The sequence below is a fragment of the Candidatus Amarolinea aalborgensis genome, from assembly GCF_900491745.1.
Lineage (GTDB): Bacteria > Chloroflexota > Anaerolineae > SSC4 > Amarolineaceae > Amarolinea > Amarolinea aalborgensis.
The window spans coordinates 285,217-448,843 of record NZ_UETR01000002.1 but is presented as its reverse complement, the minus strand read 5'-3'; the positions used below and the strand labels follow the sequence as shown (position 1 = coordinate 448,843).

General features: G+C 62.8%; 139 protein-coding genes and 1 pseudogene. 43 read left to right on the top strand and 97 right to left on the bottom strand.

All coding sequences use genetic code 11. From position 1 onward, the window contains the following. Positions 1-421: Maf family protein (locus ACPQ6D_RS04765; RefSeq protein ID WP_423223150.1), on the bottom strand; the 421-nt coding region annotated here is incomplete at its 3' end. 315 nt (positions 422-736) lie between these two features. Between ACPQ6D_RS04765 and nrdR the strand changes: the two genes are divergently transcribed. The 9 genes from nrdR (at position 737) to ACPQ6D_RS04720 (ending at position 11,550) form a co-directional block, all read left to right on the top strand. Continuing rightward, on the top strand, positions 737-1,195 hold the full coding sequence (gene nrdR / locus ACPQ6D_RS04760; RefSeq protein WP_423223149.1) for a transcriptional regulator NrdR: 459 nt from the start codon (positions 737-739) through the stop codon (positions 1,193-1,195). A gap of 30 nt (positions 1,196-1,225) precedes the next feature. After that, a complete protein-coding gene (locus tag ACPQ6D_RS04755) occupies positions 1,226-2,098 on the top strand; it encodes an ATP-binding protein (protein ID WP_423223148.1) in 873 nt (290 codons plus the stop codon). Between the two features lie 2 nt (positions 2,099-2,100). Further along, positions 2,101-2,640: a hypothetical protein gene (locus ACPQ6D_RS04750; protein WP_423223147.1), complete on the top strand. Its 540-nt coding sequence runs from the start codon at positions 2,101-2,103 to the stop codon at positions 2,638-2,640. 321 nt (positions 2,641-2,961) lie between these two features. Next, positions 2,962-6,576 (top strand): ATP cone domain-containing protein, encoded by a 3,615-nt coding sequence (locus tag ACPQ6D_RS04745; protein WP_423223161.1) that lies wholly within the window; start codon positions 2,962-2,964, stop codon positions 6,574-6,576. Between the two features lie 185 nt (positions 6,577-6,761). Further along, positions 6,762-8,666: a radical SAM protein gene (locus tag ACPQ6D_RS04740; RefSeq protein WP_423223146.1), complete on the top strand. Its 1,905-nt coding sequence runs from the start codon at positions 6,762-6,764 to the stop codon at positions 8,664-8,666. A 28-nt stretch (positions 8,667-8,694) separates the two neighbouring features. Then, complete coding sequence (pgeF, locus tag ACPQ6D_RS04735) at positions 8,695-9,483, top strand: peptidoglycan editing factor PgeF (RefSeq protein WP_423223145.1); 789 nt, start codon at positions 8,695-8,697, stop codon at positions 9,481-9,483. A 35-nt stretch (positions 9,484-9,518) separates the two neighbouring features. Continuing rightward, entirely contained in the window at positions 9,519-10,241 is a 723-nt protein-coding gene (locus ACPQ6D_RS04730) for a YggS family pyridoxal phosphate-dependent enzyme (protein WP_423223144.1), read from the top strand. A 227-nt stretch (positions 10,242-10,468) separates the two neighbouring features. Continuing rightward, a complete protein-coding gene (gene proC / locus ACPQ6D_RS04725; RefSeq protein WP_423223143.1) occupies positions 10,469-11,296 on the top strand; it encodes a pyrroline-5-carboxylate reductase in 828 nt (275 codons plus the stop codon). After that, positions 11,293-11,550 carry a YggT family protein gene (locus ACPQ6D_RS04720; RefSeq protein ID WP_423223142.1) on the top strand — a complete coding sequence of 86 codons (258 nt, stop codon included), beginning with the start codon at positions 11,293-11,295 and terminating at the stop codon, positions 11,548-11,550. Before proC ends, ACPQ6D_RS04720 begins: the two co-directional genes overlap by 4 nt. Before the next feature lie 391 nt (positions 11,551-11,941). Here the strand turns inward: ACPQ6D_RS04720 and ACPQ6D_RS04715 are convergent, their stop codons facing one another. Continuing rightward, a complete protein-coding gene (locus ACPQ6D_RS04715) occupies positions 11,942-14,116 on the bottom strand; it encodes a ScyD/ScyE family protein (RefSeq protein ID WP_423223141.1) in 2,175 nt (724 codons plus the stop codon). Positions 14,117-14,479: 363 nt separating this feature from the next. Between ACPQ6D_RS04715 and ACPQ6D_RS04710 the strand changes: the two genes are divergently transcribed. Then, a complete protein-coding gene (locus tag ACPQ6D_RS04710) occupies positions 14,480-14,869 on the top strand; it encodes a hypothetical protein (RefSeq protein WP_423223140.1) in 390 nt (129 codons plus the stop codon). Positions 14,870-15,082: 213 nt separating this feature from the next. Here the strand turns inward: ACPQ6D_RS04710 and ACPQ6D_RS04705 are convergent, their stop codons facing one another. Then, positions 15,083-18,805, bottom strand: a complete 3,723-nt coding sequence (locus ACPQ6D_RS04705; protein ID WP_423223139.1) for an immune inhibitor A domain-containing protein — start codon at positions 18,803-18,805, stop codon at positions 15,083-15,085. Positions 18,806-19,202: 397 nt separating this feature from the next. Here ACPQ6D_RS04705 and ACPQ6D_RS04700 point away from each other — a divergent pair, with 397 nt between their 5' ends. Genes ACPQ6D_RS04700 through ACPQ6D_RS04685 form a run of 4 tightly spaced genes read left to right on the top strand, consistent with a single transcriptional unit; the run spans position 19,203 to position 21,350 of the window. Further along, the gene (locus tag ACPQ6D_RS04700; protein WP_423223138.1) at positions 19,203-19,376 is read left to right on the top strand and encodes a Flp family type IVb pilin; all 174 of its coding nucleotides are present in this window, start codon (positions 19,203-19,205) and stop codon (positions 19,374-19,376) included. A 44-nt stretch (positions 19,377-19,420) separates the two neighbouring features. Beyond that, positions 19,421-20,260 (top strand): ComF family protein, encoded by an 840-nt coding sequence (locus tag ACPQ6D_RS04695; RefSeq protein WP_423223137.1) that lies wholly within the window; start codon positions 19,421-19,423, stop codon positions 20,258-20,260. 46 nt (positions 20,261-20,306) lie between these two features. Beyond that, on the top strand, positions 20,307-20,876 hold the full coding sequence (gene hpf, locus ACPQ6D_RS04690; protein ID WP_423223136.1) for a ribosome hibernation-promoting factor, HPF/YfiA family: 570 nt from the start codon (positions 20,307-20,309) through the stop codon (positions 20,874-20,876). 3 nt (positions 20,877-20,879) lie between these two features. Next, complete coding sequence (locus ACPQ6D_RS04685; protein ID WP_423223135.1) at positions 20,880-21,350, top strand: arsenate reductase/protein-tyrosine-phosphatase family protein; 471 nt, start codon at positions 20,880-20,882, stop codon at positions 21,348-21,350. A gap of 107 nt (positions 21,351-21,457) precedes the next feature. On the opposite strand, the gene ACPQ6D_RS04680 is transcribed toward ACPQ6D_RS04685, so the two are convergent. The 12 genes from ACPQ6D_RS04680 to ACPQ6D_RS04625 form a co-directional block, all read right to left on the bottom strand. Beyond that, complete coding sequence (locus ACPQ6D_RS04680; protein ID WP_423223134.1) at positions 21,458-22,219, bottom strand: glycosyltransferase family 2 protein; 762 nt, start codon at positions 22,217-22,219, stop codon at positions 21,458-21,460. Positions 22,220-22,262: 43 nt separating this feature from the next. Beyond that, on the bottom strand, positions 22,263-23,258 hold the full coding sequence (locus ACPQ6D_RS04675; RefSeq protein WP_423223133.1) for a glycosyltransferase family 2 protein: 996 nt from the start codon (positions 23,256-23,258) through the stop codon (positions 22,263-22,265). Between the two features lie 64 nt (positions 23,259-23,322). Further along, the gene (locus tag ACPQ6D_RS04670; protein WP_423223132.1) at positions 23,323-24,636 is read right to left on the bottom strand and encodes a hypothetical protein; all 1,314 of its coding nucleotides are present in this window, start codon (positions 24,634-24,636) and stop codon (positions 23,323-23,325) included. 337 nt (positions 24,637-24,973) lie between these two features. After that, positions 24,974-27,817: a glycosyltransferase family 39 protein gene (locus ACPQ6D_RS04665; protein WP_423223131.1), complete on the bottom strand. Its 2,844-nt coding sequence runs from the start codon at positions 27,815-27,817 to the stop codon at positions 24,974-24,976. A 50-nt stretch (positions 27,818-27,867) separates the two neighbouring features. Further along, positions 27,868-28,755, bottom strand: a complete 888-nt coding sequence (locus ACPQ6D_RS04660; RefSeq protein ID WP_423223130.1) for a Fic family protein — start codon at positions 28,753-28,755, stop codon at positions 27,868-27,870. A 300-nt stretch (positions 28,756-29,055) separates the two neighbouring features. Beyond that, positions 29,056-31,251: an acetate--CoA ligase family protein gene (locus ACPQ6D_RS04655; RefSeq protein ID WP_423223129.1), complete on the bottom strand. Its 2,196-nt coding sequence runs from the start codon at positions 31,249-31,251 to the stop codon at positions 29,056-29,058. Positions 31,252-31,372: 121 nt separating this feature from the next. Further along, positions 31,373-31,738, bottom strand: coding sequence for a DUF5615 family PIN-like protein (locus tag ACPQ6D_RS04650; protein ID WP_423223128.1), 366 nt, complete (start codon positions 31,736-31,738; stop codon positions 31,373-31,375). An 8-nt stretch (positions 31,739-31,746) separates the two neighbouring features. Further along, entirely contained in the window at positions 31,747-31,992 is a 246-nt protein-coding gene (locus ACPQ6D_RS04645) for a DUF433 domain-containing protein (RefSeq protein ID WP_423223127.1), read from the bottom strand. A gap of 784 nt (positions 31,993-32,776) precedes the next feature. Beyond that, positions 32,777-36,367: an alpha-amylase family glycosyl hydrolase gene (locus tag ACPQ6D_RS04640; RefSeq protein ID WP_423223126.1), complete on the bottom strand. Its 3,591-nt coding sequence runs from the start codon at positions 36,365-36,367 to the stop codon at positions 32,777-32,779. Positions 36,368-36,541: 174 nt separating this feature from the next. Then, positions 36,542-40,333 carry an alpha-amylase family glycosyl hydrolase gene (locus ACPQ6D_RS04635; protein WP_423223125.1) on the bottom strand — a complete coding sequence of 1,264 codons (3,792 nt, stop codon included), beginning with the start codon at positions 40,331-40,333 and terminating at the stop codon, positions 36,542-36,544. A gap of 61 nt (positions 40,334-40,394) precedes the next feature. Then, complete coding sequence (locus tag ACPQ6D_RS04630; protein WP_423223124.1) at positions 40,395-41,438, bottom strand: potassium channel family protein; 1,044 nt, start codon at positions 41,436-41,438, stop codon at positions 40,395-40,397. Next, on the bottom strand, positions 41,429-43,213 hold the full coding sequence (locus tag ACPQ6D_RS04625; RefSeq protein WP_423223123.1) for an AAA family ATPase: 1,785 nt from the start codon (positions 43,211-43,213) through the stop codon (positions 41,429-41,431). Before ACPQ6D_RS04625 ends, ACPQ6D_RS04630 begins: the two co-directional genes overlap by 10 nt. 146 nt (positions 43,214-43,359) lie before the next feature. Between ACPQ6D_RS04625 and ACPQ6D_RS04620 the strand changes: the two genes are divergently transcribed. Genes ACPQ6D_RS04620 through ACPQ6D_RS04605 form a run of 4 tightly spaced genes read left to right on the top strand, consistent with a single transcriptional unit; the run spans position 43,360 to position 46,923 of the window. Further along, positions 43,360-44,142, top strand: coding sequence for a (Fe-S)-binding protein (locus tag ACPQ6D_RS04620; protein ID WP_423223122.1), 783 nt, complete (start codon positions 43,360-43,362; stop codon positions 44,140-44,142). 7 nt (positions 44,143-44,149) lie between these two features. Continuing rightward, on the top strand, positions 44,150-45,574 hold the full coding sequence (locus ACPQ6D_RS04615) for a LutB/LldF family L-lactate oxidation iron-sulfur protein (protein WP_423223121.1): 1,425 nt from the start codon (positions 44,150-44,152) through the stop codon (positions 45,572-45,574). Next, positions 45,571-46,263: a LutC/YkgG family protein gene (locus ACPQ6D_RS04610; RefSeq protein WP_423223120.1), complete on the top strand. Its 693-nt coding sequence runs from the start codon at positions 45,571-45,573 to the stop codon at positions 46,261-46,263. The genes ACPQ6D_RS04615 and ACPQ6D_RS04610 overlap by 4 nt, the downstream gene beginning before the upstream one ends. Positions 46,264-46,272: 9 nt before the next feature. Next, the gene (locus ACPQ6D_RS04605; RefSeq protein WP_423223119.1) at positions 46,273-46,923 is read left to right on the top strand and encodes a hypothetical protein; all 651 of its coding nucleotides are present in this window, start codon (positions 46,273-46,275) and stop codon (positions 46,921-46,923) included. A 111-nt stretch (positions 46,924-47,034) separates the two neighbouring features. Here ACPQ6D_RS04605 and ACPQ6D_RS04600 read toward each other — a convergent pair whose 3' ends face one another. The 9 genes from ACPQ6D_RS04600 to ACPQ6D_RS04560 all read right to left on the bottom strand — a co-directional run bounded on the left by ACPQ6D_RS04600 (position 47,035) and on the right by ACPQ6D_RS04560 (position 57,537). Further along, positions 47,035-47,499 (bottom strand): heme-binding domain-containing protein, encoded by a 465-nt coding sequence (locus ACPQ6D_RS04600; RefSeq protein ID WP_423223118.1) that lies wholly within the window; start codon positions 47,497-47,499, stop codon positions 47,035-47,037. Between the two features lie 123 nt (positions 47,500-47,622). Continuing rightward, positions 47,623-48,612 (bottom strand): tocopherol cyclase family protein, encoded by a 990-nt coding sequence (locus ACPQ6D_RS04595; protein WP_423223117.1) that lies wholly within the window; start codon positions 48,610-48,612, stop codon positions 47,623-47,625. 69 nt (positions 48,613-48,681) lie between these two features. Beyond that, the gene (locus tag ACPQ6D_RS04590; RefSeq protein ID WP_423223116.1) at positions 48,682-49,536 is read right to left on the bottom strand and encodes a carotenoid biosynthesis protein; all 855 of its coding nucleotides are present in this window, start codon (positions 49,534-49,536) and stop codon (positions 48,682-48,684) included. Between the two features lie 186 nt (positions 49,537-49,722). Further along, a complete protein-coding gene (locus ACPQ6D_RS04585; RefSeq protein ID WP_423223115.1) occupies positions 49,723-51,297 on the bottom strand; it encodes a phytoene desaturase family protein in 1,575 nt (524 codons plus the stop codon). 223 nt (positions 51,298-51,520) lie between these two features. Beyond that, positions 51,521-52,489 (bottom strand): alpha/beta fold hydrolase, encoded by a 969-nt coding sequence (locus ACPQ6D_RS04580; protein WP_423223114.1) that lies wholly within the window; start codon positions 52,487-52,489, stop codon positions 51,521-51,523. Between the two features lie 4 nt (positions 52,490-52,493). Then, complete coding sequence (locus ACPQ6D_RS04575) at positions 52,494-53,231, bottom strand: alpha/beta fold hydrolase (protein WP_423223113.1); 738 nt, start codon at positions 53,229-53,231, stop codon at positions 52,494-52,496. Between the two features lie 54 nt (positions 53,232-53,285). After that, positions 53,286-54,512 carry an MFS transporter gene (locus tag ACPQ6D_RS04570; protein WP_423223112.1) on the bottom strand — a complete coding sequence of 409 codons (1,227 nt, stop codon included), beginning with the start codon at positions 54,510-54,512 and terminating at the stop codon, positions 53,286-53,288. A 1,262-nt stretch (positions 54,513-55,774) separates the two neighbouring features. Then, the gene (locus tag ACPQ6D_RS04565) at positions 55,775-57,295 is read right to left on the bottom strand and encodes an SDR family oxidoreductase (protein ID WP_423223111.1); all 1,521 of its coding nucleotides are present in this window, start codon (positions 57,293-57,295) and stop codon (positions 55,775-55,777) included. After that, complete coding sequence (locus ACPQ6D_RS04560; RefSeq protein WP_423223110.1) at positions 57,292-57,537, bottom strand: hypothetical protein; 246 nt, start codon at positions 57,535-57,537, stop codon at positions 57,292-57,294. The genes ACPQ6D_RS04565 and ACPQ6D_RS04560 overlap by 4 nt, the downstream gene beginning before the upstream one ends. Before the next feature lie 312 nt (positions 57,538-57,849). Between ACPQ6D_RS04560 and ACPQ6D_RS04555 the strand changes: the two genes are divergently transcribed. Further along, entirely contained in the window at positions 57,850-58,752 is a 903-nt protein-coding gene (locus ACPQ6D_RS04555; RefSeq protein WP_423223109.1) for a DMT family transporter, read from the top strand. Positions 58,753-58,820: 68 nt separating this feature from the next. Here ACPQ6D_RS04555 and ACPQ6D_RS04550 read toward each other — a convergent pair whose 3' ends face one another. The 23 genes from ACPQ6D_RS04550 to ACPQ6D_RS04440 all read right to left on the bottom strand — a co-directional run bounded on the left by ACPQ6D_RS04550 (position 58,821) and on the right by ACPQ6D_RS04440 (position 85,366). Beyond that, on the bottom strand, positions 58,821-59,585 hold the full coding sequence (locus ACPQ6D_RS04550) for a nucleotidyl transferase AbiEii/AbiGii toxin family protein (RefSeq protein ID WP_423223108.1): 765 nt from the start codon (positions 59,583-59,585) through the stop codon (positions 58,821-58,823). Continuing rightward, positions 59,582-60,433, bottom strand: coding sequence for a type IV toxin-antitoxin system AbiEi family antitoxin domain-containing protein (locus ACPQ6D_RS04545; RefSeq protein ID WP_423223107.1), 852 nt, complete (start codon positions 60,431-60,433; stop codon positions 59,582-59,584). Before ACPQ6D_RS04545 ends, ACPQ6D_RS04550 begins: the two co-directional genes overlap by 4 nt. A gap of 199 nt (positions 60,434-60,632) precedes the next feature. After that, on the bottom strand, positions 60,633-63,212 hold the full coding sequence (locus tag ACPQ6D_RS04540) for an SUMF1/EgtB/PvdO family nonheme iron enzyme (RefSeq protein ID WP_423223106.1): 2,580 nt from the start codon (positions 63,210-63,212) through the stop codon (positions 60,633-60,635). Between the two features lie 79 nt (positions 63,213-63,291). Next, positions 63,292-63,702 (bottom strand): type II toxin-antitoxin system HicB family antitoxin, encoded by a 411-nt coding sequence (locus tag ACPQ6D_RS04535; protein WP_423223105.1) that lies wholly within the window; start codon positions 63,700-63,702, stop codon positions 63,292-63,294. A 25-nt stretch (positions 63,703-63,727) separates the two neighbouring features. Then, entirely contained in the window at positions 63,728-63,967 is a 240-nt protein-coding gene (locus ACPQ6D_RS04530; protein ID WP_423223104.1) for a type II toxin-antitoxin system HicA family toxin, read from the bottom strand. Positions 63,968-64,318: 351 nt separating this feature from the next. Further along, on the bottom strand, positions 64,319-66,331 hold the full coding sequence (locus ACPQ6D_RS04525; RefSeq protein ID WP_423223103.1) for an SUMF1/EgtB/PvdO family nonheme iron enzyme: 2,013 nt from the start codon (positions 66,329-66,331) through the stop codon (positions 64,319-64,321). 534 nt (positions 66,332-66,865) lie between these two features. Then, a complete protein-coding gene (locus tag ACPQ6D_RS04520) occupies positions 66,866-68,128 on the bottom strand; it encodes an ATP-binding protein (RefSeq protein WP_423223102.1) in 1,263 nt (420 codons plus the stop codon). A 100-nt stretch (positions 68,129-68,228) separates the two neighbouring features. Then, positions 68,229-69,056: a phosphoribosylformylglycinamidine synthase subunit PurQ gene (locus tag ACPQ6D_RS04515; protein WP_423223101.1), complete on the bottom strand. Its 828-nt coding sequence runs from the start codon at positions 69,054-69,056 to the stop codon at positions 68,229-68,231. Between the two features lie 166 nt (positions 69,057-69,222). Next, on the bottom strand, positions 69,223-70,557 hold the full coding sequence (locus ACPQ6D_RS04510) for a TolB-like translocation protein (RefSeq protein WP_423223100.1): 1,335 nt from the start codon (positions 70,555-70,557) through the stop codon (positions 69,223-69,225). Then, on the bottom strand, positions 70,557-73,622 hold the full coding sequence (purL, locus tag ACPQ6D_RS04505; protein WP_423223099.1) for a phosphoribosylformylglycinamidine synthase subunit PurL: 3,066 nt from the start codon (positions 73,620-73,622) through the stop codon (positions 70,557-70,559). Before purL ends, ACPQ6D_RS04510 begins: the two co-directional genes overlap by 1 nt. Before the next feature lie 14 nt (positions 73,623-73,636). Next, positions 73,637-73,912 (bottom strand): hypothetical protein, encoded by a 276-nt coding sequence (locus ACPQ6D_RS04500; RefSeq protein WP_423223098.1) that lies wholly within the window; start codon positions 73,910-73,912, stop codon positions 73,637-73,639. Between the two features lie 60 nt (positions 73,913-73,972). After that, positions 73,973-75,559, bottom strand: coding sequence for an IMP dehydrogenase (gene guaB / locus ACPQ6D_RS04495; RefSeq protein ID WP_423223097.1), 1,587 nt, complete (start codon positions 75,557-75,559; stop codon positions 73,973-73,975). A 21-nt stretch (positions 75,560-75,580) separates the two neighbouring features. Next, positions 75,581-75,865 (bottom strand): phosphoribosyl-ATP diphosphatase, encoded by a 285-nt coding sequence (locus tag ACPQ6D_RS04490; RefSeq protein ID WP_423223096.1) that lies wholly within the window; start codon positions 75,863-75,865, stop codon positions 75,581-75,583. 124 nt (positions 75,866-75,989) lie between these two features. After that, the gene (hisI, locus tag ACPQ6D_RS04485; protein WP_423223095.1) at positions 75,990-76,346 is read right to left on the bottom strand and encodes a phosphoribosyl-AMP cyclohydrolase; all 357 of its coding nucleotides are present in this window, start codon (positions 76,344-76,346) and stop codon (positions 75,990-75,992) included. A 1-nt stretch (position 76,347) separates the two neighbouring features. After that, complete coding sequence (gene hisF / locus ACPQ6D_RS04480; protein WP_423223094.1) at positions 76,348-77,106, bottom strand: imidazole glycerol phosphate synthase subunit HisF; 759 nt, start codon at positions 77,104-77,106, stop codon at positions 76,348-76,350. Then, positions 77,100-77,930 (bottom strand): 1-(5-phosphoribosyl)-5-[(5-phosphoribosylamino)methylideneamino]imidazole-4-carboxamide isomerase, encoded by an 831-nt coding sequence (hisA, locus tag ACPQ6D_RS04475; RefSeq protein WP_423223093.1) that lies wholly within the window; start codon positions 77,928-77,930, stop codon positions 77,100-77,102. The genes hisF and hisA overlap by 7 nt, the downstream gene beginning before the upstream one ends. Beyond that, positions 77,927-78,613 carry an imidazole glycerol phosphate synthase subunit HisH gene (gene hisH / locus ACPQ6D_RS04470; protein ID WP_423223092.1) on the bottom strand — a complete coding sequence of 229 codons (687 nt, stop codon included), beginning with the start codon at positions 78,611-78,613 and terminating at the stop codon, positions 77,927-77,929. Before hisH ends, hisA begins: the two co-directional genes overlap by 4 nt. 187 nt (positions 78,614-78,800) lie before the next feature. Further along, positions 78,801-79,745, bottom strand: a complete 945-nt coding sequence (gene secF / locus ACPQ6D_RS04465) for a protein translocase subunit SecF (RefSeq protein WP_423223091.1) — start codon at positions 79,743-79,745, stop codon at positions 78,801-78,803. 20 nt (positions 79,746-79,765) lie between these two features. After that, the gene (secD, locus tag ACPQ6D_RS04460) at positions 79,766-81,232 is read right to left on the bottom strand and encodes a protein translocase subunit SecD (RefSeq protein ID WP_423223090.1); all 1,467 of its coding nucleotides are present in this window, start codon (positions 81,230-81,232) and stop codon (positions 79,766-79,768) included. A gap of 129 nt (positions 81,233-81,361) precedes the next feature. Next, a complete protein-coding gene (locus tag ACPQ6D_RS04455; protein WP_423223089.1) occupies positions 81,362-81,763 on the bottom strand; it encodes a hypothetical protein in 402 nt (133 codons plus the stop codon). Positions 81,764-81,802: 39 nt separating this feature from the next. Continuing rightward, positions 81,803-82,516, bottom strand: coding sequence for a PP2C family protein-serine/threonine phosphatase (locus ACPQ6D_RS04450; RefSeq protein ID WP_423223088.1), 714 nt, complete (start codon positions 82,514-82,516; stop codon positions 81,803-81,805). Positions 82,517-82,764: 248 nt separating this feature from the next. Beyond that, positions 82,765-84,219, bottom strand: coding sequence for a hypothetical protein (locus ACPQ6D_RS04445; protein ID WP_423223087.1), 1,455 nt, complete (start codon positions 84,217-84,219; stop codon positions 82,765-82,767). A gap of 181 nt (positions 84,220-84,400) precedes the next feature. Beyond that, complete coding sequence (locus tag ACPQ6D_RS04440; protein ID WP_423223086.1) at positions 84,401-85,366, bottom strand: hypothetical protein; 966 nt, start codon at positions 85,364-85,366, stop codon at positions 84,401-84,403. Between ACPQ6D_RS04440 and ACPQ6D_RS04435 the strand changes: the two genes are divergently transcribed. After that, the gene (locus ACPQ6D_RS04435) at positions 85,344-88,241 is read left to right on the top strand and encodes an ATP-binding protein (RefSeq protein ID WP_423223085.1); all 2,898 of its coding nucleotides are present in this window, start codon (positions 85,344-85,346) and stop codon (positions 88,239-88,241) included. The genes ACPQ6D_RS04440 and ACPQ6D_RS04435 overlap by 23 nt on opposite strands. A gap of 585 nt (positions 88,242-88,826) precedes the next feature. Here ACPQ6D_RS04435 and eno read toward each other — a convergent pair. From eno to ACPQ6D_RS04405, 6 genes are all read right to left on the bottom strand, one after another. Continuing rightward, positions 88,827-90,110, bottom strand: coding sequence for a phosphopyruvate hydratase (gene eno, locus ACPQ6D_RS04430; protein ID WP_423223084.1), 1,284 nt, complete (start codon positions 90,108-90,110; stop codon positions 88,827-88,829). Between the two features lie 253 nt (positions 90,111-90,363). Then, positions 90,364-91,377, bottom strand: coding sequence for a nitrogen fixation protein NifH (locus ACPQ6D_RS04425; RefSeq protein WP_423223083.1), 1,014 nt, complete (start codon positions 91,375-91,377; stop codon positions 90,364-90,366). A 36-nt stretch (positions 91,378-91,413) separates the two neighbouring features. Next, positions 91,414-92,097 (bottom strand): methyltransferase family protein, encoded by a 684-nt coding sequence (locus ACPQ6D_RS04420; protein ID WP_423223082.1) that lies wholly within the window; start codon positions 92,095-92,097, stop codon positions 91,414-91,416. 129 nt (positions 92,098-92,226) lie between these two features. Further along, on the bottom strand, positions 92,227-92,763 hold the full coding sequence (locus tag ACPQ6D_RS04415) for a GNAT family N-acetyltransferase (RefSeq protein WP_423223081.1): 537 nt from the start codon (positions 92,761-92,763) through the stop codon (positions 92,227-92,229). A 36-nt stretch (positions 92,764-92,799) separates the two neighbouring features. Then, positions 92,800-93,207: a VOC family protein gene (locus tag ACPQ6D_RS04410; protein WP_423223160.1), complete on the bottom strand. Its 408-nt coding sequence runs from the start codon at positions 93,205-93,207 to the stop codon at positions 92,800-92,802. A gap of 1 nt (position 93,208) precedes the next feature. Next, positions 93,209-93,607 (bottom strand): PPOX class F420-dependent oxidoreductase, encoded by a 399-nt coding sequence (locus ACPQ6D_RS04405; RefSeq protein WP_423223080.1) that lies wholly within the window; start codon positions 93,605-93,607, stop codon positions 93,209-93,211. Positions 93,608-94,181: 574 nt separating this feature from the next. Here ACPQ6D_RS04405 and ACPQ6D_RS04400 point away from each other — a divergent pair. Genes ACPQ6D_RS04400 through ACPQ6D_RS04390 form a run of 3 tightly spaced genes read left to right on the top strand, consistent with a single transcriptional unit; the run spans position 94,182 to position 97,708 of the window. Continuing rightward, entirely contained in the window at positions 94,182-94,916 is a 735-nt protein-coding gene (locus tag ACPQ6D_RS04400) for a hypothetical protein (RefSeq protein WP_423223079.1), read from the top strand. A gap of 32 nt (positions 94,917-94,948) precedes the next feature. Continuing rightward, entirely contained in the window at positions 94,949-97,009 is a 2,061-nt protein-coding gene (locus ACPQ6D_RS04395; protein WP_423223078.1) for a sensor histidine kinase, read from the top strand. A 39-nt stretch (positions 97,010-97,048) separates the two neighbouring features. Continuing rightward, a complete protein-coding gene (locus tag ACPQ6D_RS04390; RefSeq protein WP_423223077.1) occupies positions 97,049-97,708 on the top strand; it encodes a response regulator transcription factor in 660 nt (219 codons plus the stop codon). A 423-nt stretch (positions 97,709-98,131) separates the two neighbouring features. Here ACPQ6D_RS04390 and ACPQ6D_RS04385 read toward each other — a convergent pair whose 3' ends face one another. The 21 genes from ACPQ6D_RS04385 to ACPQ6D_RS04285 form a co-directional block, all read right to left on the bottom strand. Further along, complete coding sequence (locus tag ACPQ6D_RS04385) at positions 98,132-98,542, bottom strand: DUF433 domain-containing protein (RefSeq protein WP_423223076.1); 411 nt, start codon at positions 98,540-98,542, stop codon at positions 98,132-98,134. A gap of 301 nt (positions 98,543-98,843) precedes the next feature. After that, the gene (locus tag ACPQ6D_RS04380; RefSeq protein WP_423223075.1) at positions 98,844-99,341 is read right to left on the bottom strand and encodes a GNAT family N-acetyltransferase; all 498 of its coding nucleotides are present in this window, start codon (positions 99,339-99,341) and stop codon (positions 98,844-98,846) included. A gap of 101 nt (positions 99,342-99,442) precedes the next feature. Continuing rightward, positions 99,443-99,712, bottom strand: coding sequence for a DUF2277 domain-containing protein (locus ACPQ6D_RS04375; protein WP_423223159.1), 270 nt, complete (start codon positions 99,710-99,712; stop codon positions 99,443-99,445). A gap of 59 nt (positions 99,713-99,771) precedes the next feature. Next, positions 99,772-101,526: a dockerin type I domain-containing protein gene (locus tag ACPQ6D_RS04370; protein ID WP_423223074.1), complete on the bottom strand. Its 1,755-nt coding sequence runs from the start codon at positions 101,524-101,526 to the stop codon at positions 99,772-99,774. Positions 101,527-101,612: 86 nt separating this feature from the next. Then, positions 101,613-103,367: a long-chain-fatty-acid--CoA ligase gene (locus ACPQ6D_RS04365; protein ID WP_423223073.1), complete on the bottom strand. Its 1,755-nt coding sequence runs from the start codon at positions 103,365-103,367 to the stop codon at positions 101,613-101,615. A 137-nt stretch (positions 103,368-103,504) separates the two neighbouring features. Next, positions 103,505-104,101: an MBL fold metallo-hydrolase gene (locus ACPQ6D_RS04360; protein ID WP_423223072.1), complete on the bottom strand. Its 597-nt coding sequence runs from the start codon at positions 104,099-104,101 to the stop codon at positions 103,505-103,507. A 52-nt stretch (positions 104,102-104,153) separates the two neighbouring features. Beyond that, complete coding sequence (locus ACPQ6D_RS04355) at positions 104,154-104,912, bottom strand: hypothetical protein (RefSeq protein ID WP_423223071.1); 759 nt, start codon at positions 104,910-104,912, stop codon at positions 104,154-104,156. A 64-nt stretch (positions 104,913-104,976) separates the two neighbouring features. Next, positions 104,977-105,972, bottom strand: a complete 996-nt coding sequence (locus tag ACPQ6D_RS04350; protein ID WP_423223070.1) for an aldo/keto reductase — start codon at positions 105,970-105,972, stop codon at positions 104,977-104,979. A gap of 58 nt (positions 105,973-106,030) precedes the next feature. Then, positions 106,031-106,591 (bottom strand): isochorismatase family protein, encoded by a 561-nt coding sequence (locus tag ACPQ6D_RS04345; RefSeq protein WP_423223069.1) that lies wholly within the window; start codon positions 106,589-106,591, stop codon positions 106,031-106,033. A gap of 193 nt (positions 106,592-106,784) precedes the next feature. Beyond that, entirely contained in the window at positions 106,785-107,069 is a 285-nt protein-coding gene (locus ACPQ6D_RS04340; RefSeq protein ID WP_423223068.1) for a DUF1905 domain-containing protein, read from the bottom strand. Between the two features lie 152 nt (positions 107,070-107,221). Next, a complete protein-coding gene (locus ACPQ6D_RS04335; RefSeq protein ID WP_423223067.1) occupies positions 107,222-107,797 on the bottom strand; it encodes a dihydrofolate reductase family protein in 576 nt (191 codons plus the stop codon). 60 nt (positions 107,798-107,857) lie between these two features. Then, a complete protein-coding gene (locus ACPQ6D_RS04330; RefSeq protein ID WP_423223066.1) occupies positions 107,858-108,562 on the bottom strand; it encodes a GNAT family N-acetyltransferase in 705 nt (234 codons plus the stop codon). A 148-nt stretch (positions 108,563-108,710) separates the two neighbouring features. Beyond that, positions 108,711-109,340, bottom strand: coding sequence for a TMEM175 family protein (locus ACPQ6D_RS04325; RefSeq protein WP_423223065.1), 630 nt, complete (start codon positions 109,338-109,340; stop codon positions 108,711-108,713). After that, the gene (locus ACPQ6D_RS04320; RefSeq protein WP_423223064.1) at positions 109,333-110,049 is read right to left on the bottom strand and encodes a CPBP family intramembrane glutamic endopeptidase; all 717 of its coding nucleotides are present in this window, start codon (positions 110,047-110,049) and stop codon (positions 109,333-109,335) included. The genes ACPQ6D_RS04325 and ACPQ6D_RS04320 overlap by 8 nt, the downstream gene beginning before the upstream one ends. A 223-nt stretch (positions 110,050-110,272) precedes the next feature. Further along, complete coding sequence (locus ACPQ6D_RS04315) at positions 110,273-110,557, bottom strand: type II toxin-antitoxin system Phd/YefM family antitoxin (protein ID WP_423223063.1); 285 nt, start codon at positions 110,555-110,557, stop codon at positions 110,273-110,275. Positions 110,558-110,889: 332 nt separating this feature from the next. Next, on the bottom strand, positions 110,890-111,414 hold the full coding sequence (locus tag ACPQ6D_RS04310) for a DUF6398 domain-containing protein (RefSeq protein ID WP_423223062.1): 525 nt from the start codon (positions 111,412-111,414) through the stop codon (positions 110,890-110,892). A 198-nt stretch (positions 111,415-111,612) separates the two neighbouring features. Next, positions 111,613-113,070 carry a potassium/proton antiporter gene (locus ACPQ6D_RS04305; protein WP_423223061.1) on the bottom strand — a complete coding sequence of 486 codons (1,458 nt, stop codon included), beginning with the start codon at positions 113,068-113,070 and terminating at the stop codon, positions 111,613-111,615. A gap of 259 nt (positions 113,071-113,329) precedes the next feature. Continuing rightward, complete coding sequence (locus tag ACPQ6D_RS04300; RefSeq protein ID WP_423223060.1) at positions 113,330-113,602, bottom strand: type II toxin-antitoxin system MqsA family antitoxin; 273 nt, start codon at positions 113,600-113,602, stop codon at positions 113,330-113,332. A gap of 5 nt (positions 113,603-113,607) precedes the next feature. Beyond that, complete coding sequence (locus tag ACPQ6D_RS04295; RefSeq protein WP_423223059.1) at positions 113,608-113,922, bottom strand: hypothetical protein; 315 nt, start codon at positions 113,920-113,922, stop codon at positions 113,608-113,610. Positions 113,923-114,251: 329 nt separating this feature from the next. Further along, positions 114,252-114,824: a shikimate kinase gene (locus ACPQ6D_RS04290; RefSeq protein WP_423223058.1), complete on the bottom strand. Its 573-nt coding sequence runs from the start codon at positions 114,822-114,824 to the stop codon at positions 114,252-114,254. Positions 114,825-115,273: 449 nt separating this feature from the next. After that, positions 115,274-115,819 carry an IS91 family transposase gene (locus tag ACPQ6D_RS04285; RefSeq protein WP_423223158.1) on the bottom strand — a complete coding sequence of 182 codons (546 nt, stop codon included), beginning with the start codon at positions 115,817-115,819 and terminating at the stop codon, positions 115,274-115,276. Positions 115,820-115,945: 126 nt separating this feature from the next. On the opposite strand from ACPQ6D_RS04285, the gene ACPQ6D_RS04280 reads away from it, so the two are divergent. Then, positions 115,946-116,320, top strand: coding sequence for a tyrosine-type recombinase/integrase (locus ACPQ6D_RS04280; RefSeq protein WP_423223057.1), 375 nt, complete (start codon positions 115,946-115,948; stop codon positions 116,318-116,320). Between the two features lie 130 nt (positions 116,321-116,450). Here ACPQ6D_RS04280 and ACPQ6D_RS04275 read toward each other — a convergent pair whose 3' ends face one another. The 4 genes from ACPQ6D_RS04275 to ACPQ6D_RS04260 all read right to left on the bottom strand — a co-directional run bounded on the left by ACPQ6D_RS04275 (position 116,451) and on the right by ACPQ6D_RS04260 (position 119,357). Next, positions 116,451-117,320 (bottom strand): DUF5996 family protein, encoded by an 870-nt coding sequence (locus ACPQ6D_RS04275; RefSeq protein ID WP_423223056.1) that lies wholly within the window; start codon positions 117,318-117,320, stop codon positions 116,451-116,453. Positions 117,321-117,327: 7 nt separating this feature from the next. Then, positions 117,328-118,044, bottom strand: a complete 717-nt coding sequence (locus tag ACPQ6D_RS04270; protein WP_423223055.1) for an SDR family NAD(P)-dependent oxidoreductase — start codon at positions 118,042-118,044, stop codon at positions 117,328-117,330. A gap of 154 nt (positions 118,045-118,198) precedes the next feature. Continuing rightward, positions 118,199-118,528, bottom strand: a complete 330-nt coding sequence (locus tag ACPQ6D_RS04265; RefSeq protein WP_423223054.1) for a TfoX/Sxy family protein — start codon at positions 118,526-118,528, stop codon at positions 118,199-118,201. A 10-nt stretch (positions 118,529-118,538) separates the two neighbouring features. After that, the gene (locus ACPQ6D_RS04260) at positions 118,539-119,357 is read right to left on the bottom strand and encodes a VOC family protein (RefSeq protein ID WP_423223053.1); all 819 of its coding nucleotides are present in this window, start codon (positions 119,355-119,357) and stop codon (positions 118,539-118,541) included. A 168-nt stretch (positions 119,358-119,525) separates the two neighbouring features. Here ACPQ6D_RS04260 and ACPQ6D_RS04255 point away from each other — a divergent pair, with 168 nt between their 5' ends. Then, complete coding sequence (locus tag ACPQ6D_RS04255; protein ID WP_423223052.1) at positions 119,526-121,070, top strand: spermidine synthase; 1,545 nt, start codon at positions 119,526-119,528, stop codon at positions 121,068-121,070. 116 nt (positions 121,071-121,186) lie between these two features. Here ACPQ6D_RS04255 and ACPQ6D_RS04250 read toward each other — a convergent pair whose 3' ends face one another. Then, positions 121,187-121,873, bottom strand: a complete 687-nt coding sequence (locus ACPQ6D_RS04250; RefSeq protein WP_423223051.1) for an N-acetylmuramoyl-L-alanine amidase — start codon at positions 121,871-121,873, stop codon at positions 121,187-121,189. A 260-nt stretch (positions 121,874-122,133) separates the two neighbouring features. Between ACPQ6D_RS04250 and ACPQ6D_RS04245 the strand changes: the two are divergent. From ACPQ6D_RS04245 to rimO, 3 genes and pseudogenes are all read left to right on the top strand, one after another. After that, positions 122,134-122,331: pseudogene (locus ACPQ6D_RS04245) on the top strand (helix-turn-helix domain-containing protein); the annotation flags it as partial. 69 nt (positions 122,332-122,400) lie between these two features. Further along, complete coding sequence (locus ACPQ6D_RS04240; RefSeq protein WP_423223157.1) at positions 122,401-123,159, top strand: DUF4115 domain-containing protein; 759 nt, start codon at positions 122,401-122,403, stop codon at positions 123,157-123,159. A 22-nt stretch (positions 123,160-123,181) separates the two neighbouring features. Further along, on the top strand, positions 123,182-124,561 hold the full coding sequence (gene rimO, locus ACPQ6D_RS04235; protein ID WP_423223050.1) for a 30S ribosomal protein S12 methylthiotransferase RimO: 1,380 nt from the start codon (positions 123,182-123,184) through the stop codon (positions 124,559-124,561). Between the two features lie 12 nt (positions 124,562-124,573). Here the strand turns inward: rimO and ACPQ6D_RS04230 are convergent, their stop codons facing one another. Then, positions 124,574-125,041, bottom strand: a complete 468-nt coding sequence (locus ACPQ6D_RS04230; protein WP_423223049.1) for a hypothetical protein — start codon at positions 125,039-125,041, stop codon at positions 124,574-124,576. Position 125,042: 1 nt separating this feature from the next. Further along, a complete protein-coding gene (locus tag ACPQ6D_RS04225; protein WP_423223048.1) occupies positions 125,043-125,423 on the bottom strand; it encodes a YkvA family protein in 381 nt (126 codons plus the stop codon). A 173-nt stretch (positions 125,424-125,596) separates the two neighbouring features. Here ACPQ6D_RS04225 and ACPQ6D_RS04220 point away from each other — a divergent pair, with 173 nt between their 5' ends. The 3 genes from ACPQ6D_RS04220 to ACPQ6D_RS04210 are packed head-to-tail and all read left to right on the top strand — an operon-like array spanning position 125,597 to position 129,457. Continuing rightward, complete coding sequence (locus ACPQ6D_RS04220; RefSeq protein ID WP_423223047.1) at positions 125,597-127,111, top strand: hypothetical protein; 1,515 nt, start codon at positions 125,597-125,599, stop codon at positions 127,109-127,111. Between the two features lie 36 nt (positions 127,112-127,147). Continuing rightward, on the top strand, positions 127,148-128,131 hold the full coding sequence (locus ACPQ6D_RS04215) for a CPBP family intramembrane glutamic endopeptidase (protein ID WP_423223046.1): 984 nt from the start codon (positions 127,148-127,150) through the stop codon (positions 128,129-128,131). Positions 128,132-128,137: 6 nt separating this feature from the next. After that, complete coding sequence (locus ACPQ6D_RS04210) at positions 128,138-129,457, top strand: ribonuclease H-like domain-containing protein (protein ID WP_423223045.1); 1,320 nt, start codon at positions 128,138-128,140, stop codon at positions 129,455-129,457. Between the two features lie 239 nt (positions 129,458-129,696). Here the strand turns inward: ACPQ6D_RS04210 and rph are convergent, their stop codons facing one another. The 5 genes from rph to sucC all read right to left on the bottom strand — a co-directional run bounded on the left by rph (position 129,697) and on the right by sucC (position 134,568). Continuing rightward, a complete protein-coding gene (gene rph / locus ACPQ6D_RS04205; protein ID WP_423223044.1) occupies positions 129,697-130,416 on the bottom strand; it encodes a ribonuclease PH in 720 nt (239 codons plus the stop codon). Between the two features lie 63 nt (positions 130,417-130,479). Beyond that, a complete protein-coding gene (locus ACPQ6D_RS04200) occupies positions 130,480-131,973 on the bottom strand; it encodes a tRNA nucleotidyltransferase/poly(A) polymerase-related protein (RefSeq protein ID WP_423223043.1) in 1,494 nt (497 codons plus the stop codon). A gap of 106 nt (positions 131,974-132,079) precedes the next feature. Beyond that, the gene (sucD, locus tag ACPQ6D_RS04195; RefSeq protein WP_423223042.1) at positions 132,080-132,952 is read right to left on the bottom strand and encodes a succinate--CoA ligase subunit alpha; all 873 of its coding nucleotides are present in this window, start codon (positions 132,950-132,952) and stop codon (positions 132,080-132,082) included. 38 nt (positions 132,953-132,990) lie between these two features. After that, entirely contained in the window at positions 132,991-133,407 is a 417-nt protein-coding gene (locus ACPQ6D_RS04190) for an HIT family protein (protein ID WP_423223041.1), read from the bottom strand. A 15-nt stretch (positions 133,408-133,422) separates the two neighbouring features. Continuing rightward, positions 133,423-134,568 (bottom strand): ADP-forming succinate--CoA ligase subunit beta, encoded by a 1,146-nt coding sequence (gene sucC / locus ACPQ6D_RS04185; RefSeq protein WP_423223040.1) that lies wholly within the window; start codon positions 134,566-134,568, stop codon positions 133,423-133,425. A 332-nt stretch (positions 134,569-134,900) separates the two neighbouring features. On the opposite strand from sucC, the gene ACPQ6D_RS04180 reads away from it, so the two are divergent. The 3 genes from ACPQ6D_RS04180 to ACPQ6D_RS04170 all read left to right on the top strand — a co-directional run bounded on the left by ACPQ6D_RS04180 (position 134,901) and on the right by ACPQ6D_RS04170 (position 138,614). After that, positions 134,901-137,126 carry a Tex family protein gene (locus ACPQ6D_RS04180; RefSeq protein ID WP_423223039.1) on the top strand — a complete coding sequence of 742 codons (2,226 nt, stop codon included), beginning with the start codon at positions 134,901-134,903 and terminating at the stop codon, positions 137,124-137,126. Between the two features lie 110 nt (positions 137,127-137,236). Beyond that, positions 137,237-137,815 carry an O-acetyl-ADP-ribose deacetylase gene (locus ACPQ6D_RS04175; protein ID WP_423223038.1) on the top strand — a complete coding sequence of 193 codons (579 nt, stop codon included), beginning with the start codon at positions 137,237-137,239 and terminating at the stop codon, positions 137,813-137,815. A 28-nt stretch (positions 137,816-137,843) separates the two neighbouring features. Then, positions 137,844-138,614 carry a class I SAM-dependent methyltransferase gene (locus tag ACPQ6D_RS04170; protein ID WP_423223037.1) on the top strand — a complete coding sequence of 257 codons (771 nt, stop codon included), beginning with the start codon at positions 137,844-137,846 and terminating at the stop codon, positions 138,612-138,614. 362 nt (positions 138,615-138,976) lie between these two features. Here ACPQ6D_RS04170 and ACPQ6D_RS04165 read toward each other — a convergent pair whose 3' ends face one another. Further along, the gene (locus ACPQ6D_RS04165; RefSeq protein WP_423223036.1) at positions 138,977-139,282 is read right to left on the bottom strand and encodes an MscL family protein; all 306 of its coding nucleotides are present in this window, start codon (positions 139,280-139,282) and stop codon (positions 138,977-138,979) included. Positions 139,283-139,528: 246 nt separating this feature from the next. Here ACPQ6D_RS04165 and ACPQ6D_RS04160 point away from each other — a divergent pair, with 246 nt between their 5' ends. Together ACPQ6D_RS04160 and ACPQ6D_RS04155 are read left to right on the top strand one after the other, a co-directional pair. Continuing rightward, positions 139,529-141,313, top strand: coding sequence for an AAA family ATPase (locus tag ACPQ6D_RS04160; RefSeq protein ID WP_423223035.1), 1,785 nt, complete (start codon positions 139,529-139,531; stop codon positions 141,311-141,313). A gap of 30 nt (positions 141,314-141,343) precedes the next feature. After that, positions 141,344-141,661, top strand: a complete 318-nt coding sequence (locus ACPQ6D_RS04155; RefSeq protein ID WP_423223034.1) for a hypothetical protein — start codon at positions 141,344-141,346, stop codon at positions 141,659-141,661. Positions 141,662-141,690: 29 nt separating this feature from the next. On the opposite strand, the gene ACPQ6D_RS04150 is transcribed toward ACPQ6D_RS04155, so the two are convergent. The 6 genes from ACPQ6D_RS04150 to ACPQ6D_RS04125 form a co-directional block, all read right to left on the bottom strand. Continuing rightward, positions 141,691-143,589, bottom strand: a complete 1,899-nt coding sequence (locus ACPQ6D_RS04150; protein WP_423223033.1) for a caspase family protein — start codon at positions 143,587-143,589, stop codon at positions 141,691-141,693. Between the two features lie 77 nt (positions 143,590-143,666). Then, on the bottom strand, positions 143,667-145,511 hold the full coding sequence (locus tag ACPQ6D_RS04145) for a ribonuclease catalytic domain-containing protein (protein WP_423223032.1): 1,845 nt from the start codon (positions 145,509-145,511) through the stop codon (positions 143,667-143,669). A gap of 59 nt (positions 145,512-145,570) precedes the next feature. Further along, a complete protein-coding gene (locus tag ACPQ6D_RS04140) occupies positions 145,571-146,185 on the bottom strand; it encodes a 3'-5' exonuclease (protein ID WP_423223031.1) in 615 nt (204 codons plus the stop codon). Further along, positions 146,182-146,649 (bottom strand): NUDIX domain-containing protein, encoded by a 468-nt coding sequence (locus ACPQ6D_RS04135; protein ID WP_423223030.1) that lies wholly within the window; start codon positions 146,647-146,649, stop codon positions 146,182-146,184. Before ACPQ6D_RS04135 ends, ACPQ6D_RS04140 begins: the two co-directional genes overlap by 4 nt. Before the next feature lie 41 nt (positions 146,650-146,690). Beyond that, positions 146,691-147,179, bottom strand: coding sequence for a GNAT family N-acetyltransferase (locus ACPQ6D_RS04130; protein ID WP_423223029.1), 489 nt, complete (start codon positions 147,177-147,179; stop codon positions 146,691-146,693). Positions 147,180-147,266: 87 nt separating this feature from the next. Then, positions 147,267-147,701, bottom strand: coding sequence for a hypothetical protein (locus ACPQ6D_RS04125; RefSeq protein ID WP_423223028.1), 435 nt, complete (start codon positions 147,699-147,701; stop codon positions 147,267-147,269). Between the two features lie 306 nt (positions 147,702-148,007). Between ACPQ6D_RS04125 and ACPQ6D_RS04120 the strand changes: the two genes are divergently transcribed. The 3 genes from ACPQ6D_RS04120 (at position 148,008) to ACPQ6D_RS04110 (ending at position 149,178) form a co-directional block, all read left to right on the top strand. Then, positions 148,008-148,190 carry a hypothetical protein gene (locus ACPQ6D_RS04120; protein ID WP_423223027.1) on the top strand — a complete coding sequence of 61 codons (183 nt, stop codon included), beginning with the start codon at positions 148,008-148,010 and terminating at the stop codon, positions 148,188-148,190. Between the two features lie 182 nt (positions 148,191-148,372). After that, entirely contained in the window at positions 148,373-148,978 is a 606-nt protein-coding gene (locus ACPQ6D_RS04115) for a hypothetical protein (RefSeq protein WP_423223026.1), read from the top strand. Then, the gene (locus tag ACPQ6D_RS04110) at positions 148,942-149,178 is read left to right on the top strand and encodes a hypothetical protein (protein ID WP_423223025.1); all 237 of its coding nucleotides are present in this window, start codon (positions 148,942-148,944) and stop codon (positions 149,176-149,178) included. The genes ACPQ6D_RS04115 and ACPQ6D_RS04110 overlap by 37 nt, the downstream gene beginning before the upstream one ends. Positions 149,179-149,196: 18 nt before the next feature. Here ACPQ6D_RS04110 and ACPQ6D_RS04105 read toward each other — a convergent pair whose 3' ends face one another. The 3 genes from ACPQ6D_RS04105 to ACPQ6D_RS04095 form a co-directional block, all read right to left on the bottom strand. Further along, positions 149,197-149,655, bottom strand: a complete 459-nt coding sequence (locus ACPQ6D_RS04105) for an MFS transporter (protein ID WP_423223024.1) — start codon at positions 149,653-149,655, stop codon at positions 149,197-149,199. Positions 149,656-149,803: 148 nt separating this feature from the next. Continuing rightward, entirely contained in the window at positions 149,804-150,052 is a 249-nt protein-coding gene (locus tag ACPQ6D_RS04100; RefSeq protein WP_423223023.1) for a hypothetical protein, read from the bottom strand. 7 nt (positions 150,053-150,059) lie between these two features. After that, the gene (locus ACPQ6D_RS04095; protein ID WP_423223022.1) at positions 150,060-150,353 is read right to left on the bottom strand and encodes a YgiT-type zinc finger protein; all 294 of its coding nucleotides are present in this window, start codon (positions 150,351-150,353) and stop codon (positions 150,060-150,062) included. A gap of 692 nt (positions 150,354-151,045) precedes the next feature. Here ACPQ6D_RS04095 and ACPQ6D_RS04090 point away from each other — a divergent pair. The 4 genes from ACPQ6D_RS04090 (at position 151,046) to ACPQ6D_RS04075 (ending at position 162,054) form a co-directional block, all read left to right on the top strand. Then, positions 151,046-159,064 (top strand): CARDB domain-containing protein, encoded by an 8,019-nt coding sequence (locus ACPQ6D_RS04090; protein ID WP_423223021.1) that lies wholly within the window; start codon positions 151,046-151,048, stop codon positions 159,062-159,064. Positions 159,065-159,833: 769 nt separating this feature from the next. Continuing rightward, positions 159,834-161,042 carry an ATP-grasp domain-containing protein gene (locus ACPQ6D_RS04085; RefSeq protein WP_423223020.1) on the top strand — a complete coding sequence of 403 codons (1,209 nt, stop codon included), beginning with the start codon at positions 159,834-159,836 and terminating at the stop codon, positions 161,040-161,042. Between the two features lie 7 nt (positions 161,043-161,049). Continuing rightward, complete coding sequence (locus ACPQ6D_RS04080) at positions 161,050-161,292, top strand: hypothetical protein (protein WP_423223019.1); 243 nt, start codon at positions 161,050-161,052, stop codon at positions 161,290-161,292. Continuing rightward, positions 161,293-162,054: a bifunctional UDP-sugar hydrolase/5'-nucleotidase gene (locus ACPQ6D_RS04075; RefSeq protein ID WP_423223018.1), complete on the top strand. Its 762-nt coding sequence runs from the start codon at positions 161,293-161,295 to the stop codon at positions 162,052-162,054. A 13-nt stretch (positions 162,055-162,067) separates the two neighbouring features. Here ACPQ6D_RS04075 and ACPQ6D_RS04070 read toward each other — a convergent pair whose 3' ends face one another. Beyond that, complete coding sequence (locus tag ACPQ6D_RS04070; protein WP_423223017.1) at positions 162,068-163,270, bottom strand: MFS transporter; 1,203 nt, start codon at positions 163,268-163,270, stop codon at positions 162,068-162,070. Between the last annotated feature and the right edge of the window lie 357 nt (positions 163,271-163,627).

The window sequence follows — 163,627 nt, the reverse complement described above, 5'->3', positions numbered from 1 at the left end:
GTTCGTCCTCGCCGTAGGCGCGCATCCAAACCGTGCTTGTGCTCACCAGGGTGATCTCACGGCCCTGCGTTGGGTCCAGCCCGGTCACCGCGGTGATGACCACATGATCGGTGTTACGCAGCAGGCGCAGCATGCGCGCAGCATCCTGGGCATCGAGCGGCTTGCCGAGCAGTTCACCCTGGCGTGCGACGACCGTGTCGGACGCCAGGATCAAGGCGTTGGGGCGACGTTGCGCCACCGCCCAGGCCTTGGCCCGGCTGAGACGGCGCGCAAGCGGCTCAGGCTCTTCACCCGCATAGGCCTCTTCGTTGACATCCGCGGCCACCGCCTCGAACATCAGGCCGAGCCGCGTCAACAGGTCGCGGCGGCGCGGCGACGACGAGGCCAGGACGAGAGTTGAATGGATGGGTTGGCTGGTCATGGGTCGTGATTGTAGCAGGCGCAGCGTTAGCCGTCAAACAGGCCATGAGTTTATACGGTTGGCCTTCGACGGCCAGGCTGCCATCGTCGCGGTCAGTTTGCATTGTCAAGGCATCTGTGGTAGAATCTAGCCCGTAAGGATACCACTATATATTGTGGTTGCACTATCAAAATACACTACATGTAGTGTTGGACTGACCAATAGATGCGTTCGTACGTGCCTGCTCCCCGGCCTCGACGGTATGCCTCGATTCAGGCGCATGGGTTATCGGCAACCACTTGTTGCACCACGGCGGGTATTGAAACGTAGGTGAGCATGTTCTGTCCTCATTGCAAGAGCACTGATCATCGCGTGGTTGACACGCGGGGCGCCGGTGATGGGATTCGGCGACGGCGCGAATGTCATCAGTGTGGAGGGCGTTTTACCACCTATGAGCAGGTGGCAGCCAGCTTGATGGTGGTCAAGAGCGACGGCCGGCGCGAGCCGTACGACCGGCAGAAGTTATTGAGCGGGATTCGTATCGCCTGCGCCAAGCGCCCCATTGCCATGGCGGACATGGAGCGCCTGGTTGAGCGGGTAGAAGAACAGTTATACAACCTGGGCCGAACCGAAGTACTCAGTGACGCCATCGGCGAAGTCGTTCTCAAAGAATTGAAGGAATTGGACCTGGTTGCCTATATCCGCTTTGCCACGGTCTACTTGCAACTGCAAGACCTCTATGCGGTGCGCAACGAGATTGACAAGCTGCTGCCGTCAGGGGGTCAACCACGCTAGGCAAGACAACGCCGTGAGGCTGGTCAGGCCATGAGTGAGATTCGATTTGCGCTCAGCAGCGGCGATCGTTTCAACAGTGTGACATTCGACCGTTTGCTGACAGGCATTACGCAGCGAGCGCCTGAGCCGCAGCGCGAGATCGTGATTGATCTCAGCGGCGTTCGTTTCATGGATCCATACGGAATGGTTTGCCTGGTCATGCTGGCGCGCTCGCTGCAGCGCCAGGATCATCCAGTGGCCTTTGTTCTTTCCAGGGACAGCGACGCCTGGCAGTTCGGTCACAGCATGGGATTTCACGACCAGTTGGCGCTCTACAGCACTCTGCGCAACACCGGCCGCACGCGCAGCGCAGCACACAGGGACGCGTACGGCCTGGGGCTGACCCCGATTCAGGCCAGCACCGATGTGGCGCTGGTGGTAGGTCGTTTTCTAGAGTTGGCGCGTGCAGAGCTTGGCTTCAGTGTGGGCGACTTGATAGACAGCGCCAAGATCGTGTCTGAGCTGAGCAGCAATGTCAAGGATCACAGCCGCGATCTAGGGTTGGCCGCGGCGCATTTATACCGCGACCGCCAGGGGCGACGTTACGTGAGCATTGGTGTGGCTGATATGGGGATTGGCATCCGCCAGAGCTTGAGCCAACGACATGCCGAAGCCGGTCACTGGACGCACGCGCAGGCCGTGGCGCAGGCGCTGGAGGGGCTCTCCAGCCGAGCAACTGGCGGCGGTTTAGGACTTTCCAGCGTGCGTCAATTGGTGCGCCGCTACCAAGGGCGCCTTTCCCTACGCTCAGGCGACGCAAAGTTACAACTGAGCGCCGACAAGCAGCCCCAAGCGCTGCATGTCGCATTTTTCGCGGGCGCCCAGGTTGGCATCTCGTTCAGCCAGGTGACTGAGACAGGTTAAACATGGCGCTTTATGAAAAAGTGATCACCCTCGACAACGCCATTCTTGGAGGGCGTGATCATGGCATGGCCAAGCGGCTGCTTGAAGAAATATACAGACTGCCGCGGCGCAGCCTGCTGGTTCTAGAGTGCGCCAAGACGATGTTCATGGATTTCTCCTGGGCGGACGAAGTCGTGGTTTCGCTGGTCGAAGCCGCGCAAGACAGCAGCAAGATCGAGCGCTTCGTCGTGATTCGCAACGCGGCGCCTTCCGTCGTCGAAAGCGTAGACGTGGCGCTCAATCGTCGCGGCTTGGCCTGCGTTCATGTCAGCAGCCGGGGCGAGCTGCAGATTTTGGGCGCGCTCAGTCCCGTGCTGCGTGAAACCTTCGTGCAAGCGTTGGAACTCAAACAGATCAGTGCGCAAGACCTGCCCGGCGACCTTTCGCCGAGCACGAAGAGCAACCGCCTGCGCGATCTGGAAAGCAAGGGACTGCTCTACCGTGTAGGCATTGAGAACGTGGACGGCGGCGGCCGCCGCTTTTTATACGAAGTAGTGCGTTAGGCATCCGGGGCCGGGTGGAATGGTCATCTGGCTTTTATTTTCTACGGCGAATTTGGCAGAATACGCAAAAAACGAATTCCGAGTCTTGAAGGAGAAGATGTGATGACGACCGAGACGGCAGAAATCAGTGAAAAACAAAGCGTGCATGAGACAAAGACGATCTCCGCAGTGCTCGAGACGCCCATGAGTCCCGCGGCGGCCAATGGTGAGAATGGCAGCGCCAAAGTCGCCATGGGCCGCAACGGTGGTCAGAATCACTTCGCCGCGGTCGCGACCTTGATTCGGGCCAACGGCAGCCGCCCAAGCATCGTGATTCCCAGCATGATCATCAAGCGTGACGGCCGCATCGTGCCGTTCGACATTGGTCGTATTGAAAGCGCGCTCACGCGCTGTTTCAACAGCCTGAATCGCACGCCCAGCGTGCCGGTGGAAGAGCTTGCCCAGCAGGTCGTCAACATCATCGCCGCCAAGCATCCGGCCCCCAGCGTCGAGGATGTGCAGGACATTGTCGAGATGGTGCTGCAGGCGGCAGGCGAGTATGAGGCCGCCAAGCACTACATTCTCTACCGCGCGGAACACGCCAAACTGCGCGTCGCGCGGCCGATTCCCGACGAGGTGCGCGAGGCTTTCCAGGCATCCGATCGCCATTTTCCAACACAACTGCAGAAGTTCCAGTTTTATGATAAGTATTCCCGTTTCAGTTACGAGGCGGGGCGCCGCGAAACCTGGATCGAAACGGTAGACCGTTCTGTCGCCTACCTCGCGGAGCTATCGCAGCAGCGGCTGCCAGCGGAGACGTACGAGCGCGTGCGCCGGGGCATCTTGGACATGAGCACGATGCCATCCATGCGTCTGCTGGCCATGGCTGGGCCGGCGGCGCGACGCAACAACATCACCATTTACAACTGCTCGTATCAGCCTGTCGAGAGCATTGACTCTTTCGTCGAGGCTCTGATCATCTCGATGAGCGGGTGCGGTGTTGGCTATTCGGTCGAACACCGCTATGTCGAAAACTTTCCACGCATCCGCCGTCAAACCGGCGCAACGGCCCTGCCTTATACAGTGGAGGACTCGGCTGAAGGCTGGGCGGATGCGCTGCGCACTGGCCTGGCCACCTGGTTCGAGGGCGGCGACTTGCGCTTTGACCTGTCCCAACTGCGGCCGGCCGGTGCGCCGCTGCGCACCAAGGGCGGACGCGCCTCCGGCCCAGAACCGCTGCGCCGTATGTTGGAGTTTGCGCGTGGACGCATCCTGGCGCGGCAGGGCAACTTCCTGCGACCGCTCGATGCACATGACATCATGTGTGCGGTTGGCGGCGCCGCAGTCAGCGGCGGCATGCGGCGCACCGCCATGATCTCCCTCTTCGATTTGGATGACGAGGAAATGCTCCAGTGCAAGAGCGGCGATTTCGAGCGCAACAACAGCCAGCGCTGGAACGCCAACAACTCCGCGGTGTGGCCCGATCGCGAGTTGACGCAGCTTGAGATCGCGCGCTTCATGCTGGACATGATCGAGTCAGGCCGCGGCGAGCCAGGCATCTTCAGCCGCCGCTCCGCCAACGCCCTGCGCCCAGAACGCCGCGCGGCGAGCGATTTTGGAACTAATCCCTGTGTCACGGGCGAGACATGGATTGCCGTAGCCGATGGACGTGGGCGGGTGCAAATCCGCGATTTGGCGGCCGAGGGCAAGGATGTAGATGTCTACACCGTTAAGGACAATAACCTGGTCATTCGTACCATGCGCAACCCGCGCAAGACTGGAACGCAAACGCCGGTCTATCGCGTGACCTTTGCCGATGGCAGCTATGTACGCGCAACGCTCAATCATCGCTTTGTGATGCTGGACGGTTCAGAAAAAACGACCGCCGAGCTGCAGCCGAAGGATGCGCTGAAAGCGATGATGGCTTTCTCGTATCAAAAGAAAGGCCTCCCGGCCGTCGTCAAGTGCAACTACGATGCGCCGAACAGTTATCGGATGCTCCAATTTGGATCTCGTCGCAAGTCGGAGCATCGCCAGATATATGCGCATCATACCGGCGTCGAATTGAACGGCATCGAGTATCAGTTACATCACCGCGATTTCGACGGACGCAACAATCACATCTCAAACCTGCAATTGATGACAGTAGCAGAACATGCCGCTGAGCATCGAGCGCGGATGCTAGGCCAGGATAACCCGGCCGTACGCTTGATGAACGATACCTGGCGCAAGAACCTAAGCGATGCCTGCGCTGGCGCGGTCAATGGCAACGCCAAAGAGATTTCCAATGAGCAATTGGAAGCAGAATTGATCGCTCTCACCCGCAAGATTGGCCGTGCGCTCTTGCGCAGCGAGTACACCGCTTTTGCCCAGGCCAACAACTGGCCGCGCACGTGGCAAGCCTATCGCCGCGACTATTTTGGCGGCGACATCCGGCCGACATTGCAGCGCTTCGCGCACGCGTTAGGGTTGCCGGTTATGGAAGCATGGGAAGTAGAAGCGCGTCGCTTCACCGATCTGCCGCTCCGCCAGGTCAATGGGCGCACCGAAGTACAGAAGGCGTGCGAGGTGTGCGGTGCACCCTTCTGGGTATCCTTCTCGCGGCGCGAGCAAGCCGCATGTAGCCAGCCATGCAGTCAAAAACTGTACTACCGGTTGCACGGCACGGCGAGTCGCCGTACCCAATTGAAGCAAGCCCACAATGAACGCAAAGAAGGCGTGCGCGAACTTCAAGTCAAGATCTATAACGACTTGCTCTCCGAACTCAACCGCCATCCGGCCAAGAGAGAATGGGAGGTGCGTTGCCGTGAAATGGGTATTTCGCCCGAAGTGAGTCGGGCCAGCAGCCCCTTCCGTTCATGGGTGGAACTGGGGACGGCGGCGACTGCGACCAATCACCGCGTCGTGTCGGTAACGCCCGATGGTTGCGAAGATGTGTACACGGGCACGGTGGATGAAACGCACACTTTCTTCAGCATCGGCAGTGAACGCAGCGACGCGCAGGGCCGGGTTGAAATGGGCTATGTGCTATCTTGGCAGTGCGGAGAAATAAACCTGCGGCCATGGGAATTCTGCAACTTGACGGCCGCGGTCGCACGCGCGAACGACACGCCTGAAACCCTGCGCAGTAAGGTTGAAATCGCCACAATCATCGGCACGATTCAATCCATGGCGACGCACTTCCCGGGCCTGCGGCCGATGTGGCGGCAGAACTGCGAGGAGGAGCGCCTGCTCGGGGTAGATATCACAGGCCAGATGGACTGCCCGGTCGTCCAGGACCCGCGCATCATGGCGCAGCTCAAGCACCACGCCGTGCAGGTCAACCGCCAGGTCTCCGAACTGCTCGGCATCAATCCGTCGGTTTCAATCACCTGCGTGAAACCGAGCGGCAACACCAGCCAATTGGTGGACTGTGCATCGGGCCTGCATGCCCGGTGGGCGCCTTACTACGTGCGCAACGTGCGCGTCAGCGCACATTCGCCGGTCTTCAAGGTGCTGCGCGATGCCAGCGTACCGATGGACCCGGAAAACGGCCAAACTCCTCAGGATGCCGACACCTGGGTGGTGCACTTCCCAGTCAAGTCGCCGGACAGCGCCATTACTCGCCGAAACCGCTCGGCGCTGGCGCAGTGTGAATACTGGCTGCAGAACAAGCTCTATTACACGGAGCACAACCCCAGCGTCACCGTGACCTACCACGACGACGAAGTGCTGGAATTGATCAAATGGGTCTGGGAACACCAGGACGTCATCGGCGGCATGGCTTTCCTGCCTTCGTACGATGCGCAGTATGACCAGATGCCCTACGAGGAAATCAGCGCCGAAGCGTATGAGAGGCTGGCGGCCTCGTTCCCGGACATTGATTTTTCCAAACTCTTCCGCTATGAAGAAGAGGATTTGACCACGGCCGCGCAAGAACTGGCCTGCATGGCCGGCGCCTGCGAAGTCGCTCTTTGACGCGACACGCAGACTTCCGAGGTCTTGCAGACTTCGGAAGTCTTTTTGTGGCACGCGACGCCTGACTTCCGAAGTCTTGCAGACTTCGGAAGTCTTTTTGTTGGCGCCCCTCAACGGACGTGCTATAATGTCCCTTCACGGAACAGACCGACCAATCTCATCACAAAGGCGATAGATCACGCAGCATGAAGTGGAACCAGATCGCGCAAGCCAAAGCGCAGCTCGAAAAAGAAAACGGCGCCGTCTTCAAGGACTGGGGCGGACGCCTGCGCGTAGCCCTGGCTTTTCCCAACACCTACTACGTGGGCATGTCCAGCCTGGCGCTGCAGATCATCTATCAAACGTTCAACGCGCTGCCCGATGTCGTTTGCGAACGTGTCTTTTGGGACAAGGACGGCCGCCAGGCGGGCCGCTCGCTCATCTCCCTGGAATCGCAGCGCGACATAGACGCTTTTGATGTGCTGGCCTTCACCATTTCCTACGAAATGGACTACTTCAATGTCGTGGAGATGCTCCTGCAGGCCGGCATCCCGCCCCTGGCCGCCGAGCGCAGCGCGGACGCCACGCCTGATGGCCCCGCGTGGCCGCTCATCATCGCCGGCGGGCCGGGCGTCACCATGAACCCGGAACCGATGGCGCCCTTCTTCGACGCCATCGTCATCGGTGAAGGCGAAGAGGTTATTCCCCAACTCACGGCCATCTTCCGCAGCCAGATCCACGACAATCGCCTTGACCTCTTGACCATCCTGGACAACATGCCCGGCGTTTACGTGCCGCTGTTGGTGCCGGAAGTCAGAGAGCAGAGAGCAGAGAGCAGAGACCGGAGACCAGAGACCGGAGACCAGAGACCGGAGACCAGAGGCCGGAGATCAAACCCCGCCCACGATCTCCGATCTCCAATCTCCGATCTCCGATCTCCAATCCCACGCACGATCCAGCGCCTCTGGGTGCGCGACCTGCAAGCCTACCGGACGGCATCTTCGATTTATACCCCGGATACCGAATTTGCCAATCTGCACCTGATGGAAATTGCGCGCGGCTGCGGCCGCGGCTGCCGGTTCTGCCTGGCCGGTTATGTCTACCGCCCGGCGCGTGAGCAGCCGCTCTCCCGCGTGCTGGACTGGGCGAAACAAGGCTTACAGCACGGCGACCGCATTGGGCTGGTCAGCGCGGCCGTGTCCGATCACACCGAAATTGATGAGATGGCCGTGGCCCTACGCCGGCTGGGCGCGCGCATCTCGGTTTCCTCCATGCGCACCGACCCCATCAGCGTGCCGTTGGTGCGCGCCATGGTCGAGAGCGGCACGCAGACCTTGACCATTGCGCCCGAAGCCGGCAGCCAGCGCCTGCGCAACATCATCAACAAAACGCAGGGCGTGGATGATCTAATGGCAGCCGTGGAACTGGCCGAGGCGCTCAAGTTCCCGCAGCTCAAGCTCTACTTCATGATCGGGCACCCCACGGAGACCGATGACGACATCGAATCCCTGGTGCAATTCACGCTCGATGCGCGCAAGCGCTTCAAGCGCCGCCTGGCGATCAACGCCACGCCGTTCGTGCCCAAGGCGCACACGCCGTTCCAGTGGATGGCAATGGCGGACGAGAGCACGCTCAAGCGGCGCCAGGCGATGATTGACAAGCGCCTGCGTCCCCACCAGGTGGCCGTGCGCGCGGAGAGTCCACAGTGGGCGCAGGTGCAGGCCGTGCTGGCCCGTGGGGACCGCCGCCTGGCGCCGGTCTTCCTGACCCTGGCCGAACAAGGCGGCGTGACCATTCGCAGCTTCCACGCGGCCCTGGCCGACGCGGGCCTGGACGCATCTCAGTTCATCGGCGAGTTTGCACATGATCTACCGCTCCCCTGGCGCATTGTCGAAAGCGGCGTCAGCGACAACTTCTTTGATTATGAATGGCGCCTGACGCAAAAGGGCGAGACCGGCAGCCACTGCCCGCCCGACTCGGCTGGCTGTTTGACCTGCCAGGCGTGCGATGAGTCGTGGGCCTTCCGCTTCACCGACGGCAAGCCCGCGAAACGGAACGGCACTCACACGTCCGAGGGCGTGCTGAAGACCCCCATTGCGCTGCTGAGTTAGCCGGCAGGTAAGCGAGAGAGCGATCACGGTGCCGATCACGAGCTTCCACGACATCCCTGTGTTTCAATTTTCCAGTCTGGCCGGCCGGCCAGGACTGGTCCACGCCATTTCGACGCGCCACGGCGGCGTCAGTCCGCCGCCGTGGGACTCCCTCAACCTGAGCCACACGCGGGGCGATGACACGGCGCGGGTCAACGAAAACCACCGCCGGCTGTGCGCGGCCCTGGATGTGCCAGCCGACGCGCTGACCAACGCCTACCAGGTGCATGGCGCGCAGGTGATGCTGATTGGCCCGGCGCAGCGCGGCCAGCGTCAAATGAACACCGACGCCCTGATCACGGCCGCGCCTGACACGCCTCTGCTCTTGCGTTTTGCCGACTGCACGCCCATCATACTCTACGACCCGGCGCATCACGCGCTCGGCCTGGTCCATGCTGGCTGGCGGGGGACCGTGGCCGGCATCGCCGCGGCGGCGGTGCACGCCATGCAGGTGAGTTTTGGCAGCCGCCCTGCCGAATTGCTGGCCGCCGTTGGGCCAGCCATTGGCCCTTGCTGCTACGAGGTGGGCGATGAGGTCGTGGAGGCCGTGCGCCAGGCGTTTAGCAACCCCGAAGCCCTTTTGCCGCCAGGCCGGCGCACCAGGCGCCACTTCGACCTGTGGGCCGCCAATGGACAGCAGCTGCAGGAAGCCGGCGTGCGCCAGATCGAGACAGCCGAGCTGTGCACGGCCTGCCACCATGATTGGTTCTTTTCGCACCGGGCCGCAGCCGGGCGCTGCGGCCACTTCGGCGCGCTGGTCATGCTGCGGCCGCTGTGATCCAGATGGGCGCAGCGGTAGACGCAAGGAGTGTCATGAACAGGGAACAGTTAGCGGAAAACCTGGCGCTGGTGCAGGCGCGTATGGCAGCGGCCGCGCAGCGCGCCGGGCGTGATCCGTCTGAAGTCACGCTGGTGGCCGTGAGCAAGACCCATCCGGCGGAAGCGATCCAGATGGCCTATGATCTGGGTGTGCGCGATTTCGGCGAAAGCCGCGTGGAAGAAGCGCTGCCGAAGATGGCGGCCGTCCACGCCTGGCTGGCGCAGCGGCTCGACGCGCAGCCGATCACCTGGCATTTGATCGGTCATCTGCAAAGTCGCAAGGTCGCCGCGGCTGTTGGCCCGTTCCACCTGATTCACTCCGTGGATCGAGTGAAACTGGCGCGTAAACTGGCGCAGTTGGGTGAGGCGCGTGCGCAAGCGCAGGCCATCTTGCTCGAAATCAATCTTTCCGGCGAGGCCAGTAAGTTTGGCTTCCGCCCTGAAGAGGTCGGCCCACTGGTGGACGAAATCGCCGCGCGACCCCTGCTGATTGTCCGGGGCTTGATGACCATTGCGCCGATCGTCGAAGACCCCGGCCAGGCGCGACCGATTTTTCAACGCCTGCGCAGCATGGCCGCGGCGCTGGCGCAGCGCCATCCTCAGCTTAACTGGAGCCAGCTCTCGATGGGCATGACCGATGACTTCGAGGCGGCCATCGAAGAGGGCGCGACCCTGGTGCGCATTGGCCGCGCGATCTTCGGCGAGCGCAAGGCATAAGCGCGATTAACCTGAAAACAGGCCGCAGATGAACACGGATCGCCGCGGGTTGCCTGTTTTCATCCACGGCTGTGTCACAGGGCATGAGTATCTAGCCCGACGCGCGTAAATGAAAAATGCTGACGTGAGAATAGGCCGCGGATGAACACGGATCGCCACCGATTGCCGGTCTTCATCCACAGTTGTGCGCAGCGACTGAGCAACGAACCTAACACGAGAAAACAAAAATGCTACACGAAACCACGATTTCTTTTATCGGCTCTGGCATCATGGCCGAAGCCATGATCAAGGGAGTGCTCGACCGCCAACTGACGAGCAGCGACCGCATCCTGGCGGCCGGCCCCCGCGCCGACCGCGGCTATGCCTTGACCGAACGCTACGGGATTCATAGCACCACCAGCAACCTGGAAGCGGCCCGCGCCAGCGAGATTGTGGTCCTGAGCGTCAAGCCGCAGGTGCTGCCGAAGGTGCTGCGCGAATTGAACGGCCACATCGAGCCGGGCGCGCTGGTTTTATCCATTGCCGCAGGCACCCGTATTCGCGCCATCAGCCGGGGAATAGGAGGGCACCAGGCGATCGTGCGCGCCATGCCCAATACCCCGGCGCAGCTGGGCAAAGGCATTACCGTTTGGACCAGCACGCCGCAGGTCAGCGAGGTGCAGCGCCAGCAGGCAGACCAGGTGCTCGGCGCGCTCGGTGAAACGATCTGGATGGAAGACGAGGCCTACCTGGACATGGCAACTGCGCTCAGCGGCACCGGGCCGGCCTACGTTTTTCTCTTCATCGAGGCATTGATTGATGCTGGAGTCCACCTGGGCTTCTCACGCCGCGTGGCGGAGCAGTTGGTGCTGCAGACCATGGACGGCTCGCTGGCCGTGGCGCGCACCAGCGCCCGTCATCCGGCCACGCTGCGCAACATGGTGACATCGCCCGGCGGCACGACGGCCGAGGCGCTGTACCAGTTGGAGAAGGGCGGCCTGCGCACGATTATCTCGAAGGCGGTCTACAGCGCCTATCAAAAATCCAAGTTGCTTGGGGAGATGAGTGAGAAATGATTTTCCTACGTCAGTTCATCACCTTGCTGTTCGGCGCGTTGCAGTTTGCCATTCTGATCCGGGTCCTGCTGAGCTGGTTCCCGAACCTGGATCGCTCCAACCCGCTGGTGCAACTGCTTACGTCGGTCACCGATCCGATTCTGGAGCCGGCCCGCCGCCTGATTCCCCCCTTCGGCGGCCTCGACATTTCACCGATCCTGGTCCTGTTCGCGCTGCAGCTGCTCGAATCGGTGCTGCTGCGCGCCTTGCCTTGACCCAAACAAACTGGAATCGAATGGATGACCTGAAGACGTTGGCTCCCCGGCCAGGACTGGCTCACACAAAGACACAAAGCCACGAAGAAGCTTTTGGCATCTTGGTGGCTTTGTGTGAGGACTAATCTGAAAATTGGCCGCGGATGAACACGGATCGCCACGGATTGCCTGTTTTCATCCACGGTTGTGCCCAGCGCATGGGGGAACTGGCTCGCTGGGCATGACTGGCGCACACAAAGACAAAGCCACAAAGAAGCTCTTGGCATCTTCGTGGCTTTGTGTGAACTTACGACTGGCTTAACCTGAACGCCTCACACCCTCCGCGCTTTGTGCTTTGCACTTTGCGCTCGGCACTGCGTTCAGCGTTCAGCTTTCCTCATTCATCATTCCCTCAAGGCGCCTGGTAGACCAGCTTCATTTGCGGGCGCACGAAGGTCACACTGTAGTCGGACGACGTGAACTCCAGCTCGGAGTTGGTGCTGCCGCCGCCCATGATGACGATGCCGTGGTTCATGTCGGGGTGCATCACCCACATCTGCGCCTCGTCGGTCACATCGAACCAGACCCAACGGCCAGAACCGCCGAAGGAAACACGGTCGGCCAACATGCTGGCATGATCGCTCGGCCCCATGGCGCCAGGCATCTCCCAGGCCATGCCGGCATCCGCCTGCATCCAGGTGGCGGCCATCTCTGACCAGGGCTTGAGCACTTGGTAGGCCATCAGGTCCACCGGATTGCCGCTGCCGTAGGTGACCCACACCCCGATTCGCGCCTGCGAGATATGCGCGGCGCTGTTGACGCCAGAGAGGTCGAATTGCACCAGGGCGTTCTTGATGCCGGGCTGGCGTACATAGAAGTTCGCGCTGGCGCCATACGGCGTCATCGGCATCCAGGCATTGAGGAACGTGTCGCTGGCGCCGCTGTAGCCGTTCACGCCATCCTGCAGAGTCACCTCGAAGTCACGTAACTCCGGCACGCTGACGCTGGCGGATGCCGATGCGACCTCGGCGTTCATCTGGTAGGAATGGAGCATGAAGGTCACGCCGGCGCCTGCCGCGCCCAGTTCCACCTTGGCTTGGAAGCCAAAGTGCACTTCCGAGCCGGCCATCTGGTTGCCAATCCACGCGACGCCAACCACCACGCCGCTGCTGCTGGCCGCGCGCAAGGCCTTCTCGCCGCCAGCCTGGTACAGCCGCCGCGCCTCGCCCATCGGCACGGTGACCGGGATGGCGCCGCCAAAGACGCTGCCATCCACATACGACACCAGGCTGCGGTCAATCGGCACGATGTGCAGAATGCCCATGGTATCGCCGCCGTAGTTCATGGCGTGTGCGTGCACTGTCACGGTCTGCCCTACCATGGCCGTGTCGGGATCCACCATGACCGAATCTTCGATGGCAATGCGCACGACGCGGCCCATGCCTGGGATAACGCCATATTCAGCCACGTAGAGCGCGCCGTCGGGGCCGTAAGCCAGGCCCGTGGGCAGGAAGAGATCTTGCGTGATTAGTGTGCGCGTGCCATTAGGCGCCACGCGGTAGAGCGCACCCGTGGGGTCTCCCGAAAGCAGGCTGTTATGGGCCATTTCAAGGACATACAGACTGCCGTCCGGACCGAAGACCGTGCCCAGGATGTTGGTGAAGCCGCTGGCGTAGGTCTCAGGCGCGCCGCCCATCGGCACGCGATAGACATTGGCGCCGCCTACCGGGAAGGGGAAACCGGTCAGCTGACCGACGGCATACGAACCATCAGACATCATTTGCACGGTGGTTGGCACGGCCTGCATCGGGATCATCGTGCCGGAGCCGGGCGGAAACTCGACCATGCGATCCGGGAAGACAGCGGTCGTCGAGATGACGCCGTTCATGTCAATCTTTAGCAGGTCATTACCGCCCGCGTCGGCCACGGCAAAGCCGTCGGCTGTTGCCAGCACGGAGTAGGGATTGCTGTCAAGCAATCCACCGTCCGGGTTCGCGATGCCTTCATAGCCAGCAACGTCAACCATGTTCTGCCAGGTGCCATCGGCATGAATCTGCACTAGTTGGCCGAAGTTCATGCCGTCTGCGCCCAAGAAGCCCTGGGGGTCGCGCAGCGCGGGATCAGCGCCCAAACCAATAATGGCGTACAAATTGCCTTGTGCATCGAACGCAACGTCCTGCGCCCCGACCCCCTCGCCGTCGGGCGTGGAGAGAGAAACCAGCCCAGGGCTAAACACCGACTGCTGGCCGTTCAGCACACGCGTGATCTGGCCGGTGTATCCCCAACAGACCTGCGATCCGTCCGGGAAGGTGAAGCACGTTGGCCCACCGACGCCAGCCTCGGCGATGTAGAGACCGCCATCCGGGCCAAACGCCATGCCGCGTGGGTTGTTCAGTCCCTGCGCGACCACCTGAAAAGAGGTGGGGCGCAGCGACGGAGCGCTGTTGGGAACATAATTTCCCCACAAGGTGGGTTTGAACACCGGTTTTGACGCGGGCGCACTGGCGCCAACCGCCGGCGCCATTGCAACCAGCAGCAGCATGATGACCAGGGCAAATGAAACGATACGAGCGTTACGCTTGTTCATACGTGAATCTCCTGTTGAAATAGTGATCGGATCGTCCTGAGCAGGGATACGCGCAATGTCCGCGCTCGAAGCACCTCCTTCCGGCAGGTAAGCAACAATCGCTGGGATTACCAGTGTGTGGGACGTCAATTGTGCAGCCAGGTTTGATTTGACGGCGTCCGGGGGTCAAGGGAACATGAGGCGATCATGTAATCGCAAACGTTGACGCCTTACCAGCGTTCCTGCGGTTATTATAACCGCCCGCCCCAGGTTTGTCAACCAAAAAACCGAAAAAGATGTCAACCCGTTAGAATGGACAACGGTTGACCGGCCAAAGAATCTGTTGTATACTCCGCCCATGGGTGAAAAGGCTTGGATACAAGCGTGCGTACCATGAGAAGAAATAGTCATACGGACATCACAGACAAAAACCTGGACCGATTGGCCCATTTGTTGATTGATGAAATGGGGGCGCCATCTTTGTCCGATCGAATACCGGATGGCGCTCACCTTTTCCACGGGGCCTACGATGACCTTTCCCTGACGAACGCTAATCTCGACCTCGCCAGCAAAACACTGTTGGGGATGATCCTCGGCTACGTGGAACCAGCAGCTCTGTGCATGGTATTCGAGCGGGCGTCAGGAGAGAAATCGGTCATCAACCTGTCGGATGAGGCATACAAAGCGCGCGCCCAAGCGTTTGTCGAGTTGTTCCGTAAACAGAGCCAGCGCAGCGCGGTAGAGCAACTCAGTGAATTGTTGCTCACTGCCTGATTTCCATTCTTGACTCCAGCGCGCCTGGCGCGCAAACCAACAAGAAGCCGGGCTTCCTACGCCATCCGCTAGAGATGGCGCACGAAACCCGGCTTCGTCGTGCTGTCGGCGCTACTTGAATGGACTATGCACTATGCACTTTGTACTCTGCGCTTTGTACTTTGTACTCTGCGCTTCCCATTCCGCCTTCAGCATTCCTTATTCAGCGATCCCTTACGGCGCCTTGTAGACGATCTTCATCTGCGGGCGCACGAAGGTCACAATGTAGTCGGACGACGTGAACTCCAGCTCAGAGTTGGTGTTGCCGCCGCCCACCAGGGCAATGCCCTGATTGCTGTTCGCGTTCATCACCCACATCTGCGCCAGATCTTGCACGTTGAACCAGACCCAGCGGCCCGAGCCGCCGAAGCTAACGCGATCGGCGAACGTCGCCGCGCGGTCACTCGGCCCCATCGCGCCAGGCATCTCCCACGGCATGCCCGCATCAGCCTCATTCCACGTCGCGGCCATCTCTGACCACGGCTTGTAGACCTGATAGGCTTCCAGCGTCACCGGGTTGCCGCTGCCGTAGGTGACGTAGAGACCAATCTGCGCCTGTTCCACCTGGGCGGTGTTGGGCAAGGCTGACAGATCGAACTTGACCAGCGATGTCTTGACGCCAGGCTGGCGCACGTAGAAGTTAGTCGCGCCGCCATACGGCATGGTCGGCATCCAGGCATTGAGGAAGGTGTCGCTCGTGCCGCTGTAGCCGTTCAGGCCGTCCTGCAGCGTGACCTCGTAGGAGTTGAGGGCCGGCACGCTGAAGCTGGCAGACGCGCTGGCGATCATCTCGCCCATCTTGTACACGTTGTCCACGAACGACCAGTTACCGCCGGCCGCGCCCATCTCTGCCTTCACCTGGAAGCCAAAATGCACTTCCTCGCCGGTCATCATGTCGCCGACGTAGGCAATGGCCACGACGCCGCTGTCAGGGCGGTAGGCGTCCTTGAGCGCTGCCGCGCCGCCACTCTTGTACATCTGAGCCGCCACACCAGCCGGTACGCTGATGGGGAAGGCGCCGCCGTAGACGCTGCCGTCTACGTAGGAGACCAGGCTGCGGTCAATGCCCACCACATGCAGCAGGCCGCTCTCCGCGCCGCCGTTGTTCATGTTGTGCACATCAACGGTGGCGGTTTGACCAACCGCAAAGGTGTCCGGAGTGACCGTGATGTTGGCCACGATCTCAGTCGGCGCGTTCCAGATCTTGACGTGACCATAAGAGCCATCGGCCGCCTGGTCCATCACCTGGAAGTGCAGTCCGTACTGCGTATGGTTGTCGCCAGGATTTCCAGAGCCCAGCTCACGACCGGAAACGGTGGCGCCCCACAGGTCGGTGAAGTCGCCGTCCAGGTTGACGCCGTCCGCAGCCAGGCCGCGAACACGCGTCGTGTAGTCGCCGCTGGCTGGGATGACCACGCTGGAAGCGTTGGCGATCGTATAGATGAAGCCGTTATCGGGCCAGGCAAAGCCAGGCACGTAACCCATGCTGTCATGGAACGCCGGCTTGGCCGGCCGGTTGCCCAAGGGGAGCACCGGGTTGGCGATGTTGGCGAAATCGTGCAGGTTCCAGACAGCCGTCGGCGCCAGACCAAAGGCCGCGTCCATAGACTGGCGACGGCCGTTCATTTGCGGCTGGCGGGCGTTGGCCGCTGGGTTCCAGAAGCCGCCGCTCCACAACACCGGGTCGGGATTGGCGTCCACCACGAGCATGCTGCCCTTGGGGCCGTAGGCCGGCGAATTGGCCGCACGGCCGCCGGCAAGGACATTGTTGTTGGGGTAGTCGTCATTGCGATACCAGACCACCATGCCGGGCACGTTGGCCGGGACGCGATCCACGATCCAGCCGTCGCCGGGGTGCGTCAGCGTCAAGTAGCCATAGGCCAGACCGTCGTCTGCGCCGAAGCCGCCCATGTTGCGCCATTCGAGCATGTAGTAGTGCTCAATGTTGACGTCAATCGGCACGATTTCCCAGCCGTCCAGGGTCCAGTCGCTCGAGTCTTCCAGGTCGTTGGCGTAGATCACGATGCCGTTATTCGCGGCCATCAGATTGTCAATCCACCAACCCTCCCACTGCACGCCGCCGTCGGAGATTTGGCGGAAGCGCGTCATGACATTGCTCAAGCCGACGTAAGCGGACAGGTCGTAGCGCAAGACGCCTTCGTAGTGGTCGTTGAGACCGCCCACCGGGTCCGTCACCGCGACGCCATCCATGTCTTGCAGCGAGGCCCATGTGCTGCCGCCGTCGGTGGAGACCTGGAAGTAACCGTAATCGTAGTCCGCTTCGAGGTCAATGTAGGTCGTGAAGCTGACGGTCAGGCTGCCGGAGAGGCCGCTCAGATCCCAGCTGCGGTACACCGATTCGTCGCGGTTGTCGCCCAACACATTGTGCCAGCCCTTGCCTTCGCCGGCCTTGTTGGGGATATTGACCACGGTCGAAGGCAGGTTGACGCGTACGGTGTCCTCGGTGCCCGCAGGCGTGCCCGCGGCCTGGCCCAGCATCACATCCATCGGCTGCGGCATGTTGTAGTCCACAACCAGCGGATTGGTCCAACCGAAGAAGGTGCGCGCCCAGGGATTGAAGCTGGCCGGATCGGCCCCGCCCAGTTCGCCCGTCCATGAGCCGGCCGACATGACATCCCAAAACGCGGTCGAATTTTCGGTCGCGCCCGAAGTGTCATAGTAGTCAGGCAGGCCAATGTCATGACCGTATTCGTGCACGATGACGCCGATGTCGGCATCTTCGGGTACGATGGTGTAGTTGAAGACGCGAATGTCGTCGGAGCGATCATCGGGTGTGTCCATGCCCGCGACCAGGTGGCCCAGGGTCGAACCGTCGCCGTAGGTATCCTCGTAGACATCCCAACTGTGCGCCCAGATCGAGAACTCGCCTTGCGCACCGCCGCCAGCTTCGTTGCCGATGCCGGCATGGGCGATCATGAAGTGGTCCACAATACCGTCATGGTCGGTGTCCCACTGGCGCCAGTCGAAGCCAGGATAGGCCGCGTTGATGGCATCGGCCGTGTCAGCCGCAACGCGGAACACAGGGCCGTTGCGGCTCATGTTGGAGCCGCTGGTGCAGGGATCATCCGCGCCATATTCGCCCTCAGACACCGGGAGCTGCACCCAGCCGTAGAAATCGCCGGTCAGGTGGTAAAGCCCCTCGGACTGCTTGAGGTACCAGTTGGTGGCCGTGTGGCCGGTCAGGTCTACACCTGCGCCGTTGTTCAGGTCAGGGCGCACGACGCCGACGCCGGCCGTCGGCCCTTCGCCGAAGAACAGGTTCTGGTAGAAGCTGGTGGTGAAATCTGGCACCCACATGCTGTTGTTGTCGCCCGTCGGCGCGGGGTCAGGGATCTGGTTGTGCAGCGGGCCATCAATCGTCGTGGTCGTGCCATCGGGCACGCACTGGCCGTCAACCACGTGGTAATTGTCGAAAGTCTGCGAGCCGGTAAACTCGACAATCGCCATCAGGAGCTTGGCTTCACCGGTTTCGCCGAAACCGGCAGCCATGGGGCTTTTGCCCATCGCCTTGGCCTGGTTCCAGGCGGCCAGTCGCTTGGCGTACGCGATCGGGTTGGGGCCGCTCATGCCCTTCTGGCGATTAAGGGCTTCTTTGTAGGCTTCCACGGCGGCTTTGGCATCCGCGGCCGACGAGTTGAGCGTCAACGCGCCATCCGCGCGCAGCATGTTCTCGATGACAAAATCATCGGCCGGCGGCATGGGGTTGGGCTGTGAACGGATGAACTTCTGCCAGGGAATGGAGGGCGGCGCTGCGGCGGCGCCGGTCTTTCCTTCGGGCGCCGAGGCCAGGGCCGACATGGGCGCCAGGGCGACGATGAGCATGGTTACGACGAGAAACCATGTAAACCACGTTGTTCGATGCTGATTCGTAGTCATCTGAGTTCCTTCTTTGGAGATTGGTTCGCCAGGGATGTCGCGTGCTGAAGCGAGACCCCCTGCAAGGTCGCAACGGGGGAGGAGCAACAGAGATTGGTGGAGCGCGATCACCTCCTTTGCTTGGCGCCTGGCGCGCCTGGCCCAGATCAGCCAACATCACCATGTGCGTGGCGGCGCGCCAAAACTGGCTAGGTATTTCTCGTCGGGAATCGTGACGGCATGAGTTGGGCAAATAGCGTGTGCTCAAATTCGATTATACGCGTCATAGGAAGGTTTGTCAATCGCGTTTGTCGCCATGATGCGTCAAGCGGTTTGGCGTCTCAACAGAGGTATGTTACAATTTAGGCAGTTACGATCTTGAACATGCGTCGTATGTGGCGACGCCGGAGTGACAAAGATGCGTAAGCAATGGCTCTCCCAACTCGCACGCGACGACGGGCAGAGCTTCGCCGAATTCGCGTTGATCCTGATTCTCATCGCCATCGTTGTTCTAGCCATCCTCCTGATCATGGGCGACGATATGCGTGTGTGGATCATTACAGCCTGGCAGAGTATTTTCCCATCGCAGTAAGCGCCGCCGCCTGTCGGCGATGATCTCGCGACACAGCCTGGCTTATGTCAAACAATCAACAACACGCCCCGCATCGGATCCTCGCGCAGCCTGACACGCAAGCGAGCAGTCAATCGCTCCGGCGCATGCTGACGCGGCTGCAGCGGACCTTCCTGGACCTGCTCTTTCCACCGCGCTGCGTCCACTGCGGCCAGAGCGGCCAGCCGGGCGGACGCCTGTGCCTGACATGCAGAGGGTTGGTCACCCGCCTGGGTCCTCCCTGGTGCCAGCGCTGCGGACAACCTGGCGTCCAGGGCGCCGCCTGCCCTTCGTGCAAGAACCAATCCACAGCCCTGACCGGCATCCGGTCGGCGCTCTTGTTCGCAGGGCCGGTGCGGCCGGCCATCCATGCGCTGAAGTACAAACACGCGCGCGACCTGGCCGCGCCGTTGGCAGAGCTGATGCTGCCGAGTTGGCGCCACCTACCCCAACCTGTGGACGTCCTTGCGCCGGTGCCGCTGCATCCCGCGCGTGAACGCGAACGCGGTTACAACCAGTCACAACTGCTGGCTGATGTCATTGGCCCGGCGCTCGGCATTGCGGTGGACGGTCGCTTGCTCGAGCGCACGCGCCAGACCGCGCCGCAGGTCACGCTGAACGCGCAGGCGCGCCGCCAAAACGTGGCGGAGGCGTTTACCGTTGGCCGTGAGCGCGCCCCGCATGTGCTTGGGCGTCACGTGGTGCTCGTAGATGATGTGTGCACCACCGGGTCAACCCTGGGCGCATGCGCCGAAGCCCTGGCCGCGGCCGGCGCACAGCAGGTGTGGGCCTTCACCCTGGCACGCGCGCGCTGGGCGCCCACGACTCCCGCGCCCGCATACCTCGACGATCAACCCCAGCCTTGAGAAATGGTCCCAAGGCTGATTTCACAACCTAGAAAGGTGTCAGACGATGGAACTGCATATCACTGGCAAGAATGTTGAAGTGACCGACTGGCTCAAGCAGTACGTTGAGAAGAAGATTGGGCGCCTGGACCGCTACCTCCCGGGCATCCAGGAAACGCGCGTGGAGTTGGTCACGCAGAATTCCAGGCGCGCCGGCGATCGTCAGGTGGCCCAGTTGACGCTGCGCACCAATGGCTCTATCCTGCGCGCAGAAGAGAAGAGCGATGACATGTTCGCGTCCATTGATGCCGTGGTGGACAAGATGAATCGCCAGATCAAGCGTTTCAAGGACAAGCGCCAACGCGGCCGTGGTCGTGACATTGATCGCGCGGAGCAGATGGAGACTGCGGCCATCGAGATGGAAGCGGTGGCTGCGGAAGAAGAAACTGTGTCCGGCAAAATTGTGCGCACCAAGCGCTTCCCCATCAGCCCGATGAGCGACGAAGAGGCCATCGAGCAGATGGAACTGCTCGGACATGACTTCTATGTGTTCTACAACGTGGATGATAATCGCGTCAACGTGGTCTACCGCCGCGCGGATGGCGACTACGGACTGCTGCAACCAGAGCTGGCTTGAGCCGTGAAACGGATTCTCTTTGTCTGCACCGGCAACGTGTGCCGCTCGCCGATGGCAGCCGGCCTCATGCGCCAACGCCTGCACGACGCGGGTCTCGACGCGCAGGTCAGCGTCTCCTCGGCGGGCATCTATGCCCTGGACGGAAAACCGGCCAGCGCCAATGCGCAGATCACGCTGGGGCAGCGCGGCATTGACATCAGCGACCACGTCGGCCACACGCTGGAAGTGGCAGACCTGAAAGCAGCCGACATCGTGCTGGTGATGGAGGAAGCGCACCGGCGCTCGATTTTCTACACGGCTCCGCAGTACCTGGGCAAGGTGTTCTTACTCAGCGAGATGAGCGGCAAACACGACGATGTGCACGATCCGTACGGTGAAGCGCTGGTCGAATACGAACGCTGCGCCAATAACCTGGAGCAGCTGCTTACGCAAGGCGAGCCGCAGATTCTGCGCCGGCTGGGGATTGCGGAATAGAGATCGGAGATTTGAGATTAGAGACCGGAGATCAAGTGTCACACCTCGTGACCGGTCTCCGGTCTCCGGTCTCCGGTCCCCGGTCTCCGGTCTCCGGTCTCCGGTCTTCAATCTCCCCTCTCTTCCCTCCGCCACAACTGCGCCAGGTCCACGTAGCTGCGGTAGGTGTACCACGCCATAAGGGTGCTCAGCTTCAGTCCGTGCCAGCCGTCGCGCCAGCCTGCCAGGGTGATGTAGCGACGACGGAATTCTCGCAGCGGCTGCAAAAGGTAGTTGTGCGGCCGCGGGCGTACGCCTCGTTCCTTCAAGATTTTGGCCTCATACGCGGCATAGGTGGTCTGCTTGCGATGAAACTGCGCCCAGGAATCGTAGTTGTAGTGCAGCAGATGATGGCGCAGGTGTCCTTCGGCGCCATCCAGCAAGACCACTTCGTGCACAGGCCGTGACAAGTCATAGCGCGCACTGCCTCGTTTGAGCAGGCGTAGTTGGTAATCAGGGTACCAGCCGGCATGTCCCATGCGCTTGCCCACGATATAATTGAAGCGCGGCGCCCACCACCCCACCTCGCTGCGCGGCGCCACCTCACGCAGCTCGGCAGCCAATTCGGGTGTGATACGTTCATCGGCATCCAGGAAGAAGATCCAATCAGCCGCCGTGACCTCGAGCGCGTGGTTGCGCTGCCGCGCCCAGCCTTCGAACGGGCGCTGAATCACCTCCGCGCCGGCGGCTTGCGCCAGATCTGGGGTGCCATCGTCGCTAAAGGAGTCTGAGACGACCACACGGTCGGCCCAGGCTGCGCTGGCGATGCAGTCGGTAATATGACGGGCTTCGTTCTTGGTCAAAATGACCACAGCGAGCGTGGGTGGCATCGGTTAGTGTGTTCTCCCCATGTGCACAGAAAGCAGTTGCCAATCAAGACCCGGCGCGGGCAAGGGCCGTCACTTGCCGGTACGCGGTCAGCCGCAGTTCCAATTCCGCGGCCGTCAACGCGCCCTGCCCCGCCTGACGACGCGCGCGGCGCATCTCCGCCGCCATGCCGATCTGGATCAAGCCGCGCGCCAGCCAATGCCGCAGAGGGCCGTAACGGCGCGCGTAGAGGCGCAGGCGGCTGCGCCAGAGAGCCACGATCATTTCACCGCGGAATTGGCGTGTGCTCTGTCCTTCGAAATGGGTGACGCGCGCCGCGGGCACGCACCACAACGGCCAGCCGGCATCGCGCAGACGCCAGCACCAGTCAATTTCCTCGCAGTACATGAAATAGCCCTCGTCCAGCAGGCCGACGGCCTGGATCGCCGCGCCGCGCAGCATCAGCGCCGCGCCCAGCGCCGCGTCAATCGGAAAGGGCCGGCCGGCTGTGTACCAGGCGCGGGGATAACGACCATTCAGGCGTGACGCCAGCACGCGACCGTGGACAGGAAAGAAATCAAAGAAGAGCTGCCACAGGCCTGGGAAACGAAAAGCGCCGTGCTGAAAACGGCCATCGCCATAGGCCAGCTGGGCGCCGCACCCGCCGGCCTGTGGATGGCTCGCCAGAAATTGCACCATCGCGGCCAGCGCCCTTGGCTCCACCGCCGTGTCAGGATTGAGCAGGAGCACGAAATCAGGCAGAGGCGCGCTGGCCGGCGTCGCCGCCGCGGCGTCGAAGCCCATCTGGCGCAGGGCGGCGTTGTTGCCGCGCGCAAAGCCCAGGTTCTCCGCCTGGCGCAGCAGATGCACCCAGGGAAAGGCCGCGGCCACCATATCCGCGCTGCCGTCGGCCGAGGCGTTGTCCACCACCCACACGTCCCAGGCCAGATCTGGGGGCTGCTGACTGGCGGCAATCGCCGCGAGACAGCCGGCCAGCAGCTCGCGCACATTCCAACTGACGATGACAATCGCCAGGCGCAGCATGGACGGCTCGTCGCTCATGGCGAGGCGATCCCTGAGCGTCGCCCGTGAGGCAGGCGCAAGGCCCCATCCCGACGAATGGGCATCACGGCTGGCCCACCTCAACGCTGATGCGATCCACGTAGTTGTTGGCCACGGCCACGAACTCGTGAATCAGCCCGCCCCACCAGAAATTCGTCGCGGATGGCGGCGCCTGGTCGAACTGAATGCAGCCGTTGACCTGGCCGCGCTGGCCGGGCATCAAGTAATACTGCTCCGTGCCGTCAATCACGCGCCGTTCCAGGTCTTGCGGCCGGCCAATCGCCCAACGGAAGGGAAAGTCCACCCCGGTGGTGTCGTAATTGACGCCGAAGCGCCAGACGCCGGCCTGCTGGTACCACGACTTGTCGTTGTTTTCAACGGCCAGCGTGTTGTAGTTCTGGCTGAACTTGTAGGTCTGTCCCGGCCAGGGGCCGGCCGTACGAATGGGCACCGTGCCCTCATTGGACACCGTGGCCGTGAAGCACAGCGTGCCGCCAAGCGGTACGCCCACCACGCGGTTGATCTCGCCCTGCCAGTCAATTTCGCCCTGCAGAATGTCGGCGCGCGGCTTGCCACCTTCCTTGATGGTGAGCGTCGAGGAGACGACCACATGGTTGCCCGCCAGATCACGCGCCTCGCCCACGATCGTGTAGGCGCCGTCGGGCGGCGGTTCCGCGCCTTTGTCCACGCCGCCTTCGTAGCGGTATTCGTGATACCCCCTATCACCCGGCTTGATCACGCGTTCGCTTTCAGAGAGATAATACTTCACGTCTGGCTGCGCCGGATTCACCAGGTAGACATTGACGCTATCGGTTTTCTTGGTCAGGTAGTAGGAAATCGAAACCCAGTCGTCGCGTAGGCCGTCCTGGTTCGGACGAAACTCCTGCGGCACGACGCTGAAGTTGTTGAGCAGAGGAAGCTGCGTATCGCCGCCTTGCAGGGTGATGGCGCCGGTGATCTGCTGCATGCGGCCGTTGGCTTCGGTCGCGGTGATGGCCCAGGTGTAAGCGCCATCCGGCAGCACCCAACTGTCCACGAGCTGGCGGCCGGCGGCCGTGTCGAGCACGCGCGGCTGGTTGACCGTACCGCCCCACAACACTTCGTATTTGCCGGGCGAACGCGGCCGTCGGTCACGAAAGTGATAGACCTGGCCGGCCGCGTCGGTGAAGGTGATCGAGAGGTCAGCATTGCGGCCCAGGGTGTAGCGGATGCGGGTGACATCATCTTTGCCATCGGCGTTGGGCGAGATGAGCGCAGGGTCCACGCTGACGTTGGCAAGGAGGGGACGCAACAAGGAAACACAACCCGTGCTGAGCACAGCCAGGCTGACCAGGCACAGCACGAGCAACCATCGCGTACGTTTTTTGATCCAGTGCATGAAGGTCACGAAAAACGGTCAGAATCATGGCCGCGCCGGGCGGCAGCCGTGGCGCAGCCATAGCGCAAGTCTACCACAGCGCGCCGCTTTCGCCAATTGAAGTCAGGGCGCCCTTCTGCGGCTCCAAAGTCTCAAGGCACGGTCGGGACCACAGCGCGCCGCTTTCGCCAATTGAAGTCAGGGCGCCCTTCTGCGGCTCCAGAGTCTCAAGGCACGGTCGGGACCACAGCGCGTCGCTTTCGCCAATTGAAGTCAGTCACCCCTGCGCAGGGGTGCAACGATGCATAAAAACAAGCAATCTGTGGCGATCCGTGTTCATCCGCGGCTCATGTTGAAGTCAGGGCAAAGAAATGTGCGCCAGTTCAACCACATCCTGGCCGCTGGGCTGCACACGCAGGCGCGGCAGGCCAGAACGGTCAGGGTCATAAAGGCCGGCGATGAGGCGATATTCACCCGGCGGCAAGTCGCCTGCCAGATCAAGATCGTAGGTCGCAACGACGACCTCGCCGGGCAGCCACGCGCGGGTCGGACGGTCGCCTGGCGGCCGGTTCGCCTGACTGCGCAGACGGCCGTTGGCATCGAGCAGCTGGACGAAGCTGCCCAGGTCGGCCGCTGGGGAGGCAAGCGCCTGCCAGGCCAGCGTTACACGCCAGGGCTGGCCCGGCCGCGCCGGCTGCGGCGGCAGGTTGGCGCCGAGCAAGCGCAGGACGCCGTCAAATTCTGCGCCAACGGCGATATCGAGCGCGGGCGCATCGAAGCGCCGCGTGCTGGTGAGCGCGGTCAGCGGCAGGATGGCGGCGTCCCCGGCTGGCGCATCGTCTGATCCGCTCAGGGTCAAGCGCAGCGCCCAGGCGCCGGCCGTGGCCGTGATGGGGAGCGACGGCGCAGCCAACGTCAGCACCTGCGCCTGCGGCGGCCACGCCGTGGGCGCCCAGCCGCGCGCCAACGCCAGGGTTGGCCCCGGTATGATCGCGCCGTCCGCGGCCTGCCAGGCCAACTGCAAGCGGTAATCCACGGCCGGCTGCGCCGCTCCCACCCGCCACCAGAGCCCCAGCGCCAGGCGCGCACCTGGCTCCGCGGCCGCCGGCGCCAGCCAGGCGCGGTCAAGAGACAATTCAGGCGCCAGGTGCAACGCCGCGGACAGGGTCACAGCGTCAGCCGGCGCCAACGGCCCGGATGGCCCCTGCGTCACCAGCGCGGGCGCCTGCAGGCCGGTCAGGCGCACGCTGCTGCCCTGCGAACGGCCGGCCGCGTCGAACGCCTCCAGCGCGGTCGTTTGCCCCTCCGCGTAGACGCGCAGCCGCAGGTCATACGCGCCAGGCGGCGCGCCCAGCCACAGCGGCAGCGGCACGACGGCGAACACCGGCGCGCCGGGCTGCCAGCGCATCGTGGGAAAATCGTACACCGCCAGGCGGCGGTCGGCGACGCGGCCCCATACCTGGCCCTGGTCGTCCACGATTTCGGCGGCCAGCTTGAGATCCGCGGCCAGCGGCTGCACCGCCTGCCATTCCAGGCGGAGCGTGGAAGTCGGCGCGCCGGCCGCCGCGGGTTGGCTCCAACCCAGCAGCCTCACCTGGCCGCCGAAGGTCAGGTCGCTGGCAACCGTCAACGGCGGCGCCGCGCTGAAGGTCGCGCCCGGCGGCAGGGCAAAATGGCGCAGACCGACCTGCGCAAAGCGCGCGGTCAACGGCGTCTCCGCGCCCACGCGCGCGAGTTGATCGGCCACAAAACCGACCGGATCCACCACGTTGTCCTGCCAGGTGACCAACCAGGCCCCCGTGCGTCCAGCGATCTGCGCCTGCAAGGCGGTCGCTACGTTGTAGCCCAGCACCTGGTTGACATCCAGCACATCGAAGGACGGCAGGCGCAGCGGCGGCCGCGACGGCGCGTAGTAATCCCAAACCGGAAAAGCATGACCGCTCACGAGAATCACGGCTTCACTACCCTGACTATGCGAATCCACATAGCGGGCCACGCCGCGCCAGTCGGCTTTGGCGAAGGCAGGATCGGTGAACCAGTTGTTGACGGCCTGCGCAGAAAGCAGCAGCGCTAATGCGAGCAGCAGCCCCGCCAGCGGCCGGCCGCGCCCGTTGCGCCACGTCCACAGGCTGCTCAGTCCGCCGCCCAGCAGCAGGTAGAAGGCGGGCGTCACCAGCATGAGATAGCGGGGGTTGAACTTGGGCGTACGCCAGGCGAGGAGCAGAATCAGGAGTGTGGGCAGCAGCAGGTAGAGCAACAGAAAAAGCGCGGGCAGGCCTGCGCGGCGACGGTTCCCAGGGCGGCCGAGGATTAAGCCCAGGCCGATCAGCGCCGCAGCGACGATGAGACCCCAGGCGGGCAGCCAGGCGACAGCCGCCGGTTCCAGCATCATCTCCGGCGCGCCGAGGGTGACGTTGATCGCCAGATGGCGCAGGGCCTCGCCGATTTTCAGCGGGCCTTGCCAGTAGCTGGCATCCACCCGGTAGCGGTTGAGCAGAAACGGCAGCCAGGGCGTGTACAGCAGCAGAGTCGCCATGCCCGCCAGCCCCGCCTCGACCAGCCGCGGGCGCAAGTCCGCGCGGCGTCGAAGCCAAACGCCCAGCAGGTAGAAGAGGCCCAGCGCCAGCAGGAGGAAGAGGGCAAAGTAGTGGGTGTAGAGCGCTGCGGCCGCGGTCAGCACGGCGGCCAGCCATAACCAGCGCCGCGGCCGGGGCGCGGATGTGGTCAGCACGCGCAGCAGGAGATAGGCGAACAGGGCGCCCAGGGCGGTCAGCAGGGTGTAATTGCGCGCCTCCTGTGCGTAATAAACCCACAACGGCGCGCACGCCGCCAGCAGCAGGAGCGGCAGCGCGGAGGGGGCGACCGGCCCTGCGGCCAGGCGCCAGAGGCGCCGGTGCAGCGCCAGCAGCAGCGGCAGAGTCAACAGACCCGCGGCCGCGGATGGAAAGCGCAGCGCCCATTCGCTGGCGCCGATCAGTCGCGTCCAGCCGGCAACCAGGACGTAGTAGAGCGGCGGCTGGATGTCATCAGCCGTCCAGCGCGCCAGGTCAGCCAGGCTGCGTTGGCTGATGGCCGCGGTGACGCCTTCATCGTACCAGAGGCTGGGCGCGGAGAGCCGATAGAGGCGCAGAGCCAGGGCCAGCAGAAGCAAGAGCAGCATCGGCCACAGGCGGCGAGCGGGATGGGCATAGCGCGTTGACATGATGTGGAGATTGTACCGCAGCGCGGGTTGCCTTCCAAACCGGCTGCAGCTCAGAAACCGGAATTGGCCTCGTACGCAGCCAGTTGTTCCCGCAGGCGCTGGATTCTGCGCTCCAGGCCGCCCGGCTCCTCCAACGGCTCGCCGCGCGCCGCGGCCAGGGTCAGCGTCAGCGAGCGGATCAATTCCTGCCCCACGAGCACGACAAAGTCCGTCAGATCGCCGGCATCGGCCTTCTCCAGCGCCAACAGATAGTCGCCGCGGGCTTCAAGCGGAATGATCACCGGCACGAAGCCGTGCTGCATGAGGATAAGGTTGGTCAGCAGCCGGGCCATGCGGCCGTTGCCATCGTCGAAGGGATGGATGGCGACAAAGCGAAAATGGAACGTGGCGGCTAACACCAACGGGTGCAGCTCGCCCGTCTCAGCCTCCCGCCGATACCAGGCCATGAGCTCGCCCATGAGCGCGGGCGTTTCTTGCGGGGTGGCATAAAAATGCGTCTCGCCCGTGGTCGTACGCACGTGGTTGGGGGCCGTTTTGTATTGCCCCAGAGCGATGCGGCGCCGCGTGGGCCGGCCAGCGAGAGTGATGGCGTCCACATCGTAGGCCTCCACCAGCAAGATGCGGTGCAACTCTCGAATCACCGCCTCAGTCAGCACCGCACCGCCACGCACCATTTCCTCCAGGAAGCGAATGGCTTCCTGGTGGCCTTTGATGTCCAGGTAGTCTCGAAACGGCTTGCCCTGGGCGGTGATGCCGTAGAGCAGAAATGCCCGCGTCTCGCCTAGCGTCAGCGTGTTGCCCTCGATGGCGTTGGAGTGATAGTTCCATTCCAGGTTCAGCTTCTGCACCAGGCGCGCCTCTTGATCCGGGTCGAACGGCCGCAAGGCATTGATCTGATCTCGCAAAGAATCGGCATGCGCCAGGAGTTCGTTCAACACCACTAGATAGCCTCCGTGGAATGAATGTCGTCAGTACACGACTGCTGACGTCATCGAAGAAAATCGCCGCCTTGTGAAACCAGTACCTCTGTTGCAGTGTACCACAGGTCCGCGGTGCGTCAAGCTCGCTGCAACGTGAGCAGCAGTTCGCATTCTGCACACTTGACCACAGAAAACGCATAGAACCCAAGGAAAGGCAGGTTAGTCGCAAAACCAGCGGCGTCTTTGCGCTCTTTGTGCTCTATGTGGCAAAAAATCGGTCGGACATGGGCGTAATAGGTTGCCAAACGGTGCACGCGCTTAAGCCAAAATCACGCGCGCATCTACCGCGATGACGCCTCGCCCCGCGGGCATGACCAGCAGGGGGTTGATGTCGAGTTCGCTGATTTGTGGATGATCCACGGCCATCTGGCCGACGCGCACCAGGGCCTCCACGAGCGCGGCGCGATCGGCCGGCGGTTGACCGCGCACGCCATTGAGCAGGCGCGCGCTCCGCACCTCCGCAATCATCTCCTCTGCATCCGGCCGTGTGAGGGGCGCCAGGCGGAAGCTGACGTCGGCCAGCACCTCGACCAGGATACCGCCCAGACCAAACATGACCAGCGGGCCGAAGGTGGGATCACGCTGCACGCCGATGATGACCTCCTGTCCGCCGCGCAGCATCTGCTGGATCAGGACGCCGCGCAACCGCGCGTGCGGCTGTGCGGCGCGCGCACGGGCCATGATCGCCTCGAAGCCGGTGCGGGCCGCGTCCGCGTCGCGCACGTCCAGGAGAACGCCGCCCACGTCGGTCTTGTGCAGCAAGTCAGGGCTGATCAGCTTGAGCGCGACTGGAAAACCGATCGCCGCGGCCATCTCAGCGGCCTCCGCGGCCGTGACAGCCAGGCGAGTGGCCGGGGTGCGCAGACCGTATGCAGCCAGCAGCGCTTCGCTGGCATGCGCGTCCAGCGCCTGCTCCCCGGCCGCCAGGGCCGCATGCAGCGCCGTCTGGCGGGCTGCAGCCTCCGCCGGCGTAGCGTCGGGCATCACCTGGGGCGCAATCCGCCGGATTGCAGTCTCCGCGGCCGTGGCTGCGCGTAATCCACCGGATTGCGTTGCAAATGCACGAGCTTGCCAGCGGCTGCGCTGCCACAGCACGCCCGCCGCGGCGACGGCCTCGTCGGGGAAAACATAGGCTGGGATGCGCGCGGCGTGCGCGGCCTGGTTGGCTGCATCCAGGCTGGCCGCACCCATCAGGCAGGCGAGTACGGGCTTGGCCGGACACGCCGCGGCGGCCGCGGCCATCGCCTCAACCACGCCGACCGAATCCACCAGGGCCTGCGGCACCAGGATGACCAGCACGCCATCGGAGGCCGGATCCGCAAGCACGACCTCCAGGGCGCGGCCATAATCCACGGCATGAGCGCCGCCCAGCATATCCACGGGGCCGGTCACCGCGGCATCGGGGGCCAGACACTGGCGCAAGGCATCCTGCGTGGCCGGGCTGCTGTGCGCCAGGCGCAGCCCCGCGGCCTCCAGCTCGTCCGCGGCGAGCGCGGCCGGGCCGCCCGCGTTGGTGAGAATGGCGAACCGGTTGCCAGCCGGCAGCGGTTGGTAGGTCAAGGCGAGCGCGCCGTGAAAGAGCGCCTGGATGGTGGATGCCTCGATGACGCCGGTCTGCACGCAGGCGGCGTGGAAGGCCGCGTGTGCGCCGGCCAACGCGCCCGTATGCGAGGCGGTGGCGGCCTGCCCGCTGGCCGTGCGCCCGGCTTTGAGGGCCAATACGGGCTTGACGGCCGCTGCCGCCGCCAGCGCCTGCACGAAGGCCGGCCCGCCCTTGACATCTTCCAGGTAGAGGGCGATGACCCGGCTGCTGTCGTCCGCGGCCAGGAAGGCCAGCCACTCGGTTTCGGTGACGTCGGCCTGGTTGCCGATGCTAAGCAGACGGCTGAAGCCGACGCCGCGACGAAGCGCCCAATCAATGACCCCGCCGCACAGCGCGCCCGACTGGGAGAGAAAGGCAATGTGTCCGGATGGCGGCATGTCCTTGACAAAGGTGGTGTTGAGCGGCGTGTGCGTATCCATCACGCCGATGCCGTTGGGGCCGAGCAGGCGCATGCCGTAGCGCCGCGCTAACGCCACGACTTCTTCCTCACGCGCCGCGCCGTGCGCGCCAATCTCGCGGAAGCCGCCGGAGATCAGGATGATCGCTTTGACGCCGCGCTCGCCGCAGGCTTCGACCGCGGCGAGCACGGCCGCCGCCGGCACGATGAGGACCGCCAGGTCAAGCGGGTCGGGCGCGGCGGCCAGGCTGGGGTAGCAGCGCAGACCCAGGATCTCATCGGCCTGCGGATTGATCGGGTAAACGGGGCCGGGGAAACGATGCGCGCCTGTCGCCAGGTTGCGGATCACCGCGTAGCTGAGCTTGGCCGGGTTGCGGCTGGCGCCCACCACCGCCACCCCACGGGGGCGAAAGAAGGGCAGGAGGTCTTGGACGGACGAAGAGAATGACGGCACGATGGACTCCTTTGACCATCAATGATCTCGCAAGGGCGCGTGAGGTCGTCTCCATACGACAAGTTGTTTTAGGCAATAGTCAAACAGGGCGCTTGCCCTAAGGACTTGATGATGAGATCATCTATGTCCTAGCCGCTCTCCGAATGCGGATGCCTCTCGGCGTTACGACGGTCACAGTGCCCGACAGTACATTCAAGTCGTAGGCGAGCAATAGCTGGTCTAGCAGGTCAAGTAGTGGCCGTATACCATCCTCATCCGGACGCAGCAACAGAACTCCCATGTGATCACCGGGTGTATAGCGTCGCACATCAGCGAATCCCTTATCAGCCGTTACCAAAAACCGCTGCTCGATCTGAACGGCGTCCCACAAGGCTGGATCCTTCCAGCCGCCCATGCCCTGACCGCTGACGCTGACAGTATCGTGTCCTCGATTGCGCAGTTCACGGGTGACCGCCGCCGGCAAATCCTCATCAACCTTGATGCGCATTGCAGTCCCTACGCAAATGCAGGCAGTGGAATCAGCACGTCCTGATGGGTCAATTCTGCGGCATATGCCAGGGCCGCCTGAATATCTTCATGGACGAGCTGTGGAAAGGCATCTTGTATCTCCGCCGGGGTCATGCCGTCAGCCAAGCTCCCGACAATGACTGCCACGGGAATGCGCGTACCTTTAATGCAGGGATCGCCATGATGTACCTCCGGCGAGATGGCAATTCTGGCTTGCCAGGGAATACGAGCCATCGTCACTGCTCCTTTCGGCATGTTCAACGAGGTAATGAGGACATTATACCGGAGGAAGCGATGTTAAGGAAAATCCCAATTCTCACAGGGAAATCATCGAAACCATATGGTGAGAGTATGGCGTTATGGAAAATCTTAGCCCCTCGCAGGGCCGCGACGAGGAGACGCGCGCAGAGGCGCGCCGCGTCTGTGCGCGACTGCGGACTGATGTCCACGAATCCCTGCGAGGGTTGTGCCATTATCGGGCGCCAACCTTGCGAAGGCTTGCCGGGTAAGGGGCTGGCGCCAGAGAGGCCGATGTCGGCTTGCTCGACGAGCTCTCCAGACGCCAGCCTTCGCAAGGGGCTGGGCATGCCCCTCGCAGGGCTGCGACGAGGAGACGCGCGCAGAGGCGCGCCGCGTCGCTGCACGACTGCGGACTGATGTCCACGAATCCCTGCGAGGGTTGTGCCATTATCGGGCGCCAACCTTGCGAAGGCTCGCCAGGCAAGGAGCTGGCGCCGGAGAGGCCGATGTCGGCTTGCCCGATGATCTCTCCAGACGCCAGCCTTCGCAAGGGGCTGCGCATGCCCCTCGCAGGGCTGCGACGAGGAGACGCGCGCAGAGGCGCGCTGCGTCGCTGCACGACTGCGGACTGATGTCCACGAATCCCTGCGAGGGTTGTGCTATTATCGGGCGCCAACCTTGCGAAGGCTCGCCAGGCAAGGGGCTGGCGCCGGAGAGGCCGATGTCGGCTTGCCCGACGAGCTCTCCAGACGCCAGCCTTCGCAAGGGGCTGGGCGGGTTACTCGCGCGCGAGGGTTGGACTGCGCCAGACCGAAAAGCCGCCAAAGGTGACATCGGTGCGCCGGGCCGCGTCGTGATGGAAGCGGAGCGGCATGGCCGACATCGCCAGGTCGTTGACTGGCAGCAGGCGCAGGGTCGCCACGGTGAAGGCGCCGCTGGGGAAATTGCCTAGCGCGCCAAGCGCCAGGTTGACCGCGCCGGCCTTGTGGTCAACGCTCGACTGAATCGTCAACGGCAAGGCGGCGCCGGGCGTCAGCTCCGCCACCCGCCACTGCGTGGGGTCGAAGTCGAGATAGACGGCGACGCCATCCACCGGTTGAGCGCCGGCCTGGGCGACCACGGCCACGGTCAGGCTGCCGTCAGCAGCCGGAGCTGCGGCCGGCTCCAGGGCAAGATTCACGCTGCGCGCAGGCGGCTTGACGACCGGCGCGGCAGCGGACTTCGTCTGCCCAGCGGCCCCAAAGTTGGTGGCGAGCAGCGAGAAGTCGAGCAGGGTGATGCATGCGTCGCCGTTGAAATCGGCGCGGGCATCGTAGCCGATGAACCCAACGCACTTGCCAAAGGTGTTGACCAGGATCGAGAAGTCCACCAACGTCACGTAGTTGTCGTTATTGGCGTCGCCTTCCAGCAGCGTTCCCACGGCGGCCGGCGGATTGGCCCCAGCGGCCAGGGTCAGGGTCTGCCGGTTTTGCAGCGTGTGGCTGTGCTTGACCCGCATGTCATAGGCGCCTGGCAGAATGCCCGTCAGCGTGAAGATGCCGCTGGCATCGGTGGTCGGCGCAAAGCTGTAGGCGGGCGCGCCCTGGCCAGGAATGGTCAGTGTGACGGTCAGCGGCACGATCCAACGTGGATCGGGCGGCGTCGGCCGGCCTTGCAGCGCCACGGAAGCCTGCAAAGAGGCCTGCTGCGGGGTGCTGGCGGTCACTTCGGGGCAGGCGGCGCTCGCCCCGGGCGCGTTGCGCGCGCAAACCTGGTAGTAGTAGGTGCTGCCCGTGGGCACGGTCTGATTGAAGCTGAACTGCCCGGATGCTGCGCCGAAGCGGAAGCTGGCGTCCGACGGCTTGACAGAGCCTTGCAGGGTGGCCGGGCCTGGGGTGAAGCCAGGCGTGAGGCTGCGATGCACGTCATACACGGTCGCCAGCTCGCGGCCGCCGGTCGTGTCGGTCATCACGGTGGACCAGGTCAACGTGACGCTGTTACTGGCGCGCACAGCCGCCAGGCCAGGCGCGGCGACCGGCGTTTGCACCTTGGTCCCTTCCAGCAGTACAACGCCCCAGTTGCTGGGTACGGTCACGGTAACCGCGCCGCCGCTGACGACCGTCGTCGCGCCGCTGAGGGCATCCACCAGGCTGGCGCCGTTGGTCAGGTTGTAGGGCGCGGCGTTGAGGCCGGTGAAGGTGGCGGGGTGCGACGCGTTGTCACGGTTGAGCGCGATCAGCGCGGTTTGGCTGCCGTTCGTACGCGCAAAGCCGTACAGCTTGTTGGCATCGTTGATGATGAGGCCGTGCTGCACGTCGCCATCCTGCAGCGCGGGATAGCTCCAGCGGATGCTCGCCATCTGACGCGAGAAACCGGCCAGGTCGGCCGCCTGGGCATTGCTGTCATAGCTGTACGAAGTACCGCTGGCGTCGGGCCAGGGGAACGGCGCGCGGTTGTACGGATCGTCCTCGTACTTGCCGCTGGCGAAGACGCCATCGTGGCTGAGGCCGATCTCATCGCCGTAGTAAAGCGTGGGCGCGCCGGGGTAGGTGAAGGCAAAGAGCCACCATTCCTTCATGCGCTGCACCGCGGCCGTGTCGCTGTCGTTGTTGCTCTTCTTGAGCAAGAAGCGCACGCGGTTGGTGTCGTGCGAGCCGGGCAGGTTCATCATGGCTTTGAAGGCCATCGGCGGGTAGTCTTCCTGGATCGAGCGCAGGCGCGCATTGAACTGCGACGGCGTGACGGCGCTGATCGCGCCGCTGGAGCTGCCCGCATTGCTGTCGTTGTCCTCGAACGTCGTACCGCCCGTGCAGCCGTTGCCTGAGCAGCCGGTGAACAGCCAGCTCAGCATGGCCGAGCGGAAGCGATAGTTCATGACGCTGTCCCACTCGCTGCCTAACAGCCAGGCCGAGGCATCGCCCCACTCCTCGCCCAGAGTGACGGTTTGAGGATTGACATTGCGCACGGCCGTGCGGAAGCCTTCCCAGTAATCGTTGGTCGGCGCGCACGTCAGACCGCAGTCCACATCGCCGCCCACGTCGAAGCGCCAGCCGCTGGCGCCCTGGTTGGTCCAGTAGGGGCCCACCGAGTTGAGCCCGTTGCTCCAGATCAAGGCGCGCACCGGCGCCGAGTTGGCCTGCAGCTTGGGCAACGAGCCATAGCCATACCAGGCCTCGTAGGTGTTAGCGCCGCCGTAACCAGGGGGCCGACAGGTCACGCGATCGGCCGCGTCGCAGACGTTTGGATCGCCCGTGCGGCCCGGCTCACAGGCCGGCGTGCCGATGTCGGGAATGTAGAACCAACTGGCGTAGGGGCTACCGGCAGACTCGCACGCGCCGCTGTCGGCGTAACGGGTGTAGTAGTCGAAATAGGGGCTGTCCGACGACGTGTGGTTGAAGACGCCGTCCAGGATGAGCTTGAGGCCATGCGCGTTGGCGGCCGCGGCCAGGGCTTGGAAATCCGCCAGGGTCCCGAAATCGGGGTCAATCTGCAGGTAATCGGCGGTGTCGTACTTGTGATTGGACGGCGACTTGAAGATCGGGTTGAGGTACAGGACGCTGACGCCCAGGTTGTCGAAATAACCGGCGTTGATCTTCTGCGTGATGCCGGCCAGATCGCCGCCGTAGAAGTTGTCGCTGTAGTGTTGGCTGCAGGTCGGCGAGACCACATTGCGCGGGTCGCACATGGTCGAATTCCAGGCTGCGCTGTTGGAGCGCACGATCGCGGAGTTGGCCCCGTAGAAGAAGCGCCCCGCGGTCGGATCGTTCGCGGGGTTGCCGTCGCGGAAACGATCAGGAAAGATCTGGTAGACTACACCCTTCTGCATCCAGGCTGGCACATTGAACGCCGGGCTATAGACGGTGATCTGAAAGCTCTTCTGGTCATTGTAGTTGTCGCTCATGGCGCCGTAGCCGCCGCCATAGAACTTGGGATCATCGTCTGTGTAGAAGTCCTGGTCCGCGGGGCTGCAGGCGCCAAAACCGTTGTCATTGATCTCAAAAAAGTAATAGAGGATGGTCGGATCAGCGCCCGCGGGGATGTCGGCCACCCACCAATCGTAGACGACCGGATCGGTGTCGAACGCGCCATCCCAGGCCATGTTCACATAGGTTTCCGTGTTGGCGCGGTCGTTCCAGACACGCACACGCGCGCTGGTGATGTCGCTCTGGGCCACGCGCAGGCGCAGCTTGACTGTTGTGTTCGGGGTGGTGGGGCCAACGATCGAACGATAGTTGCTGTCAAACGTATCGTGCAGCACCTCGTTCCATAAGATGTTGCAGTCGGCCGCGCCCTGCGGCGTGGTCGCAACGTGGCCGGGCTGAGGCAGCCAGGCGCTCAACAAGAGAGCCAAGAGACACAGGCTTAACCAACCCAATGATCGCCGCATCATAACCTCCATGGATCATTCTAGACGAAGCACTATTCTCGTATTCGCGGTAAAAAGAATTCATGGTTCCTGACCCAGGTGGGCTGAAACCAGATTCCTGCCACGAATTTCACGAATGATACGAATGCACAAAAACCAATTCGTGAAATTCGTGGCAGAAGGCCTCATGCCGGCCTATCAGGGGGGTGTACAGCTCTGCGCCTGGTTCCAGTGCGCGGCGAGCAGCATGATGTCACGCACATCAATATCACCGTCGGCGTCCAGGTCATAGCGGAAGGCGTAGTTGGGCGTGCCTGGGTTGCCGTCGGGGTCCGGATTGGCAGCCGTGAGCAGCCAGCGCAGCGCGATCTGCGTCATGTCATCTACGTCTACAGAACCGCTGCCGTTGAAGTCGTAGCAGTTGTTAGCCACGATAATCTGGCCGTCCACCGCGCCGGCCAGCACCGAGCCGACGCCGAACGTCGCGTCGGTGCGCCGGGGCAGGGTCATGTTGAACAGGAGCGGCATGCCTTGACTGGTCGCCACGGCGCTCATGCGCACTTTGACCACATCGAAGGTGCCGCTGGGGAAGTTGCTGAACGCGCCGGCCGCGAAATCTACCGTGCCCAGCGCGTTGCTGAACTGGCTTTGGATCGGGACGGGCAGCGTCGCGCCGGCCGTCAGCGCCTGCACCTGCACGATGGCCGGGTTGAAGTTGAGATAGGCGGCCGCGCCGTTGATGGGCTGCGCGCCCGTCTGTATGCGCACCGTGACCGTGAAGACATCCCCGACCATCACAATGCTGGTCTGCGGCGCGTCGAACATCACGACTCCCGTCGGCGTCGCCGTGGGCGTCGCGGTCGGCCCGGTGGTCGGCGTCGCCGTCGGCGTCGCGGTCGGCGCATTGGTAGGAGTGACCGTGGGCGTTGCGGTCGGCCCGGTGGTCGGCGTCGCCGTCGGCGTGCGCGTGGGGGTAGGAGATGGGCCGCCAGTCGTCGTCGGCGTGGGGGTGGGCGTGCTCGCCAGGCTGACGTGCAGGATGCGCCCCCAGCGCGCGGGGACCGACAAGCTGAGATTGCCGCCGCTGACGGTGAACGTACCGCCGTTGAGCAGATCGGTCAGCACCGTGCCGTTGGGGAGGTGCGCCGACACAGGAATTACGCTGCTCGCGACATTGTTGGCGCTATTGTTCAGCACCACCACGATTTTCTCGGCGGTGTTCCAGCGAATGTAACTGTAGACGTAGTTGGTTGAGTCAATCAAGAGCGTCGTGATGTCGCCGCCGCGCAACGAGGCGTGTTGATTACGGATGCCGATCAGATTCTTGAAGTGCTGGTACATGACCGTGTCAGGGCTGCCGCCGCGATCGCTCCAGGGATACGTGCGGCGGTTGTCGGGATCGCCGCTGCCGGGCAGCGACACCTCGTCGCCATAGTAGACGGACGGCGCGCCGGGCAACGTCATCTGCATGATGATCGCCAACTTGAGGCGGTTAGTGTCCTGGTTCAGTTGACTCAGGAGCCGCGGCGAATCGTGGCTGCTGATCAGATTCATCATGCCATACCAGGGCGACGGCGGCAGGTTGTTGCGGAAGGCCTGCCATGATGCATCGAAGCTGGCTGGCGAGCCGCCATTGGCATAGTCGCGCACCCAGTCGCGGAAGCAGTAGTTCATCGCCGAGTCGAGTTCCCCGGAGTTGACGAAGTCCTGGTACGGATAGCAGCCGCCGGTCACCTCGCCGAGCATCAGGACCTCGCTGCTGCCATAGACGTTCTTGACGTACGGTCGCATGTCGCGCCACCAGTCATGCGTGATGTCCTGCGCCACATCGAAACGCCAGCCCGCGATGCCCTTCTCCAGCCAGTAGCGCGTGACCGACTTGCCGCCGGGGCTTTGCGGGCTGCCGTCGCGATAGAAGAAGGCGCGCACCTCCGCGCTGCCATCCACCAGTTCGGGGATCGTTTCGTACCCGTACCAGCCCTTCCATTTCCAGTTGTCGGTGCAGCCCGAACCGTTACCGCCAGCCGTGAACCAGGAACGATAAGGGCTTGGCCCTTCACACGCGCCGATGTCGCTCGGCCAGCGGTTGAGCCCGTAGCCATCCATGTATTTGCTGTCCGCGCCGGTGTGGTTGAAGACGCCGTCCAGGATGACGCGCAAGCCATGCGCCGTCGCGGCCGTCATGAACTGATCGAACTTGGCGTTGTCGCCAAAGCGCGGGTTGATGTTGTAATAGTCGTTGGTGTCGTAACCATGATTGGACGAAGCGTTGAAGACCGGGTTCAGGTAGAGGGTGTTGACGCCCAGGTCGTTGAAGTAGCCTTCGTTGATCTTGTTGATGATGCCTTGCAGGTCGCCGCCGAAGAAGTCAATGCCATAACCCGGCGTGCGCGGCAGATCAGTCCACGTCGTGTGCATTTCGGTGATGCAGGCCGGGGCGCCTGGCCCTGGATAGCCGTTGCAGGTCGTTGGCCCATACACCGCGTTGCCGCTGAAGTCGTTCGTCGCGTCGCCGTTGCGGAAACGGTCGGGGAAGATCTGATAGATGACCGCATCCTTCAGCCAACTTGGCACCGGATAGTCCACCGGCGGGGCCGGAATCGTGGGCAAGCTCCACGACGGGTCTACCGGATTGGGGCCGGCGACCCACACGCCAGGTCCGGTGTTGCCGCTGGCGGTGTGGTAATGTCCAACCAACGCGGCGTCTCTAACGCGGAACTGATACCACTGATCAATGTTGTAGCCGGGGCCGGGCACGTTGTACTCCCAGATGTCATACGGCCCGCTTGGATCGGTGGCGACCACGGTCGCCGTGTAGATGAAGCTGGGGTTGACGCCCGCGCCGGTCGTCCACACCAGCACATTGACCGTCTGCACATCGCTGTGGCAGGTGCGCAAGCGCACGGCCGCGCTGCCGTTGGGCAAAATGCCGCCCACTGGATCGCGCCACGCGACTTCGAGGTTGTTGTGATAGAGGGCGGACGTCACAATCGCGCCATCGCCCACTACGGCCGCTGCGCAAGTCGCGCCAGCCGTCGGCGTCGCTGTCGGCGTTCGCGTCGGCGTGGCTGTTGGCGCACTGGTAGGTGTGTTGGTGGGGGTGGCTGTTGGCCCACTCGTGGGTGTGTTGGTAGGCGTCGGCGTCGGCCCGCTCGTTGGCGTGTTGGTTACGGTCGGTGTATTGGTGCTGGTCGGCGTGTTGGTGGGCGTGGCGTTGCTCTGGATGGCGCAGGACGCCAGATTGACCAGGGTGGTCGGGTCATCCCATCCGGTGGATTGGTCGTCGCTGGGCGTTGTGTCGTACGCGCCCTTCGTGATTCCGGACTGGGTGGCAAAGAATTCAAGGCGCACGGTCTGCCCGATGTTCACGCCCAGGTCGGCCAGGGCGAGACGCAGCTCCACGCCGTTGCTGTTGCTGTAGGCCACATTCGCGCCGGTTTGACCGCTGCCGGTGATGCCGCCCCAGTTGACGCTGGCGCCGGTATTCCAGTTGCTGCCATTCCAGGTGCGGAGCTCAGTCCAACCATTGTTATTATCAGGCGGGTTATTGGCCATGCCTGGAATGTTGCCGCGCACAGCAAAATCGGGCTTGGTGCTGTGGTTGAACGTGATGGCATTGCCCCATGGGTCGCTTGTCCCCCCGGCGGCCGTGTTCGTGTCAATCAACAAGCCAACCTGACCACTTGAACCTGCCTGCGTGTACGACGGCAGGCTGGCGTAGACGTAGAGGTAGCTGTTGTCGTTCGCACAATAGAGCGTCGTCAGGTCGGTCCAGCTGGTGCCGGACCAACTGCCAGGACCTGGGTTGGCAAGGTCCCCGCTGGGGTCGGTCGCGATCGCAGCGCCGTAGCCTGCATCGCGCAGACCGTCGAGTGTGATGACGGCGTAATCAGCGCTGCTGCGCTGCGCCAGGCCAAAGGCCAGCCCGGCAGCTATGCACGTCAAGAGCACAACCGTCATCAGCCGATAGAATACGTTTGTTTGCTTCATTACTTACCTTTCCTCCATCCGTTGGAACAATGATTTGACGCGTGCCAATGGCCGGCATTGGCTACTGATTCTGGGCCACCATGTGGTTGAGTTGAGACGGACTGCCAAGCACTGCGATCACATCGCCGGCGCTCAAACGGCGATCTCCGGACGGATGCATGTCAGGCACATCCTGGTGACGCAAGAAGACAATGCTGACATCGTCTCGATCCTCGATCTCGGCAATGGTGCAGCCGACCAACGCCGAGTGCGCGGCCAGGTTGAAACGGGCCAGGGAAAGCGCCTGACCTTCGACCGTCAAGGGGTAAGTGATGTCCACGCCGGCCGCGGCTGCGGCAAAGGCCGGCGCGGCCATGCCCGTGGCGCTGAAGGCTTTGAACCCAAACTGCTTGTGCAGCGCCTCGGCGAAGTCGTCATCGAAGATGCGCAGCACGACCTGGATCGTGGGGTTGAGGCTGCGCGCCTTGACCGCCATCTGCAAATTGAGGCTGTCCTGCTGCGTGCAGAGCATGATCGCGCGCGCCCTGGACACGCCGGCCGCCATCAGCGTCGCCTCGCGCGCGCCGTCGTCATGAATCACGGGGATGTTCATGGCGCGCACCTCCGCGACCAGGGTTTCGCTTGGGTTCATCTCAACCGCAACGACATCCTGGTGCATGCTATGTAGATGCTGGGCCACCCGGTAGCCCAGGTGTCCCAGGCCGACAAGCACGACATGCTGGCTAAACGTCGAGGCGACGGCCATCTCCCACTCCTTGCCGCGCGCGCGGCGATTGAAGATCATCACGCCGAAATCGGTCAGGCCGCGCGCCAAGGTGCCAATCCCGATAAGGGGCATGATGAAGTAGAAAATCTGCAAGTACCACTGATTCGGAAAGTCGCCGGCTGACTGTAGAAACGCCTGCGCCAGCACCGTGTAGATCGCCTCCGGCAGCGACTCGATGGGCGCGTGGGCTTGCTGCGCCAGCACAAAATAGAGTGCGCCTCCGCCGCCGATGGCAACCACGAAAATGAGCAGCGGCAGCCGAAATTCCCGCAGCAAGATCATCGTATCGCGCCAGGAGGCGCGCAACTCACGCCAGGGCTGCTGCATCGTCAACTGCATTCCGTCCACACCAACCGTTCAAAGCCCAACGCCGCCACCGCATAGGCGCGCAAACGCAGACGGTTATCATACCTGGCTTGCAGCGCGACGCGGTAGTCAAGCAGCCTGGCTGTCGCTTCCGCCAGACGCGCCGCCACCGCGGGCAGGGCACGCACCTCGGCTTCGGACAAGCCACGCGCTTGCTCAGCCGTCACACCGCCTTCAGCAAGCGCCACGTACTTGAACTCGAACAAGACATCCGGCAGTTGATACTGGCGCATTTCGGGCCGCACGATCATGCTGAGATCAGCATAGGCGCGCGCCAACGCCGGCTCGGAGTCCATGATATACGCAATGTCGTTGAACAGTAGCGTCAGAAACGCGGTCTTGATCGTTAGTTCGTTGGCCCAGCGGTAGTCGCGGTTGTCAAAAACCCGGAAGTAGCGCTGCTCCACGAAGGTACACACCGGTTCCAGGTCTCCGCTTTGCAGGAACTGATCGGCTGCCTGGCGTCCCGCATCTTGGGCGCGCTTGTCGGGCAGCAGCAGATCCTGGATGCGCTCGACATACAGTTTACGCGCCACCAGGTTAGGGATGCGCAAGATCAACTTGCCAAAGGGCGTGCGCCCGCCGAAGGTCAGCACGCCAAAATAGTATAGAAACGACGCCATGAACGGCGCATCCTTGACCGCCAGCAGCATCTCTTCAACCCCGAAGCGGTCGGCCAACACCGACAACGCCAGCGGGGGCTCGTCGTTCACTGCATCCAACAGCACCTGACCGCCGCCGGGCAGGCTGGCGATGTAGGCCAGCTTGCCGCGATCCATCGCCAGGTTGCTGTCCAACATCTGGCTGGGATAACGACATGCCTGCTGGAACTCCTGCATGAAGTAAAGCGCCAACGTGGGGTTATAGACCGGCGGCGCGGGGTCCTGGCAGAAGCGATAGCCGTTGTAGAAGATGCGCATCATCTCCAACGCTTCTGCGGTCTTGCTGGCGGGGAAGTGACAGGCCGCCGAGACCTGGTTCAAAGCGGCCGCGATCTCGGTCTCCGTGAAACCACACAGGTCGTTCAGCACGGGCTGCAGATAGATGGCGCGCGCCGAGTTGTAACCGCTGGTCAGGTCGCTCAGCACAATCGGCGACACGCCCGTGATGAAGACGCGGTCCAGGCCAAAGCCGCTGGCTGCGGCCTTGATCGCTTTGAACAGCGTTTTCAACGCCCCTTCCCCGCGCAGCAGCGCATCGTAGCGCTGCTTGCCGGTAGGCTGCCCACTCATCGCCAGTTCGTTGGCGAAATTGTCGTATTCATCAATCAGCAGGTAGAGCGCATAAGGGGTTCGCTGCACCGCCGTCAGCGCGGACTGGAATGAGACCAGCGCATCGGTGGGGTGGATCTCGATAGGAAGCGGCAGCAAGTGTTGGTAACGAACAGCAAAGTCCTGGATACGGCCATTGATGTGGCGGTGCAACGCTTGCGCAATCTCATCCGCGTCGCCATAGGCCGCCACGGCCGAGAAGTCCCAGCGCATCACGAAATACTGGTTATGACGCGAGGTTGGGTTCTGCCCTACGGCCAGGTGGCCGAACAGCCGCTCAAACTCGCTGGCGCGCGCCACATCGTAGTAATTCGCCAGCGTCGAAAGCCACAGGCTCTTGCCGAAACGCCGCGGTCGCAGAAACAGCAGCTGCTCACCCATCTCTTCAATCGCCGGAATCCGGTCGGTGCGATCCACGTAGAAGTAGTCTTCCGTGATCAACTTGTGAAAGTCGCTCATGCCGTACGGGAATTTCATGCCTCACCTCCTGCCCCTGCCATTGTACCATAAGGCAGGCCGGATGCGGAATGTTCGACCTACTATGAGATGCGTCCTCGCCGTTTGTCTTGGCGCGGTTTTCGTGCTATCCTGCGCTGGATTGAGAATCGCACCAGGAGCGCGCCATGTCTACCAGCTCTGCTGCGGCTACCCCCCGGCCGCGACGCGTCAGCCTCTTCGTCACCTGCCTGATTGACCACCTGTCTCCGCAAACGGCGGCCGCGGTGGTCACGGTGCTGGAACGCCAGGGCATTACGGTTGACGTACCGGCCGGGCAAACGTGCTGCGGCCAGCCGGCTTTCAACGGCGGGTTCTGGGACGAGGCGCGACAGATGGCCCGACATACGATTCGCGTGTTGGAAGAGACGAACGATTCCGTGGTGGTTCCCTCCGGGTCCTGCGCGGACATGATCGTTCACCACTATCCCGAACTTCTGCGCGACGAACCGGCCTGGCTGGCGCGCAGTCAGCGCCTGGCGCAGCGGGTGGTGGAGTTCAGCCAATTCCTGGTGGATGTGCTGGGCGTGACCGACGTGGGCGCGGTGGCCGATGGCGCGCTGACGTACCATGCCTCGTGCCATTTACTGCGCGGGCTGGGAATTGGTCAACAGCCGGTCGCACTGCTGGCCCACGTGCGCGGCGCGCAGATCACGCCTCTGCCCGACGCAGATCAATGCTGCGGTTTCGGCGGGCTCTTCAGCGTCAAGTTCCCATCCATTTCCGAAGACATGCTCGCCAACAAGCTGCGCCGCCTGGCCGAAACAGGCGCCGATTGCGTCGTGGGCTGCGATCTCTCCTGCCTGCTGCACATCAGCGCGGGCCTTCACCGCCGCGGCCAAAGCATGCGCGCTGTCCACCTGGCCGACATACTGGCTCGCACCGACGCAGCGCCACACGATGAAGCGTGATTGACCAATGCACACCGCGCCCATCTCATTCCACGATCGCATCGAAAGCGGGCTGCACAACGAGGTGATGCGCGGCGCGTTGGGAACGGCCACGAGCCGTTTTGCGGCCAACCGCCTGGCGGCACTCGCCACCTTGCCCGACGCGGACGCCGTGCGCGACCGGGCGGCCGCCATGCGCCGCCATACCCTCGCCAGGCTTGACCAGTACCTGGTCGAACTGGCGGCCAGCGTGGAGCGGGCCGGCGGTGTGGTGCATTGGGCGGCTGACGCGGCCGCGGCGCAGCGCATCGTCGCCGGCATCGCGCAGGCCAACCACGCGCGCACCATCGTCAAAGCCAAGTCCATGGTGACAGAGGAGATTCACCTCAACGCGGCGCTAGAAGCGGTCGGCCTGCGCGTGATCGAAACCGACCTCGGCGAGTACATCGCGCAGCTCAGCCAGGAAGCGCCGTCGCACATCATTGCCCCCGTGCTGCACAAGACGCGCCAGGAAATCGGCCGCCTGTTCCAGCAGAAACTCGGCGTGGAGTACGTGGACGATCCGACCGTGCTGGCTGGCATCGCGCGCCGCGTGTTGCGCCAGATCTTTCTGGAAGCGGACATGGGCATCAGCGGAGTTAATTTTGCCGTAGCCAGCACTGGCACGCTGGCCCTGGTCACGAACGAGGGCAACGGCCGCATGGTCACGTCGCTGCCGCGGATTCACGTCGCGGTCATGGGCATCGAGCGTGTCGTGCCCACACCGGACGACCTGGCCCTGATCCTGCAGCTGCTCGCGCGCAGCGCCACCGGCCAGAAGCTGTCAGTCTACACCTCGCTGCTCAGCGGGCCGCGCCGCGCCGCCGACCCCGACGGCCCGCAGCAGCTGCACCTGGTGCTGGTGGACAATGGCCGCAGCGGCATCCTGCAGAGCGACCTGGCCGAAATCCTGACCTGCATCCGCTGCGGCGCGTGTCTGAACATCTGCCCCGTCTACCGCAGCATCGGCGGCCACGCCTACGGCTCAACCTACCCTGGCCCAGTCGGCAGCGTGCTGTCGCCGTTACTGAGCGGCTTGGGTGAATTCGGCGAGCTGGCGCACGCTTCGTCGCTGTGCGGCGCCTGCCGTGAGGTGTGCCCGGTGCGAATTGACCTGCCCGGGCTGCTGCTCAAACTGCGCCATGACACCGTGCAGGCGGGCCAGGCGCCGGCCTGGCTGCGGTTCGGGATGAAGGTCTACGCACTCGGCGTCACGCACCCGTGGCTTTACCGGCTGGGCGGCAGGCTGGCGGCGATCGTCACCCACATGCTGGCGCACGATGGCTGGATACGCCGCCTGCCGGGTCCGCTGGTTGCCTGGAGCGGGCAGCGTGATTTTCCGGTCTTTGCGCCTCGCACCTTCCAGGACACATGGGCGCAGCGCCGCAAAGCTAGAAACGACGATTTTTCATGAAACCGGATGCCAATCGAGATGAAATCCTGCGCCGCGTGCGCACGGCCGTCGCCAATCCCGCCCTTGCCGCCGATCGGAAGCGGCCGCCGGGCGCCGTAGACCCGGGCTTGCCGGGTCACGGCCTGTTGGCCCGCTGGCAAGAGGAATTTGCCGCGCTGGGCGGTCATGCGTACGGCCCCCTGACGCCGGCCGCCGCGGTCAGTCAGACCGTCGCGCTGCTCGCCGCGCGCGGCGTGACGGCCGTGGCGGCCTGGGAGGATGATGCTCTGCCCGCGCCCAATTTCCGTCAGGCACTGGCCGCGGCCGGCATCGAGGTCATCCACACGCGGCCGCAGACGCAGGCCGATGCGGCTGCCCGCGCCCAGCTTGCGCAAGCTCCTGTCGGCATCACGGCCGCGCTCGCCGGCCTGGCCGACACCGGCAGCTTGGTCGTAGCCAGCGGGCCAGGACAGGCGCGCGCGGCGTCGCTCGTGCCGCCGATCTACCTGGCCTTCCTGCGCACGAACGATATGTATCCAAACTTGCCAGCCTGGATGGCCCGGCAGGGCGCAGAGCTGCTGCCGCAGACCGCGAACCTGACGATCATCACCGGCCCCAGTCGCACGGCCGACATCGAACTGACCCTGGTCGTCGGCGTCCACGGCCCCGGCGAGATCCATGTCATCCTGATTGATCCTGAGGCGCGCTAGGAAACCATCATGTCTTCATCCGATCCGAAATCTGCGATTCAAGCGCCGATCCTGGCACGGGCGCAAACCAACCCGTTGTCCCTGGTCATTCTCGTCGCGGCCATCGCGCTCGTCACCTGGCTGTCACCGGCCGACCGTGTGCTGGGCAATCTGGTCAAACTGGTTTACCTGCACGGCGCGATCATCCAGATTGCGCTGCTGGCGCTGGTCGCAGCCGGCCTTTTGGGACTGGCCTTCCTGGTCTGGCCGCGGCCGGCGTTCGTCGCCTGGTCGCAGGCCGTCGAGCGCGCCGCCTTCATCCTCTGGATTCTGTACGTCGTCACCAGCGCCGTTTCGATGGCGCGCGCGTGGGGCGGCATTGCCTGGTTCGAACCGCGCTGGGTGTTTGGTCTGCAAATGCTGGTCATCATTCCGGCGATGCAACTGGCTGGGCTGCTGCTGCAAGACCGCCGCCTGGCAGCGGGGCTGAATCTGGCTGTGGCGCTGATCATGCTCTTCTTGCGCTGGCGGGCCAACCTGGTGCTGCACCCGCTCGATCCGATTGGCGCCTCGTCCAGCCTTGCGATCAAGGTCGCTTACTACCTGCTGGTTCTGCTGGTATTCTTGACCGCCGTGCAGCTGGCGCGCTGGCTGCTGCAGCCGTCAGATCAACCAGCCTGAACGATAAGTTAACAAGAAGCCCTGGCCTACGCGCGGCGATCAGGTGCGCGTAGGCCAGGGCTTATTCTTTGCTTCAATCTGGTCCGGAACTGATTCAATCTGTATCGAGTTCTACCTGGCGAGAGCCACCGCCTCCAGCGCGGCGATCAGCGTCTGCCGCTCAGTCGAGGTCAAGTGCGCGTTACCGTGGATCAGCAAATAGGATGCGGGCGGCATTTCACTGTTTCTGACCGCATCTACCATATCGTCGGTGCCTTCCTCGACGCGACCCTCCTCATTCCGCACGGCGCCCTTCCAATCTGAGAAGTTGAACGCCTGCCGGCCTTCATCCACGTGACGCGTGACCATCCAGGAAATTGGCGCGATGGAGGAGTACCAGGGCCAGACCGTTTCATTGCTGTGGCAATCGTAGCAGGCGCGCTGGGCAACTTGCTTGGCGGCCGGACTGGCCCAGTTGAATTCCTTGACCACCGGCGGATTGGTGTGATTGTGTCCGTAGGGGACCAATTGGATCAGCAGGGCCAGCAGGATCAACCCGCCGAGGCCAATACCAAACCATTTCCGAATCGCTTTCATGGGAACAACAACCTCGCTTGCTCTAGTAGGATTTGGGCGCGATCGGCAGACCGCGCCCAACGACGTTCAGTGTCCCATGATACGGCGACCCGCGCAGGCTGTCTATGATTCTGAACAGGTCTCTTAACGGCCGAGGAGCGCTATCAGGCGATCGAGGTCTCCGTGCGCTTCCAGGCCGGCGTGGCGTCCCTGGCCTTCGAAGAGGGTGACGCCAGCCAGGGTGCTGAGGCGTACGTCCACGGTGGCGCGCAGGGTTTCGTTGACGCGTTTGCCCATGTCTTCACGCGTCGGCCCCAACAGCAGGCCGCCCTCAGCCCGCGCAGCCTGCATTTCTAGCCGATGCTGGCGATTGCGCACGGTCCAGATCACATGATCGTCGGTCACCTGCAGCTTTTCGATACGCGCCCCACTGTAGGTCGCAAAGCGCATCAACTGCCCCTGGCGCCAAAGGCCGATGATGAAGCCGGGAAAGGCGCGGCCGATCCAGGGAATAATCGCCACCGAGGCGGTTAGACAGACCCCCGGCTCTGAGAAATGGTTGGTCTGAAACCAGACCCAGGCTGCGGGGAAGGCCTGCCCCCAATCCTTCTCGATGTAACCGCGGCCGCGGCTAAAATCACGCGCAACGCCATTCACCTCCAGCGCGCCGTGGATGGCGTGATCGAAGCCGAGAACGCCGTGGTAGCACTCCATCGCCGGCGCCCACGCGTACCAGCCCATGATGCCCGGCGAGAGCACGCTGACCGGCCAGGGTCGAACGCCCTCGAAGCGCAATTCCCCCCGAATTTGTCCGGCCGGCCGTTGAATGTCCAGCTTGATGCCGTGGGCCGTGAAAGTGTTGGGGCCGATGCGAACTTCGAAATCGTCTGCGGCTGCCCAGAAATCGGACAGCGGGAAGGCGTGGTAGTCTGCCTGACCAGTCAACCCGTTGAGCACCTGCACGAAAGCGTGCGCCTCGCCGCCCAACTGCACCCCTGGGATGATTGCGTAGCGCGCCGACTCGTCTGCGCTGACCAGTTTATAGTACCAGCCTTCGAAGAAAGGCGGACGCTTGTCGTGGCCGTGATAGACGGCAGGGTGGAGGGTTGAATGGATAAACTGTCTGATGTTCATGCTATTCTCTTCGATCTGCGCTGCTTCGCTTCAGGCCGGGCTGCGACCCTGCCTTTAACGGGTTGATTGTCATGGCATTGGACTGCGGGCCACGCCGCGCCAGGCCAGGAGCGCAAACAAGCCCACCGCCAGGCCGCCCACCGCGGCCGGCCCAGGCAGATGCCAGAAGAAGGCTAGTCCCATCGCTTCCAGCGCCCAGGTGATGGTGTAGACCAGCAGCAGCGGCCGCACCGGTACCCCGGCAGGGCGCACCAGCCGCGTGATGGCGCCCGACACCAACAGCCAGCCCAGAAAGTTGGTCCAGGGAATACCAAAATAACCGCTGGGCGCCGCCCACACCCAGAAACCCCAGCTCACCATGTGCGGGTCGAGAAGGAGATCCCAGGCTGTAAAAGCCAACGCCGACGCCAGCGCGAAGCGCAGCGGCCGGGCGCTGCCCACAATCGCCTGCGCTGCCGCCCACGCCGGGGGCAGCAGCATCAGCCAGGCCAGGGGAACCAACAGCTGCACCTGCGCGAGCTGCGGCTGCAGCGCCGCCGTGTAGCGGTAGGCGCCGAAGGGGAAACCGGTCGCTGCGCCGAGCGCCTCAGCCGCCCACGCCAGCGCCGCCACGACGACCGCCACGCGCAGCACGCGGCCCCAACCCCACGCGTCCACCAAAATGGCAATGACCGCGCTGAGCTGCAGCAGCACGCTGATGGTAACGCCGCGCGGGAGCGCTTCCGCGCCCAGGCTGCGCTGCGTCAGCGGCAGCACGACCAGGATCAGCAGCCAGGCCGCGCCAAACAGCAGGGCGGTCTGATGACGCGGGAGCCACAAGAGACCGACGCGAGCATAGGTGCGCAGAAAGCCAAACGCCTGGTATGTTGATCCAGCGGAGGCTGCGGCGTTTTCCATCGCCCTGCGATCATCAGACTGCTGCACAAGACCCTCGTTTCAGCCGCACTCGTAGCAATCCACCACGCCTAACCCGGACAAGCCAGAGCCAGATGCTGCAACGCAAAGACGCCACGGCGCCAAGCCGCACGGAAAGTGCGTTGCGGCTTCCAGTCTTTGCGGCTTCGCGTTAGAATTTCTTGCTCTCTGCGCCAGAATTTCACGGACAAGAACCTAACGCGGCAGCCGTAGGCGTGACAGGTCGTGCAGCAGGGTGGCGGCGGCATTGAGGCCGGCCGCGCCCATGATGCCGCCGCCGGGATGGGTGCTGGCGCCGGTCAGATACAGGCCGGGCAGTGGGCCGCGATAGTGGCCGAAATTGAGCGCGGGCCGCATGAAGAACATCTGGTCAATGGACATCTCCAGGTGCATGACGTTGCCGCGCAGCAAACCCAGCGTGCGCTCCAGGTAGAGCGGCGTCTCGACCAATTGACCGATGACCGCGTCGGTCACGTTGGGCGCGTACTGCGCCAGGGTCGCCAGCATCTGATCGGCCACGGCCTGGCCCACGTCGTCCCACGAAGCGCCGGACGCAAGTTCGTACGGGTAATACTGGCCCCAGAGAAACAGGGTGTGCTGACCAGGCGGCGCCAGCGTGGGGTCTACGGCGGAGAAGGTCATGGCGATCAAGCCTGGCGCGTCTGAAGGCCGGCCGCCGAGATAATCGCCATAAGCCCGATCCAGGTAATCCATGCTGGGACAGATGAACTGCAAGGCGCGGTGCTGCAGGCCGGGCGCGCCATCCGCCGCGGTCGGCAACGCCGTGTAGTTCGGCAATTCACGCATCGCGTAGCGCACCATCATGCCGAAGCCGTTGCCGATGCGCGCCTGGCTGAGGCGCGTGCGCGCATGCGGCGGCAGCATGACGCCGTCCAACAGCTTGAGTGTGGTGTGGATGTGCGCGCCGGAAACGACCGCGCGCGCAGTGAAACGTTCGCCGGCTGCGGTCTCCGCGCCCACGGCGCGGCCGCGTTCGACCAGGATGCGCGCAACCGGCGCGTCGGTGAAAATCTGGCCGCCGTGCGCCTCGATCATGCGCGCCAGGGCCTGGGTCAGCATGCCGGAGCCGCCGCGCGGGCGCTTGACGCCGCTGACGTGGTACATGGGATGCCACAGGGCAAAGGGCGCGGAAAACGGCTCCGTCGGCGGCGGGCCTGACTGCGCGGCCATCCAGGCAATCAGCGCGGGCACGTGCGGGCCGCTGAACGACTGACGCAGCACTTGCCCATAGCCGCGCACGATGTCCAGCAGGCGCTCGGTCGCCTGGCTGCGCATCCCCTTGTTGAAGGCCATATAGCGCATCAGATTGAGCGGCGTCGGTGCATGAATGAAAGCCTCAACCATGCCCTGCGCCACCGGCTCCCAGGTCTTGACAAAGCGCCGATACGCCTCGGCATCGGCGGGCGACACTGCGGCGATGCTTTGGCAAGTCCGGTCGAGGTCCTTCCAGATCGTGATGTGCTTTCCGTCAGGGAAGGGCGACCAGAAGAGCGGATCAACGTCCAGGTATTCCAGGCCATAGCGCGCAAGCTCCAAGTCGGCGATGATGGGCGTGTGGTGAATCAGGATATGCGCGGAGCCGCCCAGGTCGAAGTGAAAGCCAGGCACGATCTCTTCCGTCACGACCGCGCCGCCGACCTTGTGCCGCCGTTCCAGGATGCCGACCTTGTAGCCCGCCTTCGCCAGGTAGCCGGCGCAGACGAGGGCATTATGCCCCGCGCCGATAAAAAGAACATCGAATTGACTCATCGTACTACGCCCTTTCACGATGCGTTGTTTTCATCAAAGCGGCGATCCACTGCACAATGGATGCATGCGTCGCCCGTGCAGTAGGTCACGCCTCCGGCGTGACGGCGTCGTTTACCACAAAACATGCTTTGGCGCCACAACGAGGCAAGTCGGGGGATCGCGTGACAGGCGGCGCGATCCGATCCATTTGCCGGACCGTCAACGGTCGCGGGGAGTCTCTGTTTCAGCGCGCAATCCCCTGCACGAACGGCGCGACCGCCTGCATGAAATCCTGCGGGCATTCCTCCTGCGGCACATGGCCGCAGTTGGGAAGAACAGCCAGCTGCGCGCCGGGGATTTCCCCTGCCAGGCGGATGCTCTGCTCCGTCGGCACCCACGTGTCGAACTCGCCGGTCACGACGAGCACCGGCAGCTTGAGGCGTTTGACATCGTCGCCCAAGGTGGTGGACATGCGGCTGGCCGCCAGGTATTCGTAGAAAGCCCGATCCCAGTTTTCGATCTTGAGCGGGCGCTGGTACAGGGCCAGCATCTCCGGCGTGACCTTCGACGGGTCATGGTAAGCCGAAGGCAGCAAATTGCTGATCCCACTCGCCTGTGAACGCGCCAGGAGCGGCCCGAGGTGTCGCATCTGCGGCGAGTTGAGCAGCGGCTGCACGATGGCAGGCGTGCCCCCGCCCGCGTAGATGGCCGGGTCCACTAAGACCAACGCCGAGACTCGATCCGGGTAGCGCAGGGCCGTCTGCGCGCTGATCGTGCCGCCGGCCGAGTTGCCGATCAGAATGGCCTTTTGGATGCCCAGCCGATCCATCAGCCCAATCACCAGATCCACCTGCGCGTCGGGGTCGTACGGATTGACGCCTGTCCATGTCAACGGCCGTTCGGTCAACCCAAAGGCGGGGCGGTCGAACGCGATGACTGCGCTGAGCGCAGAGAGACCCGGACGCACGGCGCGCCAGCTCTCCGTGTGCGAGCCAAAGCCGTGCAGGAGAATCATCGCCGGCTCGGCCTGGCCGCTGCGCTTGACGTGCAGGCGCAGGCCATTCACCTCGATGAACTCACTGTCCGGATCGGCCAACTGCTCCGGTGGAACCAATCCTGGCAGCGGCGGTACGGGAATCAACAGCGGAACGGTCAGGATCAAGACCAACAGGATGCCGATGACGATCAGCGCCGAACGAGCGATGCGTTTCATCGGCCTACTTTGCAACCTCGCTCAACAAGCTCACGGTCGCGGCCACGATTTGCGCCTGCTGCGCCTCGCGTGGAATGGTTGCCTCATTGTCGCCTGATTGCTTGCCGTACCAGCCGAACTGCGCGTGATTGCCGCCTTCGATGGCGACAAAACGGGTGTTCGCAGGCAGCAGCGGCCGCGAGGCGTCAATCTTGCCGCCGGTTGCCAGGCCATCGCGCGTGCCGTAGATGGAGACCACGGGCAAGGCGCGGTCGGCCAGGCTGTTGTTGGCGGCCGGGTAGGCTGCCCAGAGCGCCAGACCCGCCACCTGATCTGGGTGTTGATACGCGTACTGCGCGGCCATCGCGCCGCCCAGCGAATGGCCGCCAATGGCCCAGTGCGTGATGGACGGGAAAGCCTGCATGACCTCGCTGGCGCGACCCGCGTCGAAGAAAGCGAGTTTGAGCGGCATGGGCACGATTACCACCAGGTAGCCGGCCTCGGCAATCTGACGTGCGGCCGGCGCGTACGCACGGGCATCTACCAGCCCGCCGGGGTATAAAATCAAACCGGTAGTCGGGTTGGCCGCGGCCGGTTGAAACACCAGCCAATTCTTGCCGGCCAACGTCGTGCTGGCCTGCATTTCGGCCACAGCCTCAGGCATCGGCGCGGCGGCAAACAGCGTCGTCCAGGCCAGGAATCCGCCCACGAGCAGAATCAGCAGCAGAAGGGGAATTAGCCAAAGTAAGCGTTTTGTTTTCATGGTCTCTCACAGCGAATGGCCGGGGAGCGCGCGTAGGCGCTCCCCGCACGATGGCTAGTGGCTTGTCACCGGCACGGCAACAGGAACGGCGCGTGACGGCAGCGGCGGGTCCGGGTTAACGACGAAGCGCCGCCAGGTAAAGGAAACGACCCAGACCATGATCAGCGCGCCAAAGGCGCCTGGCGCCCAGGTCCCGGCCTGCTGCAGCAATACGCCGCCGACGGTTGGCGCCAGCACGCGCGTGACGCTCTCCACCGATGCGGCCAGGCCCAGGGTGCCGCCGATCTCCTCGGGATAAACGGCCTTGGTCAGCGCGCTGCTGAGCACCGTGTTGAGGATGCCGCCAGAGACCGCGGTGGGGATCAGAACCAGCAGCAGCACTGGCACGTTGGGCGTCAAGGCCCAGGCGAGCAGCGAAACGGCCATGATGCTGACGCTGCCCATGATCAGATTGCGGTCGCTGAAACGGCCGGTCAGCCGGCCGACGCCAAAGCCCTGTACGATTACCGAAAGCACGCCGACGTAGGTCAGGATGAAACTGGTGCTGCGTACATCCAGGTTCAAGCGATACTGCGCGTAGAGGGCAAAGACCGATTGGAAGATGGCAAAGGCCAGGCCGAAGAAGAAACGCACGTGCAGCAGGGGGCCGACACGCGGTCGCCGCATCGCCGTCATCAGCGACGCCAGCGAGAAGGCGGTGCGCGGGCGCGCGGTCAGCGCGGCGCGCTTCTCAGCGGTCAGCGACTCAGGCAAGAAGAAGAAGACCGCCACCAGGTTGATGAGGGCCAGTGCTGCGGCCACAAAAGAAGGCACGGCATAGCCGTAGGTGCTCAACAGGCCGCCGGCGGCCGGTCCCAGGATGAAGCCCAGACCGAACGCAGCGCCGATCATGCCCAGGCCCTTGGCGCGGTTCTTCTCGTCGGTCACATCGGTGATGTAAGCCTGCGCCACGGTGATGTTGCCGCCGGTCAGACCATCCAGCATGCGGCTGATGAACAGAATCAAGAGCGAGCCGCCAACGCCGAGCAAAATAAAACCGACAAACGTGCCAAAAATGCTGATCAAGAGCACGGGGCGGCGGCCGAACCGGTCGGAAAAACGTCCCAGGAGCGGCGCGCCAATCATCTGCGCCGCGGCGTAGGAAGCCACGAGCAGTCCCACGATAGTGGGCGTGGCGCCGAACGTCTCCGCGTAGTAGGGAAGTAAGGGCAGTATCAAGCTGAAACCGAGCATATCCACGAGGACAACAAGAAAAATGGTTGTCAAACGACTCTTTTGCATCACCAATCCACCTCTTAAATAAATCATGCAGCGCAGCGTGGCTACGGGAGGTAAGACGGAAGGAGACAGGAGAGAGTCACCGGCGGATGATGCTGGCTCTGTCGGTCCGGTCTCCTGGCCGGACCACGTTGGTTGAAGGCAGCGAACTCTGCGCCGGACGGCGTCGTCACGCCGGAGCCGTGACCTACTCGATGTGTAGGTCCGGCCTCCTGGCCGGACGACGTTGGCTTCGTAGGTTCGGCCTCCTGGCCGGGCCGGACGACGTTGGTTGAGGGAAGCAGGCTCTGCGGCCGACAGCGTCGTCACGCCGGAGGCGTGACCTACGACTTGGGCGTGTCACCCCTTGGGCGTGTCACGCGGCGGAGGTCGTCGTCACGCCGGAGCCGTGACCTACGGCTTGGGCGTGTCACGCGGCGGAGAGCGTCGTCACGCCGGAGCCGTGACCTGCGGGATGTGTAGGTCCGGCCTCCGGGCCGGACGACGTTGGTTGAGGGAAGCGAACTCTGCGACGGAGAGCGTCGTCACGCCGGAGGCGTGACCTACTCGATGTGTAGGTCCGGCCTCCGGGCCGGACGACGTTGGTTGAGGGAAGCAGGCTCTGCGGCCGACAGCGTCGTCACGCCGGAGGCGTGACCTACGACTTGGGCGTGTCACCCCTTGGGCGTGTCACGCGGCGGAGGTCGTCGTCACGCCGGAGCCGTGACCTACGGCTTGGGCGTGTCACGCGGCAGACAGCGTCGTCACGTCGGAGGCGTGACCTACTCGATGTGTAGGTCCGGCCTCCTGGCCGGACGACGTTGGTTGAGGGAAGCGAACTCTGCGACAGACAGCGTCGTCACGTCGGAGGCGTGACCCACGCTGTGGGCGTGTCACGCGGCGGAGGGCGTCGTCACGCCGGAGGCGTGACCTGCGGCTTGGGCGTGTCACGCGGCGGAGAGCGTCGTCACGCCGGAGGCGTGACCTACTGGATGTGTAGGTCCGGCCTCATGGCCGGACGACGTTGGTTGAGGGAAGCAGGCTCTGCGGCAGACAGCGTCGTCACGCCGGAGCCGTGACCTACTCGATATGTAGGTCCGGCCTCCTGGCCGGACGACGTTGGTTGAGGGAAGCGAACTCTGCGGCAGACAGCGTCGTCACGCCGGAGGCGTGACCTACTCGATGTGTAGGTCCGGCCTCCGGGCCGGACGACGTTGGTTGAGGGAAGCAGGCTCTGCGGCCGACAGCGTCGTCACGCCGGAGGCGTGACCTACGGTGTGGGCATGTCACGCGGCGGAGAGCGTCGTCACGCCGGAGTCGTGACCACCGACGCGGCGGCTTTTTCTGCGCGCCGCGCGATCTCGCGGATCATGCCAGAGAAAATTAAGCCGTGCAGCGGATAGAGGGCATACCAGTAGAGCAGGCCAAAGAGGCCCTTCGAGGCAAAGAAGGCGGTCTGCACCAGGCGCGTACGGCCGTCGGGCTGCGGCTGCGTCTCGAACTGCAGCCAGGCCGGGAACTTTCATCTCGGCGCGCAGGCGCAGCAGGCGCGGCGCCTCCACCGCCTCGACGCGCCAGAAATCGAGGGCGTCGCCCACACGCAGGTCATCGGGATGGCGCCGGCCGCGCCGCAACCCCACGCCGCCGATCAGGCGATCGGCCAGGCCGCGCAGTTCCCAGGCCCAAGTGGCATAGAACCAACCGCGCTCGCCGCCGATGCCGCTGAAGGTGCGAAAAACGGCTGCCGGCGGCGCATCCACGATCTGCTGGCGCTGCTCGATGAAGATGCCTTCCTGCTCGGTGAAGGTCGCCGGCGCGCCATCGTTTTGACTGCTGACCAACGCGTCTTTCCACGAAGTCTGCACCTGCCCGGCGTCCAACTTGGCGAGGGCAAAGCGCAGGGCGGTCGCGTAGTCCAGCGGCTGGATGGAGGGAAAGAGGCGACGGGGGCTGTCGTCATGCACGATCACCTCATTGCGCAGTCCCTGAATCAAAGGGCGAGCAATCGCCGCGGGCACGGGCGTCACCCAATGCACCCAGTACGAGGAAAGGCGCGGGGTCAGCACGGGGACGGGGAGCAGCCAACGGCGGAGGCCGCGCGCGCGGGCATAGCCGGTCATCATTTCGCCGTAGGTCAGCACATCTGCGCCGCCAATTTCCAGGATGCGATTGGCGCTCTCCGGCACACTGAGCGCAGAAACCAGGTAGCTGAGCACATCGCGCACCGCAATCGGCTGCACGCGTGTGTAGACCCAGCGCGGGCAAATCATAATTGGCACGCGCTCGGTCAGGTAGCGGATCATCTCGAAGGAGAGGCTGCCCGAACCGACGATGACGGCCGCGCGAAACTCGGTCACGGTTGTAGTGGCCGGGGATTGATCGGGCGACGCGCAGGCCGCGCGTAGGGCGTCGCCGGTGGCCTGGCGTGAGCGCAGATGCGGCGAGAGGTCAGCCGCGGAATCGCCCAGGCCGCCTAGATAGATGAGGCGCGGCACGCCGGCGGCTTTGGCCGCCAGGGCAAAGTTACGCGCCGCAGTGATGTCCCGCTGATGGAAATCGGCGCTGTCGCTCATGCTGTGCACCAGGTAGTACGCGGCGCTGATCCCCGTCATGGCCGCGGGCAAGGTGTGCGCCTGCAGCACATCGCCCTGCACCACCTCCACCTGCGCCAGCCACGGCCGGCCCTGCAAGCGCGCAGGGTCGCGCACCAACACGCGCACCTGGTGCCCGGCTTCGAGGAGGAGAGGAATCAGGCGGCCGCCGACATAGCCGGTGGCGCCGGTGACCAACAGATGCTGCGTTGTCATGCGAAAAGCTCCATCAACGATTGTTTGCTGCGCTCGATCTGCAGCCATGCGGCCAGCAGTCCGGCCAGGGGCGAGTCGGCGTCCGATTCGTGCAGTTCGGCATAGCTGGCGCTCAATTGGCCAAAGGCCTCGGGCGTCAGGGCAAAAAGCCACGCACCGGGGTCGCTTTCCTCGGCCTCGGCCGCCGGTTCCGAAACAGCTGGCGTCATCTCATCGGCTTCTGACGGGTGGCTATTGTCCATGTCTTCACCTCTCCCTGACCCGGGGCGCATCTCAAGCCGCCCCATCGTCTCCCCTTCAGACGAACGGCGCTGGCGAACGTCACCGGGGGTTGAAATCGCGGCCGCAGCAGAGCGATTGAAATCGCGCCTGATGGGCGTGCCGCCGGGCGCCCACCTGGGTGGGCGCAATGCCGGTCGGCGCTAGGCCGACCTGGCGGCGGCACGCCCTTGCGGCCCGAATTCATTCGGCGGCTTTTCGCCCGGTTTGCCCCAATCACCAGTCTGCATTACCATGTACGCCGTTGGCTTCGAACCGATCGGACCTGGAGGATTATGTCAAACAGCTCATCCCAGGCGCGGGGCTACGCGCTGGTGCTGACGGCCGCGGCGCTGTGGGGCACGCTCGGCCTGTTCTACAAGGTGCTGATTGACCGCTTTGGCCTGTCCCCGCTCACGGTGGCGTCGTACCGCAGCATGCTGGCCGGCCTGCTCCTGCTGATCGTGCTGGCGCTGCGCCAACCGCGGCTGCTGGCGGTCAACCGGCACGACCTGCCGCTGCTCACGGCCTACGGGGTGTTCGGCGTGGCCGGTTTCTTTGTCGCCTACGCGTACGCCATTGACCTGGTGGGCGTGGCGGTGGCCGCGGTGCTGCTCTACACCGCGCCGGCCTGGGTGGGGCTGATTGCCTGGCGCTGGCTGGGCGAGACCATGCACCGGCGCCTGCTCATCGCCCTCGCGCTGACGCTGATCGGCTCGGTGCTGGTGACCGGCCTGTACGATGTGAGCCACCTGCGGCTGAACGGCCTGGGGGTTTTGGCCGGACTGGGCGCCGGCCTCGGCTACGGACTCTGGAGCGTCTTCAACAAGGTGGCGGTGGCCCGCTACTCAGCCTGGACTGTGCAAACGTACGCGCTGCTGATCGGCGCGGCCTGTTTTCTGCTCTTGGCGCCGGCCAGCCAACTCGCCAGCCCGCTCGCGCTGCCGCCAAGCTGGCCCTGGCTGCTGGCCATGGCCGTCATTCCCACGCTGGGCGGCGCGCTGACCTATTCGCTCGGCGTGCGTTGGGTGCCGGTCAGCGTCGCCAGCGTCGTCGCCACCCTGGAGCCGGTCATCGCCGGCGTCCTGGCCTATCTGCTGCTGGGCGAACGGCTCACCCTGCTGCAAATCCTGGGCGGGGTCGCGATCATCAGCGCGGTGCTGCTCCTGCGGCCGAGGGAGAAAAGGAATGCTGAATGATGAATTCGGAATGACGCTCTCTTGTCCAACGGGCGTTTTTGATCGCCAGACAGCACCAGCGGAGACGTTCACAGAATCTGGTCGAAGAGCTCCTGCAGCCAGGGGTCCAAAACATTTCTTACCTGAGAATACTCAGGAACATCATCCATCAAGGGAGCAAGGTCGGTCTCCCAGGTTGGTTCCACAGCCGTCAGATGACCTGTGATAGCCACCAGATCGAGAGCAAGCCCCACCGTCTGCAGCTTGCGGGGCACCAGTGGGGCTGTTTGGGAAGCCGTTGCCAAATGGTGTGTGGCGATGATCCACAAATCGTACACATCGCGCGGCGCATGGCGCATGGAGAGCGCTCGCAGCTTTTCAGCAGCGATCTCCGTCACCTGCATGACACGAACAGGAAAGGGAACGCCGTAAGGGGATGCGGCCATCAACTCAGACGGCAGCAGAAGCACCGGCTCGCGAAAGCTAAAATCGAGCTTGATGGAGTTGACATAGCGCAGCGGCCCAAAGTAGCGCAGCCGGCTTACGGTCAAAGCATCATGAAATACCCTGTGCTCTGCAATCACCGCCCCAATATCGGCAACTTCGATGGCAGGCCGCAACTCTTCGACGGTCACCGGCCGGATGGCCGTGAAGTCCAAATCGAGGGACAGCCGCGTGCCAACGTAAAACTTGTGCAAAGCCGTGCCGCCCTTCAGCACCAGCACCTGGCGCAGTTCTTCGTGGGCGCTGAGCGATCGCAGCACCAGGTCAAGCACATATTCTTTCTCGAGCAAACCCAGGTTGAGCTTGCGCCGCGCGGCCATGCGCCGCAGCTCGTCGCGGCTAACCATCATGTGTCCATCCACGAGACGAGATGAGAGGTCGGCACATTCAATCGCAGCCACCAGGCACGGTCATACGGTCCCGCGGCTGGCAGACGGGGATCGAGGCGGACAAAACCGGCCGAGAGATCGCGGCGCCAAGCCGCTATGGCATCCGACCACCCCGCGTTGGGAAATCGCGCAGCCAGATCGAACTGCTCGGCCAGATAGCCCAAGCGTTTGAGGATCGCCTGGTTGCCCAGGCGACCGGCGTACGCGGTCAACTGCGCGGGTTGCGCATCGAGTCGCTGGGCATAACCATAGAGGCCCTTGGCGGCCTCGACCATGCCGCCACACAGATCGGGGCGATCCAGGCAATCAAGGACGGTGCGCGCCGGGTCGGTCATGACGACGGGCTGATCATCCACTAGCACCGTGACCACGCCGAAGAAGCGTTCTGCGGCGATCGTTACGAAATGGCAGTGGAAACCAAGCTCCTCGACCGACACGTCCCGCCGCCGCGCCGGACTGATGACCATCACCGTCTGGGGCACCTGCTCTGTAAAACCGTCGTAATGCAGCGCCGACCAGTAGCCGATGGCGTAGGGTTCGACCAGGCGGCTCGCCAACACGAACTCATGCGCCGTGTATAGGCCCTCCATGCCGGCCGACAGGGGCAGGATCAGATACTTGCCGCGCTCCAGCCGCAGCAGCCAGCGTTTGCGGGTCAAATGCGAGAGAAGCCGCGGCAGGTTAGCAACCTTTCCATCGCCCGCGGCTTGAGCATCCTCAACCGTAAATACCGCCTTGCCCGCTGCGCTCAGCGTGTTGAGCAAGCGCGTTTCCTGCGCGCCGAGTGTGCGTACATTCTGTGTGCTCATAATGTCATTATCCACGCATCATTGTAACACAGAACTAAATCAGAAGCAAACACGACAAGTTGCTATCTGCGTGCGCAGCCAGCGCTGATCTGCGTCCGAGTTCCCTGCACCCCCCTCACAATTTCGTCCCGCAGTACTGCTCCGCAGGTCAAATTTGGTTTATGTCAAAACGACGCAGAGATCCAGAGACGCCAGAGACTCAGAGGCCGGGGGACGCCACCCGAAAACCAATGCTGCCATTGCGATTGTCGGGACCGAGCCGGTACCGGTCGGCGGAGCGTACATGTCCCGCTCCATTGTTCCAACTCCCGCCCCGCAGAACACGAACTTCTGTACTACTCTGATCCTCTCGCCCATCATCGCTTCTGTAAGGATAATTCCCATATTTACTGCTCACCCATTCCCAGACGTTCCCCGCCAGGTCCAACACTCCGTAAGGACTCACCCCATTCGCATAACTTCCCACCGGCGCCGTAGTCCCATACCCGTCATTCACGTTTGCATCTTTCCACGAATACTCACATTGCTGATCGCAAAAATTCACGCGCATGCCGTCCCACGTATTCCCCCACGGATAGAGCCACACGTTCCCAGAGCTTGTCGAAGAGCCTCGCGCCGCCTTTTCCCATTCCGCTTCTGTCGGCAAACGACCCCCGACCCAGTGGGCATACGCACTCGCCTCGTACCAACTCACGCACACAATCGGCTGCTCTGCCTGGTTAAAGTGACTATTCCCCCAGCAGTTTGACTGCGTTACTTTATTCGATTCCTTCCACGCCCACCCTGCTTCGGTCCAGTATTCCTGCTTGCTGTAAACGCCGGCATCCACGAACTTCCGGTACTGCGCATTCGTCACTTCCGTGCGGTCTATCCAGAATCCATCCAACGTAACTTTGTGCTGCGGCTTCTCGTCGCTTTCTGCCTGACTGTCGCTATCGGTTGATCCCATCGTGAACTCACCCGCCGGCACCCAGACCATTACCGCCCTGTCAATGTCCCGCACCCGCGTGGCGCCCGCCGCGGGCGCCGGCGTATCGGTTGGCTCAGGTGTGTTCGTCGGCGTTGACGACGCAGTCAGCGTCTCCGTCGCCGGGCCAGTGACTACGGTCGGCGTGGGCTTGCTGCGCGCATCCAAGGCCCCGATTCCCCACAGCAGCAGCACCACGGCCACCACTCCGATCCCAATCAACGCCCAGGCCGGTAAACCACGCTCACGCGGCGTCGGCGACAGAGTCGGAGTCGGAGTCACCGGCTGTTGCGGTTCTTCGGCCTGTTCAGGCTTGGCTTTATCAGATGCTTGAATCGCTGGTTTCGAACCATCTTTCAACTCGGCAATTTCCTGGCGCTTGTCCTCCAACTCAATCTTCAAGTGCGCTGGTATGGTCAATGAGGTGAATCCGGCCGCTTGTTGCTCCAAGATTTCAGGAGCACGTTTGGCCGTTTCTAGGGCGTGTGGTTGACTCTGTATGGAATCGCTGCTAACTTCAGGCTGGGTAGTTACTGCCGCACGCACTTGACGCTCGCGTTCTGCGGCCTCTTGTTGGCGTTTCAACGCTGCCTGTTGCGCCGCATAGGCCGCTCGCTCTTGTTGCTCACGCTCGGCCGCCTCTTGTTGCCGTTTCAACTCCGGCTGTCGCGCTTCATGCGCAACCAGCTCTGTTATGTCAAATAAGGCGCCGTCCGACGCGCGCATCGTCAGCACCGGCGTGCCCCATTCCACCGTGTTCGGCACCTGGGTGCTGACCGCCTTGCGCCCCTCGCTGACCGCCGCGTCCACCGGATACCCATCGGCCACAGCCTCGTAGAAGGCGCGGGCAAACTCCACTGCCGCGTGGTCGGTAATCTCGTGCTGCATGGCGAGCACGGCCGGAATCCCGCGCCGCACCAGGATCGCGGCCGCGCTGGCGAAGATGTCCCGCTCGCTCCCCCGTGCGCCTTCGCACGCGTTCAGAACCACCAGGCGCAGCGCCCGGTGATCGCCCAGCAGCCGCGCCAGGGGCGTGGCAAAGAGAGGCTGCGCCCGGCCCGCGTTATCGGTCAAGACCACCAATCCCTCGTCGCTCGGCCGATCGAAGCCGCCGTGGCCCACAAAATGAACGATGTGCCAGGGCCCGCCGCGCAGCGCACGCTGCAGGTCACGCGCCGTAGATCCGGAAAGCCAGGTCAACTCGACCTGGCCGCCAGTCCGCAAGCGCGCCAGCGCCAGCGCCACCCGTTCCTTCTCCTTCGTGACATCCAACCGTTCCATGTCGGTCGGGTCAGCGATCAGGCCCAAAATACGCAGAGGCGGCGACACCCGCAGCGGCTGCATCGCCTGCGGCAGCTCCGGATAGCGAACAACGGGTGTACTGCTCGACAAGCACAAATAGTCGCCCATGCGCACATCGAACAGATACTCCCAGGGCAGCACAGCCAGTTCAGGCGGCCGAATGTGCAGCTTGAGGCGCAGGCCCTGGCCCGCGTGATCAGCCTGCAGCCGGCTGACGTCATAACGGCTGCGCACTTCGCCGTTGAACAACGCCTCGAACAGCGCGCGGCCGAAGTCTTGCACAGCCTGCTGATGTGAGTCGAGAATCGAACGACGCCCGCCTCCGGATCTCAGCAGAGCCGTTTGCAGTTTCAGAAGATTGTTTTCCAGCATCAGTTCATCAAACGGAAACTGCATCACCGTGCGCGCCTCGCCGGCCGGCGAGTGCAATACGCTCACCGGGTAGGCGCGGCCCGCACCGGGGCCAATCTCAAGATCGAAGTCGAGATAACGGGTTGGATTATCAGGCATGGCAGTGGACTCCCTGAAGGACGATTCTATGCAGCAGCGCGATGTGTCAACGAATCTGCGATGGTTGGCCTGTCGAAGCTCAGGGAGGCGTGGCAGCCGGAGATTGGCGCCTGGTCTTGCGCGGAGCAATGGCAACGCTCTGCCCCACAACCTGGCCGAGCGCAACGTTCACGTATTGGTTCAGGCTGACTCCTTCTTGCTGGGCGCGCTGCACAAGGTCGCGATGGAGAGAGCGGGGCATACGCACGACAAACTTGCCGCTAAATTCCTCCTCACGCTGTGGTTCGGGAATGGTGATGTTCTGTTCGAGTGCCACGGTCAGCCAGCCATGCATGGCCTCCTGGATCATCGCCATCGCTTCGTCCACGGTGTCGCCCTGACTCATGCACCCCGGCAGTTCTTTGACGCGCACGAACCATCCGTCTTCTGCGTCGTGCTTGAGTTCAATCGTGTAGGGGAGGCTCAGGTAGTAGGCAACTGTCTTTTCCATATGACTCTCTTTCAGTTGGTTGCTCCTATTGCTCTTCAAACAGATCATCAAGGAGCTTCACGACTTCTTTGACGGCATCCCGATGTACGTGGGGTGTACGAAAAACAACCGAAATGACTCGGTCGTAGCCGGCGAAGTAGTGATGGCTGCCAGTAATGCGCACCAATTGAAAACCATGCTGTGTCAATAGCGTTTCCAACTCCTCGAAACGTACGTTTTTCGGGTTGTTGCGTAGTTTTTCAAGAAGCTTCTTGCGTTGGCTCATGACTTAATCCTGTACAAATGATACTATCTATGGTACTGCTTGTCAAGTGCGACAGTCCGCTAGAGTGAGTCTCCGCATGGTAGCTAAATGGAACGTGATGGCTGATCTGAGTTAAGTTGTTCAACAAGCGTCTGAGCCCAATAGAATCCGTGAAAATCTGCGTTGATCTGCGGCAGAAATGACCACCGAACCCAACGGGTGACACTTTTTCGCATAGTGTAAATCGCCAATTCAAATTGGCAGGGGCTGCGCCCCCTGCACCCCCCCTCACAGCTTTGTCTCGCCGTGCTGTTTCCTGGCCCACACCAAGCGAGATGTCAAAAAACTCAGAGTTCCAGAGACGCCAGAGACTCAGAGGCCGGGGGACGCCACCCGAAAACCGATGATGAGGTTGCGGTTGCCGGGGTCGTCCCTGCTCCGGCTGGCGGAGCGCACATTCCTCGCTTCAACGTCCCAACTCCCGCCCCGCAGGACACGAGAAACATCTGTTCTGCTCTGATCCTCTCGCCCATCCCCAGGGTTGTATGGATATGCGAAATCTAACCCGCCTCCGACGTTTCCCCATGCGCTGCTCGTCCATTCCCATACATTCCCTGCCATGTCCAACACCCCGTACGGACTGGCTCCCTTGGGGTACTGCCCTACCGGCGTCGTGTCCTTCACGTTCATGCCGAAGTTGCCGCGACTCGCATCCGGCGCCTCGTTCCCCCACGGGTAGATCCGCGCATTTGTCCCTCGCGCCGCCTTCTCCCACTCCGCTTCGGTCGGCAGCCGCACCGTTCGTCCTGTCACCTGGCTGGCCCACTGCCCAAACGCCACCGCATCATGCCACGAAACCAACATCACCGGATAATTCGCTTTCTCTTTCACATCGCTCCCTGGTCCTCGCGGCTGCTGCCACGAAGCCCCTTTCACATCTTCCCATGTTGATCCGGTGAATACATAACCGCTCCCTTCCTGCTCAGCGGTCGTCTTGTAGCTCGTCGCCGCCACAAACGCCGCAAACTGCCCATTCGTCACCTCAGTCTTGCCAATCCAGTACTCCACCAGATTCAGTCGGTGTTGTGGCAACTCATCATCCTGCGCGTCCGGGTCCACCGCCTTGTCGCTGCCCATCAGGAACTCGCCCGCCGTCACCCGCACCAACTCCAACGTCACCCCTGGCGCTAACTCCAGACGCATTGCTCCATCGGGCGTGCCCGTTGACGTGGGCGGCACGGTCGGCGTACGCGTGGGCGTATCCGTGTCCTTCGGTGGCAACGGAGTCGCCGTCAGCGGTATCACGGTCGCTTTCGGATTGACCGTCCCCCCAGTTGTCGGCGTCTTAGTCGGTTTACCGGCCACGACTGTCGGCGTTACGGTCGGCCCGCCGCGGTCCACGGCCGCCACCCCCAGGATCAGCAGCACCACGACCGCTGCACCCAATCCGATCAGCGTCCAGCCCGGCAAACCACGGCCCTGCCTGGCCGGCGATGACGCGGGTCGGGGCGCGGGCGAGGGCCGCGGAATGGCCTGCGTGGGGGGAACCACCGGCGGCTGAGACGCAGGCTTGGCCGCGCCCAGGCCCGCCTCCAGCTCCTGGCGCAGCGCGGCCACGGTCGCCGGCCGGTCGGTTGGCTGCATCTCCAGGCCGTGCAGCAGCGCCCGGTCCAGCGCCGGGCTGAGGGCGTGATTCAGGGCGCGCGGCGGGGTCAGGCTGACCGTCCTCACCGCACGCTTGATGCTCTCCGGCGGCGCTTCCCCGGTCAGCATGGCGTACAGGGTGGCGGTCAGCGCGTAGACATCGGTGCGCTGATCGGTGTGCGCGCTGCCATACTGCTCCAGCGGCGCATAGCCGGCGGTCACGCCCAAGGCGCCGCTGGCGGTGCTCTGGTAGGTTGAGCCAACCTTGCTCAGGCCGAAGTCCACCAGGAAGGCGTGCCCCTCCGGCGTGATCTTGATATTCTGCGGTTTGATGTCGCGATGGATGATGGGCGGGTTCTGGCTGTGCAGATAGGTCAAGGCGTCGCACACCTGTCCTAGCCAACTCGTCACGTCGGCCGGCGCTTGGCGGCCGCGGGCGGCCAGCAGCTCGGCCAGGTTGGCGCCTTCGATGAAGGTCATCACCAGGTACTGCGCGCCGTCGGCCGTGATGAAGTGGTCGGTCACGGCGGGCAAGTTGCTGTGGTGCAGCCGCGCCAGCGTCAGCGCCTCGCGCTCGAACTGCGCGCGGGCGTCGAGCGTCGCCAGGCTGTTTTCCTTCAGCGCCACCGCCATGCGCAGGCGTTGATCGAACGCCTTGTAGACCGCGCCCATCCCGCCCTGGCCGAGCAGGGCTTCGACGCGATAACGGTTTTCCAGAATCGTGCCAGGTTGCAGAGGCATCGGGTACGCTATTTGAGGATGGTGAGGCTCACAAGCCGCCGCTCATCATTATAGGCGATGGCGCAAGAATGAACAAGCCGCCCAGAAGGCACCCACCAAACCACGCAATAACCTCGTTCGTAGGTCATCGCCTCCGGCGTGACAACCAATCGTATCGCCAAACAACGAACTTGATCGGCCACGTCTTGCGCGTGACCAACGCCCGTCACGCCGGAGGCGTGAACCTACGATGACGCGGATGCCCTGTCGAACCGCGTCGCGCGCACGACCAACGACGGTCACGCCGGAGGCATGAACCTACGGCGGCGCGGATGCCCTGCCGAACCGCGTCGCGCGGGCGACCAACGACCGTCACGCTGGAGGCGTGAACCTACGGTGACGCGGATGTTCTGTCGAACCGCGTCGCGCGTACGATCAACGACCGTCACGCCGGAGGCGTGAACCTACCGCGGCACATACACCCTATCGTAGGTCATCGCCTCCGGCGTGACAACCAAATGTGTTACCACACAACAAACTTGTTCCGTCTTCGTTTCACCCGGTCAGCAGCGGCCAGGGTACGGCCACGATCTTTTCGTCCAGGCGCCGGATGGCCTGGCCGCCGTGCACCAGAATGCCGCCGACAGCCTGGGGATGCTCTGCCAGGAACTTGACCAATCCCGCGGCGTGCCGATAACCAGGGGAATCGGTCATCTTGACCTCGATGCCCACCACGCGCCGGCCGTGCTCAAGCACGAAGTCTACCTCGTCGCCCGTCTGCGTGCGCCAGAAGTGCAGCCGGCCGCGGGGTGTCAACAACCCGCTGCTGACGCGCAGATGCTGATAGATCAGCGTCTCGAAAAAGGCGCCCACTTCGCGCGCACCGGCCAGGTCCGCGGCGGTGTAGTAGCCGGCCAGGAAGACGGCCAGCCCGACATCGGCCCAGAAGGCACGCGGCGACTTTAAGAGGCGCGTGGTGTGACTTCCCAGGTAGGCCGGTACACGCTCGAACAGGTGCGTGGCTTCCAGTAGATTCATGTAGCGATGGACCGTTGACTGCGAGAGACCCGCATCGCGCGCCACGTCCGATTGATTGAGCAATTGCCCTGTGCGCAATGCCAACAGCGCCATAACACGACGGAAATCAACCAACGATTCGACCTGCGACATCTGCCGCAGATCGCGCTCCAGATAGGTGGCGACATAGCCATCCCACCATCTCACGCAGTCTTCCGGCGTCCTGAGCGCCAGCAAGGCAGGCATGAAGCCCTGTTGGAGCAGAGGAAGAGGATCAGCCGGCGCTGCAGGCAGCAACTCATCCTGCGGCCAGCGGCCCGCCAGGACATCAGTCAGAAGCGACGGGGGCAGTTGTCCATGCCGTTCACCCAGCGTCAGCGGATCGAGCACGAGGTAAACGGCGCGACCGGCCAGGCTCTCGCTCACCTTACCCATCAAGAGTAGATTGGCCGACCCGGACAAGACGAAGCGGTAACGTCCGGGGTGCTCATCTACCGCCCGCTTGATGGCGGGCAGCAACTCGGGTGCTTTCTGCACCTCGTCCAGGATGACTTCGCTGACCCCGGCCCACAGGCTGGCAGGGTTCTCTTGTACCTGGCGCAACGTGTCGAAGTCATCCATGGTGTGATAGCGCCAACCGCTAAACGGCTCCGCGCGTCGCAGAAGCGTGCTTTTGCCCACTTGGCGCGCGCCGGTCAACACCACGATCGGAAATGCCTCGCATGCCGAGCGCAGCTGAGGCGTCAGCCAACGATCATAGTAAACCAGAGGATCAGCAGTGACTGAATGAAAGTTATTCATGATGTGAATGATAAATCAAACGATGTGGGATGTCAAACCGCGCACTTTGTACTCCGCGCTCTGCACTTTGTACTTTGTACTTTGTACTCTGCCCTCTGCGCTACAAGCCCGCTGCGTAGCGAATCCCGTTGGCAAACAGCGCCAGGCCGAACTGACCCACGGCGCCGCGTGCGGCGGCCGGATGTTGCCACGGGCTGAGGTGGTCTTCAGGATGCGGCATGAGGCCGAGAATCGCGCCGGTGCGGTCGCACACGCCGGCGATGTCAGCCAGCGAGCCGTTGGGGTTGAGGGGATACGCGCCGGCCGCGGGCGCGCCCGCGGCATCCACGTAGGTCAGCGCAATCTGCCCGGCCGCGCGCAAACGCGGCAGATCGGCGGCTGCAGCTAGCTCGAAACGCCCTTCGCCGTGCGCGATCGGGCAGTAGATCAGCTCGTCCAGTCCCTGTGTGAAGACACAGACGCTGTCAGGCTGCGGCCGCAGGTGCACCCAGCGGCATTCGAAATAGCCGGCCGCATTGCGGGTCAACGTGGCGGTCTGCGCCAGGTGCGACGGCAATTCGGTCGCGTCGGCCGCAGGCGCATCCGCAGGCAGCGGTCCCGGCAGAAAACCGGTCTTGACCAGCGCCTGGAAGCCGTTGCAGATGCCGAGGATGGGCCGCCTGGCCGCGTGGAAATGCGCCAGCGCGTCGCCCAGGCGGTAGCGTAGTTCCAACGCCCACAGCTTGCCCGCGCCCAGGTCATCACCGTAGGAAAACCCGCCGGGCAGCACCAGCATCTGGAAATCGCCCAGGCGGCCGGGCGCCGCGCTCAACTCGTTGATATGCACAATCTGCGCCTGTCCGCCAGCCCGCTCACACGCCAAGGCGGCTTCCCGGTCGCGGTTCGTCCCCGGCGCGTGCAGGATCAAGACACGAGGCTTTGTGGTCATAGCCAATTCCTTCTTCCATGTGGAGATCAGAAATTGGAGATTAGAGATCAGAGATCAGGGATTACGAATGTTCTCGCTTTCACCCGATCTTCGGTCTCCGATCTCCGATCTCCGGTCTCCGATCTCCGGTCTCCGGTCTCCGATCTCCGATCTCCGGTCTCCGGCCTCACGGGCACTGCAGGCGCGTCATTCGCTGCGGCGCGGCCACGGCCACCAGGCGCACCGGCGGGCCGCCGTGGCTGTCAAGCCAGTAGAGGCCGCCCTCGTCCGTCGTATAGACCAGGCCGCGGCTGTCGCTCGTCCAACAGAGGTCCAGCACCGTGTGCTCGGCCGGCGTCAGCGTCACCCAGGTGTCCGAGGCCAACGGCCGCCCCCACACAAAGCGCCGACCATCCGCGGTGTGCAGCAGCGCGGCCACGTTGGCGCCATCCGGCGCGTACGCCAGCCGCGTGCCGTCTGCCAGCAAGGCGCCGGCCGCAGCCAATTGGCCCGTGGGATCGCCCCCATCCTTCACGGCTGACACCACGTTGACCTCCACCTCGCGCGGGTCAACCGGCCAACCGGTCCAGGTGAAAGCGATGGTGCTGCTGTCTGGCAACCAGGTGAGCCACCGCACGCCAAACGCGTGGTCGGGCGCGGGCCGCTGCCGATCTTCGAAGTACTCCGTGCGGTTGAGCACTTCCGCGGCGTTGACATCGCTGACGAACAAGTCCTGGCGCTGAAAACTGCCGTTAGGATGATCGAGGCCGCGCTGCGCAAAGGCCAGATGTTTGCTATCAGGCGCCCAGGCCACCAGCCCCAGCCAATCTCCGGCCGCCACCTGATCGGGATCAGCCTCACTTCCCACATCGAACGCGTAGAGGTTGGCGCTGGTCTCTGTGCGCGTGATATACGCCAGGTGCTGGCTGTCCGGCGCCCATTGCAGCTCGGCCAGCCCGGCCAGCCCACTGATTCCGTCCGCCAGGGAAGGCTCCGCCAGGTTGATGATGTCCAGGTCATCGGTGAACACCAGGCCCAGGCTCAGCCCATCCGGCGCCAGGGCCAGGCGCGCCAGCGGCAAAGTGGGCGACACCAACAAGGGCGCGGGAAGTCCCGCCAGAGTGGTCGTGTAGACCTGGCCGTCCTGGTCAGCATAAGCGCAGCGTTGGGCGCTGGGGCCGTTGGCGGTGCAATCCCACACGGTGCTCAACAGCCGATCGGTCACCGTCAGCAGGCCGCGGCTGGAAAGCTGCCACAGCAGGGTGTCGCCGGTCTGCGCCTGCGTGCTGAAGACAATGGCGCCGGTTGTGCTCGTCGGCGGCAGCGCCGCGGCTTTCACCAGCGAGAGATAGCCAGGCGGCGTGGGCGTCGGCGTTGGCACGGGCGTTGGGGTGTGCCTGGGCGTTGGCGTCAGGGTGGGCGTCGGCGTGGCAAAAATGGGCAGCGCCTGGCAGGCCGCAAGCAGCGCGACCAGCAAGACCAGGGTCAGCGTCAGGGCCAAAGCGGCGGCAAAAGTGCGCACTATTCGTTGTCCTCCGGTTTCCAGGCTCGCAGCAGCGCGGCCAGATCGAGCGCAGCCACGGTTTGCGCGTCACGCCGCCAAACCAGGCGCGGCCCCGCGGTCACCTCGCCGATGCACGCGACCGGCGCATGACCAGCCAGCGCGGCGGTGAAGGCGTCGGCTGTGGCCGGCGTCACCTCGACGACAAACCGTCCCAACGACTCCGCAAAGAGAAGCCTGTCATCGGCCAGATCGGGCAGGTCGGTCTCCTGACTGATTGGCACGCGGGCCAGGTCTACGTCAGCGCCGCGGCGGCCGGCCAGGGCCATTTCGGCCACGGCCACAGCCAGCCCGCCTTCGGAGCAGTCATGACAGGCGCGCACCAGACCGGCGCGGATGGCGGCGTGCAGACCGCGCAGCCGCGCGCGCGGATCGGGCACCGGCGCGGGCACCACGCCTGCCAGCGGGCGCGCCTCGCCCTGGTCAGCGGCCAAGAGTTGGTAGTAGAGGCTGCCGCCCAGTTCGTCCGCGGTTGCGCCGACGAGATAGAGCAGGTTGCCCGGCTCCTTGAAGTCCATGGTGACGGTGCGCGACACATCGGGCGTCAGGCCCAGCGCGGAGATGAGCAGCGTGCCGGGGATGGCGTGCTTCTGACCATCCGCGCCCAGATATTCGTTGTTCAGGCTGTCCTTGCCGGAGATGAACGGCGCGCCGTAGGCCAGGACCGCATCGTAACAGCCCTGTGCGCAGCGCACCAGGCCGCCCAGGCGGTCAGGCAGCGAGGGATTGCCCCAGCAGAAGTTGTCCAGGATCGCGGTCTGGTCTGGATCGGCGCCAACGGCCGCCAGGTTGCGCAGCGCCTCGTCCACTGCAGCCCAGGCCATGCGGTAAGGATCGAGCAGCCCGTAGGCCGGGTTGATGCCGTTGGCGAGCGCCACGCCGGGCATGGGCGGCGGCGGGTTGTCGCGACCGAGCAGGGTGTCGAGCGGCAGCAGGACCGCCGCATCGCCGGGGCCATCCTGGTGGGCGCCGACCAGCGGCTTGACGACCGTGCCGCCCTGCACCTCGTGGTCGTAACGGCGGATGACTGCTTCCTTGCTGGCGACGGTTGGATGGCGCAGCAGGCGCAGAATCCAGTCCGCCAGGTCAGGAGGCGTCGCGGCTTTGACCGGCGCGGCTGTTTCCGGCGGCGTCCAGACGGCCTGCAGATGGCGCAGCGGAATGCCGTGGTGCAGGAAATGCCCATCCAGGCGCGCCACCGGACGTCCTTCGTAACGCACCGTCAACTGGCCGTCGCCCGTGAAACGACCCAGCGCCGTGGCTTCGACGCCGTAGAGACGGCACAGGTCTTGCAGGCGCGGCCAATGGATCTCCGGCGCGGCGATCACCATGCGCTCCTGGGCCTCGCTCAGCCAGATCTCCCACGGCCGCAGGCCGCTGTACTTGAGCGGCACGTGCGCCAGTTCCACGTCCGCACCCAGCTCAGCCGCCATCTCACCAACCGCAGAGGATAACCCGCCAGCGCCGCAGTCGGTGATCGCATGGTAGAGACGCTCATCGCGCGCGACCAGGAGCATATCGAGCACCTGCTTCTCATGGATTGGGTGGCCGATCTGCACGGCCGCGCCCGCGACATGACCGGTCTCGTGCGACATTTCCATCGAGGAGAAGGTTGCGCCGCGCAGACCATCGCGACCGGTGCGGCCGCCGAGCACGACGACCAGGTCGTCAGGCCGGGCCTCACGCAGTTCGCTGTGCACGCCGGTCGGCAGGATGCCCAGGCAGCCGCAGAAGACCAGCGGGTTGGCGGTGTAGGCCGGATCGTAGAGAATGGCGCCGTTGACCGTGGGGATGCCCATCTTGTTGCCGTAGTCTTCGATGCCGTGGACGACGCCCGCGGCGATGCGCCGCGGATGCAGCACACCGACGGGGAGCGCGTCTGCGGGCAAGTCGGGCATGCCAAAGCAGAGCACATCGGTGTTGGCAATCGGCCGCGCGGAGACGCCCATGACGTCCCGAATCACGCCGCCGACGCCCGTGTTCGCGCCGCCGAACGGCTCCAGCGCGGACGGATGGTTGTGCGTCTCCACCTTGAAGGCCAGGTCGAAGTCTTCCGTAAAGCGCACAATGCCGGCGTTGTCCACAAAGGCCGACACCACCCAGGGTTGGGCCAGTTCATCGGTGGCCGCTTTGATATAGGTTTTCAGCAGGCCGTGGATGCGCTGCGGGGCCGCGTCGGGCTGGCTGGCGTCGTGAAAGTCAATCGTGGCCTTGAAGGTCTTATGCACGCAGTGCTCGGACCAGGTCTGCGCCAGCATCTCCAGCTCGACATCGGTCGGCTCGCGCTGTCCCTGGCGGTAGTAAGCTTGAATCGCCTGCATTTCGGCCAGATCAAGCGCCAGGCGCCGCGTGCGACTGATCTCCAGCAGGGCTGGCGCATCTGCCTCGCGCAGGGGGATGATCTCCACGGTGGCATCTGCGCTGGCGCTGGCAAAAATCGGCGTGAGCGGCTGATTGATCGTGTAATGCTGGATCGTGCCGTTGGCCAGCAGTTCTTGGGCGATGCGCTGCACCTCCACGGGCGCCAATGTCCCTTCCAGGATAACCTGTTGGCCGGTGGCTGCATGCCGCAGGCCGCTGATTCCCAGCAGTTGCGCCGCGTCCAACAGGCTGTCGGCCACGCTGTCGGTCACGCCAGGGTGCAGCGCCACTTCGATGATCTGCTGGCCGACTTCGGCGAGCCTTCGGCGTGAGCGCTCAGTCGAACGCTCAGTCGAGCCGACTTCGGCGAGCTCAGTCGAGCCGGCTGGCGGCTCGTCCGCGGCGACCGACGCCAGGCGCACCTCCTGGTTCGACAAGCTCACCAACTCGGTCACCGGGTCGTGCAGCACCCAGTGGGCCAGGCGCTGAAGCGCGGCCGCGTCCAGGTCGCCATGCAAGAAATAGAGGTCGCAGACGCGCACGGCGGTCACACCGCGGATGCCCAGGCCGGCGATGGCGTGGGCTAACGCTTGCGTGCGCGTGGCCGCGAAGGGCGGACGGGTGGCGACTTCGAGTCGAAAGGTAGAGCGAACGGAAGTTGACATGATGTTTAAGGCTCTCAAAACGGTAATAAGCCCTCGAACAGCGGATCGTTGAACGGCGTTGCGACCTGGCGTTCGGCCGGTAGGATGATATCGGGGGCCTTGTCTTCCGGGCGTCCTTCGCCTTCGATCTGGCGGTTGGCGTCCATCCACCCATCGTCGAGCGGGCCAGCAGCGACAAGCGGCTCGTCCAGGATGGTCACCAGGGCGCGCCGCGGGCCGGGCAGCGCCAGCGGTTCGAGCAGGCGCACGCGCCCCTGTTCGTCAATCACGGCTTCGAAGGTTTGCAGCATGGTAAAGTCCCCCTGGCGGGCGACGCCGATCCAACTGGTTCGACAAGCTCACCAATCGGCTCAGCGCGGCTGCGCTTGATAGTTGGGCGCTTCTTTGGTGATCATGATAGTGTGCGGGTGGCTCTCGATGTAACCGGCGTTGGTGATGCGCACGAAGCGCGCCTTGGCGCGCAGTTCCGCCAACGAGGCCGCGCCGACATAGCCCAGGCCGCTGCGCAGGCCGCCGACCAATTGGGACAGGTAATCGGCCAGCCGGCCCTTGTACGGCACCTGGCCCTCGATGCCTTCGGGCACCAGTTTGCCGCCGATGTCGGGCGACGCGTCGCTGCCGCGCTGACCCGACTGATAGCGATCGGCGCCGCGGCCCTTGAGTGCGCCAACCGAGCCCATACCGCGGTACTCCTTGAAGCGGCGGCCCTCCCAGGTAATCAATTCGCCAGGCGACTCCTCCAGCCCGGCCAGCAGACCGCCGAGCATGACCGCGGTCGCGCCGACCGCCAGGGCCTTGACCATGTCGCCGCTGTAGCGAATGCCGCCGTCGGCAATCACCGGGATGCCGCGCGCGGCTGCGGCCGCGGCGCATTCGCTGATCGCACTGATCTGGGGCACGCCTGCGCCGGCCACCACGCGCGTCGTGCAGATCGAACCCGCGCCGACGCCGACCTTGATGACGTCCGCGCCGGCTTCGATCAAGGCCAGCGTGCCTTCGGCCGTGACCACATTACCGGCCAGTACGACCATCTCAGGCCAGCGCTGCTTGACCGCGGCCACGGTTTCCAATACGCCGCGCGAATGTCCGTGCGCGGTGTCAATCGCCAGGGCATCCGCACCCGCAGCCGCCAGGCGCTCAGCCCGCTGCAGCGCTGCGTCTCCGACCCCGATGGCGCCGGCGACGAGCAGACGCCCCTGCGCGTCGGTAGCTGCCTGCGGGAAATCCTCGCGTTTGAGAATGTCCTTGTAGGTGATCAGCCCCTTGAGGCGGAACTGCTCATCCACCAGCGGCAGCTTCTCGATGCGATGGCGGTGCAGGATGACCTTGGCTTCTTCGAGGGTGGTGCCAATGGGCGCGGTAATCAGGTTTTCGCTGGTCATGTAGTCGCTGATCGGCCGCGCAAAGTCGGTGGCAAAGCGAATGTCGCGGTTGCTGAGAACGCCCAGCAGCCGACCGCCTTCCTGGCTCTCGACAATCGGCACGCCGCTGATATGGTAGTGCGACATGAGAGCTGCAGCCGCGGCCAAAGGCCGGTCAGGCGTCAGCGTAATGGGATTGACGATCATGCCCGATTCTGAGCGCTTGACCCGATCCACCTCCTCGGCCTGCTGCTCCGGCGTCAGGTTGCGGTGAATGACGCCCAGGCCGCCCTGGCGCGCCAGGGCAATGGCCAAAGGCGCTTCGGTGACGGTATCCATGGCCGCGGACACCACCGGCACGCGCAGGCGCAGCCGGGGATGCAGGACGACAGAGACATCTACCTCGGCGGGCAGCACCTCTGAGTAACCAGGCACGAGCAGGATATCATCGAAGGTCAATGCTTCCACGATGCCCGGCTGATCATGCAGTGCAAAGCGCGCCGGAATCAACGCCGGCGCGCTCAGACCCTGATCGTCAGTCGTGCGCGCGACGTGCATCTTACCATTGTCACTCATAACCCCACCTCTACTTTCTTTTCAATGCCCAAAGCGCCGCTGCAGCTCATCTTCAATCGTTGCCCAGGACAGGCCGCGTGCGGACAGGAAAACCAGGGTGTGATAGACCACATCGGCCAGTTCGTAGACCACGCGCTCCGTCGTCTCGCCCTTAGCCGCCACGATCACCTCAACCATCTCTTCGCCCATCTTCTTGAGCATCTCATTTTCGCCTTTGGCGAACAACTGCGCGGTATATGAACCAGCCGGCGGCTGCGCCTTGCGCGCCTCGATCACCGCAGTCAGGTCTTCGATTACGTGTCCCATGTCGTCACCTCGAATGGATTGCAGACCAAAGGCCGGAGACCGGAGACCGGAGACCGGTTGAAAGCGAGAACGCTGGCAATCCCAGATCTCCAATCTCCAATCTCCAATCTCTGATCTCGAATCTCTACTCAAGTCGTCGAAAGAAGCAGCTGCGCGCGCCCGTGTGACAGGCCGGGCCGGCTGGCTCCACGCGGTAGAGCAGCGTGTCGGCGTCGCAGTCCACCAAAATCTCACGCACGTGCATCGTATGGCCCGACGTCGCGCCCTTGTGCCACAGTTCCTGACGGCTGCGGCTCCAAAACCAGGCCTGGCCCGTCTCCACAGTCAAGCGCACCGCGTCGGCGTTGGCATACGCAACCATCAACACCTCCGCGGTCGTTGCGTCCTGCACCACCACTGCGAGCAGCGGGGTGCGCGCCTGTACCAGGAGCGCGGTCAGGGTCAGGAGATCTGTGCGCGGCCCTTCACCCAACGCTTCCATGTCAGCGCACCGCCACGCCGCGGTCGGCCAGGTAGGCTTTGACCTGACCGATGCTCAGCGTTTTGTAGTGGAAGAGCGAGGCGGCCAGGGCCGCTTCCGCCCCGCCGCGAGTCAGCGCGTCGAAGAAATGCGCCAGGCTGCCTGCGCCGCCGGAGGCGATGACCGGAATGGACACGGCGGCCGTCACGGCTTGCAGCATGGGGATGTCAAAGCCGGCCTGCGTGCCGTCGGCGTCCATCGAGGTGAGCAGGATTTCGCCGGCGCCACGCGCTTCGACCTCCCTGGCCCACGTTACCAGGTCGAGGCCCGTGGGTATGCGGCCGCCGTTGACCACCACTTCCCAGCGCGCCTCGCCGGTCACGCGGCGGGCGTCCATCGCGACGACGACGCACTGACTGCCAAAGCGCCGCGCGCCTTCTGTAATCAGCGCAGGCTGGCGCACCGCGGCCGAGTTGATGGCGGTTTTGTCCGCGCCGGCCAGCAGCATGGCGCGCATGTCGTCCACGCTGCGCAGACCGCCGCCCACGGTCAGGGGAATGAAGACCGTGTCGGCCACGGCGCGCACGACCTGGCGGGTGATGGCGCGGCCTTCATGCGTGGCGGTAATATCCAGGAAGACCAGTTCATCCGCGCCTTCGGCGTCGTACGCCTGCGCCTGCGCCACCGGGTCGCCGGCGTCACGTAGATTGAGGAAATTGATGCCCTTGACGACGCGGCCGTCTTTGACATCGAGGCAGGGAATGATGCGTTTGGCTAACATGGGGCAAGGCTCCCATTGGGCTGATGGCTCGAACCGCGGGCAAGGGCCAGGGCATCCGGCAGGGCCAGGAGGCCGCTGTAGAGGGCCTGGCCGGCGATGACGCCGGTCACGCCAGCATCCCTGACGACCAGCAAGCGCCGAATGTCGTCCAGGTCACGCACACCGCCGCTGGCAATGACCTGCAGACGGCTGGCGCGGGCGAGCGCGGCTGTCGCTTCCACGTTGACGCCGCTCAACATGCCGTCGCGGCCGATGTCGGTGTAGACGATTTGGGCCACGCCGGCGGCCTGCATCGTCTGCGCCAGCGTCAGCGCGGGCACGGCGCTGGTCTGCAGCCAGCCGTGCGTGGCGACGAAGCCGTCGCGCGCATCAATGCCAATGACGACGCGCGGCGCGCCGAAGCGCCGCAGGGCCTCGCGTACCAGGGCCGGATTCTGCACGGCCGCGGTGCCCAGAACCACACGCGCCGCGCCCAGCGCCAGGGCGAGTTCGATGTCGGCCAGGGTGCGCAGGCCGCCGCCAAACTGAACCGGCGTCGGGAGCGCCTGGCAGATCTCGGCCAGGCGCTGCCAGTTGAGCGGCAGGGCGGCGGCCGCGTCTGGCGACGTCGCGTCGGCTTGCAGCGCGCCGTCCAGGTTGACCACGTGCAGCCACGCGGCGCCCTGGTCAACCCAATGCCGGGCCATCGCCGCAGGGTCTTCGCTGAAGACGGTTTCGGCGGCCGGATCGCCCTGGCGCAGGCGCACGCAGCGGCCGCGGCGCAGGTCAATCGCCGGAAACACGACGAAGTCGGGCGCGGGAAAGGATGAGGAGGCCGCGTTCATGCGGCTGCCTGCTGACGCCCAGCCTGCACCAGATCCACGAAATTGCGCAGAATGCGCAGCCCGGTGGCCTGGCTCTTCTCCGGGTGGAATTGAACGCCCCACACCTCGCCCTGTCCAAAGCGGCCGCCGCAGATGGAGGCAAAATCAATGCCGTAGTCGGTCGTGGCGATGATGATCCCCGGATCGGCCGGCGCGCAATAGTAGGAATGAACGAAGTACGCGTAGCTGCCGCTGGGCACGCCGGCCAGGAGGGGATGCGTGGATGCGTGATGAATTTGGTTCCAGCCGATCTGCGGCACCTTGAGCCGGTGAGTCTGGCCGTTCTGCGGCGCGGTCATGCCGTCGGCAAAACGGGAGACCCTGCCTGCAAAAATGCCCAGTCCGCGGTGGCGGCCCATCTCCTCGCTCTCGTCGAAGAGCAGCTGCAGGCCAACGCAGATGCCGAGCAGGGGTGTGCCTGCGTGCACCGCAGCCAGCAGCGGTTCTTCAAAGCCGGCGCGGCGGAAATTGGCCGCGGCGTCGCCAAAAGCCCCAACGCCGGGCAACACGATGCCGCCCCACCGATGCTGTGCGTTGGTGAGTTCCGTGGCGTGCTGAATAACCTGCAGCGGGGCGTTGATGTGCTCCAGCGCTTTGGACACGCTGCGCAGGTTGCCCACGCCGTAATCAATCAGAGCGATCATCGTGACGGTCCTTCACATTGTTCGACAAGCTCACCAATTGGTCAGTCCACGCAGTTAGGCTTGACGCTCGCTGGCGGGATATGGGGTCGCCCAGCAGAAGCCGCAACCAGGCCTAAAGCAAACGGAGCGAAGGACGACCTTCGCTCCGTTACGAGAGTGTATGCGATCACACGGGCGCGGATGGGCGTCAGGCCGGCTTCACCGACCGATTGCCGGACAGGCGCCGGATCAAGCTGCCGATCTCGCCATTTTCCCACACCACGAGCAGCGGGCTGGCATTGAAGATGGACGAATAGGTGCCGCTCAAGATGCCGATCAACAGCGTGACGACAAAGATGCGCACGGTGACGCCGCCCAGGAGCGCCAGGGCCGTCAACGTGAACAACACGGTCAGCTGCGTGTTGATGGAGCGATCGAGAGTTTCGATGATGCTGCGATTGACGATGGTCTCGAAGTCCTGGCTGCGGTAGCGATTGATATTCTCGCGAATGCGGTCGAAAACAACAATCGTGTCGTGCACCGAGAAACCAATGACCGTGAGCAGGGCCGTCAGGAAGAGCGAATCAACTTCCCAGCCCAAGAAATGCCCGGCCAACGACATCAAGCCGAGCACGACCAGGGCGTCGTGCACGAGGGCAATGACGGCGCAGGCGCCGTAGCGGAACGAATTGGGCACCTTGCGGAAGGCAATCGAGATGTAGATAAGGATGGCGATGGCGGCCAAACCCACGGCGATGCCGGCGTTACGGGTTACTTCCGCGCCCACAGCCGGGCCAACGTTATCGAAACGCTGTTCCACAAAGTCGCCATAACGCGCCTGGAGGCTGGTCTGCAGAGCGGTCTTCTGCGCCGCTTCGATCGGCTTGGCGCGGACGATGATCGTATCATCGGCGCTGGTCGTCGTGGAGGTCTGAACGAGGGCCTCATCGAAACCGGCCGCGCTAAAAATGGCCTTCACATCAGCCGGCTGGATGGCCGTCTTGGGCTGTGTGAACTGAAGCTGCCACAGCGCGCCGCCGGTGAAGTCAATAGACAGGCGCAGGCCAAACAAGATGAGCGAGATCAAGCCTGGTATGATGATCAACAGAGACAGACCGAAATACCAGTAGCGTTTTCCAACGATATTAAGCATGATATTCTATTCTACTCCGATTAGACGCCGAACCACCAGTGGTTGCGGGAGAGATCCATGTTGTTCATGACCAGGTGCAAGAAAGTGCGCGTCACGGTGATGGCCGTGAACAGACTGACCAACACACCGATAGCCAGGGTGAGCGCAAAGCCCTTGACAATACTGGCGCCGAAGTTCGATCCAAACCAGAACAGAATCACACACGTGATCAGTGTGGATGCGTTGGAGTCTCGAATAGAAGGCCAGGCGCGGGCAAAACCGGTGTCAATCGCCGAGCGCAAGTTGCGGCCTCCGCGCAGTTCCTCTTTCATGCGCTCGAAGATCAGCACATTGGCGTCAACGGCCATGCCCACGCTGAGTACAAAGCCCGCAATGCCTGGTAAGGTCAAGGTGACAGGAATCAGTTTGAAGAGGGCAAAGACCAGCAGCGCGTAGATGATGAGCGCCAGGTCAGCCAGCACACCGGGCAGTCGGTAGTATAGCAGCATGAAAAGAATCACTACCAGCAGGCCGATCACGCCGGCGTTGATGCTCTTGCGCACCGAGTCTTGACCCAGCGTCGGCCCGACCGCGCGGCTTTCAGCCACACGCAGTGGAACAGGCAGCGCGCCGTAGCGCATCTGCACGGAGAGGCTGCGCGCTTCTTCCAACGTAAAGCGGCCGGTGATCTGCCCGTTGCCGCCGGTGATCGCAGACTGAATGCGCGGGGACGAGAGAACCGTCTTGTCCAGGACGATGGACAAGATCTTGCCGATATTGGCGCTGGTGTAGTCGGCAAATTTCTTGGAGCCGGCATCGGTCAGCGTGAAGGTAATGATCGGCGCATTGGTGCTCTGTTCGAAGGCAACCGCGGCCGTCTTCAAATCGGCGCCCGTCATGATCGTCCGGTAGACCTTACCCGGCGTCGCCGGCGTCGTCGGCGTGACGACTGTCGTGCTCGTGATCCCGCTGGTGCTTGTGACCTGGTTGGTACGTGTGACCTGGTTGGTGCTGGTGATCTGGTTGGTGCTGGTCACAACGCCAGAATCTTGCAGCGAGCCGTAGCTCGTGCTGACCTTGGTGCCCGCCGGGATAACCTCATCGCCGGTCTCGATGAACTCCAGCAGGCCAGTGCCTTTGAGGGTTTCGATGGCCTGATCTGGGTTGCTGATGCCGGGCAATTCAACCACGATGCGGCGATCGCCCTGCACCTGGATGAGCGGTTCAGAGACGCCAAGCCCGTTGACGCGATTCTCGACAATTTGCTTCGCCGTCTGAATGGCCTCACGATCAACCGTCTGCCCGGCTGGTACGTCAGCTTCGAGCAGCACCTGCAAACCACCACGTAAATCGAGACCCTCCTTGATCTGCAAATCACGTGTGCTGGCCGGCTGCCAGAAGAGCAGGTCTGTAAGCCACTTGGGATGCTGCATGGGCAGGGCAAGGTAAATCCCAATTGCAGCTAAGATAATAGTGGTAATAAGGAATCCGTTCGTACGATCTCGCATGAACTCGTCATCTCCTCGCGGTTCGATTGCAGCTTAGCTGCCTGGCAAACAGAGCGATTATAGTCTACGCCCTATGTCCTGTCAAAACAGCCAGCCGATTTGATTCTGGCAGCAGCATTTGGTCGCCCCTCATCCGCCATCTTGGGCGCGCAGCGCGCCAATACGGTTCAGAAAAGACACGACGGCGACCGTCACTTCCTCAGGCGTTAATTCATCGGTCGGCAGGTAAAGATCGCAGTGGGCGCGGGCATGGGCCAGGCGCTCTCGCTCCTCCGCCAGCCACGCCTCCACCGGCTCCTGCGTGCGCCGGCGCTGCGCCACGGTGGCTGGCTGCGCATCGAGGTACACCAGCACATCCGGCGGATTCAATCTGCGCCACAGATCGGGTACGTACGAATGTTCTTGCGCGCAAGGCAAGACGTGGTATCCTGCCGCGCGCAGATGCTGGAGCAGGGTGCTTTTGCCAGCCGCGCAAACGCCGACGAGTTTGATTTTGGTAGGCGTGGGTGGCAGCGGATTGGTTGCGGTCATGATCACCCGTGGGCCGTGCGAACGCGGCGGCCGGCGCGGCTAGGGTAAGGGAAAGCTGGCGGTCAACCGCCGGGCGTCGTCGCTGCGCGTGTAGGGAACGATCTGAACCACCAAGACGCTCATGTCGTCGTCGGGCCGGCCCTTGTCCAGGCGAATGCTTTCGGCCAGAATGGCGTCAGCCAGGCCCTGGGCCGTCGTAGACGACGGCGCATCCAGCAGATGGGTGCGCAGCACACCGAGCAGATCGAGCGGTTGCCCGTGACGATTGCCGGCTGACCAGATGCCGTCCGTGAAGACGACCAGGGTGAGGCCCGGCTCGATGGGGAATTCGACGATCACTGGTTTGGTGTTCGGATAGATGCCGATCACCTGGCTCGGTTGATCGAACAAGCGTATCTCTGCGCCGCGCGCCACAACCGCCGGACACTGGCTGTTGCGTGAAACCACGATCGTGTTCGTCGCCAGATCAATGGACACGATATGCAGTTCGGCAGAAACCTGGCTGCGGCGATGCGTGCGCAGGTAGTCGTGCGCCGCACGCGCCGCGACGCCATCGCGCGCGCCTTCGGCCAAGAGGGCAATGGTCTTACGAACCACCAGGTTGCTGATGATTTTTGCGCTGCGGCCGCTGCGCTGACCGTCGGCCAGAACCAGGGATACCCCGCCGTGCGGCCGTTCAGTCATTTCCAGCGTGTCGCCGCTTTCACCGCTGGCGTACTTGCCGGTCTTCGCCGCCGCGATCTGCAATTCCATGAAATTAGACTCCGTGGATCAGTGTTCCAGACAGCTCGGTGTAGAGGCATCCGTGGTTCATCGTTGCGACTGCGATCGCTTTCGCGCCAAACAGCGCCGCAGCGTTATGTCGTATAGTGCGTAACCAGTGAAATCCTGGCGCAGCGAGCAAGAAATTCTCACACAGAGCCACAAAGATACAAATGAATCGGTTTGACTCTCAGTGCCTTTGTGTCTTTGTGTGAGCCCATTGCTTCCGGCTTGCCGGGTTAGGATATGACGACGGTCAACTGGACGCTGGCGCGCGCAGCGCCATCATGGCGCGAAACCGCCTCCAGGGTGACGATCGTCGAAGCGCCGCTGGCCGCGCCGGGCGGCGCGGTCATTCGCACCTGGGCCGTCTGCACGCCGCCAGGGGATAACGTCACTTCCGTGGCGTTGTCGGTGAAGCAGCGATCGCCCTCTGGGCCGTTCAAGCACAAGAGCAAATGCCAGCCCGCCGGCAGACTGCTGCTCAAGTTAATCGCAATCTGATCGGTCGTATTGCCTGTATTTTCGATGCCAAGCGACGCGACTTGATGCTCGATGCCGTCGGCCACGAGCGGAACCTGGCTGTTGCTGCCGTTGATGCGCACACCCCACTGCGGTGTGACCGTTGGCGTTGCCGTGGGCAGGTTGGTGGGGGTCGGCGTTGCGGTGTAGAACGGCGTGGCCGTGGCCGTCGGCGTGACCGATGGCGTGGGCGTACCTCGCACCTGCACATTGGCAACCCACACCTGGTCGGTCAGGTCGTGCAATACCACACGGAGGTAGTAATCGGTATCCTGCACGGGACAAACCTGACGTGAGCCAACGCCGGTGACGCCCGTTTCCGTCCCATCCACTTCCAGGTAGACCGCCTCGATCCCGGCCGTATTCCAGCGCAGCGTGGAACACTGCCCCAACAAAATGGTGCGCGGCGCCGCGGAGAAGTTGATGATGGGCGCCAAAGGCTCGGTCGGCGCCAGGGTGGGCGTGGGCGGAACAAAACCAGTTGGGGTGGCGGTAGCGCCCAAATTGGGCAGCGGCGTCGGCGTCTCGGTTTCCAACGCGCCCGGGAGAACCGTGCCGTCGAGGGGCGTGGGTCGCCGGGTGGGGGTGGGGCGCGCGGTCAAGCTAAACGGCGGCGGCTCCAGGGTGCCGGCCTCGGCGGTCAGCCGCGCCACCGCGGTCACCGTGGCAAAGGCAGCCGCGACATCCGGAGCGATCGTGGGCGGCGCCGGGGTTGGGGTAAAGGTCGCGGGGCGAATGGTCACCGGGCCGGCCACAACCGGCGTCGGTTGCTCTGTGCGCGCGCGGGTAGTCCACGAGCGCCAGGCGAGGAAACCGCCAATGACGACCAGGCAAGCAACCAAAGCCAGGAAGGCGCCGCCAGCGCCAAGCAGGTACGGCATCCAGCCGCTGCGTCGTCCAGGAGCTTCCAGCGCATCCTCGTCCAGCAGCGTGTCTGCGACCGGCTCATCCCACGCGGGCGTGAGTGAAACAGCCGCCGGCCGGCCCTGGGTGGCGGCGACATGGCGCGGACAGGTGGCAAACTGCCCGCCCAGACAAAAAAACTGCTGCTGCGCCAGGGGCACTGATTCACTGCGCCCGGTGGCGTAACAGCGGTTCTCGAAGTTCGGATAATTGAGATAGATGCCTTGCTCGCTGAGAGATCCCAGCAGGGGGCAAGCCTGGCCTTCCATAGATGAAGTCCTGATCGGTGTAATCCTCGTGTGTCAATTCAGGCTGAGCGCGGCGGACATGGATGACTTCCGCCGTCAATCACATGGCCGCGCAGGGCGGCAGGCTCTCAGCGTCGGGATCAGACGAAGCTCCCCTCTCTCAACACGCGCGCATTATAGCACCGCGGGGATGGACTGTCAATCAGGCTTCGTCCCTATCCTGCTCTCCTCGTTCTCTCCCAGGCGGTTTCAACCATACGCCCACCCCCACCGGCTGCAGCGTCTCCTGCACCACCCGCACGAGCTCGTTCGTCAGCGCATCGAGATCCGTCTCGTCGCGTGCGGTGAACGCGAATTGTGCCAGCACCCGCTGCGCATCGTACTTCTTGCGGAAAAAGCGCCGGTCAATGCCATCCTGGATGCGGCGGCGCAGGGGGGTGAAGAGCGCGGCGATGGCCAGGGTCGAGATCACGATCGCCAGGGGCGACTCTTGACGCGTGAGCGTACGGAAGAGGGACTGCAGAACCAGGACGCCCACCAAGTATCCCGCCACCAGCGCGCCGGTAAGCGCACCATAGATCAGCGTGCGCCGGATGACGACGTCAACGTCCCACAGGTGGTAGCGCAGCATCGAGATGCCAATCGTGATCGGGATCAACGCAACGACGATGATCTGAAGCGGTACACCGAAAAACTGAAACCAGGCCAGGTCAGCGATCAGAAACTGGCCTATCAACATAGCCAAAAAAGCCATCAATGGCGCGCTCAGTCCGAGCAGCACCCACTTGATCTGCTGGCGCGCCTCGGCCGATGCCAGGCGCCGGAAGCGGAAGGTCTGAGCCAGCAGGCCGCCTAGCCATGCCGTGAAGAGCGCGACAGCCCCGATTCCCCAGCCGTAGTCCAAGACCCACCGATCCGAGATTCCCAGGGGAGCGCGCAAGAGAACCAGGAGGAAGTAGACCACCAGAGGCGCCGCGGTCCAGCGCATCCATGGGAAGGCGAGACGCCCGTCCGGGAAGAGGTAGATCAGTCCCAGTATCCCTACCAGGAAGAGTAGGGCGTACACCGTCTGTAGAAACGCCGGCAGGCCTAGCCAGGCCGGGAAGCGCCAAACGTCGGTGTTGCCGCTGAGCATGAACGGACTCATGGTCAACAGGAACCCGCTCACGAGCAGCGCCATGCGATCGGCCGGCCGCAGCCACGCGCGCGAGGCGCTGGCTGGGCTGCTGTGGCCCGAGTACGACGATGAGCACGCACGCGCGGCCCTGCGGCGTACGCTCTCCACCCTGCGCGCCGCCGTGGGCGAAGAACACCTGGCGATTGATCGAGAGACGGTCGCCTTGGTTCCTGGTGCGAACCTTTGGGTGGACGTGACCGAGTTCCGCGCGCGCCTGGCCGCTTGCGCGCAGCACGGCCATCCCGCGGCCGACGCCTGCCCCGCGTGCCTGGCGCCCCTGGCCGAAGCCGCGGCGCTCTACCGCGACGACTTCCTGGCTGGCTTCAGCCTGCGCGACAGCGCCGAGTTCGAAGACTGGCAGTTCATGCAGGTCGAAACGCTGCGCGCCGAGTTGGCCGAGGCGCTTGACAAGCTGGCGCGCATCCACAGCGCCGCGGGAGATTTCGCCGCCGCGCTGGCGTCAGCCCGGCGTTGGCTGGCGTTGGATCCCCTGCGCGAGGAGGCGCACCGCCAGGTCATGCGGCTCTACGCCTGGGTCGGCCAGCGCAATGCGGCCCTCCATCAGTACCGCGAGTGCGTACGCATCCTGGAGCAAGAGTTGGGCGTCCCGCCGCTGGCCGAGACCACTGAACTATACGAAGCCATCAAGGGCAACCGCCTGCCGACTTCGGCGAGCTCAGTCGAGCCGCGCCCGCCAGATTCCTCTGATTCTGAAAAGCCCGAAAAACCGCTACCTGCGCCCCGCGCAGGGCTGGCAAGAGCCCCGGCGCCTGCCGGACTGCTCCCACTGGTGGGCCGCGCCGCGGAGTTGACGGCATTGGTGCGTGGGTACGAACGCCGCGCGACCACTGGCGTCTTCGTCGCGATCGAGGGAGAGGCGGGGATCGGCAAGACACGCCTGGCGGAGGAATTCCTGGCCCAGGTCCGCAGCCAGGGTGCGACGACCATCACGGTGCGCTGTTACGAAGGTGAAACCAACGTAGCCTACGGCCCGGTAGCCGATGGCCTGCGCGGCGCGTTAGCCCAGTCGGCCTGCGCTGATCGGCTGGACGCGCTGCCAGCCCACTGGCTGGCTGAAGTTGCGCGCCTGCTACCCGAACTGCATGCGCTGCGCCCAGGCCTGCCGCCCCCGCCTCCGCTGGACGCGCCGGGCGCGCAGAGCCGATTCCTCGAAGGGCTGCGCCAGGTGCTGAGCGCCGTTTGTCAGGGCTTCGTCCCAAACGTGCTCTTCTTCGATGACATGCACTGGGCTGATGCGGCGTCGCTGGGCCTCCTGGCCTACCTGGTGCGCCGGTTGGCTGGGCAACCGCTCTTCATCCTGGCAACCTGGCGCAGCGACGAAGGCCCGGTCACCGCACGCCTGCGCAGCCTGGTCGCTGACGCGCAGCGTGCAGGCGCCGGCGCGACGTTCGTGCTCAATCGCCTGGCGCCGGCCGATGTGCTCGACATGGTGCGCAGCCTGTCCGCGGCCGGCGCTGACCTGCCAGCCGGCATGGGCGATCGGCTGCACCGCGAGACGGAGGGGCTGCCGCTGTTCCTGGCTGCCTACCTTGAGGACTTGGCGCAACAACCGGAAAAGGGCGCACAAGGGGAGTGGCTTGTGCCTCGCGGCGTGGCCGATCTGCTGCGGGCGCGGGTGGATGCCGTGGGGGAGGCGGCGCGGCAGGCGCTGCAGGCTGCAGCCGTCATCGGCCGTTCCTTCGACCTGGAAGCGCTGCAGGCGACCAGCGGCCGCAGCGACGAGGAGGCGGCGTCTGCGTTGGAGGCGTTGACCAGGCGGGCGATTGTGCGCGAGGTGGCCGAGGACGCGGGCGCGACCCCGCGCTACGACTTCACGCATGAGAAGCTGCGCGGCCTGGTCTACGACGAGACGAGCCTGGCCCGCCGCCGGCTGCTGCACGGCCGCGCGGCCAGATTCTTGTCGGAACGGGCGCGCATCCGCCGCAATCTGGATGCCCAGGCCGCCGCGATTGGCCGACATTTCCGGCTGGCCGGACAGGATGCCGAGGCCGCGGCCTGTTTCGCGATGGCCGGCGACCACGCGCACGGTCTATATGCTCACGCTGAGGCGCTGGCTCACTACCAGGCTGCGTTGGCCCTGGGCCACCCGGAGGCGCGCCGCCTGCACGAGGCGAGCGGCGACATGCACGTGCTCTTGGGCGCCTACAGCGCAGCGCTGGCGAGCTACGAAGCGGCCGCGGCGTTGTGTGCTCCGGCTACCCCGGCGCTGGCTACGGTTGAGCACAAACTGGGGAACGTCCATGCCCGCCGTGGGGAGTGGCCGTCGGCCGAGGCGCACTTCGCGGCCGCGTTGGACCTGGCAGGCAACGCCGCGAGGCGCGCCGAAGCCGCCCGCATCCTGGCCGACTGGAGCCTGGCCGTCCACGCGCAGGGGCAGACAGAACGCGCCTCCGCGTTGGCGTCAGAGGCATTGGCCGCGGCTGAATCAGCCGATGACCGCCGCGGCGCGGCCCAGGCGCACAATCTTCTCGGCATTCTCGCGCGCAGCCGCGGCGACGCGGCCGGCGCGGTTGCGCACCTCGAACGCAGCCTGGCCATCGCCGACGCTCTAGCGGACGCCAGCGGCCGTATCGCGGCGCTCAACAACCTGGCCCTGGCCTGCAGCGACCGCGGCGACCTGGCGGCGGCCACAGCCCTGGCCGAGCGGGCGCTGGCGCTGGGCGTTGCCGTGGGCGATCGCCACCGTGAGGCCGCGCTGCACAACAACCTGGCTGATCTGCTGCACGCGGCCGGCCGCAGCGAAGAAGCGATGATCCATCTGAAGCAGGCAGTGGTCATCTTTGCCGAGATTGGCGTTCAGGCTGGCGATGCGCAGCCGGAGATTTGGAGGCTCCTGGAGTGGTAGGGTAACTATTCAGGCGGTGCGCCGTGGCAAGCAAGCGAGTGAAATCGCGCCTGATGGGCGTTCCCGCCAGGCGTCCACCGGCCCTTCGACTTCGCTCAGGGCAAGTGTGGACGCCTGGCGGCACGCCCTTGCAGCCCGAATTCATTCGGCGGCTGCAGTCGGCGCAGGATGCCTGAGCAGTTACATGGTAGGTTCGACGTCCCGTTCGCCTTCGACATAAAAAGCCGGCTGAGGTCGTCAGCATGGCTGCCAACGCCTCAACCGGCTTGGAGTCACATAGGAATCCTGTAGGTCAACCTAACCCTGACACGCCGGAACCAAATGACTCACACAAAGACACAAAGGCACTGAGACGCAAACCGGTTCCTTCGTGTCTTTGTGGCTTTGTGGCTTTGTGTGAGAATTCCTTGCTCGCTGTACCAGAATTTCACTGGTAAGATACTAACCCTGACACGCCGGAACCAAATACTTCAACGCCAAGACGCCACGGCGCAGAGACGCTAAGAAAACGCTTTGCGGCTTTGAGTCTCAGCGGCTTTGCGTTAGAATTACTTGCTCGTCATGCCAGAATATCACTGGTCAATACTAACGCACGAAGGCCTTGCGTCCTGCGTACACGGCCGCAGCGCCCAATTCTTCCTCGATGCGCATCAATTGGTTGTACTTCTCCACGCGCTCGGAGCGGCAGGGCGCGCCGGTCTTGAGCTGGCCCGTGCCCATGGCAACCGTCAAATCAGCGATGAAACTGTCCACGGTCTCGCCGCTGCGATGCGACACCATCGCCGTCCATCCCGCCTTGAACGCCATCTCGATCGCCTCGATGGTTTCGGTCAACGAACCAATCTGGTTCAGCTTGATCAGGACAGAATTGGCCGAGTGTTCGGCAATGCCGCGCGCGATGTGCTCGACGTTGGTGACGAAGATGTCGTCGCCGACCAACTGCACCTTGCTGCCCAGGGTTTGATTGAGCAGACTCCAGCCTTCCCAATCGTCCTCGGCCAGGCCATCTTCCAGGGAGATGATGGGGTATTTTTCAAGCCACTGCCCATACATCTCGATCATCTCCGCGGACGTCGCCTTCCGCTTCTCCGTGCGCAAGTTGTACAAGCCACCTTCGTGGAAGCCGCTGGAAGCCGGATCAATGGCGATGCAGATGTCGGCGCCGGGCTTGTAGCCAGCCTTTTCGATGGCGGCCACGATCAACTCGATTGCCTCCGAATTGGCCTTGAGCGTCGGCGCAAAGCCGCCCTCGTCGCCAACGCTCGTCGGATAGCCTTTGCTCTTCAAGACAGACTTGAGCGCCTGGTAGGTCTCAGAGCCCCAGCGCACGGCGTCATGAAACGTCGGCGCGCCAACGGGAGCGATCATGAACTCCTGCAGATCGGTGCCTTGCCAATTGGCATGCGCGCCGCCATTCATGATGTTCATCATCGGCACGGGAAGCGTGCACGCGCCCACGCCGCCCAGGTAACGATAGAGCGGCAAATGCACTGCGTTGGCCGCCGCGCGCGCCGCAGCCAGGCTGACGCCCAGGATCGCGTTGGCCCCGAGTTTGCTCTTGTTGGGGGTGCCATCCAACGCGATCATCGCGCGATCCAGGGCGACCTGATCGAGCGCGTCCATGCCGATCAGTGCGCCGGCGATCTCATGGCTGACATGCTCCACCGCCTTGAGCACGCCCTTGCCGCCGAAGCGGGCCTTGTCGTCATCGCGCAGCTCGAGCGCTTCGAGCACGCCCGTGGAGGCCCCAGAGGGCACGGCCGCGCGGCCGCGCGTCCCATCCTCCAGCCAGACATCAACTTCTACCGTGGGATTACCGCGAGAATCCAGGATTTCACGGGCCTTGATGCGTTCAATCTTGGTGGACACTGCACAATCTCCTTTGCAACATAATAAACTGCCCCTACCAGAGCAAAAATAGCTGGTAGAGGCTATCAGTCCTGAGACACATCGGATCAATGACCCTGGGGAGCCTCATCCCCTTCTATTTGCGATTATATTGTACCACGACTGTGCCGCGGCGCACAAATGCAAGTGTCAGATCTCGAACACCGTGGCGCAGCCAATGACCAGCCGGGGTGGCAGTTCAGAACCGAAGCTTAACCTGTCCATTCTTTCATGCCTATGCAGCCGCCTTCAGGGCGCGCAGCGCCCGCAGCGTGACCCACGGATTGGGCTGCTTTTTCGGCCCGAAATCGGCCCACGTCTTGCCGGCATAATCGTACTCCAGCAGCCAGCGGCCGTTGGCATCTTGCTTTTCGCGGATGACATGGAGCGCGTGGGCCAGGCGAGGATCACGGCCGTAGCCCAGCGCGACCAGGGCCTCGACATTTTGCAGCAGGTCGGTGACGTAGAAGACAGGGAAGCCGAACTTCCACCAGTTCCCGCTCGGCTTGTCGCTGTAGCCGTTGGGGTAAGCGGCCAGCGCGGGATCTGTACCCAGCAGGAAGTCAACGCCGTGCTCGATGGCGCGCGCCATGGCGGGCGTCCGGCGATCGGCAGGCCACCGGCCGAGCGCCAGCATCACCTTGACGGCGCCCCAGGCACACGACTGCTTGTTGTTTGAGCCGCAAGCGAAGGTTGGCCCACACTTGCCCGCGTAGTAGCGCACGGGCGCCTCTCGATCTTCCATGGGCGCGATGCCCTCGCCCGTGACGCTGCGCGCCAGCCAATCGAACGCCGTCTCCAGCCGGGGATCCTGGCAGCCCAGCTCGAGCAAGGCCCAGCACAGGTTGCCCTGCAGGCAGTCGGCCGTGCCGGAGGGTGGGCCGGACGCCGAGAACTGGCCGCGCGCGGCCAGCGCATGGTCCAGGACATACGCGCACGCGCGTTCGATCCGCGCGTCTTCAGCTAGCGACGCGCCCAGTTGCGCCAGCATAATGACCGACCAGACGGTGGAGCGATACTTGGGCAGGTAGCCAGGGCCAGGCTCGGCCCAAAACCCTGCCTCGTTCATCTGGTCCAGGATGGCAGAAATCGGCCCGGCCCGGTGCGCCGCCCGTTGTGCGACACCGAGCTGCGGGTCATCCGGTGCGAGATCGCACAGGTCGCGCAGCGCCAGGTAGCGCACGCCAGGTGCAGCCGCATCCAACAGCCACGGAAGGGGATCGGCCCTGAGTTGCGTTTGCCACGACATAGGTTACTCCTTGTTAGCGTGGTGTTACTCTCTCGCCTACCAAATGCCCGGCAACAGGCGATAACGCACCTGGCGCGCATAGCCGGTATAGCCGGACAGCTCCGCCTGCAGAGTGCGGTCTTCGAGCGCGGTGCGGAGGATGAGCAGGAGGACGCTCAAGCCGCTAATGATCAATGCCGGCCAGGAAGCGAGCAAAACCGGCACAGCCAGTTCAAATAGAATTGCGCCGATGTAGGCCGGATGCCGCACGTAGCGGTACGGGCCGCCACGGACGACCGTGTGCCCGCGCTCAGCCTGGATGCGCACGATCTGCGAGAAGAACGCGTTGGAAGCCGTCGCCCAGACCACCAGGGCATAACCCAGCACACACAAGGCCAACGCAACAAGCTGAGCCGCCGCAGGCAAGCCGCCTGTCCAGCCATGGCGCTGATCCAGTCCGGCGATGATGTAGCGCGCTAACTGGATCAGACCCAGAAGGCTCATGATGACGGTGTCCCACGGTTTTGCCCCCTTGCGCGGCCCCAGACGCTCAGCCATTAGGCCCGGGTTGACGCGGATGAGGATGATGGCCGTCGCCGCGATCCAGGCGGCCATGACCGCGAGCACAGCCCAGCCCGGCCACCAGTCCAGCCGCCCGGCGGACCAAAAAAGTGCTACGCCCATGCTAAGGAGACCAAGGGTCTCGCGGATGGCATATCGTACCATGAGCTTGGTGTCCATATCCTTTTACCTGATACGTGCCAACCCTCCCACCGGTTGCACGCCTGGCGCGCATATCCATCGCAGGTCACGATGCGCGTGTCAGGCTGGGCGACGCGAACCATCTGCGCGATCGCCTCTGCCTTGTGGTTAGAACAGCAAATACCAGAACAGGGCGATCTCGCGCCTGCCAGGTGCGACGCCGCGGTACAGGTAGCCGTCGAACCCACCGAGCACGAAGCCGCAGCGCGCGTAGAGCCGGCACGCCGCGACGTTGATATTCTGCGTCTCCAGCATCACCCCGGGCAATCCCCGATCCCTGGCCCAGCGGAGCGCGTGCTCGATCAGCCGGCGGCCCACGCCCCGGCGGCGGAAAGATGGCTCGACCGCAATATCCCAGATGATGGCGAACCGGTTCCAGTTCTCGTGTGCAAGAATCTGCCCGGCCAGTTGGCCGTCCACGTATGCCAGCCAGGCAGCATGGTCAGGCTGACCGAGATAGGTCGTGGAGTCATTCGCCTCAGAGTCGTAGCGTTTTACGTACGGCGGGACGCTGCGCACCGTATAGCTGATCCGTCCATCTTCTGCGGCCAGGCACAGCTCGGCGTCCACCGTGAACGCATTGTCGCAGCGGTTGAGGTCGGTCCAGTTGTGGTCTGCGAGTTCGTGTATGACGATATCAGCCAATGCCTTGCCTCTCCCACGGGTCAGTGATTGGCAGGATCAGGCGCCGTTGGGTTGCACCAGGTCCCACTTGTTGCCATAGAGATCGAAGAATACGACCACCCGGCCATACGGTTCTAGCCGCGGCTCCTCCGCGAACTTGACCCCGTGTGCTTGCATGGCGTGGTAGTCGCGCCAGAAATCGTTGGTATGGAGAAAGAGGAAGACGCGACCGCCGGTCTGGTTGCCGACGTGCGCCAACTGTTCCGGGGTCGCGGCCTGGGCCAGGAGCAGAGCCGCCCCTTGCGATTCCGGCGGCGCGACCACGACCCAGCGCTTACCCGCACCGAGCGGCGTGTCTTCGACGACGCTAAAACGCAGGGCATGGGTGAAGAAAGCAATGGCCTCGTCGTAGTCGCGCACCACGAACGAAAGCAAGGCGATGGATTGGGTCACGCTGACCGATATCCTATGCGGCTGGCTCATGCGTTGCTTTACGGCTGACCGGCATGCCGTCTTTGAAGGCTGTGGCGTGAATGCCCCAGCTCCACGACCGCTCGGGTGTGACGATCAAGACCGCGGATCCGCTGCCTTCGCTGATCTGCGCGCTGCCGTGAATCTTGATGCCGCGCGGTTTCCAGGGCGAGACCGTCGCCAAATCGTCAATGACGAGCGAGACTTTGGCGTTGCCCTGTTTTACGTTCTTGTATTTGAACGTGCGCGTGATGTCAAAACCGCCGATCACGAAACGCTGCCCGTCGAACCGAAAGCCCACCGGCGCGACATCCGGCTGCCCGTCGGGCGAGACGGTCGCCAGCCGCGCGAGCGGCTGACTCTTGATATAAGCGATCTCTTCGTTTGAAAACATCTTCTGTCCCTCAAGGCGCCAGGCCGACTTGTTGGCCTGGAAACTTCATGCGCGATTGACCTCTGGTTGAATGTTACAAGCCCTGCCAATGCGTCAGCGGCAGGTCCGCAGCAGCCGTCCATTGAATCGAGTGTAGCACAATCTCCATTCTCGGTCAATCCGTTCAAAAAACAGGAATAAATGCATGGTTTGCCTCTGCCTCTGCTGTGTGCTAAACTTTCCGCACAACAGAGTGGTAATCTTTGAGCCAGGCTACTACTTCTTCACACCCGCAGATATTCTGCAGGCAAGTGCAACCACCTGAGTAGATTGGACATTGAGAAAGTTTTCGAGCGTGCGACGAGACCCACCAGGCACCGTGTGACGGCTTCCGGTGGGCCTCATGTTTTCGGCTGGCGGCGCCAACAATGACGACTCGGGACAACTTCCCGGCCCAGGCGTGACCGTAGTCCCATGACAACGGGACGCGTCCGGGTGTATGATGCTGGCGCCGCTGATGTTGGACGAGGATTTGACCTCGTTCGGTCATTCGTGAGCACGTCTTCCCTGGGAGGTATTGAAAGTAGGAAATATGATGAACACAACATCAAGCGCCGCAGCCGCCGACGAGCGGTCGCTGGGACCGACGGCTGGGGCGGGTCAGCGTATCGCCTGGCGCAGCGGGCTGGCCGGGCTGATTTTGCAGGGGGCGGTGATCGCGACCTTTGTCTTTGGGATGCTTCTGACGGCGAGCCTCCCCAGCCACCTGGCGCGACGCCTGGAAAATTCCGGCCCGATTGTCATGATGGTGCTACTGGCCGCCTTCTGCGCGCTGGGCGGCGCGCTGTGGGCGCGCACACTCGCACGCATCAGCGGGATCAGCGAGCGCACGCGCCTGGCTTGGGCCGGCGCCCTCGCATATGGCCCGCCCCTGGTTCTGATCGTCTTTCTTCTGACCGAGGGGGAAAAGTACTTCGTCGAAGGCCCGGGCCAGGCGCTGATGCCGGTACATGTGGCCTTTGCCATCCTTTTCACACTAGCTGCCTCGGTCTTGACCGCCTTGCTGGGTGCCGCGCTGGGCATCGCCCGCGGCGATGGCCGGCTGGCAGCCAGGCTGGCGCTTAACGGCGGCGCCACAGCCGGCAGCGTCTTCCTGGCGGCCGATGTGATTCAACACCTCCTGGGACGGCACGTTGGCGGCCCCAACGCCGAAGCAACGGCCACCATGCTCACCGTCATGTTGGTGGGCAATATCCTGGCCTCGGTGGCAGGCAGCGCGGTCATTGGCGTCCTCCTCAGGCGACACGTCAGCGCCGAACCAGGCAATTGACCGGCAGTCCACAAACAGGTATGATTCCGGGCATGACAGCATCCATCACAAACGCAGGAGAAATCAAGCTCACGGGCTGGCCGCTTTGGCTGGGCCGCCTGGCCTGGCTGGTCGTGGCGGTGTTGGTGTTGCTGACCCTGAGTCAAGTCTGGCCAGAAAACTTCTGGGCGACCTACGGCGAATGGGTAGTCAGCCGCACCCGCCCGGCCGTCAGTATCTTCATGGCGTATGGCGATTTTGTGCGGTTTGTCGCCCTGCTCGAATCGCTCTCGGCCGTCACTGCACTGGGCATGGGTTTGCTTGTCCTGTGGCGTAAATCGGCTGACCGCATGGGTCTGTTTGCGTCTGCCTTTCTCATGCTGTCAGCGCCCTGGTATATCAGCAGCAACATGGAGTTGTGGCGCTTGCCCACTTGGGTGCCGTTCGGGCCAATCCTGACCTGGCTGCAGGCGGCCGCCACCCTGGGCAGCGTAATCTTGTTCATCTACCTGTTCCCAAACGGCCAGTTCTTTCCGCGCTGGACGCGCGGGAGCGCTCTGCTCGGCCTGAGTGTTATTGGGCTGTTTCTCGTCACCACATTCAGCCCACAAAGTCCCTCCTCAGTTGTGAGCGACAGCCTGTGGCTAATCTTCTCGATCCCCCTTGTGGGTTCGCTCGTCGTAGCCGGCGCCAGCCAGGTCTATCGCTACCGCACGTGCAGCGACCCGGTGCAGCGCCAGCAGATGAAATGGGTGGTCTTTGGATTAGGGCTGTATGTCGCCACCCTGCTTATCTCTTTTCTGAGCAACCTTCGGCCGCAGTCCGCATGGGAGGCCCTGATTGAACTGCTGATCAGGTTACTGGTTGGCTGGCTGATTCCGCTCACGATTGGTTTTTCTATGCTGCGCTATGGGCTGTGGGCTGTGGACGTGTGGATCAACCGCACGCTGGTCTACGGCACGCTGACTGCGCTGGTCGTGCTGGCCTATGTGCTCCTGGTCGGCGGGCTGGGGCTGCTGTTGCGCGGCGACAACGCCTGGTTGGCCGTAATTTCGACCGGTCTGGTGGCATTGGCGGTCAATCCGCTGCACGCCTGGCTACAGCGCGCGATCAACCGCCTGCTCTACGGCGAGCAGAACGATCCCGTGCAGGTGTTGGCGACGGTGGGGACCCAGTTGGAAGTCGCGGCCGAACCAGATGCCCTGCTACCCACGCTGGTACGCACGGTAGCGACGACGCTCAAATTGCCCTACGTGGCTGTCAGTCTGAGCGATGACGTGGCGCCGGTGGCGGCCTACGGGGTCATTAGTCAGGCTGTCGAAATATGGCCGCTGACCTATCAGGGAGCGGTCGTCGGCACGTTGACCGTGGGACGCCGCGCAGCCCATGAGCCGTTCAATCGGCACGAACAACGGTTGCTAGAGACGATCGCGCATCAAGCGGGGGCCGCGGCGCACGCGCTGCACCTGACGGCCGAACTGCGCCAGTCACGCCAACGCCTCGTCATCGCGCGTGAAGAAGAGCGCCGCCGCCTGCGCCGTGACCTGCACGATGGGTTAGGTCCGCGCCTGGCCAGCCTGACGCTCAAATTGGACGCGGCCGGTAACCTGCTGGCGCGTGATCCTCAGGTCGCGGCCGGGCTGCTCACCGACCTGAAGGCGCAAACCCAGGCCGCCATCGCCGATGTGCGCCGGTTGGTCTATGACCTGCGGCCGCCGGCATTGGATCAACTGGGCCTGGTTGGCGCGCTGCACGAGCACGCGGCCCGCGTCGCGTCTGACAGCCTGGCGGTGCAGGTGCGCGCACCGGACGATCTGCCTGCCCTGCCCGCGGCCGTTGAAGTCGCCGCGTACCGCATCGCGACGGAGGCCTTGACCAACGTGGTGCGTCATGCGCACGCGCAGCGCTGCACGATCTGGCTTTGCCTGGACCACGCGCTGCACCTGGCCGTGGACGACGATGGCATGGGGCTGCCCGATAACTACCAGGCAGGCGTTGGCATCGCCTCTATGCGCGAGCGAGCGGAGGAATTGGGCGGTGCGTGCCGCATCGCGCGCCGGGCTGAGGGTGGCACGCGCGTCAGCGCGCGGCTGCCATTCACGGCAACGAATTGACAGAATGTAAGGAATTCTGATGCTTTGAGGTGCTTCGCAGTGGAACCGATCCGTATCCTGATTGCTGATGACCACACCCTGTTCCGCGACGGTTTGCGCTCGCTGCTGGCGTCGGTGGCCGACACCGAGGTGGTGGGCGAGGCGGCCACGGGCCAGGAAGCTATGGCCCAGGCCATGGTTTTGCAGCCCGACGTGGTGCTGATGGACATCCGCATGCCGGGCCTCAACGGCATCGAGGCCACGCGGCGCATCGTCGCAACCAGCCCGCACATCGGGGTCGTCGTGGTGACCATGTTCGAAGACGATGATTCGGTCTTTGCCGCGATGCGCGCCGGCGCGCGCGGTTACGTGCTCAAGGGCGCTGATCAAGAAGAGATGCTGCGCACGATCCGTGCCGTGGCGCGCGGCGAGGCATTATTCGGTCCGGTCATCGCCCACCGGCTGATGAGCTTCTTCGCCGCACGACCCACGGCGCCGGAAATTTTCCCTGAACTGACCGACAGGGAAAGAGAGGTGCTGGGTCTGATCGCCCAAGGCTATAATAATGAAGAGATCGCCCGCCGCCTGGTGCTCAGCCCCAAGACCCTACGCAACCACATCAGCAACATCTTCAGCAAGCTGCAGGTGACCGACCGTGCCCAGGCCATCGTGCGCGCACGCGAGGCGGGAATCGGCGGGCTGCACCGGCAGCAGCGCTGACAAGCCCTGGCGCTCGACAGTCACTGTGTGCCGATTCAGCCGGGGAGATACAAGCGATGCACCCCTCGATAATTTTCGAGGTCTAGCACAACTTCAGCTAGTCTGAGAGCACAATCCTCGCAATATGCCGAATCTGCGAGAACGCGACGTAGATTGCTGATGGTCACGACTGGAAGACTGTTCGACGTGGTCAAGCGCCGTATCGTGCTTTCAAGCGACTGTTCACCATCGCTGGTGTTGCGGTTTCCGGTAAGCAAAAGAAAGCCGCAGTCCTGACAGTACTGCCACACTGTGGCATCTGCGGCGCTGACGGATAGGCCAGCATCAACAAACAAGCGCAATTCCATGGGAATCAGTTTGAGATAGCCACGAGTGTCCAGAGTTCGGAAGATTGCTCGCGCCTGGCCTTCGCAATTATGATCGCTAAGGACGATCTGCATGGGTATCAGCCTGGTACGTAGCCTCAATACGTTCTCGCAGCGCGTGCAGGGCTTCGCGCTGGGGTGTCATGGGCAGTGCAGCAATACGCAGTGCGATCTCTGCCGCTTGGCGACGATAGAACGCTTCTCGGTCAGCCAACCGTCGCTTGACCTCCACCAACTGCGGCTCTAACGCGGCTCGATGCTCCGCAATGTAGTCGAGTGCTGTTTCAACCTGCAAGGGCGAGAGGTTGAATGTCAGACCAATTTCGTAGACAGAATCACCGGCATCGTAGGCATCCATCACATCAAACACACTGACACGACTTTCGCTGATGAGTGGCCCCAAGTCCGTCTCGATAATCGTATAGCGCGCCCCACTCTGCTGCGTAGCCTTCGCCGTAATCGTCATCATGCTTCTCTCCAAACCAAAGCCAATACCCACCTCGCAGATAGTATACCTCATGGCACGGGGCCTGACAAGACCCCGTCATCGCGTCATCGCGCTGCGTTGACGGCGTCGGTATGGTCTCGTTACAGAATGCTTTGCACTGCGGGCGCTTTCCGCAGGAGATAGGCGACCAGGTAACAAATCACGACCGCTAAGGGCGTCATCCAGAGGAACTTGAGCCAGAGGTCCGTGGTGATGCCGCTGAGCGCGAAGGGAGCGGCACGATGATCGCTGGATGAAGGACGTAGTTGTGGGCGTTCACTCCTCAAGGCGCCAAATACTTGGCCATGTTGACGTTGGTGATCGTGTATCCTAGCTTGAGGTAGAGTGCTTGCGCAGCGGAGTTATGTCCAAATACGTGCAACCCGATGCGATCCATGCCCAGCGCTTGCGCCTCGCGCTCCACGGCCAGCATCGCCTGCATGCCGTAGCCCCGGCGCTGGAAGGCGTCGAAGATGCGCAGGTCATAGATGAACGCGCTTGGCTGCCCAAAGTGCGGCATCAAGGCCAGCCAAATCACGCCGACGGCTTGCGCGCTGGCCGCATCCCGAATCGTGAACAGATGCTGGTTGGGCGTGGCGACGCCCTGCGGCAGCAGATCAGCGAACTGCTGTTGCGCGTGCGACATAGCCTCCGCCTCGGACCAATTGCCGGCTGCGATTCTGTCCGCGGCATACTCGGCAATTGCTGGCTGCAAATAGGCTTCGAACTCCGCAGGGGTCATCCGTTCCAAAATTACGTGACCTGTCGGTGTCGTTGTCATCGCTTTTCATTCCTCTCTGGAAACATCATGCCCCAGTCACCCAAAATAGAGACACGCAAGCCAGTCATGGCTTTTGGCCGCGCACGCATCACGAGTGTCGCTTACCCGGCGAATCTCTGCGCCGCGCGCGCACGCGCCCTGGCCGCGTCCTCTGCCCGGTTCTTCGGCGGCGCGTTCGTCTCCAACGACATGAGCAGCTTCCTGGAAACGGCTGCAATCTCGTCAACCGCGGCCAGGAATGCCGCTTCGTTGGCTTTCGATGGCTTGTTGAAGCCGCTCACTTTCCTCACGAATTGGAGGGAAGCCGCACGAATCTCGTCGTCCGTCACCGGCGGTTCAAAGTTAAAGAGAGTCTTGATATTTCTACACACAAGCGTTACCTCGGCGTGGTGTAAAGGGAGATTCTGGTTGCGCTGCGGATTATCAACATTCATGGGCAGCTCGCGCCCCAACGCGCCGCCGCCATTTGGATGTCGGCAATCGTGACGGAGCCATCGCCGTCAAGATCATAGCCCGCGGGGGCGGGCTGACCCCACAGGCTGGCGATCGCGCTCAAATCAGCGGCATCAACGACGCCATCGTGATTGAAGTCAGGACAAATGACGCCGGGGATGATGATCGTGGCGGTATTCGAAGGGCCTGAAAGTCCCATGAAGCCTCGCGCCCGCACGCGGTAGGTGTAGGCAACGCCCTGGGCAACGGTCGTATCGGTTAGAGCTGTTACATTCTCGCCACGCGATTGAGCGACCGTGGTGAAGTCCGTACAGCCCGAACCCGCGCAGCGTTCAGCCTCCACCCAGAATTCATTATTGGCATTGTCGCTGAAATTCAATCGGACCTCATAGCCTGAGCCTGTGTTGGATGCAAAGCCGCTGAGATTCGTGGGGGGATTGGGCAGCAGGTCTGGCAGGCTGGTCTGCGTGTAATGCGTGGTCACGAGATAGTTCCAACCGAGGGTTGCCAGCGTGTTCGCCGCCCCAAGACGGATCGCCTTGCCGCCCGCATAATCATCCCAGACGGCCCATTGGGGCGTCCCATCCGGGTTGTACTTGACGGCGACGCCCTTCACATAGGAGAGGTTGCCAGAACCTGGGTTAGGGCCACCTTTGCCGGTCACGTACACGGCGCCGGAAGCGTCAACCGCCAGCATACTGGGGGTCTCGTCGTTGTTTCGGCCGCCGTCATAGCGTTGCGACCAGAGCAGGTTGCCGTTCGCGTCCGTTTTGATCGTCATCCAATCCATATAGCCGATCGAGTCAACGCCGGTTGCCACGATATTTCCCTGAGCATCCAGGGCCACGCGCATCGTCCGATCGCCAACGCTGTAGCTTTTGATCCATAACTGGTTTCCCGCGGCGTCAAACTTCACAATCGCCATCTGATAGGGATTTGGGTCTTGCGGGAAGTAGGCGCCGGCGGCGAAGTAGCTGATGTTCCCAGGACCGAAGGCCGCGTCGCCGGCCGCGTAAACAGCGCTGTTGGTATTCGCCCACAAGCGGTTCCCATTGGCGTCATACATCAGCGCCATGAAGAGATTACCGCTGACGCCAGCCACTGCGATCCGGCTGCCATCGGGTGAGATGGCCATGGAAGAAGGCGCGTCAATCGCGCCGTTGTTGTCGAAGACCGCGGTCCACAAGGTTGCTCCGGTGGGGGAGTACTTGATCAACACCGAGTCATTGAGAGCGAACCCGGCGACATAGATGTTGTCGTTGGCATCCACCTCCACACGGACAGAACCGCTAACGACGCCAGGCCGACTATTGGCCCACAGCAGGGTTCCATCAGCGTCATATTTGAGGGTCAGCCACCCCGTCGGTTGACCGGTCGAGATGCGGATCGTATTCGCCTGGACAACCGCGTTGCCATTGCCATCAACGGCGATCCACACGCCGCTGAGCGCCTCTACGGCGTCATAGGGGGTCTGCCACAACAGGGCTCCAGCGGCATCGAATTTCTTGATGATCAGGTTCCTGGAGGTTGCGGTGTCGCCCAAAACAACCACGTGATCGCTCTGATCGGTGTCCATCATGCTTGAAGCGTAATTGAAATCGGACGCGCGCCAGTCTTCAATCAGAGCCGGGGTCGGCTGGGCAGGAACAGGACCGAGTGCTGCAAAAGAAGCTATCAGGGTCATGACCAACGCCATGGATGGCGCATAATTGGATAAGCTGAAATTGAACATGATATTCACTCCTACGATGCGCCACGAATTCCTTCACCCATCAATGAGTCTGCAGCAGGCGTCCGACCCTCGGCGCAACTTCATTGCTATACAGCTCGACCGTCTTCATGCGGAACCGCCGCCTTGCGCTTTTCCTCTTCCACCAAGACGCGGCGCAGCGTTTTGCCGACCTGGCTCTTGGGCAGCTCCGTGCGAAACTCGATCAGCGAGGGCACCTTATACGGCGCCAGGCGCTCCCGGCAGAAGTCGCGTATCTCAGCCGCCGTGGCGCTCTGACCTTCCTTGAGCACGACGAAGGCCTTGACGGTCTCGCCCCGTTTGGCATCTGGGACGCCCACCACGGCGGCTTCCAACACCGCGGGGTGCATGAACAAGGTTTCTTCCACCTCGCGGGGCACGATATTGTAGCCGCTGGCGATGATCAGGTCCTTCTTGCGGTCCACGATAAAGAAGTAGCCATCGGCGTCCATCCTGGCAATGTCGCCCGTGTGGAGCCAGCCATCCGCGTCAATCGCAATCCTGGTTTCCTCTGGGTTGTTGTAGTATCCCTTCATGACCTGGGGCCCGCGTACGACCAGCTCGCCGGCTTGCTCGACATCCAAGAATGGGGTCTTGCCCTGCGCATCCGGCTCCAGGGCAACGATAGCCAGTTCAGTGCTAGGAAACGGCATGCCAACCGAGCCGGTTTTGGTTTGACCAAAGACAGGATTGCCCGCGGTGAGCGGCGATGATTCGGACATGCCGTAGCCTTCGACCAATTTGCCTCCTGTCACAGCCTCGAACTTCTGCGCCACTTCGGCGGGCAGCGAAGCGCCGCCGCTCAGACAAACGCGGATGCTGTGCAGATTGAATTCGGCCACTTTGGGATGATTGATGATGGCAATATACATAGCTGGCACACCAGGGTAAACCGTGATCTTCTCCCGCGCGATGGTCTGCAGGAGATGAAGGGTATTGCGCGGATCGGGCGCCAGCACCAGCTCGCCTCCCAGGTTCAGGCACGTCAGCATGCCCACGGTCATGCCGTAGACATGGAAGGCCGGCAAGGCGAGGAGTAATTTCTCGCCTCCCGGCTTCAGCGAAGGCACCCACGCGTTGATCTGGGTGATGTTTGCCACCAGGTTGCGGTGAGTCAGCTCGGCGGCCTTGGGCAGGCCCGAGGTGCCGCCGGTGAATTGGAAAACGGCGGTGTCGGCGGCCGGGTCAATCGGTACACTGGGCGCGGCGGCCGGCGCCGCGGCAAGGAGGTCGTGCATGAAATAGGCGCCCGGCCGAGGGGTCACGGCTTTCATCATGCCGCTTGCGCGCATCTGCTTGGCCACGACGCTGCGGAAGGGCAGGTCAATCATTTCAGAGATGTCGGTGAGGATGATAGTCTTGATGGCGGTGGTGGGTTGAATTTCGAGCACACGATCGTAAAGGCCGCTGAGCGTCACGATGGTTTCGGCCCCCGCGCGGCGCAGCAGAGGCGCCAGCTCATGCGCCGGATACGTGGGATTGGTGTTGACGACGATCGCGCCGGCCTTGAGCACGCCAAAATAGGCGATCACCATCTGCGGGATGTTGGGCAGCATCAGGGAGACACGGCTGCCCTTGCGGATGCCCAGCTGCACCAGGGCCGCAGCAAAGCGATCGCTCAGCCGATTCAGCTCAGCATAGCTTAGCCTGGCCTGCACTTTCCACCCCAGGGGCAAGTAGCGCAGCACCATCCGCACCGCGGTATGGTTAGGAAACTTCGCCGTGGCGTTCAACAGTAACTGGTGAACGGTGATATTCGGAACTGCGACGCTGTGTGCGACGCCTGGCTCATAGTGTGCCAGCCAGCAAAAATCCGTTGTCATTTCGATCGGCCTCCAAACATCTCTAACCTATGGTCGCGCCCCATGTCACGGCCTTCACTGGTCTGCAGTTCGACCCTGAATTCGACGATCCGGCGAACCAGGCGCTTGGGCGGCGGTAGCTGACCGGCTGGGAGGATTCATGGCATAAGCTCGACAATAGGACCGTGGGCGGGATATGCCCGAGCCGCGCCCTTTTCGCGCAAGAGTCTCCAGGTTGCCAAAGCGACGGGGTTGTCGTAGGCAAAGACTTCCAGCGGCAGATCCCCGGTAAAGACGGAGCCGTCATCAAGCAGGAGCGAGACGCAGTGATCGGAATGGCCGGGGGTATGAAGGATTTCCCCTGCAATTCCCATCTGGCTGAGGAGCACGCGGCTCTGTTCGAAGGTGATGACGACATTACCTTCTTCCGTTATGTCAATGTAGTGATCCCACGGCTTTGTCCAAGTCTTCATGCGTGGAATAGCATCAACCTGGACATCGAGTACAAGGAGGGGAATGCCTTCCCGCTTCAATTCCTCGGCCAGGCCGGCATGGTCAATGTGATAGTGGGTGGCAAGTGCGTAGCGGATCTCGCCCATAGGCACGCCCATTCGCTTGAGATTCGCCTTCATCGTTCCGAGGGTTCCAGGCCAGCCAATATCAACGAGCAAACGCGCAGCGCCAGCGCTTACCACCCAGTAGTTGGTTGAGCGATAACCCACGTTCACAATCGTCACGGCTGTTGCTGTAACCATGGTTCCCAGCGTGCTTCATCTAGGTGGAATCTCTGTCCCGGCGCCATACGAATCACGGCTGACCGAGCCTGAAGAGTCTGTAGCCTACAAACAAAAACCACACGGTCGTGAGAGCAGAAGCGAGGATAATGGATACGCTGCTCACAGAACCGGCCAAAGGGGAGCTTGCGACCGAAACAATGCCCAGGGCGCCTGTAGCCAAACCCAAATAGGCGGTACTATGGCTGAAAATCCCCTTCAACATGACAATGCCGGTCATGAGAATGCCGACGGCGAGGGTGAGTGAGTTGTAGACAAATAAGAGGTTGGAGACCACCACCAGGGACGGGTAATTTGCAGCCGCGACGATGGCTGTTCTCTGTACGTCATTCGCAGCAGCCGCGTAGCTGCCGCTGAGCGCGATCAGCGAGGCATAGTTTGTCCAGGTAAGCGCCAGGTCCAGGACAACGAACAATCCAATAAATGCGGCGGCTAACAGCATCGCGTGTTTGTTGATCCCTTTCAACGTGACGTACAGCGATAACGCAATTGGTACGAGGAGAAAATCTGTTAGGACGGAGAGGCCAAGAATAGCCCGCCACGCCGTCGTGTTCCCAGCGATATAGGTGAGCCAGGCCTCGGCGCCGCTCGGCCGAGCTCCCATACGAACATAGAGCGCAATGATGACGACATACGCGATGCCAAAGGCGATGGCAGAGATGCCGCCCACTCGGTACAGCCATTTCACATCTGGATCAACTGCACTCACCGTCATGTTCGGAGCGTTCATTTCCCCTTCTCCTTTGCGAACGATGTTGACGAGTTTCAACATACACTCATCGCTCGTCCGCGTCGCCGCCACTTGGCCGGCGCTTGTTTCCTCACTCTTGCGCTGCTTAGAGCCCGGTCATGCGCTGCAGGTGTTCGGGGTACCGATCCCCTTGCACCGTGATTTCGGCGGCGGCGCTTTCGATGTCGCGAAGGTCATCCGCGGTCAGTTCAACGGCAACCGCCCCGATGTTTTCATCCAACCGATGCAGCTTCGTGGTGCCGGGGATGGGAACGATCCACGGCTTCTGGGCAAGCAGCCAGGCGAGCGCAATTTGGGCAGGCGTGGCGCCCTTCTGTTCTCCAATCCTGGCAAGTAACGCAACCACGGCTTGATTCGCTTTGCGAGCCTCTGGTGCAAAGCGCGGGAGCGTGTTGCGGAAGTCGGTATGGTCGAACGTCGTGCTTTCGTCAATCTTTCCCGTCAGAAATCCCTTTCCCAGCGGACTGTAGGCGACCAGGCCGATTCCAAGTTCCTCGAGGGTTGGCAGCACTTCCGCCTCAGGGGTTCGCGTCCACAGCGAGTATTCGTTCTGGAGTGCCGTGATCGGCTGAACAGCGTGTGCGCGACGGATGGTTTGCACGCCGGCTTCAGAAAGGCCAAAATGCTTAACCTTGCCTTCCTGAATCAAGTCCTTCACGGCTCCTGCGACATCCTCGATGGGCACGTCCGGGTCAACGCGGTGTTGATAGAACAAATCAATCGCTTCGACCCTGAGCCGCCTCAGCGAGCCTTCGGCGACCTCCTTGATGTGTTGTGGCCGGCTGTTCAGGCCAACCCAGCGCGGTCCGCCGTTGGGATCCAATTTGAAGCCGAATTTGGTGGCAATCACCACGCGCCCACGAAAAGGCGCCAGAGCTTCGCCCACGAGTTCTTCGTTGATGAACGGGCCATAGACCTCGGCCGTATCGAAGAAGGTAACGCCGCGTTCGACGGCTGCCCGCAGCAGAGAGATCATCTCCTGCTTGTCCCTGGGCAGGCCGTAGGAGAAGCTCATGCCCATACAGCCTAGCCCCAGGGCCGAAACTTCCAAGTTGCTGTTGCCAAGTCTGCGCGTCTGCATTTTTGAATTCCTGTCTTTGCGTAACAGATCGGAGCGATTTGGGTCCGCGGGAGCGGAATTAGGCTGCGAAATCAATCTCCCCAGAAGATGCCGTACCGTTGGCGCGGCCTGGGTAGCTCAGCCACTTCATTGCGATATTCAGCTCACGGACAATGTCCGCCGCTTCGATTGTGGCGCCGTCCGCGAACTCCATCGTCTCCGTGGTATGAGCGTCTTGGATGAGCGTGAGATCGTAGCCTCGATCGAGAGCGCCATAGGCCGTCGCCCGAATACACCAGTTTGTGGCAGCGCCAGCCAGTACGATGTGAGTAGCGCCGAGCCGCGCCAGGGTTTCCTCCAATGGAGTTTGCTCGAATGACGAATTGAACTGCTTATAGATTCGAATCTCACCTTCTGCGGGTGACAATTCTGGCGCCAATTGCCAATCGGGGCTGCCATGGATCAGTTCATCATCGGCGTGCTGCACCCATATGACTGGGATTCCCTGGCGCCTTGCAGTTTCGACGGCGGCGGCCACATTCTTGATGATTCGGGGAGAATCCCAGGCGCTGCGCATGATTCCGACCTGGACATCTACGACCAGGAAAACCGTCTGGTTGCCTTCACGGATGGTTGCCATGTACAATCTCCATTCGATGCTCCATTTTCTTCTGTTAGGGCTGCCTAAATTGATACGTCTAGCGCCCTCGGCGTCACCCGCCTGCCGATTCGAACAGGGCAAGGCTAACAGAATCACATGTTTTGCCACATGATCGCTGCTGTTCCACGCCAAAGACGGTCAGGAGGCGCCGCTGTTAGGCAGTTCACTGATCTTAACAGACTTCGATCCGAATAGCAACATGATCACCCACGTCAAGATGCTCTGATTTTTGGACGCTCATTCGAATAGGCACAAGGTAGCGGCCATCTTTCGGAAAGAGAGAAGTCTTCCACTCAGTTTTGCCAATCTGCGCTCGAACTGGAATGACTCCCCAACCATAGGTCACCATGGATGAAATTGTTTTCAAGGCGCGGCTTGGCGCTTCCGGGATCGTGCAGAAAAGGAAAGGAGCTGGCCCGCGCCAATAGATGATGGTGCCTTCGAATTCGATAATCATGAATCCAGTATATCAGAATTCCAGCAACGAATCCAACTTGAATCGCGCTTTGGCGACTGCCGGTGCAAATCGTTTACTGTACTGCGTATGAGCTGCACTCAAACCCGCTGGAACGAGTCAAGCTTACGACCGACGTCGGCTCGATGCGCTCGTTAGGTGACGGCCACGGGTCGCGCTCGGTATCGAAGCAGAACCGCGCCCGAAGTGAACTGCCGGACCTCGCGTGTAGCGAGGTTGATGTGCTTATCAAGCGCGGCGAAGATTGGCGTCCCAGATGCGATGATGGCTGGCATCACGTAGAAACGGAACTCGTCAATGAGGCCGCCTTGCGCGAGTGACGTTGCCAGCACGGCTCCGCCGACGCTCATGGGCTTGCCCGGCTCTCGCTTGAGCCTGTCTACCTCTTCGATCGCGTCGCCAGCGAACAAGCGCGAGTTCCAGTGCACCTGATCGAGCGACTTGGAGAAGACGACCTTGGGCATTGCGCGCCAGATGCGAGCGTATTCCGCCACGTAGTCAGGTGCGTCAGGCTGCTCGTCAGCGGCCGGCCAGTACTGCGACATCAACTCATACATGCGCCGACCGTACAGATGCGTGTCGAACGACGCTTCGAGGTCGTTAAAGTGGCGGTGCAACTCCTGATCGGGCACAACCCAGGCGTTGTCGCCATCGTCAGCTCCGAGATACCCATCAACCAAGATCGAGGCGATGTAGACTACGTCTCTCATTTTTTCTCCTCACGGTGCACATCAGCGGCGGGGGCAAAGCCCGTTCGCTGCAACCGGTTTTCAGGTGGTGCTGCGAGCGAGAACCCAAAGCGTGTCCACCTCGACAAAGCCCAGGCGCCGAGCCAGGTTGTTCGATGCCGCGTTGCTTACCAGGGCGCCCCATACGGCGGTCTTTCCACTCTGCTTCATCAAGTGCATGAGAGACACGACGGCGGCGGCAGCATAGCCTCTACGACGATGGCTGGCGATGGTGTCAATGGATACATCCCAGAGGGCTTCCGTCTCCGATGCGACATAGGCAAAAGCGACTGGCAGCGCGCCGTCGAACGCCGCAACGATTGGTCGCCCGCTCCGCGCCACGTCTGACAGCTCATCCCATAGCTCAGTTGGCAAGTGCTGCAGCCGCGCCATCTCGTGGCGACCCATCTGGCGGCATGGATGCAACGGCAGCGGCGGCAATTGTGCTGGCGCCGAGAAGACCGCAGCGGGCTCTGCCTGAAAACCGCCAAGAATGGCGCGCACCTGCTCCATGTTCTCCGGGAACGCCAGGATCTGCGACACGCACTCGGCTGCTCGGACAACGCCTTCGGGGTTCGGTTCGCCGACGACTGAACCCAAGTCGTCGTCTGCATTCCAGATAACGAAGCCGCTCCGCGTCGCATTCTCAGCCACCATCGCCCGCGCGCTGGATAGGAGAGCACGCGTTTCCACCCATCGCGGCAGGTCTGGCAACAGCGCAAGATAGCGCTGCTTCAACTGATCCATGGTCTGTGTCACCCTGCCCCGCAGCCGATGGCCGCTGCGCTGCAGCCATTACCCCGGCAAACCAGGCATCGTCTGCGGCGCCAACACAAAACCGGCGGAAGACGGCTTTTCACGTGTGACTACCCATCAATCGCTGCTTGTCCACCGTTTAGCGCATAAACAACCAGGGAACTATCGCCAATGTCCACGAGAATTTTGCCAAATCAGCGTTGATAAAAGCCAACCCAATCGAGACTGCGAATATGGCGGCAAACAGCAGCGGGCCGAAGAACTCCCTGCGCCGTAGGCGCGACGCGATTTGTGGATCAATGAGGCGATTGCGATGTGATGCATACCACCAGAGCGCAGCAGAGAGAATGCCCATCACAACAATAATAACCGCATAGAAAACGGTGGCTGTGCGGTTTCCGTACTCACTGAGAACAGACGTGGGGAATGGAATGAAACCAATTGCCATGAGCAGGAGCAAATTCATCGCGATCAAGCGGCTGTCATAATGCTGAATATAGCGAAACTTACGATGATGGCTCATCCAGAAAGAGCCAACAACGAGAAAGCTAATCACATAGCCGAGGTATTTCGGCCCGATATCCAACAAAGCCCGAGCCAACTCAGTATCTGACAACGAGCCTTCAACAGATGGCAGGCGAATCTCTATCGCGAGCAGGGTGATCACGATGGCAAACACCGCATCACTGAAAAAGACCAGCCTTTCCAGGCCGAGGTGATCGGTCTGGATTGCGGCGGCGTGTTCAGCGTGTTTGTTCTTCTCATTCATGACCCTGCCCTCTCAACAGATAGATGCCATAGAGCATGAGCAGAGTGACCATGACAACGTCCAAAGGGATGGTGGGAAAATTGGAGTATTTCAATGCCAGGTCATGCAAGGCGTGGAGAATAACTGGAAACCAGATGGTGTTGGTCTTATGGCGAAAGGCTCCAAGTCCAATGCCGTGCACAAAGGCGCCGAGCATCTGCGCGAATACGATCGCTGGATTGCGACTGACTAAGTTGCCGATGTGAAACAGTCCAAACAAGAGTGCTGAAATGACAATACTGCGATTTACACCTGTTGGCTTGAGCGTGCGCATGACGACGCCGCGCATTAAGCCTTCTTCCATGAATCCCGTGAGGGCGTAGGCGACCGCAAGGTAGGCAAATGTACTCCAATCACTGGACTGGATGCCTCTCAGAAAGGGTAAGACCAACACAACCACGAACGGAAACCACATCAAGCGCGAATTGCGCCACTCTGAGGTTCCATTGAATCCAGCTTCTCTCCACCAACCAAGAATAGTCAGGTGTATTGCCACCACGATTGCCAGAGCAACAAGTCCAACGAAATCTGGATCGTAGCCAGGCAGTAATGACCTTGACGCAAATCGGAAAAGTACGGACATCAACAAGTAGAGCGCGGTAGTGACCAACGCGGCCAATATAGGCCTTCGACTATGGAACGTCATGATAGGGTTTGACTGAGTGTTCATAGATTTCTCCTTCTGTGCGTTGATTTGCAGTTCTCGTTGCTTGTTTGCCTCGGATCACCACGCACCGCATTCAGCGGTGAGTCAAGCCTGATCGCGCTGGTTAAGCTACAAATGCCGCATGGCGCGGCCTGACAGCCGGTGTAAGCTGCGGCTGCGCGTGCCCAACCCATCATCGCGCCATATCCATCGGCGCAGTCGTCAGCTGGAAACCGGTGTTAGTCGCTCATTCCTCTGCCTTGACTGTCTGCGACGTCATGTTGTGTTTCTCTCGCAGCTTCTCGATGCTGAGCCCTTGCCCGTCGCGCAGGCTGCTGCGCGCCTGGAGCACACGTTCCCGAAAGCGCGGGTCACGCAACAGCAGCTCCTCCCACCATGCTTCTGGATCCTCAAATCCGATCAAGATACCGGCTGGAATGCCGTGACGGGTAATGATAATGTCTTCCTTCTCGGCCATCCGCAAATAGCGCGAGAAGTCATCTTTCACTTGGTTCAAAGGAACCTGAATCATGCGGACCTTCTCTCATACTCGGCAAGCCACTTCCTGCCTCATTCTGCTCGCGCACACCAAGCACTTCGACCACACCGTGTTCGTGATGATAGAGCACATCGCAGAACGAATGAATTCATAAAATTCTGGCTATATTGTAGCCAGAATTTTACACGATGTCAAACCGGTGTCGTGCGTTGCCCAACGGCTGGCGGCAGCGGCAGCGGCGGGATTGGCGAGACCCCTATCATTTTCGTACCATTTCTGGCAAACGCGCGTGCGCGCCGAACGGCGGCTCCGCTGTTCGAAGGGAGCCAATACGCGGGCGCTTTTTGCGTTAAGGATGGCTCGAATTACTTGTTCCCACTTCGATCTGCTGGAATGTAAGGAATCAACCCTTTTTGATAGGCGATTTCTTGGACTTCGCGGGGCATATGGCGCACATCAACCATCAGGCCATTTACTTGTAGCATCCAAACAAGTGGATTCTCATCTATCCTGCTGGGCAAACACCAGTTTGGATCCATCTGATACATTTTGAACATGTCGCGGATTAGCTTGGCCTTGTTCGCACCGCTGCTCTGGTTTACGCTGAAAGCGGCGCATAACTCATCGGCTCGCATGTGAGGAGATTCTGATTTATCAAAAAGGAAATTGACGCTGCCAATCGCATAAAGGATGCCACAAGCCCATATTTCAGGACTACCGCGTACGATGGGAGAAGGGCGCTTGCGCGCCAATGCGGCGGCTAAACGTCTTGCGAGGGATGCATAGTCTTCATTCAAATGCTGAACGCAAACGGTATCAGTCAATTTGATGATGGCTTGGAAGAATGGCTCGACCGTTTTTGGTACAGATTCAGATTGTTGAACAGGCATCGTGAACCCAGACTCCTATTTCTTTTTACGCGAAGCACCCGAAAAAACCTCACCTGCGCCTGCGGCCAGACGACTTGCACGACCCACGATCCCCCGGCGTAGGCGTCAGGTGGACGTGTTTAGGCCCGCGTCCCAGCCATGCCCGTCCAACAAGGTCCGCTGCCCATGATGGCGAGGCCGGCTGACTGACCACTGAGCTTACACCAAAGCCAAGTGATGCTCTATCCTGACTTTGTCCAATGACTTCTCATCAGACAGCACCAGCAACGTATCGCCGCCTTGTAGAACGGTCCCCCCGCTGGGTAACAAAAAGTCATTATCCCTGGCGATGAGGACGACCAGGAAGTCGTTGGGAAGTCCCAATTCGACGATGGCTTTTCCAACGATGCTCGAATCAAGCGGTATGGGCAATTCCTTGAGCTCGCTTTTCAACCCATCCATAGGTGTAAATTCGATAGGGTACACTCGCTTGGGTATTGCTGGCGCATCAACTTTCAGCCATCTGGCAATAAGGGGTATTGATGTTCCCTGCAATAACACAGAAGTCAGCACGACGAAAAATACCACATTGAAAATCAAGTTGGCTTGTTGAAGCCCGGCAAGCAAAGGAAAAGTTGCCAATATGATGGGAGCTGCACCACGCAAGCCTACCCAAGATATGAAGGTTTTTTCTCGCCAGTTCAGTGCGCTTGGCATTAGCCCCATGAAAATACTGATGGGGCGGGCCACAAACATCAACCAACCGGCGATAAGCAAGCCAACGCCTATGATCGGAACCAACCGTGAAGGGAAAACAAGCAAGCCCAAGGTCAAAAACATAGCAATTTGCATTATCCAGGCCAAACCGTCGTGAAAACGCAGAAGGCTTCTCTTGTGGATGAAATCATGATTCCCCAGAACAATGCCAGCCAGATATACAGCCAAGAAACCATTGCCGCCAACCACATTGGTCAATCCAAAGGCAAGAAACACTAACGATAGAGTCAGGACGGGGTAGAGGCCTTCATAACCTAACTTCAGGCCATTGACTAGAAACAAAATTGCCCTTCCCGCGCCATATCCCAGGGCTGCTCCAACCAGCATTTGCTGAATGAATAACCCAACGAGGCTTAATAGCGGCAAATCTGGCCGTGTTATCAACTGGATAAGACCGACTGTCAGGAATATCGCCATAGGGTCATTGCTGCCTGACTCCAGTTCGAGCAATGGCTTAAGCGTGCCCTTGAGGTTGATACCCTTGGAGCGCAAGACCGAGAACACCGCCGCCGCATCTGTGGATGAGACTATAGAACCAAGCAGGAGGCCTTCGATGAGCGAGAGACCGAGAAGGCTACTGGTAAAAAGACCAACCGCTAACGCAGTAACGAAAACCCCGAAAGTGGAGAGGAGCAGACCTTCTTTGATAACTGAACGAACGAGTTTCCATTCGGTGCTGAGTCCGCCAGAAAACAGAATCAGCACCAATGCGTTTACGCCGATAAATTGCGCTATCGCGGGATCATCGAAATAGACGCCGCCAGGACCGTCAGACCCTGCCAGCATTCCCAAAATGAGGAAAAGCAAGAGGGCAGGAACGCCGAAGCGGTCAGAGATTTTGCTAACAAGAACGCTTATGAGCAATAAAACGGAAGCGCCAATCAATACATATTCATTCATTAGGAGTCAAAGTATGAGTGTATGATAGTTGTGCAAGGGGCGGGCTAACGTACAGCGTCACCTGCGCCTGCGGCCAGATTACTTCCGCGACCCACGATCCCCCCGCCGCAGGCGTCAGGTGGACGTGGTGTTAGGCCCCGCCCTGGTGACCAGCCCCACCCCAACGCGAACGCCGCCCATGACGGCGAACCGTGCTGTGACCACCCGCGGCATAACCGTAGCCCTGTCGTGAGGCTCCACCCGAGGTATGACGAAAGCGTCAGCCCGCGGGCATGCCGTGGGCTGACGCGTGCGTACGCGCCGTTTTCGGCGTACGCGCCTTCGACGGCCGTTTGGCGAAGGCTGGCGAGGCAGCTTGAATCTGACCCAACGCCTCACGGTCAAAGACGCGTTCGCCACACACGGGACACTCGTAGAAGGTCAGCGCGGGCACGACATAGGTCTGGCCGCGGTATGCGCCTGTCCAATCACGGCAAACTTGTTTGATTTGGTCGCTGCCACACGTTGGGCAGCGCGTAATGTTCAGTTTCATGGGCTTCACAAGGCTTTCTTGGAGGAGATCAGAAAATAGTACCGCTCGATACCCGCTTCCTCAACCAACTTGCCTTTGCTGTAGATCATCAAACCATCGAGATTAGTGCTTTGAATGATGTGCAAGTACTCGACGCGTTGCTGCCGCCAGGGGCTTTGCGAGCGGAGCGTCTTGTAGATGGCGACGGCATTCAGAATGGATTCGGCGATGTCCAACTCCGTCAGGCCATCGGCCTCCATTTCGAGGAGCGCTTTTTCGCTGAAGGCATAGTTGCCAGACAGCACCGCACGTTTGATCCGACGGAGAATATCGCTGCTCATGAATGACACACCATACTTCTGCACCTCACGGCTAACGGCGCTTTGGCACAGCACCGCGTGATGGTGTCATTGTATCACAGTTTGGAGGAAAACGAAGCGTCGCGTGTTGACTTTGACGGCAAGTCGTGCGTCTTCCTGGTGGTTGACTCGCGTTGTTGGATGGGCTGCCTAACGGCCAGCGTAAGTGGCGGTGGGGTGGACAGGTAGTCTGCCTGGTTAGAATTCTACACCCGGCGCAGGGATCGCCAAATCGCGCCCGAATCCCCACCGTCCACTTCACGCCGTGTTAGGCGCTTAAATTCGGTGGCCTGTAGAATAACTGAGGTCCGTTATGCCAGACCTTGCACAATTTCATCACAAATATTTTTAGGCGTTTTGTATTTGGTGTAGATGGCTCGTTTTGCCAATCGATGATTCGAAGGATGCTCAATAAAGTATTTGTTCAACTCGAATAATTCATTGGTAAACTCTCTCCCCGCTGCGGTCAGCGTCAGTGTTAGTCGGTTATTCAGGATTTCCAATGACTCGTCTGCGCTCGGCGATGGGAGAAGCAGTATCACATTGGGGTAGGGCGCGAGCGTATTTTCAACTCGAGCGAAGAGATCTTTGTCATCGTATACGGAGTTGCTGGCCCCAAAATCAATGACGCCATCATGATTTGCCAAGACCTGCTCGACCATTTGGGCTTCAAAAGGCTTGCTGTAGCGTAAGACGCCCTGGAGGCCCTGAGAGGAAGCAGCAATCTGTGAGGCTAAAATGTCATCATAACCAACTTTCTGATAATAAGCCTTGCGAACAGTATCAATCGAACAGAAGTGCAAACCCAATTTTTCTGCCAACAATTGGCCCACAGTGGTTTTGCCAGCGCCAATCGGGCCAATAAGGATAATAGTCGGGTTCATCTCAAATATCCGAAATTTCTATGGCGCCTAACAACGGAATATGGGTTATGCGGTGGCAAGTCAGACAGCAGCGCATTTCCCGTAACGGTCGAGCCGCCGCATAACCCGGCGCCAGCGCTGTTCTGGCGCCACTTGAACTGAGCCGTCCGGAAAACGTGGGATATGGAATTTGAGAGCCGACTTGCGTGCCTATCCTGTGCACAACGAAGCGGCAAACACGCCTGACATGATTTTACACCACGGCGAGAGAAATATCAAGTCCTTTTTTTGGCAACTTTGACAATCTGCCGGGGCCGGTTGCGAGCACCAGCAGCCTACGTGTCGGATTCGGCGAGTGCACAGGTGCGCCTGATGGGCGCGTCAAACACAAGGCGCCCGCGCAGGCGCTCGCACAGACAGTCCACCACATTCATCAACGCTGCGTTTGCACTATATCAAGCCCTGTAGGATTACGGTGAGGAGCTCTGCGCGGGCCTGGCGCTTGCTGGCACGGGCAGAACAGGTCGCTGGGCGGTTGGGCGGATGCTCTGCACAACCTGCATGGGCTGACCGCAGCGCGGACAAAGCACGGAATGGTCTTGGGTTATCTGCTCCGTGCTTTGTTCTGAAGTCGCTGACGGCAACCCTGGCTGAGCCTGCGCCCCCAACAGCGCCTGCACCTGCCGCAACCGATGGCGATTCCCTGGCGCCAGGAGACCGTAGTAGCGCACTTTCACGAAGCCCTTGGGCAGAACGTGCTGCAGGAAACGTCGAATGAACTCCTCAGCCGTTACGGTGCTGATGCGCCGGCGCCCCGTGTCACCTTCCCGATACGTGAACGTCACCTTGCCATCCTCCACGTTGACAATGCGCTTATTGCTCAGCGCCACACGGAAGATGTATGGCGCCAGATACTTGAGCGCCGTCTGCCCTCGTCCCACCGAACGGCAGTCCACCACCCAGTCTTGACGCCAAGCCGCCGGCGGAACCGACTGTGCCAATGAAGGCTGAGACAGTTGAACGGTCGAAATTAGTGTACAATTCAGACAGGGGGGAGTTGTACATGTCAGACGAAAAGATCAATCAGGCCAGTCATGACGACCTGCGTGTAAGCACAGGAGTGAGCACTCCGAAGCCGGAGGTTGTACCAAAGGCCGAGCGGCGGCGGTTCAACGCAGAATCAAGCGCTCAGCGCCCTGCTCTTTCTCTATCGCCATGTCCTGCAGCAACCGCTAGACCTGAGCGTTGATGCCGTCCGCGCCAGGAAGCCTGAGCATCTGCCCACCGTCCTCTCCAAAGACGAAGTCCGCCGCATACTGGACAAAATGTCTGGCGTACAAAGGCTAATGGCGCAACTTCTCTACGGCACCGGCATGCGCGTGTCAGAATGCGTTGAGCTACGCGTCAAAGACATTACTGTCCAGGAACTACTCGGCCACAAGGACGTGAAAACCACGATGATCTATACCCACGTCCTCAACAAAGGCCCGCTCGGCGTTCGCAGTCCCCTCGACTGAACACCGGCAAGCACGGTCCATGGCTCTATCGCTGTCGTCAGTTTACACCCAACCCCTTGCTTCTGTCAAACGATATTTCCGTGCAGCCGCCAAACCCCAACGCCAAGGCGCCGTTTCACCCCCGCGCGCCTCACGCGCCATCGCCTCCAATCAAGGGCCGCAGCGCGTCGAAGATGGCTGCGCAGCTCGCTTCGACGAAACCCTCGGCATCGGCCTGCGCGGCGATCACCGCGTACGGCATGACCACACCTGTCCACCCCGCCGTGTGCCAGGCCGCGCCCGCAGGTAGGCGCGGCGGATCGAAGCGCGGCGGATAAGGATAGGCATAGGCGTACAAGTACGGCGCCTCGATCCCAGGACTGTAAGGCGCAAAACCGAAGTTGAGATGCGGCTGCCATTCATCGGCCTGGCCGCCGGGAAACCAGAGCATAGAGAGGTCGAAATGCTCAGCCCACATGACCAGCGGCGTCATGAGACCAGACAGGCGTGCGCGGAAGCGTGCCAGGGCCGTAAACAGGCTGTAAACAATTACCGCATAATCGGCCGCGGCCTGGGGCGCGACGACCAGCGGCGCGGCGTCGAGCAGCGTCTCGAGCGCAGGCGTCTTGCGTCGTCCGCGCGTGGCCAACGCCGCCAGCACAGCCTGACTGACATCCTCGCCGGCCGGCAGCACGTCAGCCAGGTCAGCCGTGCGCAGCGCGCCAAAAAACGCGGTGAACAGACTGGCCTGGCTGTGGCCCCGCAGCGGAAACGTTTGCGCATCGCCCTGGGCCGGTGTGTAGACCAGCGCCGGCTGCGCAAAATCGAGCGCGGCCTGCCCGCCGCGTGGAAGCCGTGCCGCGGCCAGCCCCGTCGGCGTGACGTTCAACGCCAGCTCCAGGTAATTGGGCAGCGGTTCTCGCGCCAGCCGATGCACCGTCGCCAGGACGCGCGCCGCCCGGTGCAGGCTGGTCAGCGTCTCTCGCCAGTTCGCTTGCGTTTGCAAAAATGGCATCGTCATGAACGGCTCAACTCCTTCCATAGACAGGAATCGCGGCGCCGCTCACCGCGCGCGCCGCGCTGGAAGCCAGGAAAAGGATCACATCGGCAATGGCCTGCGGCGCGACCCAGCGGCTAAAGTCCGCGCTTGGCGAGGCCTGGCGATTGTCCGCGGTGTCAATCGTGCCGGGTAAGATGCAGTTAACCGTGATGCCGGCATCCTTCAACTCAGCAGCCATGCTTTCCACCAGGCGCACAACCGCACTCTTGGACGCGCTGTACGCGGCCGCATTGGCGCCGCCGGCCAGCGCCGCGCGCGCCGAGGTGTGAATGATGCGGCCGCTGCCCTGCGCCAGCATCAGAGGAATCACCGCCTGGCTGGTGACGAAGACCGAACGCGCATTGAGGTTGAGCATATCGCTCCACACGTCCAACGGCGTCAGGTGTACGGGCGCGCCGGCCTTATAGCCGCCGACCGTGTTGGCCAGCACATCCAGGCGGCCAAAGCGGCGCTTGATCTCCTCCACCAGCGCGGCCATGTCGGCCGGCTGCGTTACGTCCACGCCATCGGCCAGAAAATGATCGCCCGACTGCGCCAGGGCCGGGAACTGCCCTGCCAGTCGCCCCACGCTACGATCGGGCACAATTAGCTGTGCACCGGCCGCCCAAAAAGCCCGCACCGCGGCGCTGCCCAGGTTGCCGCTGCCGCCAGTGACCAGGACAACCTGGTCGGTGAAATCGAACATTGAAACCTCCGTGTTTGAAGGGTGAAGACGGAATTCAGTCCAGGCCACCCCATGAAACGTTACACCATCGGGAAAGAACCCCAACAAAAACCCTCTCAAAATCTGCCGTGATCTTGAGAGGGTTTCTCGCGCCAGCAACGATGGTGCGGTGGTTCTATTTGGGCGGCAACGACTGGGCGAACGTAATGCCTTGCGCAATCCACGCCGCCAGCGCGTCATCGGACGCATAACCCGCCGGTCCCACCATAATCCAGCCCTTCATTGGCCGGCCGGTAATATCGAAGACCCGCACGTCCGGCTGCGCCAGCGCGTCGGCGGCCTGCAGCGGACCAACACGCACGATGAGGTCTTGCCCATACGCCCCAACTGCCATGTTGCCGTGGAGGATGAAGCCAACTCCGCCGAACATCGCTTTCTCGAATAGACCCGGCGTCGGCCCCAGGTGTGCGCGCATGCGCCTCACCAAGTCCTGATTCACAGCCATCAGCAGCTCCTTAGTTTACGCTGGTTTCGGCCCCCGGCGGCGCATCCACGTAGGCAGGGTCAATCTGCATAACATTGAACACGCCGCCATGTGGGTCCTGCAGCACGGCAAAGTGGCCCATGGCCCCGGCCGGCGTCGGCGGCACGACCACCCGCCCGCCCAACGTCTGCGCCGCGGCGACTATGGCCGCGAGGTCAGAAACCATGAAGTAGAGCGCCCAGTTGGGTGGCACGTTGCCCCAGTTTTCGTCCATTTTCATCATACCGGCTTGCTGGCGCCCGTTCTGCGCAAAGACAGTGTAGCCGGTCTCATCGGTCGTGTCTGTCCAGCCAAACACGTGCGCATAGAACGCCGTGGCCTGCGCGGGGTTGCGCGTCTGCAGCTCGGTCCACACCAGCGTGTTTGGCATGTTCACGAGCTGTGAACCGGTGTGATCGCGCGGCTGCCAAATGCCAATCATCGCGCCGGTCGGGTCTTGCGCCAGCATCATGCGCCCCTGGGTCATCACATCCATCGGCGGCATCATCACCACGCCGCCGGCCTCCGCCACGCGGGCCGCGGCGGCGTCCACATCGCTGCTCTTGATGTAGGCGGTCCAGAAGGCCGGTATTCCTTGGGCCTGCATTTCTGGCCTCATCGGGCCGAGGCCAGCCACACTATAGCCGTCCATCATCAGCATCGTGTACATCATGGACCCCATCCCGGTTGGCCGGTCTTCGGTTTGCCAGCCAAAAAGACCGGCGTAAAACGCCTTGGCGCCCTGCTGGTCGGGCGTCGTCAGGTCAATCCAACAGAATATCCCGTCCGGGTACTCAGTGACAACGTACATGTGTGTGCTCCTTTGCTTTCACAAAACGTGGGTTTGGCAACGCGGCGGTTGCAGCGCGGCATGGTGCACAATGATACCACAAATAGAACGTTTGGTCTAATTGGAGGACGCCCTTCTCCTCTGGCCGCGGTTTTACACGCCTGCCAAATCCAGGTACAATGCGGCTTGATGACACCATCCACGCGTTTCCTCAACCTGCTGGTTTTTACGGCCGGCCTCGTCACCCTGGGCGTTGAGCTGGCCGGCGCGCGGCTGCTCGACCCCTGGTTTGGCAATTCGCTGATCGTGTGGGCCAATCTGATCGGCCTGATCCTGCTCTACCTGGCGGCCGGCGCCTGGCTTGGGGGGCGGTTGGCTGATCGCTCCCCGCACGCGGAAACCCTCTTCCGTTTGACAGCCTGGGGCGCCGGCGCCGTAGGCTTGATCCCTGTGGTCAGCCGCCCGCTGTTGGCGCTGGCTGCCGCCGGATTCGCCGCCTACGACGTGGCGCTGCTGCTCGGTTCCTTCCTCGGCGTCCTGGCTCTTTTCGCCGTCCCGGTGACCTTGCTCGGCTGCGTGACCCCGTTCGCCGTGCGCCTGTCCCTGGCTGACGTGCAGCACAGCGGCCAGACCGCCGGCCGCCTCTCAGCCCTCGCCACCCTGGGCAGCATCAGCGGCACCTTTGGGGCTGTGCTCGTGCTGATTCCGAACCTCGGCACGCGACGCACCTTCTTAGCGCTGAGTTTGCTGCTGCTCGGCCTGGCGATCGCGGGGCTTTGGCAGGCCAGGCATCGCCCGCCCTGGGCCTACGTCAGCCTGTGGCTGCTGATTTTGGCGCTGGCGCTGCAAAATCCCGGCGCCATCAAGCCGCAGGCCAATCTTCTCTATGAAACCGAGTCAGCCTACAACTATATCCAGGTGCTGCAGGGCCGCGGCGAGGTGCTCCTGAAATTGAACGAAGGCCAGGGGATTCATTCAGTCTTCCGTCCTGCCGCGCAGGGCCTGGCCGATGGCATCTGGGACTACTTCCTGCTGGCGCCTTTCTTCAGCCCAGCGCCGCGGCCGCCAGAGGCAGTGCAGCGCATGGCGCTGATCGGCCTGGCCGGCGGCACCATCTCCAGCCTGTACACGCAGGTCTACGGGCCGCTGCCGATAGATGGCGTGGAGCTTGACCCGGCCGTGATTGCTGTGGGGCGGCGCTGGTTTGGCATGAACCAGCCCAACCTGCACGCGGTGGCCCAAGATGGCCGCTATTTTCTGGAACACAGCGCCGCACGCTACGATGTGATCGCCGTAGACGCCTACCGTCCGCCCTACATTCCTTTCCATCTGACAACTGTGGAGTTCTTCACGACCGTCCGCAGCCATCTGACCCCCAGGGGTGTCGTTGCCATCAATGTCGCGCGCGCGGCCGGCGATGATCGCCTGGTGAGCGCGCTGACCAACACGCTGCTGGCCGTCTTCCCCAGCGTGCTGGTCATTGATGAGCCAGACAACGGCGCGCTGCTGGGGAACAGCCTGGTCATCGCCAGCCAACAGCCAGCCACGCTGACCGATTGGGAGAGCAACACCGCGCGCCTGACGCATCCTCTCCTGATTGAGATGGTGCGGCGCGCGCAGGGACGCGTGCGCCTGGCGCATGCCTCGGCGGTCTCCCCCTGGCGCGATGATCTGGCGCCTGTGGAACAGATGGTGCATGGCCTGATCCTGCGCGTTTTGCTGGCGCAGCCCTAACGGAGATTCGGTCGGATTGAAACCGCGACGGCTCTTGCTGCGTTATAGCTTCACGACATCAGACACGCGCGCGCGAGTGCGCCAGGAATTGGGTGCGCGGGCAGGCGCCATGGCCGCTAATCTGCCAGAAAGCAGAGGATGCCTTCGCTGACGCCCCAGGCCAGGCGATCCTGGCGCGTGGTCAGGACCTGGCGGTCGCCGCCGATGAAGCCAAGCTCCAGGATCACCGCGGGTGTCGCGGGATCAATCTGGTTGAAAGCGTAGTATTGCGTCATATCGTGGCTGATGGAGTTGAGGTGCTGGGACAGGCCGCTTTTTTCGCCGTACGCGCGATAAAGGCAGCGCAGGAACTTATCTTCCAGCAGCGGTTGGGTGCTGCGGTCGGAGCGAGCCGCTTTGTAGCCGCTGGCGTCAATGCAGGAGTCGGCATGAAGTGAGATCAGGGCATCGGCCCGGTAGCCGTGCAGGCGCGCATCTTTTTCCGCCAGCACTTCCACCGTGGCGCCTGCTTGCGTGAGCCGTTCGGCCAGCAAACGCGCCACGGCCTGGGTAATTTGGGTTTCCTGCAAGCCGTCTTCGCACACGGCGCCAGAATCGTAACCCATGTGGCCGGCGATGATGCCGACCGTCTTGCCGCTGACCGCGCGCACTGGGCGCTGGCGCGGGACACGCGCGGCGTCGTCCCAGGGCCATGCGAACCCATCGGCGCTGCCGTGCCAGGAAAGCCAGGTGGACAGCGCCAACACCAGGAACATGAGGAGCAGCATGGTGCGCTCAAGGCGCTTGACAGTAGATCGGCGCACGGATCAACCTCGGCCCAGAATGAAAACAAACGGCTCTGGATTCCTATCTCGGCAGTGCACACTATCTTAATGGTAAGATCTCATTTCGGCAAGCGCGTCATCACGGCCTGGCGCGGTTATCTGGGGAAACCCGGGCCGCGGGGCATTTGACAAACCTATGGGGGCCGGGTATAGTCACGGTACGGTCGCACTTTGCGTCAAGACGCGAGGACATGTGAGGTTATGCGCGCAGAAGAACAAGGACGAAGGAAGACACTGGGATGATCGAACTGGGCCAGTGGCTCCGCGAAGCTCGCGAAGCCAAGGGATTAAGTCTATCCCAAGTCGAAGAGGCCACACGCATTCGGCAAAAATACATCGCGGCCCTGGAATCGGGCTCGCAGGAAGATCTGCCCGGTGATGTACCCACGCGTGGCTTCCTCCGCAACTATGCCGTCTACCTGGGGCTGAATGCCGAAGACGCCATTCAGCGCCTCGGCCAACCCCAAAGCCAGGCGGCCCAAATTGCCAAGGCCGCCGAACAAACAATGGGCCCGCGCGCGGTGGACTATCGCCCCATCGAGTTCGACCTGCACAACCAGTCGCCGCTGAATGTGCGCTGGCTGAGCATCGGTCTGATCATCGGCATTGCGCTGGTGGCGGTGGCGCTGGGCGCCTGGGCATGGCGCGCCAACCCGCAGCTGATCACTGGCCTCTTTGCCCCACCTGCCACGGCAACTCCAACCAGCACCGCCACCGCCGCAGCGAACACGGTTTCTGCTACGCCCACCACCGGCATTTTTCGCATTACGGCCACGCCCACGCAGAGCATTTTCCTGCTGCCGACGCCTACTCCCACGCCGCTGCCGGCGTCTACGGAGGCGCCCAGCGCAACGCCGACGCCGGTCGCCTCTGAAATGGCCGTGGTCGCGCGTGCGGTGCAGCGCGCCTGGATACGTGTGACCAGCGATGGGCAGGTTGTCCTGGAAAAAGTGCTGGAAGTCGGCAACGAGGAGCGCTGGACCGCGCTGAACTCACTGATTCTGCGCACAGGCAACGCGGGCGGGATTGAAGTCACCGTCAACGGTGAAGCGCAGGGGACGCTCGGCGCTCTCGGCGTCATCGAAGAGTGCAGTTGGACTTTGGCCAATGGTCTGGTGACGCGGGTGTGCGGCAGCGACAAGAACAAGACGGGAACCCCCACCGTGCTCCCGCCAACCGCAGCCTCGCTGACCACGACGCCCCCCGCTCCCACGAACACCCCAAGCCGTGGCCCGACCCCAACCGTCACGGGCAGTGATTTTTGATACAAATTTGAGGGCAACAACCTTGTCTCGATCGCACCGACCGCAGCCCGCGTCTCGCGGGCTGACTTATTATTTGCTGACGCTCGGCTGCCCCAAGAACCAGGTGGACAGCGAAGGCATGGCGATGTTGATGCTGCAGCGCGGCTTCGGCTCGACGGCTGAGCCAGAGGAGGCCGATGTGTTGATTGTCAATACCTGCGGCTTTCTCGAAGCAGCCAAAGAGGAATCTATCGCCACCCTGCGCCACCTGGGCAAGCACAAGCGTCACGACCAGGTGTTGATCGCGGCGGGCTGCCTGGCGCAGCGCAACGGCGAGGAGATCGTGCGTCGAGTGCCACGCGTGGACGGACTTCTCGGCACGCGGCGTTGGATGGAAATCGTGCAGATGGTGGAGACGCTGCGCGGCGGTCGTGCGCGCCGCGGCCAGGGGCGCTACGAGTTAATCGGCGATCCTGAAATCCCGCAGCCCGACGCGACGCCGCGGCCCGGCGTCGTGGCCGGCAGCGCCTATCTCAAGATATCCGATGGCTGCAATGCCCCGTGCGCCTTCTGCTCCATTCCCACCTTCAAGGGTAAGCTGCGCAGCCGTCCCTTCGAAGGCATCGTCAACGAAGCGCAGTCCCTGGTGGCAAGCGGCGCCCAAGAATTGATCATCATTGCCCAGGATTCCACTGACTATGGCCGCGACCGCGGCGAACCCAATCGCCTGCCTGCGCTGATGAGCGCCATCTGCGAGCGCGCGCCAGGCCTGCGTTGGCTGCGCTTGATGTACGCCTACCCCGGACACGTCAGCGATGAGCTGATCGAAGTGATGGCCAGCCAACGCCAGATTGTGCCCTACCTGGACATGCCATTGCAGCACGGCCATCCTGATACCCTCAGCCGGATGCGCCGCCCCAGCAGCACGGCCTGGGTGACGAAGACGGTGGGCAAGCTGCGCAGCGCCCTGCCCGATCTGGCCCTGCGGTCCACCTTCATCGTCGGTTTTCCCGGCGAGACTGAAGCCGAATTTCAGGGTTTGCTGGACTTTGTGCGTGAGGTGCAGTTCGACAAGCTTGGCGCCTTCACCTTTAGCGCGGAGCCAGGCACGCCGGCCTTTGCCATGCCAAACCAGGCGCCAGCGGAAGTCAAAGAGGAGCGGCGACAGCGCCTGCTGGAAGCCCAACAGCCCATCTCTCTCGCGCGCAACCAGGCGCAGGTGGGGCGTGTCTTGGACGTGCTGATCGAAGGATTCGACAACGGCTACAGCGTGGGGCGCAGCTACCGCGACGCGCCCGAAGTGGATGGACTGGCGCTCGTGCCCGGCGCGCACCGGGTTGGCGCCATGCTGCCCGTGCGTATCAACAGCGCACTGGAGTACGACCTGGTCGGCGAGGCGGTCAGCGAGCTGGCGCTCAGTTAAGGCTGCAGTCGCTCAGTCGCCCAGCAGCCTCGCCCATAATCCCTTTGATCGTTCAACCGGCGCCGCCCGCGCCGCGGTCAACGTGCGCACCTGCGCCTGCAGACGCTGCACCTGCTCCAGCAGCGTGTTGACCGCGGCCTCGGCCGCCTGCAGACGCGCCTCAGCGCCTTCGCGTCGCGCCTCGTCACGACGTCGTAGTTCTGTCAAGTCCCGTTCCAGCGACAACATGCGGTCGCGCAGGCGCTGGTTTTCCGCCTTCAGGTTGAAGTTATCCTGAACCACCACGCCGATCAGGTCACGGTTGGCTTGCTGGCCGTTCAAAATGGCGCGCTGCGCGTCGGCCAGGCTGCGCAGACTGGCCGCAACAGCCATGACCGCGGCTTCTGGCTCCGCGGCCAGAATGCTCATATCCTCAGCGTCCGTGGCGGGCGCTGCTGGCAGATCGGTCGACAGGCCGGCGTCGGCAGTCAGATCGCTCATGCTACTTGTCCACCACGCGGTAGGTGCCATCCACGACACGGCCCGTGGCCCCGGCGCCGCTGCCTGGCGCACTGGCAGATTCGCCCGGCGCTGCGCGGCCAGCGGGCGTCTCGCCCCGGTGGAACGCGACCACGTCCGGCGGCGCCAGCATGACGAACAACCGTACCGCGAGCAGGACAATGGCCAGATCATCCAACTGCCCAAGGACCGGCAGGACATCGGGTATCAGGTCAATGGGAAAAATGACATAGGCGAGAGCCATCAAAGGCAGGAGCAATTTCGTGGAGGCCGGCACGCGCGCATCCAGGAGTAGTTTCCATACAAGATTCAATTGCTTGAGCAGCTCGGCCAGCAGGCCGCCGCGATCGTTGGTCTGATTCATGTTGATTCCTCACGGCATCATTGATCTGCTATAATACCCCTCTGGTTCGTTCTATTGTAATGCCAATGGCCGCATTTGCCAAGCAACCTGGCATACAAAATAGGCCGATGCCGGGCGATTGAACAGAACACAAAGACTGCGTGGCGACAACAAGGACGCATGACAGCCGATAGATGCTAACCCTGGCCCAAACCTTCACCGATTATCCGCCGCCGCTCCTGCGCGCAATTGCCAACGTGCGCGGGGTGGACCTGTCGGCGACGACGCCATCTGCGCTGGCCGTTGAGCTGAGCGCAGCCTTGGCTGATCCCGGTTCAATCGTGGATGCCGTGGAACAGCTGCCAGACGCTGCGCGCGCGATGCTGTCTGCGCTTGTGACCGCGGGCGGCGCGATGACTGCGCCCGCGTTTGCGCGCCTGGCCGGCGATGTGCGCCAGGGTGGGCCATCCTGGCTGGCGCGTGAACAACCGTGGACCGCGCCCCTCAATCCGGCCGAGGTGCTTTGGTATCGAGGCTTGATTGGCCGCGCCTTTGCCACGGTGGAGGGCGAGACCGGCGACTTCATTTTCGTGCCAAGCGACGTGCTGCCGTGGCTGCCCGCGGCGCCCGCTGCGATTGCGGCGCAGCTTCAACTGCCGGCGGCGCCCGCGCCAAGCATCGTGCATCTCAGCAGCTACCGGCTGGCGCTGGATGCTGGCACCTTGCTGGCGTTTGTACAAAACAGCGAGGTGATCCTATCTCCAGACGGACGTTGGCAGGCCGCTGAACTGGCGGCCGTCAACCAGCAGTTGCTGGCGCCCGAGCACGAGGCTGCACTCGCAGGCGCGGAGATCGGGGCAGGCAGCGATCGGCTCAGCTTCCTGCTCGACTTGGGACGCGAGCTGGGCTGGTGGCGTGCGGCCGGCGGACGCCTGCGCCTGCTGGCTGCCCCCGTGCGCAGTTGGCTGCAATTGCCTGCGCCCGAACAGGCTCATGCCCTCTGGCAGGCGTGGCTGCAATCTACCGAATGGGACGACCTGCGCCGCGTGCCTGAGCTGCGCTGTGAGGGCAGCGGCTGGCGCAACGATCCAGTTGCCACGCGGCGGCGTCTGCTCGCTGATCTGGCTGCTGTGCGTCCTGGCGAATGGCATCGAGCCGAGGATTTGGCGGCTGCCCTACACCGTCATGACCCCGATTTTCAACGCAGCGATGGCATCTACACCACCTGGTACATCCGCCGCGTGGATGAGCCGGGCTACCTGCTTGGATTCGATCATTGGAATGACGTCGAAGGCGCGCTGCTGCGTTTCCTGGTTGGCGGCCCGCTGCACTGGCTCGGCGCCGTGGACATCGGCCCGCGCGGCGGCGCGCACCAATCAGCCGACAGCCTGCGCATCACGAGCCAGGGCGCGGCCTGGATTCGCCAACAACCGCTGACCCAGGCGCCGCCGCCGCCCGCGCCGATTCGCGTGGAGGCCGATTTCAGCGTCTCCGTGCCGCATAGCGCGCCGGCGTTCGATCGCTTTCGAGTGGCGCGCTTCACGCAGTGGGAAGCCAGCCAGCCTGATTTCCGCTATCGTATCACGCAGACCGCGCTGCGACGCGCAGCCGCAGCCGGCGTCGCCGGCCACCGTGTGTTGGCCTTTCTGCGTTATGTCACACAAGGTCGCCTGCCAGGCAACGTGGTGCGGGCGCTGGAGAAACTCTAGAGCTATCTCCGCCAGAACTGGGGGTTCTGACATCGTATGGTTTTTCTACAGTTTGTTCCTTTCATCGTGCTCCTGTTGGCCGCGAACCTGGCGGTGCGCGCCAGCAGTTGGCGCGTCGTCACAACCATTCTGCTCACGCTGTTCAACATGGCCTTGATCTTTTTGGGCGCCTTCTTCTTGATCATCCCGGCCTTGCTGGCTTCCCAGCCAACCAATCCCCTCAACCAAATGCCGTTCCGACCAGATTGGGCCGGGGTGAGCCTATGGATGATGGCGACCGGCGTTGTCGCCTTCCTCCCGTTGATCCCGGCCGTGCGTCGCGGCCTGGCGCGGCTGCTGCCCCTTGACCCCGCCTCCCCCGTGCACATGACTGCGCTCGCGTTTGCGGTTTACCTGCTCGGCTCTGTGCCAATCCAATTAGCCATGCTGGGGGGCAATCTGGATTCAATCGCCAACATGGGCAGCGTGTTAGGCCTGTCAGAGCTGTGGCAGCAGGGCGCGGCTTTCATCATCATGGGACTTTTCGGCGTCGGCCTCTGGCTACGCCGTTCCACCGACGAGGTAACAGACCGCCTGGGACTGCACATGCCGAGCGGACGGCAGTGGGGCCTGGTGATTGGCTTGACCATCGTCTTCGTCCTGCTCGATCAAGGCGTCGCCTGGGCCTGGGCAAACTTCGACCCCGTCAGTTTCGAGCGCATCGGCAAGGTCTCCAACGCGCTCTTTGGTGGCTTGATCTCCCCCTTGGGTGCGCTCACCATCGGGTTATCGGCGGGCCTGGGTGAAGAACTGGTCTTTCGCGGCGCGCTGCAGCCGCGCTTCGGGCTGCTCTTCACCTCGTTCCTCTTTGCCGTCATCCATGTCCAATATGGACTCAGCCCGGCCGTCTTCGAGGTCTTCCTGCTCGGCCTCGTCTTGGGCGTCATCCGCCAGCGCGGCAACCTGACGATGGCGATTGCCCTGCACACGCTCTACAACGCATCCCTGGTGGCGCTCACCTTGATCTTCCCCGGCAGCTAACGTCATATGAACGCAGACTTGCAGGCGCAGTTGGATCGCATCAGCGACAAACTAGGCATCAGCCGCGGCGTGTCTCATCTCACACCGCGCGCCGAACCGCGTGCGGCCGCGTCCGATCACGGCGTGGAAAACCTGGTGCCAGGCCGTGTCGTGGAAACGCCGCACGGGCCGTGCTTTGTGCGCGAGGTGGTCTACCCCGGCGAAACGCTGCGCAGTCGCTATCCGTTGGCCGCCTGCCTCGGTCAACCGGTGGAGACGCTGGCTGCTCTCTATCCCGAAGCAAACCTGGAGGACTTCGATTTCGCCCGCGCGGCGTTCCTGGACACGGAAACCAGCGGGCTTAGCGGCGGCGCCGGCGCGTATGCCTTCATGATTGGCGTCGGCGCCTTCGAATCGCCTGCCGCGGCCGCGCACAGCGAGGGAGTCAGCGCCGCGGCTCCATCCTTCATCGTGCGCCAATTTTTCATGCGCAGTGAGCGCGAGGAGCGGGCGGTGCTGCACGCGCTGGCCGACGTGCTCGATGCTGCCACCAGCCTCGTTTCTTTCAACGGCCGCGCCTTCGATTTGCCGCTGTTGACCAATCGCTTCATCATGCACCGCCAGACCCCACGGCTGACGACCGCGCCGCACCTCGATCTGCTCCATCCGGCGCGCCGCGTGTGGCGCCAGCGCCTGCCGTCGTGCGCGCTGAGCAGCCTGGAGACGCAGGTGCTCGGCCTGCGCCGGGATCAGGCCGACGTGCCAGGCTGGTTGATCCCGTCGCTCTACTTCCAGTACCTGCAAACGGGCAACGCACAGGACCTGGTGGGCGTCTTCTACCACAACCTGGAAGACATCCTCTCCATGGTCACGCTGGCCTCCACGCTGACCCGTCTGCTGGCCGATCCGTGGGCCGGCGAGACAATCCACGCGCTGGACATGGCGGCGCTGGGGTGGACCTACGACCAGGCCGGTCGCGCGCCGGAGGCCGAGCGCGCGTATCGCGACGCGCTGTCGCACCCGCTGCCGGACGACGTGCGGCTGCAAACCTTCAGCCGGCTCGGCCAGCTGCTCAAACGCTTGGAGCGCCTGCCAGAGGCTGCAGAAACATGGCAGGATTGGATCACGCATGTCAAACGCGGCGCCAGCGCGAAAGACCTGGAGCCGTTTGTGGAACTGGCGAAGTACCATGAGTGGCATGGCAGCGATTGCGCGGCCGCGCTGATGTGGACGCGTTGGGCAGAGCATGAGGCGGCCGCCTGGCCGCGCACGTCGGCGCGGCGCGAAGCATTGGCCGCCTTGCAGCATCGGCGTGAGCGGCTGGAGCGCAAGCTGCAAGGATCGTAACCTGCGCAGCCGGCCATGAGGTCTATGAGCAGGACGCAGATGCACGCAGAACAACGCAGATGAGACCAAAATAGGACCTCAGCGCCCGCGGCAATATACGTCGCCGGGGCCGCATCTGTTATCCAACAACACAGCGGAATCTGCGTGCGCAGCCTGCGTTCATCTGCGCCCTCTCCATGTCTCTAAACGTTTACGAACCTGCCATGTCCGATATCAGCGGCGTTGTCGGGCGCCGGCCCTCATCCGGTTCGCAGCACGTCCGCCTGCGCGGCCAACAGTTGGCTGATCCCGGCCGCGCCCAGGTCAAGCAGGCGGTCCAGCGCGTCGCGGTCGAAGGCGCGGCGTTCGGCCGTCCCCTGCACTTCGATGAACTGCCCCAGGCCATTGAGCACCAGGTTGAAATCCACCTCGGCCTTGACATCCTCGTCGTAACACAGATCAAGCAGAGCCTCGCCGTTGACCACGCCGACGCTCACCGCGGCCACCGCGGGCAGCAGCACGGCCGCGGGCGCCTTGCCGGCCGCGATCAATTGGCGCACAACCAGAGCCAGGGCCACGTAACCGCCCGTGATGGCGGCCGTGCGCGTACCGCCGTCGGCCTGAATCACATCACAGTCCACGATGATCTGGCGGCGGCCGAGCAGGCTCAGATTGACGGCGGCGCGCAGACTGCGGCCCAGCAAGCGGCTGATCTCCTGCGTGCGGCCGCGCGGGGTTGTCTCACGGGGATTGCGCGTGTGCGTGCTGCGCGGCAGCATCGCATACTCCGCCGTCACCCAGCCGCGCGGCGTCGCGGCCTGTTCCAGCCAGGCCGGCAGCTTCTCCTCTTCCAGGGTGGCATTGCAGAGCACCATCGTGTTGCCCTGCGTGACCAACACCGAGCCTTCGGCGTAGCGCGTGAAGCCCAACTCAATCTTGAACGGGCGCAGCGCATCGTAAGCGCGACCATCAACACGCATAAAACCTCGCTTCTGTCTATTGGAGCGCCTTCAACATTTCCTTGTTACGGCGCAGGATTTCGTTCACAACGCCGCGCTCGTGCGCACGAAATCCCAGGCCTCGGCTTCGGTGGTGATGACGCCGGCCGCCTGTTCCTCCTGCAGCTGCGCCAGCAGCGCGCCGATCTGCGGCCCCGGCGCGAGGCCTAGGCCCGCGAGCAGTTGGCGGCCGTCAAGCAGTGGCTGCGGCCGCACCTGCTCGGCGTAATGCGCAAAAAAGGCGGTTAGCAGCGCGTGCACCACGTCGCGACGCGCCTGCCAGCGTTCTGGAACCAGGTCGGCGCCCCACGCCGCCAGGTGATCGGCCAGCGAAAGGAGTGCAACCTCCACACCCACCGGGTGCGCGGCCTGGAAATAGTGATACACCTGGCGGCGATCCGGCCGCCCGGCCGTCAACGCGGCCAACGCGCCCGCGCGGCGATGCTCGCTGCAGGTGCGCGCCGCCAGGTGGCTGGCCTCAGCGCTGAAGGCCAGGCGCTTCAGCAGCAAACCCGCCAGGCGGCCGCTCTGCGCCTCATGGCCGCGGAAGGTAATCGCGCCATCCGCCTCCGCCTGACGCGTGGCCGGCTTGCCGATGTCGTGCAGGAGCGCTGACCAGACAAGCAACCCGGCCCGGCTGTGGCCTTGATCCACAGTCTGCCCCAGGTAAGCGCCTAACGCCTGATCAAAGGGCGCCAGCAGGGCTGCGAGCTGGGCTTCTGCCAGCGACGTGGATCGAGCCAGCGCCGCCCCGGCCAGCAGCGTCTGCGTCCAGCGCGCCACTTCAAGCGTGTGCGCGTAGACATCCAGCCGGTGCGGCGGCGCCTGCGTGACCCCCTGCAGCGCCTTGATTTCGGGCAGCACCACCGCCAGCGCGCCCATGTCATCCAGTTGGCGCAGCGCGAGATCGGCCCGTGACGATACGAAAGCCCGATTGAGCTCCTCACGCACGCGCTCGGCCGCGACCTGATCGAGCGCAGGGGCGTGGCGGCGCGCCAACGCCAGGCTGAACGCATCCCACGTAAGGTCGAACGCCAGCGCCAGGCGCACGCCGCGCAAGATGCGCAGCGGATCGTCGCGGAATGAGTGCTCACTGGCTACACGAAGAATGCGTCGCCGCAGATCTTCCAACCCGCCGGTCACGTCAATCACGCCCGCCGCGGGCGCCTGGATATCCAGAGCCAACGCGTTGAGCGTAAAATCGCGCAGGCCCAGGTCGGCGGCCAGCGTGGGGCCGCGCAGCGCGGCCACATCCACGTAGGTCTGACTGCCATCAGGCTCAGTCAGCACCGCGCGGCCGACATCGCGCGCGGCATCGAGTGGGAAGAAGGCCGCGCCCAACGCGTCGGCAAGGCGTTTTGCCAGGCGCAAGGCGTCGCCTGGCACCGCCAGGTCCAGGTCGTGCGCTGGCCGGCGCAGCAGCACATCACGCACCGTGCCGCCCACGACCCAGCCGGTCACGCGCTGCGCCTGCAGCCAGGCAATCGCCTGCTGCGCGCGAGGGCTGAAGGAAGCGCTCAAATCAATGGTGTCAAACATCGCCTGCCTCGGCATGATGAAAAAGCCCGGTCTCGACTCGAAACCGGGTTTCTGGCGCTGTGAGAAACCCGGTTTTTGGGAGAAACCGGGTTTCTGAAGATTTGTTTTAGTGGCTGAGTTGGCTCGCCACCAGCTCTGCGATCTTGACCGGGGTGGGCGCCACTTGCACACCCGCGTTGCGCAGCGCGGCCATTTTTTCCTGGGCGGTGCCGGTGCCGCCAGAAATGATCGCGCCCGCATGACCCATGCGTTTGCCAGGGGGCGCGGTTTGCCCGGCGATGAAGCCCACCACCGGCTTGCTCATACGCTGCGCGATGAACTCGGCCGCACGCTCCTCGTCCGTGCCGCCAATTTCGCCGATCATGACGACCATTTCCGTTTGGTCGTCCTCTTCGAACATTTGCAGCACATCAATGAACGTGGTGCCAATGATCGGATCGCCGCCGATGCCCACAGCCGTGGACTGCCCAATGCCTCGCTCGGTCAGCGCATAGACCACTTCATAGGTCAGCGTGCCGCTGCGCGAAACCAGGCCGACCGGGCCAGGCGTGTGGATATGACCGGGCATGATGCCTACCTTGGCTTCGCCCGGCGTAATGACGCCAGGGCAATTGGGACCGATCAAACGCACATTGGTCTGATCCAGGAAGGCCCGCACCCGGACCATATCCAGCGTAGCCAGGCCTTCGGTGATGCAGACAATGAGACTGATGTCGCTGTCGGCTGCTTCCAGGATGGCGTCGGGTGCGAAGCGAGCCGGCACGTAGATGATGGAGGCATTGGCGCCGGTGGCATTGACGGCGTCACGCACTGTATCGAACACCGGCACCCCCAACACCCATTCGCCGCCCTTGCCCGGCGTGATGCCGCCCACCAATTTGGTGCCATATTCCAGCATCTGCTTGGTGTGAAACATGCCTTCACGACCCGTAATGCCCTGAACGATCAGGCGTGTATCTTTATTGACCAAAATACTCATCGAACAGAGTCCTCCCTGACTCAACAATCAAGGCCAGATCAAGCCATCAAACGCTGGCGCACGTCGGTCGCCAGTCCATTCAACTCCGCAGGGGCGGCCCGACGGCGATTGCCGGGAACGTGCAGGCCGTCGCCGGCGTAACGCGGCAGTAGGTGCATGTGAAAATGGAAAACGACTTGACCGGCCGCGCTCTCACTCGATTGCCAGAGGTTCATACCATCCGCGCGGGTGACATCGCGCAGGGCCGGCGCCAGGCGCACGGCTACGGCCATCACCGCGGCGGCCACGTCGGGTGCCACATCGTACAGGTTGCGCACATGCTGTCGTGGCACAATCAGGCAGTGCCCACGGGTGGCCGGGTAAATGTCCATGAACGCAACGACATGGTCGTCCTCGTACACGAACTCCGCCGGCGCCTTGTGCGCAATGATCTGACAGAAGATGCAGTCGTCCATTTTTTAGGTATCCGTTCAGAACGCGAGTTCGCCCCTGGACGCCCGCACGGCTTTGTCCGCGGCCTCATCCAAGGTGGAAGCAGTGCCCATGTGCGCATCCGCGAGAATGGCGCGTCCCTCCGCCTCGTTGGTGCCGACCAGGCGCGCCACCATCGGCACCGTGGTTGGCACTTCCTTGAGCGCCGTCAAAATGCCGCGCGCCACCTCATCGCAGCGCGTGATGCCGCCAAAGATGTTGAACAGGACGGCCTTGACATTCTTGTCCGATAGGATGATGCGCAGCGCGGCTGCGACTTTGTCGGCCTGTGCGCCGCCGCCTACGTCGAGGAAATTGGCCGGCGAGCCGCCGTAGAACTTGATGATGTCCATCGTCGCCATGGCCAGGCCCGCGCCATTGACCATGCAGCCGATCTCGCCGTCGAGCTTAACGTAGCTCAGCCCAAAACGACGCGCTTCGGCTTCGTACGGGTCTTCCTCATCCACATCGCGCATCTCGTCCAGGTCAGGATGGCGGAAGAGGGCATTATCGTCCACCGACATCTTGCCATCCAGGCCCACCAGCTTGCCCTCGCCCACGATCGCCAAGGGATTGATCTCAGCCAGGGAGGCATCGCTCTGCATGAACGCGGTGTAAAGCGCCTGGGCAATGCGGATGAAATCGCCGACCAGTTCGCGATTGACGCCCATCGTCATCGCCATCTCGCGCGCCTGGTAGTCTTTGAGGCCGAGGAAGGGATCAATGGCAATCTTGGTGATCTTCTCCGGGGTTTGAGCCGCCACCTCTTCGATGTCTACGCCGCCCTCACTGGAACCCATCATCACCACGCGGCGCTGCGCGCGATCAATGACCAGGCCTAAGTAGAGCTCTTTCTTGATATCGGCCGCTTCATCCACCAGGACTTTGCGCACCTTGAGGCCCTTGATGTCCATGCCCAGGATGCGTTCGGCGACCATTTCGGCTTCATCCGGCGTACTGGCGAGCTTGATGCCGCCGGCCTTGCCGCGGCCGCCAACCAACACTTGCGACTTGATGACCACACGCGTGCCCAGGCGGCGGGCAATGTCACGCGCGGCCGTGGCTGTCGTGGCAACCTCACCCCGCGGGATGGGGACGCCAAACTTGGCAAAAATCCGTTTCGATTGATACTCTTGCAGGTTCAATGTTTTCTCCTTCTGTCAACTAGGCTCGGCTGCCAATGGCAACCGGTCTGCTGTCGTCTTTGACCGACGAAGGACGCCTGGCCGCGACAACCGCGCGGCGCGGTTGTCGCGGCCAGGCGGCGTCAAACTCGTGGCTTACTTGCGCAATCTTGAACAACCCATAGTCATTTTACCATGCCTGCCAGGAAAGGGCAAAGCCTTCAGCAAGCAAGACAGCCGTCTCGGCTTCGGGTTGACCCTGCAATCCCGGTGTTGCCAGAGTCGAAAAAATGTGCTATGATTTTGCCCGCGCCGGTCAACCCGGCGCAGATTTTGAACCATAGCCGAGACCGATGACCACGTCGAAACCGATCACTGCAGGCCCAGGGCCTGTCGCCGCCTCCATTCCCACCCTCATCGCCCACGAGTTGGGCGTCAGCCCAATGCAGGTCAGCGCCACCGTCGCCTTGCTCGACGACGGCAATACCATCCCCTTCATTGCTCGCTATCGCAAAGAAGCGACCGGCGGCCTGGACGAAGTGCAGCTGCGCCAGATCGAAAGCCGTCTGGAGTATTTGCGCAACCTGCACGCGCGCCAGGAGGCGGTTCTCAAGAGCATCGCTGAGCAAGGCAAGCTGACGCCAGCGTTGGAACAAGAGATCCGGGCCGCCGTCACCTTGCAGCGCGTCGAAGACCTTTACCTGCCTTACCGCCCCAAGCGCCGTACGCGCGCCATGCAGGCGCGTGAGCGCGGGTTGGAGCCGTTGGCCGAAGCGCTGCTTCATCCCGAAAAGCTCAGCGGCTCACTGACGGCCCTGGCGGCCGCCTTCATCGGCCAGGACGTGCCCGATGCAGAGGCGGCGCTAGCCGGCGCGCGTGACATTGTGGCCGAGGTCGTCAGCGAAGATGCCCAGGTGCGAGCCTTTGCCCGCAGCAAGACGCTGGGCCAGGGAATCCTGGTGGTCAAGCTGGCGACGCCCACAGCCGACCCTGGCAAAAAGTACGAAATGTACCATGATTTCGCCATGCCGCTCAAGGATGTGCCGGCTCATCAACTCCTGGCCATCAACCGGGGCGAAAAAGAGGGCGCGCTCAAAGCCGCGCTGCACGGCCCAGACGCGGAGATCCTCAGCGACATCGGCCGCCAGTTCATCAAGGACCGCCGCTCGGCCGCGGCGTCGCAGGTGCAGGCGGCGATCGCCGATGGCTACGAACGCCTGATCCAGCCGGCCGTCGAACGTGACGTACGCGGCAGCCTGACCGAAAAATCAGACGATCAGGCGATCCTCACCTTTGCCACCAATGTCAAGAGCCTGCTCCTGCAAGCGCCGCTCAAACGCAAACGGGTGTTGGGCATTGACCCCGGCTTTCGCACCGGCTGCAAGGTGGCGCTGGTTGACGAAACCGGCAAATACCTCGGCTCGTTTGCCATCTTCCCCCATGAGCCACAAAAACAGTGGAGCGAAGCCAAGCGCCAGCTGCGCCCCGTCATCGAGAATGGCCGTGTGGACGTGATCGCGATTGGCAATGGCACCGCCAGCCGCGAAACCGAGCAGTTGGTCGCCGAGGTGATTGGCGAGCTGCGCGACAGCGGCGGCAAGTCCGGGCGCGACGTGGCCTACACCCTGGTCAGCGAAGCCGGCGCCTCGGTCTACTCCGCCTCGCCGCTCGCGCGTGAGGAATTCCCCGATCTGGATGTCACCGTGCGCGGCGCGATCAGCATTGCCCGGCGTCTGCAAGACCCGCTGGCCGAGTTAGTCAAAATTGACGCCAAGAGCATCGGCGTCGGCCTTTATCAGCACGACGTGGATCAGAAAAAACTGCAGCAGGCGCTCGATGGCGTGGTGGAGGATGCCGTCAACCTGGTGGGCGTGGACGTGAATACTGCGTCTGCGGCGCTGCTGCAATATGTGGCCGGCATCGGCAAGAAGGTCGCGCAGGCCATCGTCGAGCACCGCAACGAACAGGGGCCGTTTCGCAGTCGCCAGGAGATCAGGAAGGTGAAAGGGCTGGGGCCAAAAGCCTTCGAACAGGCGGCCGGCTTCCTGCGCGTGGCCGACGGCAGCAACCCGCTGGACAACACCGCCATCCATCCCGAATCGTACGCGGTGGTCAAGCGCCTGCTCGATCTGTTGGGCATCGGCCTCAAGGCCAAAGACCTGTCTGGCCTGGTGACCCGCTACATGCAGCAGCATCGCATCGAGGAGGTGGCCGAGCTGCTGGAGGTGGGCGCGCCCACGCTGGCCGACATCCTGGAGGCGCTGACGCGGCCGGGACGCGATCCGCGTGAGGAATTAGCCGCGGCGCCGATCCTGCGCAAGGACGTGCTCAGCCTGGAGAATCTGCACGAGGGCATGGCGTTGCAGGGCACGGTGCGCAATGTGGTGGATTTCGGCGCGTTCGTGGACATTGGCGTCAAGCACGATGGTCTGGTGCACGTCAGCGAAATGGGGCCGCGGTACGTACGCAACCCGCATGAGGTGGTCAAGGTGGGGGATGTGGTGGACGTGCGTGTGCTCAAGATTGACAGCGAGCGCGGGCGCGTCAGCCTGACGATGAAAAAAGAGAGCGGAGGTTAGAAATCGGAGATTGGAGATCGGAGACCGGAAGTGAGTGGGCGACGTGAAAGGTTGTTTTTGAGTGGAGTGCGTGGCGCATATGCTTGCGTGGTGGAGAGTGCAGGAGGGGAATGGTGGGGAGCGCGGGAAAAATCGAGGTCGTCGAAGGCGACATTACGCAGATGGAGGTGGATGCCATCGTCAACGCGGCCAATGAATCGTTGTTGGGCGGCGGCGGTGTGGACGGCGCAATTCACCGCGCGGCCGGGCCGGGTTTGCTGGCGGAATGTCGCACGCTGGGCGGCTGCGCCACCGGCGACGCCAAGATCACCGCGGGCTACCGCTTGCCGGCGCGTTATGTCATCCACACGGTCGGGCCAATCTGGCAGGGAGGCGCGGCGGCTCGACTGAGCTCGCCGAAGTCGCAGGAGGATGCGCTGCTGGCAAGCTGCTATCGGCGCAGCCTGGAGCTGGCGGCTGCGCACGGCGTCAAATCCATCGCCTTCCCTGCCATCAGCACCGGCGCCTATGGTTTTCCACGCGAACGCGCCGCGCGCATCGCGCTGACCGAAATCCGCCGCGGCCTGGCGCGCCACAGCGAGATCACGCGTGTCCTCCTGGTCTGTTTCGATGCCGCCACGCATCAAACCTACGTGGACCTGCTGGCGTCGGCTGAATTCACACCGATTATGGAGGCAAGCGGCCGATGACGCCCGTCGCGGCCCTTGAGAGGAAGCTATGAGTGAAGAAACCAAGAATCTGGTGCGCCAGCAGTTTGGCGCGTCAGCCGCGGCCTATGCCACCAGCGCCGTTCATGCCCAGGGCGCCAGTCTTGGCCGGCTGATCGAACTCGTGCAGCCGCAGCCGACCTGGGAAGTACTGGACGTGGCAACCGGCGCGGGTCATACCGCGTTGGCGCTGGCGCCGCACGTACAGCGCGTGGTGGGCAGCGACCTGACGCCGCAGATGGTCAGCCAGGCGCGCGCGCTGGCGGCCGAACGAGGCATCAGCAACGTAACGTTCGAGATGGGCGATGTGGAGAAGCTGCCCTTCCGCCCCGGCAGTTTTGATCTGGTCACCTGCCGGGTCGCGCTGCACCATTTCCCGCAGCCGGAACGCGCCCTGGCCGAGATGGTGCGCGTCTGTCGTCGCGACGGCCTCGTGGCTGTCATTGACAATATCGTGCCGGCCGATCCGCCCATCGCCAAGGCCGTCAACAGCTTCGAGAAGATGCGCGACCCCAGTCATGTGCGCGCGCTGACCTTACAGGAACTGTCCGATCTGTTCCAGGCCGTTGGGTTGATCGTCACCCACACCGAAACGATGCGCAAGCCGATGGACTTCTATGACTGGCTGCGCCGCATGGCGGTCTCCGCGCCGATGAGCGCCTACCTCGAAGCCTGGCTGCTGGACCCCGAACGCAGCGTGCACGCATTTTTCCAGCCTGTGCGCGGCGACGAGACGATCTCCATGATGCTGACCGAGGGAATCATCGTCGGTCGCCGGTGAGCAGCCGGCGCCTACGCGGCGTCAGCACAGGGAGACGTGAAGAGATTCCAAGATCTTGCCAGTGAAATTCTGGTAGAGCGACCAGGCAATCCTCACACAGAGCCACAAAGACACGAAGGAATCGGTTGACGTCTCAGTGCCTTTGTGCCTTCGTGTGAGCCATTTGGCTCCGGCTCGTCCAGGGTGCGGAGACGCAAAAAGAGGATGCTCTTGTGAAGCATCCTCTTTTTGACGGACGATCATGCGGGGATGTCATGGTTCATCGGGGTCACCGTCATGCGTGTGAGCAGCGGAAGACAGCGATCTGCATGGCGAACATGGCTCGATTCCACGCCGAACACGGCATTGCGGAACAGAGCGGATTACTTCTTGGCTTGACCGGCCACGGCTGAGTCCTTGAGCACCCGGGTGAAGAACCAATAGATGAGGAGAGCGATCAAGATGAAATCAATGGTAGCGCCGATGAAGTGCCCCATCTTGAGAGCCACAGGCCCAATGTTCCACACCGCATCACGCCAGGCGCCGCCGGGAATGAAGAAGGTGAGAATTGGCATGATGATGTCGTCTACCAGAGCCGTCACCCAACCATTGAGCTTGCCGCCGATGATCACGGCAATCGCCAGACCAATCACGCCCCATTTGTTCATGAAATCAATGAAACCCTTCACGTGCATCCTCCTCGTACAAAACGAAACGACCTGAATTTGCCTCCATAAGGAAAGCAACGTAAGAATAACCCATATTCATTACAGGGAGTATGACGAAAGTCAGGCGCGCGCAAGAAAAGGGCGTTCAGCAGCCAGAAACCCAACGGCCGACCACATGGGGCTGCCCGACCATGATGAGTTGTTTGACGACAGGCCCAGGCGGGGATACAATTTGGTCAGTAAACAGGCAACGGAAAGGAGGGCGCGATGAAATTTCCCTACGGCGTCAGTGATTTTTATCAGATGATCACCGAGGGCTACTTCTATTTGGATCGCACCGATCGTATCGCCCGGCTCGAGGACCTGGGCAAGCAACTGCTCTTCCTGCGTCCGCGACGCTTCGGCAAGTCTCTGCTGCTGTCCATGCTGGAGAACTATTACGATGTGGCCAAGGCCGATCAGTTCGAGTCGTTGTTCGGCCGCCTGGCGATCGGTCATGCACCCACCCCGCTGCACAATCAGTATTTCGTCATGCGCTGGGACTTTTCGCTGGTAGCCGCCCAGGGCGCTGCCGAAGACATCACCCAGGCGCTCTATCGGCACGTCAATGCCCGCATTCACGATTTCGCAGTTCGCTATCAGGATCGCTTGTCGTCTCCCGTCCAGATCTTCCCGACTGACGCCGTGGCGTCTTTCGAGTCTGCCCTGACGGCCATGCGCCAGACCCCTTACAAGCTCTACCTGCTGATTGACGAGTATGACAACTTTGCGAACGAGTTGGCGATGGGCGGGCAGCCGACCGGCAAGCAGCGTTACGATGCCCTACTGCGCGGCGAAGGCGCGCTGAAAACACTGTTCAAGGCGATCAAGGGCGCGGCCAGCGGTTTTGGATTGGATCGCGTCTTCATTACAGGCGTCTCACCCGTCGTGCTGAGCGACCTGACGAGCGGCTACAACATCTCGGAGATGATCACCCTGCAGCCTGAGTTCAACGACCTGTGCGGCTTCCACGAAGCCGAGATCGCCGTCACCTTACGCCAGATCGCGGCCGCGTGCGGGTGGGCCGAGGCGCAGGCGGCCGAGGCGATGGAGATAGTGCGCACCTTCTACAACGGCTATTGCTTCACCACGGCCACAACCGCCGAGCGCGTCTACAACCCAACCCTGGCGCTCTACTTCTTCAAGCATTTCCAGCGCACCTGCAGCTACCCTGAAAATATGCTGGACAGCAACCTGGCCATGGATCGCGGCAAGATCGCCTACATTGCCAGCCTGCCCGGCGGCGGGCAGGTCATCCTCGATGCCGTCAACGGTGCGCCGGCGCTGGCCGTCTCCGCACTGGCTGACCGCTTCGGGGTGGAGGACATGCTGACCGCAGTCAAAGACGCACCGTTCATGGCCTCCTTCCTCTACTACTTCGGCGTACTCACCTTCGGTGGGCGCACGCCAACGGGCGAGTTGATCCTAAGCATTCCGAACCTGGTGGCGCGCAAGCTGTACATCGAGCGCGTCCAGGACTTGCTGTTGCCCGATCGCCAGGTCTTGGACGAAGGCCGACAGGCGGCGCGCGTTCTGTGGCAGACCGGCGACCTGCAACCACTGTGCGACTTTATCGAGCAGCGTTACTACCCCGTGTTCGACAACCGCGACTATCGCTGGGTCAACGAATTGACCGTCAAGACCACTTTTCTGACGCTCCTTTTCAATGACATTGCGTACATCATGGACTCGGAGGCGGTGTTAGGGCGCACGTATGCCGATCTGACCATGATCGTACGGCCGGAAATGCGCCAGTATCAACTACTGGATATTCTGTTGGAGTTCAAGTACGTGTCTCTGCAGGAGGCTAATTTGACTGGAGCGGCGGCGCGCCAGCTCAGCGCGGCCGCCGTGGCGGAGCTGCCGCAGATCAAGGCCAAATTGGCGGAAGCGCAGGAGACGCTGCCGGGGTATCGCGCCAAGCTATTGGCGCACTACGGCGCGCGGCTGCGTTTGCGAACGTATGCGGTCGTGTCGCTGGGGTTCGACCGGCTCGTGTGGGCAGAACTGTAAACCCCTTCAATCGCAAACATGGAGGACGAGGTGGATGCAAAACAAGAGGTGCTGCAGGCATGGAAGAAGCGCGCCCTTGCCGCGCAGACCAAGATACGGGAGACGATCGAACCTGAACGGGCGCGCACAGAGTACGAGATGATGATCGCCCAGCGCCTGTTGCGCAAAGCGCGGGACCAGGCCAGCCGTGAGACCTGGCAAACCCAGGTGGATGTCCTGCAGATGTTGGTCATCGAGGCCGAGAACGATTTGGAAACGGAGCAGGAAGACTTGGCGCTCTGCGCAGCGATGATCGCAGAGATCGAGGCAGATCTGGCCGCACCGGCGCCTTCAACCTCCGGTCTCTAATCTCCGGTCTCCAATCAACTTCCGACGTTTTACGTTCGACGCGTTACCAGCGCCTGGACAGTGATCCAGTCGTCGTCGTCACGGCTGCTGCGCGGTTGGGTGACGGTGCGGGTCGGGTTGACCTGGGCAGGCGCGGCGATGGCCGGCGATGGCGGCGCTGGTTCGCCCTGCGCCTGCAGTAACATCTGGCTGAGCGCGGAGGTAATGTCGCTTGATGCGCGGCGCGTGCGGCCGCGCGTCAGCAGTTCGAACGGAATCTGGCGCGTGGCCGCGAAGACCTTGACGACCAGGGGCGCAACGATTGCTGGCAGATCCACCGTGACCGCACGACCTGGCGCCACCGGCAGCGACGCTCCGGAGCCGGGCGGCCAGACCTGAACCGGTTCTGCGCCTTCCCGAACCGTGACCACAGCCAGGTACAGTTCGCGCGACCAGCCGTTGGTGACAGAAAACCGCACCTGGGCGCCGCTGTCCACTTCCCACTGCTGCGGACTGCTGGGCGTCAGCGCGCTCGCGTCGGGGCCCAACACCTCCACGCGCAGCGCGCCGGTCAGGCGGCTGTCCGGGTTCGACAGGCGCAGGAAGTTTCGCCTCCAGGCCAGCCCGGCCAGTCCATCCACCACCTCGGCTTGCCAAACGAAGCCGCTCGGCTTCAAGGGGCGCAAGAGAGCCTGGCCGTTGTCATCCAGGAAACGCGCTTCGTTCGCGCTGATCTCCACCGTCACCGCGGCGCCAGCGTCCACGACGCGCAGCAAAGGCTGCCGCTGCAGCTTGGCAATCAACCCAGCATAGGCTGCGGCCGGGGTGACGGCCACGGGCAGCTGATTGTCGGCGCGCGTGGCTTCAAGCAGCGCCCATTGGCCGGCCTGCGCGCCGCCCCCGCTGATGACCGTCGCCAGGCACTCGTGCAGCGCCAGGCCCAACGGCGCGATTTCGATCAGCGCGCCAACGCCGACCTGGCTTAGGCGCCGCGTCCCCGGCGGCGCCACGCGCAGACGGTCGCCCACATCCAGCCCGAGCGCGCGCCCGCCGCCCAGGCGCACCAACCCTTGGCTGGTCATGCCCAGCACCGGCACGTAGAACATCTGCTGCACCGATTCCCGGCCGAAGATACCGCGATCAAGCTGACCTTCCACCTGGGGATGCTGCTGGGGAGAGGTTTGTGCCATGCGCAAGACCACGCTCTCCCACAGGTCGCGATAGCTTTTGACCTCGCCGGCGGCCAGCGCGCGCAGCAGGGCGTCGGTCAAGGCGCCGTGCACGGTATTCGCATCGAACGTCAATTCGAACGCGGTCTCCGCGCTTTGGCAGGCGTAGAATGCGATGAAATGGTCGCCCCCTGGCTGCCAAACTGGCGGCGGCGGGGCGCTGGCCGGATCAGCCTCCAGCAAACGGGGCGCGGCGGCCGGCGGTTCCAGGCTGCGCGGCTTCGGATCAAAAGGCGCTTCATCAGCCCGCGTCATGCCAGTGGAATGGCAGCTGTCGAAAACCAGAATCAAATCGCCGACCCGCCGTTCGTTGACCAGGCGTCCAAAAAATGGATTCAGCTCGTCATCGAGGATGTCCGGGACGAGGCCGTTCTGATCACGGCCGTCGTGCGGCACCAGGGATGAATCCCAGCCGTCTGGCTCGTCGCCGTGAACATCGGGCACGCGGGAGCCGTGCCCGCTATAATGAATGAGGACCAGATCGCCAGGCTGCGCGGCGCTGACGAGCGCCGCCAGCGCATCGAGGATTCCCTGGCGGGTCGCGTGCTCGTCCGTCAGCAACGTGACGGCATCGAAGGCGTACGCGGCGCGCAACAGCTCGGCCAGCGCTTGCACATCGGGCACGGGGCCGCGCAATTGGCGCGCCGTCGGCAGATGCGCGTAGCGGCCAATGCCGATCAGTAAGGCGCGCCTGGCCGGCAATAGAGTCGTGGTGGTCATACGCCCTCCTGCAGCGCCAATTCTTCATAAGGGACTGCTCATTGTCCAAGCCGATTTCCACAGGACGGATGGGATAGCTAAGTGACTATACGAAAACGAGCGTCGAGCTTCGGCAGATCCACGCCCCGCGCCTGGATGACCAACTTCGTATCGAGCGGCAGATCGCCCGGCAGGTGGATAGTTGGCTCCAGGCCCAGGTCAGGCAAAATCACTGTGCCTTGCAGGCCGCGCTTGTCCACCAGGATGCCCTCGCCTTGCCACTCGGGGTGCTGAAGCAGATAAATCAGCGTCCAATGCGTGTTCGACTTGTTCTCAGCCTCGCGCAGGCTGCCGTTGACAGCCTCGGTCGCGCCAATGCGCGCCAGGATGTCAGCCTGGCTGAGGAGCGGGCCGCCGCGCAGGTAGGCCCGCAGCTGCTGATGCACCACCAGGTCGAGGTAGCGGCGCAGGGGAGAGGTGGTCTGCACGTAGGCCGCGAGTCCCAGACCGCCGTGCGGATCGGCCACGGTCCGATACTGGCTGCGGCGCATGGTCTTGCGCAGGGCCAGCATCTGCGACAAAGTCTGCGCGTGGCGTAAAGCCGGCGTAGCTTCGTCGCCGATTTCCTGCGCCGCGAACGCCAGTGGGATGCTATGCTGCAACGCGAAGCGCGCAACCATGTCGCCGGTCAAGATCATCGCGTTTTCAACCAGGCTGCGGCTGCGCAAGGGCAACGCCGGCTTGATCGTAACGATCCCATCGTGCGCAAAGACATCTACTTCGGGCATAGCCATCTGCACCGCGCCGTTGGCGATGCGCTGCGCATGGTAAGCTTGCAGCACGCGATCGAGCGTCGCAAACGGTTCATCGGCCATGCGCGCATCCGCGGCCTCGTAGGTCAGTCGGGTGACGCGCACCCAACTCGGCGTCATTTCCAGGCTGGCGGCCTGCCCGTTGGCGTCCAGGCCGATGCCAAACGAGAAGGCGGGTGAAATTTCCTGCAAGCCCAGGCCGAGCAGTTCGGTGGCGCGCCAGGGCAGCATGGGAATGACGGCCTCAGGCAGGTAGAGCGTCGCGCCCCGGCCGCGCGCCTCCTCATCTGCGGGATCATCCGGCCGCACCAGCGCGGCTACATCCGCCACGTGCACCCACACGCGCCCGTCCGCGTCCAGGCTGATGGCGTCATCGGGCGAGGTGGTGCTGGCATCGTCAATAGCAAAGGCGGCCAGATGAGTCAAATCACGGCGTTCCTCGTCGGGAACGGCGGGCAGGGGCAGGTCGGGCGCGGTCGTGGGCAGGGTCAAGCGCACAGGATAGGGATTGACCGTGACCGGCCAGAAGCCCGTTTCCAGCAGCAGGGCGTGGGCGCTCTCCGGCGTTTCCTCACGATCCAGGTCGCGCAACACCCGGCTGCGCGACTGGCGTCCAAACGCCACAGCCTCGACCTCTTTGAGGTAGCGCGCGTCATTGGCCGCGGCTTCATGGCGGCGCACGCGTTGGCTGAATTCGGCCCAGGCGGCCTTCTCGGCCGCGTCCGCGCGGCGGGCCTCCTGCTTATGCGCCACGTCGTCCGGCGTGCACACCGTGATCTCGCCTGGCGCGCCGCGAAAATACAGACCGTCGCTGACCAATTGCCAGGCAGCCCAGGCCGTCGCGGGCGTAAACGCGCCATAGATGAGATCGGCCAGCTCGGGCAGAGTCGTCTGGCTGCCGGCCAACAGTTCCCACGCGGATTGCACGTCGCCCTGCTGCGGCAGCAGCTCGCCCAGGCTCTGCAGCGGGCCAGGGTGCAGCAGGGTGATGTCCTTCAAGCGCACATGAGCCGTCTCGCCGCCCTGGAGGTTCAGGTCGAGCTTCTCGGCTATCTGCGCCACGCGCGCGGGCCGATTTTTGTACAGGACAAGGCTGCCGCTGCGCGCGGTGTTCTCGACTGGAGATGTCACTCTTCCCTCAACTCTCGATCAATCCGACTTGACCCGGGCTGCGCCGGCGCAGCGATCATTCAGAAAAGGTCCGGCTCGGCGCTTGGGGCATGCAGGGCAGCGCCTGCGATGGCGTGCAAAACGGCGCGCGCCAGGAGCGCATCGTCCGCGGCGCGGTGGCTGTTGGGCAGGGCAATGCCGCACTGCCGGCCGGCGTTTTCGAGGCTGTGCCAGCGGTACGAACGATAGGCCTGATTCCAGTCGCCGCGAAACTGCGCGTAGAGCTTCATGATGCACAGGCTCTGGCGTTCGAGACGCGCCCAGCGCAAGCCGTAGCGGGCATGGGACTGGCGCATCATGCGCAGATCGAAATCCGCGTTGTAGATGGCGAGGCGGCGCCCCTCGATCTGCTCAGCCAACTGCGGCCACAGCTCGGGCCACGTGGGCGCGTCGGCCACCATCGCATTGGTGATCCCATGGACGCGCACAACATCGGCCGGGATCGTATGTTGGGGCCGCACCAGCGAAGCCAGCAGGACGCTGCCATCGTCTTCCAGCAGGCAGACCTCGATAATCTCATCATGCGCGCCGAGGCCAGTCGTCTCGGTGTCCAGGTAGAGCGGCCGGCCGGTCAGCGCGGCCTGCGCCAGCGCGGCGGCCGCGGCACGCGCCGAAGGGGTCACGATGTGGGTCATACTGCACCCGCGTGAGCGCCGCCGCGCAGCAGGCGCTGGCGATAATGGGCCAGGTTGGCCTGCGTGACCAACGTCAATTGGGTGGGCACCGCATCCACGGCGAACCAGCCGATGCCCGCGCACTTCCCTGGTTCGCGGATCAGCGGCTCGCCGCGCAGCACGCGGCAGACATAGGTCGGTGAAACCCAATGCTGGCCTTCATCCGGCAGCAGATGATCCACCACATCCAGCAAGTCGCCCACCTCGATCTCCACGCCGTACTCCTCGAAAATCTCACGGCGCAAAGCCTCGGCCAGGCGCTCGCCAAACTCCACGCTGCCGCCGGGGAATTCCCACAGGCCGCGCTCGTTTTTGGCCGTCGGTCCGCGCAGCGCCAGGAACACGCGACCGTCGTCGTGCACAATCACCGCACCGACGCCCACGCCAATATAATCCACGCCGCGTCGCATCACGGTTTCGCTCATCAGTGCTGCTCCTTGCAAAGGCTGCCTGGGCGCCAGCTCGCTCAATCGGCCGGCGCGATGGGCAGCGCAAACTCAATTTCATCCTCGATCAGGGCCCCGCCGATGCCACGTTCTGGAATTTGGGGCTTGAGCTGGCGCGCAGATGCGATGGCGCCGCGGTGGACGGCGACGACGCTCAGCCCTTGATGGTGGTAAAACGCGATAGCCGGGAGGTTGTCATTCGTCGTGATGAGCCAAAGTCGCCGGCAGCCTGCGGCGCGCGCGGTTTCCTGCGCGGCGCGGAGCAGGGCCGCGCCGATTCCCTGCCGTTCCTCCAGGCTGTTGAGCGTCACAACCTCCAGTTGATCGCCCTCGATGTGAAACGTCAGCAACCCAAACCGCGCGCCCGCGCGCACGGCCACAAAGCCTGGCAAGCGATCGGCATGATGCAGGCGCCCACGGGAGACAACGACCGTTCCCCATTGCTGCTGCAGCAGCTGGTGAACCCACGCCCGGTCAGCTTCGTCAAGCGCGCGAATTTCAAAGCTCATCGCTTCTCAAAGTCCTTTGCGAGCGGTTCCTTGCTGTTTACAGGTTGATATCTGCGCAGCGGCAATTCGTCCGTCAGAAGCGGTTGGTCATGCGTGATCGTCGCCAATCCAGTTATCGTAACCATCTTCCAGCATATGGTAGCGCCCGTGCGCCCAGCTATAGAAACCCTGCCATGTCCGCAGACTCGGCCCACCCTCAACCTGCACGGCAACGCCAGCTTCGACGGCGCGACGTATTTCCCGCAGTTCCTCGACCAGGGTGCCCCAACCAACCGGCTGTCCGCTTGGGGAGCGTTCGTCATACAGCGCGTCAAGCTCCTGAAGCTTTTTCGTCGCAAGCGTGTACTCCTGCCGGGGAATATGAATCTCGATGCCGCTTTCGGTGACAGCGCGGGCGAAGTTCACCGAGCTTTCGAACATCTTAGCGAGAAAGGCGGCCTCGAAGTTGAACCAGGGCGTCGGCCAGCCTTGCAGCCTGGCCCAATCTCGCAGCGCTTTGTGCTCAGGCCACTGGATTTGCATGGCGCCACGGCTATGCGAATCTCGCGCCAAATCGTGATCTTGTGCGTGAGCTGTTCTTAGAGCCCACGTCGGAATCGTTCTTTTCATGGCAAGACCTCATCAGCGCGCCTGGAGGCATTGTTGGCAACCAGGATACGGCGCATCTCATGCGTCCTGTTTTGAGCCTGGTGAACGGGGCTGGCTGGGACGCACGCCGAAACCGCCGGTCGGCCAGGGGAGTGAAGTTGGAGTTGATATTATAGGCAGGCGTGGAATCTCTGTCAAGCGGTTTTTGAGCGCGCAATAAACGCCGCTCCAAAGCTGGTGGTGCGCAGGCTGTACGTTGAGCGCATCCAGGACATGCTGCTGCCCGATCGCCGCGCCCTGGACGGGGGCCGGCAGGCAGCCGAGTTGTTCTGCCAAACCGGCAATCTACAGCCGCTGTGCGACTTCATCGAAGAGCGCTATTACCCTGTGTTCGACAACCGGTATTACCGCTGGGCCAACTGACTCTCCTTGTGAGAAACCAGCCGGCGGCAAGGCTTTGTCTTGCCGCCGGCTGGTCGTTTCAGGACTGCGGTGGCAGCATTTCAGTTGCGCCGCGGACCAGCGTGTGTGTTATACTCTAAGGCAACAGTCGTTTGTGCCCTTCCGGACGCCAGGAAATCACAGCTCAGTTCACGGAGGAATGAATGTCACCGTTCAAGCAAAGTTTTCTTGGCACGCTGTTGGCAGCGCTCGTGGTGGGCGCCATCCTGATTGCCGGCGCCGTCATGGCCCAGGAGTATTATCCGGTGCGCGACGTCAACGGCGATGGGCGCATCAACACACTAGACATCCAGGGCGTCGCTTCGTCCTGGAATACAAGCGGCAGCCCGCGAGGGACGCTGGCTGTCTTCACCACGGCGCAGGCTACGACTGGCGCGGCGACCGACGCGCGTGCGGGCATGGGGGCGCTGTGCCGCGCCACCGACCCAGATGCTCATTTCTGCACGGTGCAAGAAATCGGTTCAGCGTTATGGGACGGCGGCATCACGTTCCAAACACCTTTCCCCGCGGCCTGGGTAGACAACATCCGGCGCACCTCGGCGACGGTCTCGTCGAGCGGAACCACCTACCAGACCTATGATGATATCTGGAAGGGGATTGATACCAGCGCTGGGAACTGGTTCTACGCACAAAACTGCAACGGCTGGACTACCGCGGGTGCAGGATACGGCTCCATCATCGAGGCTGGCGGGTCGAATGTCGCGCAGGCGACGTGCGGCCAGTCGTATCCGGTGGCTTGCTGCAAGTGAGGAACCTTGCTGTTTTTCTATCTGCCCGACGCCGACGTCTGGCAGCGGTTGGTGGCGCGGCTGGAGGAGCATGGGTATCGCCCGTACAACCGGCGAACCCGTATTGGGAGCGCAGCGGCAGAACCTTCGAGGATCCCGACGGGTACCGGGTGGTGTTGCAGCACGCCCGCTGGAGCAGCAACTCAAAGGCAACGAGATGAATGCTCAGACGGCGCGCTTCAGCGGGTCACAGCCTGCAGCAGCAAAGCCACGCCGCCGAGGATGAGCAGCACGGGCCAGAAGAGGCTCGCGTTCAGCCCCAGGTTGAATAGGAACGCGAGTGCGACGACGGTGAGGACAAGCCCACCGATCAAGGAGCCGGCGGCGTCCGACGTCAGGCGCGCACCCGCCGCCTGATACCTGCCCCAGGCTGTGTTGAAGGCGCCGACAGCAGGGATCAGAATGAAGATGGCCCACCAGTTCTGAAAAGTGGCGATGTGCAAGTTCTGAGCCAGGAAGATCAGGCCCAGCACGATCAGAATCGCGCCCCCCAACCAGGGCGAAACGCCGCCCGGGTCTTCATGACGTTCGGCGCGCGCATCGAGTGGGTCGGTGCCTCCTGGCCGGTCTTCGTTCTGTGCCGAGGGCAAGTTGTTGGATGGGGTGACGGGTGTGCTGTTTTGCGGTTCTGCGGACATAGAAGTTTCCCCTTTCCCGGCCTCAAACCGGCGATGCATGCAGCCGGTGGCGTAGTCAGCGGCGCGGCTGCGGATTCGTGCGGGTGATGATTCTCTCTTTCCTTTGGCAATACGCAGGCGGCGGGGAATGGTTGCGCCTTGCGGACAGTCAGGCGAAGCTAACCGCAAACTCCCCAGGTGCGTGGCCCAGGGCGGACAGCAGCTTGTGCACGACCTGCACCGCTGAGTGCGCGCTCTGGTTGGTCTCGACCCACAACTCGGTGCCTGGGATCCGTGCCGGGGAGTTCATGCCGTCAGGACTGGCCGCGACATACTGGCGCGTGCGCCCGTTCACGGTACACGCGGCGTCGGCAAAGGACGCGCCGTGGTGGGCAGCCAGCGCCGCGCAGCTATGCACCAGGAGGTCAGGTCGGCTGGAGTTCCCGTTGGCCAGTCAGGGTGACAACGTCGTTGCCCGCGAAGGACACAACGGATACTTCGCTGTTGAGTCGCTTGAGTTGCTGCAGCATCACGACAATCTGATCGGTCACCTGGCCGGTGGTGAACGGCTCATCGCACTCGAGACAGCGCTCGGCAGGCACATGTTTCACAACCACGACCAAATTGTTGGCAAGTACATATGGGATGGTCGCCAAATCATGCTGAAGGGCGCCGCCGCAGATCGGGCAGCGATTATTGTTTTCGTGTTTGCCAGTCATCTTGCCACCTCTCTCGTGAAGGCAAATAGAATGAAAGTATGGTCTACTGGGTCAAAACGATATTCTTGCGTTTACATTCTTAGGACTCTTCGCTCGCTCCATTGTATCACAAACCACTCAGTTGCGGGCAACCCGTAGACGATGTCACCGTATGAACCATGGAACAGACGGAATACACGGAAAAAACCAGGGCATCATTCTGTGTGGTCTGTGTGTTCCGTGGTGGCGCTTGAATCGTAACACCCAGGTTGGAAACGCACCCACCGACGGGTCAGGCTGAAATAACTGTACGAGTTGTACAACACCGTTGTTCGATTGAGAGAATTGACCCCTGGCGCCAGGGCATGATACAATGATTCCAGCGGCTCGCGAATCGCCTCGATTCAATGGAACACCCGACCACGTTGCCGCGACACGCCGGGTTGTTGTCGTCACTGGAGTCTTGGGTCATGACCCCGTCCCGCCCGCCTCGTTCACATGCGCCCACAGCGCCGCCCCACCCCACGCTGCTGTTTCTTGCACCCTGTTTTCAGATAGCCTTGTTTTGCTGCCGGTTCCAACCGCGTCCAGGCGCGAGCCGGGCGACTGTAAGTTGCGGCAACGATTGCCAAGCCCAGCTGCGTGGACCAAGCTCCCAGCATGAGATGCACCCGCGTGTTAAGCTCACCTTGCCCGTTTGAGGAGGTTTTCCCATGTCATCGCATCATCCAATGTTTCGACTCTTGACCGTCGTCGTTCTAATTGTCCTCGTGCTCAGCCCGGTGCCAACCCCGCTGACTCGAATCGCCGCCGCGGCCACGGAGGCCGGCAGCGGTCTCTACCGCACAACCGTCGCCCTTGCAAACCCCACGGCCCGCGCGCGCCTCGACAGCCTGGGCGTCGTCGTGCTCACCGCAACTGACGCGTCCGCCCAGGTGCTGGCCGATGCGCTCCAACTAAAGAATCTAGCCCGCCAGCGCTTCGCCCCGCGCGACACCGACGACGTAGCCGAACTGGTGGGCGCTCAGACTGCCGACAAGGGTTGGCTGGCCGCGAGCGTGCAGCCGCTGCTGACCCAGGCCAGCGCCTTACGCGAGACATTCCTGGCCCAGGCCATTGGTCAGGAGGCCGCCAGCCCGGACGCCGCCCTGATCAGCCTGCGCACGGCCATGCAGGCCCTGACCGCTGAGCAGCGCGCGGGTCTGGCCTCCCTGACTTCGCTCGACGACGACGGTGACGGGTTGACCAACACCGAGGAAACCTGGTGGTGCACCGATCCGCTCAATGCCAACAGCGACGGCGATGCGCAGGTCTACAGCGATGGCACGGAAGTGGACGCCTTGCTCGACTTCACGCTGTCCCGCACCGTGCGCTGGGGCTACGGCCCACCGTCCGGCCCGCCCAACGCCTGGCCCAACTTCAACGATCGCACCGGTACACACGTCAACATCTGTAACGACGGCGATTACGACACCATCCCAGACTTTGCCGAGGTCTTCATGGTTGGCTCGCGTGTGCCCAACGAGACCACCGACGGCGACAAGTTCGACGATGGGCAGGAGTTGTTCGGCGTGACTTACTGCCCGGGTGCGCCGACCAACTGCGGTTACGGCAGCTACCCGGCTATCGAATACTGGAACTACATCAAAGCGACAATGCCCAATTGGGTGCGCCCACCCGGCGACAACCTCTTCGTGGCTGCTTTTCCGGTGCCAGAGGTGTCGGTCGTGCCCGGCTCGTGGACGGTCAACCGGGTGACGACGATCACCACGACACAGGGGCAGATGACGCAGCAGACGAATAGCTATGAAACGAGCGTCATGCGGGGTCAAAGCACAAGTATCGCCGATACGCGTACCTGGAATAATTGGGAGGAAGTGTCGCAATCTCTCGAAACACCGGTGGGCGATGGTGCGGGCAACTATTCAGCAGCCAGAGCCCCGGAGGACTTCTGGCAGCGCGCCTGGGGAGGCACGAGAGTAGTACTTGGAGTCGGTGGTGGTGTGGCTGCTGGTGCTGTGGCGGCTGCGGGTGCCGCTTTGTGTCTAGAAACAGCCGGTGGTGGTTGTCTTGTGGCCGGAGCCGCAGGGGTGGCTGTCGCTGGTTCATTGGCAGTGGCCGGACAAGGATGGCAAGATCTGTGGGCACCCAACCAAGTACAAGAACAACAGCAAACCAACCACTACTCATATACAAACGTCAACCAGAACAATATCCATACAACCACGAACGTGGTCGTGCCTGTGATACTGAACCAGAACTTCGACACACAGGGAATTGTGTCATCGCTTGATGGTGTACAGTATGCCATCAACCAGCAGGGTGAGCTGCTTTCCCGTGGATTACAGGACATCAGCTACCAATTATCGCGCCCGCGTTTCACCGAGACGCATACGAATGGCCGCTCCTGGGGCGGCGCCCAGACGATCACCAACGAAGTCTACGAGGAACACACCATCACCCAGGGCCAGGCCTTCACCACCGGCGAAAACTGGAGCACCGCTTGGGCGATTGACTCCAGCCACGCAGCGGACCTGACCTTCACCTACACGATCAAGAACACCGGCACGGAGTATGCACGCGAGCTGACCGGCGTCATCTTCAACATCTACCTGGGCGACGACACGACGCCGATCATCTCCTACCCGGCCTGGCAGCAGTTCCCCAACGGCAAGCTCGAAAACCTCTTCCCCGCCGATGCGCCGCACCAATTCGCCTCCAACAACGTGCCGCTGACCCTGGAGCAGATGAAGCGCATTGACCTCGGCGAGCCGCTGCGTGTCGTCCTCGAGGACTTCAGTTACGGCGCGGACGAGCTTTTCTACCAGGACGCGGTCACCGGCGGCCTGACCGTCTTCGTCGAGGACGGTGTGGATGACAACGACGAGACGGTGGACAGCTACGTCATCCCCACCTGGGGCGTGGAGAGCGTGCAGGACGTGCTGACGCGTTACTTCCCGGCCAGCTACGACGTGGATGGCAACCTGAGTTCGCTGCGGACCCCGGAGTTCAACGGCATCAACCCGCCCACCTGGCACGAGCATTTCCTCTCCGACATCGCCTGGTGGAACATCTACCTGACGCAGGCCGACGCCGGCAACACGCCGCTCAAAGACCTGTCAGCCGAGGCCGGCGGCGCCATCCTCTTCCGCTTCAACCGTGACAGTGATCGCGACGGCTACCAGGATCGCGTCGAGCTGCGTTACGGCACCGACAAGGACGACCCGGCCGACCATCCACAGCCGGAGATCCTGGCCGGCTATGTGAAAGAACAGACCGGCAACGTCGTGACGGTCAAGCTGGTGCTGGAAAACAGCGGCACCTTCGACGCCTACGGCATTGATGCCGTGATGTACTCGCCCGACGACACCACGACCATCGGCAACAACACCATCGGCGGCAACGGCAAGGTGCGCCCCGGCCAACACGTCGCCGTCGGCAGCCTGGTCAAGCCGCCCGGCCTGGCGCACTGGGGCAGCAGCACGGCGAAGCCCTACAGCGCTGGCAATTACAGCGGCACCGCTGACCGCACCTACACCTTCAGCGCATCTACGCCGGGCGTGGTCGGCACGGGCAGCACCGCACTCAACTGGAATGACGGCGCCGGCCACACCGGCGGCCTGCCCGTTGGCGCTAGCTACCACAGCCCACTGCCGCTGAGCGTCTCCGATGGATTGGAGGTCGGTCTCACGACCGGCACGATCGCGGCCGGCGCCAGCTTCACCGTCACGGCGCTCACGCCGCGCGACACCTTCACTTACACCGTGAACAGCGCCAATCCGACGCCGCCCGTGATCGTCGTCAGCTATAGCGACCCGCAGGGCAGCCACCGCTTCATCACGCCGGTGGAGCTGCCCAGCTTGGACACCGACCTGGCGCCGTACACCGGGCAGATGCTGCAGCCGTTGGGGTTGGAGATCGCAACTACCGGGCCGGTGGACGCCAATGGCAGCAACACCACGAACCTGGTCGTCAACAGCCCGCATCCGACGACGATTGAGGGCGGCCATCTCTACGTGGACTTCGTCGCCGATGGGACGCCGGTGCTGCACCAGGAGCACACGCTGCCGACCATCCCGCCAGGTCCGACCGTCTTCCCTGTGATCTGGGCGACCGCGGCTTTCACGCAGACCTATGATCCGGCCGCGGACAACATCCTGTTGGCGCACTGGACCGACAGCGAGGGCAACATCATTGATTCGGCCGCGCGGCCGTTGAACTCCTTCGCCGCCGACCCTACGCCCAACTTCGCCATGGGCGCTGCCGACGAGACCTGGGACGTTGGCATGGCCGCCCAGGGCACAGCGCTCAAGCGCAGTTTCACCCTGGCGAACACAGGTGCGCTCGACCTGCTCACCTACATCAGCGCTCCCGCAGGATTGTCCGTCTCGCAGACGGGCAGCCGCCGCATTGCCCCCAGTGACATGACCAGCTACGAGATTGCATTGAACACCGCCGACCTGTCCGTCGGCCCGTATGACGGCAACATCACGATCCGCACCAGCGACCCGGCCAGCCCGACGCGCACGGTACACGTGTTCGGCACGGTCACAGCCGCACCCGCCGACACCCCGGTGGGCGCCATGCAGCGCCCGCTAGACTGGCCGGCAACCGTTTCTGGCACCCAGGGTCAATGGGTGGAGTTTGCGCACACGCTCGGACCGGAGCCGCAGACGCTACATCCGGTGAAGGTGTACAGCCAGGATTACTTGTCGCTAAAAGGTGTCGGCAAGTATGCAACAGCATTTAGCAGTGGCACAGCCTCTTACGAAATGTTTGGTGATGGACGCGACGGTGATCTCGTGGTGTTACCAGGGCAGACGATTACCCCCAATACAGCACGTGCTGCTATTAGTGCTTCAGGAACTTCAGCCACTACCTCCAATTCTTCAGGTTTCAGTGCAGGCGATGTGGTGCTCATTCATCAAACTCAAGGAACAGATAACGTAGGCCGCTGGGAGTTCAATACGATCGCAGCAATCAACTCAGCTAACAGTTGGACCATGGCGCGTCCACTAATGTACCAATACATGTCGCATCCACTTAGTCAAACATGTGGTGGCGGATATTGGGGAGAGTATTACAATAATCGTACGCTAAGTGGGTCTCCTGTTTTTAGCAGATGCGACTCTATATTGGACTTTAACTGGGTTACCGGGTCGCCTGGAGCAGGCATCCCAACCGATTCGTTCTCTGTAAGATGGACGGGTCAAATCTACTCATTTTCTGGAACCGACTATCTGATATCTACTTGTTCCGATGATGGCTACAGGCTCTACATTGATGGCCAGTTATCGATTAACCGCTGGCAAGATCAAGATACCTGTTATTCTGATACTCGCTACGTATCCGCAGGACTCCACAGTTTTGTTATCGAGTATTACGAGAATGGAGGCAACGCAAGATTCTCTATTCAGATTGGAGCTTCCGTGAAGGCACAGGTTATCAAGGTTCCACAATTTCATAATGTCACAGTACAAGGTGGTGGCAACCTTGTGGCTCCCTCATGGGATAGCAATACAGGCGGAATTCTGGCGATGATGTGCAATGAAACGATGAACGTAGCCGGAAGTGTTAATGCCTCTGGTTACGGTTTTAGAGGTGCTTCTCGCCCTGATAATTATGCGCGCGCCACGGGGAAGAAAGGTGAATCATACGCCGGTACCTTCAACGCACGTGCAACCTCTACTACAGCAAATTTCTCTGGCGGTGGCGGAGCCTACAACAACAATGCAGACGCTGGCTCGGGTGGGGGTGGCGGAGGGTATGCAACTGTAGGTGGCAATGGCGTGTTGGGTCATGCCACAAACGGATCAGGCCCTGGGGAAGGTGGTGCGATTGTTGGAGATCAAAACCTCAACACTGCAGCTTTCTTTGGAGGCGGCGGAGGATCTGGAAGCAATTCCTATACGGCGGGTAATGGGGTCGATTTTGGTGGAGCGGGAGGCGCTGGAGGTGGGTTGGTTTTGCTCAGTAGCAAAACATTTGTCATTTCAGGTTCATTGGCAGCTAATGGATCAAACGGCACGGACGCCGTTGGCCATGCGATGGGAGGAGGGGGAGGCGGGGCAGGTGGCGCAATACTGCTTCGAACGCAGACTGCGAACTTGGGATCATCTCTCGTTAAAGCCTTGGGAGGGATAGGAGGGTTAGGAGGAGCATACTCGATTCTCGGCGGTTCCGGAGGTCTCGGTCGCATTCGAGTTGATCATTGCGAAACGATTTTTGGTTCGACTAACCCACCAGCCAGCACCCAGCAGATCAATTGCTATATCGCCGAACAGATCGAATCGGCGCCGTATACCACGACTCGCCTCAATCTGCCCGAATCTGGCAGCCACACCTACCAGGTACAGTACGGTCGCAAGCTCAACTGGAGTGGCGTAGCCAACCAGGTGACGACCCTGCGCGTGCCGGCCGGCATCTTTACGCCGGTGACGCTGCAAGCCCTGGTCAGCGATCTGCCCAGCAACGCCTGGTTCGCCCTCGATGTGGGAAACACCGGCAGCGATTCCTGGAACGGCACGGTGGGCAACGGCGGCGAATACACCAGCCCCAACCTGGCGGCGTATTTCAACGCCTATTGGGCCAGTCACGGCGCGCCCACTACGGGCTACCTGGATGTTCCTGTACGTGTTTACCTCGATCGGGCCGGCCAGGTGCTCCTGACCAACCTGCAAGTGACGCCCACCGGCAGCAAGCCACGCGCCATGCGTCTGCCCGTGCGGCCGCAAGGGTATACCAACGTCACGGCCAGCTTCACTGTCAGCGACGGCTCTGGCCCGCTGGCGGTGGGTGTGGACGTGGGCGACAACGGCTCGGTGGACTGGACCTACACCGGCTCGCCAGGCTATCCCGCTAACCTGACGACCGGCAACCTGGCGACGGCGGTCAACGCCTACCTCTCCGGCCACAGCGGCGAGGTGGATGTGCCGATTCGCTTCACCCTGGCGCCGTTCGCCACCCTGAACCTGACCGGCTTCAGTGCCACGCCGGTCGGCCAACCCGATGCGCAGATCGGCGCGGGCGATGTCGCCTTCAGCGCGACGACGCCAATGGAAACCGACCCGGTGACGATTTCCACGACGCTGCACAATCCGGGCACGCTCGACAGCGGCGGCCTGACCGCAGCATTTTTTGCGACCCTGCCCAATGGACAGCCACCAGGGCTATCCCTTCAGGTCGGCGCCGCCTACGTGCCCAACATTGCCGCTGGCGGCACGGCGAGCGCATCTATCCCCTGGGACACGACCAGTTTCACTGGCACCGTGCCCGTGCGCGTCGTCATCGATCCGTACAACCGCGTCGCCGAAAGCAACGAATCCAACAACGAGGCCATCGCCAGCCTCACCATCCTTACCCGGTCCGACCTGCAGACGACGCAGATAGCGTTGTCCAACCCTGAGCCGGTAACCGACGAGCCGGTCAACGTAACGCTGAGCGTGCATAACGCCGGCCAAACCGCCGCCGGCACTCAGATGGTTGCTCTGTATGATGGCAACCCGGATGCGGGTGGGCCCTTGATCCAGGCGCAAAGCCTGGCGTCCCTGGCCGGCGGCACGACCGCCGACATGATCTTCCCCTGGACACCTACCACCGCGGGCCTACACCGGCTCTTCGCACGCCTCGACCGCGACGGCCAGGTCAACGAATCCGACGAGACCAACAACGACACCTGGCTCGATGACTACGTCGGCGTGCGCGGGCCGCTGCTGCTCGACAGCGGTAGCATCACCGCGGACCCACCCTACTCGACGACGTTGGGCTTTGGCTATCTCAACGGTGAGGCCTCAACCTTCTGCGGCACCCGCCCCGATCAATCACAGCGCACGGCGCCGGAAGGCGAGGTGCGCTACCGCTTCGACCACCTCCTGCCCGGGCACTTCTACCACCTCGACCTCACGCTCTTCGAGTGCGACGGCGCTGGGCGCGTGGAAGTGATCCGCGTGGACGACAATCAGATCGGCAGCGCGCTCGACCTGACCGACGGCGCGGTGCATCGCGTCTCCATCCTGCTCGACCCCGCGTTCTATGCTAATCACACCATCACCGTCGGGATTTCGGAAACCATCGGCTATGACGCAATCGTCGCACGGGTCAACCTGTACGACGTGGATTACCGCTTCAGCGACGCCGGCCGCTCGAACAGCCCGACCGATCCCAACGACCCGGCCTACCCCTATGCGCCGCCGGGCCGGCCGACACGTCTCTATGGCTATCTCGACGGCTTGGACAGCCGACCGTGGGGCACGCTGCCCTACCAAACTCGGCGCATTGACCTGGCCGACTCGAATCCGCTCGACGATCCGGATAACGAGCTGCGCTACCAGTACGACGGTCTCGACGCCGCCAAGCGTTACCGGCTCAACCTGACGTTCTTCCAAAACGCGGGCGGCGCTGCGATCCAGACCGTGTACGCCGACACGTTCGACACGGGCGTGACGGTGACACTCAGCGGACAGCAGCGCGCCGATCGCACCGCCGAGATCCCGGCCGGCGCCTACACCGGCGACGGCTCGGCCTTGATTCGCATCGTCCGCACGAATGCCGCAGCCAACGCCTTCGTCAACGTACTGGCGCTGGAAGAGATCACGTCGCTGTGCGATGCGCCCGACCTGAGCTGCGATGGCCGCGTGACCGTGGTGGACATCACCCTGGCGGCCCAGGCCTGGAATCGCAACGAGATGACGATCGCCGACATCATGCACGTGGCGGCCGCGTGGGCGCCGTGAGAGCCTGACGCGGCAGGCCGCCGCCAAGAGAATCAAGAGAGCGCATCACGTGATGCGCTCTCTTGATTCTCGAACCCTGGCATGACCTGCAGGCGCAACGCCCGGTCATCAAATCGGTTTGCGACGACCTGCCTTCTGGGGTACAATTCAGGTGCATGCAGCAGCGGGGTACCGTGAACGGAACAACCGCAAAATACGTTCGCCTGACCGTAAGCGTGCGACTTGAGTTGAAGCAACGTGTCCCGTTAATCTGTACTCGACGTCGCCTGTGCATGGACGAGTATCTGACGGAGGCGTTGGAAGAGCGCCTGGCGAACGATCTGACCCTGTCCGATGACGACGGCAGTTGGTTGACTTTGATCGGGCGCTGCCAAAGGCTGTGCTGCCCAAGTTGCGTCAAGGCCCGCAGCAGAGCGGCGCGCTGCGTTGGGAAGACGTCAAGGGTGACTGGAATGCCCCACATGCCGGGTGAGCCGCCTGCGTACGATGGTATCACAGTTTTGGGGAAAGCATGCGCCAACCCCAGGTTTTGACGGCGATGTGCGCTAAATTTGGAATTGTCGCGCGGCGGCGGCGTATGGTACAATAGCGAGCACACGTTGGGGCCTGAACGGTTTTCGTCGGCGACGAACCCTCCGCCAATCTGCGTCACCTGTGGCAAAGCCTGCCAGGCCATGGCGCCTGACGCCGTCAGCCACGTCTGCGAACCGTTCCAACCACCCGACGTCGTCCGATAGCATCCTGCCATCAACGGAAGAGAAGAATAACCATGACCGAGCTACGTCCGCTGACTGTACTGTGCCTGGCGAGCTACTTCAAAGGGGCCGCCTTCATGCACACCTGCAAGCGCCTCGGCGCGCAGGTCGTGCTCATCACGCGCGAAAAACTGGCTGAGGCCGACTGGCCGCGCGAGAGTATAGACGAAGTTTTCTACATGCCAGAGTTAGCCAAACAGCCAGACCTCACGCATGCCGTGAGCTATTTGGCCCGCAGCCGTCGTTTCGATGTCATCGTGGCCCTAGACGACTATGACGTCGAATGGGCTGCCTCCCTCCGCGAGCACCTCCGCATTTCCGGCATGGGCGATACGACCGCGCGCTACTTCCGTGACAAACTGGCGATGCGCATGCAGGCGCGTGAACGCGGCGTTCCTGTGCCCGATTTTGTCCATGTCCTCAACTATGACGAGGTGCGTGAGTTCATGGCGCGCGTGCCGCCGCCGTGGGTCTTCAAGCCGCGCTCCGAGGCCGGCTCCATCGGCATTCGCAAGATCAACTCGCAGGACGAGTTCTGGCCCTCGCTCGACATTCTGGGCGACCGCCAATCGTACTACGTGCTGGAAAAGTTCCTTCCCGGCGACGTTTTCCACGTGGATTCCATCGTCTCGGAGCGCGAAGTGGTCTTCTCCATGGCTCACCGCTATGGCCAGGCGCCCATGAAAGTGCTGCACGAAGGCGGTATCTTCTCCACCCAAACCTTACGCCCTGATGCGCCTGACTACGCCCCCTTGCAGGAGCAAAACCGCCGCATCATCGCCGCCATGAACATGGTGCGCGGCGTGACCCATGCCGAATTCATCAAGGCCGACGCCGACGGTCAGTTTTACTTCTTGGAAATGGCGGCGCGCGTGGGCGGCGCCAACATTGACCGCGTGATCGAAGGCGCGTCAGGGGTCAACATGTGGGCTGAATGGGCCAAGATCGAGCTGGCCTATGCTGGCGGGGAGCATTACCAACCGCCGGTGGTCCGCCCTGGATTTGCCGGCCTGCTCATCTGCCTGGCGCGCGATGAATGGCCCGATACATCGAGCTACAACGACCCCGAAGTCACCTGGCGCCTGCACAAGAAAAATCATGTGGGACTGCTGGTGGCCGCGGATGACCCAGACCGCGTGCAGACCCTGCTCACGGACTATGCAGGACGCATGGAACGAGATTTTCTGGCGACCCTGCCGGCGCCTGATCGCCCACAAGATTGAGGCGCGCATGAAACAGTCCAACTTTTTTGCGCACGCAGCGCATCGCCGGCGGCGCCCCGCCCTGGCGATGGCGCTGCTGCTCCTGGCCGTGTTGACAGCCTGCCAGGCGACACCCATGGCAACCCCTGCGCCAGGCGCTGTGCAGCCCGCGCCGCAGCCGCGCCCGCCAGAGACGCCTCCGCGCCAACCGCTGCACCTGGTTCTGCTGCACACCAACGACACCTGGGGCTATCTATGGCCCTGCGGCTGAATGCCAGCCGTGGGCGGTGTGGCCCGGCGGGCCACCAAAATCAACGAAGCGCGTGCCGCGAACCAATTCGTATTGTTGCTCGACGCCGGCGACAGCCTGACGGGCGACCAGCTGCCGGCCAAGTCCACGCAAGGCCGCACCAGCGTGGAGATCATGAATCGCCTGGGCTATGACGCCCTGGCCCTCGGCCCGCAAGACCTCTCGTTGGGGCTGGAGGCGCTGCGCCAACGCACGGATGAAGCCCGCTTTGCCCTGCTCTCCGCCAATGCCACGGCGATCGAGACGGGCGCTCGCATCGCACAGCCGTTTGTCGTGCGCACCATCGGAACGCACCAGGTGGCGATCATTGGGCTGAGCGGCGCAGCCGCAGCCGCCGGCATCACCGTCACCGATCCGCAGGAGGCCGCGGCCGCGGCTGTCGCTGAGGTATCCGGTCAGGCTGACATCATCATCCTGCTGTCGCACGCCGGTCTCGCTGTAGATCAAGCGATTGCCGCCGCTGTCCCTGGCATTGACGTGATCGTCAGCGGCGGGCCTGGCGGTCGGCCTGAGCCGGCCCGCGACCCCACCACCGGCGCGTTGATTGTCCACGCAGACGAAGCGCAGCCGGGCCATGCCGGCCGTGTGCTTGGCATGCAAACGCTTGACTTCGACGCCAGCGGCCAGCTGCAGAACGCGCAAATCGAATACATTCAGCTCGGCCCCGAGATTGCGGACGATGCGGAGGTGGCGGCGTGGCTGCTCGGAGCGATGAACAAGTAGGGGAGACTGGTCGCTAATCTCTGGTCTCTGACCTCTGATCCCCAACCTCCGATCCCCTTTGTCCCGACGGCAATCCCACCAGCAGCGCGACCGGTCCGAGAAGCAGCAGCCACATCGTAGGCCCCAACCCGGCGCGTTGCGCCACCAGCCCCAGCGCCAATGGGATCAACGCGCCGAACAGGCCAGAGACATTCTTGAGCGCCAGCACGGCGCCGCTCTGCTCAGGCAGCGTGGAATAGAGGCGGCCTTGCAGGATCGAGTACCAGCCGGCGTTGAAAAACCCAAGCAGACCGATCAAGGCCAAGCGGACGCCATAGCCAGGCGCCAGCAAGAAGGCGCTGAAGAGCAACAGTTCCAACAGCGCGCTCAGGCGTAGGTAGCGCAGGCCAGATACTCGCTCCAAAAGCGGAATGAGCAAGAAATCGCCCAACAATCCCACACCGGTCCACACCGTGACTGCCAGGCCGGCCTGCGCAGGCGTGGCGCCTGTCACATCCACGAAGTAGAGCGCCAAAAAGCCCAACAAGATGTCGAGCATCAGGTCGGAGAATTCGAGCAGCAAGAGCCAGCGCACCACCTTCGCTCGGCGCAGCAAGGCGAGTGCGGCAGGCAGTCCCTGGCGCAATCCCGCGAGGGGTGAGGCAACAACAGCGCCCGGCTTATCCAGCGGCTGGCGCCAGGCTACGGCCACGAGCAGCGCCGCCAGCGCGGCAAACGCTAGAAACAGACCGCGCCAGCCCCATCCCAGCCACGCCAGCGCGCCGATGGCGAGGGATCCAGCCAGCACGCCCACCGAGCCGGCAAACGTCCAACGCGCCATGTTCTGTTCATGACGATGCGGGGCCAGGTCCATCAACGTGGCCTGCGCCAGGCTCACAAAGGCGCCGGAAGCCGGCCCAAACACCATGAAGGCCACCAGCAGCGTTGTGAACCCCTGGCTGAACCCGGTCAGCAGCAGCGCGCCGACAAAGCAAAGGCCGCCGCCCAGAATCAGCGCGCGCCGTCGCCAGACATCAGCCAGGATTCCCAGAATCGGCTCGACGACGTTGCTGAAGAGGAGGGGAACGCCAAGTAAGACGCCAATCTGTGCGTAGGTCAGGCCCAGGTCGCGGCTGATCAGCGGCCAGGCCGCCTCACGTGCGCCAAAGACCAGCTCATCCAGGAACTCGATGAGCAGCAGTACCCAGATCGTGCGCGTGGCGCGGCTTTTCAGCAAGTGAGCATCCATCTATTCCGAAATTTTCTGCCTTGTTGTAAGTCATGCCTATGGCGTGACGACTTCGACGCAAAGTCGCCACGGTGCAAGGGCGCCAGGTGAAAAGGATTGTAGCAATTCCCAATGTAGAGCATAGTCAACCACAAGGAGCACAAAGAACGCAAAAAAACGGCAGATTAAACGCAAAACAGCAGTTTTTTGTGTTCTTTGTGATCTCTGCGGCGAAAAACTCGGCCAAATTTGGAACTACTGCAAGGATCGTCTCGTCGTAGACGACGCTCTTGGCCACAGCGCTCGCCTCGCTCACCCAACATCGTCTGGCCGGGTGGCCGGATCCACATCGCCCACGCGGTTCTG

Excerpts from the sequence above, each read along its gene's own strand:
- ACPQ6D_RS04255 (WP_423223052.1), top strand. The coding sequence starts at position 119,526 with ATGACACCATCCACGCGTTTCCTCAACCTGCTGGTTTTTACGGCCGGC.
- ACPQ6D_RS04125 (WP_423223028.1), bottom strand. The coding sequence starts at position 147,701 with ATGCAAATCCAGTGGCCTGAGCACAAAGCGCTGCGAGATTGGGCCAGG.
- ACPQ6D_RS04715 (WP_423223141.1), bottom strand. The coding sequence starts at position 14,116 with ATGAACAAGCGTAACGCTCGTATCGTTTCATTTGCCCTGGTCATCATG.
- ACPQ6D_RS04515 (WP_423223101.1), bottom strand. The coding sequence starts at position 69,056 with ATGACCACAAAGCCTCGTGTCTTGATCCTGCACGCGCCGGGGACGAAC.
- ACPQ6D_RS04645 (WP_423223127.1), bottom strand. The coding sequence starts at position 31,992 with ATGGCTCGTATTCCCTGGCAAGCCAGAATTGCCATCTCGCCGGAGGTA.
- ACPQ6D_RS04380 (WP_423223075.1), bottom strand. The coding sequence starts at position 99,341 with ATGACAACGACACCGACAGGTCACGTAATTTTGGAACGGATGACCCCT.
- ACPQ6D_RS04085 (WP_423223020.1), top strand. The coding sequence starts at position 159,834 with ATGACCGAGCTACGTCCGCTGACTGTACTGTGCCTGGCGAGCTACTTC.
- ACPQ6D_RS04455 (WP_423223089.1), bottom strand. The coding sequence starts at position 81,763 with ATGACCGCAACCAATCCGCTGCCACCCACGCCTACCAAAATCAAACTC.
- ACPQ6D_RS04700 (WP_423223138.1), top strand. The coding sequence starts at position 19,203 with ATGCGTAAGCAATGGCTCTCCCAACTCGCACGCGACGACGGGCAGAGC.
- ACPQ6D_RS04180 (WP_423223039.1), top strand. The coding sequence starts at position 134,901 with ATGACCACGTCGAAACCGATCACTGCAGGCCCAGGGCCTGTCGCCGCC.
- ACPQ6D_RS04310 (WP_423223062.1), bottom strand. The coding sequence starts at position 111,414 with ATGCCTGTTCAACAATCTGAATCTGTACCAAAAACGGTCGAGCCATTC.
- ACPQ6D_RS04330 (WP_423223066.1), bottom strand. The coding sequence starts at position 108,562 with ATGGATCAGTTGAAGCAGCGCTATCTTGCGCTGTTGCCAGACCTGCCG.
- ACPQ6D_RS04555 (WP_423223109.1), top strand. The coding sequence starts at position 57,850 with ATGTCAAACAGCTCATCCCAGGCGCGGGGCTACGCGCTGGTGCTGACG.
- ACPQ6D_RS04335 (WP_423223067.1), bottom strand. The coding sequence starts at position 107,797 with ATGAGAGACGTAGTCTACATCGCCTCGATCTTGGTTGATGGGTATCTC.
- ACPQ6D_RS04095 (WP_423223022.1), bottom strand. The coding sequence starts at position 150,353 with ATGACTGGCAAACACGAAAACAATAATCGCTGCCCGATCTGCGGCGGC.
- ACPQ6D_RS04665 (WP_423223131.1), bottom strand. The coding sequence starts at position 27,817 with ATGTCAACGCGCTATGCCCATCCCGCTCGCCGCCTGTGGCCGATGCTG.
- ACPQ6D_RS04490 (WP_423223096.1), bottom strand. The coding sequence starts at position 75,865 with ATGGGACACGTAATCGAAGACCTGACTGCGGTGATCGAGGCGCGCAAG.
- ACPQ6D_RS04270 (WP_423223055.1), bottom strand. The coding sequence starts at position 118,044 with ATGTTCGATTTCACCGACCAGGTTGTCCTGGTCACTGGCGGCAGCGGC.
- ACPQ6D_RS04275 (WP_423223056.1), bottom strand. The coding sequence starts at position 117,320 with ATGACGATGCCATTTTTGCAAACGCAAGCGAACTGGCGAGAGACGCTG.
- ACPQ6D_RS04615 (WP_423223121.1), top strand. The coding sequence starts at position 44,150 with ATGCACACCGCGCCCATCTCATTCCACGATCGCATCGAAAGCGGGCTG.
- ACPQ6D_RS04595 (WP_423223117.1), bottom strand. The coding sequence starts at position 48,612 with ATGAACATCAGACAGTTTATCCATTCAACCCTCCACCCTGCCGTCTAT.
- ACPQ6D_RS04405 (WP_423223080.1), bottom strand. The coding sequence starts at position 93,607 with ATGTTTTCAAACGAAGAGATCGCTTATATCAAGAGTCAGCCGCTCGCG.
- ACPQ6D_RS04260 (WP_423223053.1), bottom strand. The coding sequence starts at position 119,357 with ATGTACGTTGTCACTGAGTACCCGGACGGGATATTCTGTTGGATTGAC.
- hisA (WP_423223093.1), bottom strand. The coding sequence starts at position 77,930 with ATGAACGCGGCCTCCTCATCCTTTCCCGCGCCCGACTTCGTCGTGTTT.
- ACPQ6D_RS04730 (WP_423223144.1), top strand. The coding sequence starts at position 9,519 with ATGAACAGGGAACAGTTAGCGGAAAACCTGGCGCTGGTGCAGGCGCGT.
- ACPQ6D_RS04740 (WP_423223146.1), top strand. The coding sequence starts at position 6,762 with ATGAAGTGGAACCAGATCGCGCAAGCCAAAGCGCAGCTCGAAAAAGAA.
- ACPQ6D_RS04220 (WP_423223047.1), top strand. The coding sequence starts at position 125,597 with ATGCTAACCCTGGCCCAAACCTTCACCGATTATCCGCCGCCGCTCCTG.
- secF (WP_423223091.1), bottom strand. The coding sequence starts at position 79,745 with ATGCTTAATATCGTTGGAAAACGCTACTGGTATTTCGGTCTGTCTCTG.
- ACPQ6D_RS04435 (WP_423223085.1), top strand. The coding sequence starts at position 85,344 with ATGGTCAACAGGAACCCGCTCACGAGCAGCGCCATGCGATCGGCCGGC.
- ACPQ6D_RS04570 (WP_423223112.1), bottom strand. The coding sequence starts at position 54,512 with ATGCAAAAGAGTCGTTTGACAACCATTTTTCTTGTTGTCCTCGTGGAT.
- ACPQ6D_RS04670 (WP_423223132.1), bottom strand. The coding sequence starts at position 24,636 with ATGCACTGGATCAAAAAACGTACGCGATGGTTGCTCGTGCTGTGCCTG.
- ACPQ6D_RS04395 (WP_423223078.1), top strand. The coding sequence starts at position 94,949 with ATGACAGCATCCATCACAAACGCAGGAGAAATCAAGCTCACGGGCTGG.
- guaB (WP_423223097.1), bottom strand. The coding sequence starts at position 75,559 with ATGAGTGACAATGGTAAGATGCACGTCGCGCGCACGACTGACGATCAG.
- ACPQ6D_RS04075 (WP_423223018.1), top strand. The coding sequence starts at position 161,293 with ATGCCAGCCGTGGGCGGTGTGGCCCGGCGGGCCACCAAAATCAACGAA.
- ACPQ6D_RS04385 (WP_423223076.1), bottom strand. The coding sequence starts at position 98,542 with ATGATGACGATTACGGCGAAGGCTACGCAGCAGAGTGGGGCGCGCTAT.
- nrdR (WP_423223149.1), top strand. The coding sequence starts at position 737 with ATGTTCTGTCCTCATTGCAAGAGCACTGATCATCGCGTGGTTGACACG.
- ACPQ6D_RS04300 (WP_423223060.1), bottom strand. The coding sequence starts at position 113,602 with ATGAAACTGAACATTACGCGCTGCCCAACGTGTGGCAGCGACCAAATC.
- ACPQ6D_RS04345 (WP_423223069.1), bottom strand. The coding sequence starts at position 106,591 with ATGGCAACCATCCGTGAAGGCAACCAGACGGTTTTCCTGGTCGTAGAT.
- ACPQ6D_RS04425 (WP_423223083.1), bottom strand. The coding sequence starts at position 91,377 with ATGTCGTGGCAAACGCAACTCAGGGCCGATCCCCTTCCGTGGCTGTTG.
- ACPQ6D_RS04525 (WP_423223103.1), bottom strand. The coding sequence starts at position 66,331 with ATGCCTCTGCAACCTGGCACGATTCTGGAAAACCGTTATCGCGTCGAA.
- hisH (WP_423223092.1), bottom strand. The coding sequence starts at position 78,613 with ATGATCGCTCTGATTGATTACGGCGTGGGCAACCTGCGCAGCGTGTCC.
- ACPQ6D_RS04150 (WP_423223033.1), bottom strand. The coding sequence starts at position 143,589 with ATGACCACCACGACTCTATTGCCGGCCAGGCGCGCCTTACTGATCGGC.
- ACPQ6D_RS04265 (WP_423223054.1), bottom strand. The coding sequence starts at position 118,528 with ATGGCTGTGAATCAGGACTTGGTGAGGCGCATGCGCGCACACCTGGGG.
- ACPQ6D_RS04625 (WP_423223123.1), bottom strand. The coding sequence starts at position 43,213 with ATGAAATTCCCGTACGGCATGAGCGACTTTCACAAGTTGATCACGGAA.
- secD (WP_423223090.1), bottom strand. The coding sequence starts at position 81,232 with ATGCGAGATCGTACGAACGGATTCCTTATTACCACTATTATCTTAGCT.
- ACPQ6D_RS04705 (WP_423223139.1), bottom strand. The coding sequence starts at position 18,805 with ATGACTACGAATCAGCATCGAACAACGTGGTTTACATGGTTTCTCGTC.
- ACPQ6D_RS04360 (WP_423223072.1), bottom strand. The coding sequence starts at position 104,101 with ATGGTTACAGCAACAGCCGTGACGATTGTGAACGTGGGTTATCGCTCA.
- hisF (WP_423223094.1), bottom strand. The coding sequence starts at position 77,106 with ATGTTAGCCAAACGCATCATTCCCTGCCTCGATGTCAAAGACGGCCGC.
- ACPQ6D_RS04445 (WP_423223087.1), bottom strand. The coding sequence starts at position 84,219 with ATGGAAGGCCAGGCTTGCCCCCTGCTGGGATCTCTCAGCGAGCAAGGC.
- ACPQ6D_RS04340 (WP_423223068.1), bottom strand. The coding sequence starts at position 107,069 with ATGATTATCGAATTCGAAGGCACCATCATCTATTGGCGCGGGCCAGCT.
- ACPQ6D_RS04350 (WP_423223070.1), bottom strand. The coding sequence starts at position 105,972 with ATGCAGACGCGCAGACTTGGCAACAGCAACTTGGAAGTTTCGGCCCTG.
- ACPQ6D_RS04355 (WP_423223071.1), bottom strand. The coding sequence starts at position 104,912 with ATGTTGAAACTCGTCAACATCGTTCGCAAAGGAGAAGGGGAAATGAAC.
- ACPQ6D_RS04575 (WP_423223113.1), bottom strand. The coding sequence starts at position 53,231 with ATGAAAACAAAACGCTTACTTTGGCTAATTCCCCTTCTGCTGCTGATT.
- ACPQ6D_RS04370 (WP_423223074.1), bottom strand. The coding sequence starts at position 101,526 with ATGTTCAATTTCAGCTTATCCAATTATGCGCCATCCATGGCGTTGGTC.
- ACPQ6D_RS04290 (WP_423223058.1), bottom strand. The coding sequence starts at position 114,824 with ATGAACCCGACTATTATCCTTATTGGCCCGATTGGCGCTGGCAAAACC.
- sucD (WP_423223042.1), bottom strand. The coding sequence starts at position 132,952 with ATGAGTATTTTGGTCAATAAAGATACACGCCTGATCGTTCAGGGCATT.
- ACPQ6D_RS04610 (WP_423223120.1), top strand. The coding sequence starts at position 45,571 with ATGAAACCGGATGCCAATCGAGATGAAATCCTGCGCCGCGTGCGCACG.
- ACPQ6D_RS04215 (WP_423223046.1), top strand. The coding sequence starts at position 127,148 with ATGGTTTTTCTACAGTTTGTTCCTTTCATCGTGCTCCTGTTGGCCGCG.
- ACPQ6D_RS04535 (WP_423223105.1), bottom strand. The coding sequence starts at position 63,702 with ATGGAAAAGACAGTTGCCTACTACCTGAGCCTCCCCTACACGATTGAA.
- hpf (WP_423223136.1), top strand. The coding sequence starts at position 20,307 with ATGGAACTGCATATCACTGGCAAGAATGTTGAAGTGACCGACTGGCTC.
- ACPQ6D_RS04635 (WP_423223125.1), bottom strand. The coding sequence starts at position 40,333 with ATGAAGCAAACAAACGTATTCTATCGGCTGATGACGGTTGTGCTCTTG.
- ACPQ6D_RS04315 (WP_423223063.1), bottom strand. The coding sequence starts at position 110,557 with ATGATTCAGGTTCCTTTGAACCAAGTGAAAGATGACTTCTCGCGCTAT.
- ACPQ6D_RS04545 (WP_423223107.1), bottom strand. The coding sequence starts at position 60,433 with ATGAGCACACAGAATGTACGCACACTCGGCGCGCAGGAAACGCGCTTG.
- ACPQ6D_RS04530 (WP_423223104.1), bottom strand. The coding sequence starts at position 63,967 with ATGAGCCAACGCAAGAAGCTTCTTGAAAAACTACGCAACAACCCGAAA.
- ACPQ6D_RS04600 (WP_423223118.1), bottom strand. The coding sequence starts at position 47,499 with ATGAAAGCGATTCGGAAATGGTTTGGTATTGGCCTCGGCGGGTTGATC.
- ACPQ6D_RS04130 (WP_423223029.1), bottom strand. The coding sequence starts at position 147,179 with ATGAGCTTTGAAATTCGCGCGCTTGACGAAGCTGACCGGGCGTGGGTT.
- ACPQ6D_RS04295 (WP_423223059.1), bottom strand. The coding sequence starts at position 113,922 with ATGAGCAGCGATATTCTCCGTCGGATCAAACGTGCGGTGCTGTCTGGC.
- ACPQ6D_RS04365 (WP_423223073.1), bottom strand. The coding sequence starts at position 103,367 with ATGACAACGGATTTTTGCTGGCTGGCACACTATGAGCCAGGCGTCGCA.
- ACPQ6D_RS04565 (WP_423223111.1), bottom strand. The coding sequence starts at position 57,295 with ATGACAACGCAGCATCTGTTGGTCACCGGCGCCACCGGCTATGTCGGC.
- ACPQ6D_RS04400 (WP_423223079.1), top strand. The coding sequence starts at position 94,182 with ATGAACACAACATCAAGCGCCGCAGCCGCCGACGAGCGGTCGCTGGGA.
- ACPQ6D_RS04105 (WP_423223024.1), bottom strand. The coding sequence starts at position 149,655 with ATGTCCGCAGAACCGCAAAACAGCACACCCGTCACCCCATCCAACAAC.
- ACPQ6D_RS04540 (WP_423223106.1), bottom strand. The coding sequence starts at position 63,212 with ATGCCTGATAATCCAACCCGTTATCTCGACTTCGATCTTGAGATTGGC.
- proC (WP_423223143.1), top strand. The coding sequence starts at position 10,469 with ATGCTACACGAAACCACGATTTCTTTTATCGGCTCTGGCATCATGGCC.
- ACPQ6D_RS04630 (WP_423223124.1), bottom strand. The coding sequence starts at position 41,438 with ATGCAGTTGACGATGCAGCAGCCCTGGCGTGAGTTGCGCGCCTCCTGG.
- ACPQ6D_RS04500 (WP_423223098.1), bottom strand. The coding sequence starts at position 73,912 with ATGCTGCAAACCTTCGAAGCCGTGATTGACGAACAGGGGCGCGTGCGC.
- ACPQ6D_RS04200 (WP_423223043.1), bottom strand. The coding sequence starts at position 131,973 with ATGTTTGACACCATTGATTTGAGCGCTTCCTTCAGCCCTCGCGCGCAG.
- ACPQ6D_RS04620 (WP_423223122.1), top strand. The coding sequence starts at position 43,360 with ATGTCTACCAGCTCTGCTGCGGCTACCCCCCGGCCGCGACGCGTCAGC.
- ACPQ6D_RS04650 (WP_423223128.1), bottom strand. The coding sequence starts at position 31,738 with ATGCGCATCAAGGTTGATGAGGATTTGCCGGCGGCGGTCACCCGTGAA.
- ACPQ6D_RS04550 (WP_423223108.1), bottom strand. The coding sequence starts at position 59,585 with ATGATGGTTAGCCGCGACGAGCTGCGGCGCATGGCCGCGCGGCGCAAG.
- ACPQ6D_RS04240 (WP_423223157.1), top strand. The coding sequence starts at position 122,401 with ATGGGCCCGCGCGCGGTGGACTATCGCCCCATCGAGTTCGACCTGCAC.
- ACPQ6D_RS04720 (WP_423223142.1), top strand. The coding sequence starts at position 11,293 with ATGATTTTCCTACGTCAGTTCATCACCTTGCTGTTCGGCGCGTTGCAG.
- ACPQ6D_RS04750 (WP_423223147.1), top strand. The coding sequence starts at position 2,101 with ATGGCGCTTTATGAAAAAGTGATCACCCTCGACAACGCCATTCTTGGA.
- ACPQ6D_RS04225 (WP_423223048.1), bottom strand. The coding sequence starts at position 125,423 with ATGAATCAGACCAACGATCGCGGCGGCCTGCTGGCCGAGCTGCTCAAG.
- ACPQ6D_RS04605 (WP_423223119.1), top strand. The coding sequence starts at position 46,273 with ATGTCTTCATCCGATCCGAAATCTGCGATTCAAGCGCCGATCCTGGCA.
- ACPQ6D_RS04210 (WP_423223045.1), top strand. The coding sequence starts at position 128,138 with ATGAACGCAGACTTGCAGGCGCAGTTGGATCGCATCAGCGACAAACTA.
- ACPQ6D_RS04745 (WP_423223161.1), top strand. The coding sequence starts at position 2,962 with ATGATCATCAAGCGTGACGGCCGCATCGTGCCGTTCGACATTGGTCGT.
- ACPQ6D_RS04080 (WP_423223019.1), top strand. The coding sequence starts at position 161,050 with ATGAAACAGTCCAACTTTTTTGCGCACGCAGCGCATCGCCGGCGGCGC.
- ACPQ6D_RS04680 (WP_423223134.1), bottom strand. The coding sequence starts at position 22,219 with ATGCCACCCACGCTCGCTGTGGTCATTTTGACCAAGAACGAAGCCCGT.
- hisI (WP_423223095.1), bottom strand. The coding sequence starts at position 76,346 with ATGGAAGCGTTGGGTGAAGGGCCGCGCACAGATCTCCTGACCCTGACC.
- ACPQ6D_RS04230 (WP_423223049.1), bottom strand. The coding sequence starts at position 125,041 with ATGAGCGATCTGACTGCCGACGCCGGCCTGTCGACCGATCTGCCAGCA.
- ACPQ6D_RS04580 (WP_423223114.1), bottom strand. The coding sequence starts at position 52,489 with ATGAAACGCATCGCTCGTTCGGCGCTGATCGTCATCGGCATCCTGTTG.
- ACPQ6D_RS04420 (WP_423223082.1), bottom strand. The coding sequence starts at position 92,097 with ATGGACACCAAGCTCATGGTACGATATGCCATCCGCGAGACCCTTGGT.
- rph (WP_423223044.1), bottom strand. The coding sequence starts at position 130,416 with ATGCGTGTTGATGGTCGCGCTTACGATGCGCTGCGCCCGTTCAAGATT.
- ACPQ6D_RS04695 (WP_423223137.1), top strand. The coding sequence starts at position 19,421 with ATGTCAAACAATCAACAACACGCCCCGCATCGGATCCTCGCGCAGCCT.
- ACPQ6D_RS04325 (WP_423223065.1), bottom strand. The coding sequence starts at position 109,340 with ATGAATGAGAAGAACAAACACGCTGAACACGCCGCCGCAATCCAGACC.
- ACPQ6D_RS04585 (WP_423223115.1), bottom strand. The coding sequence starts at position 51,297 with ATGAGTCAATTCGATGTTCTTTTTATCGGCGCGGGGCATAATGCCCTC.
- ACPQ6D_RS04135 (WP_423223030.1), bottom strand. The coding sequence starts at position 146,649 with ATGAGCGAAACCGTGATGCGACGCGGCGTGGATTATATTGGCGTGGGC.
- ACPQ6D_RS04140 (WP_423223031.1), bottom strand. The coding sequence starts at position 146,185 with ATGACCCACATCGTGACCCCTTCGGCGCGTGCCGCGGCCGCCGCGCTG.
- ACPQ6D_RS04675 (WP_423223133.1), bottom strand. The coding sequence starts at position 23,258 with ATGAGCGACGAGCCGTCCATGCTGCGCCTGGCGATTGTCATCGTCAGT.
- ACPQ6D_RS04640 (WP_423223126.1), bottom strand. The coding sequence starts at position 36,367 with ATGATGCGGCGATCATTGGGTTGGTTAAGCCTGTGTCTCTTGGCTCTC.
- ACPQ6D_RS04520 (WP_423223102.1), bottom strand. The coding sequence starts at position 68,128 with ATGAATAACTTTCATTCAGTCACTGCTGATCCTCTGGTTTACTATGAT.
- ACPQ6D_RS04320 (WP_423223064.1), bottom strand. The coding sequence starts at position 110,049 with ATGAACACTCAGTCAAACCCTATCATGACGTTCCATAGTCGAAGGCCT.
- ACPQ6D_RS04170 (WP_423223037.1), top strand. The coding sequence starts at position 137,844 with ATGAGTGAAGAAACCAAGAATCTGGTGCGCCAGCAGTTTGGCGCGTCA.
- ACPQ6D_RS04305 (WP_423223061.1), bottom strand. The coding sequence starts at position 113,070 with ATGAATGAATATGTATTGATTGGCGCTTCCGTTTTATTGCTCATAAGC.
- ACPQ6D_RS04175 (WP_423223038.1), top strand. The coding sequence starts at position 137,237 with ATGGTGGGGAGCGCGGGAAAAATCGAGGTCGTCGAAGGCGACATTACG.
- ACPQ6D_RS04755 (WP_423223148.1), top strand. The coding sequence starts at position 1,226 with ATGAGTGAGATTCGATTTGCGCTCAGCAGCGGCGATCGTTTCAACAGT.
- ACPQ6D_RS04115 (WP_423223026.1), top strand. The coding sequence starts at position 148,373 with ATGTCACCGTTCAAGCAAAGTTTTCTTGGCACGCTGTTGGCAGCGCTC.
- ACPQ6D_RS04560 (WP_423223110.1), bottom strand. The coding sequence starts at position 57,537 with ATGGACAATAGCCACCCGTCAGAAGCCGATGAGATGACGCCAGCTGTT.
- ACPQ6D_RS04450 (WP_423223088.1), bottom strand. The coding sequence starts at position 82,516 with ATGGAATTGCAGATCGCGGCGGCGAAGACCGGCAAGTACGCCAGCGGT.
- ACPQ6D_RS04160 (WP_423223035.1), top strand. The coding sequence starts at position 139,529 with ATGAAATTTCCCTACGGCGTCAGTGATTTTTATCAGATGATCACCGAG.
- purL (WP_423223099.1), bottom strand. The coding sequence starts at position 73,622 with ATGTCAACTTCCGTTCGCTCTACCTTTCGACTCGAAGTCGCCACCCGT.
- ACPQ6D_RS04190 (WP_423223041.1), bottom strand. The coding sequence starts at position 133,407 with ATGGACGACTGCATCTTCTGTCAGATCATTGCGCACAAGGCGCCGGCG.
- ACPQ6D_RS04090 (WP_423223021.1), top strand. The coding sequence starts at position 151,046 with ATGTCATCGCATCATCCAATGTTTCGACTCTTGACCGTCGTCGTTCTA.